The 226046-nt window shown below is 67.4% G+C and carries 207 protein-coding genes, 12 tRNA genes and 1 riboswitch (2 of these 220 cut by a window edge); of the genes, 143 read left to right on the top strand and 76 right to left on the bottom strand.

Annotation, left to right across the window (positions count from 1 at the left end; all coding sequences use genetic code 11):
- The 4 genes from LE190_RS03615 to LE190_RS03630 all read left to right on the top strand — a co-directional run.
- On the top strand, positions 1-372 hold the 3' portion of the coding sequence (locus LE190_RS03615) for an ATP-binding protein (RefSeq protein ID WP_225237416.1). It extends 1011 nt beyond the left edge of the window; the window shows 372 of its 1383 coding nt (coding positions 1012-1383); its start codon lies off the left edge, out of view; the stop codon is at positions 370-372.
- Positions 369-2267, top strand: a complete 1899-nt coding sequence (locus LE190_RS03620; RefSeq protein WP_225237417.1) for an ATP-binding response regulator — start codon at positions 369-371, stop codon at positions 2265-2267. The genes LE190_RS03615 and LE190_RS03620 overlap by 4 nt, the downstream gene beginning before the upstream one ends.
- Before the next feature lie 88 nt (positions 2268-2355).
- Positions 2356-2673 (top strand): quaternary ammonium compound efflux SMR transporter SugE, encoded by a 318-nt coding sequence (sugE, locus tag LE190_RS03625; protein ID WP_225237418.1) that lies wholly within the window; start codon positions 2356-2358, stop codon positions 2671-2673.
- 144 nt (positions 2674-2817) lie between these two features.
- Positions 2818-3135: a DMT family transporter gene (locus LE190_RS03630; RefSeq protein ID WP_225237419.1), complete on the top strand. Its 318-nt coding sequence runs from the start codon at positions 2818-2820 to the stop codon at positions 3133-3135.
- Between the two features lie 50 nt (positions 3136-3185).
- Here the strand turns inward: LE190_RS03630 and LE190_RS03635 are convergent, their stop codons facing one another.
- Both LE190_RS03635 and LE190_RS03640 read right to left on the bottom strand, forming a co-directional pair.
- Positions 3186-4595 (bottom strand): M16 family metallopeptidase, encoded by a 1410-nt coding sequence (locus tag LE190_RS03635; RefSeq protein WP_225237420.1) that lies wholly within the window; start codon positions 4593-4595, stop codon positions 3186-3188.
- A 13-nt stretch (positions 4596-4608) separates the two neighbouring features.
- Positions 4609-6003, bottom strand: a complete 1395-nt coding sequence (locus LE190_RS03640; protein WP_225237421.1) for a M16 family metallopeptidase — start codon at positions 6001-6003, stop codon at positions 4609-4611.
- 317 nt (positions 6004-6320) lie between these two features.
- Between LE190_RS03640 and LE190_RS03645 the strand changes: the two genes are divergently transcribed.
- From LE190_RS03645 to LE190_RS03810, 34 genes are all read left to right on the top strand, one after another.
- Complete coding sequence (locus tag LE190_RS03645; protein ID WP_225237422.1) at positions 6321-7106, top strand: GIN domain-containing protein; 786 nt, start codon at positions 6321-6323, stop codon at positions 7104-7106.
- Positions 7107-7192: 86 nt separating this feature from the next.
- Positions 7193-7804, top strand: a complete 612-nt coding sequence (locus tag LE190_RS03650) for a tetratricopeptide repeat protein (protein WP_225237423.1) — start codon at positions 7193-7195, stop codon at positions 7802-7804.
- 135 nt (positions 7805-7939) lie between these two features.
- Positions 7940-10243, top strand: a complete 2304-nt coding sequence (locus tag LE190_RS03655; RefSeq protein WP_225237424.1) for an FdhF/YdeP family oxidoreductase — start codon at positions 7940-7942, stop codon at positions 10241-10243.
- Positions 10240-11082, top strand: a complete 843-nt coding sequence (gene fdhD / locus LE190_RS03660) for a formate dehydrogenase accessory sulfurtransferase FdhD (RefSeq protein WP_225237425.1) — start codon at positions 10240-10242, stop codon at positions 11080-11082. Before LE190_RS03655 ends, fdhD begins: the two co-directional genes overlap by 4 nt.
- 32 nt (positions 11083-11114) lie before the next feature.
- Positions 11115-12107: an MYG1 family protein gene (locus LE190_RS03665; RefSeq protein WP_225237426.1), complete on the top strand. Its 993-nt coding sequence runs from the start codon at positions 11115-11117 to the stop codon at positions 12105-12107.
- Positions 12108-12122: 15 nt separating this feature from the next.
- Positions 12123-12578, top strand: a complete 456-nt coding sequence (locus LE190_RS03670; RefSeq protein ID WP_225237427.1) for a hypothetical protein — start codon at positions 12123-12125, stop codon at positions 12576-12578.
- An 82-nt stretch (positions 12579-12660) separates the two neighbouring features.
- Positions 12661-13641, top strand: a complete 981-nt coding sequence (locus LE190_RS03675; protein WP_225237428.1) for an NAD(P)H-quinone oxidoreductase — start codon at positions 12661-12663, stop codon at positions 13639-13641.
- A 106-nt stretch (positions 13642-13747) separates the two neighbouring features.
- Positions 13748-14494, top strand: coding sequence for a triose-phosphate isomerase (gene tpiA, locus LE190_RS03680; RefSeq protein ID WP_225237429.1), 747 nt, complete (start codon positions 13748-13750; stop codon positions 14492-14494).
- An 82-nt stretch (positions 14495-14576) separates the two neighbouring features.
- Positions 14577-15077 (top strand): preprotein translocase subunit SecG, encoded by a 501-nt coding sequence (gene secG, locus LE190_RS03685; protein ID WP_225237430.1) that lies wholly within the window; start codon positions 14577-14579, stop codon positions 15075-15077.
- Between the two features lie 254 nt (positions 15078-15331).
- Positions 15332-15416: transfer RNA gene (locus tag LE190_RS03690), tRNA-Leu, on the top strand.
- Between the two features lie 167 nt (positions 15417-15583).
- Positions 15584-15943, top strand: coding sequence for an NADH-quinone oxidoreductase subunit A (locus LE190_RS03695; RefSeq protein ID WP_224942456.1), 360 nt, complete (start codon positions 15584-15586; stop codon positions 15941-15943).
- Between the two features lie 3 nt (positions 15944-15946).
- Positions 15947-16423, top strand: a complete 477-nt coding sequence (locus LE190_RS03700) for a NuoB/complex I 20 kDa subunit family protein (RefSeq protein WP_020654624.1) — start codon at positions 15947-15949, stop codon at positions 16421-16423.
- A 15-nt stretch (positions 16424-16438) separates the two neighbouring features.
- Positions 16439-17035 (top strand): NADH-quinone oxidoreductase subunit C, encoded by a 597-nt coding sequence (locus LE190_RS03705; protein ID WP_225237431.1) that lies wholly within the window; start codon positions 16439-16441, stop codon positions 17033-17035.
- Entirely contained in the window at positions 17035-18288 is a 1254-nt protein-coding gene (locus LE190_RS03710; protein ID WP_225237432.1) for an NADH-quinone oxidoreductase subunit D, read from the top strand. Before LE190_RS03705 ends, LE190_RS03710 begins: the two co-directional genes overlap by 1 nt.
- Positions 18289-18302: 14 nt before the next feature.
- Positions 18303-18788: an NADH-quinone oxidoreductase subunit NuoE gene (nuoE, locus tag LE190_RS03715; RefSeq protein ID WP_225237433.1), complete on the top strand. Its 486-nt coding sequence runs from the start codon at positions 18303-18305 to the stop codon at positions 18786-18788.
- Entirely contained in the window at positions 18785-20080 is a 1296-nt protein-coding gene (gene nuoF / locus LE190_RS03720) for an NADH-quinone oxidoreductase subunit NuoF (RefSeq protein WP_225237434.1), read from the top strand. Before nuoE ends, nuoF begins: the two co-directional genes overlap by 4 nt.
- 21 nt (positions 20081-20101) lie before the next feature.
- Positions 20102-22444, top strand: a complete 2343-nt coding sequence (nuoG, locus tag LE190_RS03725; protein WP_225237435.1) for an NADH-quinone oxidoreductase subunit NuoG — start codon at positions 20102-20104, stop codon at positions 22442-22444.
- On the top strand, positions 22444-23532 hold the full coding sequence (gene nuoH / locus LE190_RS03730) for an NADH-quinone oxidoreductase subunit NuoH (protein ID WP_225237436.1): 1089 nt from the start codon (positions 22444-22446) through the stop codon (positions 23530-23532). The genes nuoG and nuoH overlap by 1 nt, the downstream gene beginning before the upstream one ends.
- A gap of 14 nt (positions 23533-23546) precedes the next feature.
- Complete coding sequence (gene nuoI / locus LE190_RS03735; RefSeq protein WP_224942432.1) at positions 23547-24035, top strand: NADH-quinone oxidoreductase subunit NuoI; 489 nt, start codon at positions 23547-23549, stop codon at positions 24033-24035.
- Between the two features lie 29 nt (positions 24036-24064).
- The gene (locus LE190_RS03740) at positions 24065-24739 is read left to right on the top strand and encodes an NADH-quinone oxidoreductase subunit J (RefSeq protein WP_225237437.1); all 675 of its coding nucleotides are present in this window, start codon (positions 24065-24067) and stop codon (positions 24737-24739) included.
- Positions 24736-25044 (top strand): NADH-quinone oxidoreductase subunit NuoK, encoded by a 309-nt coding sequence (nuoK, locus tag LE190_RS03745; protein WP_225237438.1) that lies wholly within the window; start codon positions 24736-24738, stop codon positions 25042-25044. Before LE190_RS03740 ends, nuoK begins: the two co-directional genes overlap by 4 nt.
- Positions 25045-25085: 41 nt before the next feature.
- Complete coding sequence (gene nuoL / locus LE190_RS03750; RefSeq protein ID WP_225237439.1) at positions 25086-27155, top strand: NADH-quinone oxidoreductase subunit L; 2070 nt, start codon at positions 25086-25088, stop codon at positions 27153-27155.
- 28 nt (positions 27156-27183) lie between these two features.
- A complete protein-coding gene (locus LE190_RS03755) occupies positions 27184-28683 on the top strand; it encodes an NADH-quinone oxidoreductase subunit M (RefSeq protein ID WP_225237440.1) in 1500 nt (499 codons plus the stop codon).
- A 27-nt stretch (positions 28684-28710) separates the two neighbouring features.
- Positions 28711-30204: an NADH-quinone oxidoreductase subunit NuoN gene (gene nuoN, locus LE190_RS03760; RefSeq protein ID WP_225237441.1), complete on the top strand. Its 1494-nt coding sequence runs from the start codon at positions 28711-28713 to the stop codon at positions 30202-30204.
- 8 nt (positions 30205-30212) lie between these two features.
- Positions 30213-30548 (top strand): DUF2818 family protein, encoded by a 336-nt coding sequence (locus LE190_RS03765; RefSeq protein WP_225237442.1) that lies wholly within the window; start codon positions 30213-30215, stop codon positions 30546-30548.
- 65 nt (positions 30549-30613) lie between these two features.
- Complete coding sequence (locus LE190_RS03770) at positions 30614-31171, top strand: NUDIX domain-containing protein (protein ID WP_225237443.1); 558 nt, start codon at positions 30614-30616, stop codon at positions 31169-31171.
- A gap of 3 nt (positions 31172-31174) precedes the next feature.
- Entirely contained in the window at positions 31175-31897 is a 723-nt protein-coding gene (locus LE190_RS03775) for a hypothetical protein (protein ID WP_225237444.1), read from the top strand.
- A gap of 17 nt (positions 31898-31914) precedes the next feature.
- Positions 31915-32631 (top strand): 2-C-methyl-D-erythritol 4-phosphate cytidylyltransferase, encoded by a 717-nt coding sequence (gene ispD / locus LE190_RS03780; protein ID WP_225237445.1) that lies wholly within the window; start codon positions 31915-31917, stop codon positions 32629-32631.
- A gap of 11 nt (positions 32632-32642) precedes the next feature.
- Positions 32643-33155: a 2-C-methyl-D-erythritol 2,4-cyclodiphosphate synthase gene (gene ispF / locus LE190_RS03785; RefSeq protein WP_225237446.1), complete on the top strand. Its 513-nt coding sequence runs from the start codon at positions 32643-32645 to the stop codon at positions 33153-33155.
- A 48-nt stretch (positions 33156-33203) separates the two neighbouring features.
- On the top strand, positions 33204-34454 hold the full coding sequence (locus LE190_RS03790) for an MFS transporter (RefSeq protein ID WP_225237447.1): 1251 nt from the start codon (positions 33204-33206) through the stop codon (positions 34452-34454).
- Between the two features lie 4 nt (positions 34455-34458).
- Entirely contained in the window at positions 34459-34767 is a 309-nt protein-coding gene (locus LE190_RS03795) for a hypothetical protein (protein ID WP_225237448.1), read from the top strand.
- Between the two features lie 67 nt (positions 34768-34834).
- Positions 34835-35389 (top strand): NADPH-dependent FMN reductase, encoded by a 555-nt coding sequence (locus LE190_RS03800; protein ID WP_225237449.1) that lies wholly within the window; start codon positions 34835-34837, stop codon positions 35387-35389.
- On the top strand, positions 35379-35804 hold the full coding sequence (locus LE190_RS03805) for a VOC family protein (protein ID WP_225237450.1): 426 nt from the start codon (positions 35379-35381) through the stop codon (positions 35802-35804). The genes LE190_RS03800 and LE190_RS03805 overlap by 11 nt, the downstream gene beginning before the upstream one ends.
- Positions 35805-35884: 80 nt before the next feature.
- Positions 35885-36700 (top strand): ion transporter, encoded by an 816-nt coding sequence (locus LE190_RS03810; protein WP_307734668.1) that lies wholly within the window; start codon positions 35885-35887, stop codon positions 36698-36700.
- 50 nt (positions 36701-36750) lie between these two features.
- Here the strand turns inward: LE190_RS03810 and LE190_RS03815 are convergent, their stop codons facing one another.
- From LE190_RS03815 to LE190_RS03845, 7 genes are all read right to left on the bottom strand, one after another.
- Positions 36751-37701, bottom strand: coding sequence for an FHA domain-containing protein (locus LE190_RS03815; protein WP_225237452.1), 951 nt, complete (start codon positions 37699-37701; stop codon positions 36751-36753).
- Positions 37698-39164, bottom strand: coding sequence for a S1 family peptidase (locus LE190_RS03820; protein WP_225237453.1), 1467 nt, complete (start codon positions 39162-39164; stop codon positions 37698-37700). Before LE190_RS03820 ends, LE190_RS03815 begins: the two co-directional genes overlap by 4 nt.
- A 116-nt stretch (positions 39165-39280) precedes the next feature.
- Positions 39281-39988: a GTP cyclohydrolase II gene (gene ribA / locus LE190_RS03825; RefSeq protein WP_225237454.1), complete on the bottom strand. Its 708-nt coding sequence runs from the start codon at positions 39986-39988 to the stop codon at positions 39281-39283.
- 97 nt (positions 39989-40085) lie between these two features.
- Positions 40086-42926 (bottom strand): M16 family metallopeptidase, encoded by a 2841-nt coding sequence (locus LE190_RS03830; RefSeq protein WP_225237455.1) that lies wholly within the window; start codon positions 42924-42926, stop codon positions 40086-40088.
- A 106-nt stretch (positions 42927-43032) separates the two neighbouring features.
- The gene (locus LE190_RS03835; RefSeq protein WP_225237456.1) at positions 43033-43524 is read right to left on the bottom strand and encodes a hypothetical protein; all 492 of its coding nucleotides are present in this window, start codon (positions 43522-43524) and stop codon (positions 43033-43035) included.
- Positions 43525-43582: 58 nt separating this feature from the next.
- Positions 43583-44572, bottom strand: coding sequence for an alpha/beta fold hydrolase (locus LE190_RS03840; protein WP_225237457.1), 990 nt, complete (start codon positions 44570-44572; stop codon positions 43583-43585).
- A gap of 100 nt (positions 44573-44672) precedes the next feature.
- Positions 44673-44921, bottom strand: a complete 249-nt coding sequence (locus LE190_RS03845; RefSeq protein WP_225238048.1) for a DUF3820 family protein — start codon at positions 44919-44921, stop codon at positions 44673-44675.
- Between the two features lie 78 nt (positions 44922-44999).
- Between LE190_RS03845 and LE190_RS03850 the strand changes: the two genes are divergently transcribed.
- The 10 genes from LE190_RS03850 to LE190_RS03895 all read left to right on the top strand — a co-directional run bounded on the left by LE190_RS03850 (position 45000) and on the right by LE190_RS03895 (position 63020).
- Positions 45000-45419: a DUF1810 domain-containing protein gene (locus LE190_RS03850; protein WP_225237458.1), complete on the top strand. Its 420-nt coding sequence runs from the start codon at positions 45000-45002 to the stop codon at positions 45417-45419.
- 181 nt (positions 45420-45600) lie between these two features.
- On the top strand, positions 45601-47247 hold the full coding sequence (locus LE190_RS03855; RefSeq protein ID WP_225237459.1) for an NYN domain-containing protein: 1647 nt from the start codon (positions 45601-45603) through the stop codon (positions 47245-47247).
- 163 nt (positions 47248-47410) lie between these two features.
- Positions 47411-47803, top strand: coding sequence for a hypothetical protein (locus LE190_RS03860; protein WP_225237460.1), 393 nt, complete (start codon positions 47411-47413; stop codon positions 47801-47803).
- A gap of 111 nt (positions 47804-47914) precedes the next feature.
- Positions 47915-49384: a sodium:solute symporter gene (locus tag LE190_RS03865; protein ID WP_225237461.1), complete on the top strand. Its 1470-nt coding sequence runs from the start codon at positions 47915-47917 to the stop codon at positions 49382-49384.
- A gap of 43 nt (positions 49385-49427) precedes the next feature.
- On the top strand, positions 49428-51284 hold the full coding sequence (gene sppA / locus LE190_RS03870) for a signal peptide peptidase SppA (RefSeq protein WP_225237462.1): 1857 nt from the start codon (positions 49428-49430) through the stop codon (positions 51282-51284).
- Positions 51285-51536: 252 nt separating this feature from the next.
- A complete protein-coding gene (locus tag LE190_RS03875; protein WP_225237463.1) occupies positions 51537-52877 on the top strand; it encodes an efflux RND transporter periplasmic adaptor subunit in 1341 nt (446 codons plus the stop codon).
- Positions 52878-52979: 102 nt separating this feature from the next.
- Positions 52980-56090: an efflux RND transporter permease subunit gene (locus LE190_RS03880; protein ID WP_225237464.1), complete on the top strand. Its 3111-nt coding sequence runs from the start codon at positions 52980-52982 to the stop codon at positions 56088-56090.
- Positions 56087-59353, top strand: coding sequence for an efflux RND transporter permease subunit (locus LE190_RS03885; protein ID WP_225237465.1), 3267 nt, complete (start codon positions 56087-56089; stop codon positions 59351-59353). Before LE190_RS03880 ends, LE190_RS03885 begins: the two co-directional genes overlap by 4 nt.
- A 5-nt stretch (positions 59354-59358) precedes the next feature.
- A complete protein-coding gene (locus tag LE190_RS03890; RefSeq protein WP_225237466.1) occupies positions 59359-60756 on the top strand; it encodes an efflux transporter outer membrane subunit in 1398 nt (465 codons plus the stop codon).
- Positions 60757-60878: 122 nt separating this feature from the next.
- Positions 60879-63020 (top strand): S46 family peptidase, encoded by a 2142-nt coding sequence (locus tag LE190_RS03895; RefSeq protein WP_369598415.1) that lies wholly within the window; start codon positions 60879-60881, stop codon positions 63018-63020.
- A 54-nt stretch (positions 63021-63074) separates the two neighbouring features.
- Here LE190_RS03895 and LE190_RS03900 read toward each other — a convergent pair whose 3' ends face one another.
- Positions 63075-63560 carry a hypothetical protein gene (locus tag LE190_RS03900; protein WP_225237467.1) on the bottom strand — a complete coding sequence of 162 codons (486 nt, stop codon included), beginning with the start codon at positions 63558-63560 and terminating at the stop codon, positions 63075-63077.
- Positions 63561-63678: 118 nt separating this feature from the next.
- On the opposite strand from LE190_RS03900, the gene LE190_RS03905 reads away from it, so the two are divergent.
- Complete coding sequence (locus tag LE190_RS03905; RefSeq protein ID WP_225237468.1) at positions 63679-64104, top strand: Lrp/AsnC family transcriptional regulator; 426 nt, start codon at positions 63679-63681, stop codon at positions 64102-64104.
- Positions 64105-64118: 14 nt separating this feature from the next.
- On the opposite strand, the gene LE190_RS03910 is transcribed toward LE190_RS03905, so the two are convergent.
- The 6 genes from LE190_RS03910 to LE190_RS03935 are packed head-to-tail and all read right to left on the bottom strand — an operon-like array spanning position 64119 to position 71325.
- Entirely contained in the window at positions 64119-65540 is a 1422-nt protein-coding gene (locus LE190_RS03910; protein ID WP_225237469.1) for a sensor histidine kinase, read from the bottom strand.
- Positions 65537-66928, bottom strand: a complete 1392-nt coding sequence (locus LE190_RS03915) for a sigma-54-dependent transcriptional regulator (protein ID WP_225237470.1) — start codon at positions 66926-66928, stop codon at positions 65537-65539. Before LE190_RS03915 ends, LE190_RS03910 begins: the two co-directional genes overlap by 4 nt.
- Before the next feature lie 13 nt (positions 66929-66941).
- Entirely contained in the window at positions 66942-68132 is a 1191-nt protein-coding gene (locus LE190_RS03920) for an ABC transporter permease (RefSeq protein ID WP_225237471.1), read from the bottom strand.
- Positions 68132-69379, bottom strand: coding sequence for an ABC transporter permease (locus tag LE190_RS03925; RefSeq protein WP_225237472.1), 1248 nt, complete (start codon positions 69377-69379; stop codon positions 68132-68134). Before LE190_RS03925 ends, LE190_RS03920 begins: the two co-directional genes overlap by 1 nt.
- Entirely contained in the window at positions 69369-70067 is a 699-nt protein-coding gene (locus tag LE190_RS03930; RefSeq protein ID WP_225237473.1) for an ABC transporter ATP-binding protein, read from the bottom strand. Before LE190_RS03930 ends, LE190_RS03925 begins: the two co-directional genes overlap by 11 nt.
- A 10-nt stretch (positions 70068-70077) precedes the next feature.
- Positions 70078-71325 (bottom strand): efflux RND transporter periplasmic adaptor subunit, encoded by a 1248-nt coding sequence (locus tag LE190_RS03935; RefSeq protein ID WP_225237474.1) that lies wholly within the window; start codon positions 71323-71325, stop codon positions 70078-70080.
- 238 nt (positions 71326-71563) lie between these two features.
- Here LE190_RS03935 and pnuC point away from each other — a divergent pair, with 238 nt between their 5' ends.
- Positions 71564-72157, top strand: coding sequence for a nicotinamide riboside transporter PnuC (gene pnuC, locus LE190_RS03940; protein ID WP_225237475.1), 594 nt, complete (start codon positions 71564-71566; stop codon positions 72155-72157).
- Positions 72154-72690 carry an AAA family ATPase gene (locus LE190_RS03945; RefSeq protein WP_225237476.1) on the top strand — a complete coding sequence of 179 codons (537 nt, stop codon included), beginning with the start codon at positions 72154-72156 and terminating at the stop codon, positions 72688-72690. The genes pnuC and LE190_RS03945 overlap by 4 nt, the downstream gene beginning before the upstream one ends.
- Positions 72691-72707: 17 nt before the next feature.
- Here the strand turns inward: LE190_RS03945 and LE190_RS03950 are convergent, their stop codons facing one another.
- Together LE190_RS03950 and LE190_RS03955 are read right to left on the bottom strand one after the other, a co-directional pair.
- Positions 72708-74837 carry a TonB-dependent siderophore receptor gene (locus tag LE190_RS03950; RefSeq protein WP_225237477.1) on the bottom strand — a complete coding sequence of 710 codons (2130 nt, stop codon included), beginning with the start codon at positions 74835-74837 and terminating at the stop codon, positions 72708-72710.
- 91 nt (positions 74838-74928) lie between these two features.
- Positions 74929-75037: riboswitch (TPP riboswitch) on the bottom strand.
- Between the two features lie 106 nt (positions 75038-75143).
- Entirely contained in the window at positions 75144-76121 is a 978-nt protein-coding gene (locus tag LE190_RS03955) for a DUF535 family protein (RefSeq protein WP_225237478.1), read from the bottom strand.
- Positions 76122-76457: 336 nt separating this feature from the next.
- On the opposite strand from LE190_RS03955, the gene LE190_RS03960 reads away from it, so the two are divergent.
- A complete protein-coding gene (locus LE190_RS03960) occupies positions 76458-77165 on the top strand; it encodes a glutathione S-transferase (RefSeq protein ID WP_225237479.1) in 708 nt (235 codons plus the stop codon).
- Positions 77166-77237: 72 nt separating this feature from the next.
- Here the strand turns inward: LE190_RS03960 and LE190_RS03965 are convergent, their stop codons facing one another.
- The gene (locus LE190_RS03965; protein ID WP_225237480.1) at positions 77238-77888 is read right to left on the bottom strand and encodes an SdpI family protein; all 651 of its coding nucleotides are present in this window, start codon (positions 77886-77888) and stop codon (positions 77238-77240) included.
- Positions 77885-78172 carry an autorepressor SdpR family transcription factor gene (locus LE190_RS03970; protein WP_225237481.1) on the bottom strand — a complete coding sequence of 96 codons (288 nt, stop codon included), beginning with the start codon at positions 78170-78172 and terminating at the stop codon, positions 77885-77887. The genes LE190_RS03965 and LE190_RS03970 overlap by 4 nt, the downstream gene beginning before the upstream one ends.
- 174 nt (positions 78173-78346) lie before the next feature.
- Between LE190_RS03970 and LE190_RS03975 the strand changes: the two genes are divergently transcribed.
- Positions 78347-79255, top strand: coding sequence for a PhzF family phenazine biosynthesis protein (locus LE190_RS03975; protein WP_225237482.1), 909 nt, complete (start codon positions 78347-78349; stop codon positions 79253-79255).
- Between the two features lie 156 nt (positions 79256-79411).
- Positions 79412-82339, top strand: coding sequence for an EAL domain-containing protein (locus tag LE190_RS03980; RefSeq protein WP_225237483.1), 2928 nt, complete (start codon positions 79412-79414; stop codon positions 82337-82339).
- 10 nt (positions 82340-82349) lie between these two features.
- Here LE190_RS03980 and LE190_RS03985 read toward each other — a convergent pair whose 3' ends face one another.
- Together LE190_RS03985 and LE190_RS03990 are read right to left on the bottom strand one after the other, a co-directional pair.
- Entirely contained in the window at positions 82350-82748 is a 399-nt protein-coding gene (locus LE190_RS03985; RefSeq protein WP_224942327.1) for a DUF4124 domain-containing protein, read from the bottom strand.
- 112 nt (positions 82749-82860) lie between these two features.
- The gene (locus LE190_RS03990) at positions 82861-83835 is read right to left on the bottom strand and encodes a threo-3-hydroxy-L-aspartate ammonia-lyase (protein WP_225237484.1); all 975 of its coding nucleotides are present in this window, start codon (positions 83833-83835) and stop codon (positions 82861-82863) included.
- A gap of 205 nt (positions 83836-84040) precedes the next feature.
- Here LE190_RS03990 and LE190_RS03995 point away from each other — a divergent pair, with 205 nt between their 5' ends.
- Together LE190_RS03995 and LE190_RS04000 are read left to right on the top strand one after the other, a co-directional pair.
- Positions 84041-84583, top strand: a complete 543-nt coding sequence (locus LE190_RS03995; protein ID WP_225237485.1) for a GbsR/MarR family transcriptional regulator — start codon at positions 84041-84043, stop codon at positions 84581-84583.
- Positions 84580-85530: a TIGR01777 family oxidoreductase gene (locus LE190_RS04000; protein WP_225237486.1), complete on the top strand. Its 951-nt coding sequence runs from the start codon at positions 84580-84582 to the stop codon at positions 85528-85530. Before LE190_RS03995 ends, LE190_RS04000 begins: the two co-directional genes overlap by 4 nt.
- On the opposite strand, the gene LE190_RS04005 is transcribed toward LE190_RS04000, so the two are convergent.
- Both LE190_RS04005 and ompR read right to left on the bottom strand, forming a co-directional pair.
- Positions 85527-86942 carry a sensor histidine kinase family protein gene (locus LE190_RS04005; RefSeq protein WP_225237487.1) on the bottom strand — a complete coding sequence of 472 codons (1416 nt, stop codon included), beginning with the start codon at positions 86940-86942 and terminating at the stop codon, positions 85527-85529. The two genes, LE190_RS04000 and LE190_RS04005, sit on opposite strands and share 4 nt — an antisense overlap.
- On the bottom strand, positions 86942-87643 hold the full coding sequence (gene ompR / locus LE190_RS04010; protein WP_051306146.1) for an osmolarity response regulator transcription factor OmpR: 702 nt from the start codon (positions 87641-87643) through the stop codon (positions 86942-86944). The genes LE190_RS04005 and ompR overlap by 1 nt, the downstream gene beginning before the upstream one ends.
- 274 nt (positions 87644-87917) lie before the next feature.
- On the opposite strand from ompR, the gene LE190_RS04015 reads away from it, so the two are divergent.
- Both LE190_RS04015 and LE190_RS04020 read left to right on the top strand, forming a co-directional pair.
- Positions 87918-88337: a hypothetical protein gene (locus tag LE190_RS04015; RefSeq protein WP_224942316.1), complete on the top strand. Its 420-nt coding sequence runs from the start codon at positions 87918-87920 to the stop codon at positions 88335-88337.
- A 244-nt stretch (positions 88338-88581) separates the two neighbouring features.
- A complete protein-coding gene (locus tag LE190_RS04020; protein WP_225237488.1) occupies positions 88582-90429 on the top strand; it encodes a flagellar assembly protein A in 1848 nt (615 codons plus the stop codon).
- A 27-nt stretch (positions 90430-90456) separates the two neighbouring features.
- Here the strand turns inward: LE190_RS04020 and LE190_RS04025 are convergent, their stop codons facing one another.
- On the bottom strand, positions 90457-90957 hold the full coding sequence (locus tag LE190_RS04025; protein WP_225237489.1) for a nuclear transport factor 2 family protein: 501 nt from the start codon (positions 90955-90957) through the stop codon (positions 90457-90459).
- Positions 90958-90981: 24 nt separating this feature from the next.
- Entirely contained in the window at positions 90982-91791 is an 810-nt protein-coding gene (locus LE190_RS04030; RefSeq protein WP_224942996.1) for a DUF817 domain-containing protein, read from the bottom strand.
- Between the two features lie 147 nt (positions 91792-91938).
- On the opposite strand from LE190_RS04030, the gene LE190_RS04035 reads away from it, so the two are divergent.
- The 3 genes from LE190_RS04035 (at position 91939) to LE190_RS04045 (ending at position 93701) form a co-directional block, all read left to right on the top strand.
- Positions 91939-92580 carry an NUDIX hydrolase gene (locus LE190_RS04035; RefSeq protein WP_225237490.1) on the top strand — a complete coding sequence of 214 codons (642 nt, stop codon included), beginning with the start codon at positions 91939-91941 and terminating at the stop codon, positions 92578-92580.
- A gap of 102 nt (positions 92581-92682) precedes the next feature.
- Positions 92683-93135, top strand: coding sequence for a hypothetical protein (locus LE190_RS04040; protein ID WP_225237491.1), 453 nt, complete (start codon positions 92683-92685; stop codon positions 93133-93135).
- Positions 93136-93203: 68 nt separating this feature from the next.
- Positions 93204-93701 (top strand): chemotaxis protein CheW, encoded by a 498-nt coding sequence (locus LE190_RS04045; protein ID WP_225237492.1) that lies wholly within the window; start codon positions 93204-93206, stop codon positions 93699-93701.
- Between the two features lie 22 nt (positions 93702-93723).
- Here LE190_RS04045 and LE190_RS04050 read toward each other — a convergent pair whose 3' ends face one another.
- The 11 genes from LE190_RS04050 to dapC all read right to left on the bottom strand — a co-directional run bounded on the left by LE190_RS04050 (position 93724) and on the right by dapC (position 105731).
- Positions 93724-95703, bottom strand: a complete 1980-nt coding sequence (locus tag LE190_RS04050; RefSeq protein ID WP_225237493.1) for an ATP-binding cassette domain-containing protein — start codon at positions 95701-95703, stop codon at positions 93724-93726.
- Positions 95704-95776: 73 nt separating this feature from the next.
- A complete protein-coding gene (gene prmB / locus LE190_RS04055) occupies positions 95777-96667 on the bottom strand; it encodes a 50S ribosomal protein L3 N(5)-glutamine methyltransferase (RefSeq protein ID WP_225237494.1) in 891 nt (296 codons plus the stop codon).
- 33 nt (positions 96668-96700) lie between these two features.
- Complete coding sequence (gene dapE, locus LE190_RS04060; RefSeq protein WP_225237495.1) at positions 96701-97840, bottom strand: succinyl-diaminopimelate desuccinylase; 1140 nt, start codon at positions 97838-97840, stop codon at positions 96701-96703.
- The gene (locus tag LE190_RS04065) at positions 97837-98211 is read right to left on the bottom strand and encodes an ArsC family reductase (protein WP_225237496.1); all 375 of its coding nucleotides are present in this window, start codon (positions 98209-98211) and stop codon (positions 97837-97839) included. Before LE190_RS04065 ends, dapE begins: the two co-directional genes overlap by 4 nt.
- 222 nt (positions 98212-98433) lie before the next feature.
- Complete coding sequence (locus tag LE190_RS04070) at positions 98434-99528, bottom strand: hypothetical protein (protein WP_225237497.1); 1095 nt, start codon at positions 99526-99528, stop codon at positions 98434-98436.
- Between the two features lie 146 nt (positions 99529-99674).
- Positions 99675-100820, bottom strand: a complete 1146-nt coding sequence (locus LE190_RS04075) for a PilT/PilU family type 4a pilus ATPase (protein WP_225237498.1) — start codon at positions 100818-100820, stop codon at positions 99675-99677.
- Between the two features lie 54 nt (positions 100821-100874).
- Positions 100875-101801 (bottom strand): MerR family transcriptional regulator, encoded by a 927-nt coding sequence (locus tag LE190_RS04080; RefSeq protein ID WP_225237499.1) that lies wholly within the window; start codon positions 101799-101801, stop codon positions 100875-100877.
- The gene (locus LE190_RS04085; protein WP_225237500.1) at positions 101798-103030 is read right to left on the bottom strand and encodes an AMP-binding enzyme; all 1233 of its coding nucleotides are present in this window, start codon (positions 103028-103030) and stop codon (positions 101798-101800) included. Before LE190_RS04085 ends, LE190_RS04080 begins: the two co-directional genes overlap by 4 nt.
- A gap of 4 nt (positions 103031-103034) precedes the next feature.
- Positions 103035-103412: a photoactive yellow protein gene (gene pyp / locus LE190_RS04090; RefSeq protein ID WP_225237501.1), complete on the bottom strand. Its 378-nt coding sequence runs from the start codon at positions 103410-103412 to the stop codon at positions 103035-103037.
- Positions 103413-103656: 244 nt separating this feature from the next.
- The gene (gene dapD / locus LE190_RS04095; protein ID WP_225237502.1) at positions 103657-104481 is read right to left on the bottom strand and encodes a 2,3,4,5-tetrahydropyridine-2,6-dicarboxylate N-succinyltransferase; all 825 of its coding nucleotides are present in this window, start codon (positions 104479-104481) and stop codon (positions 103657-103659) included.
- A 38-nt stretch (positions 104482-104519) separates the two neighbouring features.
- On the bottom strand, positions 104520-105731 hold the full coding sequence (gene dapC, locus LE190_RS04100; RefSeq protein WP_225237503.1) for a succinyldiaminopimelate transaminase: 1212 nt from the start codon (positions 105729-105731) through the stop codon (positions 104520-104522).
- A 201-nt stretch (positions 105732-105932) separates the two neighbouring features.
- Here dapC and LE190_RS04105 point away from each other — a divergent pair, with 201 nt between their 5' ends.
- Together LE190_RS04105 and LE190_RS04110 are read left to right on the top strand one after the other, a co-directional pair.
- Positions 105933-107774: an ABC transporter ATP-binding protein/permease gene (locus LE190_RS04105; protein ID WP_225237504.1), complete on the top strand. Its 1842-nt coding sequence runs from the start codon at positions 105933-105935 to the stop codon at positions 107772-107774.
- Between the two features lie 40 nt (positions 107775-107814).
- Positions 107815-108054: a hypothetical protein gene (locus LE190_RS04110; protein WP_225237505.1), complete on the top strand. Its 240-nt coding sequence runs from the start codon at positions 107815-107817 to the stop codon at positions 108052-108054.
- 18 nt (positions 108055-108072) lie between these two features.
- Here LE190_RS04110 and LE190_RS04115 read toward each other — a convergent pair whose 3' ends face one another.
- The 4 genes from LE190_RS04115 to LE190_RS04130 form a co-directional block, all read right to left on the bottom strand.
- Positions 108073-108312 carry a type II toxin-antitoxin system antitoxin gene (locus LE190_RS04115; protein ID WP_225237506.1) on the bottom strand — a complete coding sequence of 80 codons (240 nt, stop codon included), beginning with the start codon at positions 108310-108312 and terminating at the stop codon, positions 108073-108075.
- A 9-nt stretch (positions 108313-108321) separates the two neighbouring features.
- A complete protein-coding gene (locus LE190_RS04120; protein WP_225237507.1) occupies positions 108322-109206 on the bottom strand; it encodes an SPFH domain-containing protein in 885 nt (294 codons plus the stop codon).
- Positions 109207-109379: 173 nt separating this feature from the next.
- Positions 109380-110234 carry an alpha/beta hydrolase gene (locus LE190_RS04125; RefSeq protein ID WP_225237508.1) on the bottom strand — a complete coding sequence of 285 codons (855 nt, stop codon included), beginning with the start codon at positions 110232-110234 and terminating at the stop codon, positions 109380-109382.
- A gap of 122 nt (positions 110235-110356) precedes the next feature.
- Complete coding sequence (locus LE190_RS04130; RefSeq protein ID WP_225237509.1) at positions 110357-111403, bottom strand: AraC family transcriptional regulator; 1047 nt, start codon at positions 111401-111403, stop codon at positions 110357-110359.
- Between the two features lie 86 nt (positions 111404-111489).
- On the opposite strand from LE190_RS04130, the gene LE190_RS04135 reads away from it, so the two are divergent.
- From LE190_RS04135 to LE190_RS04145, 3 genes are read left to right on the top strand one after another with little or no spacing between them, the layout of a single operon-like run.
- On the top strand, positions 111490-113085 hold the full coding sequence (locus tag LE190_RS04135; protein ID WP_225237510.1) for an FAD-binding oxidoreductase: 1596 nt from the start codon (positions 111490-111492) through the stop codon (positions 113083-113085).
- Positions 113082-114659: a glycerol-3-phosphate dehydrogenase/oxidase gene (locus tag LE190_RS04140; RefSeq protein ID WP_225237511.1), complete on the top strand. Its 1578-nt coding sequence runs from the start codon at positions 113082-113084 to the stop codon at positions 114657-114659. The genes LE190_RS04135 and LE190_RS04140 overlap by 4 nt, the downstream gene beginning before the upstream one ends.
- Entirely contained in the window at positions 114652-116214 is a 1563-nt protein-coding gene (locus LE190_RS04145; protein ID WP_225237512.1) for an FGGY-family carbohydrate kinase, read from the top strand. Before LE190_RS04140 ends, LE190_RS04145 begins: the two co-directional genes overlap by 8 nt.
- Before the next feature lie 13 nt (positions 116215-116227).
- On the opposite strand, the gene LE190_RS04150 is transcribed toward LE190_RS04145, so the two are convergent.
- The 4 genes from LE190_RS04150 to LE190_RS04165 all read right to left on the bottom strand — a co-directional run bounded on the left by LE190_RS04150 (position 116228) and on the right by LE190_RS04165 (position 120262).
- Positions 116228-117670, bottom strand: a complete 1443-nt coding sequence (locus LE190_RS04150; protein ID WP_225237513.1) for a diguanylate cyclase — start codon at positions 117668-117670, stop codon at positions 116228-116230.
- 158 nt (positions 117671-117828) lie between these two features.
- Positions 117829-119022 carry an aminotransferase-like domain-containing protein gene (locus LE190_RS04155; protein WP_225237514.1) on the bottom strand — a complete coding sequence of 398 codons (1194 nt, stop codon included), beginning with the start codon at positions 119020-119022 and terminating at the stop codon, positions 117829-117831.
- 127 nt (positions 119023-119149) lie between these two features.
- A complete protein-coding gene (locus LE190_RS04160; protein WP_225237515.1) occupies positions 119150-119611 on the bottom strand; it encodes a RidA family protein in 462 nt (153 codons plus the stop codon).
- Positions 119612-119701: 90 nt separating this feature from the next.
- Positions 119702-120262 carry a protein tyrosine phosphatase family protein gene (locus tag LE190_RS04165; RefSeq protein WP_225237516.1) on the bottom strand — a complete coding sequence of 187 codons (561 nt, stop codon included), beginning with the start codon at positions 120260-120262 and terminating at the stop codon, positions 119702-119704.
- Positions 120263-120372: 110 nt separating this feature from the next.
- On the opposite strand from LE190_RS04165, the gene htpG reads away from it, so the two are divergent.
- On the top strand, positions 120373-122289 hold the full coding sequence (htpG, locus tag LE190_RS04170; RefSeq protein WP_225237517.1) for a molecular chaperone HtpG: 1917 nt from the start codon (positions 120373-120375) through the stop codon (positions 122287-122289).
- Between the two features lie 283 nt (positions 122290-122572).
- On the opposite strand, the gene LE190_RS04175 is transcribed toward htpG, so the two are convergent.
- Positions 122573-122971, bottom strand: coding sequence for a GFA family protein (locus LE190_RS04175; protein WP_225237518.1), 399 nt, complete (start codon positions 122969-122971; stop codon positions 122573-122575).
- Between the two features lie 170 nt (positions 122972-123141).
- Between LE190_RS04175 and LE190_RS04180 the strand changes: the two genes are divergently transcribed.
- Entirely contained in the window at positions 123142-123660 is a 519-nt protein-coding gene (locus LE190_RS04180; RefSeq protein WP_225237519.1) for a hypothetical protein, read from the top strand.
- A gap of 2 nt (positions 123661-123662) precedes the next feature.
- Here LE190_RS04180 and LE190_RS04185 read toward each other — a convergent pair whose 3' ends face one another.
- From LE190_RS04185 to kynB, 6 genes are read right to left on the bottom strand one after another with little or no spacing between them, the layout of a single operon-like run.
- Positions 123663-124202 (bottom strand): GNAT family N-acetyltransferase, encoded by a 540-nt coding sequence (locus LE190_RS04185; RefSeq protein ID WP_225237520.1) that lies wholly within the window; start codon positions 124200-124202, stop codon positions 123663-123665.
- Positions 124199-124750, bottom strand: a complete 552-nt coding sequence (locus tag LE190_RS04190) for an RBBP9/YdeN family alpha/beta hydrolase (protein WP_225237521.1) — start codon at positions 124748-124750, stop codon at positions 124199-124201. The genes LE190_RS04185 and LE190_RS04190 overlap by 4 nt, the downstream gene beginning before the upstream one ends.
- A gap of 57 nt (positions 124751-124807) precedes the next feature.
- Entirely contained in the window at positions 124808-125938 is a 1131-nt protein-coding gene (locus LE190_RS04195) for an acyltransferase family protein (protein ID WP_225237522.1), read from the bottom strand.
- A gap of 48 nt (positions 125939-125986) precedes the next feature.
- Complete coding sequence (kynA, locus tag LE190_RS04200) at positions 125987-126829, bottom strand: tryptophan 2,3-dioxygenase (RefSeq protein ID WP_225237523.1); 843 nt, start codon at positions 126827-126829, stop codon at positions 125987-125989.
- 18 nt (positions 126830-126847) lie between these two features.
- A complete protein-coding gene (kynU, locus tag LE190_RS04205; protein ID WP_225237524.1) occupies positions 126848-128119 on the bottom strand; it encodes a kynureninase in 1272 nt (423 codons plus the stop codon).
- Positions 128116-128775, bottom strand: coding sequence for an arylformamidase (gene kynB, locus LE190_RS04210; RefSeq protein WP_225237525.1), 660 nt, complete (start codon positions 128773-128775; stop codon positions 128116-128118). Before kynB ends, kynU begins: the two co-directional genes overlap by 4 nt.
- A 585-nt stretch (positions 128776-129360) precedes the next feature.
- Here kynB and flhD point away from each other — a divergent pair.
- From flhD to LE190_RS04285, 15 genes are all read left to right on the top strand, one after another.
- Complete coding sequence (gene flhD / locus LE190_RS04215; RefSeq protein WP_224942217.1) at positions 129361-129678, top strand: flagellar transcriptional regulator FlhD; 318 nt, start codon at positions 129361-129363, stop codon at positions 129676-129678.
- A 64-nt stretch (positions 129679-129742) separates the two neighbouring features.
- Positions 129743-130327: a flagellar transcriptional regulator FlhC gene (flhC, locus tag LE190_RS04220; protein ID WP_225237526.1), complete on the top strand. Its 585-nt coding sequence runs from the start codon at positions 129743-129745 to the stop codon at positions 130325-130327.
- An 8-nt stretch (positions 130328-130335) separates the two neighbouring features.
- On the top strand, positions 130336-131079 hold the full coding sequence (locus tag LE190_RS04225; protein WP_225237527.1) for a class I SAM-dependent methyltransferase: 744 nt from the start codon (positions 130336-130338) through the stop codon (positions 131077-131079).
- A gap of 162 nt (positions 131080-131241) precedes the next feature.
- Positions 131242-132096, top strand: coding sequence for a flagellar motor stator protein MotA (motA, locus tag LE190_RS04230; RefSeq protein ID WP_224942204.1), 855 nt, complete (start codon positions 131242-131244; stop codon positions 132094-132096).
- A 43-nt stretch (positions 132097-132139) separates the two neighbouring features.
- Positions 132140-133096, top strand: coding sequence for a flagellar motor protein MotB (gene motB / locus LE190_RS04235; protein WP_225237528.1), 957 nt, complete (start codon positions 132140-132142; stop codon positions 133094-133096).
- A gap of 19 nt (positions 133097-133115) precedes the next feature.
- Positions 133116-133664: a chemotaxis protein gene (locus tag LE190_RS04240; protein ID WP_225237529.1), complete on the top strand. Its 549-nt coding sequence runs from the start codon at positions 133116-133118 to the stop codon at positions 133662-133664.
- A gap of 80 nt (positions 133665-133744) precedes the next feature.
- Positions 133745-134110: a response regulator gene (locus tag LE190_RS04245; protein WP_224942198.1), complete on the top strand. Its 366-nt coding sequence runs from the start codon at positions 133745-133747 to the stop codon at positions 134108-134110.
- A gap of 36 nt (positions 134111-134146) precedes the next feature.
- The gene (gene cheA / locus LE190_RS04250; RefSeq protein WP_225237530.1) at positions 134147-136330 is read left to right on the top strand and encodes a chemotaxis protein CheA; all 2184 of its coding nucleotides are present in this window, start codon (positions 134147-134149) and stop codon (positions 136328-136330) included.
- A gap of 36 nt (positions 136331-136366) precedes the next feature.
- On the top strand, positions 136367-136867 hold the full coding sequence (locus tag LE190_RS04255; RefSeq protein WP_225237531.1) for a chemotaxis protein CheW: 501 nt from the start codon (positions 136367-136369) through the stop codon (positions 136865-136867).
- Positions 136868-136925: 58 nt separating this feature from the next.
- Complete coding sequence (locus LE190_RS04260; RefSeq protein WP_225237532.1) at positions 136926-137783, top strand: CheR family methyltransferase; 858 nt, start codon at positions 136926-136928, stop codon at positions 137781-137783.
- A gap of 33 nt (positions 137784-137816) precedes the next feature.
- On the top strand, positions 137817-138413 hold the full coding sequence (gene cheD / locus LE190_RS04265; RefSeq protein WP_225237533.1) for a chemoreceptor glutamine deamidase CheD: 597 nt from the start codon (positions 137817-137819) through the stop codon (positions 138411-138413).
- A 32-nt stretch (positions 138414-138445) separates the two neighbouring features.
- Positions 138446-139507 (top strand): protein-glutamate methylesterase/protein-glutamine glutaminase, encoded by a 1062-nt coding sequence (locus tag LE190_RS04270; protein ID WP_224942170.1) that lies wholly within the window; start codon positions 138446-138448, stop codon positions 139505-139507.
- Between the two features lie 121 nt (positions 139508-139628).
- The gene (gene cheY, locus LE190_RS04275; protein ID WP_005666673.1) at positions 139629-140027 is read left to right on the top strand and encodes a chemotaxis response regulator CheY; all 399 of its coding nucleotides are present in this window, start codon (positions 139629-139631) and stop codon (positions 140025-140027) included.
- Position 140028: 1 nt separating this feature from the next.
- On the top strand, positions 140029-140691 hold the full coding sequence (gene cheZ, locus LE190_RS04280; protein WP_225237534.1) for a protein phosphatase CheZ: 663 nt from the start codon (positions 140029-140031) through the stop codon (positions 140689-140691).
- Positions 140692-140743: 52 nt separating this feature from the next.
- A complete protein-coding gene (locus tag LE190_RS04285) occupies positions 140744-141949 on the top strand; it encodes an EAL and HDOD domain-containing protein (protein WP_225237535.1) in 1206 nt (401 codons plus the stop codon).
- A 168-nt stretch (positions 141950-142117) separates the two neighbouring features.
- Here LE190_RS04285 and panC read toward each other — a convergent pair whose 3' ends face one another.
- From panC to metG, 5 genes are all read right to left on the bottom strand, one after another.
- The gene (panC, locus tag LE190_RS04290) at positions 142118-142957 is read right to left on the bottom strand and encodes a pantoate--beta-alanine ligase (RefSeq protein WP_225237536.1); all 840 of its coding nucleotides are present in this window, start codon (positions 142955-142957) and stop codon (positions 142118-142120) included.
- Positions 142958-142984: 27 nt separating this feature from the next.
- On the bottom strand, positions 142985-143872 hold the full coding sequence (locus LE190_RS04295) for a segregation and condensation protein A (RefSeq protein ID WP_224942156.1): 888 nt from the start codon (positions 143870-143872) through the stop codon (positions 142985-142987).
- An 18-nt stretch (positions 143873-143890) separates the two neighbouring features.
- Positions 143891-144100, bottom strand: a complete 210-nt coding sequence (locus LE190_RS04300; RefSeq protein WP_224942154.1) for a DUF3460 family protein — start codon at positions 144098-144100, stop codon at positions 143891-143893.
- 58 nt (positions 144101-144158) lie between these two features.
- Positions 144159-145481, bottom strand: a complete 1323-nt coding sequence (locus LE190_RS04305) for an enoyl ACP reductase FabMG family protein (protein WP_225237537.1) — start codon at positions 145479-145481, stop codon at positions 144159-144161.
- A gap of 166 nt (positions 145482-145647) precedes the next feature.
- Complete coding sequence (gene metG / locus LE190_RS04310) at positions 145648-147789, bottom strand: methionine--tRNA ligase (RefSeq protein ID WP_229516857.1); 2142 nt, start codon at positions 147787-147789, stop codon at positions 145648-145650.
- 173 nt (positions 147790-147962) lie between these two features.
- On the opposite strand from metG, the gene apbC reads away from it, so the two are divergent.
- The 12 genes from apbC to LE190_RS04370 all read left to right on the top strand — a co-directional run bounded on the left by apbC (position 147963) and on the right by LE190_RS04370 (position 158651).
- Positions 147963-149051, top strand: coding sequence for an iron-sulfur cluster carrier protein ApbC (gene apbC / locus LE190_RS04315; protein WP_225237539.1), 1089 nt, complete (start codon positions 147963-147965; stop codon positions 149049-149051).
- A 39-nt stretch (positions 149052-149090) separates the two neighbouring features.
- Positions 149091-150116 (top strand): RNA methyltransferase, encoded by a 1026-nt coding sequence (locus LE190_RS04320; protein WP_225237540.1) that lies wholly within the window; start codon positions 149091-149093, stop codon positions 150114-150116.
- Between the two features lie 180 nt (positions 150117-150296).
- Positions 150297-152813 carry a diguanylate cyclase gene (locus LE190_RS04325; protein ID WP_225237541.1) on the top strand — a complete coding sequence of 839 codons (2517 nt, stop codon included), beginning with the start codon at positions 150297-150299 and terminating at the stop codon, positions 152811-152813.
- An 84-nt stretch (positions 152814-152897) separates the two neighbouring features.
- Complete coding sequence (gene gltX / locus LE190_RS04330; protein WP_225237542.1) at positions 152898-154289, top strand: glutamate--tRNA ligase; 1392 nt, start codon at positions 152898-152900, stop codon at positions 154287-154289.
- A gap of 125 nt (positions 154290-154414) precedes the next feature.
- Positions 154415-154490: transfer RNA gene (locus tag LE190_RS04335), tRNA-Ala, on the top strand.
- A 42-nt stretch (positions 154491-154532) separates the two neighbouring features.
- A tRNA-Glu gene (locus tag LE190_RS04340) sits at positions 154533-154608 on the top strand.
- A 66-nt stretch (positions 154609-154674) separates the two neighbouring features.
- Positions 154675-154750, top strand: a tRNA-Ala gene (locus LE190_RS04345).
- Positions 154751-154782: 32 nt separating this feature from the next.
- Positions 154783-154858, top strand: a tRNA-Glu gene (locus LE190_RS04350).
- Between the two features lie 46 nt (positions 154859-154904).
- Positions 154905-154980 (top strand) — tRNA-Glu (locus LE190_RS04355).
- An 82-nt stretch (positions 154981-155062) separates the two neighbouring features.
- On the top strand, positions 155063-156247 hold the full coding sequence (gene earP, locus LE190_RS04360; RefSeq protein WP_225237543.1) for an elongation factor P maturation arginine rhamnosyltransferase EarP: 1185 nt from the start codon (positions 155063-155065) through the stop codon (positions 156245-156247).
- A gap of 111 nt (positions 156248-156358) precedes the next feature.
- Positions 156359-156934, top strand: a complete 576-nt coding sequence (locus tag LE190_RS04365; protein ID WP_224948102.1) for an elongation factor P — start codon at positions 156359-156361, stop codon at positions 156932-156934.
- A gap of 115 nt (positions 156935-157049) precedes the next feature.
- The gene (locus LE190_RS04370) at positions 157050-158651 is read left to right on the top strand and encodes an amidase (protein ID WP_225237544.1); all 1602 of its coding nucleotides are present in this window, start codon (positions 157050-157052) and stop codon (positions 158649-158651) included.
- Here LE190_RS04370 and LE190_RS04375 read toward each other — a convergent pair.
- The 11 genes from LE190_RS04375 to LE190_RS04425 form a co-directional block, all read right to left on the bottom strand.
- Positions 158641-159747, bottom strand: coding sequence for a PEP-CTERM sorting domain-containing protein (locus LE190_RS04375; protein ID WP_225237545.1), 1107 nt, complete (start codon positions 159745-159747; stop codon positions 158641-158643). The two genes, LE190_RS04370 and LE190_RS04375, sit on opposite strands and share 11 nt — an antisense overlap.
- Before the next feature lie 218 nt (positions 159748-159965).
- Complete coding sequence (locus tag LE190_RS04380; RefSeq protein WP_225237546.1) at positions 159966-160508, bottom strand: TssQ family T6SS-associated lipoprotein; 543 nt, start codon at positions 160506-160508, stop codon at positions 159966-159968.
- Complete coding sequence (locus tag LE190_RS04385) at positions 160505-161638, bottom strand: serine/threonine-protein kinase (protein WP_225237547.1); 1134 nt, start codon at positions 161636-161638, stop codon at positions 160505-160507. The genes LE190_RS04380 and LE190_RS04385 overlap by 4 nt, the downstream gene beginning before the upstream one ends.
- A gap of 176 nt (positions 161639-161814) precedes the next feature.
- Positions 161815-163224, bottom strand: coding sequence for an ATP-dependent RNA helicase DbpA (gene dbpA / locus LE190_RS04390; protein ID WP_225237548.1), 1410 nt, complete (start codon positions 163222-163224; stop codon positions 161815-161817).
- A gap of 24 nt (positions 163225-163248) precedes the next feature.
- On the bottom strand, positions 163249-163482 hold the full coding sequence (locus LE190_RS04395) for a hypothetical protein (protein ID WP_225237549.1): 234 nt from the start codon (positions 163480-163482) through the stop codon (positions 163249-163251).
- Positions 163483-163549: 67 nt separating this feature from the next.
- Positions 163550-163626, bottom strand: a tRNA-Met gene (locus LE190_RS04400).
- An 83-nt stretch (positions 163627-163709) separates the two neighbouring features.
- Positions 163710-164873 carry a methyltransferase gene (locus LE190_RS04405; protein ID WP_225237550.1) on the bottom strand — a complete coding sequence of 388 codons (1164 nt, stop codon included), beginning with the start codon at positions 164871-164873 and terminating at the stop codon, positions 163710-163712.
- On the bottom strand, positions 164873-165082 hold the full coding sequence (locus LE190_RS04410) for a hypothetical protein (protein ID WP_224948109.1): 210 nt from the start codon (positions 165080-165082) through the stop codon (positions 164873-164875). The genes LE190_RS04405 and LE190_RS04410 overlap by 1 nt, the downstream gene beginning before the upstream one ends.
- A gap of 50 nt (positions 165083-165132) precedes the next feature.
- On the bottom strand, positions 165133-165720 hold the full coding sequence (locus LE190_RS04415) for a DUF1287 domain-containing protein (protein WP_225237551.1): 588 nt from the start codon (positions 165718-165720) through the stop codon (positions 165133-165135).
- A gap of 269 nt (positions 165721-165989) precedes the next feature.
- Complete coding sequence (locus tag LE190_RS04420; RefSeq protein WP_225237552.1) at positions 165990-169751, bottom strand: AAA family ATPase; 3762 nt, start codon at positions 169749-169751, stop codon at positions 165990-165992.
- Positions 169748-171016: an exonuclease SbcCD subunit D C-terminal domain-containing protein gene (locus LE190_RS04425; RefSeq protein WP_225237553.1), complete on the bottom strand. Its 1269-nt coding sequence runs from the start codon at positions 171014-171016 to the stop codon at positions 169748-169750. Before LE190_RS04425 ends, LE190_RS04420 begins: the two co-directional genes overlap by 4 nt.
- 116 nt (positions 171017-171132) lie before the next feature.
- Between LE190_RS04425 and LE190_RS04430 the strand changes: the two genes are divergently transcribed.
- The 10 genes from LE190_RS04430 (at position 171133) to LE190_RS04475 (ending at position 184597) form a co-directional block, all read left to right on the top strand.
- Positions 171133-172392 (top strand): winged helix-turn-helix domain-containing protein, encoded by a 1260-nt coding sequence (locus LE190_RS04430; RefSeq protein WP_225237554.1) that lies wholly within the window; start codon positions 171133-171135, stop codon positions 172390-172392.
- Positions 172393-172639: 247 nt separating this feature from the next.
- The gene (locus LE190_RS04435) at positions 172640-173197 is read left to right on the top strand and encodes a hypothetical protein (RefSeq protein WP_225237555.1); all 558 of its coding nucleotides are present in this window, start codon (positions 172640-172642) and stop codon (positions 173195-173197) included.
- Positions 173198-173275: 78 nt separating this feature from the next.
- On the top strand, positions 173276-175939 hold the full coding sequence (locus LE190_RS04440) for a DUF349 domain-containing protein (protein ID WP_225237556.1): 2664 nt from the start codon (positions 173276-173278) through the stop codon (positions 175937-175939).
- Positions 175936-176439 carry a molybdopterin synthase catalytic subunit MoaE gene (gene moaE / locus LE190_RS04445; protein ID WP_225237557.1) on the top strand — a complete coding sequence of 168 codons (504 nt, stop codon included), beginning with the start codon at positions 175936-175938 and terminating at the stop codon, positions 176437-176439. The genes LE190_RS04440 and moaE overlap by 4 nt, the downstream gene beginning before the upstream one ends.
- Positions 176436-176810 (top strand): fluoride efflux transporter CrcB, encoded by a 375-nt coding sequence (gene crcB / locus LE190_RS04450; protein WP_224948117.1) that lies wholly within the window; start codon positions 176436-176438, stop codon positions 176808-176810. The genes moaE and crcB overlap by 4 nt, the downstream gene beginning before the upstream one ends.
- A 106-nt stretch (positions 176811-176916) precedes the next feature.
- Positions 176917-177333 carry an inner membrane protein YiaA gene (gene yiaA / locus LE190_RS04455; protein WP_225237558.1) on the top strand — a complete coding sequence of 139 codons (417 nt, stop codon included), beginning with the start codon at positions 176917-176919 and terminating at the stop codon, positions 177331-177333.
- A 125-nt stretch (positions 177334-177458) separates the two neighbouring features.
- On the top strand, positions 177459-180065 hold the full coding sequence (gene clpB / locus LE190_RS04460) for an ATP-dependent chaperone ClpB (RefSeq protein WP_225237559.1): 2607 nt from the start codon (positions 177459-177461) through the stop codon (positions 180063-180065).
- Positions 180066-180445: 380 nt separating this feature from the next.
- Complete coding sequence (gene aceA / locus LE190_RS04465; RefSeq protein ID WP_225237560.1) at positions 180446-181744, top strand: isocitrate lyase; 1299 nt, start codon at positions 180446-180448, stop codon at positions 181742-181744.
- Positions 181745-181997: 253 nt separating this feature from the next.
- Complete coding sequence (locus LE190_RS04470) at positions 181998-183212, top strand: 23S rRNA (adenine(2030)-N(6))-methyltransferase RlmJ (RefSeq protein ID WP_225237561.1); 1215 nt, start codon at positions 181998-182000, stop codon at positions 183210-183212.
- Between the two features lie 119 nt (positions 183213-183331).
- Positions 183332-184597 carry an EAL and HDOD domain-containing protein gene (locus tag LE190_RS04475; protein WP_225237562.1) on the top strand — a complete coding sequence of 422 codons (1266 nt, stop codon included), beginning with the start codon at positions 183332-183334 and terminating at the stop codon, positions 184595-184597.
- A 32-nt stretch (positions 184598-184629) separates the two neighbouring features.
- Here LE190_RS04475 and LE190_RS04480 read toward each other — a convergent pair whose 3' ends face one another.
- Both LE190_RS04480 and LE190_RS04485 read right to left on the bottom strand, forming a co-directional pair.
- Complete coding sequence (locus LE190_RS04480; protein ID WP_225237563.1) at positions 184630-185379, bottom strand: SAM-dependent methyltransferase; 750 nt, start codon at positions 185377-185379, stop codon at positions 184630-184632.
- A gap of 22 nt (positions 185380-185401) precedes the next feature.
- A complete protein-coding gene (locus LE190_RS04485; protein ID WP_225237564.1) occupies positions 185402-186016 on the bottom strand; it encodes a Maf family nucleotide pyrophosphatase in 615 nt (204 codons plus the stop codon).
- A 205-nt stretch (positions 186017-186221) separates the two neighbouring features.
- Between LE190_RS04485 and LE190_RS04490 the strand changes: the two genes are divergently transcribed.
- The 28 genes from LE190_RS04490 (at position 186222) to LE190_RS04625 (ending at position 207545) form a co-directional block, all read left to right on the top strand.
- Positions 186222-186731, top strand: a complete 510-nt coding sequence (locus LE190_RS04490; RefSeq protein WP_225237565.1) for a YceD family protein — start codon at positions 186222-186224, stop codon at positions 186729-186731.
- A 227-nt stretch (positions 186732-186958) separates the two neighbouring features.
- Positions 186959-187141, top strand: coding sequence for a 50S ribosomal protein L32 (gene rpmF / locus LE190_RS04495; RefSeq protein WP_005666806.1), 183 nt, complete (start codon positions 186959-186961; stop codon positions 187139-187141).
- Positions 187142-187364: 223 nt separating this feature from the next.
- Positions 187365-188390 (top strand): phosphate acyltransferase PlsX, encoded by a 1026-nt coding sequence (gene plsX, locus LE190_RS04500; protein WP_225237566.1) that lies wholly within the window; start codon positions 187365-187367, stop codon positions 188388-188390.
- A 26-nt stretch (positions 188391-188416) separates the two neighbouring features.
- Positions 188417-189403: a beta-ketoacyl-ACP synthase III gene (locus LE190_RS04505; protein ID WP_229516861.1), complete on the top strand. Its 987-nt coding sequence runs from the start codon at positions 188417-188419 to the stop codon at positions 189401-189403.
- A gap of 174 nt (positions 189404-189577) precedes the next feature.
- Positions 189578-190516: an ACP S-malonyltransferase gene (fabD, locus tag LE190_RS04510; RefSeq protein ID WP_225237567.1), complete on the top strand. Its 939-nt coding sequence runs from the start codon at positions 189578-189580 to the stop codon at positions 190514-190516.
- A 26-nt stretch (positions 190517-190542) separates the two neighbouring features.
- Complete coding sequence (gene fabG / locus LE190_RS04515) at positions 190543-191280, top strand: 3-oxoacyl-ACP reductase FabG (protein ID WP_225237568.1); 738 nt, start codon at positions 190543-190545, stop codon at positions 191278-191280.
- Positions 191281-191460: 180 nt separating this feature from the next.
- Positions 191461-191700 carry an acyl carrier protein gene (gene acpP / locus LE190_RS04520; protein ID WP_020653257.1) on the top strand — a complete coding sequence of 80 codons (240 nt, stop codon included), beginning with the start codon at positions 191461-191463 and terminating at the stop codon, positions 191698-191700.
- Positions 191701-191738: 38 nt separating this feature from the next.
- Positions 191739-192986 (top strand): beta-ketoacyl-ACP synthase II, encoded by a 1248-nt coding sequence (fabF, locus tag LE190_RS04525; protein WP_225237569.1) that lies wholly within the window; start codon positions 191739-191741, stop codon positions 192984-192986.
- 153 nt (positions 192987-193139) lie between these two features.
- Complete coding sequence (locus tag LE190_RS04530; RefSeq protein ID WP_225237570.1) at positions 193140-193622, top strand: protein YgfX; 483 nt, start codon at positions 193140-193142, stop codon at positions 193620-193622.
- 63 nt (positions 193623-193685) lie between these two features.
- Complete coding sequence (gene rpoE, locus LE190_RS04535) at positions 193686-194288, top strand: RNA polymerase sigma factor RpoE (protein WP_225237571.1); 603 nt, start codon at positions 193686-193688, stop codon at positions 194286-194288.
- A 62-nt stretch (positions 194289-194350) separates the two neighbouring features.
- Positions 194351-194734 carry a sigma-E factor negative regulatory protein gene (locus LE190_RS04540; protein WP_225237572.1) on the top strand — a complete coding sequence of 128 codons (384 nt, stop codon included), beginning with the start codon at positions 194351-194353 and terminating at the stop codon, positions 194732-194734.
- Between the two features lie 67 nt (positions 194735-194801).
- A complete protein-coding gene (locus LE190_RS04545; protein WP_225237573.1) occupies positions 194802-196316 on the top strand; it encodes a DegQ family serine endoprotease in 1515 nt (504 codons plus the stop codon).
- Positions 196313-196582, top strand: coding sequence for a glutaredoxin family protein (locus LE190_RS04550; RefSeq protein ID WP_224947313.1), 270 nt, complete (start codon positions 196313-196315; stop codon positions 196580-196582). The genes LE190_RS04545 and LE190_RS04550 overlap by 4 nt, the downstream gene beginning before the upstream one ends.
- Positions 196583-197010: 428 nt before the next feature.
- Positions 197011-198804, top strand: coding sequence for a translation elongation factor 4 (gene lepA / locus LE190_RS04555; protein WP_224947314.1), 1794 nt, complete (start codon positions 197011-197013; stop codon positions 198802-198804).
- Positions 198805-199722 carry a signal peptidase I gene (gene lepB / locus LE190_RS04560; RefSeq protein WP_225237574.1) on the top strand — a complete coding sequence of 306 codons (918 nt, stop codon included), beginning with the start codon at positions 198805-198807 and terminating at the stop codon, positions 199720-199722.
- A gap of 22 nt (positions 199723-199744) precedes the next feature.
- Complete coding sequence (locus LE190_RS04565; RefSeq protein WP_225237575.1) at positions 199745-200140, top strand: DUF4845 domain-containing protein; 396 nt, start codon at positions 199745-199747, stop codon at positions 200138-200140.
- A gap of 82 nt (positions 200141-200222) precedes the next feature.
- Positions 200223-200981, top strand: coding sequence for a ribonuclease III (rnc, locus tag LE190_RS04570; protein WP_229516863.1), 759 nt, complete (start codon positions 200223-200225; stop codon positions 200979-200981).
- Positions 200978-201919 (top strand): GTPase Era, encoded by a 942-nt coding sequence (gene era / locus LE190_RS04575; RefSeq protein ID WP_225237576.1) that lies wholly within the window; start codon positions 200978-200980, stop codon positions 201917-201919. The genes rnc and era overlap by 4 nt, the downstream gene beginning before the upstream one ends.
- Before the next feature lie 24 nt (positions 201920-201943).
- On the top strand, positions 201944-202780 hold the full coding sequence (gene recO / locus LE190_RS04580; protein WP_225237577.1) for a DNA repair protein RecO: 837 nt from the start codon (positions 201944-201946) through the stop codon (positions 202778-202780).
- Between the two features lie 13 nt (positions 202781-202793).
- Positions 202794-203567, top strand: a complete 774-nt coding sequence (gene pdxJ, locus LE190_RS04585; RefSeq protein WP_224947319.1) for a pyridoxine 5'-phosphate synthase — start codon at positions 202794-202796, stop codon at positions 203565-203567.
- A gap of 1 nt (position 203568) precedes the next feature.
- Positions 203569-203982 carry a holo-ACP synthase gene (acpS, locus tag LE190_RS04590; protein WP_225237578.1) on the top strand — a complete coding sequence of 138 codons (414 nt, stop codon included), beginning with the start codon at positions 203569-203571 and terminating at the stop codon, positions 203980-203982.
- Between the two features lie 188 nt (positions 203983-204170).
- Positions 204171-206075 (top strand): excinuclease ABC subunit UvrC, encoded by a 1905-nt coding sequence (uvrC, locus tag LE190_RS04595; protein WP_225238051.1) that lies wholly within the window; start codon positions 204171-204173, stop codon positions 206073-206075.
- A gap of 172 nt (positions 206076-206247) precedes the next feature.
- Entirely contained in the window at positions 206248-206829 is a 582-nt protein-coding gene (pgsA, locus tag LE190_RS04600; RefSeq protein ID WP_225237579.1) for a CDP-diacylglycerol--glycerol-3-phosphate 3-phosphatidyltransferase, read from the top strand.
- Between the two features lie 97 nt (positions 206830-206926).
- Positions 206927-207002: transfer RNA gene (locus LE190_RS04605), tRNA-Gly, on the top strand.
- Positions 207003-207074: 72 nt separating this feature from the next.
- Positions 207075-207150: transfer RNA gene (locus LE190_RS04610), tRNA-Gly, on the top strand.
- Between the two features lie 56 nt (positions 207151-207206).
- Positions 207207-207282, top strand: a tRNA-Gly gene (locus LE190_RS04615).
- A 39-nt stretch (positions 207283-207321) separates the two neighbouring features.
- Positions 207322-207397 (top strand) — tRNA-Gly (locus LE190_RS04620).
- Between the two features lie 74 nt (positions 207398-207471).
- Positions 207472-207545: transfer RNA gene (locus LE190_RS04625), tRNA-Cys, on the top strand.
- Positions 207546-207674: 129 nt separating this feature from the next.
- Here LE190_RS04625 and LE190_RS04630 read toward each other — a convergent pair.
- Complete coding sequence (locus LE190_RS04630; RefSeq protein ID WP_225237580.1) at positions 207675-207863, bottom strand: hypothetical protein; 189 nt, start codon at positions 207861-207863, stop codon at positions 207675-207677.
- 150 nt (positions 207864-208013) lie between these two features.
- On the bottom strand, positions 208014-209264 hold the full coding sequence (locus LE190_RS04635; RefSeq protein WP_225237581.1) for a hypothetical protein: 1251 nt from the start codon (positions 209262-209264) through the stop codon (positions 208014-208016).
- A gap of 588 nt (positions 209265-209852) precedes the next feature.
- Between LE190_RS04635 and LE190_RS04640 the strand changes: the two genes are divergently transcribed.
- The 4 genes from LE190_RS04640 to LE190_RS04655 all read left to right on the top strand — a co-directional run bounded on the left by LE190_RS04640 (position 209853) and on the right by LE190_RS04655 (position 214280).
- Positions 209853-211922 carry a putative bifunctional diguanylate cyclase/phosphodiesterase gene (locus LE190_RS04640; protein WP_225237582.1) on the top strand — a complete coding sequence of 690 codons (2070 nt, stop codon included), beginning with the start codon at positions 209853-209855 and terminating at the stop codon, positions 211920-211922.
- Between the two features lie 197 nt (positions 211923-212119).
- The gene (locus LE190_RS04645) at positions 212120-212440 is read left to right on the top strand and encodes a hypothetical protein (protein WP_225237583.1); all 321 of its coding nucleotides are present in this window, start codon (positions 212120-212122) and stop codon (positions 212438-212440) included.
- Between the two features lie 50 nt (positions 212441-212490).
- Positions 212491-213108, top strand: a complete 618-nt coding sequence (trhA, locus tag LE190_RS04650) for a PAQR family membrane homeostasis protein TrhA (RefSeq protein ID WP_225237584.1) — start codon at positions 212491-212493, stop codon at positions 213106-213108.
- 173 nt (positions 213109-213281) lie between these two features.
- Complete coding sequence (locus tag LE190_RS04655; protein WP_225237585.1) at positions 213282-214280, top strand: GGDEF domain-containing protein; 999 nt, start codon at positions 213282-213284, stop codon at positions 214278-214280.
- A gap of 144 nt (positions 214281-214424) precedes the next feature.
- Here LE190_RS04655 and LE190_RS04660 read toward each other — a convergent pair whose 3' ends face one another.
- Positions 214425-214844: a response regulator gene (locus LE190_RS04660; RefSeq protein WP_225237586.1), complete on the bottom strand. Its 420-nt coding sequence runs from the start codon at positions 214842-214844 to the stop codon at positions 214425-214427.
- Positions 214845-215259: 415 nt separating this feature from the next.
- Here LE190_RS04660 and LE190_RS04665 point away from each other — a divergent pair, with 415 nt between their 5' ends.
- The 4 genes from LE190_RS04665 to LE190_RS04680 are packed head-to-tail and all read left to right on the top strand — an operon-like array spanning position 215260 to position 219933.
- A complete protein-coding gene (locus LE190_RS04665; protein ID WP_225237587.1) occupies positions 215260-215697 on the top strand; it encodes a universal stress protein in 438 nt (145 codons plus the stop codon).
- Positions 215698-215713: 16 nt separating this feature from the next.
- Complete coding sequence (locus tag LE190_RS04670) at positions 215714-216169, top strand: universal stress protein (protein WP_225237588.1); 456 nt, start codon at positions 215714-215716, stop codon at positions 216167-216169.
- 12 nt (positions 216170-216181) lie between these two features.
- Positions 216182-217372, top strand: coding sequence for a GGDEF domain-containing protein (locus LE190_RS04675; RefSeq protein ID WP_225237589.1), 1191 nt, complete (start codon positions 216182-216184; stop codon positions 217370-217372).
- Positions 217369-219933, top strand: coding sequence for a cation-translocating P-type ATPase (locus LE190_RS04680; protein WP_225237590.1), 2565 nt, complete (start codon positions 217369-217371; stop codon positions 219931-219933). Before LE190_RS04675 ends, LE190_RS04680 begins: the two co-directional genes overlap by 4 nt.
- Here LE190_RS04680 and LE190_RS04685 read toward each other — a convergent pair whose 3' ends face one another.
- Together LE190_RS04685 and LE190_RS04690 are read right to left on the bottom strand one after the other, a co-directional pair.
- Positions 219934-220521 (bottom strand): NAD(P)H-dependent oxidoreductase, encoded by a 588-nt coding sequence (locus tag LE190_RS04685; RefSeq protein WP_225237591.1) that lies wholly within the window; start codon positions 220519-220521, stop codon positions 219934-219936.
- Positions 220521-223214 (bottom strand): bifunctional acetate--CoA ligase family protein/GNAT family N-acetyltransferase, encoded by a 2694-nt coding sequence (locus tag LE190_RS04690; protein ID WP_225237592.1) that lies wholly within the window; start codon positions 223212-223214, stop codon positions 220521-220523. Before LE190_RS04690 ends, LE190_RS04685 begins: the two co-directional genes overlap by 1 nt.
- 494 nt (positions 223215-223708) lie before the next feature.
- Here LE190_RS04690 and LE190_RS04695 point away from each other — a divergent pair, with 494 nt between their 5' ends.
- Positions 223709-224545: a universal stress protein gene (locus tag LE190_RS04695; RefSeq protein WP_225237593.1), complete on the top strand. Its 837-nt coding sequence runs from the start codon at positions 223709-223711 to the stop codon at positions 224543-224545.
- A gap of 42 nt (positions 224546-224587) precedes the next feature.
- On the top strand, positions 224588-225643 hold the full coding sequence (locus LE190_RS04700) for an NAD(P)-dependent alcohol dehydrogenase (protein ID WP_225237594.1): 1056 nt from the start codon (positions 224588-224590) through the stop codon (positions 225641-225643).
- Positions 225644-225649: 6 nt separating this feature from the next.
- Here the strand turns inward: LE190_RS04700 and LE190_RS04705 are convergent, their stop codons facing one another.
- A protein-coding gene (locus tag LE190_RS04705) for a universal stress protein (RefSeq protein ID WP_225237595.1) crosses the window boundary here: on the bottom strand, positions 225650-226046 show its 3' portion. The gene runs 98 nt beyond the window's last position; only the last 397 of its 495 coding nucleotides appear in the window; the start codon falls outside the window, past its right edge — the gene reads right to left on this strand; it ends in the stop codon at positions 225650-225652.

Raw genomic sequence — 226046 nt, forward strand, 5'->3', positions numbered from 1 at the left:
ATCTCCCAGATCCTGCGCAACTTCATCTCCAACGCGCTCAAATTCACCGAACGGGGCGCGGTGCGCGTCTCGGCCAGCTATGATGCCGCCACCGACACCATCGCCTTCGCGGTGGCCGATACCGGGATCGGCATCAGTCCCGACAATCTGCAGCTGATCTTCGAGGAATTCAGCCAGATCGAGCACCCGCTCCAGCGGCGCAGCAAGGGCACCGGCCTGGGCCTGCCGCTGTGCCGCAAGCTGGCCGACCTGCTGCATGGGCGCGTGGAGGTCGCCAGTACCGAAGGGCAGGGCTCGACCTTCGCGCTGATCCTGCCGCGGCGCATGCCGGACCAGGCCACCCAGCCTAGCCAAGACGGAACCGATTCATGAAAGCCAATTCGACCCTGATCCTCAACGTTGACGACAACGACGGCGCACGCTATGCCAAGAACCGCATCCTGCAGGCCGCCGGCTTCGAAGTGGTCGAGGCGGCCAACGGCACCGACGCGCTGGAGATGGTCAAGCGCCTGAATCCCGCGCTGGTGCTGCTGGACGTGAAGCTGCCCGACATCAACGGCATCGAAGTCTGCCGCCGCATCAAGGCCAATCCGGACAGCAGCATGGTGCTGGTCCTGCAGACCTCGGCCGCGCTGACCGGTCGCGCCGATAAGATCCGCGGCCTGGAAGGGGGCGCCGACAATTACCTGGCGGCGCCGATCGAGGCCGACGAGCTGATCGCCAACGTGAACGCGCTGCTGCGCATGCACCAGACCCAGGTCGAGCTGCGCGACAGCGAGGAGCGCTTCCGCCAGATCACCGACAACATCGACGACGTGTTCTGGATGTTCGCGGTGCCGGACGGCAGCCTGGTGTACGTCAGCCCCGCCTATGTCGAGATCTGGGGCAGCAGCCTGGAACTGCTGCGCGAGCGGCCCGAGGCCTGGCTGGACGCGGTCCATCCGGACGACCGCGAACGCCTGGCGCAGCGCTGGCGCGACCTGGCGCAGGTGCCGCATTACGACGACGAGTTCCGCGTGTTCGGCCCGGACGGGCGCACGCGCTGGGTGCGCGACCGGCTGTTCGCGGTGCGCAACGCGCGCGGCGAAGTGTACCGGGTGGCGCGCGTCACCAGCGACATCACGGCGCGCAAGGAGATGGAAGCCCTGCTGCGCGCGGCCGACCGCAACAAGAACCAGTTCCTGGCCACGCTGGCGCACGAGCTGCGCAACCCGCTCAGCCCGATCCGCAACGCGGCCGCGCTGCTGGGGGCCGGCGCCGATGGCGGCAGCGCCGCCGAGCACCAGGCGCGCGCGCGCGAAGTCATCATGCGCCAGGTCGACCACCTGGCACACCTGGTGGACGACCTGCTCGACGTGGCCCGCATCTCGGAAGGCAAGATCGTGCTGCGCACCGAGGAGGTCGACCTGGGCGCCGTGATCCAGCAGGCGATCGAGACTGCCGGTCCCCTGATCGCCGTGCGCGGCCACCACCTGGACGTGCGGCTGCCGGAGCAGCAGGTGTGGGTGATGGGCGATCCGGTGCGCCTGGCGCAGTCGGTCGGCAACCTGCTGCACAACGCGGCCAAGTTCACGCCCCAGGGCGGGCGGATCGAGGTGGCGGTCAGCCTGGCGCCCGAGCAGCGGGTGCAGATCGCCGTGCGCGACAACGGCATCGGCATCGCCGACGACAACCTGGCACGCATCTTCACCATGTTCGCCCAGGTCGACGTGCCGCCGGACCGTGCGCCGGAAGGGCTGGGCATCGGCCTGTCGCTGGTCTCGCACCTGATTGAGCTGCACGGCGGGCGCCTGGCGGCCGCCAGCCCCGGCATTGGCCTAGGCAGCATCTTCACGGTCGAGCTGCCGCTGCTGCGCGCGAGCGCGCCGGCCGCCGGCCAGGAACAGGCCGCGCAGGCCGATGCGGGCGGCAGCGGCCTGCGCGTGCTGCTGGTGGACGACAACGTCGATGCGATGGAGATGATGGGCTTCCTGCTGGCCGAGATGGGTTATGTCACCAGCACCACCTCGGATGCCAGCCAGATCGAGGAGCTGGCGCTGCGCCACCGGCCGCAGGTGATCGTGCTCGACATCGGCCTGCCCGGCGTGGACGGTTACCAGGTGGCGCGCCGCATCAAGAGCAATCCGGCGCTGGCGCACATCCGGCTGGTGGCCCATACCGGCTATGGCTCGCCGGAAGACCGCAGGCGTGCGATGGAAGCGGGCTTCGATGCCCACCTGGTCAAGCCGGCCGAATTGCCCGACCTGGAACGCGCGCTGAAAGGCTAGGGCCGGTATACTGCCGTCCTGGAGCAGCAAGCTCCGCCATCGTAGGCAACAACATCCGGGCCGCCCCGGTTTCGCAAGGAGAGCCGGTATGGCTTGGATCATGTTGGTCGTTGCAGGTCTGTTCGAAGTATTGTGGGCGGTGGCCATGAAGCAGTCGCATGGCTTCACCAGGCTATGGCCCAGCGTGATCACGCTGGCAGGCATGATCGCCAGCTTCCTGCTGCTCTCGGCCGCCATGCGCAGCATCCCGCTCGGCACCGCGTATACGATCTGGACCGGCATCGGCACCGTGGGCGCCTTCGTGGCGGGGATCGTGCTGCTGGGGGAGCAGGCAAACGCCTTGCGCGTGCTGGCGGCGGTGCTGATCGTGGCCGGGCTGCTGCTGATGAAAGTGGCGGGAGACTAAAGGACCGCCCACGCGGTCGAACCGCGGCAGCGCAGCCTGCGCGGCTGGCCAAGCCGGGGTAGAATATCGCCTTCAGGAGGAACGTCCTCCCCCGCCGTGGGAACAATGACCGGGACGGCCCGGCTTTTCGAAAGGAGAGCCGACATGGCTTGGTTGATGTTGCTGGTAGCGGGAATTCTCGAAGTGGTCTGGGCCTACGCCATGAAGCAGTCCGATGGCTTCACCCGCCTGTGGCCCTCCCTTGTCACCCTGGCCGGCATGTTTGCCAGCTTCGTCCTGCTGGCCGCCGCGATGCGCAGTATTCCGCTTGGCACCGCCTATACGATCTGGACCGGCATCGGCGCCGTCGGCGCCTTCGTGGTCGGTATCGCGGTACTGGGAGAGCAGGTCAACGCCATGCGCATCGTGGCCGCGGTGCTGATCGTGTGCGGGCTGGTGATGATGAAGCTGGCCTCCGATTAAAGCAAAAGCCCCGCTTGCGCGGGGCCTTCCACATCAGGCAGGCACGCGGATCACTTGTCGGTGACCGTGAACTCGCCAAAGGCCTTGAGCTGCTCGCCCACCGCCTTCGGATCGCCCACCACCACGATCGACTGGTTCTCCGGCGCGAAGTATTTCTTCGCTACCGCCTGCACCTGCTGCGGCGTGACCTTCTGGATGCGCGGCACGTACTCGCCCAGGAACTCCGCCGGCAGGCCGACCAGCCAGTTCTGCGCCAGGGTCGCGGCGACCGAACGCTGCAGCTGGTTGCTGATCATGTAGCCGCCCGCCACGTAGCGCTTGTTCATCTCCATCTCCTTGGCCGACACCGGCTCGGTGCCGATCCGCTTGTACTCGGAGAAGAACTCGTTCAGCGCGGCACCGGTGACTTCGTTGCGCACGTCGGCGCCGCCGACGATGGCGCCACCCGCGCGGTTCATGCGCGCGCCGGCCGAGGCGCCGTAGGTATAGCCCTTTTCCTCGCGCAGCTTGATGTTCACGCGGCTCGAGAAGCCGCCGCCGAGGATGGTGCTGGCCAGTCGCAGCGGGATCTGGTCCTGGGCGCTGGCGGCGATGCCCGGGCTGCCCAGGCGCACCGCCGACTGCACGCTCTTGTCACGGTTCAGCAGGATGCGCGCCGGGGCGGCGCTGGCCGGCGCGGCGGCGGTGTCCGGCAGCGCCGGGCCGTTCGCCTTCCAGTCGCCGAAGGCGCCCTCGGCCAGCTTCAGGGCCTCGGCTTCCTTGAGCGGGCCGGTGATCACCAGCAGCGCGCGGTCCGGGCGGATGCGCCTGGCGTGCTCGGTGCGCAGCATGTCCTGCGTCACGGCATTGATCGCTTCCACCGTCGGGGTGGTGCGGCCATACGGATGGTCGCCGTAGATCGCCTTGCTGATCGCGCGCTCGGCGCGGAAGGCCGGCTGGGTTTCGGACACGCGCAGCGACTGCAGCGCGTTGGCCTTGGCCAGCGCCACTTCCTTGTCCGGGAAGCTCGGCGCGCGCGCCACTTCGGCCAGCAGTCCCATCATGGGGGCTGCCTGCGACACCAGAGCATTGCCCGACACCACGATGCCGTCGGAGCTGGCGCTGGCGCCGACCGAACCGCCCATGCCCTGGGCCGCTTCGGCGATCGCGCGCGAGTCGCGCTTGGCGGTGCCTTCATTGAGCAGGCTGGCCAGCATGCTGGCGAAGGCCGGGGTGGCCGGCGCATCGGCAGCAAAGCCGGCGCCGCGCACCGCCAGCACGTAGTCCACGCGCGGCAGGCCCTGGCGCGGCACGACCCAGACGGTGAGGCCGTTGGCCAGGGTTTTCTTGCTGATCTTCGGCACCGGGATCGGCTTGTCCTTGCCGTAGGCCGGCATCGGCAGGTTGTCCGCGGCGGGCGCGGCGAAGGCCGCCGGCGCGAAGGCGAGCGAGACGGCGATTGCGAGCATCAGTTTTTTCATCGATGCGCTCCTATTATTTGGCCGCGCCGGCAGGCGCGGTCGGGGTGGCGTTCGCAGGCGCCGCGAGCATCGCGGCCGGCTTGCGGTCAATGACGGTACGGTTGGTCTGCACCAGGTAGGTGCGCACCGCGCGCTGGATGTCTTCCGAGGTCACGGCCTCGACCCAGCCCGGGATCTTGTTGACCACGTTGGCGTCGCCCCACATCACCTGCATCTTGGCCATCATGTCGGCGCGGTTGATGAAGCTTTCCAGCTGGTTGTTCCAGTCGGCCAGCATGCGCGTCTTGATGCGCTTGAGGGTGGCGGCGTCGACGCCGTTCTGGGCGACCTTGGCGATCTCTTCGTCCATGGCCTTAAGCACCGCGTCCGCGCTGCTGTTCGGCTTGTACAGGGCGAACACGGTCAACAGGGTCGGGCCGTCGTATTCGAACGGACCGGTCAGGCCGAACAGCGAATCGACGTTGAGCGCGATTTCGCGGCCCTTCACCAGGCCCTGGTAGAACAGCGACGCGTCGCCGCCGGCCAGCAGTTCGCCCAGCACGGCCATGGCCGCCTGGTCCTTGTGGCCGCGCGGCGGCATCTTCCAGGCCGCGGCGATGGCCGGCACCTGGGCCAGGGCGTCGCTCTGCACCAGGCGCTTCTCCTGGGTGTTCAGGCCTTCGCTGAAGTCGGACGGCTTCGGGGTCGGACGGGCCGGGATCTTGCCGAAGTATTTCTCGGCCAGCGCGAAGCCCTGGCTTGGCGTGATGTCGCCGGCGATCGCGATCACGGCATTGTTCGGGCCGTAGTAATCGCGGTGGAAGGCGCGCACGTCTTCCAGGCTGGCGTTCTCGAGGTCCTCGAAGCTGCCGTAGCCGTCATGGTTGTTCTCCCATTTCTGGAAGGCGTGCTGGCCGATGTCAATCCACATGAAGCCGCCGTACGGCTGGTTCTTCACGTTTACGCGGATCTCTTCCTTCACCACGTCCTGCTGGTTCTTCAGCGTGGCCGGATTGAAATCGAGGGTCTTCATGCGGTCCGCTTCCAGCCACAGGATCGGCTCCAGCGCCGATGCCGGCGCAGTCTCGATGTAGTTGGTGAAGTCGGCGCGGGTCGAGCCGTTGTTGCGGCCGCCGCCGCCGGTGATGGTGGTGTCGAACACGCCTTTCTTGGCGTTCGGCGTGCCCTGGAACATCAGGTGTTCGAACAGGTGGGCGAAGCCGGTGCGGTTCTTCGGCTCCAGGCGCATGCCCACCTTGTAGACCACCGACACGCCCACGGTTGGCGAACTGTGGTCTTCGGTGACGATGACCGTCAGGCCATTGTCGAGCTTCTTGACAGCGACCGGCAGGGTCCACTGGTCCGCGGTGGCGGCGAATGCCGACAGCGAGAACGTGAGCCCGGCCAGCAATACAGGTAATTGGCGCATGCGCATGGGTTGACCTCGAAAATAAACTCGGAATGATGCGTTGTTGGATTGCTCGTACCGACGGCAACGCCGCCTGCGCTGCATCTTAACGCAAGTTGGCGCAATGACATGCCAATAAGTAATTTTTTTGTTGCGAAAAATCCGCGCCTGCGGCGCATGCACGGCCATCCACCCATAGGCCGCTCTGGTTGGCGTTTTGTGCAGTTCATCGCAGATCCATGGGCAGAAGGCGGACGAGGCGATATAGTTGCAACATGCTAATTCCAGCCCTCGCTGGGCAGCAACACATAATCAAGAACATGTATCCGGAGAATTCGATGAAGCAGCTTTCCAAGTTCGGCCTGGCGTGCGTGGCACTGTGCGCCGCGCTCTTCACCTGCATGGGAATGGCCAGGGCCGCGCCCGAGATGGCAACCGAGACGCGTCCGGTAGACGCGCGCGTGGTACGCGTCAAGCTGGACGGCGTGGTGGACCTCAAGATCCGCCAGGGCAATACCCCGCTGCTGGTCCTGACGGGCGACCCGCGCCTGCTCGCCAAGACCACGACCCTGCAGAGTGGCGACACGCTCAACATCGGCACCGAGACCCGCGGCGCGAGCATCAACCTCGGACGCAGCATGGGCCTGCACGCCGAACTGACCCTGCCCAACCTGCGCGAAGTCAGCTCCGAGAGCGTGGGCGGCACCGTCGTCAGTGGCTTTTCCGGCGATGAACTCGAGCTCAACCTCGATGGCGCCGGCTCGATGAATGTATCATGTAATTACAGGACGCTGAGCGCCAGGCTCGGTGGCGTCGGCAGCATGAAAGTCCATGGCATCGACAGTGACAGCGTGGAGCTGAACCTGAGCGGGGCAGGCTACGTGACCCTCTCGGGCCGCAGCCGCAGGCTCAAGGCAGAGCTGGGCGGACTGGGCGGACTCGATGCCCAGCAGTTCTCGGCCGAGAGCGTCGTCCTCGAGCTGTCGGGCCTGGGCAATGCCACCGTCACCGCCAGGGACAGCGCCAACCTGACCCTGTCCGGCCTTGGCTCGGTAACGGTGCATGGCAAGCCGCAGAACCGCAAGGTGAGCGTCGATGGCCTGGGCAAGGTAAGCTGGAAATAAGGCAGCAGAACAAGAACCTACAAGAACAGAGCAGGCCCATCACAAGGACCAAGGGTACGCAGAGATCCTGATTCCATGAACGAGACATGAAAAAACTATTCGTAGCGATCGCACTCGCGCTCGGCCTGCAGGCAGGGGCGCAGGCGGGCTTCGCGGAAGGCGCCAGTGCTTACAACGCGCGCAACTACGCGGTGGCACTGAAAGAGATCGTCCCGCTCGCCAAGGCCGGCCATGTGGATGCCCAGCATTTGCTGGGCCTGATGTACTACATGGGACGCGGCGTGGCGCGCGACTACAAGCAGGCCTTTTCCTGGCACCACAAGGCGGCCCAGCAGGGCAAGGCCGATGCCCAGTACGTGGTGGGCGCCATGTACTACACGGGCAACGCGGTGCCGCAGGACCAGCGCCATGCGGTCACCTGGTTCCGCAAGGCGGCCGAGCAAGGCCATGCCGAGGCCCAGCACGCGCTCGGGCTGATGTACCGCTACCACCAGGCCGGGATGCCGCAGGACATGGTGCTGGCCTACATGCTGTGGAACCTGGCCGCGGCCGGCGGCAACCACAACGCGGTCGAGCAGCGCGCCGCCATCTCGCGCCAGATGACCCAGGAACAGATCGAGGAAGCGCAGTCGCTGTCGCGGCTGTGGAAGCCGGGCCGCCCGCTGCCGACCAGCTCGCGCACCGGCAACAATTCCTGAGCCGGGGACGGCGCACGGCGCCTGTCCCTGGTCTGTCTCCCCCTTGTCCCGCACTTTTTCTCCTATTGTTCGGTCGCGCACCGTGCGCGCGGCGAAACCGGCTTAGCGTGATTCCTTCACACGGGAGGAGGCGCCATGAGCCAGGATTCACGCAAGCTCCGCATCGAAAGACCGACCATGCCCGCCGGCGGCTGGGGATCGGTGCAGGAGGTCGGCACCATCCTGCTGCAGCAGCGGGTGCCGCTGAAGGACAGCCGCCTGCTGCTGCACCAGAACAAGCCGGACGGTTTCATGTGCGTCAGCTGCGCCTGGGCCAAGCCGGCCAATCCCCATCCCTTCGAGTTTTGCGAGAGCGGGGCCAAGGCCACCGCCTGGGAAACGACCAGTAAAGCGATCGGCGCCGATTTCTTCGAGCGCCACACCGTCGCCGAGCTGGCCGGCTGGGACGACCATCGGCTCGAAGACCAGGGGCGCCTCACCGTCCCGCTGCGCTACGATCCGGCCAGCGACCGCTACCGTCCAATCGACTGGGACCTCGCCTTCGCCGAGATCGGCGCCGCGCTGCGCGGCTTCGATCCGAAGCAGGTGGTATTCTACAGTTCGGGCCGGGCCTCGCTCGAGACTTCCTACCTGTATGGCTTGTTGGCGCGCATGTACGGCAACAACAACCTGCCCGACAGTTCGAACATGTGCCACGAGAGCACCTCGGTCGGGCTGCAAAAGACCATCGGGGTGCCGGTCGGCACCGTGACCCTGGACGACTTCGCGCATACCGACTGCATCTTCTTCTTCGGCCAGAACGTGGGCGTCAACAGCCCGCGCATGCTGCACCAGCTGCAGGAAGCGCGGCGGCGCGGGGTGCCGGTGATCACCTTCAATCCCTTGCGCGAGCGCGGCCTGGTCAGTTTCACCAATCCGCAGTCGCCGGGCGAGATGCTCAGCGGCGCGGAAACGCCGATCAGCACCCAGTACCACCAGGTCAAGCCCGGCGGCGACACCGCCGCCATCATGGGCCTGTGCAAGGCCATCTTCGCGCGCGACGACGAAGCGCGCGCCGCCGGCGAACAGCGCGTGCTCGACACCGCCTTCCTGCAGGAGCATACGCAGGGCCTGGCCGAATTCGAGGCCGCCGTGCGCGCCTGTTCCTGGGAAGACATCGAGCGCGAGTCGGGCCTGCGCCGCGCCGCGCTCGAGGACGCGGCGGCCGTGTATTGCCGTTCGGCGGCCGTGATGGGGGTGTACGGCATGGGCCTGACCCAGCACCGCAACGGGGTGCAGAACGTGGCGATGGTGGTCAACCTGCTGCTCCTGCGCGGGAACATCGGCAAGCCGGGTGCCGGCGTGTGTCCGGTGCGCGGCCACTCCAACGTGCAGGGCCAGCGCACGGTCGGGATCACCGAGAAGCCGGAGCTGGCCCCGCTCGACAAGTTGAAGGAGCAGTACGGTTTCGAGCCGCCGCGCGACAAGGGCATGGACACGGTCGAGGCCTGCGAAGGCATCCTGGCGGGCCGGGTGCAGGCCTTCATCGGCCTGGGCGGCAACTTCGTGCGCGCCGTGCCCGAGCGGGCCCTGATGGAAGCGGCCTGGCGCGCGCTGCCGCTGACGGTGCAGGTCTCCACCAAGCTCAATCGCAACCATGTGGTGCACGGCAAGGCGTCCTACATCCTGCCCTGCCTGGGGCGGATCGAGATCGACCGCCAGCGCAGCGGGCCGCAGGACGTGACCATCGAGGATTCCACCGCCTGCATGCACGGTTCGCGCGGCATGGCCGAACCGGTGGCGGCGACCCTGCGCTCGGAAGCGGCGATCGTGGCCGGGATCGCCAAGGCGACCCTGGCGCCGAATCCGCGCGTGGACTGGGACCGCTGGGTGGACGACTACGCCAGCATCCGCGACGCCATCGCCGCGACCTATCCCGAGATCTTCCACGACTTCAATGCGCGCATGTGGACCCCCGGCGGCTTCCGCAAGCCGCTGGCCGCCGCCAACCGGATCTGGCATACGGACAGCGGCAAGGCCGGGTTCACGGTGCCGGAAGAACTGGCGCCAGCCGCGGTGGCGGGGGAGGGCGGCGGCGCGACGCTGCGCCTATTCACGGTGCGCAGCGACGGCCAGTTCAATACCACGATCTATAGCCACGATGACCGCTTCCGCGGCGTGTACGGCAGCCGCATGGTGATCTTCATGGCGCGCGCCGACATGGCGAAGTATGGCCTGGTCCAGGGCGAACTGGTGGCGCTGCGCTGCGCCGCCGACGACGGTGTCGCGCGCCGCGTGGACGGCCTGGCGGTGGTGCCCTACGAGGTACCGGAAGGCTGCATCGCCGGCTACTTCCCCGAACTCAATCCCCTGATCCCGCTGTGGCACCATGCGAAGGAAAGCAAGGTGCCGGCGGCCAAGGCGATCGACGTCGTGCTGGAACGCGGGAGGGCGACTTGAACGCGGCCGACGGCGGCTTTGCGCCGCCGGGCGCCTGCCGCCTCCCGGCCGCGCGCTGGCGCGCAGGCCGCATCGAGGGCGGGACCGAGCTGGTGGCGGACGAGGTGCCGGTGGCCCTGGTCTACGGCGGCATCAGCCACGCGGTGATGCTGGCCTCGCCCCAGGACCTGGAAGACTTCGCGGTCGGCTTCTCGCTCTCCGAAGGCATCGTGCCCGACCTGCGCGCGATCTACGACATCGAGGTCGAGGAAGAGGCACGCGGCATCGTGGTTGCGCTGCGGATCGCTTCCGGCGCCATGATGCGCCTGAAGGAAACGCGCCGCGCCCGTACCGGGCGCACCGGCTGCGGCCTGTGTGGCGTGGAGAGCCTGGCACGCTTTGGCGAGGAATTGGGCGCGCCGCCCGTGCCGGCGGCGCGGGCCGCACCGATCGCGCCCGACGCCCTGCACCGCGCGATGGCGGCAATGGCCGCGCGCCAGGACCTGCACCACGCGACCGGCGCCGTGCATGCGGCCGGCTGGGCCGACCGCGACGGCGCGCTGCTGTGCGTGCGCGAGGATGTCGGCCGCCACAACGCGCTCGACAAGCTGGTGGGCGCCCTGGCGCGGGGCGGGTATGACCCCGGTGCCGGCTTCGCCGTGGTGACCAGCCGCGCCAGCTACGAGATGGTGCAGAAGGCGGCGCGCGCCCGCATGCCGCTGCTGGCCGCGATCTCGGCGCCCACCGCGCTGGCGGTGCAGCTGGCGCAGGACAGCGGGCTGACCCTGGCCGGCTTCGTGCGCGACGGGCGCCACATCCTGTACACCCACCCGCAACGGCTGGCGCCGGACGGGGTATGATGCGCTCCTTGAACACGGCATCTGGAGCAAGCATGGTCATCGTGACCCACAACGGCAAGTTTCATGCGGATGACGCATGGGCGGTGGCCGTCCTGCACATTCTTTTCCCCGACGCCGAGATCGTGCGCACGCGCGAACCGGCGCGCATCGAGGTGGCCGACTTCGCGGTCGACGTCGGCGGCATCTGGGACCCGGCCGGCGGCCGCTTCGACCACCACCAGAAGGGTTTCGATGGCGCGCGCGCCAGCGGCGTGCCCTATGCCAGCGCCGGCCTGGTCTGGCGCGAATACGGCGCGCGCTGCGTCGCCCAGCTCGCGGCCGCCCACACCGGCCACCGGCTGGAAGACGACACGGCCCAGCAGATGGCGTATGCGATCGACGCCGACATCGTGCAATACCTCGACCTGTCCGACGTCGGCGCGGCGCGCAATGCGCCGGGGGGCTATGGCATGTCGGCCGTGGTATCGGGCTTCAACCCGAACTGGCTGGACGAGCAGCGCCTGGGCTATGGCGAAGCGGCCGACGCCTATCGCCTGGCCCAGTTCCGCAAGGCGATGGCGTTCCTCACCGACGTGATCGTCAACTCGGTCAAGTACCGGGTCGGCGCGATCCTGGCCCTGGCCCAGGTGCGCCAGGCCGAGACCATCGAGAACGGCCGCCTGCTGTTCCTGAAGAACGCGGCGCTGCCCTGGAGTTCGGTGGTGCGCAAGGAGATGCCGAAGGTGCTCTTCGTGCTCAGCCACAGCCTGTCGGAAGACCGCTACATGCTGCATACGGTGCCGGCCACGGTCGACAGCTTCGATGCGCGCGCCGACCTGCCCGAGAGCTGGGCCGGCCTGCGCGACGCCGACCTGGCGGCGGTGACCGGGGTGCCGGACGCGAAGTTCTGCCACAACGGCCGCTTCATCGCCGCCGCCAAGTCCTACGAGGGCGCGTACGCGATGGCGCGACAAGCCTTGCAGGCGGTGGACGAGGGACGCACGCCGCTGTACGGCCAAGGCGAGGCGGCCGCGACACTGCCCTGAAAGGGAGCGATGGCCATGCTTTCACGCTACAAGCTGAACCACATGGCGGCTGGACTACTCGACAAGTTCATCGGCCGCAACAATGGCTATGAATGCCACTGGGCGCTCGGCGTGCTGTACTGCGAAGCGCGCCAGGCCGGCAACCGGGTCGAACTCGATCTGCTGGCCGGCAGCGCCTTCCCGGCTCTGCCGGCTAGTACCAGCATGGCGCACACCTGGCAGCGTTACCTGCAACTTGCGCTTGGCCGCCATGGCGAGACCGTGGGCGGGCTGACGGAGGCAAGCATCGCAGTCGCTTTCGGCCTGCCGCCAGTGCCAAAGCGTCCCGGCTACATCGAATATGGCGATCCTTTCCAGTGCACGCTGCGACTGGTTGCCGCCAATGGCCGCTGCGCCGAGCGCCGCCGCATGCAACACTGCCATCCGGCCGACGAGTTCTGGAACCCCTTTTACGGCCCCTATGTCCCCTGAACTGCCGACGGGCAGCGATGGCGCGCGGGCAGCTTTGCGCGCACTCCCTTACAATTGCGGTTTTTGTAAGGCAGGAGTCGCCATGCGCGCCATCGAAATCACCCAGCCCGGCAAGCCGGAAGTTCTGCAGCTGTGCGAGCGGCCGATGCCGGTGCCGAAGGCGGGGGAAGTCTTGATCAAGGTCCACGCGGCCGGCATCAACCGTCCGGACGTACTGCAGCGCCTCGGCAAGTACCCGGTGCCGCCCGGCGCCTCCGACCTGCCCGGCCTCGAAGTGGCCGGCGAGATCGTCGGCGGCGACCACGCAGCGGCCGGCCTGGAGAAGGGTCAACTGGTCTGCGCCCTGGTGCAGGGCGGCGGCTATGCCGAATACTGCACGGCGCCCGCCGAGCAATGCCTGCCCGTTCCGCCCGGCCTGAGCGCGCTGGAAGCCGCATCGCTGCCGGAGACATTTTTTACCGTTTGGTCAAATGTGTTCGACCGTGCGCGACTGGCGCCGGGTGAATCTTTGCTGGTGCAGGGCGGCAGCTCCGGCATCGGCGTGACCGCGATCCAGCTCGCCGCGGCCCTTGGCCACCGCGTGTTCGCCACCGCCGGCACCGATGACAAATGCCGCGCCTGCGAGGCGCTGGGCGCCGAGCGCGGCATCAACTACCGCAGCGAGGACTTTGTCCAGGTGGTCAAGGAACTGACGGGCGGGAAGGGCGTGAACGTCATCCTCGACATGGTGGCCGGCGACTACATCCCGCGCGAGATCGACTGCCTGGCCGACGACGGCCGCATCGCCCTGATCGCGCTGCTGGGCGGCGCGAAGGCCGAGATCGACCTGGGCCAGGTACTGCGCCGGCGCCTGTCCATCAGCGGCTCGACCCTGCGCCCGCGCCCGGTCGCCTTCAAGGCCGCGATCGCGCGCAGCCTGCGCGAGCGGGTGTGGCCGCTGTTTGCCGAAGGCAGGCTCAAGCCGGTCATCCACAGCAGCTTCCCGCTGGCCGAGGCGGCTGCGGCGCATGCGCTGATGGAGTCCAGCACGCACGTCGGCAAGATCGTGCTCGAAGTGCGCTAAGGGATTGAATCAAAAAGGGAAGTGGCGGCTCGGCAGATGCTCAGCCATTGTTTGACCGCCACATATTCGACCGCTAGAATAGCGGGTTATTTCATTGTGGACTCGTATGCGCTCCAAACTCGTCGTAGGTAACTGGAAGATGAACGGCAGCCGCGCGGCCAATGCCACGCTGCTGAACGGTATCCTGGAAGGACTGGGCCAGCCCAGGGCGGCGGTGGCGGTATGCGTGCCCGCGCCCTACCTGTTCCAGTGCGAAGCACTGCTGCAGGGTTCGCCCATCGCCTGGGGCGCGCAGGACGTGTCCTGCCATCCGGTCGGCGCCTATACCGGCGAGGTGTGCATGTCGATGCTGCAGGACTTTGGTTCCCGCTACGTGATCGTCGGCCATTCCGAACGCCGCGCCTACCATGGCGAGAGCGATGCACTGGTGGCCAAGAAGGCAAAGGCGGCGCTAGACGCCGGCCTGACCCCGATCGTGTGCGTCGGTGAAACCCTGGAGCAGCGCGAAGCCGGCCATACCATGGCCGTGGTCGGTGCCCAGCTCGACGCCGTGCTGGAAGCGGTCGGCGCCGAGGCCGTCGGCAAGATCGTGCTGGCCTACGAGCCGGTGTGGGCGATCGGTACCGGCAGGACCGCCACCCCGGCCATGGCCCAGGAAGTGCACGCCGCACTGCGCCAGAAACTGCGCGCCTGCAACGCCGCGGCCGCGGAGACTACACTGCTGCTGTACGGCGGCAGCATGAAGCCGGATAATGCGGCGGACCTGATGGCCCAACCCGATATCGACGGCGGCCTGATCGGCGGCGCGGCCCTGAAGGCGGCGGATTTCCTTGGCATCGTCCACGCCGCATAATTCAACAAGAACAGCAGTATTCAATCGTCGCTGTATCAATCGTCGCTGTATCAATCGTCGTTAACTTGGAAATGGAATTGCAATGAACACCGTGTTCAATCTGATTATTGTCGTGCAGGTTATTTCGGCCCTGGCCATCATCGGCCTGGTGCTGGTCCAGCACGGCAAGGGCGCCGACATGGGTGCGGCCTTCGGCTCCGGCGCCTCGGGCAGCCTGTTCGGCGCCTCGGGCTCGTCGAACTTCCTGTCGAAGTCGACCGCCGTCGCGGCCGCCGTGTTCTTCGCCTCGACCCTGGCCCTGGCCTGGGCCGGCAACAGCCGTGCCCCTGCCAGCGTCGATGGCGGCGTGATGGAGCGCGTCACGGTGCCGTCCTCGCAGGCGCCGGCCACGGGTATCCCGAGCGACGTGCCGGGCGCGGGCCCGAACGCCGGTGCGGCCAACGCCCCGGCCGTCCCGGTCAACGACATCCCGCAAACCCCGGGCGTGTCGAATCCGGCGCCGTCCACCGCGGCCGCGCCGGCACCGGCAGTGCCCGCAGCGCCGGCACCGGCACCGGCCGCGCCTGCCGCGCCGGCGAAGTAAAGCGGGGCGGGCGCACGCCCGTTCCCGATTCGGAGTAGAATGCGGCTCGCTATCAGGCGCGCCGCCTGTGGCGCCAGATGCCGGACGATGCAAGAACGCTCGCAAGGGCGGACGGAATCCGATCATTGCTGCCAGCCCTGCTATAAAGTTTGGCACGCTTCAATGAAAAGATGAGCAAATGCGTAATTTCCTTGTGATGGCGCAATTTGTGCATTGAAAAGTATCGCTAAAGCAGGTTAAAATACTGGTCTCCAGCCGACGTGGTGAAATTGGTAGACACGCTATCTTGAGGGGGTAGTGGCGCAAGCTGTGCGAGTTCGAGTCTCGCCGTCGGCACCAAGATACAAAGAAGCCAGCAAGGGCGCACTGAGCATTCGCTCTCCTGCCTGAGCTGGCTTTTTTACGATTCAACTGGTCCTGGTGGAAGGTCCTCAGCCAGGGGCGGATGGGTCGGCGCTGCATCCCTGCAGTGTTTCATTAACCGATCGTTCAATACAGGCTTCATCGTGAACCTCGAAAATTATCTCCCCGTACTTCTCTTTATCCTGGTTGGCATCGGCGTCGGTGTCGCTCCCCAGGTGCTCGGCCGCGTGCTCGGTCCGCACCGTCCCGACGCAGCCAAGCTGTCCCCCTATGAATGCGGCTTCGAGGCCTTCGAAGACGCGCGCATGAAGTTCGACGTTCGCTACTACCTGGTGGCGATCCTGTTTATTTTGTTTGATCTGGAAACGGCATTCTTCTTCCCATGGGGCGTCTCGATGCGCGAACTGGGCTGGACCGGTTTCATCACGATGATGGTGTTCATCGCCGAATTCGTCGTGGGCTTCTGGTACATCTGGAAGAAAGGTGCCCTTGATTGGGAATAAGCCATGGCAATTGAAGGCGTATTAAACGAAGGTTTCATTACCACCACAGCCGATAAGCTGATCAACTGGGCGCGCACGGGATCGATGTTCCCGATGACGTTCGGCCTGGCATGCTGCGCGGTCGAGATGATGCATGTGGGCGCCGCCCGCTACGATCTCGACCGTTTTGGCATTGTGTTCCGCCCGTCGCCGCGCCAGTCCGACGTGATGATCGTCGCCGGCACGCTGTGCAACAAGATGGCTCCCGCCCTGCGCAAGGTGTACGACCAGATGGCCGAACCGCGCTGGGTCATTTCGATGGGTTCCTGCGCCAATGGCGGCGGCTACTACCACTACTCGTACTCGGTGGTGCGCGGTTGCGACCGCATCGTGCCGGTCGACGTCTACGTGCCGGGCTGCCCGCCGACCGCGGAAGCCCTGCTGTACGGCATCATGCAGCTGCAAAACAAGATCAAGCGCACCAACACCATCGCGCGCTAAGAACAGCGAAACACCATGACGACGAAACTCGAAACCCTTGAACTCGCCCTGAAAAATGCACTGGGCGAGGGCGCTGCCATTAGTTCGGCGCTGGGCGAAGTGACTGTGGTGGTCAAGGCCGCCGACTACATCAAGACGATGCAGGCGCTGCGCGACACGCCGGCGCTCCGCTTCGAACAAATGATCGACCTGTGCGGCGTCGACTATTCCCAATACGGCGAAGGCACCTGGGATGGCCCGCGCTTCGCGGTGGTCGTGCACCTGCTGTCGGTTGCCAACAACTGGCGCGTGCGCGTGCGCACCTTCTGCCCGGACGACGACATGCCGATGGTCGAGTCGATCACCGGCATCTGGCGCGCCGCCAACTGGTTCGAGCGCGAAGCCTTCGACCTGTTCGGTATCCTGTTCGACGGCCACGGCGACCTGCGCCGTATCCTGACCGACTACGGCTTCATCGGCCACCCGTTCCGCAAGGACTTCCCGATCACGGGCTATGTCGAAATGCGCTACGACCCTGAACAGAAACGCGTGATCTACCAACCGGTGACGATCGAGCCGCGCGAGAACATCCCGCGCGTGATCCGTGAAGAAACCTACGGGACATCGAAATAATGGCTGAGCTTAAGAATTACACCCTGAACTTTGGTCCGCAGCACCCGGCAGCGCACGGCGTGCTGCGCCTCGTGCTGGAGCTGGACGGCGAAGTGATCCAGCGCGCCGACCCGCACATCGGCCTGCTGCACCGCGGCACCGAGAAGCTGGCCGAGACCCGTACCTACCTGCAGTCGGTCCCGTACATGGACCGCCTCGACTACGTGTCGATGATGTGCAACGAGCACGGCTACGTGCTGGCAGTCGAAAAGCTGCTGGGCATCGAAGCGCCGATCCGCGCGCAGTACATCCGCACCATGTTCGACGAGATCACCCGTATCCTGAACCACCTGATGTGGCTGGGCGCGCACGCGCTCGACATCGGCGCCATGGGTCCCTTCCTGTACGCCTTCCGTGACCGCGAAGACCTGTTCGACGTGTACGAGGCGGTGTCGGGCGCGCGCATGCATGCGGCCTACTACCGCCCGGGCGGCGTCTACCGCGACCTGCCGGACCGCATGCCGCAGCACAAGGAATCGCCGATCCGCTCGAAGAAGGCGATCGACGACCTGAACCGCGACCGCCAGGGTTCGGTGCTGGACTTCCTCGACGCTTTCACCAAGCGCTTCGACGGCTACGTGGACGAATACGAGACCCTGCTGACCGATAACCGCATCTGGAAACAGCGTACCGTCGGCATCGGCGTGGTGTCGCCGGAAGACGCGCTTGCCATGGGCTTCACTGGCCCGATGCTGCGCGGCTCGGGCATCGCCTGGGACCTGCGCAAGACCCAGCCGTACGCGGCCTATGACAAGGTCGAGTTCGATATCCCGATCGGCACCAACGGCGACTCCTACGACCGCTACCTGGTGCGTATCGAAGAAATGCGCCAGTCGAACCGCATCATCAAGCAGTGCATCGCCTGGCTGCGCGTGAACCAGGGTCCGGTCATGATCGACAACCACAAGATCGTGCCGCCGAACCGCATGGACATGAAGTCCAACATGGAATCGCTGATCCACCACTTCAAGCTGTTCACCGAAGGCTTCCACGTGCCGGAAGGCGAAGCCTACGCGGCGATCGAGCACCCGAAGGGCGAGTTCGGCATCTACATCGTGTCGGACGGCGCCAACAAGCCCTACCGCCTGAAGATCCGCACCCCGGACTATGTCCACCTGCAGAGCCTCGACGAAATGTCGCGCGGCCACATGATCGCTGACGCCGTCGCGATCATCGGCACCCAGGACATCGTGTTCGGCAGTATCGATAGGTAAGAAGGACAACCAAAATGTTATCGCAGGAATGCTATAAAAAGATCGATCGCGAGCTGGCCAAGTACCCAGCCGATCAACGCCAGTCGGCCGTGATGGCCTCGCTGGCCCACGCCCAGGTCGAGCTGGGCTGGCTGTCGCCGGAAACCATGCAGGAAATCGCCGACTACATCGGCATGCCGGCCATCGCCGTGCAGGAAGTGGCGACCTTCTACAACATGTACAACATCAAGCCGGTCGGCCAGCACAAGATCACCGTGTGCACCAACCTGCCGTGCGCCCTGTCGGGCGGCGAGCGCGCCGGCCAGCGCATCAAGGATGCGCTCGGCATCGACTATCGCGAGACCACCGCGGACGGCAAGTTCACCCTGGTCGAGGGCGAGTGCATGGGCGCCTGCGGCGACGCACCGGTGATGCTGGTCAATAACCACCACATGTGCTCGTTCATGAGCGACGAGAAGATCGACGCCCTGATCGCGGAACTGAAGGGACAGAACAAATGACCAGCCTGCACGACCGTCACATCAATCCGCTGATCCTCAAGGACCTGAACGGCGAGAACTGGCACCTGGCCGACTACGTCAAGCGTGGCGGCTATTCGGCGCTGCGCAAGATCCTGGAAGAGGGCATCGCCCCGGAACAGATCATCGCCGACCTGAAGACCTCGGGCCTGCGCGGTCGCGGCGGCGCCGGTTTCCCGACCGGCCTGAAGTGGAGTTTCATGCCGCGCCAGTATCCGGGCCAGAAATACCTCGTCTGCAATACCGACGAAGGCGAGCCGGGTACCTTCAAGGACCGCGACATCATCCGCTACAACCCGCACGCGCTGATCGAAGGCATGGCCATTGGCGCCTACGCGATGGGCATCACCGTGGGCTACAACTACATCCACGGCGAGATCTTCCAGGAATACCTGCGCTTCGAAGAAGCGCTGGAAGAGGCGCGCGCCGCCGGCTTCCTGGGCGATAACATCATGGGTTCGCAGTTCAGCTTCCAGCTGCACGCGCACCACGGCTACGGCGCCTACATCTGCGGCGAAGAAACCGCGCTGCTGGAGTCGCTCGAAGGCAAGAAGGGCCAGCCGCGCTTCAAGCCGCCGTTCCCGGCCTCGTTCGGCCTGTACGGCAAGCCGACCACGATCAACAACACCGAGACCTTCGCGGCGGTTCCGTTCCTGCTGAACCTGGGCCCGGAAAACTACATGGCCCTCGGCAAGCCGAACAACGGCGGCACCAAGATCTTCTCGATCTCGGGCGACGTCGAGCGTCCGGGCAACTACGAGGTTCCGCTGGGCACCCCGTTCGCCAAGCTGATGGAGCTGGCCGGCGGCATGCGCGGCGGCAAGAAGATCAAGGCGGTCATCCCGGGCGGTTCGTCGGCGCCGGTGATCCGCGGCGAGGTCATGATGGATACCGACCTCGACTACGACTCGATCGCCAAGGCCGGCTCGATGCTGGGTTCGGGCGCCGTGATCGTCATGGACGAGACCCGCTGCATGGTGAAGTCGCTGCTGCGCCTGTCGTACTTCTACTACGAGGAATCCTGCGGCCAGTGCACCCCGTGCCGTGAAGGCACCGGCTGGATGTACCGCATGGTCCACCGCATCGAGCATGGCAAGGGCCGTCCGGAAGACATGGACCTGCTGAACAACATCGCCGGCAACATCAAGGGCCGCACCATCTGCGCGCTGGGCGACGCCGCCGCGATGCCGGTGGAAGCGATGATCAAGAACTTCCGCGAGGAATTCGAATATCACATCGAGCACAAGCACTGCCTCGTGCCCGCATACCTTTAAACCAGGTCAGGTAACGATCAAATGGTTGAAATTGAATTAGACGGCAAAAAAGTCGAAGTCGCACCAGGTTCCATGGTGATGGACGCCGCAAACAAACTCGGGACCTATATCCCGCACTTCTGCTATCACAAGAAATTGTCGATCGCAGCGAACTGCCGCATGTGCCTGGTCGAAGTCGAGAAGGCACCGAAGCCGCTGCCGGCCTGCGCGACCCCGGTCTCGCCCGGCATGATCGTGCGCACCCACAGCGACAAGGCGGTGCAGGCACAGAAGTCGGTGATGGAGTTCCTGCTCATTAACCACCCGCTGGATTGCCCGATCTGCGACCAGGGCGGCGAATGCCAGCTGCAGGATCTGGCAGTCGGCTACGGCAAGAGCAACTCGCGCTACGACGAAGAAAAGCGCGTGGTGGCCCCGAAGGAAGCCGGCCCCCTGATCTCGATGGAAGAGATGTCGCGCTGCATCCAGTGCACCCGCTGCGTGCGTTTTGGCCAGGAAGTGGCCGGCGTGATGGAATTCGGCATGGTCGGCCGCGGCGAGCACTCGGAAATCACCACCTTCGTGGGCAAGACCGTCGACTCGGAAGTCTCGGGCAACATGATCGACCTGTGCCCGGTCGGCGCGCTCACCAGCAAGCCCTTCCGCTACTCGGCCCGTCCGTGGGAATTGCAGCGCCGCAAGTCGATCGCGCCGCACGACTCGCTGGGCTCGAACCTGATCGTCCAGGTCAAGGGCGGCAAGGTCATGCGCGTGCTGCCGCTGGAAAACGAAGCCATCAACGAATGCTGGCTGTCGGACAAGGACCGCTTCTCCTACGAAGCGCTGGACAACGCCGACCGCCTGACGGGCCCGATGATCAAGCAGGACGGCAAGTGGATCGACACCGACTGGCAGACCGCCCTCGAGTACGTCGCCCACGGCCTGCGTAACATCCGCCATGAGCACGGCGCCGACAGCATCGCCGCCGTCGCGACCCCGCACTCGACGCTGGAAGAACTGTACCTGCTGAACAAGGTCACCCGCGGCCTCGGCTCGGACAACATCGAGTTCCGCCTGCGCCAGACCGACTTCGCCCTTAGCGGCCAGGTCACGCCGTGGCTGGGCATGCCGATCGCGCACTTCTCGCAGCTCAAGCGCGCCTTCGTCATCGGTTCCAACCTGCGCAAGGACCACCCGCTGGTCGCGACCCGCCTGCGCACCGCTACCAAGGGCGGCGCCAAGCTGTCGCTGCTGGGCGCGAGCGACGACGAACTCCTGATGCCGGTGGCGAACAAGCTGGTCGCCGCACCGGGCGACTGGCTGGCCGCGCTGTCGGAAGTGGTGGTTGCCGTGGCCCTGGCCAAGGACATCGCCGCCCCGGCCGGCTTCGGCAACGTCGAACCGAGCGAAGGCGGCAAGGCCATCGCCGCGACCCTGGTCGGTGTCGACACCCCGGGCGCCGTCCTGCTGGGTAATGCCGCTTCGTACCACCCGCAAGCTTCGAAGATCCACGCCGCCGCGCAGTGGATCGCCGAACAGACCGGCTGCTCCTTCGGCTACCTGGTCGACGCCGCCAACACCGTCGGCGGCCACATCGTCGGCGCAACCGGCAAGGGCGAAGCCGTCTTCGCATCGCCGAAGAAGGCCTACGTGCTGCTGAACGCGGAACCGGAACTGGATGCGGCCAACCCGCAGCAGGCCCGTGCCGCTCTCGACGGGGCCGACATGGTCGTCGTCATGTCGGCCTTCAAGCACGGCATGGACTTCGCCGACGTGCTGCTGCCGGTCTCGCCGTTTACCGAGACCGCCGGCACCTTCGTGAACTGCGAAGGCCGTGCCCAGAGCTTCAACGGCACCGTCAAGCCGCTGGGCGAGACCCGTCCGGCCTGGAAAGTGCTGCGCGTGCTCGGCAACCTGCTGGGCCTGCAGGGCTTCGACTACGAAACCTCGGAATCGATCCGCGACGAAGCGATCGGCAAGGGCGTCACCGACCTGTCCGCCAAGCTGAACAATGTGGCGAAGCTGGCGCCGAGCGCGGGCAGCTACGCTCCCGCCGGCCAGCTCGAGCGCGTCGCCGACGTGCCGATCTACTTCACCGACGCCCTGGCGCGCCGTTCGGAACCGCTGCAGCGCACCGCCGACGCGAATGCGCCGCTGGTGACCCTGTCGAAGGCCGTGGCCGAGCAGATCGGCGTGCGCTCCGGCGACACCGTGCGCGTGGTGCAGGGCAGCGGCAGCGCCGTCCTGGTTGCCACCGTGGACGCCGGCCTGCCGTCGAACGCCGTACGCGTGGCCGCCGGCCATCCGGCCGTCGCGGCGCTGGGCGCGATGTTCGGTCCGATCAATGTTGAAAAAGCAGTTGCACAGGTAGGAGGCGGCAAATAATGGCAACGCCCGGTTTTATCGATACGCTGAACGCCGGCGGGGCCGACATGCTCGGCCAGGCCTGGCCGCTGGTCTGGAACCTGCTGAAGATCGTGGTGGTCCTGCTGCCGCTGATGGGCCTGGTTGCCTACCTGACCCTGTGGGAGCGCAAGCTGATCGGCTGGATCCAGATCCGCGTCGGTCCGAACCGCGTCGGTCCTGGCGGCCTGCTGCAGCCGATCGCCGATGCGGTCAAGCTGCTGCTCAAGGAAATCGTCATCCCGGCCAGGGCCAACCGCAGCCTGTTCGTGATCGGTCCGATCATGACCATCATGCCGGCCCTGGCGGCCTGGGCGGTGGTCCCGTTCGGCCCGCAGGCCGCGCTGGCCAACGTCAACGCCGGCCTGCTGTTCCTGATGGCGATTACCTCGATGGAAGTCTACGGCATCATCATCGCCGGCTGGGCATCGAACTCGAAGTACTCGTTCATGGGCGCGATGCGCGCTTCGGCCCAGATGATTTCGTATGAAATCCCGATCGGCTTCGTGCTGGTGGTGGTGCTGATGGTGACCGGCAGCCTGAACATGACCGATATCGTGGTCAGCCAGCAAATGGGCAGCTTCGCCGACATGGGCCTGAACTTCCTGTCGTGGAACTGGCTGCCGCTGCTGCCGCTGTTCGTGATCTATTTCGTGTCCGGCCTGGCCGAATGCAACCGCCACCCGTTCGACGTGGTGGAAGGGGAATCCGAGATCGTTGCCGGCCACATGGTCGAGTACTCGGGCATGTCGTATGCGATGTTCATGCTGGCCGAATACGCCAACATGATCCTGATCGCCACCCTGGCATCGATCCTGTTCCTGGGCGGCTGGTCGGCACCGTTCGGCTTCCTGGACCTCGGCCCCGTCGTTGGCTTCTTCTGGCTGTTCCTGAAGATGTTCATCATGGTCTCGCTGATGATCTGGGTCCGTGGCACCTTCCCGCGCTACCGCTATGACCAGATCATGCGCCTCGGCTGGAAAGTGTTCATCCCGCTGACCCTGATCTGGCTGGTCGTGGTCGCCATCTGGATGCACTCGCCGTGGAACATCTGGCTGCCTGTGAAGTAAGGAATCAAACGAAAATGAATCGGATTAAAGAAATCGTCGGCAGCCTGATGCTGTCCGAACTCTTCAAGGGCCTGGCCCTGACCGGCAAGTATGCGCTGTCGCGCAAGATCACGGTCCAGTACCCGGAAGAGAAGACGCCGATGTCGAACCGCTTCCGCGGCCTGCACGCCCTGCGTCGCTACCCCAACGGGGAAGAGCGCTGCATCGCCTGCAAGCTGTGCGAGGCGGTCTGCCCGGCCATGGCGATCACGATCGAGTCGGCGCAGCGCGAAGACGGCACCCGCCGCACCACGCGCTACGACATCGACCTGACCAAGTGCATCTTCTGCGGCTTCTGCGAAGAGTCCTGCCCGGTCGACTCGATCGTCGAAACCCACGTGCTGGAATACCACGGCGAGAAACGCGGCGACCTCTACTACACCAAAGAGATGCTGCTCGCCGTGGGCGACCGCTACGAAGCCGACATCGCCGCCGCTCGCGAAGCGGACGCGCGCTATCGCTAATGGCCCGCTAATAAGAAGGCTTAAAAGTCATGGAATTCTCATTCACATCTGTGTTGTTCTACGTGTTCGCGGCCATCATGGTGCTGGCCAGCCTGCGCGTCATCACCACCAAGAACCCGGTCCACGCCGCGCTGTTCCTGGTGCTGGCCTTCTTCAACGCGGCCGGCATCTGGCTGCTGCTGAAGGCCGAGTTCCTCGCCATCGTGCTGGTGCTGGTCTATGTCGGTGCCGTGATGGTGCTGTTCCTCTTCGTCGTCATGATGCTCGACATTAACATCGACAAGATGCGCGAAGGCTTCTGGGGCTACCTGCCGGTGGCGTCGAGCATCGGCGCCGTGATCGTGCTGGAAATGGCCGCCGTCCTGTACCGCGCCTACAAGCAGACCGACCTGTCGGCCGAGGCCGCCGCGCTGAACATCGGCGGCACCAAGGAACTGGGCCTGCTGATCTATACCAAGTACATCTACGGCTTCGAAATCGCCGCCGTGATCCTGCTGGTGGCGATCATTGCCGCAGTCGCCCTGACCCTGCGCAAGCGCAAGGACACCAAAGCAATCGACCCGGGCCTCGCCGTCCGCGTCAAGCGTAACGACCGCCTGCGCATCGTCAAGATGGATGCGGTCAACCAGCGCGCGATCGATGCAGCCAATGCTGAAAAAGCAGCTGCAGCCGCCGCAGCCGCAGTACCGAAGGAGGCACCATGACTTTGTCGCTCGCACACTACCTGATCCTGGGCGCGATCCTGTTCGCGATCTCGGTGATCGGTATCTTCATGAACCGGAAGAACATCATCATCCTGCTGATGGCCGTCGAACTGATGCTGCTGGCAGTGAACCTGAACTTCATCGCGTTTTCCCACTACCTGGGCGACGCGGCGGGGCAGATCTTCGTGTTCTTCATCCTGACCGTCGCGGCTGCCGAATCGGCAATCGGCCTGGCGATCCTGGTGGTCCTGTTCCGTAACCTGGACACGATCAATGTGGAAGACCTCGACACCCTCAAGGGTTGATCCGGTCTCGGCTAGATAAACAATAACGATTAAGGTTCAACATGGCGGGGCAACTCTCTTCCTCAATGTTACTGGCGGTGCCGCTGGCGCCGCTCGCAGGCTCGGCGATCGCCGGCCTGCTGGGCACCAAGTTCTTTGGTAATGTCGTCGGCCGCAAGGTTTCGCACACCGCGACCATCCTCGGCGTGCTGGTCGCGCTGATCATCTCGGTCCAGACCCTGATGGCGGTGCTGGACGGCGCACCGGTCTTCAACGAAGACATCTATACGTGGATGATGGTCGGCGACCTCAAGCTGGCCGTCGGCTTCCAGATCGACACCCTGTCGGCGATGATGATGTGCGTGGTCACCTCGGTCTCGCTGATGGTGCACATCTACACGATCGGCTACATGGCCGAGGACGAAGGCTACAACCGCTTCTTCTCGTACATCTCGCTGTTCACGTTCTCGATGCTGATGCTGGTCATGTCCAACAACTTCCTGCAGCTGTTCTTCGGCTGGGAAGCGGTGGGCCTGGTCTCCTACCTCCTGATCGGCTTCTGGTACACCCGTCCGACCGCGATCTTCGCCAACATGAAGGCCTTCCTGGTCAACCGCGTCGGCGACTTCGGCTTCATCCTGGGCATCGGCCTGCTGCTGGCCGCTTCCGGCTCGATGCAGTACACCGACGTGTTCGCGCAGGCCGACAAGCTGGCCGGCATGACCGTGCCGGGCATCGGCTGGCCGCTGCTGACCGCTGCCTGCATCTGCCTGTTCATCGGCGCGATGGGTAAATCGGCGCAGTTCCCGCTGCACGTCTGGCTGCCGGACTCGATGGAAGGCCCGACCCCGATCTCGGCACTGATCCACGCGGCAACCATGGTTACCGCCGGCATCTTCATGGTGTCGCGCATGTCGCCGCTGTTCGAACTGTCGGACGGCGCACTCTCGTTCATCATCGTGATCGGCTCGATCACCGCGCTGTTCATGGGCTTCCTGGGCATCATCCAGAACGACATCAAGCGCGTCGTTGCTTATTCCACGCTTTCTCAGCTGGGCTACATGACCGTCGCGCTGGGCGTGTCGGCCTACTCGGTGGCGGTGTTCCACCTGATGACCCACGCCTTCTTCAAGGCGCTGCTGTTCCTCGGCGCGGGTTCGGTCATCATCGGCATGCACCACGACCAGGACATGCGCAACATGGGCGGCCTGCGCAAGTACATGCCGATCACCTGGATCACCTCGCTGCTGGGCTCGCTGGCCCTGATCGGTACCCCGTTCTTCTCGGGCTTCTACTCGAAGGACTCGATCATCGAAGCGGTGCACGCATCGAACCTGCCGGGCGCCGGCTTCGCCAACTTCGCCGTGCTGGCCGGCGTGTTCGTGACCGCCTTCTACTCGTTCCGCATGTACTTCCTGGTGTTCCATGGCGAATCGCGCTGGAACAAGCCGCAGCCGCACAGCCACGGCCACGATTCGGATGCGCACAATGAAGAGGACGCGCACGACGCGCATGACGACCACCACCACCACGGCCTGCAGCCGGGCGACAAGCCGCACGAGTCGCCATGGGTCGTGACCCTGCCGCTGGTCCTGCTGGCGATCCCGTCGGTCATCATCGGCTACCTGGCGATCGGCCCGATGCTGCATGGCGACTTCTTCAAGGGCGTCATCACCGTCAACCCGAGCCACCCGGCCATGGCCGAGCTGAACGAGATGTTCCACGGCCCGATGGCGATGGCGATCCACGGCCTGCAGACCGCACCGTTCTGGCTGGCGCTGGCCGGCGTCGTGGCCGCCTACTACTGCTACATGGTCAACCCGCGCGTCCCGGCCTGGTTCTATGCCAAGTTCAAGTTCCTGCACACCCTGCTGGACAACAAGTACTACATGGACAAGTTCAACCAGGCAGTCTTTGCCGGCGGCGCGCGCGCCATCGGTGGCGGCCTGTGGAAGGTGGGCGACCGCGGCCTGATCGACGGCCTGCTGGTCAACGGTTCGGCCAAGCTGGTCGGCTGGTTCTCGACCGTCGTGCGCCACCTCCAGACCGGTTACATCTACCACTACGCCTTCCTGATGATTGTCGGCGTGCTGGCATCGCTGATGTATTTCTTCCCGTTCTGGCGCGGTTAATCACAGGCAAAGCTAAGAAAAGCGAAAAATGATGCAGTCAATTTCTACATTTCCACCTTACCTGAGCCTGGCGATCTGGCTCCCGATCGTCTTCGGCCTGGTCGTGCTGGCCGTCGGCCGTGAAGGCAACAAGGGCCTGACCCGCATGCTGGCACTCAGCGGCGCGGTCGTCAGCTTCCTGCCGACGCTGCCGCTGATCATGAACTTCGACAGCGCCGCCCACGGCATGCAGTTCTACGAAGCGGCCGCCTGGATCGAGCGCTTCAACGTGTTCTACAAGCTGGGCGTGGATGGCCTGTCGCTGTGGTTCGTGCCGCTGACCGCCTTCATCACCATCATCGTGGTGCTGGCGGCGTGGCAGGTGATCGACGAGCGCGTCGGCCAGTACCTGGGTTCCTTCCTGATCCTGTCGGGCCTGATGATCGGCGTGTTCGCCTCGCTGGACGGCCTGCTGTTCTACTTCTTCTTCGAAGCTACCCTGATCCCGATGTACATCATCATCGGCGTGTTCGGCGGTCCGAATCGTGTGTACGCGGCATTCAAGTTCTTCCTGTACACGTTCTTCGGCTCGCTGCTGACCCTGGTCGCGATCGTCTACCTGTACAACGCATCCGGCTCCTTCGACATCCTGGAATGGCACAAGCTGCCGCTCACGATGAACGAGCAGATCCTGATCTTCATCGCCTTCTTCATGGCCTTCGCCGTGAAGGTGCCGATGTGGCCGGTGCACACCTGGCTGCCGGACGCCCACGTGGAAGCGCCGACCGGCGGTTCCGTCGTGCTGGCCGCGATCATGCTGAAGCTGGGCGCCTACGGCTTCCTGCGATTCTCGCTGCCGATCACCCCGGACGCCTCGCAGTACCTGGCCCCGGTGGTCATCGTGCTGTCGCTGGTCGCCGTGATCTACATCGGCCTGGTGGCCCTGGTCCAGAAGGACATGAAGAAACTGGTCGCCTACTCGTCGATCGCGCACATGGGCTTCGTCACCCTGGGCTTCTTCATGTTCAACGACCTGGGCGTGCAGGGCGGCCTGATGCAGTCGATCTCGCACGGCTTCGTGTCGGGCGCGATGTTCCTCTGCATCGGCGTGCTGTACGACCGCGTCCACTCGCGTGAAATCGCCGACTACGGCGGCGTGGTCAACACCATGCCGAAGTTCGCCGCCTTCGCCGTGCTGTTCTCGATGGCCAATGCCGGCCTGCCGGCCACCTCGGGCTTCATCGGCGAATTCATGGTGATCCTGGGCGCCGTCGAGTTCAACTTCTGGACCGGCCTGCTGGCGGGCACCGCCCTGATCCTGGGCGCCGCCTACTCGCTGTGGATGGTCAAGCGCGTCGTGTTCGGCCCGGTCGGCAACAAGCATGTCGCCGAACTGACCGACCTGAACGGCCGCGAGTTCGCCATCCTGGGCGTGCTGGCCATCGCCACCCTGTGGATGGGCCTGTACCCGGCGCCGATCGCCGAAACGCTGCAGGTGTCGGTCACCGACCTCCTGCAACACGTCGCTGCCGGCAAACTGCCTCAATAAACTGCCATGAACGAAATGAACTCCACAATGTTAGCGGCGACCGATGCCAACCTGGCGCCGGTCTATGCCGAAATCTTCCTGCTGATCGCGGCCTCCGCGATCCTGCTGATCGACATGTTCCTGAAGGAGGGCAAGCGTACCCTGACGTACGCGCTGAGCCTGCTGGCCATCGCCGGCTGCGCCGTGTTCTCGTTCGCCGACATGAATGCGGGCGCGACCGTGTACACCTTCAACGGCATGTACGTGTCCGATCCGCTGGCCAACCTGCTCAAGCTGTTCACCTACCTGGCCACCGCCATGACCCTGGTGTATTCGCGCCAGTACGCGGGCGAGCGCGCCATGATGTCGGGTAACCTGGGTGGCGAGTTCTACGTGCTGGCCCTGTTCTCGATGCTGGGCCAGATGATCATGATCTCGGGTAACAGCATGCTGTCGCTGTACCTGGGCCTGGAACTGATGTCGCTGTCGCTGTACGCGCTGGTGGCGATGCGCCGCGACCACGCGGTGTCGACCGAAGCCGCGATGAAGTACTTCATCCTCGGCGCACTGGCCTCGGGCTTCCTGCTGTACGGTATCTCGATGGTGTACGGCGCCACCGGTTCGCTCGACATCACCACCATCGGCCAGGTCAGCGCGGCCGAAGGCACCAACTCGACCATCCTGGTGTTCGGCCTGGTGTTCATCGTGGCCGGCCTGGCCTTCAAGCTGGGCGCCGTCCCGTTCCACATGTGGGTGCCGGACGTCTACCAGGGCGCACCGACCACCGTGACCCTGCTGCTGGGCGGCGCGCCGAAGCTGGCGACCCTGGCCATGACCATCCGTATCCTCGTCGAGGCGCTCCCGAGCATGGCCTTCGACTGGCAGCAGATGCTGATGGTGCTGGCCGTGCTGTCGCTGGCCGTCGGTAACCTGACCGCGATCGCGCAGACCAACATCAAGCGCATGCTGGCCTACTCGACCATCGCGCAGATGGGCTTCGTGCTGCTCGCCATGCTGACCGGCGTGGTGGATGGCGACAGCTCGGACGCCGCCTCCTCGTACAGCGCCGCCGTGTACTACATGATCACCTACGTGCTGACCACGGTCGGCAGCTTCGGCCTGATCATGATGCTGGCGCGCGCCGGCCATGAAGCCGAGAACATCGTGGACTTCAAGGGCCTGGGCAAGCGTTCGCCGTGGTTCGCGATCGTCATGACCATCCTGATGTTCTCGCTGGCCGGCGTGCCGCCGATGGTGGGCTTCATGGCCAAGTGGGCCGTGCTGCAGGCCGTGGCGAATGCCGGCATGGTGTGGCTGGCCGTCGTGGCCGTGATGTTCTCGCTGGTGGGCGCGTATTACTACCTGCGCATCGTCAAGACCATCTGGTTCGACGACGCGGTGGATACGGCCGCGATCCACGCGCCGGGCGACATGCGCGTCGTGATGTCGCTCAACGGCCTCGCCGTGGTCCTGCTGGGCGTCGTGCCGGGCTGGCTGCTGGCCGTGTGCTACAGCGCCATGCAGGCGACCCTCGCCAAGTAACGGGCAGCGTGGATTCCTCCCTCGCTGTCTGGCTGGTGGTCGCGATCTCGATCGCGGCCGCTAACCTGCCTTTCCTCACCGAGCGCGTGTTCGGCTTCATACCCCTGAAGCCGAAGGCGGCCGGTGACGGCGCTTCCTCCGCACGCACCAAGCCGCTCGCGCTGCGCCTGCTTGAATTAATTGTCTTATACTTCGTCGTCGGCTTCCTGGCACGTTTGCTGGAATCGGGCATCGGCGGCGTGTTCGCGCAGAACTGGGAGTTCTATGCGATCACCGGCTGCCTGTTCCTGGTACTGGCCTTCCCCGGTTTCGTCCTGCGCTACCTGCGCAAGCGCCGCCCGTAGGGTGGGCGGCTGCGCCGCCCACGCGTCCAACGAAGGTCGACGACCTTGCATGAAACGGAGCCCGCATGACGCTTGAACTGAAAGAAACCCGCATCGAAGGCAGCGTCGTCTACGACGGCTCCTTCCTCAAGGTCGAGCGCGACAAGGTTCGCCTGCCCGACGGTTCCACTTCCCACCGCGAATACTTCCGCCACCCCGGCGCCGTGGTGATCCTGCCGCTGCTGCCCGACGGCCGCATCCTGCTGGAGCGCCAGTTCCGCTATCCGAACGCCCAGGTCTTCATCGAATTCCCGGCCGGGAAGATCGACCCAGGCGAGGACCACCTGGCCTGCGCCCGGCGCGAGCTCGAAGAAGAAACCGGCTATACCGCCGGCAAGTGGCGCTTTGTCTGCACCATCCACAACGCGATCGCCTACTCCGACGAGCACCTCGAGCTGTTCGTGGCGGAAGACCTGCGGCCCGGTCCGCAAAAGCTCGACCAGGGCGAGTTCCTGGAACTGTTCAGCGTCACGCTGCCCGAGCTGCTCGACATGGTCAAGCGCGGCGAGATCACCGACGTCAAGACCATCATCGGCGCCTTCTGGCTAGAAAAGATCCTGTCCGGCGCCTGGCTTCCCGCCTGAGCCATGAAGCGGCTGCTGGCGCTGCTGCTGTGCTGCTGGGCGCTCCCGGCTGCCGGCGCCGCCGCTGCCGCCACCGCCACCGCCACCGCCGCGCGCACGCCGTTCCAGGCGCGCTGCGAAGACAGCATCGGCGACACGCTGTCGGTGCTGAGCGCGGCCCAGGACGGCTACCGCATCGACAACAGCCTGAGCTTCCGGACCCTGACGGCGATGAAGGGCAGGGCGCGTCCCGGCCAGTTCGTGCTGGGCCTGACCCGCACCGAGTCGCGCGTCAGCATCCAGGTCGGCGGGCGCCTGCTGAGCGATCCGGCCAGCGGCTACGAGTGCATCGCGCCGCATATCCAGGTCAGGCTGAGCTATCCGCCGATCGTGGTCTACGTCGGCCGCGAGTTGCGGCCCGGCTCCTGCGCCTACGAGGAAGTGCTCGCGCATGAATGGCGCCACCTGGAGACCTACCTCGACTACCTGCCCAGGGCCGAGGCGCGGGTGCGCCTGGCGCTCGCGCGGCGCTTCGAGGACAAGCCGCTGTATGCGCGCATCGGCCAGGCGCAGGGGCTGCTGCAGCGCGAGGTCGACCGCGGCTGGATGCCCTACATCAAGAGCGAGATGGCCAAGGTGGAAACGCTGCAGGCGGCCATCGACTCGCCCCAGGAATATGCCCGGCTCGGCAAGGTTTGCGGAGCTGAGGTACAGTCGCTGCTTCGACCGGTACGAAAACACCAGTAATAGAGAATGACACAGCGATGAGCCCGGCTTCACCTTCCTACCATGCCCTGATTCCCGCCGCCGGCGTCGGGGCGCGCATGGGCGCGTCCAGCCCCAAGCAATACCTGCCCGTCGCCGGCAAGCCCATGCTGCGCCATGCGCTCGACGCCTTCCGCGCCAGCCCCCTGATCGCCCACACCTACGTGGTGGTGAGCGCCGACGATCCGTACATCGACGCGGTCGCGCCGGCCGAAGGGGTGACGGTACTGCGTTGCGGCGGCGCGACCCGGATGGAATCGATCCGCAACGGGCTGCGCGCGCTGCAGGGCAGCGTGGACGGCGAGGACTGGATCCTGGTGCATGACGCGGCCCGTCCCGGGCTCGATGCGGAACTGATCAGGCGCCTGATCGTCGAAACGGGTGAGCATCCGGCCGGCGGCCTGCTGGCCCTGCCGGTGGTCGACACCGTCAAGCGCGGCACGCCGGGTGCGCTGGCGACCGTGCCGCGCGACAATCTGTGGCTGGCGCAGACGCCGCAGATGTTCCGCTACAGCTTGCTGTGCCGCGCGCTCGATGCCGCGACCGACCCCGCCGCCGTCACCGACGACGCCAGCGCGGTTGAAGCGCTGGGACTGGCCCCCAGGTTGGTGGAAGGGCATCCGCGCAACCTGAAAGTCACGCTGCCAGTCGACATCCGGATCGCCGAGATGTACCTGGCCGCCTTTCGTCATGAAACGAACAACGAACTGAACTGAACTGAACCACCATGACACAAGCATCCTTCAATCCCACACCGCCGTTTCGCATCGGAACCGGCTACGACTGCCACGCGCTGGTCGAGGGGCGCAAGCTCATCGTCGGTGGCGTGACCATCCCGCACCGCCTCGGCCTGCTTGGCCATTCGGACGCCGACGTGCTGCTGCACGCCATCATCGATGCGCTGCTGGGCGCGGCCGCGCTGGGCGACATCGGCAAGCACTTCCCGGACACCGACCCGATGTTCGCCGGCGCCGATTCGCGTACCCTGCTGCGCGAAGTGGCCCACCGCGTGGTGGCCACCGGCTATACGATCGGCAACATCGACGCCACCATCATCGCCCAGCAGCCGAAGATGGCGCCCCACATCCCGCAGATGGTGTCGCGCATCGCCGAAGACCTGGGCGTATCGCCGCAGCAGATCAACATCAAGGCCAAGACCAACGAGAAGCTCGGCTTCCTCGGGCGCGAGGAGGGCATGGCGGCCGAGGCGGTGGCGCTGCTCGTGCGCGCCGCGGCATGACGCGCGGCCCATGCCGCGCGCCGCGCTCCCGCTGAAGGAATATCCTGCATGCCCGCGCAGGGAGCGATGACGCCGCGCGCGGCCTGGATGCTGATCCTGGCCGCCAGTGCGATCCTGATGATCACGATGGGCGCGCGCCTGACCACGGGCTTGTTCCTGTCGCCGATCAATACCGCGACCGGCATGGGCGTGGCCAGCATCAGCTTCGCGATGGCGGTCGGCCAGCTGGTGTGGGGCGCCTCGCAGCCGGTGTTCGGCGCCATCGCCGACAAGCTTGGCGCGGCACGCGTCATCGTCATCGGCGGCCTCATGCTCGCCGCCGGTACCGCGGCCACGCCTTTCGTCGATTCCGAATGGGGCCTGCTGCTGACCATGGGCATCCTGTCCGCGGCCGGGGCTGGTGCCGGCAGCTTCTCGATCCTGATCGGCGTCACCGCGCAGCGCCTGCCGCCCGAGCGGCGCGCCTTCGCCTCGGGTTTCATCAACGCCGGCGGCTCCTTCGGCCAGTTCGTGTTCGCGCCGCTGATGGGAGCGATCATCGCCAGCGCCGGCTGGGTGGCGGCGATGCTGGCGATGGCCGCCTCGACCCTGCTCACCATTCCGCTCGCGCTGGGCATGCGCAACAAGCCAGCGCAGCCGGTGGCGGTTCCGGCAGCCGCGGCGCCGGCCGCGCCGGTCCAGCCGGGCATGACCCTCACCGAACAACTGCGCCAGGCCATGCGCGACCGCAGCTACCTGTGCCTGCACCTGGGTTTCTTCACCTGCGGCTTTCATATCGCCTTCCTGGTCACCCACCTGCCGCAGGAAGTGGCGCTGTGCGGCCTGCCGGCCGGAGTCTCGGCCACTGCGCTGGCCCTGATCGGCCTGTTCAACATCGGCGGCAGCCTGGCCGCCGGCGCCCTGGCCAGCCGCTACCGCATGAAGTCGCTGCTGGCGGTCATCTATGCCAGCCGCGCGGTCATGGTCGTGCTCTACCTGCTGGCGCCCAAGACCGCGCTGAGCTTCTACCTGTTCGCCGGCGCGCTCGGCTTCACCTGGCTGGCCACGGTGCCGCCGACCGCCGGCCTGGTCGGCAAACTGTTCGGCATGCGCTACCTTGCCACGCTGTTCGGCCTGACCCTGCTGTCGCACCAGATCGGCGGCTTCTTCGGCGCCTGGCTGGGCGGCCTGTCCTTCGTGCGCTTCGGTGACTACACCTGGATGTGGTACGCCGATATCCTGCTGGCGCTGGCGGCGGCCCTGGTCAACCTGCCGATCCGCGAGGCGCCGGTGGCGCGCACGGCAGCGCTGGAGGCCTGACACGATGGCGCGCGAAGCCTGGGCCTATCGCGAAGTGGCGGTCGAGTCTTTTCGCGACCCGCGCAGCGGGCGCGTTGCCATCCGGCCGGTCTCCGGCCAGGCGTATGCGACCTCGCTGCGGGTGCACTGTTCGCGCCTGCTGTCCGACCCGGAGCGCTACCCGGTTGGCACGCGCTTCCTGATTTCCGCCAAGCTCACCGACCGCCAGGGAGGCGAGCGCTACCTGTATGCCTGGCATGGCGACCCGGTGGCGGTGATGAGCAAGGCCGCGCTCAAGCGCTTTCTCGAGGAACGTCGGCGCCTGCGGATCTAGCCGCAATCGGCGCAATATTGTGAAAATGGTTACCATCAGGTTTTGAGACCGAACCGAAAGGAACACCATGACCACCAGGAACATCGCCGTCATCGTCGGCAGCCTGCGCAAGGACTCGTTCACCCGCAAGGTGGCGCAGTCGATGATCGAACTGGCCCCGGCCAGCCTGAACATGGAGATCGTCGAGATCCGCGACCTGCCGCTCTACAACCAGGACGACGAGACCGATCACCCGCCGGCCGCTTTCACCGCTTTCCGCGAGCGCATCAGGCAGGCCGACGGCATCCTGTTCTGCACCCCGGAATACAACCGCTCGGTGCCGGGCGCCCTGAAGAACGCCATCGACGTCGGCTCGCGTCCCTACGGCAAGGCGGCCTATACCGGCAAGCCCTGCGCGATCGTCAGCGTCTCGCCCGGCGCGCTGGGCGGCTTCGGCGCCAACCACCACCTGCGCCAGATGCTGCCTTTCCTCGACATGCCCTGCATGCCGGCGCCCGAAGCCTATGTCGGCATGGTGGCCGGCAAGTACGAGGGCGAGCGCCTGGTCGACGACGCCAGCCGCGCCTTCTTCCAGACCTTCATCGACACCTTCGCCGGCTGGGTCGAGCGCCATGCCAGGTGAGCATCCGATCGCGGTGCGCGGGCTCGACCACATCGTGCTGCGCGTCGCCGACCTGAATGCCATGATCGCCTTCTACGGCGAGGTGCTCGGCTGCCCGGTCGAGCGCCGCCTCGACGAACTGGGCCTGGTTCAGTTGCGCGCCGGGCATTCCCTGATCGACCTGGTGCCGGTGGATGGCACGCTGGGGCGCGAAGGCGGCGCCGCGCCCGGCGTGGGCGGGCGCAACCTCGACCACCTATGCCTGCGCATCGAGCCCTTCGACGAAGCCGCGATCCGGCGCCACCTGGAGGCGCATGGCGTGGACGCAGGACCGCTTGCATCGCGCTACGGCGCGGAAGGCGATGGCCCCTCGATCTATCTGCTCGACCCCGAACGCAATACCGTCGAGCTCAAGGGACCGCCTTATCCCCGATGAAGGCGCGCACTGCAGACAGAGCCCCCGACGCCGCCCGACCCGCGGCCCGCTACGGCCGCCCGGACGGCTGGCGCGGTGCCTTGTACGACCTGATCTTCCTGAGCGATTCGGCGGCCGGGCGCCGCTTCGACATCGCGCTGGTCGGGGCCATCCTGCTCAGCATCCTGGTCGTCGTGCTCGACAGCGTACCGATGGTCCGCGCCCGGCACACCGACCTGATGCACATGCTGGAATGGGGCTTCACGCTGCTGTTCACGGCGGAATACGTGGCGCGCCTCGTGTGCGTGCGCCAGCCGCTGCGCTACGCCACCAGTTTCTTCGGCATCGTCGACCTGCTGTCGGTGCTGCCCACCTATGTGTCGCTGCTGGTGCCGGGCAGCGAAGCCTTGCTCGACATCCGCATCCTGCGCCTGCTACGCGTGTTCCGCATCTTCAAGCTGACCCTCTACATCGAGGAATACACGCGGCTGGGCGAGGCCCTGGCCGCCAGCCGCCGCAAGATCATGGTCTTCCTCTCGGTGGTGCTGATGGCGGTGCTGATCCTCGGCACCGTGATGTACGTGGTCGAAGGGCCGGCCCGCGGCTTCACCAGCATCCCGACCGCCATGTACTGGGCGGTGGTGACCATGACCACGGTCGGCTATGGCGACATCACGCCGCAGACCACGCTCGGCAAGGCCATCGCCTCGTTCATGATGCTGCTCGGCTGGGGTATCCTGGCGGTGCCCACGGGTATCGTCACCGCCGAGATGTCGGCGCGCCGTAACGACCGCCGCCGCGGACCGGCGCGCCTGCCGCGCAACTGCAGCGCCTGCGGCAGCGGCGGCCACGAAGGCCGCGCGCGATTCTGCAGGGATTGCGGTGCCGAGCTGCCTGCGGTGATGGGGAAACACTGACGCCGCGGGCAATGGCGCCGGCAGCGCTGGCACCGAAGCGGAACGGGGTCTCAGTCGGGCTGCCTGGCGCGCTCCGCCTCCAGCTCGGCGCGCATCGCCTCGACCTCCGTCATGTATTCCGCCACGGTCGCATCCGGACTGGCGCGCAGTTCGGGCGGCAGCAGCACCGCCATGTACAGCTCGTCCGCGACGAAACCCTGGCGTTGCTGGTTCACGATCAGTACCAGGCTCGATGCCAGCACGGCGACTGCGGCGCAGGCCGCGCGCAGGCGCCGCCGCAAGGACGGCTTGATGGTCGCCAGGTGGAAGTAGATGATGCCGGCGATCGTCGCCACCGCCACGTGCGAGCCGTAGCGCGTCAGCCATTCGAGCGAATAGGCATAGGCGACGACGGCCGCCAGCAAGCGGAAGCCCACCAGGGCCGTCATCCCGCAGCCGAAGATGAACAGATGCCGGCCCAGGCGCGTGTAGCGTCCGAACAGGCGGTTCATGAACGCCCACAGGCTGCTCCACAGCAGGGCCGCGCCGATGCCGGCCGCCGGGGCCAGCACGTAGTTCAGCAGTTCGAAGGGCTGGGCGTCGAACAGCCAGGTCAGCAGCAGAGCCACCAGGCCCGCCAGCAGCACGCCCACCAGGCCGGGCAACAGGCCCTCCCAGCCGTGCATGGTGCGGTCGCGCAGCTCGGCCGGTACCGGGAAGTCGGCCGGCCGCACGCGCAGCGAGGTATGCCCCATGCGTACCACGGTGTCGCCGCCGAGCTCCAGCTGCTGCACCCGCTTGCGGCCGTGGTTCAGGCCATTGCGTGTGCCGAGGTCGCGCATCAGCAGTGCGCCGTCGGGGTCTGCTTCGATCACCGCGTGGTGGGCCGCCGCGTATTCGTCGTCCAGAATGAAGTCGTTGTCGTAGGCGCGGCCGACGCGGATCGGCAGGCTGTGCGCACGGTGCCGATGCAGCACCTCGCCGTTGCGCGCCAGGATCTCGACGGTCCAGGGGCCCTTCATGGCTTGTTCCCCGGCGCGGGCGCGCGCCGCACGCTGCGCCCGAACGAGCCCAGGAAGGCGCGCGTGATGCGCATGCCGTTCTCGTAGGAGACACCGGACACATCCAGTCGGCTTTGCAGGCTCGATTCGGCGGCATCCGTACTGGCGGTGAGCAGCGTGAAATTGTACAGGCCCTCGAACTTGCGGTAGGCGCGCACGCAGGTCACCGCGCGCAGCGGCAGGGTGCGCGTGTGCACGAAGCGCTCGCTGCACACCGGTTTGGTCAGGCGCCGGTCCCAGGCGCTGCCCAGCTTATCGGTACGAAACATCTGGCTGGCCAGGGCCGCGAAGGGCAGCCGGGCCAGGTTGTCGGAGCGAATGTACTGGTGGGTCATCGCCACATGCCCGGTCTGCTGCGACGAGGAGACGTAGATCGCCGACTCCATCGCGCAGCTCATCGCATCGAGGGTGTAGGCGGTCTGGGCCTTCACATTGGAGCGCCCCCAGCAGCGCAACTGGCCCGACTCGCGCACCGGCACCAGGTAGGGGCCCATGCTCTTGATCGCCAGCGGCTCTTCCAGCAGGCGGTCGACCATGGCGCGCTGGTGCTCCAGCAGCTGGGCCGCGATCAAGGGATTGAAATCCTTCGGCGGGACCGGCTGGGTTTCCACTTTGCGCAGCAGTTCCTGCACATACTTCACCGGCACCAGGAAGCTGACCGATTCGCCATCGCGCCGCTTGGAGACGTTGACCCCGGCCACCGTACCGTTGCCGGTGACGCTGGGCCCGCCGCTCATGCCGGAATTGATCGGCCCGCCGAACATCAACTGGTCGTAGAAGCTGCGCGTGACCACGCCGTTATACGCGCCCTCGGAGATCGCGAAGCCGAGGTCGAGCGGATTGCCGAGCGAGTACAGGCGCTGGCCCTGGGTCAGGCGTACCGGGTGTTCGGGCACCTTGAAGAAGCCGCTGCCTTCGCGGTTGACGCGCACCACGGCCAGGTCGTGCAGCACGTCCACCGCCATCAGCTCGACGGGGCCGCTGTTGCCGTCGGTGTCCACGTATTCGGCGGTGTAGACGTCCGGGTCGAGCGCCATCTGCGACACCACGTGGTAGTTGGTGACCACCAGGTTGCCGGTGCCGACCAGGAAGCCGGAACCGACCGTCGACTGCGTGCGGCCGTTCTTGAGCAGCATGCGGATCTGCAGCAGGTCGCCGCGCGCCGAGGCGTACAGGTCCTGCGCGGCCGAGGACGGCGGAGGCAGGGCATCCTGGCTATCGACCTCTCCCGGGGCCGGGGCCGTCGGGCTGGCGCCGGGTGGCGCTTCCGGCGACAGGTGCGGCGGTGGCGCCGGGCTGGCGGCGGGTGCCGGGTTGGATACTGCGCCGTTCCTGCTGGCCTGGACCGTCCGGTCCGCGGGCGGCGCCGTGCCGGCGCTGGCGGCAAGGCTGGACAACAGGAGGGCGGCGAGGAGTCGTTTCATGCATTCCCATCATGGCAGGACGAAACGCTATCTTGCCATTGGACGCGGGGGCTGTGCGCGCGTTACCCTCAGGAGAATCTGTTCCAGGGCAAATGCACCACTGAGTGCCGGCGCGATCAGATCACATCGGGCGTGGCGGCAGGCGCCGGCGCCTGGTCGGCCGGCACCGCGGCGGGCGGCGTCATCATGTGGCCGAGCTTGGCCTGCTTGGTGTTCAGGTAGCTGTTGTTGTAGGCATTGCGGTTGACCAGCAGCGGCACCCGCTCGGCTACCGCGATGCCGAGCCGGGTCATGGCGTCGATCTTGCGCGGGTTGTTGGTCATCAGGCGCAGCGAGCGCACCCCGAACCGTTCCAGCATCGGCCTGCACAGTTCGTAGTTGCGGGCGTCGGCATGGAAGCCCAGCTGCAGGTTGGCCTCGACCGTGTCGGCGCCCGCTTCCTGCAGGCGGTAGGCGCGGATCTTGTTGACCAGGCCGATGCCGCGTCCTTCCTGGCGCAGGTAGAGCAGGATGCCGCGGCCTTCCTCGGCGATGCGGCGCAGGGCGCCCTCGAGCTGGGCGCCGCAGTCACAGCGCTGCGAGAACAGCACGTCGCCGGTCAGGCATTCGGAATGCACGCGCGCCAGTACCGGCTCCCCGTCGCCGACGTCGCCCAGCACCATCGCCAGGTGCTCCTTGCCGGCGCCCGGCGATCCGGTGCCGTGCTCGATGAAGGCGTGCAGCGTGAACTGCGCCCACGGCGTCGGCAGGGCGCACGAGGTGACGTACTCGAGCTGCTGGTCGTTGGCGCTGGCGGCGGTATCGGAAGGGGCGGTGGCAGGCATGGTGTTCTCGTGTCGAAGCGTGTTGCAGTAACCGTGCAGTTTACCGGAAAACCGCTCCCCCCGTGCGGGGAGCGGCCCCGGCGCCGGCACCGGGAACTCAGCGCGGGATCACGACCGGCTCGTCGAAGCCCAGTTCCTTCATGCGCGGCAGCTGGGTCTTGGCGTCGCCCACCACCAGCCACACCATCTTCGACGGATCCAAATACTGCCGCGACAGCGCCTGGACCCTCGGCAGCGTCATCGACCCGACCACCGCCTCGCGCTCCTTGACGTAGTCGGGGCGCCAGCCGTACTTGCTGATGTTGTCGAGCATGCCCAGCTTGGCGCCGGCCGTCTCGAAGGCGCGCGCATTGCTCTTGACCAGGAAGTTCCTGGTGGTCTCCAGGTCGGCCGCCGAGTAGGTGGCCGGGTAGTCCTGCAGGATCTGCTTCACCAGCTGGGCCGACTCGAGCGTGACATTGCTGCGCACGCCGCTGGCGATCATGAAGGGGCCGGCGCTATTGCTGCCCGAGAAGCCCGAGTTGATGCCGTAGGTGTAGCCCTTGCCCTCGCGCAGCTGCTGGGTCAGGCGCGAGGCGAAGCCGCCGCCGCCCAGGATGTAGTTGGCCACCGTGGCCGGATAGTAATCCGCGTCGGTGGCGGCCAGCGCCCGGTAGCCGACCTGCAGCACCGATTGCTTCGCGTCCGGCACGTCGACGAAATACACCCTGGCCGGCGCCGGGGCCGACGCGGCGGTGGCGGACGGCAGCTTGACCGGATGCGCCTTCCATGCGCGTCCAAGTCCGGCCAGCGAACGGGTAACGGCAGCCTTCGGCAGCGCGCCCACCACGTGCATGCGCGCCACCGACGGCGACAGGTTCGCCCCGTAGTAGCGCTGCAGGTCGGCGATGGTGATCGCGTTCACGCTCTCGGCCGTGCCCAGGATGTTGCGCGAACGGGGATCGTCCTTGCCATACACCAGCTTGGCGAAGTTACGGCTGGCGATCGCATTCGGTTCCGCGTCCTGCTGGCGAATCTGGCTCAGCACGCTTTGCTTGACGAGGGCGAATTCCTTCTCGTCCCAGCGCGGCTGGAGCAGGATTTCCTGCACCAGGTCCAGGGTCGGCTGGAAGTTGCGGGCCAGCGTGGTCACGCTGACGCGCACATCCTCGGCGCGCGCCGACACGTTGATGCTGGCGCCGAGCTGCTGGATCGCTTCTTCCAGTTCCTGCGGGGTGCGCTTGGCGGTGCCCTGGGTCAGCATGCGCGCCATCAGGTTGGCCACGCCCACCTTGTCCGGCTGGTCGAGCAGCAGGCCGCCGTCGATCGCAATGTCGAACTGCACCAGCGGCACTTCGCGGTTCTCGATGCCGAGCACGCGCATGCCATTGGCCAGCCTCGTATCCCACACCTGCGGCACCTTCACCGCCGGCGTCTCGCCATACCCGGGTTCCTTGCTGCGGTCGAAGCTGGACGGGGTCTTCGCATAGGTGGCGTTGGCGCTCGGATCGACCGCCGCTTCCGCACCCTGCACCACCTTTTCCTCGACCACGTCGGCCTTGGCCGAGCCGGAGAGGGCCAGCGCCAGCCTGCCTTTCGGGACGAAGCTGGTGGCGACGTAGGGCTTGCCCTTGATGTAGGTGTCGTACACGCGGCGCACGTCGGCCGGCGTCACCGCCAGCGTTTTCCTGATGCCGTCCGCCACATAGCCCGGATTGCCGGTCAGGTAGTTGTACTCGGCCAGCAGGGCCGACTTGCCCAGTACGCTCGACACCGAGGCATAGAAGCGGGTTTCGAGGCCGGCCTTGATGCGGTTCAGGTCGCGCTCGGAGATGCCTTCGTCCTCGAACTTGGCGAAGGCCTTGCCGACCGCGCCCATCACCTCGTCGAGCGGCTTGTTCTCGAAGGCGCGCACGCGCAGCATGAACTGCCCGGCGATCTCGCCAGTCTGGTTGCCGATCTGGACGCTCGGTGCCAGCTTGCCGTCTTCCACCACCACCTTGTAGAACGGCGCGCGCTTGGTCTGCGACAGGTATTCGGCCAGCACCTCGAGCGCGTACGAGTCGGGATGCAGGTCTTCCACCGTCGGCCAGGCCATGGTCAGCTCGGGCAGCTTGGCGAAGTTGTCCTCGTGCGCCAGCTTCACGGTTTCCTTGACTACCCCGGCGCGCTTGGCGATCGGCGCGACCGGCGCGCCGCGCTTGATTTCGGAGAAATACTTTTCGACCCACTTGCGGGCCTGGACCGGATCGAAGTCGCCGGCCAGCACCAGGGTCACGTTGTTCGGCACGTACCACAGGCGGAAGAATTCCTTGACGTCGTCCAGGGTCGCGTTCTGCAGGTCTTCCAGCGAGCCGATCACCTGCCAGTTATACGGGTGGTCGAGCGGGTACAGCGCCTTGTTGATCACGTAGCGGGTGTGGCCGTAGGGCGCGTTGTCCACGCCCTGGCGCTTCTCGTTCTTGACGACCTGCTTTTCCTTGGCCAGCACGGCGTCGGTGACGGTATTGATGAACCAGCCCAGCTTGTCCGCCTCGGCCCAGATCATCTTCTCCAGCGCGTCCTTGGGCACGGTCTGCAGGTAGTTGGTGCGGTCCGTCGAGGTCGAGCCGTTGGCGCCGGAGCCGCCGATGCGGGCGGTCATCTTGTCGAGGCCGCCCTTGCCCAGGTTCTCCGATTCCAGGAACAGCAGGTGTTCGAACAGGTGAGCGAAGCCGGTGCGGCCGGCCTTTTCGCGCGCCGAGCCCACGTGCGCGGTCAGGTTGACGGCGACCACCGGGTCGGAACGGTCGATATGGAAGATCACGTCCAGCCCGTTGGGCAGCGTGAACTTCTGGTAGTCCACTTTCAGCTGGGCGCCGGCCGCGGCGCTGGCGGCGGGCTTGGCCGCATGCGCGGGCACGGAAGCGGCCGAGGCGAAGCAGGCGGCCAGCAGGAGGGGCAGGGGAGACATCTTCATGCAATCAGGTCCTTACGATGGAAACGAACAGCCGGCAGGTGGCCACACGGTTCTGGATAGTATTGCAATTTCCTGATTGCTACAACGTGAAAGGCTTGCGAACCCTTTAGTCGATATGGACCGAGATCGTCATGCCGAGCAGCCGGGTGCCCCTGGTCCTGGCCTGCATGTCCCAGCCGTCGCAGCCGGTCTGGAATGTCGGGGGCAAGGGATGGTCCAGCCCAAGCTTGCGCTGCAGGGCGGGCGCCGTCAGGGACAGGCCCAGGTGGTGCGGGCCGAGTTCGGCCTGGCTGACGATGCGCTTGCCGTCCGCCAGCACCAGGTAGTCGATGCGGGCATCCTTTGCCTGGCGCCTGTAGAGGCGGGCGCCGCTGGCGGGATCGCGCCTGAGCAGCCGGTCCGCGGGCATGGACCGGGCCACCATGGCATCCAGGCGTGCCATTTCCCCCTCGAGGTAGGAGCAGGCGGCGGCGTAGCGCGCTTTGGAGGCCGCCGAGGCCGGGTCTTCCTGGGCCGCGCCTGCGCAGGGCAGGGTGAACAAGGTGAGCAGGGCAGCCAGGGTGCCGTAGCCAGGCGCGGCGCGCATCGATGCGTTCATGTGACTCCTCCTTGCCCCATAGGCTACAGCAAGCGCGGCGCGCAAGCGTCACGGATTGTCACAGCGCGAGCGCGCGCAGCGAGGCGGCAAAGCCGTCCAGCGCCCGGCCGACCTCGGCCGGCTGCTCGATCATCGAGAAATGCCGGCCCGGCACCAGCACCACCTGCTGGCGCGGGAAGCGGAAACTGCGGTAATGCTCGGCGCCGCTCACATGGTCTTCCTTGCCGCTGATGACCAGCACCGGCATCGCCAGGCCGGCCGTGGCGGGCGCCATGTCGTGCGCGTAGCCGGCAATGGCGCCGCTGGCGAACAGGGTGGAGGCGAAGTCGCGGTTGGCCGCCAGGCCCCGCATGGCGGCGCCGACGCGGGCCTCGGTGGCCGGGTCCGCATACATCAACCGGCCCGTCAGCCTGGCCTGGCCCAGCAGGCCCATCACCATGCCAAAGCGCTGCGGCAGCGGCGCCGCCGGATCCAGCGGCGGGCGCGCATCGGCCGGCAGCAGGGCGTAGCCGTGCGTGACCGTGCTTTCCATCGAGGCCGGCAGGTGCAGGATGCCGTTCATGAGCACCATGCCAGCCACCCGGTCCGGATGCTTGCGCGCGTAGGCGGTCGCGATGATGCCGCCGAAGGAATGCGGCATCAGCACCCATTTGTCGATCTTCAGGCTGGCGCGCAGCTCTTCCATGTCCTGTACCACGCGTTCGAGCGAATAATCCTTGTGCGGATCGCTGGCCGAACGGCCGCTGCCGCGCTGGTCGAGGTAGACCATGCGGAAGCGCTTCTCCAGCACCTCGCCCGCCAGCCGCTGCACCACTTCGCTGCCCGAGCCGGGGCCGCCGTGGACGAACAGGCAGGGAATGCCCTGGCCGGCCGCCGTATAGGCCAGGGCCACGCCGTCGCTGGTGGTCACCGTGGCGGCGCCCTGCGCGGCTGACGGTGCAGCGGCGGCCGGCGGGGCCGCGGCCGGCTGGGCCAGGACGGAAGGGCAAGCGAGGCACAGCGCCAGCAGGCCCAGGGAAAGGTTCGCGCGAGAAACGATCATCGACATGGCATTCCAGCAGGTATTGGTGGTTTGCCATGATAGTTCCATATACATACAAAAATATACAAGAAGCTATCTTGCACAGCACCATTGTGGTGCGGACGCACTAGCGCCGGGGCAACGGGCGGGATGGGCAGGATGGGCAGGATGGGCGCAAGGGGTCCAGCAGGGCGCGCAGGTCATTGTGGTCGAGCTCGTACATCAGGGCCAGCAGCTGGCCCAGCTCGCCGCGCGGAAAGCCTTCGCGCGCGAACCAGCCGAGGTAGTGGCCGGGAAGGTCCGCGATCTTGCGGCCCTGGTATTTACCGAAGGGCATCTCGCGTTCGAGCAGCAGGGGCAGGTGGTCGGTGTTCATCGTTGCGGGGCGCATGGCGTGCGCCTGTTCTGTCAGGAGCGCGAACCTTGTAGCATGGCGCCAGGGGAGGACGCAAGCATGGACGACCGATTCGACCTGGAGCGCTTCGTGCGTGCCCAGGATCCCGTGCTGGCGGCGGTGCTGCAGGAGCTGCGGGCCGGCCACAAGCGCACGCACTGGATGTGGTTCGTGTTCCCGCAGATCGCGGGGCTGGGCCGCAGCGACATGGCGCGCCGCTACGCGATCGGCTCGGCGGAGGAGGCCGCTGCCTATCTCGCCCATCCGGTACTGGGCGAGCGCCTGCGCGCCTGCGCCGACATCGTGGCCAGGCAGCAAGGCGTCACCGCGCTGCAGATTTTCGGCGATCCGGACGAACGCAAGTTCCATTCGTCGATGACCCTGTTCGCCGCAGTGGCTCCAGGCGACGCCGTGTTCCAGCAATGTATCGACCGCTACTTCGGCGGCAGGCCTGACGACCCCACGCTGGCGCGCCTCTGATCCGGAGCGGGCCGCAGTACCTGGCGCGGTCCTTGTCCTGGCCGTAGCGGTCACGGCCACCGGCGTCGCCGGGGATTCCGCCTTGCGGCGGTCCGACCCGCGCGGCACATGGCGCCAGCACGTGGCGGGTTGCGTATAATCGCGCTCAGTCTGTCCCATCATTATCTGAAAGCAATCATTCATGGCTTCCTCCGACAACATCAGCATGGCGGTGTTCTGCGACTTCGAAAACGTCGCGCTGGGCGTGCGCGACGCCAACTACGAGAAATTCGACATCAAGCCGGTGCTGGAGCGCCTGCTGCTCAAGGGCAGCATCGTGGTCAAGAAAGCCTATTGCGACTGGGACCGCTACAAGGGCTTCAAGGCACCCATGCATGAAGCGAACTTCGAGCTGATCGAAATCCCGCACGTGCGCCAGTCCGGCAAGAACTCGGCCGACATCCGCCTGGTGGTGGACGCGCTCGACCTGTGCTACACCAAGTCGCACGTCGACACCTTCGTCATCATCTCGGGCGATTCGGACTTCTCGCCGCTGGTATCGAAACTGCGCGAGAACGCCAAGCGCGTGATCGGCGTGGGCGTCAAGCAGTCCACCTCCGACCTGCTGGTGGCGAACTGCGACGAATTCATCTTCTACGACGACCTGGTGCGCGAGAAGAACCGCGCCGCCGCCAAGCGCAAGGAAGAACTCGACGCCCGCCGCGGCCAGCCGCAAGCGCGCCGCCCGAGCGACGACAAGCGCAAGGAAGAACTCGAAGCGCGCAAGGCGCAGGCGCTCGAGATGGTGGTCGAGACCTTCGATGCACTGGTGTCCGAGCGCGGCGACACCGGCAAGATCTGGGCGTCGCTGCTGAAGGACACCCTGAAGCGCCGCCGTCCGGACTTCTCCGAGACCTTCTACGGCTTCCGCACCTTCGGCAACCTGCTCGAAGAAGCCCAGGCGCGCGGCCTGTTCGATTTCGGCCGTGACGAAAAATCCGGCACCTACGTGTACCGCAGCGCCGGCGCATCGCTCGCCATGCCGGCGCCCGAGCTGGTGGTGGTGCCGGAAGCCGGCGCCGCCGAGGTCGAGGAAGGCGCGGACGACAGCGCGGCGATGGACGCGCGGCCGGAGCCGCGCCGCCGCGGCCGTGGCGGGCGCAACAAGGGAGCCGGACGCGGCGAGGCGGCGGTGGCGTCGTCGTTCGACGCGCCTGCCGAGGTGAGCATGGATGCGACCTTGGACGCGGCCGATTCCGAGCCGGCCATGCTGGATGCGGACCTTGCCGTCCCGGCCGAAGACAAGCCGGACACGCGCCGCCGCGGTCGTGGCGGCCGCAACAAGAGCAGCTACCGCGGCGAGGTGACACCGACGGCGCCGGAGACGGAAGCAGCCGGCACAGCCGACATCGAAGCACTGGCGCCCGCCGCAGCGCTGGCCGAAGAAGCGGCGCCACAAGCCGACGAGGCGCCGGCGGACGGCGTGGCGGCCGACGGGGCGGCCGACGGGGTGGCTGACGTCGCGCCGCCCGCGAAGGAACGCCGCCGCGCGCCGCGCAAGCCGGCCGCAAGGAAGGCCGCGGCCGCGGACAGCGCTGCAGTCGCGGACAGCGTGGCAGCGCCGGTCGAGCCGGCGCCAGCCGAGCCGGAAGTCCGTGCGCCTGTAGCGACCGGCAGCGATGCCGGCGATGACGAAGACGACGACACCAGCAACGATGTCGACGGCAACGTCGCCGAAGGCACGGTGGTGCGCAAGAAGCCTGCGGGCCCGGCCCGCAAGCCGGCAGCCCGCAGCACGGCGCCGCGTGGGCGCCGCCCGGCCAAGCCGAAGGCGCCGTCGAAGGGCTGATCCGCCTGCGACAAGCCAGTCAATTGCGGCGGCGACGCGTGCGACGTGCGCGCGCCGCTGCTGCAATAATGACACCGCCCGCAGGCGCGGGCCTGCCGTGGCGGCCGCCGCGGCTGGCGCGACGTGCGAAGGAGCTGCCATGCGTATGCTTGCCGGATTGTTGATGCTGTCAGCCCTCAACATCGCCGAGGCCGCGCCGCCTGCCGACCACCCCATCCTCGGCATCTGGAAACTGAGCCTGCCCGAGCTCGGCTGTTCCGAAACCTACCGTTTCCGCGGCGACGGCACCACCCTTGTCACCAGCGCCGAGGAAATCTCGGAAAGCGAGTACCGGATTCCGGCCAGGCCCAGCGCCAAGGGCTTCTACCGGCTCGAAGACCGCGTGGTCAAGGACAATGGCAAGAAGGATTGCGCGGGCGCGGTCATGAAGCCCGGCGCCACGGCCACCAATTTCATCCGTTTCCACCCGTCGGGCAAGCTGTTCCTGATGTGCGCGGACGAGACCATGAATACCTGCATCGGCCCCTTCGAACGGGTGCGCGGCGAGGAAGCCTGAACCGGGCCGGTGCCATCACCCTGCGTTATGCGTGGCTGCCGTTTGCGGCGTTTCCGCTAGCCTGGCTTCGGTGTATATTGCTGGGCGAAACGACAACCGCACTGGAATCCCATGTCTCCGGCACTCCTCTTTGCCATCCTCATCGCCTATTTCGCGCTCCTGCTCGGCGTGGCCTGGGCCACCTCCCGCAACGCCAACAACGACAGCTTCTTCATCGGTAACAAGAGCAGCAACTGGATGCTGGTCGCCTTCGGCATGGTCGGCACCACCCTGTCGGGCGTGACCTTCGTGAGCGTGCCGGGCGCGGTCGGCGCCGACGGCTTCGGCTATGCCCAGATCGTGATCGGCTACGTGATCGGCTACATCGCCGTGGCCTACGTGCTGCTGCCGCTGTACTACCGCCTGCAGCTGACCTCGATCTATCACTACCTCGACGTGCGCCTCGGCCGGCGCGCCTACCAGAGCGGGGCGGGCTTCTTCATCATTTCGCGCCTGCTCGGCGCCACCGCGCGGCTGTACTTGGTCGTAAATATCCTGCAGGCGATCATCCTCGACAGCCTCGGCATCCCGTTCTGGCTCAGCACCCTTGTCGTGCTGGGCATGATCCTGCTGTATACCTACAAAGGCGGCGTCAAGACCATCGTCTGGACCGACACCCTGCAGACCAGCGCCATGCTGTTCGGCCTGTTCGCGTGCGTCTGGATCCTGCTGGGCGAACTGAACATGTCGGTGCTGGAAAGCCTGAACCAGATGCAGTCGCAAGGCCTGGCCAGGATCTTCACGCACGACCTGGACAGCCCCAATTTCTGGCTCAAGCAGATCATCGCCGGTGCCCTGATCACGATCACGATGACCGGCATGGACCAGGAAATGATGCAGAAGACCATCTCGGTCAAGACGCTGAAGGACTCGCAGAAGAACATGCTGACCCTGACCGCGGTGCTGGTCGTGGTCCTACTCTCCTTCCTGTTCCTGGGCGGCCTGCTGTACCTGTACGCGCCGATCGCGGGTGTCACGGCGAGCGGCGACAAGATCTTCCCGGCCGTGGTGATGGGCCACCTGCCGGCGGCGCTGCAGGTCGTGTTCCTGATCGCGCTGATCTCGGCCCTGTTCCCCAGCGCCGACGGCGCGATCACGGCGCTGACCTCGTCGACCTGCATCGACCTGCTGGGCATCAAGCGCCGCAGCGACCTGACGGAAGCGGCCAAGGAAAGCCTGCGCCGCCGCGTGCACCTGGGCTTTGCCGGCCTGTTCCTGCTCATGGTGCTGGGCTTCAAGGCGGCCGACAACCCGAGCATGATCGTGGTGATCCTCAAGCTGGCGGCCTACACCTATGGTCCGCTGCTCGGCCTGTTCGCCTTCGGCATGCTGACCCGCCGCGGCGTGACCGACCGCCTGGTGCCGTACATTACAATCGGCGCGCCGATTCTTTGCGCAGTCCTTGAGTACAATCAGGAACACTTGCTCGGTTCCTACCGTCTGGGGCTGGAATTGCTCATGGTAAATGGCATACTCGTCTATGCCGGCCTGTTCGCAATCTCGCACAAGGTAAAAGCGGGCAGCGCCGCAGTCGCGGCCTGAACCGCCCTGGAAGGCGCTGAAACTACTGATCAACGGAGTTCCGATGGCATTCAAACCCCTGGGCGCGCTGCGGCGCGGCTTCGCCATGTTGTGGCGCGCGGTCGACGTCTCGCGCCGCACCTTCATGAACCTGCTGTTCCTGCTGTTCGTGATCATCGTCGTGGCGGTCATGAGTTCGGGCGGCGTCACGCCGATCGGCGCCAGGACCGCCCTGGTGCTGGACCTGAAGGGCGACCTGGTCGAGCAGTACCAGTCGAGCTTCGAGGATGCGCTGCTGGACTCGGTGGCCGGCGACAGCAAGCGTAGCGTGCGGCTGCGCGACCTGCTCACCGTGCTCGACGCCGCCGCGAAAGACGACAGCATCGGCAGCGTGGTGCTGCTGCTTGACCAGCTCAACGGCGGCGGCCTGGCCCAGCTGCGCGAAGTCGGCGCGGCGATCGACCGGGTCAAGGCGGCCGGCAAGAAGGTGGTGGCCTGGGGCGGCAGCTACGACCAGAAGCGCTACCTGCTCGCCTCGCATGCCAATGAAGTCTATGTGCACCCGATGGGGATGGTGCTGATCGAGGGTTTCGGCGCGCGCCGCAACTATTACCGCGATGCCCTCGACAAGCTGGGCGTGACTGTCAACCTGATCAAGGTCGGCACCTACAAGAGCTTCGCCGAACCCTATATCGCGAACGGCCCGTCCGATGCAGCCACCGAGGCCGACAGCTACCTGTACAACGCCCTGTGGCAGGACTACACGGCGCAGGTCGAAAAGAACCGCAAGCTGCGCGCCGGCCAGCTGGCCGAATGGATCGACACCCTGCCGCTGCAGATGGAGAGCCTGGGCGGCAGCGCCGCGCGCGTGGCCCAGCAGGGCCGCCTGGTCGATGGCGTCAAGACCATCGACCAGCTGCGCGCGCTGATGGTCAAGCGCGGCGCCTATGACGAGCGGATCAAGTCCTTCCGCCAGATCGGCTTCCACGACTACCTGGAGCGCCACCAGCCGCGCGTGTTCGGCGACGCGGTCGGCGTGATCGTCGCGGCCGGCAATATCACCGAGGGCAGCAGCGGTCCGGACACGGTGGGCGGCGTCACCACCGCCAACCTGATCCGCCAGGCACGCGAGGACGACGAGATCAAGGCCGTGGTGCTGCGGGTCGATTCTCCCGGCGGCAGCGCCTATGGCTCGGAACTCATCCGCCGCGAGCTGGAGCTGACGCGCGCCGCCGGCAAGCCGGTGGTCGTGTCAATGGGCAGCGTGGCGGCCTCGGGCGGCTACTGGATCTCGATGGCGGCGGACGAGGTGATCGCCGACCCGGCCACCATCACCGGTTCGATCGGTGTGTTCACCATCCTGCCGACCGCGGAAAAGATCGGCGACAAGCTGGGCATCCACACGGCCGGCGTCACCACCACCTGGCTGGCCGACGCCTATAACCCGCTGCGCCCGCTCGACCCGCGCTTCGCGCGCCTGCTCCAGAGCAGCATCAACCACGTGTATGGCGAGTTCACCAGCAAGGCCGCGCAGGCGCGCAAGACGACAGTGGCCAAGATCGACGCCGTCGGGCAGGGCCGGGTCTGGACCGGGGCCCAGGCGAAGGAGCGTGGCCTGGTCGACCGCCTCGGCGGCTACGGCGATGCGCTGGCCTCGGCCGCCAGGCGCGCGAAACTGGGCGACGACTACCGTGTCGCCTACGTCGAGCGTCCGGTCGGCCGCCTCGAGCGCTTCCTGAACATGATGGGCGCTTCGACCGCCCAGGCCGTCAACATCCAGGTCAGGCTGGGCCTGATGGACGCGGCGCTGCCGGCCGGCCCGGTCGCCCAGGTGGCGCAGGACATGGCCTGGCTGAAGGACGTGGCCGACGGCCGCAAGCCCTTCGCGGCCGTGACCCACTGCCTGTGCGCCACGCCATGAGTCATTTGTAGCAGGTTTGTAACTGCTTGCAACATCGGCAAAACGGGTACGGAAGCGATTCCGTACCCGTTTTGCGTTGGCCCGCCGGGGATTGCCGACAGAAACGCGGCCCAGGGCTGACCCGGTCATGTAACAGCATGCTGCAGGATGGGCCCGCTAGTGTACGTTACGAAACATATCAGCCGGATTTGCCGTGCTACTCTTTTTGCCACTTATCTGCATATCACTCTGGCCAAAAGAACAAGGTAGAGCATGGATCCGAACGCCCCTCCCAAGTCCGCCCTCACGAGCCCGCCGCCAGCGCCACCCGCGCGTCGCAAACGCCTGCTCGGTACCATCATCGCCGTGCTGGCCATGATCGGCCTGGCCCTGCTGGCCTGGCGCCTGACGCACCAGCCGGCCGGCGGCGGTGCCGGCGGCCCGCCGGGCGCGCCCGGTGCCCGCGCCGGAGGCGGACCGGGTGGCGGAGGAGGCGGAGGGGGCGGCGGTGGCCGGGGCGGGCGCGGCGCGCCGGCCACCACGGTGGGCGTCGCCACCGCCGAACAGGTCGATATCCCGATCCAGCTCGACGCGCTCGGCACCGTGGTGCCGGCCGCCACGGCCACCGTGCGTCCGCAGGTCTCGGGCGTGGTCCAGAAAATCCTGTTCAGCGAAGGGCAGGCGGTCAAGGCCGGCCAGGTGCTGGCCACGATCGATGCGCGTCCGTTCGAGATGGCGCTGCTGCAGGCGCGCGGCCAGCGCCAGCGCGACGAGGCCCAGCTCGAGAACGCCCGCCTGCTGCTGTCGCGCTACCGCACGCTGCTGGAGCAGGAATCGATCGCGCGCCAGGAAGTCGATACCCAGGCGGCCCTGGTCAAGCAGCTCGAAGGCACGGTCATGACCGACCGCGCGGCCGAGGGCGTGGCGCGGCTGAACGTCAGCTACACCCAGGTCAAGGCGCCGATTTCCGGGCGGGTGGGCCTGCGCACCGTCGACATCGGCAACCTGGTGAACACGGGCGACGCGAACGGCGTGGCGGTGATCACCCAGCTGGCGCCGATCGACGTCGAATTCACCGTGCCCCAGGACCAGGTACCGGCCCTGCAGGGGCGCATCGCCCAGGGAGCGAAGCTGCCGGCGACGGCCCTCGACCGTACCCGCAGCGAGGCCCTGGCCAGCGGCAGCTTCATCGCCCTCGACAACCAGGTCGACGTGCAGACCGGGACCGTGCGCGCCAAGGCGCGCTTCGCGAATGCCGACAACAAGCTGTTCCCCAGCCAGTTCGTGAACCTGCGCCTGCAAATGGACACGGTCGAGGATGCCGTCGTGGTGCCGGTGACGGCGCTGCGCCACGGCGCCAACGGCGACTTCGTGTACGTATTGAACCCGCAGGACAAGACGGTGTCGCAGCGCGCGGTGACGCGCGGGCAGGCGACGGTGGACAAGGTGCAGATCAAGACCGGCCTGAAGGCGGGCGAGCAGGTGATCACGGAAGGTGCGGACCGCCTGCGCGATGGCGCCAAAGTGACGCTGCCGGGCGACCGGCCGCAAGGTGCGCGCGCAGGTGGACAGCAGGGCGAGGGGCGCCGTCAACGCCAGGGAGCGCAGCAATGATGCACCTGCGTTGTCCGGGTGGGCGGGGAACAGTTCACTGGACTGTTCCCCGCCCACCCGTCCAGGCCACGCTTGCACTGACGCGGCCCGAGTGAGAATCCAATGAGCCCCTCCGCCCCCTTCATCAAGCGCCCGGTCGCGACGGCCCTCCTGATGCTGGCCATCGTGCTGTCCGGCCTGGTCGGCTACCGCTTCCTGCCGCTGTCGGCGCTGCCGCAGGTGGACTTCCCGACCATCCAGGTGCAGACCCTGTACCCGGGCGCCAGCCCGGAAGTCATGGCGCGCACCGTCACCGCGCCGCTCGAGCGCCAGTTCGGCCAGATGTCGGGCCTGACGCGCATGAGTTCCACCAGCGCCTCCGGCGTCTCGGTCATCACGCTGCAGTTCGGCCTGGGCCAGACCCTCGACGTGGCCGAGCAGGAAGTGCAGGCCGCGATCAATGCCGGCGGCTCGCTGCTGCCGACCGACCTGCCGGCACCCCCGGTCTATGCCAAGGTCAACCCCGCCGACGCGCCGGTGCTGACCCTGGCCATCACCTCCGATACGCTGCCGCTCACCGAAGTGCAGAACCTGGTCAACACCCGCCTGGCCCTGAAGATCAGCCAGGTCTCGGGTGTGGGGCTGGTGACGCTATCCGGCGGCCAGCGGCCGGCGGTGCGGATCCAGGCCGATACCGAGGCCCTGGCTTCGTATGGTCTGGGCCTGGACAGCTTGCGTTCCGCCATCACGGCGGCCAATGCGAACAGCGCCAAGGGCAATTTCGACGGCCCGACCCGTTCCTATGCCATCAATGCCAACGACCAGCTGCTGGCCGTCGAGGACTACGAGAACCTGATCGTCTCCTACAGGAATGGCAACAACGGTGGCGCCCCCGTGCGCTTGAAAGATGTGGCGCGCGTGGTCGACAGCGCCGAGAACGTGCGCATCGGCGCCTGGGCCAACATGAAGCCGGCCATCATCCTGAACGTGCAGCGCCAGCCGGGCGCCAACGTGATCGCCACCGTGGACGGCATCAAGGAGCGCCTGCCGGAGCTGCAGGCCGGCTTACCAAGCTCGGTACGCATGGACGTGCTGAGCGACCGCACCGCCGGCATCCGCGCCTCGGTCAAGCACGTGCAGATCGAGCTGCTGCTGGCCGTGGTGCTGGTGGTGCTGGTGATCTTCGCCTTCCTGCACAGCCTGCGCGCCACCGTGATCGCCAGCCTGGCCGTGCCGATTTCGCTGGTCGGCACCTTCGGCATCATGTACCTGATGGGCTACAGCCTGAACAACCTGTCGCTGATGGCGCTGACGATCGCCACCGGTTTCGTGGTCGACGACGCCATCGTCATGATCGAGAACATCGCGCGCTACATCGAGGAAGGCGAAACGCCGATGGCCGCCAGCCTGAAGGGAGCGACCCAGATCGGCTTCACCATCATTTCCCTGACCGTGTCGCTGATCGCGGTCCTGATTCCGCTGCTGTTCATGGGTGACGTGGTTGGCCGCCTGTTCCGCGAATTCGCGGTGACCCTCGCCGTGACCATCCTGATCTCGATGGTGGTGTCGCTGACCCTGGTGCCGATGATGTCGGCGCGCTGGCTCAAGCGCCATGAAGACGAGCGCCCCAGCCGCTTCGCGCAGAAGTCGCAGGCCTTCTTCGACAAGGTGATCCAGAAATATGACGTGGCGCTGGGCTGGGTGCTGGCGCGCCAGGGCCTGACCCTGCTGGTGGCGCTGGCGACCCTGGTGCTGACCGCGCTGCTGTGGGCGGTGATCCCGAAAGGGCTGTTCCCGACCCAGGACACCGGCCAGCTGCAGGCACGCCTGCAGACGCGCCAGTCGATCTCGTATGCCGAGATGGCCAGGCTGCAGCAGGCGGCCGCCGCCGAAGTGCTGAAGGACCCCGCGGTCGCCTCGCTCAGTTCCTACGTGGGCGTGGACGCGGCCAACAACACCATGCTCAACAACGGCACCATGCTGATCAACCTGAAGGATGAGGAGCGCGGCGACCAGGAAGCGATCATGAACCGGCTGCGCAGCAGGGTGGCCAGCGTGGCCGGCGTCACCCTATTCCTGCAGCCGACCCAGGACCTGACCATCGACGCCGAGAGTGGCCCGACCCAGTACCGTCTGTCGATCGAGGGCGCCGACAGCGCCACCGTGAACGAATGGGCGCAGAAACTGGTGGCCCAGATGGCGAAGACGAAGGAGGTGCGCAACGCCACCACCGACGCCGGCGCGCTCGGCAGCGCCGCCTACATCGACATCGACCGCGATACTGCTTCGCGCCTTGGCATCACGGCGGCCTCGATCGACGACGCCCTCTACAGCGCCTTCGGGCAGCGCATCGTCTCGACCATCTTCACCGAGACCAACCAGTACCGCGTGATCCTCGAGGCCCAGCAGGATGAAGCGATGTCCCTGGCGGCTTTGTCCCGGCTGCAGTTGCGTACGGGTTCCGGCCAGCCGACCCCGCTGTCCGCGGTGGCCACCATTCGTGAAGCCCAAGCGCCGCTGCAGGTCACCCACGTGGCCCAGTACCCGGCCGCCACCGTCGGCTTCGACACCGCGCCGGGCGTCTCGCTCGGCACCGCGGTGGACGCGATCCGCGCGGCCGCCGAAGAGATCAAGATGCCGAACGCGGTAAGCATGACCTTCCTCGGCGCCTCCGGCGCCTACCAGGCCTCGCTGTCGAACCAGCTGTGGCTGATCCTGGCGGCCGTGGTCTGCGTCTACATCGTGCTCGGCGTGCTGTACGAGAGCTACGTGCATCCGCTGACCATCCTGTCCACGCTGCCCTCGGCCGGCGTGGGCGCGCTGCTGGCCCTGTGGGTGACCGGGCAGGGGCTGGGAGTGATCGGCATCATCGGCATCATCCTCCTGATCGGCATCGTCAAGAAGAACGCGATCATGATGATCGACTTCGCGATCGAGGCCGAGCGCGACGAAGGCAAGTCCCCGCTCGACGCGATCCGCCAGGCCGCGCTGCTGCGCTTCCGCCCGATCATCATGACCACGCTGGCCGCGCTGTTCGCCGCCGTGCCGCTGATGCTGGGCACGGGCGAGGGCGCCGAGCTGCGCCGTCCGCTGGGCCTGGCGATCTTCGGCGGCCTGATCGTGAGCCAGCTCCTGACCCTGTTCACCACGCCGGTGATCTACCTCGCGTTCGATCGCCTGGCGCAGCGCCGGACTGGTAAAGCGCCGAACAAGCCGGAGAGGGTCGGCGCATGAACCTGTCGCGCCCCTTCGTCGAGCGCCCGATCGCGACCGTCCTGCTGACGATCGGCCTGGCGCTGGCGGGCATCGCGGCCTTCTTCGTGCTGCCGGTGTCGCCGCTGCCGCAGGTGGATTACCCGACCATCTCGGTGTCGGCCTCGCTGCCAGGCGCGAGCCCCGAGACCATGGCCTCGAGCGTGGCCACGCCGCTGGAGCGCAGGCTGGGCGTGATCGCGGGCGTGAACGAAATGACCTCGAACAGCGGCAACGGCTCGACCCGGGTCAGCCTGCAGTTCGACCTGAACCGCAAGATCGACTCGGCCGCGCGCGAAGTGCAGGCCGCGATCAACGCTTCGCGCGCCGACCTGCCGGCCACCCTGCGCAGCAACCCGACCTACCGCAAGGCCAATCCGTCCGACGCGCCGGTGATCATCCTGGCGCTCACCTCCAGGACGCGCTCTCCCGGCCAGATCTATGAATCGGTGTCGAACCTGGTGCAGCAGCGCCTGGCCCAGGTGAAAGGCGTGGGCGAAGTGGAAATCGGCGGCGGCTCGCTGCCGGCGGTGCGCGTCGAGCTGCTGCCCTACGCGCTCAACAAGGTCGGCCTGTCGAGCGAGGATGTGCGCGCCGCGATCCAGTCCACCAACGCCAATCGTCCCAAGGGAGCGATCGAAGGAGCGGGCAACCGCTTCCAGATCTATTCACAGCCGGCCGGGGCCGCGAACAGCGGACGGCCGCTGGCGGCCGACTACCGCGACCTGGTCGTGGCCTGGCGCGACGGCGCGGCGATCCGCCTGCGCGACGTGGCCGAGGTCATCGACGGGGTCGAGAACGTCAACACGCTCGGCCTGTTCAACGGCGAGCCGGCGGTCATCGTCCTGGTGACGCGCCAGCCGGACGCCAACGTCATCGAGACCGTGGATGGCGTGCGCGCGCTGCTGCCGACGCTGCAGGCCCAGTTGCCTGGCGACGTCACCCTGCAGGTGGCCTCGGACCGCACCAACTCGATCCGCTCCTCGCTGCATGAGATCGAATTCACCCTGGTGCTGTCGATCCTGCTGGTGGTACTGGTGGTCAGCGTGTTCCTGCGCAGCGTGCGCGCCACCATCATCCCGGCGGTGGCCACCATCGTGTCGTTGCTGGGCACCTTCGGCGTCATGTACCTGCTGGGCTTCAGCCTGAACAACCTGTCGCTGATGGCGCTGACGGTGGCGACCGGCTTCGTGGTCGACGACGCCATCGTGGTGCTGGAAAACACGGCGCGCCACATAGAAGCGGGCATGGACCGCATGAAGGCTGCCCTCCTGGGCGCGCGCGAGGTCGGCTTCACGGTACTGTCGATCTCGCTGTCTCTGGTGGCGGTGTTCATCCCGCTGCTGTTCATGGGCGGGCAGGTGGGGCGCCTGTTCCGCGAGTTCGCGGTGACCCTGTCGGCGGCGGTGATGATCTCACTGGTGATCTCGCTGACCACCACGCCCATGATGTGCGCCTGGATGCTGCGCAAGGAAGACAAGGACAAGAAACCCGGCGTGCTCGCGCGCTGGTCCGAGCGGGGCTTCGGCAAGGTGCTGCGCGGCTATGAGCACGCGCTCGACTGGGCGCTCGCCAGCAAGCTGCTGGTGATGCTGATCCTCGGCTTCGTGGTGGCGCTGAACGTTTACCTGTTCAGCGCCGCGCCCAAGGGTTTCTTCCCGCAGCAGGACACGGGCCAGCTCAACGGCGGCATCCGCGCCGACCAGAGCATCTCGTTCCAGGCCATGCAGGACAAGCTGCGCCAGCTGGTGAACATCATCAAGCGCGACCCGGCGGTGGACACGGTGGTCGCCTTTACCGGCGGCGGGCGCGCCGGTGGCGGCTTCATGTTCATCAACCTCAAGCCGGTCGCCGAGCGCGCCGAGGGCGATACCGGCCAGGCCGTGATTGCCCGCCTGCGCCCCCGGATGGCGCGCGTGACCGGCGTGTCGATCTTCCTGAACCCGGTGCAGGACCTGCGCATGGGCGGCCGTTCCAGCAATTCGACCTACCAGTACACGCTCAAGAGCGACAACGCGGCCGACCTGAAGCAGTGGGCCACGCGCCTGGCCGAGTCGATGAAGCGCCAGCCCGCCCTGGTCGACGTCGACACCGACCAGGCCGAGAACGGGGTCGAGACTTTCGTGACCATCGACAAGGATACCGCGGCGCGCCTCGGCGTCGGCACGCGCGACGTCAACAATGCGCTGTACAACAACTTCGGCCAGCGCCAGGTGGCCAATATCTACGACGAACTGAACCAGTACCGGGTGATCATGGGCGTGGCCCAGCGCTACGCCCAGTCGCCGGAAGCCCTGCGCGACGTGTACGTGCCGGCACGCGGAGGTGGCGGCGCCGGGGCGGGGGCACAGGCTTCCGGCGTCGCATCCGGTGCGTCGTCCGCTTCGTCCAACCTGACCGCCGCGCGCGACCCGGCCAGCGGCGCGGCCCTGTCATCCAGCGCCACCACCATGGTGCCGCTGATGGCCCTGGCCAGCTTCGCCGAGAGCTCCACCCCGACCTCGGTCAACCACCAGGACGGCGAACTGGCGACCACGGTGTCGTTCAACCTGGCCGAGGGCTACAACCTGGAGGACGGCCAGAACGCCGTCAAGCAGGCCGAAGCCGACATTGCGATGCCGTCGAATGTACGCGGCAGCTTCCAGGGCACGGCGCGCGCCGCCCAGGAATCGTCCGACGAGCAGCCGATGCTGATCCTGGCCGCCATCGTGGTCATCTACATCGTGCTCGGCATCCTGTACGAGAGCCTGGTGCATCCGGTGACGGTGCTGTCCACGCTGCCCTCGGCCGGCGTGGGCGCCGTGCTGGCGCTGCTGATGTTCGACATGGAGTTCTCGATCATCGCCCTGATCGGGGTCTTCCTCCTGATCGGCATCGTCAAGAAGAACGCGATCCTGATCATCGACTTCGCGCTGGAGGCCGAACGCGCGCGCGGCATGTCGGCCACCGCCGCGGTGCGCGAGGCCTGCCTGCTGCGCTTCCGCCCGATCCTGATGACCACCCTGGCCGCCGCCCTGGGCGCGCTGCCGCTCGCGATCGGCTTTGGCGAAGGCTCCGAGCTGCGCCGCCCGCTCGGCATCGCCATCATCGGCGGCCTGGTCGCCAGCCAGCTCCTGACCCTGCTCACCACGCCGGTGGTCTACGTCCTGCTCGACAAGCTGCGCACGAAAAAGCCGAACGAGCACGAACTGACCCGCCATGCCGAAGGTGGCGATGCCGCCTATCCGAACACCGTACAGCCATGATACCCATGCGAATCCACGCCATCTTCCGCCTGACCACCCTCGCCCTGGCCACCAGCCTGGCGGCCGGCTGCGCCGTCGGCCCCGCCTACCAGCGCCCCGGTACGCCCGAGCCGGCGGCCTTCAAGGAAGCCGAGGGCTGGGTGGCGGCCGCGCCCGCCGACGCGCTCGAGCGCGGCCCCTGGTGGCAGCTTTTCGGCGATCCGGTGCTGGACGGGCTGGCGGCCAGCGTGGACGTCTCGAACCAGAACGTGGCGCTGGCGGTGGCCAACTATGCCCAGGCGCGCGCCCTGGTCCAGCAGCAGCGCGCCGCGCTGTTCCCGAGCCTGGGCCTGAACTTGGGCGCCGACCGTTCCGGCGTGCGCGGGCAGGGCGCCGATACGTCCTACCGCCTGAACCTGGGCGGCAGCTGGGAACCCGACGTGTGGGGGCGCCTGCGCGCCGGCGTCGCCAGCGCCCAGGCGGGCCTTGATGCCAGCGCCGCAGACCTGGCCAGCGCGCGCCTGTCGGCCCAGGGCGAGCTGGCCGCCAACTACTTCGCCCTGCGCGCGCTCGATGCCCAGAGCGCGCTCTTGGGGCGCACCATCGCCGGCTACGAGCGCGAGCTGCGCATCACCGAGAACCGCTTCAATGTCGGCATCGTGGCCCGTACCGACGTGCTGCAGGCCCAGACCCAGCTGGCCAGCGCGCGCAACGACGCCCTTGGCCTTGCCCGCCAGCGCGCCCAGTTCGAGCATGCGATCGCGATCCTGGTGGGGCGGGCGCCGGCCGAGTTCGCGCTGGCCGCGCTGCCCGACTGGCGCGCCTCGGTACCGGCGGTGCCGGTCGGCGTGCCCTCGCTGCTGCTGCAGCGCCGTCCCGACATCGCCGCCGCCGAGCGCGACGTGGCGGCCGCCAATGCGGAGATCGGCATCGCGCGCTCGGCCTATTTCCCGAACATCGGCCTGTCGGCCTCGCTGGGTACGGGCGGCAGCCGGGTGGGCGACCTGGTCTCGGCCTCGAACGCGGCCTGGTCCTTCGGCCTGTCGGCTGCCCAGGCCATCTTCAATGCCGGCGCCACCCGGGCCAGCGTGGCGGGTGCCGAAGCGCGCCACCAGGCCGCGGTGGCTCGCTACCGCCAGACGGTGCTGAACGCCTTCGGCCAGGTCGAGGACGGGCTGACCGCGGTGCGCGTGCTGGAACAGCAGCAGGCGCTGCGCCAGGTGGCGTCCGAAGCGGCCGACAAGGTCGAGCAGCAGATCATGAACCGCTACCGCGCGGGGCAGGTGAGCTATTCCGAAGTGGTGCAGGCCCAGGCCACAGCGCTGAATGCGCGGCGCGCGCTGGTACAGGTGCAGGCCGACCGCCAGGCGGCGGCGGTGGCGCTGATCCAGGCGCTCGGCGGTGGCTGGCGCGCAGGGCAATAAGGGCGGCCACGGGAAGGGGGGGCAGCGTCACGGCGCGCCCGTCAATACGCCAAAAAACGACCCGCCACACATACAAGAAAGTTATACTCCGGACTGCCTTTTTTACTCATCCGGGGTTCACCTTGTTCAAATCGATCGTACTGCCCGTCGTCCTCCTGGGCGCCGCGGGCGCCGCCATGGCCGACGAGGGCCAGTGGCAGCCGCACCAGCTGCCGCAACTCAAATCCGAACTGAAGCGCATCGGCATCACCATGCCGGCCGAGAAGCTGGCCGACCTCACCAAGCATCCGATGAGTGCGATGGTGTCGCTGGGCGGCTGCTCGGCCTCCTTCGTCTCGCCCGATGGCCTGATCGTCACCAACCACCACTGCGCCTACGGCGCCATCCAGCGCAATTCGACGCCGGAAAAGAATTTCATCGTCAACGGCTTCCTGGCCAAGACCCGCGCCGAGGAACTGCCGGGCGGCCCGAACACCCTGGTCTACGTCACCGAGAAGGTGGAGAACGTCACCGACCGCGTGCTCAAGGGCCTGGCGCCGAACCTGTCGGGCCGCGAGCGCCACGAACTGGTGGAGTCGCGCATCAAGGCCCTGGTGGCCGAATGCGAGACCGACAAATCGGCGCGCTGCTCGGTGCCGGCCTTCCACCGCGGCCTCGAGTACTACCGCATCAAGCAGCTGATGATCCGCGACGTGCGCCTGGTGTACGCGCCGTCCGACCGCATCGGCAACTTCGGCGGCGACATCGACAACTACGAATGGCCGCGCCAGACCGGCGACTATTCCTTCCTGCGCGCCTACGTCGGCAAGGACGGACGCCCGGCCGACCCGTCACCGGACAACGTGCCGTACAAGTCGAAGGACTTCCTGGTGGTGTCCGCCGAGGGACTGAAGAACGGCGATCCGATCCTGCTGGCCGGCTACCCGGGCCGCACCAGCCGCTACAAGCTGCCGAGCGAGATCCGCTTCGCGCGCGACGTCGACTTCCCAGGCAAGGTGGCCACCATCACCGCCGACCTGTCGGTGATCTCGGCCGCCACCATGGGCAACCCGGCCTGGGACGTGCGCTACGCCAGCGTCGCCAAGAGCCTGAACAACGTGCTGAAGAAGACCCAGGGCCTGCTCGACGGCTTCGCGCGCAAGGACATCGCCGCCATCAAGGACGTGCAGGACGCCGAGTTCCGCGCCTGGCACAAGGCGAATGGCGCCGGCGCCTCGAAGAACCTGCTGGGTGAACTGGACAGCGTGATCGCGCAGGACATGGCCGCCTCGCGCCAGGAAGGCGCCTGGCTTGAAGCGACCCACAGCGACCTGCTCAAGAGCGCCCGCTCGCTGTACCGCCTGGCGCTCGAGCGCCAGAAGCCGGACGCCCAGCGCGAAGCCGGCTACCAGGAACGCGACCTGTCCTTCATCAAGGCGCGGCTGACCCGCCTCGAACAATCCTTCGTGCCGCAGGTGGACGAAGCGCGCTGGGGCGCCGCGCTGGCGCGCTACGCCCGCGTCGACGCCAGGCTGCGCCCGCAGGGCCTGGACGCGCTGCTGCCGGCGCCGACCGCGATCAACGCCATGTACAAGACCACCGAGCTGGCCGACACCGCCAAGCGCTTGGCCTGGATCGGCAAGGATCCGGATGCCTTCCGCAAGTCTAGCGACCCGTTCATCCAGCTCGCCGTGCGCCTGCACGAGACCGGCATGGCGCTGGAGAACCGCCGCAACGAGATCGACGGCAACCTGGAACGCGTGATCCCGCAGTACATGGCGGCCGTCATCGCCTGGAAGAAGTCGCAGGGCAAGCCGGTCTACCCGGACGCCAACTCGACGCTGCGCGTGACCTTCGGCACTGTGGCGCCGTATTCGCCGCGCGACGGCCTGGTGAAGGGTCCGTTCACGACGGTGGAGGGCATCGTCGAGAAAGCCACCAGCAAGGACCCGTTCATCGCCCCGGCCCCGCTGCTGGACGCGATCAAGGCCAAGCGCTACGGCGTGTTCAAGGACCCGGTGCTGGGCACGGTGCCGGTCAATTTCCTGTCGAGCGCCGACACCACCGGCGGCAACTCCGGTTCGGCCATCATGAACAAGCGCGGCGAACTGGTGGGCCTGAACTTCGATTCGACCTATGAATCGATCACCAAGGACTGGTACTTCGACCCGGTGATCACGCGCGCGATCCACGTCGACATCCGCTACATGCTGTGGCTGATGAAGGAAGTCGACGGGGCCGACAACCTGCTGAAGGAAATGACGATCAAGTATCCGAAGAAGTAATCCGGTGCGCCGTCGAGGACACCGCGCCACGGAGCGATCCCGGCGCGGTGTTTTTTATCTGGCGCATGCCTCGAAGAGCATCGACCAGTTCATTTCCCAGGTGCGCCCGCCGTCGCCCGACATTGCCTGCTCCCAGCGTGGACGCCCGGTGGCGACGTCCGACCAGGTGTAGCGGACCCGGATCGGCCGGCCGTCGAGTTCATCGTCGCCTTCGAAGACGCCGACCCCGTTCTCGAATCGCCCAACCACCGGCGGCAGCAGCAGGCCGGATGCGTGCATTCCGCCGTTCATGTTGTCCAGCCAGTGGATGCTCCACAGGCCAGTCTGCGGATTGAACAGGCGCAGCGACAGGCCGACGTAACCCGGACGCCAGGTAGCGGCCACGAAGTCGTCGTAGTTACCGATCCCGCCCGGCAGCCGGCGGTTGGTTTGCAAGGCGTCGAAGGTTTCCCATTCGTTGCAGGCCTGCAGCCGCCTGAGCAGCCGGCGGTTGCCGACCTTCCAGTCTCCCAGCAGGAAATCGAATGCATTCGCGTCCATCATCCTCTCCAGTTCATTGACGAACTATGGTAGGGTGAAGACTTGGTGCGGACAATGCAGGATCGAAGGATACGGGCCTGCTGTTCCGGTCTTTTCAAGGTTTTCGGCGAGTGTGGCTTTGGCTTTTGAACTGGATGCATACGACCGCAAGATCCTGGCCCTGCTGCAGCAGGATGCGCGCCTGTCGTATTCCGAGATCGGGCGCCGGGTACACCTGAGTTCACCCGCGATTGCCGAGCGCGTAAGACGGCTCGAGGAAGTTGGCGTCATCCGCGGGTTTTCGGCCAATGTCAACCTGCGGGCCATCGGCTACAGCTTCGAAACCTTTGTCAGCATCGTGGTCGATTCGCACGATGCGCTCGATGGCTGGGCGCACGCGCATCCCGAAGTACTGGCGCTGCATGCGACGACCGGCGCGCATTGTGCGCTGCTGCGGCTCGCCGTGCGCAGCCCGGAACATCTCGAGGCCTTGCTCAAATCGCTCGCCCGGATCGGCAAGACCTCGACCTCGATGGTGCTATCCACCCAGTTCGAAACCCGGTAGCGGGTGCCCGGGGATCAGCTTGCGCTGGACTGAAGGGCAGGAAACCACATATCGAAGCGCGTTTCGCCTGACACGCCAGGCGCCAGCGCGCAGGTCGCGCCGTGCCGCTGCAGCACCTCGCGCACGAACATCAGGCCGATTCCCTGGCCGCCGCGCTTGGTGCTGAAGAAGGGCGTGAACAGACGCTGGGCCGAGGCTTGTTCCAGCAGTGCCCCGCTATCGATCACCGACAGCCGCACGCGCTCGCCCAGGTCTTCCAGCTCGACACGGATCGCGCCGCCTGCCGAGGCGTCGCGCGCATTGCGCTCGTCGATCGCCTCCACCGCGTTCTTGACGACGTTCAGCAGCGCCCCTTCGATCAGCTGCACGTCGAGCAGCAGCGCGGGCACGGCATCGCAGCGGCCCCAGCCGAGCTGGATGGCGCGCGCCTTGCACTGTTCGCGGTTCAGCCACAGGATGTCGTCCACCACGTCCTGCAGGCGGGTCGGACGCAGTTCCGGCGCCGGCATCTTGACCACGCGCGTGAAGCGGTCGATGAATTCGCCCAGGCTGACGTTACGGCGCTTGACGGCGACGATGGCGGTGACGAAGTCGCCGGCGTCGCGCTCGTCGAGCTGGCCGCGGTAGCTGAGCAGGGAATCGAGCACCGAGCCGGTGGCGGCCACCGTGTTGTTGACCTCGTGCGCCAGCACGCGGATCAGGCGTGCATAGGTGGCGCGTTCCGAGTCTTCGAGTTCGGCGCTCAGGTCCTCCACGATCAGGAAGTGGCGCGCGAAGCCGCGGTCGAAGAAGCGGCTGCGTTGCGCGCGGTAGCGCCGGCCGTCGAGGTCGACCAGCAGCCGGCTGTCCCCGAGTTCGAGCGCATCTAACTGGCGCAGCAGGTCGCGGCTGCGCGCGATGTCGCGCGCATCGAGCGTCGGATCGAAGACGGCATCGGCGTCCTGCCAGGCCGACAGCGGCCTGCCGAGCGGCGCACCCAGGCCCAGCAGGCCGGCGGCGCTCGCATTCATCAGGCTGATCGCGTGGTCGAAATCGAATACCAGCACCGCGCTCGGCGTCGCTTCCAGCAGGCGTTCGAGCAGGCCCTGCTGCTCGCCGGCCGCCAGGCGTTCGCGGTGCAGGGCGCCCAGCATGCCGTTGAACATGGCGACCAGTTCATCGAGTTCCGTCACGCCCGGCGCGGCCAGGCGCGCCGCGTATTGCTGGTCCTGCAGCAGGTCGTGGAAACGGCGCGTGTAGCCGAGCGGCTCCAGCGCGCGCTTCATCAACCACCAGCCCAGCGCCATGCTGGCCGCGAGCAGCAGCTCGGCGCCGACGAACAGCAGCGGCCGGGCAGGCAGCAGCAGGAGCGCGCAGCCGGCCAGTAGCAGGTGCAGCAGCGCCAGGTAAGCCGTGAGCTGCGTCTGGAGCGGCAACCGGATGGCGGGCAGCTTCATTCCTCGCGCAGGTCCGCGCCAAGGCCGTGGCGTTCGAGGCGGCGGTACAGGGCGGTGCGCGACAGTCCCAGGGCCCGGGCCATGCGCGAGATGTTCCCCGCATGCTGCTGCAGCGCCTGTTCGATCATGTGGCGCTCCACCTGTTCCAGCGTCATCCCGTCCATGCCGGGCCGATGGTGGGCGCTGCCTTCGTCGACCGCGCTGGCGGCCAGGAAGTCGGCCTGCCCGAGGTGCTGCTTGCCGGCCAGGAGCAGGGCGCGTTCCAGGGTCTGCTTCAGCTGGCGGATATTGCCCGGCCAGGGCTGGTTCGTCAGCCAGTCCAGCGCATCGGGCGCAAGCACGACCTCGCCCAGGCCATAGCCCTGCGCCACGGATTCGGCGATCTGGCGGGCCAGCAGCGCGATGTCGCTGCGGCGCTCGCGCAGCGGCGGCAGGCGAATGGTAATCAGGTTCAGCCGGTAGAACAGGTCTTCGCGGAATTCGCCGCTCGCCACCAGTTCCGCCAGTTCGCGGTTGGTGGCCGAGACCACGCGCAGGTCGGCCTGCAGCGAGGTGCTGGCGCCGACCGGCTGGTAGCGCTGGTCCTGCAGCACGCGCAGCAGCTTGACCTGGTCGCCGCGCTGCAATTCCCCGATCTCGTCGAGGAACAGGGTGCCGCCGTCGGCCGCGGCGACGTGGCCCTTGCGGTCGCTGCGCGCATCGGTGAATGCGCCGCGCACGTGGCCGAACATTTCGCTCTCGAACAGCGAGCTGGTGACCGCGCCCATGTTGATCTTGACGATGGGCTTGCCTGCGCGCGGGCTGTTGCGGTGGATGGCGTCGGCGACCAGCTCCTTGCCGGTGCCGCTCTCGCCCAGGATCAGCACCGGCGCGCGGGTACGCGCCACTTGCGCGATCGTCTCCAGCACCTTCAGCAGCTTCGGGTGTTCGCCGACGATGGCGGAAAAATCGCATTGCGCATCGAGCGCACGGCGCGTGGGCTTTGGGACCGAGGCCGGCGCGGCAAGATCCAGCGTGGCCTCGACCAGCGCCACCAGCTGGCCGTTGTCCCAGGGCTTGGTGAAGAAGTTCGCGGCGCCGGCCTTCACCCCGCGCACCGCGAGCGAGATCGAGCCCCAGGCCGTCATCAGGAGCACCGGCAGGCCGGGCTGCAGCCCCTTGACGCGGGCCAGCAGGTCCAGGCCTTCCTCGCCGCTGGTCTGCAGCGAGAAATTCATGTCCTGCAAGACCAGGTCGACCGGTCCCGCCTGCAGCTGCGCGATGGCCTGCTGCGGGCTGTCGGCGCAGACGGCATCGAAACCGGACTGCTTGAGTAAGAGGGCGAGCGAGACCTGTACTGCACCATCGTCGTCGACGATGAGGATGCGGCGCCTGCGTTGTCGTTCCATGTGGTTCCTGTTGCTATTCGTAGTGCAGCGCTTCGCTCGGGCTCAGGCGGCTTGCACGCCATCCCGGGTAGAGGGAGCATAGCAAGGATAGCAGATAGATCACGCCCATCGACAGCCCGGCGGCGGCGGTGAAGACGGTCCAGTTCAGGCTGTCGCCGAAGGCCCCGGTGAGCGGCAGTTGCACCAGCAGCAGCAGTCCAAGCACGATGGCGGTGGAACTGAGCAGCAGCTGCTCGGCGATGATCTGGCCGTAGATGTCGGTGGTGCGCGCCCCGACCGCGCGGCGCAGGCCGATCTCGGGGATGCGCTGGGTGGTGTTCTGCCACAGGGCGCCGAACAGGCCGAAGGCCACCATCAGCAGCATGAAGGCACCGATCACGCCAAGGATGATGAGCGGCGTGAGCTGGGTCTTCATCATCGTGTCGCGGGTATCGCGCACCGGCGCAATCTGGTAGGTCCAGGCATTGTTGACCAGCTTCAGGCGCCGGTGCAGCCGGGTTTCGAAACTGCGCTCGACGCCGGGGCGCAGTTTCAGCAGGATGGTCCTGGCCGCGCGCTCGCCGGCGCCGGGCACGAAGCGCACGAAGGTGAAGTTGTCGGGCGCGGACAGTTCGCCGCTGGTGCGGTACTCGTCCACCAGGCCGACCACCTTGTAGAACACCCTGGCGCCGCGGTCGCTGTCCTCGAACTGCTGGCCGACCGCCGCTTTGCCGGGGAACATGGCGCTTGCCATGCGTCGGTTCAGCACCACGGGGATCGCCGCCGCGCCGTCGTCCAGGGCCGAGAACCAGCGGCCCTCGATCACGCGCAGGCCCAGTACCTTGTCCAGGTCGTCGCTGACATCGAGCATGCCCGTATCGACTTCGCCACCACCGGGGGCCTTCCAGCTGCCACCCATCGACGACATCGAATACGGCTCAGCGGTCGCAAAGGCGACCTGCTGCACCTCCGGCAGTTCGCGCAGGCTGCGCCGAAACGCGTCGTAGCTGGCGGCGTCGATCCGCGCGCTATTCCTGTTCGGCGTGACCTTCACCGCCCATACGTCGGTGGCGTCAAAGCCGGTTGGCATGCGCGACAGCTGCCAGTAGCGCATTGCGAAGGCCGCGACCGCGAACACGATCGCGAAGGCGAGCAGGATTTCGAGACTCAGCATCAGGTTCCTGGTCTTGCGCTTCCAGGTCAGCTTGAGGAGGTGGCGCAGCATCACAGGTTTCCTTTCAGGGCATGGACGGGATCGAGGCGCGACATGCGCCAGGCCGGCAGCACGCCGGACAGCACGCCGAACACGGAGGCGGCCAGGAGACCGTAGCCGAAGACGGCCAGGTCCATGTCGACCTTCAGATAGGGGATGAGACCGGCGTTTTCGATCCAGTGCAGCACGCCCGCGGTAGCCGCCAGCGCGACCACGCCGCCTGCCAGGCACAGGAGGATGTTCTCGATCACCAGCTGCATGGCGAGCTGGCCGCTGGTGGCGCCGAAGGCCTTGCGCACGCCGATCTCGGAGCGGCGCTCCATGATGCGGCCGGTGTTCAGGTTGACCAGGTTCAGTGCCGGCAGCAGCATGAACAGCAGCATGGCCCCGACGATGATCGCGACCAGGCGGCCGGCGCCCGAATCGCGGTCGAGGTAGCGATGGAACACGGTGCGCGCGAACAGGTCGAGTTTGCTGTCGGCCCAGAAGTGCGCGCTAACCCACTCCTTCGGGTCGTCGGTCTGCATGCTCCGGGCGATGTGCTCGACCTGCTGGCGGATGCGCGGCAGGTCGGCCGGGCTGCGCGCCAGGATCAGGGCATTGAAAGTGCCGGACAACTGCTCGCGGTAGTCGGTCGATGCGAGGCTGGTGATCGGCGCCCAAATGTCGGCATAGGCGTTCAGGTGCAGTTCGTCGCCGACCACGCCGATCACCTCGAAGTTGCGGCCGCCGACGTCGATGCGCTGGCCGATGGCGCTGCCTGCTTCGCCGGAGAACAGCTTGCGTGCGCTGGTCTGGTTCAGCACCGCCACGCTGCGTCCCGCGATGTCGTCGTCCGGCGTGGGCAGGCGCCCCGCCAGCAGGCGGAAGTCCAGCACTTTCCAGTAGTCGGCGTCGGCGCGCCGCATCTGCAGTTCGGTGACGCGCTGGTCCTGGTAGACGGCCACGGTCTCGGGTATCGTCACGGCGGAGACGCGTTCGGCGCCCTGCAGCGGTTTCAGGTATTTGTCGATCAGCTTGTAGCCGAGCAGCAGGTGGCTGGTGCGGTGTCCATCCTTGCTGTCCAGGCGCATCAGCGCCACCTGCAGCATGCGGTCGCTCTTGCCTTCCACGCCCTTCGGAAAGAAAGCCGTCTCCAGCATCGCGGTAATCACCATCAGCACGATCAGGGTGAGCACGATGCAGGCCAGGTTGATCGCCGTGAACAGCTTGCGGCGCATGAAGACCTTCCAGGCCGTGAGCAGGTAGTTACGCAGCATGGACGCGCTCTCCGGTAGCGCCGGCCGGGCTGACCAGCTGGCCGTCGAACACGCGCACGATGCGATGGGTGCGGCGCGCTTCCTGTTCGTCGTGGGTGACCATCACCACCGTCGTGCCCTCGGCGTTCAGCTTGAGCAGGATGTCCATGACTTCCTCGCCCATCTTGCTGTCCAGGTTGCCGGTCGGCTCGTCGGCCAGCAGGATCTTCGGCTGGCCGACGATGGCGCGGGCGATCGCCACGCGCTGCTGCTGGCCGCCCGACAGCTGGTTCGGATAGTGATCCATGCGCGCCCCCAGGCCGACCTTTTCCAGCGCCGCGCGCGCCAGGCGGCGGCGTTCGGCGCCGGACATGCGGCGGTACAGCAGGGGCACTTCGACGTTGTCGATCACGCGCAGGTCGGGAACCAGGTGGAAGCTCTGGAAGATGAAGCCGAAGGTCTCGTTGCGCAGCCTGGCCAGTTCGCGGTCACCGGGGCGCTGCAGGACGGCGCCGCCGATCTCGATGCTGCCCTGGCCGGGGCGGTCGAGCAGGCCGATGACGTTCAGCAGCGTGCTCTTGCCGCAGCCGCTGGGGCCCATCATGGCCACGAATTCGCCCTCCCTGACGTGCAGGTCGATGTCCTTCAGGGCCAGGGTCTCGACCTTGTCGGTGCGGTAGGTCTTGCTGACCTTGTTCAGTTTGATCATATCGTTCTCCTTATTGTGAGATGCGGATGTTGTCCAGGTCCTTGAAGGCGCCGGTGCCTGACACGATGAAGCGCTCGCCCGGGCGGGCGCCGCTCACCACCTCGACCACCTTGCCGTCGCTGGCGCCGAGTTCCAGCAGGGTTCTGTGGGCCATGCCGTCGCGCACGGCAAATGCCGGCTGGCGGCCCTTGCCATTGAAGGCGGTGCCGCTGTCGATCACCAGGACGTCCGCCTTGTGGCCGGTGACGACGTTAACGTCCACCCGCATCTTGTTGCGCAGCATCGGGTTGTGCGGCTGTTCCAGGTCGACCAGCAGCTTGATGCTGCCGTTCTGGATCTCGGGCAGGATGGTGTGGACGCGCCCGGCCAGTACCTCGCCGTTCTGCTCGACGCGCACTGGCTGGCCCACCTCCAGCTGGCGGGCATGGAAGTCGGACAGGGTCGCCTCGACCCGGTAGTTGTTCAGTTCCGAAACGCGCGCCACCAGCTGGCCGGCCGCCACGCTGGCACCGGCTTCCTCGACGAGGGAGGTCAGCATGCCGGAGAAGGGCGCGCGTACCCGGGTCTGCTCGAGCAGGCTTTCCTGGCGCACGATCTGCTTCTGCAGGATCGCCTGTTGCAGCTTCGCGGCGGCGATGCTGCCGGCGGTGGCGCGCCGTGTGTCCTCGATCAGCGCGCGCTGCTGGCGCAGCTGCACTTCGTTGCGCTGCACGTTCAGCTCCGAGGTCAGGAGATCCTGCCCGGACACCAGGCCACTCTCGCGCAGCTTGCGGTTGCGCTCGCGCAGCGCGCGGCTGGCCTGCAGGTCGATCTCCAGCAGTTCGATGGCCGACGCTGTCTGCTTGAGTTTCTGTTCCATCTCGATTCCCAAGGTGGCGACCTTGTTTTCCTGCTGCGCCAGCTGCTCCTTCAGCGATTCGAGCGCCAGGCGGATTTCGCGGTCGTCCAGCTCCAGCAGCAGCTCACCCTGTTTCACCTGCTGGCCCGGCTTGGCCAGCACGCGGGCGACGCGGCTCATGCCCGGGCTGGACACGACTTCCTCGTGCACGGGAATCACGACGCCCGCGGCGTTGATGGTGTTGTCCACCGTGCCGCGCCTGACCTCGGCGACGACGATGTCGGCGGCGTCGACGCCGGGGCGCACGGCGCGGTTGATGCCCCAGGCGGCGCCCAGGAAGCCTGCGCACAGCAGGATGCCGCTGCCGAGGCGCAGGAGCCGGCGGTGCCGCAGAATGTCGATGCCAATGGCTTGGTCCATGGGATGCTGGCTTTACTGAGTCGAGATGTGTCCTTCCATTGCAAGCATCGTGCCAGCCGGGCTTTCCTGGGGGGCAGGGATGCCGGACGGCGCCGCGCTGCCCGTGCGCGGGCACTGGTGTCCGGATCCGGGCAGTTCGGGAAGGACAGACGGGGAGGGCAAACCCGCGCAGCTTGCGGATTCGCGCGCCACCTCCCATAATCGCCTGTTGACCTGACATCCTCCCTTCCTGCCGCGCATGAACGAACCGCTTGCCGTCCTCGGTTTCAGCACCACCCCGCTGGAACTCGTCTCTTTCCTGCTGGCGGCGATCACCGTGCTGCTCAACATCCGCCAGAAGCACTGGGCCTGGCTGTTCTCGATCGTCTCCTCGGCCACGTATGCCGGGGTATTCTTCGAAGCCAGGCTGTATGGCGACATGGGCCTGCAGTTCGTGTTCATCGCGGCCTCGGTGTGGGGCTGGTACCAGTGGCTGCACGGCGCCGGCGAGCAGCCGCTGGTGGTGACGCGCTTCAAGCGCGGCGGCTGGGGCTGGGCCATCGCCGGCTGGGCGATCGGTTTCGTGCTGCTGTCCCAATTCCTCGACCACCTCACCGACACCGACGTGCCGCACGCGGACGGCTTCCTGACCGCGGGCAGCCTGCTCGGCCAGCTCCTGCTGGGCCGCAAGAAGGTCGAGAACTGGTTGGTCTGGATCGTGGTGGACGTGCTCTATGTCGGCCTGTACGTGTACAAGGACCTCTACCTGACCGCCATCCTGTACGCCGTGTTCGTGGTGCTGGCCTGGACCGGCTGGCGCGCCTGGTCGAACATCGCGCGGAGGGATGCGTGAGCGCAGCTGTCGTGGAGGGGCCGGTGCGGCGGGTGGCGGTGCTGGGCGCGGAATCGTCCGGCAAGTCGACCCTGTGCGAGGCGCTGGCGCGGCATTTCGGCACCGTGTGGGTGCCGGAATACCTGCGCGAGTTCGTCGATACCCATGGACGCGTGCCCTTCGAAAGCGACCAGTATCCGATCGCGCTGGCCCAGCGTGCGCGCGAGGAAGAAGCGGCGGCGCAGGCCAGGCGCTTCCTGTTCTGCGATACGACGCCGCTGATGACGGCGCTGTACAGCCGCCAGTACTGGGGGCGGGTCGATCCGCAGCTGGCCGAGCTGGACCGCCGGCACGACTATGCCTGGACCCTGGTCACGGCGCCGGACGGCCCGTGGGAGCCAGATGGCCTGCAGCGCGAATCGGAGGCCGTGCGCCAGCAGGTGCACGCGATGCTGGTCGAGACGCTCGCGCGCAGGCAGATCGCGTACGTGCTGCTGGAAGGTGGCCTGGAACAGCGCCTGCGGCGGGTGGAGGCGCTGCTGGCATCGGCGTGATGCCGACGCCAGCCAGTTCAGAAGTCGAACTGGGCCGACACCCGGAAGGTGCGCGGCGCACCCGGCAGCAGGTAGCCGCCCAGCGACTGGGACACGTCGCGCCAGTAGAACCTGTCGAACAGGTTGTCCACACGCGCGCGCAGCACCGTGTTGACATTGCCGACCCGCAGCGCGTAGGACCCGCCCAGCGCGGCCACGTGGTAGGCCGGGACGATGGCGCGGTTCTCCGGATCGAAGGCCTTGCTGCCCGCGTACTGCCAGGTCGCGTCCAGCTTCAGGCCCGCCACGGCCGGCACCGCGTATTCGACCCAGGCGGTGGAACGCAGTTGCGGCACGTTGGTCACGCGCTTGCCTTCGACGTTGGCGTCTCCGGTGCCGGTCTGCCTGGCCTGCAGCGCCATGAGTGACAGGCTGTATTGCAGGCGGGCGTCCAGCCGGCCCTGGGCCGCGAACTCCAGTCCGCGGTGGCGCTGGCGGCCGGCGCGCACCAGGTAGTTGGCCGCGTTGACATATTCGAGGCCCTGGCGGATGTCGAACACGGCGGCGGACACCGTCATCGCCCGGTTCAGCACGCCCTTGGCGCCCAGTTCGGCCTGCTTCGCGCGGCCGGGCGGCAGCACGCTGCCTTCGTTCTCGGTGCCCATCTCGGCGATGCCGCCGTGCTGCAGGCCGTGGCTCAGCGAACCATACAGGCTCCAGTCCGGCGCCGGCTTGTAGACCAGCGCCACGCTCGGCAGCACGAAGCTGTCCTGCGCATGCACCCAGCCCTGTTCCAGGTCGTCCAGCTCGTCGCGCTTGAGCTTCACCCAGCGCAGGCCGGCGTGCAGCGTGAGCCCCTCGTCCAGGCTCAGGACGTCCTGCGCGAACAGGGCCGTCTCGCGGTCGGTGCGGCGCTCCATCACCGGGCCGGTGCGGCGATCGGGGGCGACCGGGTCCACCACGCGCGGATTCCAGATGTTGCTGTAGCCGACCCCGTCATAGACATATTCGCCGTAGCTGTCGTGGCGCTCGGAGAGCGCGGTGCCGAGGGTCAGCCGGTGGCGCACCGCGCCGGTGGCGAAGCGGCCCTGCAGCATGGCCTGCATGCCCCACGGGGTCTTGCGCTCGCCCGTGCTCTGGTAGTCGTAGACGTCGAAGTCGCCGTTCGAACAGTAGCCCGGATAGAAACCGTCGCCCTCGTAGCTGCAGCCATAGGGGAAGGCAGTGTAGTCGTCGCGCTTGAACCAGTGCTTGTTGGCGCTGACCTGCGCGTTCCAGTCCGCATTCACACGGTAGTCGAGACGCAGGCCCAGGTTGCTGCTGTCGGTTTCCACCGGCTTGGTCCAGGGCTGGTCGTTGAGCAGGGTCTTCGGCGACACGCCGGTCGGCAGCACTTCGTTGCGCAGCAGCTGGTAGCCCGGCGCCGTGACCTGGGACCGGTGCTGGTGGTCGAGGTCGAGCGCCAGCAGCGCGTCCGGCGTCACCTGCCAGTCGAAGGCGGCCGAGACGAACTGGCGTTCGCCGTCGGCGCGGCGCACGTAGGACTTCAGGTCTTCGGCGGCGGCATTGATCCGGTAGCCGAAGCGGCGGTCCGTGAAGCGTCCGCCCAGGTCGAGCGAGCCGTGCACGGTGCCGCGTTCGCTCACCTCGACCAGCGCGGAGCGCAGCGGCGCACTGGTCGGGCGCTTGGTGACGAAGTTGACCATGCCGCCCGGCGCGGCCACGCCGGCCTGCAGGCCCGCCAGGCCGCGCAGCACCTCGATGCGTTCCTTGTTCTCGAGCGGAATCTGGGTGTCGGCGGGAATCGCGATGCCGTCCTTGCGGTAGCTGCTGGCGTTGTCGAGGGCGAAGCCGCGCACCGAGAACTGCTCGGCATAGCCGACCGCGTTGTAGGCGTCACCCACCGAGGCGTCGAAGCGCGCCGCGTCGGTGACGTTGCGGATCGACAGGTCGAGCATCTGGGCGCGGTCGATCGCGGTAATCGCGGCCGGGGTGTCGAGCAGCGGGGCGTCGCCGAAGCCGCCGATGCTGGCGCGTTCGCTGCCGGGGCCGCGGCTGCCGGTGACCACCACCGAGGCCACGGGCTCGGACTGCTGCGCCCAGGCGGCGCTCGAGAAGGCCTGCATGATGGCGCAGGCGAGGAGGGATTGCTTCAGCTTGAAAGTCATGGTTTGCTCGTTTTCGCGCGCCACGTCGGACAGGGCGCGCTGCTTTTGATAAAAAAGCCGGAGCCAACGTGGGGGAAGGGCAAACAAGGATGGGAACTGCGTTGCGCTTTCCTTCGCTGGCATTATCCAGATCAGGTACGAAGGGTATCTCTCACCCGGCGGCGCGCTGTTCGCGCGCGCCAGGACCCCTAGCGAGGCGCGAGTGTACCACGGTCCCGGGCGTGTGTGGTGAAGGTGGCAAGGGCCGATGCCGAAAGCAGGGACCCGCGGCAGGTGCCGAAGGCCGGGACTCGCGGCAGGAGCCGCTCAGGCCTGTGCGGTGGCCGGCGCGGCCTGCGCCTCGGTGCGCGGGCGCGTGGCCGGCGCCAGGTGGCGCAGCAGCGTGCCGCGGGCGGCGTCGCCGATGGCGCGCCAGCATTCGCGGCGCTGGGCGGCGCGCTTGCGGTGCTTGGACGGCATGTCGGCCAGCGGCTTGAGGTAGAAGGGCAGGTGGACCAGGTAGGCGCGCCCTGGCTGCTCGATCCCGCCCAGGATGCGCCAGAAACCGTCGTAGGCGTTGTCGGCCTGCTGCGGGGCGCGTGCATCGCCGCTGACCCGCTCGGCGCACTTGATGGCCGCCACCTGGTCGATGCCCAGCGCCTGGGCCAGGCCCTGCATGGCGGCGAAGCAGAAGAAGCTGGGCGAATTGTTGGGGAAGGCCTGCTCGAAGGCGGCGAAGGCGGCACCCGCATCGTGCCAGCGCCCTTCGTTGCGCGTGATGAAGGGTACGGTGGGCAGGGCGGCGCCGGCCAGTGCGCCGTCGACCCAGCTGTAGCACAGGCGGTGCAGCGGCCTGCCGTCGGCCAGCAGCGAAATCGCCAGCCCGCCTTCGCCTTCGGCCAGCGCGCGCCGCGCCGCCTGCAGGCGCAGGCTGAACACGTGCTGACCGTCGTCCAGCGCCGCTTCGTGCTGCCACAGCGTGAGGCCGCTGCCGCCATGCACGGCCTGGTGGTAGGCGCCGCCAAAGCTGGCGTCCTCGAAGCGGTAATGCGACAGCACGCACTGTACGCGCTCGCGCACGCTCAGGCCGCGCGCCAGGTAGCTGCGCTGGCTCAGGTGGCGGAACAGGTCCGCGCCCGGGGCGCCGGCCACGTGGCGGCGCACCAGGTCGAGGCGGCACAGGGCCTGGTGTTCGCGCCAGTAGCGCAGTACGCGCAGGCTGCGCACGACGCCCAGCACCCAGGCGGCGGGCGAATGCTGGCGGCGCCGTGCGCGCCAGGAGGAGGACAGGTGGGCCAGTATCATGCGTTGCTCCCAGTCGGCGTAAAGTTGCGCGGCGCCGCCTCGGCGCCACTGTCTTTATCTTCGGGCCCGCCCTCAAGGCGGGCAGGGCGCGGCTAGCCGCCGCCTGCCGGGCAGGGGGGAGTGCGCATGGCGCAGGGGAATTGCGGCAAAGCGGGGAGCTGCATGGAAGCGCTGGTCGCGAGGGCATTCATGTTGTCTTTCTCATTCTTGGCGTGGCGTCGCTCGTGCGACTTGTCGTTTTCGCCTGACATGCAGACAAGGTTACCATGTTTGGCGCGCCATGCTTCCGGATCCTCCCCGATAATTGCCGCACACCGAAACACAGCGGAGGCGGAGATGGCGTATGAACTGTTCTACTGGCCGGGCATCCAGGGCCGTGGCGAATTCGTGAGGCTGGCGCTGGAGGAAGCGGGGGCCGACTACGTCGACGTGGCGCGCCGGGAAGGGGGCATGGAACTCATGCTGGCGGCGCTCGAGAATGGCACCCATCCGGCCTTCGCGCCGCCCTTCCTGCGCGCCGGCGAAGCGACCATCGGACAGGTCGCCAACATCCTGCTCTACCTCGGCGAGCGCCATGGCCTGGCGCCGCGCTCCGATCCGGGCCGGCTGTGGGTGCACCAGCTGCAGCTGACCATCGCCGACCTGGTGGCCGAGATCCACGACACCCACCACCCGATCTCCACCTCGCTCTACTACGAAGACCAGAAGCCGGAAGCGCAGCGCCGCGCCGCCGACCTGGTCGAGACGCGCCTGCCCAAATTCTTCGGCTATTTCTCGCGCCTGCTCACCAATCCCGAGCCGCGCGACTGGCTGGCGGGCGACAAGCCGAGCTATGCCGACCTGTCGCTGTTCCAGGTGGTGGACGGCTTGCGCTATGCCTTCCCGAACGCCATGAAGCGCCTCGAAGGCGAGTACCCGGCGCTGGCGGCACTGCACGCGCGGGTGGCGGCAAGGCCGAACATCGCGGCCTACCTGGCTTCGCCGCGGCGCATCCCGTACAACCAGAACGGCATCTTCCGCCACTATCCGGAACTGGACGAATAGTTCGTTCTCCCTGTGGGCGGTGTTCCATCGACAGGCCACCGTGCATGCCCACGCTAGCGCACCCAGCCTGCGCTACGCCTCCAGGGTCCCGGCGCGCTCGAGTCGCTTGTAGTAGACCAGCGAGAAGGCCACCGGCACCAGCGCCGCGCCGACCAGCAGCGCCACCGCCGCCGGCGAGGGCAGGCCGGCCAGCACCACAGCCAGGCTCAGCAGGCCGCCGACGACCATGGTCTTGCCGGCCAGGCGGTGGGTGGCATACCAGACCCGTTCGTTGGCGAGGGTCCAGGGTGTGCGTACCCCGAGCCAGAAGTTGCGGCGCAGCTTGCCCATCACATTGCCGGTCAGGACGAAGAACAGGCCGAGGCCGCCGACGATGGCGCGGTCCACCGCGAAGCCGGGTTCGCGCGCGGCCCACAGGTGCACGCACTGCAGGTAGGCCAGCAGGCAGACCACGGCCATGCCGCTGAACCACCAGGTGTCTTCGAAGGACTCCACCGCGAAGCGGCGCGGCGACAGCTTCGGCAGCGCCAGCCACAGCGCCGCCAGGCCGAGCACGAACGCGGAAGGCAGCAGCACCAGATGGCGTTCGCCCCAGCGATCCACCTGGCCGGAGCCGTTCCAGTGAATCGGGATGCGTGCCGGCAGCTCCGCATAGAACACGGCCACCATGCCCAGGCCCAGCAGCAGGGCCGCCAGGCAAACCACGATAAAACGTCGTTTCATTGTTTGTCTCCCCTGGCGCCGCGCGCCATGTCCATCGACCAGGCCAGCACGTCTTCGAGCACCGTGGTGTCGAGCGCATACCAGATGGTCTGTCCCTCGCGCCGGCTGGTGATCAGGCCGGCCGCCTTGAGCACTGCAAAATGGTGCGACATGGTCGGCTTGGTCATGTCGAACCGCGCCGCCACGTCGCCCGCGCTCATCTCCTCGTGCCGCAGCAGGCGCAGGATCTCGCGCCGCGTCGGATCGGCGATCGCCTTGAACACCTCGTTCAGCGGCACTCCCATGTTTGATCGCTTTCTAATTAGATGAATATCGAAATACTAGCAGCGCCCCTGCGCCGCGTCAAGCTTTCCAGGGGCAGCCCGGCTGCCCCTGGGGCACGCGGAGCTGCGCCTGCAGCCGGAGCGGTGCCGGATTATGATGATGGTCCCGCAAACCAGACCAGAAACGAGACCGCCATGCAGCCAGCCGTAGCGCCACCCGCCAGCCTGAACGATATCGAACGCATCGCCGCCTTTTCCGACGGCGACGCGGGTGGCAACCCGGCTGGGGTGTGGATCGGCGCGGTGCTGCCGCCGCAGGCGCAGATGGCGGCGCTGGCGCGCGCACTCGGCTTTTCGGAAACCGCCTTCGCCGCCCCCGCGACCGCCGGGAGTAGCGGCGCCGGTCCCGGTTCGGCGCCGCAGGCCTGGCGGGTGCGCTACTTCGCGCCCGAATCCGAAGTGCCGTTCTGCGGCCACGCGACGATCGCGCTGGGCGCCGCCCTGGCGCGCCGCTTCGGCGATGGCCGCTACACGCTGCAGCTGAACGCGGCCACGATCTCGGTCGAGGGCCGCAGCGAAGGCGCCCGGGTGGCGGCCAGCCTGCAGTCGCCGCCGACCTGGAGCGCGCCGGCGCCCGTGGCCCTGGTCGAGGCCGCGCTGGCGCTGTTCGGCTATACCCGCGCCGAGCTCGACCCGCGCATCCCGCCAGCCCTGGCCCATGCCGGCGCCGACCACCTGGTGCTGGCCCTGAACAGCCGCGAAGCCCTGGCGCGCATGTCCTATGCGCTCGAAGCGGGCCGGCGCCTGATGCAGGAACACGGCCTGGTGACGGTGGTGCTGGCCTGGGCCGAGGGGCCGCAGCTGTTCCATACCCGGAACCCCTTTGCTTCCGGCGGGGTGCTGGAAGATCCCGCCACCGGTGCCGGTACCGCGGCCCTGGCCGGCTACCTGCGCGACCTTGGCTGGCCGCATGGCGGCACCATCGAGGTGGTGCAAGGCGAGGATATGGGCATGCGCTCGCGCCTGCGCGCCGACATCGGACCGGCGCCGGGTGCCTCGATCCGCGTGTCCGGCACGGCGCGCGTGATGGACGGCCCGGCCTAAGGGGGGGCAGGCGGGCAGGCTGCATGCGGCCAGGCGGCGACGCCTGCGCGCCGTTTGCCAGATATTGCATGACGGTATTTGCCTAAGCCTGTATCCTTGCGCTTTGACACCGCAGTCGGCATCCGTTTGCGGTTTTCGAGCGCTTGCTTCCCGTTTATGCCCAACTCGACACCCCAACGTCGTTCTTCGCTCCTGCTCGCTGCACACGCGGTCGTCGAGTGGGTGCTGAACCTGTTCGCCTACTACCTGATTCCGCTCGGGATCGGCTTCGTCTCCCTGCTTGCCCTGCTGTTCTGGCACGACCAGTACCGCAGCAGCGGCGACGTGCCGCTGTCGATGCACGTGCTGTCCCAGGAGGATGGCGCGCTGGCGCCGGGCGCGGCGCTGGCGCGCCTCCGCGCCAGCAGCCTGGTGAGCGGCCACGATACCCACCTGTCCGAGGCGCCGGTCTGGTTCGCCTTCGAGCCGATGCCGCGCAGCGGCAGCCAGGTGATCGAATTCCCTTCGCGCCACGCGCTCGACGTGGCCTGCTGGGATGCCGCCAGCCTGGCCCCGCTCGGCGCCGCCACGCGCGCCGGCGGCAGCGGCGTGATCTCCGCCTCGAAGGCCGGCTTCGTCCTCGACCTGCAGCCGCTGCCTGCCGAGCTGCTGTGCCGCGTCCGTTCCGCGGGCCCGGCCCGCCTGTCGGTGCTGCAATGGCCGGCTGCCCAGTACACGCTGTCGGTCGAACAGTACCACCGCAAGTCCGGCCTGCTCGATGGCGGCATGGTCGTGCTGGCCCTGTTCGTCCTGATCACGGCCCTGATCAACCGCCAGCCGCTGTACGTGCTGTTCGCAGGCTGGCTGATCCTGAACCTGCGCGTGGGCGCGCTCTCGGCCGGCTGGGACATCCAGTGGCTGGGCCAGACCGTCCCTTCGGACTGGCTGCTGCGCAGCCGCTCGGTCACCATCACGCTGTATGGCATCGCGACCCTGACCCTGTACCAGGCCCTGCTGAAGCAGAACATCGCGGCCCTGCGCTACGTGCTGCCGGTGCGCATCATGCAATGGCTGTGCACGCCGATGCTGGCCGCCGCCATGTTCCTGCCCTACGGCATGTATCTGCCGCTGCTGTGGGGCATCACGGTTTGCTGCTTCTCGGTGATGACGGTGGGCCTGTTCAAGATCATCGTCGAATCGCGCAACCGGGTCGCCTCGTGGTTCGCGGCCTCGTTCGCGGTGAGCTTCCTGGCCACCATCGCCGAGGTCGCGGCGGCCGCGCTGGGCATGCGCGAACTGCTGGGTGTCATCAACAGCGTGACCGCGGCGCTTGCGTCCAGCCTGCTGGCCGCGCTCGCCGTGGCCGAGCAGATGCGGATCGAAACCGAGCAGCGCGAAGCGGCCCAGCGCGAGCTGGAGCACGCCTACCAGGCGATGCCGGTCGGCCTGTTCACGCTCGACATGGCGGGCCACTTCCTGAGTGTCAATCCGGCCTTGCGCAAGATGCTCGGCATCGGCCGCTTCGTGCCGGGCCGCACCGCCTGGCGCGAATACTTCAGCGAAGGCAGCTGGACCGCCCTGCAGCAGCGCGTGCATGCGCGCGAAGAGGCCGAGATGGAGCTGAGCAGCCGCGACGGTGGCCAGCGCTTCCAGGTCAGCGCCACCCTGGCCCGCGCGCGCATCGAGGGCGTGCTGCAGGACACCACCGAAAAGCACAAGGTCACCGAGCAACTGCAGTTCATGGCCAATAACGACCCGCTGACCAAGGTCTTCAACCGGCGCGGCATCGAGCAGGAATATGCGCAGGCGGCGGCCGCCCTGGCGGCCGGCAAGCCGATGGCCCTGGCCTACGTCGACCTCGACCGCTTCAAGCTGATCAACGACCTGTTCGGCCACGCGGCCGGCGACGAGGTGCTCAAGCAGGTCTGCGAGCGGATGGCGGGGATCCTGGCCGGCGGCCAGCAGGTCGGGCGCGTGGGCGGCGACGAATTCGTGATCGTGATGCCGGATACGGCGATCGCGCTGGCCACCATCATCTGCCGCGGCATCGTCGACCGGCTCGGCAGCACGCCGTTCCGGGTGGGCGACAAGGCCTTCCATGTGCGCGCATCGGTCGGCCTGATCGAGCTGGCGCCGGGCATCCCGATGAAGGACGCGGTCTCGACCGCCGACCGCGCCTGCCGCGAGGCCAAGCTGGGCACCGGCGAAGGCCTGGTGGTGTACGAGCGCGGCGCCGAAGCCTTCCGCCAGCGCGAGGTGGAACTCGACATGGTGGCGCGCCTGTCCGGTCCGGGAGCCACCGACAGCCTGCTGCTCGAGATGCAGCCGATCATGTCGCTGCGCAGCCCGCGCGACACGCTCAACTTCGAGGTGCTGCTGCGCCTGCACGAGCCGGACGGGCGGGTGGTGCCGGCCGGCGCCGTCATCGCCGCGGCCGAGAAGAGCGGGCGCGCCAGCCTGATCGACCGCTGGGTGCTGAACACGACCCTGGCCTGGATCGCCGAGCATGCCGAGCGCCTCGGCAATACACGCTTCGTGTGCATGAACCTGTCGGGCGCCTCGCTCAACGACGAGCGCTTCGTGCAGGATACGTTCGCGGTGCTGGGCCAGTACCTGCACGTGGCCAGCCGCCTGTGCCTGGAGATCACGGAGAGCGTCGCCCTGCACGACCTGGACAACACGCGCCGCTTCATCGACCAGGTGCGCAGCTTCGGCGTGAAGGTGGCGCTGGACGACTTCGGCGCCGGCTATACCTCGTTCTCCTACCTGAAGGAATTGCCGGCCGACGTGCTGAAAATCGACGGCAACTTCATCGTCAACATCAATGCCCACCCGGCCAACGTGGCGATCGTGGAAGCCATGGTCAGCCTGGCCGGCAACCTGGGCATGAAGACGGTGGCGGAGTGGGCGGAAGACGCGGCCACGGTGCGTACGCTCGCGCGCATCGGGGTCGACTACGTGCAGGGCTGGGTGGTGGCCCGTTCGCAGCCGGCGGAGCGCCTGCTGGCGGCACGCTCGGCGGCGGAATTCATCACCGATCCGGAGCTGCTCGAACTGCTGGGCGAACTCGATGCCCGGGCCAGCGCGGGCCTGGTGCCCGGCTGAGGGCGGCGCTTCAGTCGAGGGTGGCCAGGGTCTGGCGGGTGCCGGTATCCATCAGCAGGAACTGGGCGCGCGCGGCCTTCAGGGTGGCGATGTCGCGCGTCAGCGGCTTGCCCCGGGTGCGCACGAAGCCCGCGCTACGCTGCGGCGGGGGCGGCAGCACGCCCTGCTCGACGGCCAGCGGATAGGGCGCCACGCGGCCGGCATCGTGCCGGGCCTGGCCGGACGGGGCGTCGGCGCCGCCGCCGGGCAGGCGCACGGTGCTGGCGCGGCCCGCGCAGGGCTGGTCGGTGAGGGTGATGCGGCCGTCGCTGCCCACGCACTTGACGATCTCCGAGCCGGCCAGTGCCGGAGGGACGGCGGACGCGGCCAGCGCCGCGGCGAGGATGCTGAGGCACAGATGACGCTTCATGGTCGGCTCCTTGGATTGAGCCTCCATTGTCCGCGCCCGTCTTACACGCTTCTGTTCGCTGTCACACGCGTGCGCGCGCTGGAACGGTATTCGCCATTCCAGCAGGAATCGTTCACGCCGATGCCGTCGCGACCAGTTCCGCGAAACGCGCCAGGTCGACGTTGCCGCCGCTGACCAGGATGCCGACGCGCTTGCCTTTCACGTCGACCACGCCGTGCAGCGCCGCGGCCGCCGCCAGGCAGCCGGTCGGCTCGACGATCATTTTCATGCGTTCGGCAAAGTAGGCCATGGTCTGCACTAGCTGCGCGTCGCTGACGGTGACGATCTCGTCGACGGCGCGCCGGATCACCTCGAAATTGTGCGCGCCGACATGGGTCACCATGGCGCCGTCGGCGATGGTCCTGGGCACCGCGATGTGCACGATCTCGCCCTTGCGCAGCGACTGCTGGCCGTCGTTGCCGGCCTCCGGCTCGACCCCGATCACCTTGCAATGCGGCGACAGCGCGCGCGCCGCCAGCGCGCAGCCGGCCAGCAGGCCGCCGCCGCCCAGGCACACCAGCAGGATGTCGAGCGGGCCCGTTTCCTCGAACAGTTCCTTGGCCGCCGTGCCCTGGCCCGCGATCACGTCCGGATGGTCGTAGGGCGGCACCAGGGTCATGCCGCGTTCCTGCGACAGGCGGCGCCCGATCTCCTCGCGGTCCTCGGTGTAGCGGTCATAGGTGACCACCTCGCCGCCGTATTCCCGGGTCGCCTTGACCTTCAACGCCGGCGCGTCGAGCGGCATGATGATGGTCGAGCGGATCCCGGCCAGGCGCGCCGACAGGGCGATCGCCTGGGCGTGGTTGCCGGACGAATAGGTGAGCACCCCGGCCGCGCGCTGGGCCGCGTCGAACTTCGCGATCGCGTTGTAGGCGCCGCGGAACTTGAAGGCGCCCATGCGCTGGAAATTCTCGCACTTGAAGAACAGGGTGCCGCCGGTGCGCGCATCGGCCGTACTGGAGGTCAGCACCGGCGTGCGGTGGGCGGCGCCGGCCAGGCGCTCGGCCGCCAGTTCGACGTCGTGGTAGGAGAGGGCGGTGTCAGGCATGTCGGTCGGGCTCGCAGAAGTCGAAAGCCACCAGTATAGCCAAGGTCCTGCCGCCCCGTGCCGGCCTGCCCACGCGTTCAATCCGGCCCGCGCGGCCCGTGCGTCCACCTTGTCAGATTGCTTGCGATATTTGCTTGCGATATTGCTTGCCATATGCGTCATTTTGTTCTTTAATTTCAGTATTAACAGAAATAAGGAAAATATCATGTCGCTCAGCCCGACCGCACAGAAGTTCGTCCTGCACTGGGGAGAAATGGGCACCCGCTGGGGCGTCAACCGCACGGTGGCGCAGATCCACGCGCTGCTCTACCTGGCGGGACGCCCGCTTACGGCCGAAGACATCGCGGAGACCCTGGGCGTGGCGCGCTCGAACGTGAGCACCAGCCTCAAGGAGCTGCAGAGCTGGAAGCTGGTGCGCGTCAGCCACGTGCTGGGCGACCGCCGCGACCATTTCGCGGCGCTGCAGGACGTGTGGGAAATCTTCCGCGTCATCCTCGAAGAACGCAAGCGGCGCGAGATCGATCCCACCCTGAGCGTGCTGCGCGAGTGCGCGATCGAAGGCGAGGAAGACGGCGAACTCGATGCCGCCACGCTGGCGCGCATGCAGACCGTGCTCGCATTCCTCGACATGCTCGGCGCCAGCTTCCAGGATTACCAGCACCTGCCGCCGCAGACCGTGCAGCGCATGGTCAAGATGGGCGGCAAGCTGGCGCGCTTCCTCGGCCCGGCCGCCAAGGAGCAGCCATGAACGCCGCGCCGATCTCCTTCGACACCTGCAAGCGCACGGTGCTGGTCACCGGCGCCACCGGCTTCGTCGGCGGGCACCTGGTACGCGCCCTGCTGGACGACGGCCATGCCGTGATCGGCCTGAGCCGCGACCCGCAGGCGGCGCGGCGCATCGCCGGCGCGGTGCGCTGGGTCGCCACGCTCGACGAACTGCCGCCCTCGACCCCGGTGGACGTGGTGGTGAACCTGGCCGGTGCGCGCATCCTCGGGCCGCGCTGGAGCGCGGCGCGCAAGGCCGCGCTGCGCCGCAGCCGGGTCGCGCTGACGCGGCGCCTGGTGGACTGGATGGCACGCGCCGAGCGCAAGCCATTCCTGCTGCTGAACGCATCCGCCATCGGCTACTACGGCGTGCAGCGGCTCGGCGACGCGACCGAACTCGATGAATCCGCGCCGCCGCAGCCGGTGTTCATGTCGGACCTGTGCCGCGAATGGGAGGAGGCGGCCGGCGCCGCCGTCGCGCACGGCGTACGGGTGGAGTGCATGCGCTTCGGCCTGGTGCTCGGACGGGGCGGCGCGCTGCCCATGCTGCTGCTGCCGATCCGCCTCGGCCTGGGCGGCCGGCTGGGCAGCGGCCGCCAGTGGATGTCCTGGATCCATGTCGAGGATGTGGTGGGCGCCATGGCGCACCGCTGGCGGCTGGCGCTCGAAGCGTCCGGCCCGCCGCGGGCCGGTATAACGAATGTCACGGCGCCCGAGTGCGTCACCCAGCTGGCATTCAGCCGCTGCGCCGCGCGCCTGTGGCGCCGTCCGGCCATCGTGCCGACCCCGGGCTGGCCGGTGCGCCTGCTGCTGGGCGAGCAGGCCGACCTGCTGCTGGAAGGGCAGCGCGTGGCGCCGCGCCGGCTGCAGCGCGAAGGCTTCGTGTTCCGCTACCCGCGCCTGGAAGGGGCGCTGGCCAGCCTGCGCTAGACGGGTTTCGGTCCCGCGCTCCAGCGCTCCGCCAGGCCCTGGTTGGCCAGCGGCAGCGCCAGCTGCAGCACCAGGCCGCCGCCCTCGCGGTTGCCGACCGTGAATTCGGCGTGATGGCGGCTCAGCACCCGCTCCACGATGGCCAGGCCCAGGCCGGCGCCATTGGCCTGGCCGCGCGCGCTGTCCAGGCGCGTAAAGGGTTTCAGCAGCTGGTTGATCTGGTCGTCCGGCACCCCAACGCCATGGTCGCAGATCTCGACCACCGCGCGCCGTCCGTGGCCTGTCGCTTTTACTCTTAAGACGAGCGCGATCTCGGTATAGTCCTGGCCCGGCGTCTTGCCGTACTTGCGGGCGTTCTCGATGATGTTGTTGACCACGCGGCGCAGGTCGGTGGCATTGCCCATCACGTGCACACCCGGCATCAGGTCGAGCGTCAGGCGCAGGTCGCGGATGCGGCCCGCCTCGCGCCCGACGTCCGACAGCATCTCGCTCAGGTTGACGTCAACGAAGGTGGCGGCGTCGGTCGGCTTGGCGTAGTCGAGGAACTGGCCGATGATCGCATCCATCTGGTTGATGTCCGACTGCATGCCTTCGCGCGCATCCTGCGGCAGCTTGGCCATCTCGACTTCGAGCTGCATGCGCGCCAGCGGCGTGCGCAGGTCGTGTGAAATGCCGGCCAGGATGACGGCGCGGTCCTTCTCGACCTGGGCCAGGTCTTCGACCATCTGGTTGAAGCTGCGGTTGGCCTCGATGATCTCCTGCGAGCCCTTCTCGGGCAGCGGGGCCGGACGCTCTCCCTTGGCGATGGCGCGCGCCGCCGCCGTCAGGCGCGCGAGCGGGCGGTTCACCAGCGAGGAGATGAAGGCCGCGCCGATCAGCGACAGCAGGCCCACCAGCGCGGCCCAGCCCAGCCACTGTCCGCGCGTCAGTCCGGCCAGGCGTTCGCGTTCCAGCATCAGCCAGTATTCGTCCTCGTCGATGTTGAAGCTGATGTAGAAGCCGGGCACGCCGTTCACGCCGCTCGAGAAGCGGGTCTGCTGGCCGAGGCGCTCGCGCACCTTGGCGGCGATCTCGGGCATGAGCGGATTGTCCGGCGGCGGCTCGACCAGGTCGTCGTCGTTCAGGGTCAGGATGCGGATGCCTTCGTTCGACACCAGCTCCAGCAGCAGTTCGCGGCGCAGGTCGGGCGCGGAGTGGGTGAGGGCGGCCCGGGTCAGGGTCACCACCGACACCACCAGCTCGGCGGTCTGCTGCACCTGCGGGCCGCGCTGGAACACGCTGATCATCCCGATCCACGAACCGATCGAGACCGCGGTGAGCGCCGCCATCAGCAGGAAGGTGCGCCAGAACAGGCCGCTGCGGTACCAGGCGAAGCGCGCGGCGCGGCGCGCCGCCGAAAGTGGGGCGAACACTAGCGCGGCTGTCCTTCAGGGATGAACACGTAGCCCAGGCCCCACACGGTCTGGATGTACAGCGGGCTCGATGGATCGGGCTCGATCAGCTTGCGCAGGCGCGAGATCTGCACGTCGAGCGAGCGGTCGAACACTTCGTACTCGCGGCCGCGCGCGAGTTCCATCAGCTTCTCGCGCGACAGCGGCTGGCGCGCATGGCGCGCGAACACCTTCAGCACCGAGAATTCGCCGGTGGTCAGGGGCACGGTCTCGCCGTTCTTCTTGAGGGTGCGGGTGCCCAGGTCGAGCACGAAGTCGCCGAACTCGAAGGTCTGCGGGGTTTCGCTCGGCGCGCCCGGAATCTCGTCCGGTCCCTTGCGGCGCAGGACCGCGCCGATGCGCGCCACCAGCTCGCGCGGGTTGAAGGGTTTCGGCAGGTAGTCGTCGGCGCCCATCTCGAGGCCGACGATGCGGTCGACGTCCTCGCCTTTCGCGGTCAGCATGATGATCGGGGTCTGGTCGCCCGCGCCGCGCAGGCGGCGGCAGATCGACAGGCCGTCCTCGCCCGGCAACATCAGGTCGAGCACCAGCAGGTCATAGCGCTCGCGCAGCCATAGCTTGTTCATGGCCGGCGCGCTTTCCGCGGTCACCACCTGGAAGCCCTGTTCCGTCAGATAGCGGCGCAGCAGGTCGCGCAGGCGGACGTCGTCGTCCACCACCATGATCCGCGCGGAGTGTCCGCCCTGGCTGCCTGGGCTGGCGCCGCTTGCATTGCCCGTGTTGTTCGTCGTGTTCATATGGATTCCGGATTTGTCAGGAGCATGTCGCTATGGTAACGTCATATCGTTTGGACATCTCGTCCATATGGCTCAGCCATTACATTGTGTTACAAACTTTACCCATTCGGTCTTACACCTCGAACGGTATGCACCTACACTGGCTGCAAGTGGAGAGCACAGCTTATCTGTTTATATCGTATCGCGGAAGAGGAACACCATGAACGACGTGTTTATCAAAAACCAGGCAGGAAGCGCCGTCCGCGCATGCGGCAAGGGCCAGCGTCTGGCCGGCCTGGTGCGCCATGGTGTGCTGGCCTGCATGATGGCCTGCGCTGCCGCCGGCGCCATGGCTGCCGGCCAGGACCGCGGCCAGCCGCCGATGCGCGACCGTTACGACAGCCGCGTGCAGGATCCGCGCTTCGACCAGCGCGCCTACGAGATGCGCGATGAGCGGCGCGACGAACGGCGCCAGGAGCAGGCGATGCGTGAACAGATCATGCGCGAACAGGCGATGCGCGAGCAGGGCATGCGCGAAGAAGGTCGCCGCGGCCGCATGACGCCGGACGAGCGCAGCGACCTGCGCCGCCAGATCAACGAAGCGGGCAAGGACCTGTACCCCAACGCACGGCGCCGCTGAAGCCGCGCCCACCCCCTTCGAACGACGGCGCCTGCGGGCGCCGTTGCCGTTTCTGGCGCCGCTTCCTCCTGGGCCGGCATGTGTGTTTTTGACATCGATTTTGTTGCAATATGTTTATTTATGTTGCACAACATGCTATCGTAGGGCGCACTGACCAAGCCGGGAGTGAGCCTTGTCCGAATCCGTTCCATCGAGTGCCCCAGCTGCGCCCGCAACGCATTCGGGTGCGTCCCCAACTTCTCCTGTGGCCGGCGGGCCCGAGGCCTGCATCGCCTGCTATGACGACGGCGTCTGGTGCGATGTCGCGGCCCTCGGCCCGACCCTGCTGGCCGCGGTCGACAGCGTCTTCCTGAGGAACCAGTATTTCTCCGGCCTGGACTACCCGGTTCTGATCAAGGCCCTGTACGGGCACGGTCCGGCGCTGCCGCGCAATGCGCGTGGCGAGCCGGTGCTGCGCCTGGCGGACGCCATGCGGCCGTTTTCTCCCGTGCGGCGCTCGCTGTACCGCGCCGCCCGCATCGCCGACGGCGAGGCCGAGTACTATTTCGAGCAGCTGTTCCTGCCGGATGCCGCCGGCATCGAGCAGCCGGCCCGGCTCGATATCGACGAGTTCATCGCCGACATGTGGATGAAGGGAGTCCGCTTCGGCATCGATGTCGATGCGGTGCGCGCCGCGATCGCGGACGGCAGCCTCGGGCGCATCGTGGTGGCGCGCCGGCTCCCGCCTTCGCCCGGGCAGGATGCGCGGGTGGTCGAGGTGTCCGCCGAGCTGCACCGCAGCGATGCGCCGCGCCAGCTTGCCAACGGCAAGCTTGACCTGATGAGTTTCCAGAACCGCTTCCCCCAGATCCAGGCCGGCAAGCGCCTGCTGCAGAAGCTGCCGCGGGTGCAGGGCGCGCCGGGCTTCGACCTGTCCGGCATCGCGCTGGTGCCGCCGCCGCCATCCGACCTCGAACTGGCCGACTGGAGCGGCGCCGGCACGGCCGTGGAGCGGGTGCCGGACGGCGAATTCGTGGTGGCGCAGCAGGACGGCTTCCTGAGTGTGGAAGGCAGCCGCCTGTCGGTGGGCGACAAGATCGTCAGCCGCGACGGGGTCAGCGCGCGTACCACCGGCAACCTGCAGCTGGAAGGCGACTACGAGGAATTCGGCGAGGTGCAGGAAAACCGCATCGTCGAAGGCGACAGCATCACCGTGCATGCCGACGTGTTCGGCAACGTGCTCTCGCGCGGCGGCGTGGTGTGCCTGAACCGCAACCTGGTCGGCGGCAGCGCGCGCAATGCCAATGGCCCGGTGCAGGTGGTGGGCGTGGCCTCGGCCGCCACCATCCAGAGTGCGAACGGCGAAGTGCGGCTGCAGCGCGCCGAGAACTGCACCATCACCGGCGCCACCGTCAGGATCGTGGAAGCGGTCAACTGCGACATCATGGCCGACGTGGTCGAGATCGGCCAGGCCGAGGGCTGCGCCATCGCCGCGCGCCGGATCGCCATCGAACGCGCCGCGCCGCGCGGGCACAGCGAGATGCGGGTATTCGTGCTGCGTCCCGACTGCGGCCGCATCGACGAGGCGATCGCCATGATCCGCGAGCGCGTGGGCGAGTTCGGACGGCTGGCGGCGCAGCGTCGCGCGGTAATGGCCGAACTCACCGCGCGCGAGGAAGTGAGCAGCTATGTCAGGCTGGCGGCCCGGGTGCGCAAGGGCGAGCTGGTGCTGACCCGGGAACAGCAGCCGGCCTTCCAGAAGCTGGCGGCCTCGGTGGCCCCGGCGCTCAAGCAGATGGCCGCGCTGACCCAGGAAGTGAAGGACATCGAGGCCGAGCAGGGGTCCGGCATGGCGCTGCTGGCGCGGCTGGACCAGCAGCGCCTGGAGCACAGCGGCGCGGTCAGCGTCGCCATCGTGCAGGTCGGGGGCGAACTCACGGTACGTGCCCTGAACGTGGAGCCGGACACCGCGGCGGCCGAGCGCAGCGCCATCTTCAGCCTGGCGCCGCGCGAGATCAAGGCGCGGCTGCGCGACGCCAGCGGCGCCGAGCTGCTGTTCGCCGGCGCCGGCGGCAGCTTCAGCTGGAGCACGGGGATGGTGCACGCTTCCTGAACGCGCGCGCCAGCCAGCGCCGGCGGGTCAGTTGCATTCGCAGCTGTCCTGCGCCGGGCGGATCTCGGTGGCCTGGTGGAAGGTGTTCTTCCAGCCATCCGGCTGGCGCACCCACAGGCGCGCGAAGCGCCCGCGGAAGGGTTTTGGCGGCGGGCCTTCCATTAACGTGCGGAAGGTGCCGGTGACCAGGGCGGTGCCGCCGTCGCCCAGCAGCTGGATCTCGCTGGACTCGATTTCGTAGTTGCGCACGCGCAGGCCGTCGTGCTCGAGCGCGGTGAGCAGCTCGGTCTTGCTGCGCGCGCGGCCGCGGCTTTCCACGTGATAGTACTGGCGGTCCATCAGGCTGCGCAGGGCGGCGATGTCGCGCCGCTGGAAGGCCGCGGCGCGCTGGCGCTCCAGGGCGGCGACGGCGGCGCGCGCATCCTGGGCGGCCGGGCTTCGCGGCGGCTGTTCGGCGCCGGCCGGCGCGCCGGCCAGGATGGCCATCCCGAGCAGGGCTGCGCGGCAGGTGAGCAGGGGGGAGCCCATGGCGATTCCTCCTTTCGGCCCGGGCTAGGCGCGGGCGACGTGGATCTTTTCTTTGATGTGCTTGAGGTTGGCCACGATCGTGAAGGTCATGATGACCAGCAGCGACCACGAGCTCCACTTGCTCACGTGGACCACCGACCAGGCCCCGAGCTGGTTCGGGTAGCGCCAGACACCCCAGAAGGTGCCGATGTTCTCGGCCAGCCAGATGAAAAAGCCGATCAGCACGAAGGCCAGCAGCAGCGGCATCCGGCGGTCGCGGTCGAGCGGCCGGTACACCACGGTGGTGCGCGAGTACAGCCCGAGCGCGCAGGCGGCCAGGTACCAGCGGTAGTCGCCGATGTAGTGGTGGGTGAAGAAGTTCAGGTAGATCAGGATCGCGATCGTCCACGCCATCCAGTGCGGCGGATGGTGGCGGATGCGCAGGTCGAACAGGCGCCAGGCCTGCACGATGTAGCTGCCGATCGCCGCGTACATGAAGCCGGAGAACAGCGGCACGTCCAGCACCTTGGTATACGCGAAGTCGGGGTAGGCCCAGGACTGGATCGCGCCGGACACCTTGAAGGCCTCGAGCGCGAAGCCGATCGCGTGGAACAGGCAGATCGCCTTCAGTTCGTCCACCGTTTCGAGGCCGGATCTCACCATCCACAACTGGATCGCCAGCGCCACCAGCAACAGCAGGTCGTAGCGCGGAATACCGGCCAGGCCGGCGCGCGGGGTCAGCATGATGGCGGCGAAGAACAGGCCCACGAACAGGCAGGCGCGCGCGTTCTTGAAGCCGAAATACAGGAATTCCACGCCACCCCGGCGCCAGCCGCCGAGCTGGCGCGGCCGCATGTCGAGCAGCACGTTGTCGAGGGCAAGGGTAATGGGAGCGGAGCCAGGCGTCTTGTTCATTGTTATTTGCGCGAGGGAGCAGGTTCGGCGATGTTGGCACAGAAGACGGGGCGAAGCAATGCTGGCACGCTGCCGTAGAATGGCGGCATGGACTCCAACCTGCACCTGAAGAAGAACGAAGACGGCCAGCCGGTCCGCCTGCATGCGCCGCACGCGCCGAGCGCGCCCGCCAGCTGGCTCGAGGCCGGGAGCCTCGCCACGGTGGTACCGGGCGGGGCGCTTCCGCCCGCCCTGAACGGCATTCCGTTCGCGCCCTGGCGCGCGGCGCCCGCCGACAGCGCCGGCTGGAGCGCGCTGGCTGCGTGCGGCGCCGCTTTCGCCGAACCGCGCTTCACGGTGCCCGAGGGCAGGCACGCGGCGGCCGGCGCCGTGATCGTCGAGCCGGACGGGCGGGTATGGGTGGTGCATCCCTCGAACGCCTACGGCGGCTATGCCGCTACCTTCCCGAAAGGCACGGTCGACCCGGGCGTTTCGCTGCGCGCTACCGCGCTGCGCGAGGCGTGGGAGGAGAGCGGCCTGCAGGTGGAGCTGACCGGCTTCCTGGCCGACAGTACCCGCAGCCTCAGCCACGCGCGCTACTACCTGGCGCGGCGCGTGGGCGGCTGCCCGTCGGACATGGGCTGGGAGAGCCAGGCGGTGTCGCTGGTGCCGCGCGCCGCCCTGGCCGGCCTGCTGGCCAGCCCGCACGATGCACCGCTGGTGGCGGCCCTGCTGCGCCTGCCGGTCTAGCTGGCGCATGCTTCGGTCGGACCGAAGTCTGGCTTCCAATAAATGGGAACATCGGCTGGCGCAGCCGTCCTACACTTGCTTCGAGTCATGTTGAGGAATTCCATGCATATCGAGCAAGTGCAATTCGATGAGGTGTTCGACGTCCAGCCAGCCCGCGGCGACTTCAGCTTCCGCTGCGCCGGCCGTCCCGTCTACGGCGTCAATCTCCACAGCGGTGTGATTCCGCGCCCGGGTTCCCGCTTCGCGGTCGCCTTCGGCAAGCGCGGCGACTGGAACTCGGTGCTGGGCTGCCGTGACCTGGCGTCCAGCGAGGTCCTGCTCAGGCGGCCGGGCTGGGCCGCCAGCCTGTTCTCGCTCGGCGACATCCTGCTGTTCGGTCCCTTGTGCGTCGGCGCCGGGCTGGCGCTGGGCGGGCCCAGGATCGCTATCGCCATCACGGCCTTGTTCACGCTGGCAATCGCGGCCGGCCTGGTGCACGGGCTGCTGCAGAACCGGAAACTGAAGCAGGCGCTGGGCGCGGCCGTGAGCGATGCTGCGCCCAAGCAAATACAATAACTGACTACAGTCAACAATTCCCAGCGGCATGGTCCGTAGCATAGGTGGGCCCGATGAAAGGAAGCGCCATGCCGAACCACCTCGCCGCAAGACCCCAGCAGTTCCTTGGTTTCACCCTGGGCGGGCTCGACTACGGGCTCGACTATGCCGCCGTGCAGGAGCTACGGCCGTACCATATGCTCGAGCGTTTTTCCAGCGACGGCGCGCTGATCGGTGGCGTGGCCCTCGCGCGCGGCGTGATCATGCCGGTGGTGGACCTGCGCGCGGCCTTCGCCCCCGGCCCGGCACTGCCCGCTCCCGAGACCGAGGTGATCATCGTACGGGTCGCCGCGGGCCTGGTCGGGGTGGTGGTGGAGCGCGTGACGGGCGTGGTGCGGCTCGGCCCGCGGCAGGTGCAGCCGATGCCGGCAGCGGCAGCGGCAGCCGGAAGGGAGGTGGGAGCGGGGGCGGGGCCCGAAGCCGACTACCTGATCGGCCTGGGCATGCTCGGCGCGCGCCGCATGGTCCTGATCGACATCGAGCGCCTGATGTCGGTGGCGCCGGCCGCGCCACGCCAGGTGGCCTGAGCCTGGGGCGCCAGGGCCCGCCTCAGGCGGCCAGCCCTTCGAGCTGCTCCTGCAGTTCCAGCCACTCGGATTCGAGCTGCTCCAGGTCGCGCGAAGCAAACGCCTGGTCGGCCACCAGGGTCTTGAGCTTTTCCTTGTTCCCGGCCTCGTAGATGGCGGGGTCGAGCAGCTGGGCATCGATGTCGGTCTTCTTCGCGTTCAGCTTGGCCATCTGCTCCTCCAGGCGCTTGATGCGGTTCTCGATGGGTTTCCTCAACGCGGCCAGGCGCTGGCGCGCTTCCGCTTCCAGCTTCTTCTGCTCCTTGCGGTCGACCGCGGCCGCCGGCGGCGCATCCAGCTTGCCGTCCCTGGCCGGGGCGGGTGCGGGCAGGGTGTCGGTGCCCTTGCCGAGCTTGGTCTGGAACAGCCATTCCTTGTAGTCGTCGAGGTCGCCATCGAAAGGCTGCAGCTTGCCATCGGCGACGATGATGAACTGGTCGGTGGTGGCGCGCAGCAGGTGGCGGTCGTGCGAGACCAGGACCAGGGTGCCTTCGAACTGGGCCAGCGCCATGGTCAGGGCCTCGCGGGTCTCGAGGTCGAGGTGGTTGGTCGGCTCGTCCAGCAGCAGCAGGTTTGGCCGCTGCCACACGATCAGGGCCAGGGCCAGGCGCGCCTTTTCGCCGCCCGAGAACGGTGCGATCTTGCTCGTCACCATATCGCCCGGGAAGTTGAAGCTGCCGAGGAAGTTGCGCAGTTCCTGCTCGCGCACGGTCGGCGCGATCTTCGCCAGGTGCCACAAGGGCGACTCGTCGTGGCGCAGCATCTCGACCTGGTGCTGGGCGAAGTAGCCGATCGACAGGCCCTTGCCCAGGGTCGCCTTGCCCTCCAGGGGCATCAGTTCGCCGGCGATGGTCTTGATGAGCGTCGATTTGCCGGCCCCGTTCACGCCCAGCAGGCCGATGCGCTGGCCGATCTGCAGCGAGAAGTTGACGCGCCTGACGATCGGCTTGCCGCCGACCTTGTCGCCGTGCGCGTCCAGCACGGGGTAGCCGGCGTCGACGTCTTCCAGCACCAGCAGCGGATTCGGCGCGGACAGCGGTTCGCGGAACTCGAAGGAAAACTCGGCGGCGGCGCGCAGCGGCGCCAGTTCTTCCATCTTGGCCAGCGCCTTCATGCGGCTCTGGGCCTGGCGCGCCTTGGTGGCCTTGGCCTTGAAGCGGTCGACGAAGGATTGCAGGTGGGCGCGGGTGCGCTGCTGCTTCTCGTAGGCGGCCGCCGCCAGCACCAGGCCGGCGGCGCGCTGGCGCTCGAAGCTGGAATAGTTGCCCGAGTAGCGCGTCAGGCCGCGCTGGTCGATGTGCACGATGACGTTGACGATTTCGTCCAGGAAGTCGCGGTCGTGCGAGATGATGATCAGGGTGCCCGGGTAGCGCTTCAGCCAGTCTTCGAGCCAGATGATCGCGTCCAGGTCCAGGTGGTTGGTCGGCTCGTCCAGCAGCAGCAGGTCGGAAGGGCACATCAGGGCCTGCGCCAGGTTCAGGCGCATGCGCCAGCCGCCCGAGAAGCTTGCCACCGGCCTGTGCATCTGCTCGAGCGAGAAGCCCAGGCCGATCAGCAGCTGTTCGGCGCGCGACTGCACGGTGTAGGCGTCGGCGTCCGCCAGCGCGCTGTGCAGTTCACCGAGGCGCATGCCGTGGTCGGCCACGTCCGGGTGGGCTTCCAGCTCGGCCAGTTCGGCCTGCAGGCGGCGCAGGTTGACGTCGCCGTCGATCGCGTAGTCCAGCGCCGGGCGCTCGAGGGCCGGGGTCTCCTGGGCCACGTAGGCCATGCGCCACTTGGCAGGGAAGTCGATGGCGCCCTGGTCGGGATGCAGCTCGCCGCGCAGCATGGCGAACAGGCTCGATTTGCCGGCGCCGTTGGCGCCAATCAGGCCGATCTTGTCGCCCGGGTTGAGAGTCAGGTCGGCGCTTTCTAGCAGCGGCTTGGTGCCGCGCATCAGGCTGACGTTCTGGAAGCGGATCATTGCAAACTTATGGTGTCATGTAGGGCGGGCGGGTGTCCCGCCCACCCTACGAAAATCGTTGAAGCAAACTGGCTTACTGGGCCCGCAGCTGTTCGGCGGTCAGCAGGAACACGGCATCGTCACCCGCGCTGGTGCTCAGCCAGGTGAGCCCCAGGTGGCCGAATGCCGCTTCGGCATACTCGATCTCGTTGCCGATCTCGACCACCAGGATACCTTCCGGGCTCAGGCGCTCGGCCGCGCCTTCGACGATCTTGCGCACCAGGTCCATGCCATCCTCGCCGCCAGCCAGCGCGATCTGCGGCTCGCGCAGGTATTCCGGCGGCAGCTTGCCCATCGAGACGCTGTTCACGTAGGGCGGGTTGGTGACGATCAGGTCGTACTTCTTGAAGGGCACGTGCTCGTACAGGTCGGACTCGATCGGGTTGACCCGGCCTTCGAGCTTGTATTCACGGATGTTGTGCTCGGCCACGGCCAGCGCATCCTTCGAGATGTCCACCGCGTCGATCACGGCATTCGGGAAGGCGTCGGCCATCATGATCGCCAGGCAGCCGCTGCCCGTGCACAGTTCCAGCACGTTCCCGACGGCTTCCGGATCCTGCACCCAGGGGCTGAAGGTCTGCGGAATCAGCTCGGCGATGAAGGAGCGCGGCACCAGCACCCGTTCGTCCACGTAGAAGCGGTATTCGCCCAGCCAGGCCTCCCTGGTGATGTAGGCGGCCGGCACGCGCTCGCCGACGCGGCGCTCGATCACTTCCATCACCTGGATCACTTCTTCCGGCAGCAGGCGCGCGTCGAGGAAGGGGTCGAGCCGGTCGAGGGGGAGCTTCAGGGTGTGCAGGACCAGGTAGGCCGCTTCGTCGAAGGCTTCGGCGCTGCCGTGGCCGAAGAACAGTTTCGCGCCGTTGAAGCGGGTGATCGCATAGCGCAGCAGGTCGCGCGGCGTGCTGAAAGTGGTGTTGGTCATGGCCTTCTCCCGAGGGTTGTTCTGGTTCTACCGTTACTGCGGCGCCAGCAGCTGTTCCAGCGTGCGGCGGTAGATGTTCTTGAGGGGGTCGATGTAGCGCAGCTCGATGTGTTCGTCGATCTTGTGGATGCTGGCGTTCGGAGGCCCGAATTCTATCACCTGCGGGCAGATGCGGGCGATGAAGCGGCCGTCCGAGGTCCCGCCGCTGGTCGACAGTTCGGTCGGCACGCCCAGTTCGTCGAAGATCGCGCTGCACACGGCATCGGACAGCGTGCCTTTCGGTGTCAGGAAGGGCTGCCCGGACAAGGTCCATTCCAGCTCGTAGTCGAGCCCATGGCGGTCGAGGATGGCGTGCACGCGCGCTTCCAGGCCGTCGGCGGTGCTGGCGGTGGAGAAGCGGAAGTTGAAGTCGAGCGCCAGCTGGCCCGGGATCACGTTGTTGGCGCCGGTCCCCCCCTGGATGTTCGAGACCTGCCAGCTGGTGGGCGCATAGTATTCGTTGCCTTCGTCCCAGACCTCGGCGGCGAGCTCGGCCAGCGCCGGCGCGGCCTGGTGGATCGGGTTGCGCGCCAGGTGCGGATAGGCGATGTGACCCTGGATGCCCTTGATCACCAGGTGGCCCGAGAGCGAGCCGCGGCGGCCGTTCTTGATCGTGTCGCCCAGCACATGGCTCGACGTGGGCTCGCCCACCAGGCAGTAGTCGAGGGTTTCGCCGCGTTCTTCCAGCCGCTCGCAGACGACGGCCGTGCCGTCCACCGCCGGGCCTTCCTCGTCGCTGGTGATCAGGAAGGCGATCGAGCCTTTATGGTCGGCATGCGCCGCGATGAACTCCTCGCAGGCCACCACCATGGCCGCGATCGAGGCCTTCATGTCGGAGGCGCCGCGGCCGTACAGCTTGCCGTCGCGCCGGGTCGGCGTGAACGGGTTTGATGCCCACTGGTGTTCCGGCCCGGAAGGCACGACGTCGGTGTGGCCGGCGAACACGAACACCGGCGAGGTCGTGCCCTTGCGCGCCCACAGGTTGGTGACGCCGTTCGATTCGATGCTCTCGCAGGCGAAGCCCAGCGGCGCCAGCAACTCGATCAGGCGCTGCTGGCAGCCCCTGTCGTGCGGGGTGACCGAATCGAGGGCGATCAGCTCTTCGGTGAGCAGCAGGGTGCGCGAGGCTTTCATGCCGCTTCACCCGACCGGGCCGCGAACCTGGCGGCGTAGGCATCGGGCGAAAAGCCGACCGAGACCGGGCCCGCGCCAGCCAGTACCGGACGCTTGATGACGGACGGGCTTTCCAGCATCAGGTCGAGGGCGCTGGCCTTGTCCTTGACCTGCGCCTTGCGCTCGTCCGGCAAGTTGCGCCAGGTGGTGCCCTTGCGGTTGAGCAGGGTTTCCCAGTCGAGCTGTTCGAGCCAGCCGGCCGCCAGCTCGCGGCTCAAGCCCTGCTTCTTGAAGTCGTGGAAGTGGAAATCGTGGCCGTGCTCGCTCAGCCAGGTGCGGGCTTTCTTGACGGTGTCGCAGTTGGGAATGCCGTACAGGGTAATCGTATTCATCAAGTCGGATGCTGGGGTTTGTTCGATCGGCGGGAGCCCGCAGGGCGTGGGCACCGAGCGGAGCCCGGTGCAGGCGAGAGAATAACATGGCGGCCCCGCCCTTGAGGGCCGCGGGGTTTGCGCCACGGGCGCGGGCCGCGACTGTGTCCAACGGGGGAAGGGAAGCGCCGGTATGTGGAAGGACCGGCGGGTGGCGCAGCTCGTACTGGCGTGTGCGGGGTGTCAGCCGGGTGCCACCGGCGCCAGCTTGCCGGTCTGGGCGCAGCGGGGCTTCCTGCGCCCCAGGCAGCAGAGAGCGGCCAGGCCTGTCGCAAATACGAAGTGGCCGGCCGGCTCCGGCACCGGCTGCGCCACAGCCGGGCCGGCCAGGTTCAGGATGACCCCATCGCCGACGGCGGAAGCCGCGATGATCTGGTGATGGTCGTTGATACCGTAGGCCATGTAGTAAAGTCCGTCGTCGTTCAGGACCAGCGGTTCCAGGTCATACATGACGCCATTGCTGTACAGGAAGCCCTGGGAGTCGCCGAAGGACCCGACCACTTCACCGAAACTGTTGATCCCGTAGGCAATGCTGTACTGCTCGGGACCGTAGCGTTGTTCGAGGATGGCGCCCAGGTCGATCAGGGTTCCGTCAGGCCTCCATAGCGCGGCATGGCCACCCGTTACGCCGACGGCATAGCCGGCGTTGTTCACCGCGTTGGCGAAGCCGTAGCCGTGTCCGTAGGATTCCAGGATCTGGGCCTGGCCATTCGCGTAGCGTGCCGCCCGAAAGGCGGGAAACCCGGGCGGATCTGTCTTCAGGTTGATGCCATGGGCGGAGCCCACCATGACGCCGTCGTCGTTGATGTCGTAGCCCGAATTCCAGCGGCCCCCGATGCCCGCCATGCTCAGCAATCCATTCGGGCGATAGACTGCGGCCATGCTGAGCCGAGCCACGTTGTGGGTTTCGCCAGCCACCTCGTCATAATTGTTCAGGGCAAATCCCGTCATGGGAATCCCGGTCGTGGACCCGTCGGTGTGGTGCAGGGCCTGGTTGTAGAGCATGACGCCGGAATCATTGATGTCGATCCGGTTTGTCCCGGCTCGCACATCGTCGAGCGTCCTTGCCACGCCCCCTTCCGACAGGAAGAACTGCCGGTGTCCCAACAGCGGGCCCATGGTGCCGACCACCTGGCCGCGATTGTTGATGGCCATGGGAATGACGAAGTCGTCGGCCCCGAGCGAGGACATGACATACTGCGGCCCGGCCTGGGCACAGTGGACGACGCCCGCGAAGAGGCCAAGCAGGGTGAACGAGAATCGATAAACAGGGTGCATGAAGCGCTCCTCATGAGTGGTGAGTGACGCATCAATGCTATTGCTATTTATTTATTGAAAATTGTTAATTCGCAAATAATTACTTGCTTGTGGAAACATTACTATGAGCAACTGTCTAGCCATGCGCCGCTTTGCAGGACGGCCGTTCAGTGGTTGAGCGTGAACTCGGTAAATGAAGTGGCCGCGGCATCGCTACCCGCCTGCGGCGCTTGGGCGGGCGGCTGCGCACTATCCGGCCCATTGTTGAGCATCCACAGCAGGTTGGTCGCCGAATCGGCATTCGCCAGCGCCTCATCCTGGGTCACCAGGCCATCCTTGACCAGCTGCAGTAGCGCCGTCTCGAAGGACTGCGAGCCCGGCGACAGGCTCTTGTCCATCGCCTCCTTGATCTGGCCGATCTCGCCCTTTTCGATCAGGTCGGCGATGTAGCGCGTGTTGAGCATCACCTCGACCGCCGCCTGGCGCTGGCCGCCGGCGGCGGACTTGACCAGGCGCTGCGACACGATCGCCTTCACCGCGGACGAAAGATCCTGCAGCAGGGCAGCGCGGTTCTCGATCGGGTAGAAGCTGATGATGCGGTTCAGCGCGTTGTAGCTGTTGTTGGCGTGCAGGGTCGCCAGCACCAGGTGGCCGGACTGGGCATACGCGAGCGCCGCCGCCATCGCTTCCTTGTCCCTGATCTCGCCGATCAGGATGCAGTCGGGCGCCTGGCGCATCGAATTGCGCAGGGCGGTGGCGAAACTGGTGGCGTCGCTGCCGATCTCGCGCTGGTTGACGATCGACTTCTTGTTCTTGAACAGGTATTCGATCGGGTCTTCCAGCGTCAGGATGTGGCCGCTGCGCTGGGCATTGCGGTGGTCCAGCATCGAAGCGATCGTGGTCGACTTGCCGGAACCGGTGGCGCCCACCACCAGCAGCAGGCCGCGCTTTTCCATGATCAGTTCGGAGAGCACCGGCGGCAGCCCCAATTCGCCAATCGGCGGGATGTTCGCCGGCACGAAGCGGAACACGGCCGAGATCGAGCCGCGCTGGCGGAAGGCCGACAGGCGGAAGCGCCCCAGGTTGGGCATCGATACGCCCATGTTCAGCTCGTTGTCGCGCTCGAGTTCAACCATCTGCTCCGGCGAGACGACTTCCGATAGCAGGACGCGGATGTTTTCCGGTTCCAGCCGGTTCTGGTTGATTGGAATCAGGCTTCCATTGATCTTGATGTGCACAGGCGAATTCGCCGCGAAGAACATGTCCGAAGCGTTCTTCTCTTTCATCAACTGGAACAGGCGTTCCATCATCATGTCGGGCCTCTTGCGTTGCGGTAATGTATTCGATTCATTCTACCGCAGGAAGATCTACCCGGGCTGGCCGCCACCAGCGCGCCACGCGGCCAGGGCGGCCCGCCCGCTGGCGAGCGTGGGCAGCAGGCGCACGCCTTCGATGGCGCCCAGCGCCGCCACGCCGGCCCCGCCCGCCCACAGTTGCACCCGGTCCGGCAGCAGCCGGCGCAGGCCCAGCACGGCCGCGCCCACCTGGCGCTTCGGGTAGGCGGCCGAAAAGGACAGGGCGACGATGTCGGCGCCCTGGCGTTCTACCGCGCGCACGATGCTGGCGGGCGGCGTTCCGGTACCGAGGGCGATGCAGCTGGCGCCGTCCAGCGCCAGCAGGATCTCGATCATGCCCAGGCCCAGGCCGTGCGCTTCGCCCGGCAGGCTGGTGAGGAGGATGCGGGGCGCACCGGCGGCCTCGGGCAGGGCCGCGCGCGCGTGGCGCAGGATGCCGGCCATGGTCTCGGTGTACAGGTGTTCCTCGAAGATGTCGAGGCCGCCTTCCGCCCAGCGCGCACCCACGGCCGTGGTGAGCGGGGCCGCCACCTGTTCCACGAAGCGCTCCACGCCCAGGCGCGCCAGCTGCTGGCGCAGGGCGTCGCGCAGCGCGGCCGGGTCGCGCCCGACGCCCGCCAGCAGCGTCTCGACCAGGGCCTGCGCTTGCGTATCGGCGCACATCGCCGCGGCGCGCGGCGCCTGCCGGACGAGCTGCGTCAGTTGCGCATGCTGCAAGCCGGCCAGGCGCCCGGGACGCAGGCCCTGCTCCAGCAGGCGCTTCATCAGGCGCAGGCGCTCGACCTGCTCGAGCGGATAGGCGCGCTGGCCCAGCGCGTCGCGCACCGGCAGCGGAAAACCGTAGCGCTTTTCCCAGGCGCGCAGCACGTCCTTCGACAGCCGGGTCTCGCGCTCCACCGCGTCGATGCCCAGCGTGGCGGGCGCGCCTGGCTGCGTCATGCGATGCTCCAGTCGGCGGCCTTGCCCATGGCGGTGCGCGGCAGTGCGCTGCCGAAAGTGAAGGCCTTGGGCCGCTCGGCCACCGCCAGGCGCGCATCGACCCAGGCGCGCAGTTCGCGCACGAAGTCCTCGCGCGCTTCGCCATGGCCGGCGTGCGGCACGATGAAGGCCTTCAGGCGCAGGCCTTCGTCCGGACGCATGAGGCGCACCGCGGCGTCGGCCACGCCGGGATGGGCGCGCAGCACCTCGCGCACCCGCTCCGGAAAGACGTTGACGCCGCCGACCTGCAGCGCGCCGTCGCAGCGCGCGCCCACGGCAAAGCTGCGCGCGCCGCGCCAGTCCAGCGCGTCCTGGGCCTGCAGGCTGATGGTGGCGCCGCCCGGCACGGCGCGCAGCAGGCCGCGCTCGCCGGCGCCGCGCGCCAGGTAAGGGAACAGGCGGTAGTCTTCGCGCGCCGTACGGCGCCAGCCCAGGCCGCCCGTCTCGGAGCTGCCATAGACCTGGAACAGGGCGGCCAGCCCGGCCTCCTCGGCCGCCGCGGCCACCGGATCGGGGCAGGGCGCCGTCGAGCTGACCCCGAACACGTCCGGGGCGAACGGCGCGCGCGCGGTGCTGACCGCCTCCCAGAACAGCGGGTGGCCGATCACCAGGTCGCCAGGCTGGGTGTAGCGGGCCAGCTGGCCGGGCAGGCGTGCGCGCACGCTCAGCACGTCGTCCGGTCCCAGGCCCAGGTGGCGCGGCAGCAGATGGGAAAACAGGAAGCCGTAGATATGGTGGCTGGGCACGGCCACCAGCAGGCGGCGCCGTCCCGGGAACAGGGAGGCCAGTGCCGCCGCCTCCTGCTCCAGGCACGCCAGTTCGTGGACGCAGCGCTTTGGCTGGCCGCTGCTGCCCGAGGTGCCGAACACGATTTCCTGGTCCCAGTGGGCCAGGGCGGTGGCGGCCAGGTCGGCCCACTCGCCCAGGCTGCGGCGCGCCAGCAGGTAGTCCTCGACCCCGCTGTGCTGCATGCCCAGCGCCGTGGCCAGCACGCCGGCCACGTGCAGCAGTTCGAGCGAATCGAGGCCCAGGTCCTGCTGCAGCGACAGGCTGCCGGTCCAGGCGCCGGGCTCGATGGATGGATCGTGGCGCAGGGCCGCCAGTTCGCCGGCCACCAGGTCGGCGATGTAGCGCAGCAGCGCGGGACGCTGGGTCCACCAGGGGGCAGGGTGCGGCCGGGGCATCGACATCGGTTTACAGGCGCTTGACGAAGATCCAGTAGGTCCCGTCGCTGATCGCCTTCTTCATGTGGATCTTCACCTTGGTCGGCGTCATCTTGTAGTCGAACACGTATTCGAACATGGTGTTGAGGGTTCCGGTGCGCACGCCGGCATCGAACACGCCCTTGAAGCGCGAGGTGTTCGTGCACGGCGCCACGTCACGGAAGAAATTGCTGCCGATGACGGCGCTGGCCTGGCGTCCGGTGATCTGGGCTTCCGCCTCGTTGTAGCGCAGGATGGTACCCTGGGCGTCGAGCTGGATGGCGCCAAAGGCGAGTTGGTCGATCTGCGTCGCCGACATGTTCGTCAGCTTGTTCTCGATGTCGTCTTTGCCGAATGCGATGATGTTCAAGTTACTCATGCTGCCCTTTGGTGAATGGTCGTTTGTCGGGGTTTGTCCAGGACAAAGCGAAATATACATTGCACAATGGAAATAAAACAAGGGATATGGCATGCGGTTGAGGCGTTTGTCCAGGACGAAAGCGGGACAAGGAGGGCGCGGCGCGGCAGCAGGCCGCGGGCCGGGAAAGCAGGACGGCGGGAGCCGCGCTGGCCCCCGCCCGGGACAGGCCGGGCGCACGTGGCGCCCGCGCGGGTCACTCGCCGCGCAGCAGCTCGTTGATGCCGGTCTTGGCGCGGGTCTGGGCGTCCACGCGCTTGACGATCACGGCGCAGTACAGGCTGTACTTGCCATCGCTTGAGGGCAAGCTGCCCGAGACCACGACCGAGCCGCTGGGTACGCGGCCATAGCTGATCTCGCCGGTGGCGCGGTCGTAGATCTTGGTCGACTGGCCGATGTACACGCCCATCGAGATCACCGAGTTCTCCTCGACGATCACGCCTTCCACGATTTCCGAGCGTGCGCCGATGAAGCAGTTGTCCTCGATGATGGTCGGATTCGCCTGCATCGGTTCCAGCACGCCGCCGATGCCGACACCGCCCGACAGGTGCACGTTCTTGCCGATCTGGGCGCAGGAGCCGACGGTGGCCCAGGTATCGACCATCGCGCCTTCGTCGACATAGGCCCCGATGTTGACATAGGACGGCATCAGAACCACGTTCCTGCCGATGAAGCTGCCGCGGCGGGCAACCGCCGGCGGCACCACGCGAAAGCCGCCCTTGGCGAAATCTTCCGGCGTATAGTCGGCGAACTTGGTCGGGACCTTGTCGTAGAACTGGATGTCGCCGGCGCCGACCGGCACGTTGTTCTCGAGACGGAAGGACAGCAGCACGGCCTTCTTGATCCACTGGTTCACGACCCAGCTGCCGCTGTCCTTCTGGGCCACGCGCAGGCTGCCGTTGTCGAGGCCGGCGAGCACGTGGGCAACCGCGTCGCGCACTTCCGCGCTGGCGCTGGCCGGGCTGATTTCCGCGCGCTGTTCCCACGCGGTGTCGATGATGTTCTGGAGTTGTTGGCTCATGATGGTTTGGTGGTTGGTTGGTTCGGTGGCGCTGCCGGTCACAGGCCCTGGCAGAACGCGACGATGCGGTTGGCCGCCTCGAGTCCTTCGTCGACGCCGGCCACGAGGGCCATGCGGATGCGGTTGCGGCCGGGATTCAGGCCGTGCGCTTCGCGCGCAAGGAAGCTGCCCGGCAAAACCGTCACATTATATTCGGCATACAGGCGGCGCGTGAATTCGAGGTCGGACAGGCCGGTGCGGCGCACGTCGGCCCACAGGTAAAAGCCCGCGTCCGGCAGCTCGACGTCCATCACGCGTTTCAGGAGCGGGGTGATGAGCCGGAACTTTTCGCGGTACAGCGCGCGATTGTCCTGCACGTGCTGCTCGTCGTTCCAGGCCGCGCAGGACGCCGCCTGCACCGGCGGCGACATGGCGCCGCCGCTGTAGGTACGGTAGAGCAGGAACTGCTTCAGCAGGCGCGGGTCGCCCGCCACGAAGCCCGAGCGCATGCCGGGCACGTTCGAGCGTTTCGACAGGCTCGAGAACGCCACCAGCCTCGGGTAGGGATGCGCGCCGCCGCTGCGGCCCAGCGCATGCGCCGCCTCCAGCGCGCCCAGCGGCGGCACCGAACCGGCATAGATCTCGGAATAGCATTCGTCGGCCGCGATCGCGAAGCCATACTGGTCGGACAGCGCGAACAGCTGGCGCCAGTCGTCCAGGCCGAGCACGGCGCCGGTCGGGTTGCCCGGCGAGCACACGTACAGCAGTTGCACGCGCTCCCACACCGCGGCCGGCACGCTGCCGTAGTCGGGCGCGAAGTTGCGCCCCGGCTCGGAATTCACGTAATACGGCGTGGCGCCGCACAGCAGGGCCGCGCCCTCGTAGATCTGGTAGAAGGGATTCGGGCTCATCACCAGCGCGTCGCCGCGCGCGCCGTCCACCACGCACTGGGCGAAGGCAAACAGCGCCTCGCGCGAGCCATTGACGGGCAACACCATGGTGGCCGGGTCGAGCGCCGGAATGCCGTAGCGGCGCTCCAGCCAGCCGGCGATCGCCGCGCGCAGCGCTTCGCTGCCATGGGTGCTCGGATAGACCGACAGCCCCGCCATCGCATGCATCAGGGCTTTCTCGATGAAGACGGGTGTCGGATGCTTCGGTTCGCCGATGCCCAGGCTGATCGGGGCGTAGGCGGGATTCGGCGTGACGCCGCTGAACAGCTGGCGCAGTTGTTCGAATGGGTAGGGATGGAGCTGGGCGAGATGGGGATTCACGTCGGTACCGGCGGCTGCAATGTGGAGATTCGGACAATTATAGCCCCACCAGGATGGCGCGTTCGGCCACTGACCAGTCCTGCGTGCCCCTGCGCGGCGCGCCGCGGCGCATGGCCGGGGCCGCGCTATGTCCGCTTTTGCACGGAACGCGCGCTTGCCCTCCCGTATGCTGGAAGCCTGCCTTACGCCCTGGTTCGAAACATGAAAACGCCCGATTCCGCCCGTCCCGCCGCCGCGCCTCCTGTTTCCGCGGCGGAAGGGCCGCGGCGCGGCGCGGCCTTGTCGCTGGCCGCCTGGAAGCAGTTCCTCGCCGTTGCCCGGCCCTACTGGCTCGGCGAGCAGAAAGGCCAGGCCTGGACCCTGCTGGTGCTGCTGCTGGTGCTGATGCTGGTCGAGACCCGGCTCGCGGTGCTGCTGAACGAACAGGCCGGCGAGATGACCTCGGCCCTGGCCGGGCGCGAGGGCGGGCGTTTCTGGCAGACGGTGCGCGCCTGCCTGCTGGTGCTGGCCTTCGCCGTCCCCGTCTATGCGCTGTACTACTTCATGCGCGACCTGTTCGCCAACCAGTGGCGGCGCTGGCTCACCGGGCGCTTCCTGGATGGCTACCTGCGCGAACGCACCTACTATTCCCTCGGCGCGGACGGCGCGATCGACAACCCTGACCAGCGCATCAGCGAAGACATCAACAGTTTCACCGGCCGCTCGATCCACTTCCTGCTGGTCTTCATCGGTGCGCTGATGCAGCTGGTGGCCTTCAGCGCCGTGCTGTGGTCGATCTCGCAGCTGCTGGTGGGCGTGCTGGTCGTGTATGCGCTGGCGGGAACCGTGGGCGCCCTCTACCTGTTTGGCAATCCCTTGATCAGGCTGAACTTCTGGCAGCTGCGGCGCGAGGCGGATTTCCGCTTCAACCTGATGCGCCTGCGCGAGAATGCCGAATCGATCGCCTTCTACCGCGGCGAATCCCAGGAGCGGGCCCGCATCGACGCCAGCTTCGACGGGGTGTTCCGCAATTTCGCTCGCCTGATCCGCAAGCAGTGCGCGCTGAACGTGTTCCAGCGCGGTTTCAGCCAGCTGACCCTGGTATTGCCGGGCATGATCCTGGCCGAGCGCGTGCTGGCGGGCCAGATGGAAGTGGGACGGGCGGTGCAGGCCGCGGGCGCGTTTACCGCCGTGCTGGGCGCGGTGGGGGTGATCGTCGACAATTTCGAGAGCCTGAGCCGCTTCGTGGCGGGCATCGAGCGCCTGCAGGCGCTGGCGCGGCTGGTGCTGCCGGATGCGGGTGGCACCCGGGGCACAGCTAAGACCGCGGCCAAGGCGCCGCGCATCCAGACCCTGCCCGCCGCGCACCTGAGCCTTGACCGGCTGACCCTGCACCCGCCGCAGTCGGACCGGGTCCTGGTGCGGGAACTGAGCCTGGCCTTGCGGCCCGGCGACGCGCTCCTGATCACGGGCGAAAGCGGCTGCGGCAAGAGTTCGCTGCTACGCGCCATCGCCGGCCTGTGGTGCCATGGCAGCGGCACCATCCACCGTCCGGCACTGGACCAGTTCTTCTTCCTGCCCCAGCAACCCTACCTGCAGGCCGGCACCCTGCGCAGCCAGCTTGCCTATCCGAGCCCGGACTCGCCGCTGGACGACGCCGCCCTGCTGGAGATCCTCGACCAGGTGCAATTGCCGCGCCTGGCCGAACGGGTGGGCGGGCTGGACGCCGTGCAGGACTGGGAAAAGCTGCTCTCGGTGGGCGAGCAGCAGCGCCTGGCGTTTGCCCGGGTGCTGGTGCACCGGCCGGCCATCGTGGTGCTGGACGAGGCGACCAGCGCCCTCGACAGTGGCAGCGAAGCGGCGCTCTATGCGCGCTTGCGCGACAGCGGCGCGACCCTGGTCAGCATCGCCCACCGCGCGGCCGTGCTGCGCCACCATACCCACGTCCTGCACCTGATGGGGGAAGGGCGCTGGGAATCGATGGAAGCCGGCGCCTATGCCTTCGATGGCGCGGCGGGCAGGGTGCGCAGCAGCGCGGGCCGCCCGGCCGACATCGCGGCATAATGCATGACAATGCCACCCTTGAGAAAGACGAGCGCCTCTGATGAGCACCAGGCTGGAACGACGCTTGTTCTGGTGCGCCGCGGCGGCGATGCTGGCGCTCTGCCTGTACGCCGCGCTCGGCTTGCTGCAGGCCGGCAGCGTGTATGCCGGCGAGCGGGCTCGGCATAACTTGCGCTTCTGGGGTGTGATCAGCCTGGCGAGCCTTGTCGGTAGCGTGCTGTTCAGTGTTTGCGCCATGCGTGCCGGGACAGCCGCGCGCCGGCAAGGGGAGAAGGGCTAGCGTTCTCGCCAGGCCCGCTCAGGCCGGACCGCCGTCAGCGTCATCGTCGGCTGCGCTGGTATCGCTGTCCGGGCGCCGGTTGTCGTTGCCGCTCCTGGCCTCGACCGGGCGGATGCCGCGCCGCGCCAGTCCTTCGCGCAGCAGGAACTCGATCTGCGCATTCACACTGCGCAGGTCGCGCGCGGCAAGCCGCTGCAGTTCATCCCACAGCGCGGGGTCGATCCGCAGCGGATACGCTTTTTTGCCTGGACTCGCCATGCTGTACGGTCAGTTGTAGAGGGTGCCCGTGTTCACGATCGGCTGGGTTTCCTTGTCCGAGCACAGTACCACGAGCAGGTTGCTGACCATCGCCGCCTTGCGCTCGTCGTCCAGCTCGACGATGCCGCGCTCGGACAAGCCCTTCAGCGCCGCCTCCACCATGCTCACGGCGCCGTGCACGATCTTGGCGCGGGCGCTGATGATGGCCTCGGCCTGCTGGCGGCGCAGCATGACCTGGGCGATCTCGGCGGCATAGGCCAGATGGGTCAGCTTGGCGTCGAGCACCTCGACCCCGGCGGCTTCGAAGCGTGCCTGCAGTTCGCGCTGCAGCGCATCGGCCACCACGTCCATCCCGGCGCGCAGCGTGGTCTCGTCCTGGTGCAGGTCTTCGCCCTCGTCGTAGGCATACTGCGAGGCCAGGTGACGCAGCGCGGCCTCGGCCTGGATCGCGACGTAGCGCTCGAAATCGTCGACCTCGAACACCGCCTGGGCCGTGTCGCGCACGCGCCAGACCACCGCCGCGCTGATCTCCACCGGGTTGCCGCGCTTGTCGTTGACCTTGATGGTCGGGACATTGAAGTTGCGGGCGCGCAGCGACAGGCGGCGCTTCACGTAGAGCGGGAAGGCCCAGCGCAGGCCCTCGCCGCGGTCGGTGCCGATGTACTTGCCAAACAGGGTCAGGATCGCGCTCTCGTTCGGCTGCAGCATGAACAGGCCGGTAAAGCACAGTACCCCGGCCAGGCCCAGCGCCACGCTGGCCAGGAAGGCGAACGGGCCGGTACCGCCATTGAACAGCCAGGCCGCGGCCGCCAGCAGGACGATGCCGGCGCCGGCTGCGAGGTAGCCGTTTGCGGACGAGAATGCCTTTTCGCGGCGGGAGGGGGCTGCATGCATGGTCGTTTCCTTCGCTGATGAATGACATTAAAGTGATATCACTTTAGGATCACTTAAATTTAATGTCAAGCAATTTTCAGCGTGCGGAAAGGCGTGCGCACCCAAGGCGGCGAAACTCTCGAAGGACCATGAAAACCAGCTTTACCCATAATGAAATGCGGAGTTCAGGCGGGCTATCTGGCCATGTAAGCTTGTCGTATCAGGAACTCGTCTATTGCTTCGTATGCGCGCTGTCGAACCGCCTTGTCAGGATTAGGGAATCCACTATCCGACTGCCCTTTGGGGGTAAACATATGTCCAACATCGTCATAAACATGGAGTTCCGAGACGTTCCCGGCGGCTTTCATTCGCTCATGAAATTTCTTGACCGCTCTAAGAGGGGTGACTGTGTCGTCTCGGCCTGTAACGATAATGGTTGGTGGTAGCGATGGTCCCACATGTTCTGCCGGGGAGAAGTTCTCGGTCTTTGTACCAAGAGGGAACAAGGAACTGAAATGGCCGTCATCTACAACCGATACCGCTGGCGACACTAGCGCTAACAGACTTGGACGCTGATCGTCATCCTTTGCGAAAATCGCCGCCGATGCTGCGAGATGCGCGCCTGCGGACCAACCAAGCGCCGCCACGCGATCCGGGTCGAGACCGAGCGTCGTGGCGTTTGTACGTACCCACCTGATCGCAGCCATTGCATCGTCCACGGCGTCGGCAGGTGTAGCCGTTTTTTTGTCGGACAATCTGTACTGGGCAACAATTGTCACCAATCCTTTGCAGGCATAACGGTTGACAAGGCCAAACGCCCATGATGGATCACCCATTGTCCATCCACCCCCATGAAAAATCACAATCGCCGGCCGGGGCGTTTTGATGTGGTGGGGCGGTGAGAATACATGGACCTTAAGTGGGCCGGCCGCTGTTTGCCTAAAAGCGAACTCTGTCTCGGTCGGCGTGCATGGACTGGCCGAGTGCGCCTCAGGCAGCATGCAGATGAACACGGCTGCCACGACGACAACCCGAGCGATTTTATGCATTCTTGTCCCTAAAAAATAGTTTTTTACGGCTACTTTAACCTGCTTTCGTTATAAAGCGTTTCATCAATTTGCACAGACCTCGTTAGAAATATTGCAAGCGCTGGTTCCGTCACCGGACTGCATCACATGGCGGCATCGCGCCAAGCGCCCGGATTCATACCCGACCACTCGCGAAACGCGTGCGTAAAAGCGCTCTGCTCCTGGTAGCCGAGCAGGAAGGCGATGTCCGCCAGCGGCAAGCGGCGCTGGCGCAGGTAGGCCCGGGCCAGTTCGTAGCGGACGCCGTCCAGCACGTCCTGGAAGCTGCAACCATTGCCGGCCAGGCGGCGCTGCAGCGTGCGCGGCGCCATGCCGAGCCGCGCCGCCACCGCCGCTAGCCGCGCACCGCCCTGGGGCAGTACATCGAGCACCGCGGCGCGCACCTGGGCCGCCAGTCCGGTGCCGTCCTTGCCGCGCTCTTCCAGCAGGCGCTCGGCATGCTGGCGCAGTACCGGGTACAGGCTGGGGTCCGCGTTCGGCACCGGCGTCGCCAGCAGCGCGGCGTCGAAACGCGCCACGTTGGCCGGCGCACCGAAGCATGGCTGCACACCCAGCACGCGCAGGTATTCGCCTGGCTCGCCCCGGCCGGCATGGGTAAATGCGAGCGCGCGCGGCGCCAGGGGGCGACCGGCCAGCCAGCTGCCGAACACGCGGATGCCGGCGAACACGCTCTCGACCAGGTGGCGCGATGCGGCCGGATAGTGGCTGCTCCACGCGTACTGCGCCTCGGCCCCGTCCAGCGCCAGCCGCGAGCGGCCCAGGTCGTGCGCCAGCTGTTCGTAGCGCAGGGTCTGTTCCAGCGCCTGGCCGAAGTCGCGGCAGGCCATCAGGACCATCCCGTAGGCGGTGAAAGTGGCCGGGCGCACCCGCTCGCCCACGTGCAGGCCGAAGTGCGGGTCGGCGGCCAGGCGCGCGCCGGTGTCGAGCAGGGCCAGGTAGTCGCTCGCGGCCAGCGGCCCGGCCCCGAGCGTGGCGGTAGCCAGCCCGGCGCCGCGCGCCAGCTGCCCGGCGTCGATGCCGCGCGCGGCGGCCGCTTCGAGTAGCGGCTGCAGGTAGGCGGCGCTGACGGCGCCGTGCAGCCGGCCGCCGTCAAGACCGGCCGCTGGCGCATTCGAACAAGGCTGTGGCATGAAAGCGCAATACGGTTGAGGAAAGAGGTCCTATTCTGGCGCGAATGGCATGATCGAGTCCACAAGCAAAATCACGGGAGGGAGCGATGCGGCGCTGGAATGGCTGGGGAGACGAGGCGGTCGGGATGGCGCTGGACGACAACGCGCTGGCCTTCCTGGCGCGCCAGGTGGGAGCGGGCAGGGCGCCGCAGGACGTCAGCTTCGAGGCGGCCTGCGCGGGCCTGGCGCCGGGGCGGCTGCCGCCGCATCCGCTGGTCGACGCCAGCGCGCGCACCCGGCTGTTGCATGCGCTGGGCCAGAGCCTGCCCGACTGGCTGCGCCTGCGCTACGGACGCGTCGATACGGCGCCCGACGGCGTCGCGTTTCCCGAATCCGGGGAGCAGGTGCGCGACCTGTTCGCCTTCGCCGCTGCCCATGGCGCGGCCGTGATCCCCTACGGCGGCGGCACCAGCGTGGCCGGCCATCTTACCGTGCCCAATGGCGGGCGCCCGGTGCTGACGATCGCCATGGGCCGCATGCGCGCCATGCTCGCGCTCGACCCCGAGGCCCGGCTGGCGCGCTTCGGCGCCGGCGTCAGCGGCCCCGACCTGGAAGCCCAGCTGCGCGCGCACGGCTATACGCTGGGGCACTTTCCGCAATCCTTCGAATACTCGACCTTGGGCGGCTGGGTGGCGACCCGCTCCTCCGGCCAGCAGTCGCTGCGCTACGGGCGCATTGAAGGCCTGTTCGCGGGCGGACGCGTCGAGACGCCCCAGGGGCCGCTCGAGATCCCGACCTTTCCCGCCTCCAGCGCCGGCATCGACCTGCGCGAGATGGTGCTCGGCTCCGAAGGGCGGCTCGGTATCCTCACCGAGGCCACGGTGCGGGTCAGCCGGCTGCCCGAGGTCGAAGCCTTCCACGCCGTGTTCTTCCCCGGCTGGGATGCGGCGCTGGCGGCGGTGCGGGCGCTGGCCCAGGGCGGGCTGCCGCTGTCGATGCTGCGCCTGTCGAACGCGGTCGAGACCAGTACCATGCTGACCCTGGCGGGCCACACGCGCGCCGTGCGCCTGCTGGAAGCCTGGCTGGCGCTGCGCGGCTGCCGGGACGGCAAGTGCATGCTGCTGGTCGGCGCCAGCGGGGCACGCGCGCAGGCGCGGCCGGCCCTGCGCGCGGCGCTCGGGCTGGCGCGGCGCCACGGCGGCGTGCACGCGGGCCGCGGCCTGGGCGAGCGCTGGCGCCGCAAGCGCTTTCGCAGCGTCTACCTGCGCAACGCGGCCTGGGCGCATGGCTACGCGATCGACACGGTGGAGACGGCGCTCGACTGGCCACGCGTGACGCCGGCGATGCGGGCGATCGAGGCGGCGGCGGCTGCCGCCCTGCAGGGCTGGGGCGAACGGGTGCACGCCTACAGCCACCTGTCGCACCTGTACCCGCAAGGCGCCAGCGTGTATTCGACCTTCGTGTTCCGCCTGTCGGGCAGCTTCGAGACGGACCTGGCGCGCTGGCGCCGCCTGAAGGACGGCGTGTCGGATGCGATCGTCCAGGCAGGCGGCACCATCAGCCACCAGCACGGCGTCGGCCTCGACCACGCGCCCTGGCTCGGGCACGAGAAGGGCGCGCTCGGCCTGGGTGCGATGGCCGCCCTGTTCCGCCACTTCGATCCGGACGGGCGCATGAACCCGGGCAAGCTGGTGGCGCCATGACGCGCCCACGTTCCGGGCTGGACCTGCTGGTGGTCGGCGGCGGCATCACCGGCGCCGGCATCCTGCTGGAGGCGGCGCGCCGTGGCCTGAAGGCCCTGCTGGTCGAGCAGCGCGACTTCGCCTGGGGCACCTCGAGCCGCTCGTCCAAGCTGGTGCACGGCGGCCTGCGCTACCTGGCTGAGGGACGGTTGCGCCTGACGCGCGAATCGGTGCGCGAGCGCGAGGCGCTGCTGCGCGACGCGCCCGGCCTGGTCGAGCCGCAAGGCTTCGCCTTCCCCGACGCCGGCGGCGATCCGCGCCGCCGGCGCAGGCTGCTCGCCGGCCTGGCCGTGTACGACCTGCTTGCGGGCCGCCGCGAGCGCCACTGGTTCGATCCCGCCGAGTTCCAGATGCTGGCGCCGAACGTGCGCGGCGCGGGGCAGGTGGGCGGTGTCTGCTATACCGACGCCAGGACCGACGACGCGCGCCTGGTGCTGCGCGTGCTGGACGAGGCACGCCGCCATGGCGCCGAGGCGCGCAACTATGTGGCGCTGGGCGCGCTGCTGCGCGAGGGCGGCCGGGTGCGCGGCGCGCTGCTGCGCGACGCCCGCACCGGCGCGGCCAGCGAGGTGGCGGCGCGGGTCGTGGTGAACGCCACCGGGGCCTGGGCCTGCGCCACCGGCGGCCAGGTGCCGCTGGACGGCGCGCCGCGCCTGCGGCCGCTGCGCGGCAGCCACCTGGTGCTGCCGGCCTGGCGCCTGCCGCTGGCGCAGGCGGTGAGCCTGATGCATCCCGCCGACGGCCGGCCCGTGTTCGCTTTTCCATGGGAGGGCGTGACCCTGGCCGGCACCACCGACGTCGACCACCGCGAGGGCCTGGCGCACGAGGCGCGCATCACGCGCGCCGAATTCGACTACCTGATGGCGGCCCTGCGCGCCCAGTTTCCCCACCTGGGGTTGGCCGATGGCGACGTGCTGGCCACCTATGCGGGGGTGCGTCCCGTGCTCGACGGCGGCAGCCGCGGCGCGCCGTCGCGCGAGAACCGCGAGCACGTGGTGTGGGACGAGCCTGGCCTGGTCGCCGTCACCGGCGGCAAGCTCACCACCTTCCGCGTGATCGCGCGCGACGTGCTGCGCCGGGTCGCGCGCCAGCTCCCGGAATGGCAGGGCGGGCGGGCGGAGGCGGCGCCTTGCCCGCTGTTCGCGCCCTCCACCCAGCCGTCCGCGCCACACGTACGGCCCGGCGCGCCGGTGCTGCAGCGCCTGGCCGGACGCCACGGCCACCACGCGCAGGCCCTGGTCGATGCGGCCGGTCCCGGCGAGCTGGAAGCCGTGCCGGGCACCCTCACGCCCTGGGCCGAGCTGCGCTGGGCGGCGCGCCACGAGGCCGTGTTCCACCTGGAAGACCTGCTGCTGCGCCGCACCCGCCTCGGCCTGCAGCTGGCCGCCGGCGGCGCCGGCCAGCTGGCCCGCATCCGCGCCATCTGCCAGCCGGAACTCGGCTGGGACGATGCGCGCTGGGCCGCCGAGCAGGAGGCCTACCTGGCCTTGTGGGCGGCGCAGCACGGCATCCCGGCCGGGAGCACCCATGCATGAGCCGCTGATCCTCGCCATCGACAACGGCACGCAAAGTGTGCGGGCGCTGCTGTTCGACCTGCGCGGCGAGCTGGTGGCCAAGGCGCAGGTGCCGCTGCAGGACTACACCAGCCCCCATCCCGGCTGGGCCGAGCACGACCCGGAAGGCTTCTGGCGCGCCCTGTGCCTGGCCTGCCGCCGCCTGTGGGCGGAGCCCGGCGCCGACCGGGCCCGCATCGCTGGGGTTGCCGTCACCACCCAGCGCGGCACCGTCATCAACCTCGACCGCGCGGGGCGGCCGCTGCGTCCCGCCATCACCTGGCTCGACCAGCGCCGCACCGACGAGGTGCCGCCGGTCGGTGCGCTGTGGCGCGCCGCCTTCAAGCTGGCGCGGGTGGATGGCACGGTGAACTACTTCCGCGGCGAGGCCGAGATCAACTGGATCCGCGCCCACCAGCCGGAGGTCTGGCGCGCCACCGACAAGTTCCTGCTGCTGTCGGGCTACCTGAACTGGCGCCTGTGCGGCCGCTTCGCCGACTCGTCCGGCTCGCAGGTGGCCTACCTGCCATTCGACTACCGGCGCCGGCGCTGGGCCGGCCGGCGCGACTGGAAGTGGCAGGCGCTGGCGGTGGAGCCGCACATGCTGCCCGAGCTGGCCGAGCCGGGCGCGCGGCTGGGCGAGATCGGCGCCGCGGCGGCACGGGACACCGGCATTCCGCAGGGGCTGCCGCTACTGGCGGCGGCCGCCGACAAGGCCTGCGAGGTGCTGGGCGCCGGCTGCGCCGCGCCCCATGTCGGCTGCCTGAGCTACGGCACCACGGCCACCATCAACGCCACGACCACCCGCTACCTGGAGGCGACGCCCTTCGTGCCGCCCTATCCGGCGGCGCTGCCCGGCGCCTACAGCGTGGAAGTGCAGGTGTTCCGGGGCTACTGGATGGTCAACTGGTTCAAGGAGCAGTTCGGCCACCACGAGCAGGCGCGCGCCCTGCTGGAAGACGTGGCGCCGGAACGCCTGTTCGACGAGCTGGCGCGGGCGGTGCCGCCCGGCGCGATGGGGCTGATGCTGCAGCCCTACTGGACGCCCGGCATCCGGGTGCCGGGGCGCGAGGCCAAGGGCGCGATCATCGGCTTCGGCGACGTGCACACCCGGGCCCACGTGTACCGCGCGATCCTGGAAGGCCTGGCCTATGCGCTGCGCGAAGGGAAGGAGCGCATCGAACGCCGCGGCGGCGCGCGCATCACCGAGCTGCGCGTGTCGGGCGGCGGCTCCCAGAGCGACGTGGCAATGCAGCTCACCGCCGACATCTTCGGCCTGCCCACCGCCCGGCCGCACGTGCACGAGACCTCGGGCCTGGGCGCGGCGATCGATGCGGCGGTGGGACTCGGTTTGCATCCGGACTTCGACGCCGCGCTGCGCGCCATGACCCGGGTCGGGCGGGTGTTCGAGCCCGATGCGGCGAGCCAGGCCGTCTACGAGCGCCTGTACCGCGAGGTGTACCTGAAGATGTACCGCCGGCTGCGGCCGATGTACCGCGACATCGCGCGCATCACCGGCTACCCCCAGCGCGTGTGAGGTAAAGGCGCGCTCAGCGCGCCAGCGCGCGCTGCAGGGTTTCCCACGTATAGCCGCCCTCGACGGCCAGCACCCGGTTGCGTCCGGCCGCCTTGGCGTCGTACATGGCGCGGTCGGCGGCCAGGAACAGCGAGCGGATGTCGTCGAACAGGCTGGGCACGAAGCTGGCCGCGCCCACGCTGACGGTGACGAAGTCCGAGGTGGGCGAGCGCGGATTGGGCACGCGCAGGCGCTCGATGTCGGCGCGGATCGATTCGGCCAGCTTGGCCGCGCCGGCATGCGGCGTGTCCGGCAGTAGCAGCACGAATTCCTCGCCGCCGTAGCGCGCCGCCAGGTCGGTGGCGCGCAGGGCGTGCGCCTGCAGGGTGCTGGCCACGGCCTGCAGGCACTGGTCGCCGGCGGCGTGGCCCAGCAGGTCGTTGTACAGCTTGAAGTGGTCCACGTCCAGCACCAGCAGCGACAGCGGACGCGCGCTGCGCACCGCGCGCTGCCATTCGCGCTCGAGGCAGGTGTCGAACTGGCGCCGGTTGGCGATGCCGGTCAGCGGGTCGGCCAGGGCCGCGCGCTGCAGCGCGGTCTCGGACTGCTTGTGATGGGTGATGTCGTGCAGCAGGGCGACGTGGAGCTGCTCGCCCGAGGCCATCGCCGACAGGCTCAGGTCCATCGCGCGCAGGCCGCCGTCGGGCTGCTGGAGCAGTACCTCGCGGGTGCCGCGACAGCGCGCTTCGCCACTGCCACTGTCACGCTGGGCCTGCGGCGCATGCTTGCTGAAATAGGCCGTGTAGTCGGCAGCGGCGGTGCCGGCCAGCAGGGCGGCCAGCGGGCGGCCCGCCAGTTCGGCCTCGCGGTAGCCCAGGCAGCGCTCGGCGGCCGGGTTGGCGTACTGGATGCGGCCATCCGGGCCGAGCAGCAGCAGGCCTTCGTCCATCCCTTCGACGATCATGCTCAGGCGGCGCGCCTGCTGGGTATCGGAGCGGCTCGCCGAGCGGGCCTTGAGCTGGGCGCGCACCCGCGCACAGACTTCGAGCGGACGCAGCGGCTTGGCGATGTAGTCGGCGGCGCCCGCGTCGAAGCCCGCCACGATGTCGCCGGTGTCGGAGCAGGCGCTGACGAAGATCACCGGGATGTCGGCGGTGGCCGGGTTGTCCTTCAGGCGGCGGCAGGTCTGCAGGCCGTCCAGTCCGGGCAGGACGACATCGAGCAGGATCAGGTCGGGCTGGACCCGCTGCGCCAGGTCGAGCGCACGCTCGCCGGAGATCGCGACGAAGGTACGGTAGCCCTGGCCGCGCAGCATGTCGTGCAGCAGGCCCAGGCTGGCAGGCGCGTCGTCGACGACCAGGATCGCGGCCTGGGGCGGGAGCGCGGCGTCGGCGGCGGAACCTGCGCAAGGGCGCGCGGACTGGTATGCGGCGGGAGGCTCGGCGGCAGCCGCGAGCCCTGGAGCGGGGTGCTTCATACTGTAGCTGGATAAAACCGGGTTCAGGCCGAAGGTGACTGTCGGTGATCATACCTTGATCATCGAACCCTGCGGCAACTTGTGTTGCCGATTATCCACGAATGCTACAAATATCGTAGCGATGCCCGGGCTACGCACTGCGCGGCCCGGGCGGAGACTTACAGCATGTCCTTGATCAGCTTGCCGAGGATGGCGATGCCCTCGCGGATGCGTTCCGGCGGCACGGTCACGAAGGACAGGCGCAGGGTATTGGTTTCCGGTTCGTTGGCGTAGAATGGCGCGCCCGGCACGAAGGCCACGCGCGCGGCCAGCGACTGGTCCAGCAGCTTCATGGCGTCGATGCTCTTCGGCAGCGTGACCCAGATGAACATGCCGCCTTCCGGCCTGGTCCAGGTGACGCTGGCCGGGAAGTGTTCCTGCATCGCGTCCAGCATCACCTGGCACTGGTCGCCGTACAGCTTGCGGATGGTCGGGATGTGCTGGTCCAGGAAGCCATCCTTGACCACCTCGTGCACGACCATCTGGGTCAGCTGGGCGGTGTGCAGGTCGGCTGCCTGCTTGGCCAGCTCGAGGCGGCGCACCAGCGGCAGCGGGGCGCACACGTAGCCGAGGCGGATGCCCGGGGTCAGCACCTTCGAGAAGGAGCCCATGTAGATGACGCCGTCCGGGTTCATCGCGACCATCTTCGGCATCGGCTCGCCGCGGTAGGACAGGGTGCCGTAAGGGTCGTCTTCGATCAGCGGCAGGCCCAGGCGGGCGCAGGTCTCGACCAGCTCCTGGCGGCGTTCGAGCGACAGCGTGCGGCCGGTCGGGTTCTGGAAGTTCGGCAGCGCGTACAGCAGGCGCGCGCCTTGCGCCACGCCTTCGATCGAGGACGGCACCAGGCCATGGTCGTCCGTCACGACGGACTTGAATTCAGGACGGTAGACCGAGAAGGCCTGCAGGGCGCCCAGGTAGCTCGGGGTCTCGACCAGCACCCGGCTGCCTTCGTCGATCAGCACCTTGCCCAGCAGGTCGAGGGCCTGCTGCGAGCCGGAGGTCATCAGGATCTGTTCCGGCAGGATGCGGCTGCCTTCCGTGGACAGCGAATTGGCGATCCATTCCCGCAGCGGGGCGTAGCCATCGGTCGGGCCATACTGCAGCGCGACCTTGCCGGTCTCGCTCAGGACCTTGTCATACGCTTCTTTCATGCGCTCGACCGGGAAGGTGGCCGGCGAAGGCAGGCCGCCCGCGAAGGAGATGATCTCCGGACGCTGGGTGATCTTCAGGATTTCGCGGATGAACGAGCTTTGCAGCTGCTGGGCGCGCTCCGAGAACTGCCACTGGATGGGATGGGGATTGTCGATTTTCATACTGGTCTCACAGGAAGGGCCGCACGGGTAGTGCCGGGCCATTATAAAGCACGCCGGTAGGCTGCTTCAGGGAAGGACCGGGCCGGGTAGGCCCAGCCCGCAAGCGGTATTGCGGCTTTACCCGCCCTCAGGCGACTTCGGCGATCAGTTCGATCTCGACGCAGGTGCCGCGCGGCAGCGAGGCGACGCCGAAGGCCGAGCGGGCATGCTTGCCGGCTTCGCCGAACACGTCGCCGATCAGCTCCGAGCAGCCGTTGGTGACCAGGTGCTGCTCGTTGAAGTCCGGGGTCGAGGCGACCAGGCTCATCACCTTGACGATGCGCTTGACGCGGTTCAGGTCGCCGCCGACGGCTTCCTGCAGGGTGCCCATCAGGTCGATGGCGACCGAGCGCGCCGCAAGCTGGCCGTCGGCGGTGGTCTTGTCCTTGCCCAGGATGCCGGCGATCGGCGAGCCGTCGGGATTCTTGGCGATGTGGCCCGACAGGAAGACCAGGTTGCCGGTCTGTACGTACATGACGTAGGCGGCGGCCGGGGTGGCCGGCGCGGCCAGGGTGATGTTCAGTTCCTTCAGTTTGTCGTAGACGGACATGCTAGTTCCAGGTTGCAGTGGATGAAACCGGTATTGTACGACTTGCCCGCCGCCCTGCCCATCCTTGCGTGTTGCGGCCTGCCGGCCGCTTCAGCGGGACGGCGCCGGGCGGCTGGCGATGCGCTGCGCCAGCGCGTCATGCAGGTCTTCGCCCGACTGGCCGGCCGCGCGGATCGCCGCCAGGATCGCACTGGCATCGCGGCCGCCCGGACGGGAAGCCTCGGCCAGGCCCCAGGTGCGCGCCGCCCGGCTGCCGCTGCGGCAATAGATCATCAGCTTGCCGGGACTGGCCGCCAGCGCCGCTCCGAGGCGCTCGACCGCCTCGTCGGGAATCGCGCCGGGACGTACCGGGATGTAGCGAAAGCCCAGGCCCTGGGCCGCGGCGGCGGCCGCCATGGTGCCCGAGGAAGGCTGGTCCGGGCCTTCGCCGTCCGGGCGCAGGGCGATGATGGCGGTATAGCCTTGCGCCTTCAGCCCGGCCAGGTCGGCTTCGCGCAGCTGGCCGGCGACGGCGATGCCGGGCGCGATCTCGGCGCTGCGCACTGATTCGGCCGCGGCTGGAGCGGCTGGAGCGGCAGGCGCGGCGGCGGCCGGGACACTGGCGCCGAGCAGGCTGCCGGCGAACAGGAAAGTGATGAAAGAAAATTTCATTTTTGCACTCCAAACGTTAGAAAATTTCCAAGAGATAAAACTCTTGAATTATCTGTACTCATCCCAATCTCGCAGCAGTCTAGCAACCAACCCACCCATGAGGAAATAAAATGGCAGTCGCCGAAAAAGAAACCCTTGGCTTCCAGGCAGAAGTAAAACAGCTGCTGCAACTGATGATCCACTCCTTGTACTCGAACAAGGAAATCTTCCTGCGCGAACTGATCTCGAATGCTTCCGACGCGGCCGACAAGCTGCGCTTCGAGGCGATCAACAACGACGCCCTGTACGGCAACGACCACGAACTGAAGATCCGGGTCAGCTTCGACAAGGAAGCGCGCACCATCACCATATCCGACAACGGCATCGGCATGAGCCGCGAGGAAGTCATCTCGCACCTGGGTACCATCGCCAAGTCGGGCACCAAGGAATTCTTCAGCAAGCTGTCGGGCGACCAGCAGCAGGATGCGGCCCTGATCGGCCAGTTCGGCGTGGGCTTCTACTCGGCCTTCATCGTGGCCGACCGCGTCATCGTCAATACCCGCCGCGCCGGCGCCTTCGCCTCCGAAGGCGTGCGCTGGGAATCGACCGGCGAGGGCGACTACAGCCTCGAATCGATCGAGAAGGCCGGCCGCGGCACCGACGTGATCCTGCACCTGCGCGCCGGCGAGGAAGAGCTGCTCTCGTCCTGGAAGCTGAAATCCATCATCCGCAAGTATTCCGACCACATCTCGCTGCCGATCGTGATGCAGAAGGAGGAGTGGGACGAAGAGAAGAAGGCCACCGTCCTGAAGGACGAGCTCGAGACCGTGAACCAGGCCAGCGCGCTGTGGGCCCGCTCGAAATCGGACATCACCGAGGAGCAGTACAACGAGTTCTACAAGCACGTCTCGCACGACTTCCAGGATCCGCTGGCCTACACCCACAACCGGGTCGAGGGCCGCAGCGAATACACGCAGCTGCTGTATGTGCCGGCCCATGCCCCGTTCGACCTGTGGGACCGTAACAAGCGCGCCGGCATCAAGCTGTACGTGAAGCGCGTGTTCATCATGGACGATGCCGAGCAGCTGATGCCGACCTACCTGCGCTTCATCAAGGGCGTGATCGATTCAAGCGACCTGCCGCTGAACGTCTCGCGCGAGATCCTGCAGGAGTCGCGCGACGTGAAGGTGATCCGCGAAGGCTCGACCAAGCGCGTGCTGGGCATGCTGGAAGAGATGGCGAACTCGGAAGAGCAGGCCGGCAAGGACAAGTACGCGAGCTTCTGGAAGGAGTTCGGCCAGGTGCTGAAGGAAGGCATCGGCGAGGACGCGGCCAACAAGGACCGCATCGCCAAGCTGCTGCGCTTTGCCTCGACCGCGGGCGAGTCCGACGCCCAGACCGTCTCCTTCGGCGACTACGTCGGCCGCATGAAGGAAGGCCAGGACAAGATCTACTACGTCACCGCCGACAGCTACACCGCCGCGAAGAACAGCCCGCACCTCGAGATCTTCCGCAAGAAGGGCGTCGAAGTGCTCCTGATGACGGACCGCGTCGACGAATGGATGCTGTCCTTCCTCTCCGAGTTCGAGGGCAAGGAACTGGTCTCGGTGGCCAAGGGCGGCCTCGACCTGGGCGCGCTGGAAGACGAAGCCGAGAAGAAGGAGCACGCCGAGACGGAAGCCGGCTACAAGGATCTGGTCGAGAAGATGAAGGGCGCACTTGGCGACAAGGCCAAGGACGTGCGCGTCACCTTCCGCCTGACCGATTCGCCGGCCTGCCTGGTCGCAGACGAGAACGAATTGTCGGGCAACCTGCTGCGCATGCTGAAGGCGGCCGGCCAGAACGCGCCGGAATCGAAGCCGATCCTGGAAATCAACCCGAACCACCCGCTGGTACAGCGCCTCAAGTACGAGGACGCGGAAGGCGGACGCTTCGGCGACTGGTCGCACATCCTGTTCGACCAGGCCATGCTGGCCGAGGGCGGCAGCCTGAGCGACCCGGCCAGTTTCGTGAGGCGCCTGAACGAGATGCTGCTGGCGGCGAAGTAAGCGCTGCACCTGTCATGCGAACCGGGGCCCGTGCCCCGGTTTTTTTTCGTCTTGGTCGCGGCATGGGCACGCGCAGGTCGCCGTGGCGCTGGCGTGGTTTGAACGCGTGGGCGGCGTTGCATGTACGGCCCGGCAAATGGCGAAGGTGGAGCCGCCCACCCTACGGCTGGGTGCGTAGGGTGGGCGGCTCCATCGCGCATCTGGCGTCGCCCGCTTCCCGTGCGCCGCCCGCGCGTTCAATTCCCGCCCGCAGTCCCGGGCGTATCATCGATTCCAACGGCCCTCACAGGTGGCGCGTCTCCGCTGGCGGGCGTACCCACTCGTCGTTCCTTCCATCCAGGTAGCGCACCGGCGCCGCCACCAGTTCCTCCACCGGCAGATCGTCCAGGCTGGCCAGCACCACCGCATGGAAAGGCCCGAGCGCCGCCGAGCTGCCGGTCGAGAAGGTGTTGATGCCGCATTCCCCGCAAAAATAATGCGCGTCCTGGCGCGTATGGAAGCGGTACTCGCGCAGGCGCTCGCCCCCGGCCAGCAGGCGAAACGCGCCGGATGGCACCTGCACCGCCCAGAAGCGCATCTTGCTGCAGATCGTGCAGTTGCACTTGATGGTGCCGGCCTTGATGTCGATATCGGCTTCGAAACGTACGCTGCCGCAGTGGCAGCTGCCATGGTAGGTCTTCATGCTATTCCTGGGTAAACATGTGCGGCTCAACGATACCGCAAGCCGGGCCGCCGCGGCGGGAAAGTCGACCTGCCTCGCATGAAACGCGTCCCGGCCCGCCCGCCCGGCGCGCCGGCAGGCTATGATCGGCCAGCCGGCGGGAACACCCGCCATCAACCAGGGAGACAGGAATGCCCACGATCGGACAGCTCATCACGCTGGCCGGCGCGCTCGCCGCGGCGAGCGCGCCGGCGCACGCCGCCGAGGAACTGCTGGCAGGCCGGGTCCAGAAAGTCATCCAGCAGCCGAGCGGCGCGGACGGCTGCCCGCCGCCCTGCGGACCGGCGGAAACGCTGCCCGACGGCCGGGTGCGCATCTGCGCCAGCAACGCGGGCGGCTGCGAAGCCATGGAACTCAAGGTCGAACGCGACTTCCTCGGCGGACGCGCGAAGGGCAGCGCCTGGCACGTCGGCAAGCGTGTCGGCGAATGGGGGCCGGCCTTCCCGGTGACGGGCCAGCCCATCGTCGTGTATGACGACGGTACCCGGCTGCGCTGGACCCCGGCCGTGCTGCGCGACGGCCAGGTGCTGGTCCACCCCGAGCGCTTCGTGAGCACGCTGCAGGCGGTGCAGCGCGCGTGGTTCGGCGACGACGCCAGCGGCATGGTGCCGGTGGAGCAGGTGCTGCCCAGGCTCCGTTCCGGAAACTGAGCTCAGGAAGCGCCGGACGCACGCGCCGCGGCGAAGTCGTGTGCGTCGATCGCGTACACCGAGACTGCCTGCCCATGCCACTGCTCTTCGCCCCGGTAGCACATGCCGAGGCGCTGCATCACCCGGCGCGAATCGGTGTTCTCCGGGTGGCAGATCGCCGCCAGCGAAGGCGCCTGCAGGCTGTCGAAGGCGAAGGCCGCCATGCGGCGCGCCGCTTCGCTTGCATAGCCGCGCCCCCAGCGGTCCGGGCGCAGGCGCCAGCCGATCTCGTGCTCGTTGGCAGGATCATGCCCCAGGTGCTGGATGCAGCCGGCTCCGACCAGTTCTCCCGTGTCGGGTTCGATGAAGCTCCACCAGGAATGGCCGAAGCGGCGCCAGCGCTCTTCCACGCGCGCGATCATGGCCGTGGTTTCTTCCGGCGTCTCGGGCCGGCCGCCGATGTAGCGCTGCACCAGCGGGTCGGCGTTCAGTACGCGCAGCCCGTCGTAGTGGGCAGGGCATATCGGTTCCAGGCGCAGGCGCGCGGTGTGCAGCACCGTCATGGGGCATGTCCGATCTGGCGGCAGAAGGCCTGCAGCATGGTTTCGCCCTCGGGCCAGGGGCCGTGGCCCGATTCCGTGTTGACGTGGCCGGCGGCGCCGATCCGCAGCAGCCCGCTGCCCCAGGCGCGGGCGAAGCCGACGGCCCGCTGTTCCGAGACGTGCGGGTCGTCGGCGCTGGCGAGCACCACGCTCGGGAAGGGCAGGGGCGCCAGCGGCACCGGCGCAAAGCCGTTGGCGGGCACCGGGTAGGCGGGCGACTCGACGTCGGCCGGCGCCACCAGGAAGGCGCCAGCCACCTTCAGCGGCGAGCCGCTGGCGGCCCAGTGCACGGCCAGCATGCAGCCCAGGCTGTGCGCGACCAGGACCGGCGCGCCCTTGCAGGCGCCGATCGCGGCGTCGAGTTCGGCCACCCACTCGTCGCGCGCCGGGCAGTTCCAGTCACGGTGTTCGGCCCGCGCCCACGACGGATGACGGCGCTGCCACTGGCTCTGCCAGTGATCGGGCCCGGAATTCCACAGGCCCGCCAGGATCAATACCTCAGACTGCATGCTGCCTCCTTTCGGGAAAGGTTCAGGAACGCTGCCGGGACGCCGGCACGCGGCGCTTCAGGTGCCCGGCCCGCCGGCCGGCGTCGGCGGCCGGGCGCTGCCGCCTGGCGCCAGCAGGCGCGCAAAGGCGGCGCGGTACAGGTCGCGCCGGCCTTCGGTGAGGGTGCCGAGCACGAAGGTGGTGGCGGCGATCGTCGCGCCCAGCAGCAACAGGTCGCCGGGGGCGCCGCGCCGGTGCGGGTAGAATGCCAGCCACAGGCCGATCACCACCGAATGCGACAGGTAGAGGGTGAAGGTATGCCCGGCCAGCAGCCGGAGCGGACGCGCGATGCGTGCCAGCGCGCCGAAGCGGGCGTCGCGCGCGCAGGCGAAATTCACCAGTACCAGCAGGGCCAGCACCCAGTCGGCCAGGTAGCGGTCGGCGCTGCCCAGCGGCAGCGCGGGGAAGGGCCACCAGGCGCCCCCCGCCGCGCGCAGGGCTTCTTCCACGCCGAAGCCGACCCAGGCCGCGAACAGCAGCACGCTGGCCAGCCAGCCGAGGCGGGCAACCCCCGGCCGCATCCAGGGTGCACGGTAGGCACGCTGCAGCCAAGCGCCGGCCAGCCATACCGGTAGCAGCAGCCACATCTTGTAGCCCATGAAGGCCAGCGCCAGCCCCACCAGCAGCAGCCGGCGGCGGCCACGTACATACCAGGCCAGCCCGAACAGCAGGTAGTACCAGGCCTCGTAGCACAGCGACCAGTAGGGCAGCAGCAGCGGCGGGGTTTCGGACAAGGTCCAGTGCTGGCCCAGGAACAGCAGGTGGAAGGGCAGGTAGAGGTAGAGCTGGTCGAGCACGTAGCCGCTCTCCGCGCCGCGGCCGGCCAGGGCGCGCACGGCAAACGCGCCGGCCAGGGCCAGCAGCAGCACCGGCAGCGCCACCGAGTACAGGCGCGACAGGCGCGCCAGCGCGTAGTCGCGCGCCGACGGCTGGCGCCCGTCCACCGTGGCCGCGATCACGTAGCCGGACAGGACGAAGAACACGATCACCGCCTCGCGTCCCATGGCCGGGAGCAGGCCCCAGGCATGGGGCGCGATCAGGCCGAAGAACTCGACATGGGCCAGCACGACCATGACCGCGGCGGCGAAGCGAGTCAGGTCGAGGTAGAGGGAAAACGCGTTCCCGAGGGCCGGTGGCGGCGCTGGCATGGTCTCTTTCGGCGCATGGCGACGATGCGATCATACCGCGCCGCGGCCCTACAGTGCGGTGCGCAGCGCGAACAGTTCCGGGAACAGCACCACGTCGAGCATCTTGCGCAGGTAGCTGGCGCCGGCGGTGCCGCCGGTGCCCTGCTTGAAGCCGATGATGCGCTCGACCGTCGTCACGTGGCGGAAGCGCCAGAAGCGGAAGGCCGTCTCCAGGTCGACCAGCTTCTCGGCCAGTTCGTACAGGGCCCAGTGGCGCTCGGTATCGCCATACACGCCGAGCCAGGCCGCCTTGACGCTCGCGTCGGCCTGGGTCGGGCCGGTGCGGCCAGGGGCCAGGCGTTCGGGCGCGATCGCGAAGCCGCTGCGCGCCAGCAGCATCACCGCCTCGTCGTACACCGAAGGCGCATGCAGTTCGCGTTCGAGGATGGCGTGCGCCTCGGGCGATTTCTCGTGCACCGCCAGCAGGTTCGGGTTCTTGTTCCCCAGGATGAATTCGAGCTGGCGGTACTGGAAGGACTGGAAGCCCGAGGACGCGCCCAGGTAGGGGCGGATCGCCGTGTACTCGGGCGGCGTCATGGTGGCCAGCACGTCCCAGGCGTGCACCAGCTGGTCCATGATGCGCGCCACCCGCGCCAGCATCTTGAAGGCCGGCGCCAGCTTGCCCTCGCGCACATGGCCGCGCACCGCCTGCAATTCGTGCAGCATCAGCTTGATCCACAGTTCGCTGGTCTGGTGCTGGATGATGAACAGCATTTCGTTGTGGTTGGGCGAGAGCGGATGCTGGGCCGACAGGATCTGGTCCAGGCCCAGGTAGTCGCCGTAGCTCATCGACTCCTTGAAGTCCAGCTTGGCGCCGTGCCACTGCGGCGCGCCCTTGGTTTCGTCGTTCATGGTGTTCCGTTCGTTCGGCTAGGTGACGGCGCTGCGCTCGGCGCGGATGTCGTAGGCTTGGCTGTCGAGGATGTCCTTCAGGATGGCGACCGCGTCCCACACGTCGGCGAAGCTGGTGTAGAGCGGGGTGAAGCCGAAGCGCATGATGGCCGGTTCGCGGTAGTCGCCGATCACCCCGCGCCCGATCAGGGCCTGCATCACCGCGTAGCCGTGCGGGTGGGTGAAGCTGGCCTGGCTGCCGCGCCGTGCGTGCTCGCGCGGCGTCACCAGGCCGAGCGGATGGCCGGCGCAGTGCGACTCGACCAGTTCGATGAACAGGTCGGTCAGGGCCAGCGACTTGGCGCGGATCGCGTCCATGCTGGTTTCCTCGAACACCTCCAGCCCGCATTCGACCAGGGCCAGCGACACCACCGGCTGGGTGCCGCACAGGGCGCGGCCGATCCCCTCGCAGGCGGCGAAGCCATGCGCCATCGCGAACGGCTGCGCGTGGCTCCACCAGCCCGTGAGCGGGTGCGCGAAGGCGGCCTGGTGGCGGCGCGGTACCCAGATGAAGGCCGGCGCACCGGGGCCGCCGTTCAGGTATTTATAGGTGCAGCCCACCGCGAAGTCGGCCTCGGCCCCGTGCAGGTCGAGCGGCACCGCGCCGGCCGAATGGGCCAGGTCCCAGACCGCGAGCGCGCCGCGGGCATGCGCGAGGCGGGTCAGGCCGGCCATGTCGTGCTGGTAGCCGGTGCGGTAGTTGACGTGGGTGAGCATCAGCACCGCGCAGTTGGCGTCCACCGCGTCCGCCAGTTCCTCCACCGCGTCGACCAGGCGCACGCGGTAGCCGCGCCCCAGCCACTGGGCCAGGCCTTCGGCCATGTAGATATCGGTCGGGAAGTTGCTGCGCTCGGTGACGATGGTGCGGCGCGCGGCCGTCTGCGGATCCGGGCTGGCGGCCTGGATCTGCAGTGCGGCGGCGAGCGCCTTGAACAGGTTGAGCGAGGTGCTGTCGGTGACGACCACTTCGCCCGCCTGGGCGCCGACCAGGGGCGCCAGGCGGTCGCCGAGTCGCTTGGGCAGGTCGAACCAGCCGGCGCTATTCCAGCTCTTGATCAGGTCCTGGCCCCATTCCTGCGCCACCACTTCCTGGGCGCGCGCCAGCGCGGCCTTGGGGCGGGCGCCGAGCGAATTCCCGTCCAGGTAGATGATGCCGGGCGGCAGTTCGAAGCGCGCGCGCAGGGCGCGCAGCGGATCCCGGGCGTCGCGCGCCAGGCAGTCGGCGCGGGTGAGGGTGCTGGTGGTGGTCATGCGTTTTCCTTCCGGGGCGGGGCGGGCGGCAGCTGGCGCAGGATGGCGCGCACCGGGCTGGCATCCATGCCGGCGAATTTCAGGGGCAGGGCGAGCAGTTCGTAGTCGCCCTCGGGGATGTCGTCCAGCACGATGCCCTCGAGGATGGCCATGCCGGCCGCGCGCACCGCATGGTGGGCGTCCAGGGTCTTGGAGTCCTGCGGGTCGAGCGACGGGGCGTCGGTGCCCACCAGCTGCACGCCGTGGCGCGCCAGCAGGGCGATCGCGGCCGGGGTGACGGCGGGAAAGGCCGGGTCCCAGGCGTCCTGCGGGGCGCTGGCATAGGTGCGCAGCAGCACCCGTGCCGGCACCCCGTCGAGCCGGCCTTCCAGGTGGCGCGGTTCGACAAACGCCGCGCCCACGCAATCGATCACGCGGCAGGGGCCGAGGTAGGGACGCAGGTCGACCTGGTCGATGGTCCTGCCGGCCGGGTCGTAGTGGCTGGGCGCGTCGGTATGGGCGCCCAGGTGGGTCGTCATCGTCATGCGGCTGACGCGGACCGGGCAGCCGTCCCGGATCTCCCAGGTGGGGGCGGCCTCGAATGGGGTGTCGCCCGGCCATACCGGGATGCCGCTGCGGATGGTCGGACTGATGTCCCAGATGCGTAATGATTCCATGGGCGCCTTTGACTGGTTGAGGCTTGAAGCATTTCCAAGTGCGGCAGTGTAGCAAGTTCCTCGCAGCCGCGCCCGGTTTTGTTGCTATACGGGTAACTTTTAGAGATGACAAAAAATATTTCAATTATTTTTCATCGCAGGCCTAAAGTTCCCGCGATCCCTGCCGTTACCGGTTTCAGAAGCGCAAGGAATCATCCGAATACAGGTTTTGAAAAAATATTTTCAACATACCCTCAAGTTGCTGGCGCAGGCGCCGTTAAGCAGTAAGAAGCTTCGGGAAGAGGGCAGCGAAATATCGAAAAATATTTTGCGAAAACCCTAAAGTTCTCCGAAAGCTTGACGTAAACCGTAGCAAGCGCACGACAGCAGCCGGGTCGGACGCCAACAATCCGGGTGGTTTCCAGCGCCGCCCACCGCCCCCGTTTTCATAGGGGCGCCAGAGCGATCCAGAAGGGTTTGTCAGACAAACTCCTACGGGTCCTGTCCGCCATTCCCCGACCAAAAATACAGAGTTCGTCCAATTCCACTAAAGTTGCCTCACGGTCAGAATCTATCTCAACGGCAACAACTTACGGAGAGATGGAAATGACGATGAACGACATGATGGCTGAAATCCGCGACGCAAACCTGAGCTACCTGATGCTGGCCCAGCAAATGATCCGCGCCGACAAGGTCACCGCAATCTTCCGTCTGGGTATCTCGGCCGACATCGCCGAACTGATCGAAAGCATGAGCAATGCCCAGATCCTGAAGCTCGCCAGCGGCAACATGATGCTGGCCCGCTTCCGCTTCGACGACACCGCCATCCTGTCGATGCTCACCAGCCACACCAAGGAGCGCAGCCTGGCCCAGTCGCACGCCGCCATCCTGATGGCCGGCCAGCCGGTTGAAGAGATTGCATAAAGAAATCGTATAATTCCCGCAGAAGCGGCCTCGCCGGGGTCGCGCCGGAGAGCGGGAGCAGCACATGAGCAAGAAGAGCGTCGTTTCGGAAGCGCAGGAAATCCAGCTTGCGATCGAACTGATCAACCTGGGAGCGCGCCTCCAGCTGCTCGAAACCGAAGTCTCGCTGTCGCGCGAGCGCCTGCTCAAGCTGTACAAGGAACTGAAAGGGGTCTCGCCCCCGAAGGGCATGCTGCCTTTCTCGACCGACTGGTTCCTGACCTGGCAGCCGAACATCCATTCCTCGCTGTTCATCAATATCCACCACTTCCTGGTGGAACACGCCGGCGCCAGCGGCATCCATGCCGTGATGAAGGCCTATCAACTCTATCTCGAACAGATGCCGCCCGAGCCGGGCGAGGAGCCGCTGCTCTCGCTCACCCGCGCCTGGACCCTGGTGCGCTTCTTCCAGAGCGGCATGCTGGTGCTTGCGCCATGTAACAAATGCCAGGGCAAGTTCATCGTCAATGCGCTCGACCTGAATGCCGGCTACCTGTGCGGCCTGTGCCACATGCCTTCGCGCGCCGGCAAGACGCGCAAGGCCAAGGACGCCAAGGACGCCAGGGAGGCCAGCGAGGCCGCCAGCGCCGCGGCCCGCCAGGACAGCTGACGGCGCCGATGAAGCCGGCCGTCGCGGCGCTGCTGCTGCAGCTGGCTGCCATCCCGCTGATGCTGGCCGCCGTCTGGCTGCTGGCCACGGCCGGCATGCCGATGTCCTATCCCGCGGTCGCCCTGGTCCAGGGCCTGTTTGCCGCCGCGCTCAGCTGGTGGCGCGGCCTGGCCGGCTGGTGGCGCCCGATCCAGTTGCTGTTCCCGCTGGCGCTGTATGGCGCGGCCCAGCTGGCGATCCCGCCACTGGCCTTCCTGGCCGCCTTCCTGTTCCTGCTGCTGCTGTACTGGTCCACCTACCGCACGCAGGTGCCGTACTACCCGTCGGGCCGCGCGGTGCGCGCGGCGCTGGCGGGCCTGCTGCCGCAGCGGCCGGGCTTGCGCGTGATCGACATCGGCAGCGGCCTGGGCGGCCTGGTGCTCGACCTGGCGCGGCGCCGGCCGGATATCGCGGCCAGCGGCATCGAGCTGGCGCCGCTGCCCTGGCTGCTGAGCAGCCTGCGTGCGCGCCTGTCGGGCAGCCGGGCGCGCTTCCTGCGCGGCGACTACGACAGTCTCGACTTCGGCGCCTACGACCTGGTGTTCGCCTACCTGTCGCCGGCCGCCATGCCGGCCCTGTGGCGCAAGGCGGCGCGCGAGATGCGGCCGGGGTCCCTGCTCGTCAGTTACGAATTCATCATCGACGATCGTCCGCCCGACCGTACCGTCTATCCCACAGAGGGCGGCCCCGCCCTGCACATCTGGCACTTTTAGGCGACAAAACCGGGCTTTTTGCTTGCCGATGGCCCGTTCTCCCGCTAGAGTGGTTCCCTGCGTCAACTTTGCCTGGAATCACTTTTTATCCGGCACTTTTGTTAGCATTTTTATGTGCATCAGCCGGATGCGTCGATCCGGCTTTTCTGGAGCGGATTTCTCTTGTTAGTCATTCTTGGTTACCTCATCGTCTGCGCCTGCGTGTTCGGTGGATTTGCCCTGGCCGGCGGTCACCTGGCTTCGCTCTGGCAGCCGATCGAACTCCTGATGATCGGCGGCGCGGCGCTCGGCGCCTTCTTCGTCGGCAACACGATGAAGTCGGTGAAGGCGACCATGAAGGCGCTGCCGGGCGTGTTCAAGGGTTCGCAGTACACCAAGGACATGTACATGGAGCTGATGGCCCTGCAGTTTGACGTGCTGTCGAAAGTGCGCAAGGAAGGCCTGATGTCGATCGAAGGCGACATCGAGGCGCCGGAAGCCTCGCCCCTGTTCTCGAAGTACCCGGCGGTGCTGGCCGACCACCACATCGTCGAATTCATGACCGACTACCTGCGCCTGATGGTGTCCGGCAACATGGACGCGCTGCAGATCGAGAACCTGATGGACAACGAGATCGAGACCCACCATCACGAGGGTGCCATTCCGGCCCACGTGATCGCCAAGGTCGGCGACGGCCTGCCGGCCTTCGGCATCGTGGCGGCGGTGATGGGCGTGGTCCACACGATGGAATCGGTGGGCCTGCCCCCGGCCGAGCTGGGCATCCTGATCGCCAAGGCCCTGGTCGGCACCTTCCTCGGCATCCTGCTGGCCTATGCGTTCGTGACGCCGCTGGCCAGCGTGCTGGAACAGAAGCTGGAAGAATCGACCAAGATGTTCCAGTGCGTGAAGGTCACGCTGCTGGCCAGCCTGAATGGCTACGCGCCGGCGCTGGCCGTGGAATTCGGCCGCAAGGTGCTGTACTCGACCGAGCGCCCGAGCTTCGCCGAGCTCGAAGAGCACATCAAGAAGAAGAAATAAGCCGTGACGCCGCAACGACATCACGCGCAGGGAAGGGGGGAGCATGGCTGACGAAAACATGCGCCCCATCGTCGTCAAGCGCATCAAGAAGGTGGCCGGCGGCCACCATGGCGGCGCCTGGAAGATCGCGTATGCCGACTTCGTGACGGCGATGATGGCCTTTTTCCTGCTCATGTGGCTGCTCGGCTCGACCGCCAAGGGCGACCTCGAAGGCATCTCCGAATACTTCAAGACCCCGCTCAAGGTGGCGATGGCGGGCGGCTCCGGCGCCGGCGACTCCTCGTCCGTGATCAAGGGCGGCGGCACCGACCTGAGCCGCCGCAACGGCCAGGTCAAGAAGGGCGACATCGATCCGACCTCGAAGACCTACAACCTGGAAGCGGCCAAGGCGCAAGTGGCCAAGGCCGAAGCGGACCGCCTCGAATCGCTCAAGGCCAAGATGGAAGCGGTGATCGAGGTCAACCCGCTGCTCAAGAAGTACAAGAACCAGCTGCTGCTCGACATCACCAGCGAAGGCTTGCGGATCCAGATCGTGGACGAGCAGAACCGTCCGATGTTCGCGCTGGCGCGCGCCGAGCTGCAGCCCTACACCCGCGAGATCCTGAACGTGATCGGCATGGTACTGAACGAAGTGCCGAACAAGATCGGCCTGTCCGGCCACACCGACTCGACGCCGTACCCGAGCGACGCCGGCTACAGCAACTGGGAACTGTCGGCCGACCGCGCCAACGCTTCGCGCCGCGAACTGGTGCGCGGCGGGCTGGGCGACGACAAGGTGCTGCGCGTGGTGGGCCTGGCATCGGCCACGCCGCTCGACCGCACCGACCCGTTCAACCCGATCAACCGGCGCATCAGCATCATCGTGATGAACAAGCGCACCGAGGAAGCCGTGCAGCGCGACGCCGCCTCGCTCGAGGTACCGGCGCAGCAGCCGGCGGCGGCAGCGGGCGCGGTGGCGGGCGCCGGCGGCCTGCGCCCGGACGCCGTGCTGGCCAAGTAGCCCGGGACTGGAGACTCGAATGAAAAGAAAAAAGATACTGGGATCGCACGTGAAACGCCTGCTGTCGGGCGTGGCGCTGCATGGCCGCCGGCACCTGACCGAGGTCGAGACCGACCTGCTGCAGACGGCGCTGCTGCTGGACGAAGCCATCGACAAGCTGACCAGCAGCTTCCTGGCCATCCATTCCGCGGTCGGCACGCGCCAGGACGCGATCAACCGCCTGCTGGCGGGCGAGGCCCCGAGCGCGGAAGACAGCGCGCGCCTGTCCGACATGTCGGGCGAGATCGGGCAGCACGTGAACTCGGCCATCACCAGCATGCAGTTCCAGGACATGACCAGCCAGCTGATCGACCGCACGCTGCGCCGCGTGGCCGGCCTGCGCGATTTCCTCGGCACGCTCAGCGAGCATGGCGCCGAGATCGCGCCGGAAACCGACAGCGAGGAGATCGTCGAGCGCCTGGGCAAGGTCAGCATGGCGCTGGCGATCCAGTCGCTCGAGCTGCGCGGCATGCTGCGCAAGTCGGTCGAGCAGCGCCACCTGGAAAGCGGCGACATCGAGCTTTTCTGAACCGCGCCCCGGTCCAGGCCCTATACTTCGCCACTTAACATTCAACCGGAAGCTTCCGGACAAGACAGCAGGAGCAGAACATGGCAAAAACGATACTCGCGGTCGACGATTCAAGTTCGCTGCGCCAGATGGTGGCGTTCAGCCTCAAGGCGGCGGGCTACAACGTGCTCGAGGCCGTGGACGGGCAGGATGGCCTGGACAAGGCGCGCCAGCAGAGCGTGGACCTGGTCCTGACCGACCAGAACATGCCGCGCATGGACGGCCTGTCCCTGATCAAGACCCTGCGCACGCTGCCGACCTATGCCAAGACCCCGATCCTGATGCTGACCACCGAGTCGTCCGACGAGATGAAGGCCAAGGGCCGCGCGGCCGGCGCCAACGGCTGGCTGGTCAAGCCGTTCGACCCGCAGCGCCTCATCGAGGTGGTCAAGAAGGTCATCGGCTAAGGCCATGACCCAGCGGGCAATCGAAGGACTTTCATCATGACGATCGACATCAGCCAGTTCTACCAGGTTTTCTTCGACGAGGCGGAAGAGCTGCTCGCCGAAATGGAGCGGCTGCTGCTGGGCGTCGACGTGGCCGCGCCCGATCCGGAAGACCTGAACGCGGTGTTCCGCACCGCCCACTCGGTCAAGGGCGGGGCCTCGACCTTCGGCCTGACCGACATGAGCGAAGTCACGCACGTGCTCGAGACCCTGCTCGACCGCATCCGCAAGGGCGAGATGGCGCTCACCGCGAACCACGTGGACGCCTTCCTGGCCGCCAAGGACTGCCTCAAGATGCAGCTCGACGGCCACCGCCACGGCGCCAGCGTCGACCAGGAAGCCGTGGCCAATGTGCGCATGGTGCTGCACGACCTGGCCGAGGGCCTGGTGCCGCAGGCGCCGGTGGTGGCCCCGTCCTACCTGACGGCCGGAGACCGCCAGCACCACCGGCTGGAGAACGCGCACCGCTACAAGATCGAGCTGCCCCATGTGGAGCAGCGCGACATCAGCGCCCTGGTCGACGAGCTCGGCCTGATGGGCCGCACCCGGGTGACCCCGCTCGACGGCGGACGCAGCGCGATCGTGATCACGACCCACGAGAGCCTGGAAGACATCATCGCGATCTGCTCCTTCGTGCTGGACCCGGAAGACCTGAAGATCTTCGAGGCCCCGGCCCTGAGCCCGGAACAGCGCGCCATCGAGGCGGCCGAGCGCAAGCGCATCGAGGATGCCCAGGGCTACGGCTTCTTCGACCTCGACGACGAGCACCCGGCCGGTGCGGTCGAGGAAGAACTGTCGGACGACGAGCGCGGCTACGGCTTCTTCCAGCCGATCGAGCAGATCCGCGCGCTGGCCGGCATCGGCGCCGAGACCCCCCCGCAGGCCGCCGCGCACAAGGAAGTCCATGAACACGGCGAGGCCGAGCAGCACGCGGCCGAACACGCCCACGAGCATGCGGCCGAGAAAAAAGCCGCGGCGCGCAAGGACCCGCATGCCGAGTCGTCCTCGATCCGGGTCTCGGTGGAAAAGGTGGACCAGCTGATCAACCTGATCGGCGAACTGGTGATCACCAACGCCATGCTCGAGCAGAGAAGCGGCGGCCTCGATCCGATGGCGCACGAGCGCCTGCTCAATTCCATCAGCCAGCTCGGGCGCAACACGCGCGAGTTGCAGGAAGCGGTGATGTCGATCCGCATGATGCCGATGGACTTCGTGTTCTCGCGCTTCCCGCGCATGGTGCGCGACCTGGCCGGCAAGCTCGGCAAGAAGGTGGACTTCATCACCAACGGCGCGGCCACGGAGCTGGACAAGGGCCTGATCGAGCGCATCGTCGATCCGCTGACCCACCTGGTGCGCAATTCGATCGACCACGGCGTCGAGATGCCGGCCGCGCGCGTGGCCGCCGGCAAGTCGGAGGCGGGACGCCTGTTCCTGTCGGCCGGCCACCAGGGCGGCAACATCGTGATCGAAGTCTCGGACGACGGCGCGGGCCTGAACCGCGAGCGCATCCTGGCCAAGGCCCGGGAGAGCGGCCTGGCCGTGCACGACACCATGAGCGACGAGGAAGTCTGGCAGCTGATCTTCGCGCCCGGCTTCTCGACCGCCGAGCAGGTGACCGACGTCTCCGGGCGCGGCGTCGGCATGGACGTCGTCAAGCGCAACATCGCCTCGATGGGCGGCACGGTCGAGATCCGCTCGGCGCGCGGCTTCGGCACCACGATCTCGATCTCGCTGCCGCTCACCCTGGCGATCCTGGACGGCATGTCGATCCGCAGCGGCGACGAGGTCTACATCCTGCCGCTGTCCTTCGTGGTCGAGTCGCTCCAGCCGGAGCCCGCCGACATCCGCGAGATCGCCGGCCGCGGCAGCGTGCTGAAGGTGCGCGGCGAATACCTGCCCCTGATCCCGCTGTACCGGATGTTCGACATCACGCCGCGCATCACCGAGCCGAGCGAAGGCATCGTGGTGATCCTCGAGACCGAAGGCAGGAAGGCCGCGCTGTTCGTGGACGAACTGGTGGGCCAGCAGCAGGTGGTGGTCAAGAACCTGGAGGCCAACTACCGCAAGGTGGCCGGCATCTCGGGCGCGACCATCCTGGGCGACGGCGGCGTGGCCCTGATCCTGGACGTGGCCGCGCTGGTGCGTTCCTCGCGCCAGCTGGCCGATGCCGTCGTTTCCTAGGCGCCCCAACCCATATCAACCCAAGAGGACATCAACATGTCGACTGTGCAGAACAACAAACCCCTGGACGGCGCCGCGGAAGGCGCCGGCAGCGAATTCCTGGCCTTCACCCTCGGTTCCGAGGAATACGGGATCGATATCCTGAAGGTGCAGGAGATCCGCGGCTACGAAGCCGTGACCCGCATCGCCAACGCTCCCGAATTCATCAAGGGCGTGATCAACCTGCGCGGCATCATCATCCCGGTGGTGGACATGCGCATCAAGTTCAAGCTCGGCACCCCGGTGTACGACCAGTTCACGGTGGTGATCATCCTGAACATCGGCGGGCGCATCATGGGCATGGTGGTCGACAGCGTGTCGGACGTGACCACCTTGACCCCGGACCAGATCAAGCCGGCCCCGGAGATGGGCACCGCCTTCAACTCGGACTACATGATCGGCCTCGGCACCGTGGACGAGCGCATGCTGATCCTGGTCGACATCGACAAGCTGATGTCCTCCAGCGAGATGGGCCTGATGGACAAGCTGGCCGCCTGATACCCGGGGCCAGCCGGCACGCGCAACGCAGAGAGCAATACCAGGGAAGAGACAGAACGTGCCGCAGCATAGAACCGATACGGCGAAGGAATTCGACTTCACGCGCAGTGACTTCGAACGCGTGCGCGCGCTGATCTACCAGCGCGCCGGCATTTCGCTCGCGGACAGCAAGCAGGAGATGGTCTACAGCCGCCTGGCGCGGCGCCTGCGCGCCACCGGCATCCAGTCCTTCGCGCGCTACCTCGACGAGCTGGAGGCGGGACGCCTGGGCGCCGAGTGGGAAGCCTTCACCAATGCGCTGACCACCAACCTGACCTCGTTCTTCCGCGAAGCCCACCATTTCCCGCTGCTGGCCGAGCTGCTGGCGGGCCTGCAGCGCCGCGACGGCCGGCCCTTCACCATCTGGTGTTCGGCCGCGTCCACCGGCGAGGAACCGTATTCGATCGCGATGACCGCCTGCGAAGCTTTCGGCACAATGGCGCCGCCGGTGCAGATCGTCGCCACCGACATCGACACCAATGTGCTGGGCACCGGCGCGGCCGGCGTCTATCCGCTGGAACGGGTCGAGCGCCTGGAGGCGGCGCGCCTGAAGCGCTTCTTCTTGCGTGGCAAGGGCGCCAACGAAGGCATGGTGCGGGTGCGCCCGGAACTGCGCCAGCTGGTCAGCTTCCGCCAGCTGAACCTGCTGGCCGGCGACTGGCCGCTGGAAGGGCAGTTCGATGCCATCTTCTGCCGCAATGTCATGATCTACTTCGACAAGGAAACCCAGCGCCGCATCCTGGCGCGCTTCGTTCCCCTGATGAAGCCGCATGCCCTGCTGTTCGCCGGGCATTCCGAAAACTTCCTGTACGTGTCGGATGCGCTGCGCCTGCGCGGCAAGACCGTGTACGAGCTGGACCAGGCCTCGCGCCGCTAAGCTGCACCGCACCGCACCGCACCGGATCCGATCATGAACAACCAGTTCGCCACCAACGTCTACTACGACCGCACCTTCGACTGCGAGGCCGCCAAGATCCTGCCGGGCGAGTACTACTACACCGGCAAGGACATGCTGATCGTGACCGTGCTCGGCTCCTGCGTCTCGGCCTGCATCCGCGACCGGATGACGGGCCTGGGCGGCATGAACCACTTCATGCTGCCCGATGGCGGCGGCGACGGCGGCAGCCCGGTCTCTGCCTCGATGCGCTACGGCAGCTTCGCGATGGAGATCCTGATCAACGACCTGCTCAAGGCGGGCGCCCGGCGCGACCACCTGGAGGCGAAGGTGTTCGGCGGCGGGGCCGTGCTGCGCGGCTTCACGGCCATGAACGTGGGCGAACGCAACGCGGCCTTCGTCACCAGTTTCCTGAAGACCGAGCGGATTCCCGTGCTGGCCTCGGACCTGAACGACATCTATCCGCGCAAGGTGTATTTCTTCCCCAAGACCGGCAAGGTGCTGGTGAAGAAGCTGATGCAGACCCAGAACGATACGCTGGCCAAGCGCGAACTCGACTACGCCAAGCGGCTGCGGGTGGAACCCGTGGGCGGCGACATCGACCTGTTCTGAAGAATACAAGAAAGACCTGAAAGGGACGACCCATGACAATCAAGGTACTGATCGTCGACGACTCCGCGCTGATCCGCAGCGTGATGAGCGAAATCGTCAACTCCCAGCCCGACATGGAAGTCGTGGCGACCGCGCCCGACCCCCTGGTCGCGCGCGAACTGATCAAGCGCCACAACCCCGACGTGCTGACCCTGGACGTCGAGATGCCGCGGATGGACGGCCTCGACTTCCTGGAAAAGCTGATGCGCCTGCGCCCGATGCCGGTGCTGATGGTGTCCTCGCTGACCGAGCGCGGCTCCGAGATCACCATGCGCGCGCTGGAACTGGGCGCGGTGGACTTCGTCACCAAGCCGAAGATCTCGATCCAGACCGGCATGCGCGAATACACGGAACTGATTACCGACAAGATCCGCGCGGCCAGCCGCGCCCGCATCCGGCGCATGACGCCGGGGGCGCCGCCGGCGCCCCAGCTGTCGGCCCTGCGCAGCCCCTTGATCTCGTCGGAAAAGCTGATCATCATCGGCGCGTCCACCGGCGGCACCGAGGCGATCCGCAGCTTCCTGATGCAGATGCCGTCGGACTGCCCCGGCATCCTGATCACCCAGCACATGCCGGAAGGCTTCACCAGTTCGTTCGCCAAGCGCCTCGATTCGCTGTGCCGCATCAGCGTGGTGGAGTCAAGCGGCAACGAACGGGTGCTGCCGGGCCACGCCTACATCGCGCCGGGCCACTCGCACCTGCTGCTGGCGCGCTCCGGCGCCAACTACATGACCCGCATCGAGCAGAGCCCGCCGGTCAACCGGCACCGGCCTTCGGTGGACGTGCTGTTTCGCAGCGCGGCGGCGGCGGCGGGCAAGAACGCGGTCGGTGTTATCCTGACCGGCATGGGCAAGGACGGGGCGGCGGGCATGCTCGAGATGCGCCAGGCCGGCGCCCACAATTTCGCCCAGGACGAAGCCAGCTGCGTCGTGTTCGGCATGCCGCGCGAGGCGATCGCCCTCGGCGCGGCGCACGAGGTCGGCAGCCTGAACGAGCTGCCGCGGATGGTGCTCGAACATCTCGCGGCCCAGGGCAGCCGGGCGTTGCGTGTTTGATCCGGATGGCGTGCCATCGCCGCCATTTTATCGCCGTAGAGCAACAAAAATGCTATTCTTGAGCCTGTTTATGCGGTGCTCATCCACTCAACCAAAGTACAAGATTCAAACGGAGTAATTCATGGCAGATCCAAAGATGCGTTTTCTGGTGGTTGACGATTTCTCGACGATGCGCCGCATCGTCCGGAATCTGTTGAAGGAACTGGGTTATGCCAACGTCGACGAAGCCGAGGACGGCGTGATGGCCCTGGCCAAGCTGCGCAGCGAGTCCTTCGACTTCGTGGTCTCGGACTGGAACATGCCGAACATGGACGGCCTGACCATGCTGCAGAACATCCGTGCCGATCCCGCACTGGCCAAGCTGCCGGTGCTGATGGTCACCGCCGAGGCGAAGAAGGAAAACATCATCGCGGCCGCACAGGCCGGCGCGAGCGGCTACGTGGTCAAGCCGTTCACGGCCGCGACCCTGGACGAGAAGCTCAACAAGATCTTCGAGAAACTGGACAAGGCCGGAGCCTGAGATGTCGGAACAGATGGACGGCGTGCTTGCCGAGCAGGGGGCGCCGCACGAGGAGGTGCTGAGCCGTATCGGGCACATGACGCGCGCGCTGCACGACAGCCTGCGCGGCCTCGGACTCGACAAGCTGATCGAAAAGGCGGCCAGCGACATCCCCGATGCGCGCGACCGCCTCGACTACGTGGCGCGCCTGTCGGAACAGGCCGCCAAGCGCGTGCTGGACGCTACCGACGCCGCCGGCCCGGTGCAGGACGCGATCGAGCGCCGCGCGGGCGAGCTGTCCGCTTCCTGGCAGGCGCTGCTGGACCAGGAGGCGAGTGGCGCTGCCGTCGCCGAGACCGACTGGCGGGCGCTGGCGCAGCGCACCGTGGCCGGGCTGGATGAGACGCGCCAGGGCGCCGCGGCGACCCGCGCCCAGCTGATGGACATCATGATGGCCCAGGACTTCCAGGACCTGACCGGCCAGGTGATCAGCCGTATCACGGGCATTGCCCAGAACCTCGAGCAGCAGCTGGTGCAGGTGCTGATCGATTTCGCGCCGAGCGAGATCCGGCGCGAGCTGGACAACGGCCTGCTCAACGGGCCGCAGATCAATCCCGAAGGCAAGAGCGAAGTGGTGGCCGACCAGGGCCAGGTGGACGACCTGCTCGACAGCCTCGGATTCTGACCTCCCGCGGGCCGCGTGCCCGTTCCAGACTCCAGACTCTCCCCGCGCCGCCATGCACCATACCAATTTCATTGTCCGTGAGCCGCTGCTCGACCCCGCGCAGCGCGTGATCGGCTATGAGCTGTCGTGGCAGCACCATGACGGCAAGCTGGCCGGCAGCGCCCACTTGGAAGCGCTGCTGGCCTTCGTAGCCGAGCACGTCCAGCATCCCGAACATGGCTGGCTGCTGCGCGACAAGGTCCTGTTCCTGGACGCGGTGCCGGAAATGCTGTCCACCGACGCCCTCCACGCGCTGCCGCCGGAACGTACCGTCCTCACCCTGCACATCCGCAAGTTCACCGACCCCGCCGTGCGCGCTGCGGTGCAGGCGGTGCGGGTGGGCGGGGTCGGGGTGTCGATCCGCGGCGCCGATCCCAAGCTGCTGGGACGCAACCTGGCGCCGTATGCCTCCTACCTGGAAGTGCAGTTCGCCAGCCAGGACGTGGCGGCCCAGGCGCGCAGCTATGCCGCCGCGCGCCACGCGGCGGTGCGCATGGTGGGCCGCCCGGTGGCGAGCTGGGCCGATTTCGACGCCTGCGCCGCGCTCGGCCTGGATGCCTTTGTCGGCAAGCTGCACCTGACGCCGCGTCCGGGCAATCTGGTCAAGGGCATGAACGCGTCGCAGCAGGTGATCCTGCAGCTGATGCAGATGGTGCAGAACAACGAGGACGTACCACGCCTGGAAAACGTGCTCAAGCGCGATCCGGCGCTGATCTACAAGCTGCTGCGCTACATTAATTCGGCCGGCTTCGGGGCCGCGCGCGAGGTGCAGTCGCTGCGCCAGGCGATCGCGCTGATGGGCTACGCGCCCCTGTACCGCTGGCTGGTGCTGTTGCTGGCGACGGCCAGCCAGAGCGGCTATTCGCCGGTGCTGATGGAAACCGCGGTGGTGCGCGCGCGCCTGGCCGAGCTGCTCGCCGCGAAGCGCCTGCCCGGCGAGGGCGAACATGTGTTTGTGGCGGGCATGTTCTCGCTGCTCGACCGCCTGCTGGGCCTGCCCATGAAGGAAGTGCTGGACACGGTGCCGCTGCCGGTCGAGGTGGTCAAGGCCCTGCTGGGGCGGGAAGGGCCCTACGGCCCCTACCTGGCGCTGGCCGAGGCCTGCGAGCTGAACTCGCGGCTGGTGGCTTCGCTGGCCGAGTCACTGGGCATCAGTCCGCTGGAGCTGAACATTGCCCACCTGTCGGCCCTGTCCTGGGCCCAGTCGGTGGGCGTCTGAGCCGTCGCGCGCTTGCGTAGGGTGGGCGGGTTCTCCCGCCCACGCGTCCACACCACGGTGCTGCTGCCCGTGCGGATATTCATCACCTGACGATCACCGCGTGGGCAGGAAATCTGCCCACCCTACGGGTTGCCGCGGCGGATGCGGCCCGCCACCGTACGGATCGCCTCAGATTTCCAGGTTGTCGATCAGGCGCGTATTGCCCAGCTTGGCCGCGGCCAGCACCACCAGCGGCGCACCCGCTTCCAGTTCCGCCACGCTCGGCGCCTGCAGGTCCATGCGCTTGCGGATCGACACGTAATCCGGCTGCCAGCCGCGCGCGGCGAGGTGCTCCATGGCCTGGCGCTCGACTGCCAGCGGGTCGCGGCTGCCGGCGCGCATCGCCTCGGCGACGGCGTTCAGCTGCTGGTACAGGACCGGCGCTTCCTGCCGCTCCTGGCTCGACAGGTAGCCGTTGCGCGAGGACAGCGCCAGGCCGTCCTCGGCGCGGAAGGTCTCGGCGCCGATGATCTCGGTGGGCAGCGCGAACTGGCGCGCCATGTTACGAACGATCATCAGCTGCTGGTAATCCTTTTTGCCGAACACCGCCACGCGCGGCTGGACGCAGGAGAACAGCTTGGTCACCACGGTGCACACGCCGTCGAAGAAGCCGGGACGGAACTCGCCTTCCAGCGTATTGCCCAGGCCCTCCGGCGGACGCACGCGGTATTCCTGCGGCTCCGGGTACATGTCCTTCTCGGTCGGCGCGAACAGCACGTAGACGCCTTCCTTTTCCAGCTTTTCCACGTCGGCCTGGAAGGTGCGCGGGTATTTGTCGAAGTCCTCGTTGGGGCCGAACTGCAAGCGGTTGACGAAGATCGAGGCAACCACCGGATCGCCATGGCGGCGCGCCAGGCGCATCAGGGACAGGTGGCCTTCGTGCAGGTTGCCCATCGTCGGCACGAAGGCGGTGCGCAGCTGGCCGCGCAGCTGGTCGCGCAGTTCGTCGATGGAGGAGATGATTTTCATGGTATCGGAAGCGGTAAGTGTGACGGCTCAGGCCGGCGAATAGGCCAGGCGCACGTAGATGGGGGCGAACGGTTCGGCCTGGGTGATCTCGATCAGGGTTTCCTTCGCCAGTTCGAGCATGGCGACAAAGTGTACAACCACGATCGGCACCGTGCCCTGGCCGGCGAAGAGTTCGGAAAATTCGACGAAGCGCTGCGCCTGCAGGGTGCGCAGGATGGCCGACATGTGCTCGCGCACGGACAGTTCCTGGCGCCCGATCCGGTGGTGCTGGGTCAGCTTGGCGCGGCGCAGCACCTCGAGCCAGGCGCGCTGCAGGTCCCAGGGATCGACGTCCGGCAGGCTGGGCGCCAGGCCCTGTTCCACGAACAGCTGGGGCCGCACGAAATCGCGGCCTTCCTGGGGCAGGGCGCCGAGCGCCAGGGCGGCCGCCTTGATCTGCTCGTAGTCGAGCAGGCGCCGCACCAGTTCCGCGCGCGGGTCGCCGGCGTCCTCGACCAGGTCATCCTGGCGCTTGGGCAGCAGCATCCTCGACTTGATCTCGATCAGCATGGCCGCCATGAGCAGGTACTCGGCGGCCAGTTCCAGGTTGCGCTGGCGGATCTGCTCGACGTACTCCAGGTATTGCAGGGTCACCTGCGCCATCGGGATGTCGAGGATGTTGAAGTTCTGCTTGCGGATCAGGTACAGCAGCAGGTCGAGCGGTCCCTCGAAGGCATCGAGGAAGACCTCGAGCGCGTCCGGCGGAATGTACAGGTCGCTTGGCAGGCGCAGCAGGGGTTCGCCGTACAGGCGCGCGATGCTGGCCTCGGCCGCGTCGGCGGCCGCGTTCAGGCCGGCATCATGGCTCGCGGGATCGTGCTCCGCCACCAGCCCGGAATCGGCCGGCGCACCGGGCGCGGCCTGCACTGGCAGCATGGGAGCGCTTCCCCGGCCTCAGACCTTGGTCTGGTACGGATAGGCCTGCTGGCGCAGGCGCGACTGCTGGATGCGCTCCTGCTCGTCCAGCGACAGCGGCGCCTTGTCCCACAGCAGGGCGCGGCCTTCCACCTGGCGCGCGTCCATGCCCGGGTGCTTGGCCTTCAGTTCCTTGATGAACTTGGTGTGCTCGGACTCGTACAGCGAATGTTGTTTCTTGAAGAACATGGTTTTTAGAGAGAAATAAAGTGGCCGGGGCAGATTCTTCCGCCCCGGCATGGCTGCGTCAAGCCTGGCGGTGCAGTTCGTTCAGCTGACGCGCGATGATGTCGTGGCTGAGCCACAGTACCGGTGCGATCTTTTCCGAGGCACCATGGAACATCAGGGGACCGGCGCCTTCCAGCACGAGGCTCGACAGGTGATCGGTGATCAGGGCCTTGCGGTCCTTGTGCAGGGCGGTGACCTGTTCCGAGGTGCCGATCATGACCTCGGCCAGGGCCGGGGTGTTGTCCATCGGCCAGGCCTCGAAGTTGCGGAACTCGGCGCTGGTGGCGTCGTTGTTGTAGCGCTCGATGGTCTCGAGCAGCGATTGCAGCGAAACGCCTTCGCCCAGCAGGTCCTGGCAGATCTGCCACTGCTGCTCGGCCCAGGCGCCGCCGCCTTCCTTCTTCAGCGCGGTGAGCAGGGGGAACAGCGACAGTTCGACGCCTACGAAGATGTCGGAGGAATTGGTACGGATTTCCGGGCAGTTGAACACGGTCGCATGCACGCCCGCGTTCCAGGCGGCCTGGGCGATCGACTCCAGTCGCATCTTGGCGTAGCCCTGGGTGTAGTTGGTATAGGTCTGCCACACATACTGGCCGCCGATCAGGATCTCGGTACCGTGGTAGCCGTAGGCGGTGTAGCGCACCTCGCCGCCGGCCCCCGTCACGCGCTCGCGGATCGTGCTGGACGCATCGATCAGGTACTTCAGGGTGTTGGCCGTGACTTCGTCGAAGTTCATCAGGATCAGCTTGCCCAGGTCGCTGTCGAGCAGGGCGCGCGAGGACATGAAGCGCTCGCCGCGGCCCTTGTAGATGCGGTTGGCAATGGCCAGGAAGGCCTTGATCTTGGGGATGCCGCCGGCCATGGTGTGGGCGAAGAACACGTTCGCGCCGTCCGGCACCAGCTTGTCGATTTCCGCCATCACGGTCGCGGCCGTGGTGGTGAAGCGGCGCACGCCGGCTTCGCGGCAGCGCTCGATCTTTTCCCAGTCCAGCTTGTCTTCCTGCCAGCTCTTGAGCGTAATCCCGGACAGCATCTCGGTCGGGTTCTGCTCGCCCTCCGGCGCATCCATGTCGAAACCGGCCATCAGCGGCAGGTTGATGATCTTGCCGCCGAGCTTCTCTTCCGCCTCAAGCAGCTCTTCGGCGGTAAGCGCGCGCAGGGCGCCGCCCTCGTCGCGGCGGCCGACGGTGATGCCGACGACCGTCATGCCGGCCTGGCGCGCCTCGTCGATCAAGCCATTGACATAGCCGCGGCCGAACAGTTCGCCGAACAGGACGAACACGTCGCCCTTGCGGAACACGTTGGCTTGCGGGATATGGCGGAGAGGGGTGAATTCGGTCATCTTGTTATCTACCTTGTCGTGAGTCTGAAAAGGCCTGCCGGCGTGGCCGTAGGGGCGCGAGGTTCAGAGAAAACGCGCCATTATAACGCTGCAACAGGCCCCCGGATTGATTTCGGCCGCCGCCCGAGGCGGCGGCGCCAAGGCGCCACGGACGGGCTTTACCCGCTCAGCGGATGCGCATGCCCGGGGTCGCGCCCGGCATCGGATCGAGCAGGTACAGGCCCGGGTTGGCCTTCTCGTCGGCGCTTGATGCGCACAGCACCATGCCTTCGGAGACGCCGAACTTCATCTTGCGCGGCGCCAGGTTGGCGACCATCACGGTCAGCTTGCCGACCAGTTGTTCCGGCTGGTAGGCCGACTTGATGCCCGAGAACACGTTGCGGTAGCGGCCTTCGCCCACGTCCAGGGTCAGGCGCAGCAGCTTGCCGGCACCCTCGACGTGCTCGCAGTTGACGATCCTGGCCACCCGCAGGTCGACCTTCAGGAAGTCGTCGATCGAGATTTCCGGCGCCAGGTCCTCGATGGCCTCGGCTGCCGGGGCGTCCGCCGCCAGAGGCGCAGCCTGTTCGGCAGCGGCCGGCGCAGCCAGGGCCGGCGCGGGCGGCTTGTCGAACAGGTTCTCGACCATCTTGGCGTCGACACGCTGCATCAGGTGGCTGTAGGCGCCGATCGCGCGGCCCAGCATGCTTTCATAGACGGCGGCGCCATGGGTGTCGCTCCAGTCCAGGGCTTCGTCGCCGAGGAAGCCGGCCACGCGCGCGGCCACGTGCGGCAGCACCGGCGACAGCATGATCGACAGCTGGCGGAACAGGATCAGGGCCGTGGTGCAGACGTCGTGCAGTTCGGCCAGCTTGCTATCGTCCTTGGCCAGCAGCCAGGGCTTGTTCTCGTCCACGTACTGGTTGACGATGTCGGCGATCTCCATGATCTCGCGCATCGCGCGGCCGTATTCGCGCGCCTCGAAGCTTGCTGCGATGCTGGCCTGGCGCTCGGCGCCGTCGACCATCAGGGCCTTGCAGATCCAGGCCTTGGCCGATTCCGACAGGCTGTCGGCCAGCTTGCCGTCGAAACGCTTGGCGATGAAGCCGGCGCAGCGGCTGGCGATGTTGATGTACTTGCCGATCAGGTCGCTGTTGACGCGGGCGACGAAGTCCTCGCCGTTGAAGTCCAGGTCTTCCACCTTGGCGTTGAGCTTGAATGCCAGGTAGTAGCGCAGCCATTCCGGGTTCATGCCCAGTTCCAGGTAGCGCAGCGGCGAGATACCGGTGCCGCGCGACTTCGACATCTTTTCATTGTTGACGGTGAGGTGGCCGTGCACCGCCACTTTCAGCTTGTCGATGATCGGGTGCTGCGAGAAGTTCAGCATCGCCGGCCAGAACAGCAGGTGGAAGGAGACGATGTCCTTGCCGATGAAGTGGACCTGTTCGGCGGCCGGGTCGTTCAGGAAGGCCTCGTAGTCGATGCCTTTCTTTGAAAAATAGTTCTTCAGCGAGGCCAGGTAGCCGACCGGCGCGTCCAGCCACACATAGAAGAACTTGCCTGGCGCGTCCGGGATCGGGATGCCGAAATAGGGCGCGTCGCGCGAGATGTCCCAGTCGGCCAGCTTCTCGCCGGATTCGCCCAGCCATTCCGAGACCTTGTTCACCATTTCCGGCTGCAGGCGGCCCGGGGTGTTCAGCCATTCCTTGAGGAAGGCGTAGCAGCGCGGATCGGACAGCTTGAAGAAATACTGTTCCGAAGGCTTCAGGATCGGGGTCGAGCCGGTGAAGACCGAGAACGGGTTGATCAGTTCGGTCGGCTGGTAGGCAGCGCCGCAGACTTCGCAGTTGTCGCCGTACTGGTCCTTGGCATGGCAGGTCGGGCATTCGCCCTTGATGTTGCGGTCGGCCAGGAACATGCCCTTGACCGGATCGTAGAAGCGGTCCACGGTCTTGGTGACGATCAGGCCGGCCTCAACCAGCTTGCGGTAGATGCCCTGCGACAGCGCCACGTTTTCCGGCGAATCGGTGGAATACCAGTTGTCAAAAGCGATGTGGAAGCCGTCCAGGTATTGCGGGCGGCCAGCGGCGATCTTGGCCACGAATTCCTGCGGGGTGATGCCTTCCTTTTCGGCCGCGATCATGATCGGGGTGCCGTGGGTGTCGTCGGCGCAGACGAAGTGCACCTGGCGCGGCTGGCCGTCGGCGTCGCGCTGCATGCGCTGGAACCGGACCCAGATGTCGGCCTGGATGTATTCCATCATGTGGCCGATGTGGAAGGCAGCGTTGGCGTAGGGCAGGGCGGTGGTGACGAACAGCTTGCGGGTCATGGTCGAAGCGCTATGAGTTTGGGAAAAGATGCATTTTAACAGCGGAAGGCCCCCATGCGCAGGACGCTGCAAGCGCCGCCGCCGCTTTCCGGTGCGCGACGCGCCTGGCGGCGGGGCAGTACGAGCAATGTGGCATTTTGCGCTACACTGCGGCCCTCACCATGGAGAACTACATGAGCATCACTGAGAACGACGTCAAGGCGGTCCTGTCGGCGGTTATCGATCCGAATACCGGGAAGGATTTCGTTTCTTCCAGGTCCATCAAGAATATCCAGATCTCGGGCGCCGACCTCGCGTTCGACGTGGAACTGGGCTATCCGGCGGCCAGCCAGCTGGCCAGCATCCGCGAGCGCGTCGTGGCCGGCGCGCAGACGCTGCCGGGCGTGGGCAAGGTGAGCGCGAAGGTGTATACCAAGGTGCTGTCGCACGCGGTCCAGCGCGGCCTGAAGCTGATGCCGAACGTGAAGAACATCATTGCCGTGGCCTCCGGCAAGGGCGGGGTCGGCAAGTCGACCACCGCGGTCAACCTGGCGCTGGCCCTGAGCGCCGAGGGCGCCAGCGTCGGCATCCTGGACGCCGACATCTACGGCCCTTCGCAGCCGATGATGTTGGGGATTAATGGACGCCCCGAGAGCCGCGACGGCAAGACCATGGAGCCGCTGGAGAACCACGGCGTGCAGGTCTCGTCGATCGGCTTCATGATCGATCCGGACGAGCCGATGGTGTGGCGCGGTCCGATGGTCACCGGCGCCCTGCAGCAGCTGCTCGAGCAGACCAACTGGCGCGACCTCGATTACCTGATCGTCGACATGCCCCCCGGCACCGGCGACATCCAGCTGACCCTGTCGCAGAAGGTGCCGGTCACCGGCGCCGTGATCGTCACCACCCCGCAGGACATCGCCCTGCTCGACGCGCGCAAGGGCCTCAAGATGTTCGAGAAGGTCGGCATCCCGATCATCGGCGTGGTCGAGAACATGAGCACCCATATCTGTTCCAACTGCGGCCACCACGAGGAGATCTTCGGGGCCGGCGGCGGCGAGAAGATGTGCCGCGATTTCGGCGTCGACTTCCTCGGCAAGCTGCCACTGAACCTGTCGATCCGCGAGCAGACCGATTCCGGCCGGCCGACCGTGGTCGCCGATCCGGAAGGCCCGGTGGCCACCATCTACAAGGAGATCGCGCGCAAGGTGGCGGTCAAGGTAGCCGAGAAGGCGAAGGACATGAGCAGCAAGTTCCCGAGCATCGTGGTCAGGAACGACTAAGTTTTTTACCAGTTGGTCAAATTCCGGCTTTACTAGGCAATGCGCATCTCCGCCATCCGCGCCCGCCTGGCGGCGCTCGGCGCGCTGCCGCTGCACCAGGAGCGCGTGCTGCGCGACTGGGTGCAGGGTGCGGCCCACGAGCGCGGGCGCCGTCCCGCTTCCGACTTCCTGCCGAAACCGGTGCGCGCGGCGCTGCCGGCGCTGGACGCGGAGCTGGCGGCGCTGGTGCGGCTGGTATCGCGCCACCCGGCCGCCGACGGTTCCGAGCGGCTCCTGCTCGCCCTGGGCGATGGCCAGATGGTCGAGACCGTGCTGTTGCCGCGCGACGGGGTGTGCGTGTCGAGCCAGGTCGGCTGCGCGGTCGGCTGCCGCTTCTGCATGACCGGCCGCGACGGCCTGCTGCGCCAGGTGACGAGCGGCGAGATCGTGGCCCAGGTGGTGCTGGCGCGCGCCCGCCGCCCCGTGAAGAAAGTGGTGTTCATGGGCATGGGCGAGCCCTCGCATAACCTCGACAACGTGATGGAAGCGATCGAGCTGCTCGGCACCGAGGCCGGCATCGCGCACAAGAACCTGGTGTTCTCGACGGTGGGCGACCTGCGCGCTTTCGAGCGCCTGGCCGAGGCGCGGGTCAGGCCGGCGCTGGCGCTGTCGCTGCACAGCACCCGCGCCGCGCTGCGCGCCGAGTTGCTGCCGCGCGCGCCGCAACTGGAACCGCGCGACCTGGCCGAACATGGCGAGCGCTATGCGCGCCTGTCCGGCTATCCGGTCCAGTACCAGTGGACCTTGCTCGAAGGCGTCAACGATGGGCCGGAAGAGCTGGACGGCATCGTCGAACTGTTGCGCGGCAAGTACGCCATCCTCAACATGATCCCTTATAACACGGTGCCGGAACTGGCCTATCGCCGTCCCAGCTGGGAACGGGCGCGGGACATCGCGGCCGGGTTGAGGGCACGCGGGGTCTTGACCACCCTGCGCGACTCGGCCGGGCAAGAGGTCGACGGCGGCTGCGGCCAGCTGCGCGCGCGGGCGCAGCCGGCGCGCCGCATCCCGCTACGACAGGCTTGAACGCTTTCGAGAAATTCCTGTTTGAAATTAAAGATCAGAGGAAATTTCTTGCCTACACTCGGAGCTTCGTGTGTGGCGCATGGGACTCCGATGAGCGACAGCAGCACAAAAGGGTGGCGTGGATATTACCTCGACGTTGCCCACCGGTTCATACCGGCCGACCTGCGGCAGGACGTCGCCGTGCTTGCGCGCGCCGAAAACGTCATCAATGCGTCGCTGCTGGCGGCCATCGCCGGACCGGCCTACGCCCTGGTCTACTGGATGCTGGGCCAGGAACTGGCGGCGCTCGAAATCCTCGCGGCATCCCTGGTGATGCTGCTGGCGCCGCCCATACTGCGCCTGAGCGGCAGCATCGCGCTGGCGCGCGACCTCTACCTGAGCGCGCTGTTCTTCAACCTGGTCTGGCTCAGCTGGTTCCTGGGCGGCATCCATTCGCCCACCGCCAGCTGGCTGTTGACGGCGCCGGTGGTGGCGATGTTCCTCGGCGGGCCAGCCTGCGCCCTGGCGTGGCTGGCGATGAGCTGCGTCGCCGCGGCCGCGCTGTGGGGCCTGCCCGCCTTCGGCCTGCTGGCGCCGCCGCTGCCGGAAGGGCCGGTGCTGGACATGCCGCTGCTCTACCTGGTATGCGACCTCGGCCTGTTCGTGGTGGTGCTGGGCTTCGTGCTGCTGTTCGAGCTGACCAAGACCGAAGGCTTCGTCCGGCTGCAAAGCGCGATGGCGACCATCAATGAACTGGCGATCCGCGACGAACTCACGGGCTGCCACAACCGCCGTTTCCTGCTCGGCCTGGTCGAGCGGGAAAAGGAACGCAGCGACCGCAGCGCACGGCCATTCTGCCTGTGCCTGTTCGACATCGACTTCTTCAAGCGCATCAACGACACCTATGGGCATGGGGCAGGCGACCAGGTGCTGCGCAGCTTCGCCCAGGCGGTGAAGGGCGAGATCCGCGCCAGCGATGCGTTCGGGCGCTATGGCGGCGAGGAGTTCCTGCTGATGCTGCCCGAGACCCCGGTGCCGGACGCGCTGGTGCTGGCCGAGCGCGTCCGGATCGCCACCGCCGGCCTGCGCTGCGCGACCGGGACTGGCGCCGAGGATGGCGGCGGGCACGACGCCGAGCTCATCACCCTCACCGTGTCGGTCGGCGTGGCCGCCTACCGTCCCGGGGAGCCGAGCGCGCACACCATCGCGCGCGCGGACGAGGCGCTCTACCTGGCCAAGGCGCTCGGCCGCAACCGGGTGCAATGCCACGAGTCCGACGAAGGGCTGCCGGCGCTGCTGCCGGACAGTCGCCCTGGCGCGGAAGGCGGCACCGGCTGCGACCAGCTCACCGGCCTGCTCAGCCGCAAGCTGCTGCGCGAGCGCCTGCGCGACGCCATGCGGCGGGCCAGCGGCAACCGCCGCCTGGTGGCCCTGCTGCTGCTTAACATCAATGGCTTCAAGGAGATCAACCACGCCCTCGGCTGCGAGGCGGGCGACGCCCTGCTGAGCCAGGCGGGCCAGGCGATCCGCCAGTGCCTGCGCGCCACCGATTCCGTGGGCCGCTGGAGCGGCGACGAGTTCATCGCGCTGCTGGAAGACCTGGTGTTCGCTTCCGACGCCCAGGCGGTGGCCGAGAAGATCCTGGACCGCTTCGGCCTGCCGCTGGTGGTCGGCGGGCGCGAGTGCTTCGTGACGCTGGCGGTGGGCGTGGCCCTGTACCCGGCGGCCGACTGCGACCTCGATGCGCTGCTGCGGCGCGCCGACAGCGCCATGCGCGGCGCCAAGCGCATGGGCGAAAACAGCGTGCAGGTGTATTCCGGCGACTGGGCCCAGCCGCAGAGCGAGCGCATGGCCCTCAAGAATGGCCTGCGCGACGCCCTGGCCCAGGGTCAGCTGTTCCTCGAATACCAGCCGCAGGTCGACCTGGCGACGCGGCGCGTTGTCGGGGTAGAGGCGCTGCTGCGCTGGCAGCATCCGGAATACGGCCTGGTGGCGCCCGGACGCTTCATCCCGCTGGCCGAGGAAACCGGGATGATCGTCCCGATCGGCGACTGGGCGCTGCGCACCGCCTGCCTGCAGAACCGCGCCTGGCGCGCGGCCGGGCTCCCGGAAATCAAGACCGCGGTCAACCTGTCGGCGCGCCAGCTGAAGGAGCCGGCCTTGCTGGCGCGCGTGCTCGCCATCCTGCGCGAGACGGGCATGCCGGCGCGCTGCCTCGACCTCGAGATCACCGAGGGCATGCTGATCGAAGACCTGGACGCCAACTGCGCGCTGATGAACCAGTTGCGCCAGGCCGGGGTGCTGGTCTCGATCGACGATTTCGGCACCGGCTATTCGAGCCTGAACTACCTGTCCGAGCTGCCGGTGGACATCCTCAAGATGGACGGCCTGTTCGTGCGCCGGCTGGCGGCGCGCGCGGGCACAGGCACGGACGGTGGATCCAGGGATGGCCGCTCGTACGCGCTGGCCGAGGCGATCGTGGCGATGGCGCACCGCCTGGGCCTGAACGTGATCGCCGAGGCGGTCGAGACGCCCGAGCAGCTGGCCGACCTGTGCGCGATGGGTTGCGACGTCGCCCAGGGCTACCTGTTTGCGCGGCCGCTGCCGCCGGCGGGAGTGGCCGCCATGCTGGCGCGCCAGGGCGGGGTCGACGTGGAGGCGGGGGCGGGGGCGAGGGCGGGGGCGAACGGGGGGACCGCGCCGCTGGTGCTGCATTAAGGCGGGCCCGGCGCCTTCCCTGGCGCGTTCCGCCGCGCCCGGGGGCGGGGTAGAATATACCCTTTACCTTTTCCGCATCCAGACATGACCGTCCGCACCCGCTTTGCTCCCAGCCCGACCGGCTACCTCCACCTGGGCGGCGCCCGCACCGCGCTGTATTCCTGGGCCTACGCCCGCCACTTCGGCGGCAGCTTCATCCTGCGCATCGAAGACACCGACCTGGAGCGCTCGACGCCGGAAGCCGTGCAGGCGATCCTGGACGGCATGCAGTGGCTCGGCCTGTCGCACGACGAAGGCCCGTTCTACCAGATGCAGCGCATGGACCGCTACCGCGAGGTGGTCGCCGCGATGCTGGAGCAGGGCACGGCCTACCTGTGCTACTGCTCGCCGGAGGAAGTCGAGGCGATGCGCGAGCGCATGAGGGCAAACGGCGAGAAGCCGCGCTATGACGGCACCTGGCGCCCGGAACCGGGCAAGGTGCTCCCGGAAGTGCCGGCAGGCGTCAAGCCGGTGGTGCGCTTCAGGAACCCGCTGGATGGCGAAGTGACCTGGAACGACGTGGTCAAGGGCCCGATCACGATCGCCAACAAGGAACTCGACGACCTGGTCATCGCGCGTCCGGACGGCACCCCGACCTACAACTTCTGCGTGTCGGTCGACGACTGGGACATGAAGATCACCCACGTGCTGCGCGGCGACGATCACGTGAACAACACGCCGCGCCAGATCAACATCCTGCGTGCGCTCGGCGCCGAGCTGCCGCAGTACGGCCACCTGCCGATGATCCTGGGCGCCGATGGCCAGAAGCTGTCCAAGCGCCACGGCGCGGTCAGCGTGATGCAGTATCCGGAGCAGGGCTACCTGCCGGAAGCAATGCTGAACTACCTGGCGCGCCTGGGCTGGAGCCACGGCGACGACGAGATCTTCTCGATGGAGCAATTCACCGAGTGGTTCAACCTCGAGCACCTGACGGCGTCGGCGGCCCAGTTCAACCCGGAGAAGCTGGCGTGGTTGAACAACCACTATATCAAGCAGGCCGACAACGAGCGCCTGGCCGCGCTGGCCCGTCCGGTGCTGCAGCAGCAGGGCGCGCAATTCGAGGGCGCCCCGGCCCTGCCCACCGTGATCGCGCTGGTGAAGGACCGCGCCCACACCATCAACGAACTGGCCGACATCGCCATGCTGTTCTACCGCGAGCCCAAGCCCGATGCCGCGCTGCTGGACCAGCACCTGACCGACGCCGTGCGCCCGGCGCTGGCCGCCTTTGCCGAGCGCTGCAGGACGGTCGAGTGGAGCAAGGCCGCGATCGCCGCCCTGTTCAAGGAAGTACTGGCTGCCCATGGCCTCAAGATGCCGCAGGTCGCCATGCCGCTGCGCCTGATCGTGACCGGCCAGCTGCAGACCCCGGCCATCGACGCGGTGCTGGAATTGTTTGGCCGCGAGACCGTCCTGGCACGCATGGCAACGTCCCTGTAAATTCTTTTTCGCGGAGTGCGCATTTTCTCAAAACAGGTATTTGCGAAATGCAAGGCGCTCCGCTATAATGCTCGCACTTCAGCAGCACACGGTAGCAAGCAAGCAGTAAAGCGAAGTGTGAAAGAGGGGGTATAGCTCAGCTGGGAGAGCGCTTGCATGGCATGCAAGAGGTCAGCGGTTCGATCCCGCTTACCTCCACCACCTGAAGTGCAGTAAGTAGTAGGTAGCAAGAGGCAGTTCCAGGTCCCCATCGTCTAGAGGCCTAGGACATCACCCTTTCACGGTGAGTACCGGGGTTCGAATCCCCGTGGGGACGCCAGCGCGCAACCAGCGGCGCGCGGTAGCAGCAAGCAGTAGCAGTATGTTAGAATGTTGTTTTCCCGTAGGGGGTATAGCTCAGCTGGGAGAGCGCTTGCATGGCATGCAAGAGGTCAGCGGTTCGATCCCGCTTACCTCCACCACGTAGGAAAAACAGTAGTTCTGACAGTCCAGGGTCCCCATCGTCTAGAGGCCTAGGACATCACCCTTTCACGGTGAGTACCGGGGTTCGAATCCCCGTGGGGACGCCAAGAATTTGGCAGTAAGCACAAGAAGAAAAGCAGCACACAGTTTTAGGTCCCCATCGTCTAGAGGCCTAGGACATCACCCTTTCACGGTGAGTACCGGGGTTCGAATCCCCGTGGGGACGCCAGTTCAAGGCCGGAGTAAACCAACGCGCATGCGCGGAGAGGTGCTCCGGTTTTTCATTTTGTCCGTCGCATTCGCGTATCGACATGCCATCCATCTCCTCCCGTCTCCCCGCTCCCTCGCTCGCCCTGTTCTGCAAGGTCGTCGACAACTATGGCGACATCGGCATCTGCTGGCGCCTGGCGCGCCAGCTGTGGCATGAACACGGCGTCCAGGTCACCCTGTGGGTGGACGACCTGGCGAGTTTCCGCCGCATCTGCCCCGAGGTCGATCCGCAGGCCGCGCTGCAGCAGGTGCAGGGCGTGCGGGTGCGCCACTGGGCAGGCCAGGAAGGCGCGTACGGGCCGGACGAAGTCGCCGACATCGTGATCGAATTCTTCGCGGTCGACCCGCCGCCGGGCTATGTGGCCGCGATGGCCGAGCGCAGGCCGCGACCGGTGTGGTTCAACCTCGAGGGCTTGAGCGCGGAAGAGTGGGTGGAGGGTTGCCATCGCCTGCCGTCGATGCATCCGCGCCTGAAGCTGACCAAGCATTTCTTCTTCCCCGGCTTCACGGCGAAAACTGGCGGCCTGCTGCACGAGGCCGGCCTGGACGAGGCGCGTGCCGCGTTCCAGGCCGACCGCGCGGCGCTGGCGGCCTTCCTGGGACGCTTCGGCGTGACGGCCGCCGAGATCGAGGCGCTCAAGGTCTCGCTGTTCTGCTATCCGCATGCGCCCGTCGCCGAACTGCTGCATGCCTGGGAACATGGACAGGAACCGGTCCTGTGCCTGGTGCCCGAAGGCGTGGCGGCGGCAGCGGTGGAGGCTTTACTGGGCGCCCCGGGGCGCGCAGGCGCGCATGCCGCGCGCGGTGCGCTGACGCTGCGCGTGCTGCCTTTCGTTCCCCAGCCCGACTATGACCGCCTGCTGTGGGCCTGCGACCTGAATGTCGTGCGCGGCGAGGATTCCTTCGTGCGCGCCCAGTGGGCCGACCGTCCCTTCGTCTGGCACATCTATCCGCAGGACGAGAACCTGCACCACAAGAAGCTGCGCGCCTTCCTCGGCCGCTATGCGGTCGGGCTGGATGCGCTGGCGGATTTCTCGCTCGGCTGGAACGGCGCAACCGCCGTCGATTCCTGGCCGGCGGCCTGGGATGCGTTGCGGCCAACGCTGCCGCGCATCGTCGCGCGTGCGGCGGCCTGGCGCGAGGAGGTGCTCGCGCATGGCGATTTGGCGACGCAGCTGCTCGAATTCGCCCGTGCGCTGGAGACCGGTGCCGAAAATCCGGTATAATGCGCGGTTAGTCTGTAAGGAATCACCCAGGATCAAACGTAGGCTTCAAGGCTTTCTTCGCTTACCGGCCACCGCTGATTTAATGCAACTTACTTTTTACGTAAAACATCTATGAAATTCGCTAAAGAAATCCGTGTCGGTAACATCATCATGGTCGAAGACAAGCCGTTCATCGTGCTGCGTTCCGATGTGAACGGCTCGAGCCGCACGGGCTTCACCTACAAGTGGAAGATGAAGAATCTTCTGACCAACGCTCCGCTGGAAAACGTGTTCCGCGGCGACGACAAGTTCGACGTCGTCGTGCTGGACAAGAAGCCGGTGACCTACTCCTACTTTGCCGATCCGCTGTACGTCTTCATGGACGAAGAGTACAACCAGTACGAGATCGAAGAAGAGAACATGGGCGACGCCATCAACTACCTGAAAGACGGTATGGAATGCGAAGCCGTGTTCTATGACGGCAAGGCGATCTCGGTCGAACTGCCGACCACCATCGCACGCCAGGTCGTGTACTCGGAACCGGCCGTCAAGGGCAACACCTCGGGCAACGTCCTGAAGGAAGCCAAGATCGAGAACGCCATCGAAGCCAAGCAGCACATCGTGATGGTGCCGCTGTTCGTGAGCCAGGACGACGTCATCGAGATCGACACCCGCACCAACGAATACAAGCGCGTCGTCCGCAACTGATCGTGCGCCCCTGCGAGAGAAAACGCTGCTCCGGCAGCGTTTTTTTTCGCCCATGCTCCGGGCGGTGCGAGGCACTGCTATGCTATTGCTTTCAATAAAAGCATCGGAGACAAGGATGGAGCGCAGGGAGTTTGTCAGGCTGGGCATGGCGGCGGCAGGGGCGGCGGGAGCAGGCGGAATGGCGGCTGGCGCGCAGGCAGCCAAAGCCGCCGCCTTCGGCGCCGGCACCGTGCTGGAAGCGGGCGTGCGCGAACAGGGCGCCTTGATGGCGGCGGGCAAGCTGAGCGCGGTCTCGCTGGCGCGCCAGTACCTGGCGCGCATCGCCGCCATCGACAAGGCCGGGCCGCGCCTGAACGCGGTCATCGAAACCAATCCGGAAGCGCTGGCGATCGCGGCCGAGCGTGACCGCGAGCGCGCCGCCGGCAGGGTGCGCGGCCCGCTGCACGGCATCCCGGTGCTCCTGAAAGACAACATCGCCACCGCCGACCGGATGAGCACGAGCGCCGGCTCGCTCGCCCTCGACGGCGTGCGCGCCATCAAGGATGCGCACATCGTGGCCCGCCTGCGCGAGGCCGGCGCCGTCATCCTCGGCAAGACCAACCTGTCGGAGTGGGCCAACATGCGCTCGACGCATTCGGTCAGCGGCTGGAGCGGACGCGGCGGGCAGACGCGCAATCCGTATGCGCTCGACCGCAATACCAGCGGTTCCAGCTCGGGCTCGGGCGCCGCCGCAGCGGCGGCGCTGGCCACGCTCACCGTCGGCACGGAAACCGATGGCTCGATCGTGTCGCCCGCCTCGAGCTGCGGCATCGTCGGCATCAAGCCGACCCTTGGCCTGCTCAGCCGCAGTGGCATCATCCCGATCGCCCATTCGCAGGACACGGCCGGTCCCATGACCCGCAGCGTGGCCGACGCCGCCCTGCTGCTGGCCGCGATGGCCGGCCCCGATCCGGACGACGCCGCAACCGCCGCCGGCAAGGGGCGCGCCGCGGACTACGCGGCCGCCCTGCGCGCCGATGGGCTCAAGGGCAGGCGCATCGGCGTGACCCGTAACTTCTTCGGCAGCCACGATGCGGTGGACGCGCTGGTCGAAGGCGAACTGACCGTGCTGCGGGCGCAAGGCGCGGTCCTGGTGGACGTGAAGCTGCCGAACGTGGGCAAGTACGATGCCAGCGAGATGCAGGTGCTGCTGCATGAGTTCGCGCCAGGACTGCAGGCCTATCTGGAAAAATATGCGCCGCACGCGCCGGTGAAGAACATGGGCGATGTGATCGCATTCAATGAACAGCACGCCGCCCGTGAAATGCCGTATTTCAAGCAGGAGCACCTGCTCGCGGCCCAGGCCAAACCGGGGCTGTCCGCACGCGAATACCGGGAAGCCTTGGCCAACAGCCACCGCTATGCGCGCGAGGAAGGCATCGACCAGGTGATGAAGGAACACAAGCTGGACGCCCTGGTCGCACCGACCGGCGGGCCGGCCTGGCTCACCGACTACATCAATGGCGACCATTACGGCGGCAGCTTCTCGAGCCCGGCCGCGGTGGCGGGCTATCCGCATGTCACGGTGCCGGCCGGCTATGTGCACGGGCTCCCGGTCGGGATCTCCTTCGTGAGCGGGGCGTGGAGCGAAGCAGCGCTGATCGGGATGGCCTTCGCGTACGAGCAGGCATCGCGGCGGCGCCGGCCGCCAGGCTACCCGGCGAGCATCAGGCTGTAGGACGGCCCGACTGGCGCCGGCGTTTCAGGAGCCCGATCGCAAGCAGGCCGGCGCCGAACAGCGAGCAGGACGCCGGTTCCGGGACAGGTTGCGCCGCCGGCGGACTTGCCAGGCTCAGCAGTCCGCCCCAGCCGTAGATACCGCGGGTGATGATCTGGTGCTGGTCGTTGATGTCATAGCCGCCGGCCATGTCGTAGCCTTCGGCATCCACGAACAGGTTGTCCGGATCGGCGATCAGGCTGCGCAGGTCGTACATGACGCCGTCGCTGTACAGGAAGCCCCCTTCGTGGCCATAGCGCCCGACCACTTCGCCCGCGTTGTTGATGCCATAGGCGGCGCTGCCGAGCGCCGCGGCGTCGCCGAACTGCGCCTCCAGCATCGCGCCGAGGTCGATCAGGCGGCCCTCCGGTGTCCAGAGCGCGGCATGCCCGGCCGTGAAGCCGACGGCAAAGCCCTGGTTGTTGATATCGTAGGCTGCGCCGTAGCCATTCCCCAGGGACTCCAGCAGCTGGGTCCTGCCGCCCTCGAAGCGCGCGGCGCGAAAGCTCGGGCTGCCAGCGGGTTCGCCGACGATCCATCCGTGCACTGCGCCCACCGCGACGTCGGCATCATTGATGGCCCAGCCCGTATTCCACCGATCCGCCAACCCGGTCAGCGTCAAGGCGTCTCCGCCTCCGTAAATGGCGGCATAGGTGACGGGGCCGACAGGCCGGCGGTTCTCGACTTCGCCGGTGGCGTGGCCAAGATTATTGATCGCCCATGCCGCCAGGGGCAACGCGCGCGTCGTTCCATCCGCGAAGTGCAGTTTGTCTCCGTACAGCATGGTTCCCGCATCATTGATGTCGATGGGAATGCTGGTTCCCATCCAGCCCAGCGAGCGCAGCGCACCGCCGCTCGACAGGAACAGTTCCTCGCCCTGTTCATGGCGCATGACGCCGATGACCTGGCCCAGGTTGTTGATTGCAGCAGGCCTGAGCTGGGTGGTGGACTCGTTGCCCAGGGGTATTACCACGTATTGCGGGGCGGCTTGCGCGCATTGAAGCACACTGGCCAGGAGAGCGAAGGGCAGCAGGAAGAAGCGGTGGCGTGACGACATGATGAGCTCCGGAGAAATTGATCAATAGAACATTCCTCCCGATACTATTGTAAATAGCGTAACAATAGTTGTCGTCGCGCAAACACCCGTATCGTCGCGCTGTGGTCTGCCCGGGCAGCGAGCGCTGCCGGTGGCCGCCGCTGACGCAAGCAGCGGACCAAGCCAGCTCATCGGCCAGGCAATGCTGGAATAGCGCTAACGCTAAGCTAAGGTTAACACTAGCGCGAGGCTTCGCGCGTGCCTTCGCGAACCGCGCTCTGTTGCGCCTTGGCGAACACCGGTCCCCACTGCGGGTGGCCTTCCTCGCCGGCCGCCAGTTCGAATGCGGGATCGAGCCGCAGCGCGCGTTCGAAGGCCTGGCGGCAGGGTGCCGGGCGCTCGGTGACGCAGTAACTGAAGGCCATGTACTTGAGCGCACTGACGCGCCGGCGCACCGGTCCGCTGTTCAGGTCGACCGCATTCAGGCGGCGGATGGCGGCGTCGAACTCGCCTTCGTGGTAGAGCGCGATGCCTTCGCGCAGGGCGGCCTCGTCGCGCTCGGGGGTGGGGCGTTCCTGGCGCTCCTTGCGCTCGGAACGCGGGACCGGGCGGCTGCGTTCGGAACGGCGCGCCACGTCCTCGGCGCGCGGGTGGGGACGCGCCGTCTCGGGTTCGCTTGCCGTTCCGGCGAACGGGGCGCCCAGCTGCGCACAGCCGCCGAGCAGCAGCGCGGCGCCCAGCAGGCCGGCGCGGGCGATGAATGAAGTGGCTGGGGCGTTCAAGGTGCATCCTCCTCGGTAAAGTCCAGTTCGATCACGGGCGATGTACCCTTCACGGCGTTCACCGTGACCGTGTGTTCGGGAAAGCTCGGGTTCAGGATGCGGATGGTGTGTGTCCCAGGCGCCAGCGTCAGCCGCTTGAGCGGCGGACTCGGACCGCGGTTCACGCCATCGACTTCGACCATGCCCCAGGGCTTGATGACCAGCTTGTAGTTGGCGCCATCCGCCGCCGGCACGCTTCCGGCCGCCGCTTCGCCGGCGACCTTGACAGTGTCGGCCTCGGCGGCAGGTGCCGCCGGCGCATCCGCCGCTACCGGCGCGTCCACCGCGGTAGCGGGGGGCGCATCTAGCGGCTGCGCCGGCCCCGCTTGCGGTACGGCGGGCGGGGACATGCCAGGCGCTTCGGTCCGCTCCAGCAGGAAGAACAGGCCGGCCAGCGCGGCCAGCACCACGGCGGCGGTGGCCAGTATCGGCCGGTGCCGCTTCGCGCCTGGCGCGGGCGTGGCTGGCAGCTCCGGTGGGACACCGGATGCCGGCGCCGCCGCAGGCACGGCGCTGTCCGTGGCCGGACCGGCAGCCGCGACACCAGCCGGCTCGGGCAGGGGCACCTGCCCCGATTCCGCCTCCGGCTCCAGCGGCTCGATCATCGGCACCGGGACGGGTGCGCTGCGTGGCACGATGCCGAACAGCGCGCGCAATTGCTCGACATTATGCGGGCGCTGCTGCGGGTCGCGTCCCAGGCAGCGGTCGATGGCGCCCACGAAAGCCGGGCTGTAGCCTTCGCCGGCGCCCAGCACCCGGCCGCGCAGCGGTGCCTCCGGCGGATATTCACGGGTGATGGCGTAGTGGACGATCGCGGCCAGGTCGTGCATGTCGCCCGCCTCCGACCATTCGGCGCCGGTTTCGGAAGACGGCAGCAGCATCGGGTCACCCGAATCGAGCACCTGCACGGTGTCGGGCGTGATGGGACGGTGCGGCAGCCCCATCGCATACTGCAGTTCGAGCGACTGCAACAACTGGCGGATGATGCGCCGGCACCAGACTTCGTTGACGAGTTCCTGGTTGAACTCGACGACTTCGCGTACGGTCCGGCCGTCGGTTTGCAGATACTGGGTTTCGGGTGTGCTGGTCATCATGGCATCGTAGCGTCACGCCGCGCCGCGACACACAGGAGCGTGCCCTGGAGCGGCATTTGTATTTTGACAAATAATGCCAGATTTGCGTCGGCGGGGTCATTGCCGGGTCAAGCGTGCGCCGCTGTTACAAGTCTGTTACAACTCTGCAGGAGCGGCCATCGGCCGCTGCCGTTTCAGACTTCGACGAAACGCATCTTGAAGTAGCGTCCCTTGATGGCGCCGAAGTCCGGACCAGGCGCCTGGCGGTCGCCCAGCCTGGCCACCGCGTCCCGGGCCACGTCGCGTTCGAGCGCCACGTAGCTGGCGAACTCGCCGACATTGATCTTGCCGACCTGGTCCTTGCGCAGCCCCGCGTCGCCGGTCAGCGCCCCCAGGATGTCGCCCGGGCGCAGCTTGGCCTTCTTGCCGCCGGCAATGCACAGCGTCACCATTGGCGCCGGGACGGCGCCGTCGGGATCCTCGCCCAGTTCGTCCAGGCGGTGCCAGTCGGCCGCCGCGTCCTGGTATTCCTCGATCAGGCGCACCCATTTCTTTTCGTTCGGGGCGCACAGGCTCAATGCCAGGCCGGACTCGGTGCCGCGGCCGGTGCGGCCGATGCGGTGCACGTGCACTTCCGGATCCTTCGAGATGTCGGCATTGATGACGGTGTCGAGGTTGGCGATGTCGAGGCCGCGCGCGGCGACGTCGGTGGCCACCAGCACCGAGCAGCTGCGGTTGGCAAACAGCACCAGGATCTCGTCGCGCTCCTGCTGCTCCAGTTCACCGTACAGGGCGAGCGCGGAGAAGCCCTGGGCGCGCAGGTGCTCGGCCAGTTCGCGGCAGTGCACCTTGGTATTGCAGAAGGCGAGGGTGGACACCGGCTGGAAATGCCTGAGCAGGCGCGCTACGGCCTCGTCGCGGCCCTCGAAGCCGATTTCGTAGAAGCGCTGTGCGATCTGCTCGGCCCCGTGCTGGCTCTCGACCGCCACCTCGAGCGGGTCGCGCAGGAAGGCGGCGGTGGCGAAGCGGATGTCGTCCGGATAGGTGGCCGAGAACAGCAGGGTCTGGCGGCGCTGGGGGCAAGCCTTGACGATGCCTTCGATCTCGTCGTAGAAGCCCATGTCGGTCATGCGGTCGGCTTCGTCCAGCACCAGGGTCTGGACGTTCGACAGGTCGAGCGTATTGCGGCCGAGGTGGTCGCGGATGCGGCCCGGGGTGCCGACCACGATGTGGGCGCCGTGCTCGAGCGAGGCGATCTGCGGACGCATGGAGACGCCGCCGGTCAGCGTGAGGATCTTGACGTTGCCGACGCCGCGTGCCAGCCGCCGCAACTCGTTCGCCACCTGGTCGGCCAGCTCGCGGGTAGGGCACAGCACCAGGCCCTGGATCGCGAACCAGGCGGGATTGAGCTTGTGCAGGATGCCGATGCCGAAGGCCGCGGTCTTGCCGCTGCCGGTCTTGGCCTGGGCGATCAGGTCGCGTCCCTCGAGCACGGCCGGCAGGCTCTCGGCCTGGATCGGCGTCATCGCGTGGTAGCCAAGGGTGGCCAGGTTGGCCAGGAAGCGCGGCGCCAGTGCCAGCGAAGTAAAGGATTGGGTCGTCATGGGTAGTCTAGCCTGAAGGCCGGACTAGGTCGGGCCCGGCGCCCAGACCGGCAGGCCGGTCAGGTCAAGTTGGTCGTCGCGGCGCCAGACGGGCAAGCCGGTCGTATCGGTTTCTTCCAGCAGTTCGAGCTGCTCCTGCTTCAGCGAGACCCGGCGCGCACGCGGTCCGCTGCGCTTCGGCTCGACAACGGGTGCGGGCGGGGCTGCCGGTTCGAAACCCGGCAGGTCGATCGTCGCGTTGTCTTTCTTGTCTCTCATCAGCTGTCGCTGCACTGCCTCAGAAAACAAAAGCCCGGCTACAAGAGTCGGGCTTTTGATCGGTATTTGGTTGCGGGGACAGGATTTGAACCTGTGACCTTCGGGTTATGAGCCCGACGAGCTGCCAGACTGCTCCACCCCGCGTCTGAGACAAAGATTATAGCGCGCTTCGCCGGCCGGCGCAATCGCCAATTTCGTGGCGCCGGCCCGCCTGCGCACCTGCCTTGTCATGCAAGCGCGCGCAGGCGCCACAGCGACGTGACTTCGCGCGCCCGCGCCGCGTGCAGCGGGTCGTCCGGGTCGCTGGCCTTGCCGTGGCTGGGACGGACATCATGGCGCGCGAAGACTTCCAGCCCGGCCGCGGCGATCCAGCCGAGCAGCTGGGCGCGCGTGCGCAGGCCGAGGTGCTCGGCCAGGTCGGACAGGATCAGCCAGCCTTCGCCGCCCGTTTCCAGGTGCGCCGCCAGGCCGCCGAGGAAGCCCTTCAGCATGCGGCTGTCGGGATCGTAGATCGCGTATTCGATGGACGAGCTGGGCTTGCCGGGCAGCCAGGGCGGATTGCAGACCACCAGCGGCGCGCGGCCTTCCGGGAACAGGTCGGCCTCGACCACCTCCACCTGCGACGACAGGCCGAGCCGGGCGACGTTTTCGCGCGCGCAGCCGAGCGCGCGCGCATCCATGTCGGTGGCCACCACGCGCGCGATGCCACGCCGGGCCAGCACCGCCGACAGCACGCCGGTGCCGGCGCCGATGTCGAAAGCCAGCCTGGCGCCCGCGGGCAGGGGCGCCTGCGCCACCAGTTCGACGTACTCCCCGCGCACCGGCGAAAACACGCCGTACCAGGGGTGGATGGCGGCATCGAGCGCGGCGATGCGCACGCCCTTGCGGCGCCATTCATGGGCGCCGATCACGCCCAGCAGTTCACGCAGCGAAGCGACATAGGGCGCATCGGCCTGGCCGTAGGCTTCGGTGCAGGCTTCACGCACGTCGGGAGCGCGGCGCAGCGGGATCGTGTGGCCAGGCTCGAAGGGAATCAGGAGCATGGCCAGGGTACGCGCGCGCTGCAGCTGCTGCAATCGGTGGCGGTGGAACAGTTCGGTCGGGGAGGGCTGCGCCAGGGCCGCCTTGCCCGCCTTGGCCCGGCGCGCGCGCGCGCCCTTGTGCTCGACGCGGCGCATCAGCGCGCCCAGCAGCTGGCGCGCGTTCTGGAAGTCGCCGCGCCAGAGCAGGGCGGTGCCGTCCAGCGCCAGGCGGTAGGCGGTGTCGGCGTTCATGGTGTCGTCGGCCACCACCACCTTCTTCGGCGCCGGCCAGCCGCTTTCCGAGCGCCACTGGGCGCGGCGTTCGGCGCCGCCTTCGGACCAGGCGATCTCGCCCACGGGACTGCCCATCAGTGGTGGTGCTGCCAGTTGCCGTCGGTGGACGCGAGGTAGGACTTGACCGCGTCCGGGTTGCCGGTCGCGTGGCGCTTGACTTCGCCGCAGTCGCAGATGCCCTGGTAGGGCTGGATGTGCGAGCAGGCCGAGACCTTCTGCAGGAAGACCTTGACCGGTTTGGCGCACTTGGCGCACTTGAAGGTGAGGATGCGGGCGGGTTTCATGGGATCGAAGAAGCGTGTGCAAAGGGCGCATTGTACAAGGGATTGAGGGCTCAGCGACTGCCGCCCGTGATGCGCGATGCCGGTGCCGGGTAGCGGTAATGGCCTGTCAGCGGCCAGGCGAACAGGCGGTTTTCCATGCGCGTGCCGGCGCCGATGTTGTGGATCACCAATGGCACCCCGGCCGGACTGCGCAGGTCGGCGACCAGGCCGATGTGCGGCAGGCCCGGGGGCACCGTCCAGGTCACGATGTCGCCCGGCGCATAGTCGGCCGGCGTCCGGCTGGGCGGCAGCGACTGCCCGTGGCGCGCGAAAAAGGTCGCCAGGTTCGGCACCCTGCGGTGGTCGATGTTCGGGTCCGGACGCGTCGATCCCCAGCCGGCTGGATGCGGATAGGTCTTCCAGGCCGCCCGCATGTCGCGGTGGACCAGCGCCTGCAGGTCGATGCCGATGCGGCGGAAGGCGCGCACGACGACGTCGGTGCAGACGCCGCGCTCGATCGGCACGTCGCCCCCGGGATAGGCGAGCTGCCGGTAGCTGGGATCGTAGAGCACGGTGACGCCGATCTGCTCCCTGGCCGCCGCCGCCACGTCGGCCGCTGGCGCGGCGCGCGCGGGCAGGACTGCGAAGAAGCCAGGCAAGACGCAAGCCAATACGGAGGTCGAGATGCGGCTTGATACGCGGCTTGATTCGCGGCTTGATACGCAGGTTGGCAAGCCGGTCAATCGGCAGGCGAGCGCCTTGCCGTCGGTTTCACGCTGTGGCGCGCAAGGGCAATCGGAAAATCCAGTGCGCATGAAGAACTCCATCGGAGGCAAATAGCCCAGCATGCACCGGCACCCGCCGGGCTTCTTGAGCGGGCTCAGTGCCTGTCCAGTACGCCTTCCAACGCGGTGTCAGCGCATGTGTCTCATTCGACCACCACCGCGCTGCTGCCGCCGCCGGCCGGGCGCACCAGCACCTTGGTGGCGATGCGCTCCGTCATTTCCTGCACGTGCGAGATCACGCCCACCTTGCGCCCGAGCGACTGCAGCGCGTCCAGCGCATCCATCGCCACGCCGAGGGTGTCGGTATCGAGGCTGCCGAAGCCCTCGTCGATAAACAGCGATTCGACCCGTACCCGATTCGAGGACAAGGAAGCCAGCCCGAGCGCGAGCGCCAGCGAAACCAGGAAGGATTCGCCGCCGGACAGCGAGTTGACCGAGCGTACCTCGCCCCCCATGTCCTGGTCGCGCACCATCAGCGCCAGCGAGGGCGCGCCATTGTGGCTGACGCGCTCGAGGCGGTAGCGCCGCGCCAGCTGCCCCAGGTGGGCATTGGCGTAGCCGAGCAGCACGTCGAGCGTGAACTGCTGCGCATAGTTGCGGAAGCGCTTGCCGTCGCTGGAACCGATCAGCTCGGACAGCTTGCCCCAACGCTGTTCTTCAAGCTGTTGGCGCTCCAGGTCCGCCAGCGCCGCCTGGGATTGCACCCGGCGGGTGTCGTCCTGCGCGGCGCGCATGCGCAGCTCGGTGGCCAGGTCGTGCGCCGCGCGCCGTTCGGCCGTCAGGGCTTCGAAGGCCGCGGCCACCGTGTCCGCGCTCAGGCCGCTTTCAGGCCGGGCTTCCTCGTGCAGCACGCGCTGGGCGCTGCGCTCGGCCAGCACGGCCCCTGCGCCCGCCACCTGGGCATCGAGCGCGCCGAGGGCGGCGCGTTCCTGGGCCAGCCAGGCGGCGCCGACCGCCAGCAGGCGGTCGAGCTCGGCGGTATCCTCGACCGGGTCGAGGCCCTCCACGAAGGACGACCTGCGATAGTCTTCCAGCCATTCGGCCAGTACCGCCGCCGCCTTTGCGCCGGCGCTGTCGAGTGCGGAGATCTGCCCCGCCAGTTGCGCCAGCGCGCTGCGGGCGCTGGCTTCGCGCTCGGCCGCCCCGCTGGCGGCTTGCTGGCGTGCCGACAGCTGGCGCCGCGCGGACTCGACGGCGCCCTGCAGTTCCTGCTCGACCTCGGACACGGCGCGCCCTCCCCACAGGGCGGCACGTTGCACGCGCCGCTCGGCCAGCTCGGTATCGATGCGCTTGAATTCCGCGGCCACGCCAGCGCCATGGCGGTCGGCCTGGGCGATGCGGGCAGCGGCGCCGGCCACTTCGGCCTCCAGCGTGGCGGCGGCCGCCGCGCTGCGCGAAAGCAGCGCGGTCTGTTCCTGCCACTCGCTCGCTTGCTGCGCGCGCGCGGCGCGCCAGCCGGCCGGCTCGCGCCGCCAGCCGTCCTGCCAGCCGTCGCCACAGGCGCTGGCCAGCACCGGATCGAGTTCGGACAGCAGCGCCGCCAGCTGGGCGGTGGCCGCTTCCTGTCGTACCGCGGCCGCGCGCAGCTCGGCCTGCAGGCGCGCGCCGTTCTCGCGTGCGCCATCGGCCGCCTGGCGCAGGGCCGCATGCTCGTGCTGGGCCTTGTCGTAGGCGAGCTGGGCGGCGTCGCGAGCGGCCGCGGCGCGGCGCAGGGCGCCGGCGCGGGCGTCCAGCGCCGCCTGCGCCCCGCGCAGCGTTTCCCGGCTCTCGGCCAGCCAGCTTGCGCGCAGGGCCGGCTCGGGCGCTTGCGCGGCCAGCGGCTGCGCCGTCCATTCGGCCTCGAGTTCGCCCAGCAGCCTTGCCAGGCCGGCACGTTCGCGCTGGAGTCCGGCCAGGCGCTCGCTGGCGGCAGCCAGCGTGGCGGCCTGGGCCGCGACCTGCGCTTCGTTCTCGCGCAGGCGCGCGCGGCAGTCGGCGACCTCGGTGCGCAGCGTCGCCAGCATGTTGCGCAACAGGTCTTCGCGTCCATGGTCGCGGTAGGGATGCTGGTCCGAACCGCAGACCGGGCACGGGTGGTCTTGTAGCAGGGAAGAGCGCAGTTGCTCCACCCCGGCGGCGCACGCCAGCTCGGCGGCGGCCAGCGATTTCTCGGCCTGTTGCGCGGCCGCTTCCAGGCTGGGCGCCGCGGCGCGCGCCCCGTCCAGCAGCAGGGCGGCGCCGGCGCGGGCCGTGTCCACGCGGTCCAGTTCGCCCGCGGTGTCGGCATGCTCCTGGCGCGTGGTGACGAGCGCGGTCCAGGCCCGTTCCGCCGCGGCCAGCTGCTCGCGGCGCGCATCCAGCGCCTGGCGTTCGCTGTCAAGCGCCTGCGGGTCGGCCGCTTCGAGCGCGGCCATGGCATCGCGGCGCGCGGCGTCGAGCGCGGCGAGACGGGTGCCGGCATCCGCCAGCGCCAGACTGGCGGCCTGTTCGCGCGCGGCCGCCTCCTGCGCCTGGCGGCCGGCGCCGGCCAGCGCGGCGGCGGCGGCCGTTTCGGCGGCCACTGCGTCCGCGGCACGGGCCAGCAAGCCATCCCAGCGCGGCCACTGGAGTGCCATCGGCTCCAGCCGGGCGTGCGCCGCGAGCCAGGCCGTGGCGCGCTCGCGCTGGCCGCGCGCGGCATCGTGTTCCACGGTCTTGGCGCCGTGCAGGGCGCGCGCCTGGCGCGCTTCCTGGCGCGCGGCCTCGAGCGCGGCGCTGGCTTGGGCATGGGAGGGTGCCAGCGCCCCAATCGCGGCGTCGAGCGCCTTGGCGCCGTCGAGCAGGGGGGCCGCCGCGCGCAACGCGCCTTCGGCCGCGTCCAGCGCCGACTGCGCGGCGCCGGCGTCGAGTTCGGCCTGGCGGCGCGCGTCGAGCGCCGTGGCCAGCGCCGCTTCGCGCGCCGCGCTTGAAGCCAGCGCCGCCTTGTGCTCTTCGCGCAGGCGCCCGACGTCCGCGGCCAGCGGCCGCGCGGGCTGCACCGCATCCAGCGTCGCCAAGCGCTGGCGCCGGCCCGCCGCCTCCAGCTGGGCCGCCTGCGCCGCCGCCAGCGCCGTGCGCGCCTGGTCTTCGCTGCGCTCCAGCTTGGCGGCCTCCTGGTGCCAGCGCAATTCGCCTTCGAGGGCGGAGCGGCGCGCGTCCACCGCCTCCAGCGCCAGTTCGGCGTTCACCCGTTCGGCGTCGAGCTTTTGCCGCTCGTCGGGCGCCAGCGGGGCCTGGCTGGCCAGCTGCGCAGCCAGGTTGCGGGTACGCTCCTGCTCGGCGCGGTAGCGCTCGAACGCACGCCGCGAGATGTCGCTGTAGATGGTGGTGCCGGTCAGGGTCTCGAGCAGTTCGCCGCGTTCGTTCTCGTCGGTCTTGAGGAAGGCGGAAAACTCGTTCTGCGCCAGCAACACCGCGCGCGTAAACTGTTCGAAGGACAGGCCGATGCGCTGCACGATTTCCTGCGCCACCTCGGTCTTGGTGCCCCCCAGGGCCGCCAGTTCCGGCAGCCGGTGCAGCGTCATCTTCGAGGGCTGCAGGGCGCCACCCGGCTTGCCGTAGGCGCGCCGCACGCTCCAGCGGGCGCGGTAGCGCTGCTCGTCGTTGCCGGCGAAGTCGACCTCGGCCCAGGCTTCGGCGGCGCCGCGCCGCAGCAGGGTGCGCGGATCGAGCGCCGACACGGTATCGCCGCCGACGTCGGGCAACTGGCTACCGGCGCGCTTGAGCAGGCGCGGCGTGGCGTCGTACAGGGCCAGGCACAGGGCGTCGAGCAGGGTGCTCTTGCCGGCCCCGGTCGGGCCGCTGATGGCGAACAGGCCGCTCGAGGCGAGCGGTTCGGTTTCGAAATCGACCTGGAATTCGGCGGCCAGCGAAGCCAGGTTCTTGCCGCTGATGCGCAGGATCTTCATGCCGCGTCTCCGCCCAGGGACAGGGTCAGCTCGGCGAAGGCGGCGAGCTGCTCGGGTGGCGCCTCGCCGCCGTAGCGCTGGGTCCAGAGGCGGCGGAAGATGTCGTCCGGCTGCAGCTGGGCCAACTGGTCGAGGCTCAGGGCTTCGCCCGCACTGTCGGGCGCGGCGTGGCGCCGGGTGGGCTCGATCTTGGCCAGGCGCACCGGCTTGCCCTCGAGCGCCGCCTCGATGCGGCTGCGCAGGCCCGGCTCGGGACCGTCGAGCAAGACCCGTACCTCGAGGAAGGGCTGCTGTGGCGGTGCCGCGTCGGGCAGCTCGAGTGCTTCGAGCGCCGCCAGTACTTCGTCCAGCGGCGCCGGCCGGGCCGGCACGCGCAGCAGCTGCACGGCGCGCGGCACCGGCAGCGGTGTCACCGAGGTCGCCTGCCGGCCTTCGAGCTCGACGCACAGCACCTGGTGCTGGTAGCCGACTTCGGAAAAGGACAGCGGCAGCGGGCTGCCGCAATAACGCCGGCGCTCGTGGCCGCCGACACGCTGGGCCAGGTGCAGGTGCCCCAGCGCCACGTAGGCCAGGTCCGGGTCGAACATCGAGGCCGGCAGGGCCTCGGTGCCGCCGATCACGATGCGGCGCTCGGAGTCCTGGGACGACTGGCCGTCCACCATGTGGCAGTGGCCCATGGCAATGATCGCCTGGTCGGCGCCGCAGCGCGCGCGCGCCAGGGCGTAGGCCTGGCGGTAGAGCAGGGCGCTACCGTGCAGGTAAGGGTCGTGTGCGGCTTCGGCAGCGGTGCCAGGTTCCTGCTGCGCCGGTGCGCGCGGCAGGTCGCCAGGACGCAGGAAGGGCACGGCCAGGCACCAGGCCGCCACCTGCCCGTCGCGCCCGCGCAGTGGCACCAGCAGGCGCTCGAGATCGATGGCGCCCTCCGGCGTGCGTCCGACATTGCCGACCACCACGGTGCCGTGGGCTTCCAGCAGCGGGGTCGGCGCCTCCAGCCGGCCGGGCGAATCGTGGTTGCCGGCAATGACCACCACCTGCAGGTGCGGCACCCGGGCCTTGGCCCGCTGCAGGAAACGGTACAGCTGGCGGTGCGCGGCGGCCGAAGGGTTGGCATTGTCGAAGATGTCGCCGGCGATCAGCAGCACATCGATGCGTTCGCGCGCGAGCGTCTCCACCAGCCAGTCCAGGAAGCAGCCGTGCTCGTAGCTGCGGTCGTAGTTGTGCAGGGTCTGGCCGAGGTGCCAGTCGGAAGTATGGAGCAGCCGCATAGGAGTGACATGTTGGATTCGTGGCAACGAAGCAACTATAGCGCAGACTCGCCGGAGTGCCCAGGAAAAGACTGTGTTTTTTTACAGTAGTATCGGTTTGCTATTAGAATAAAAGCATGAGCGAAATCAATCGTGGCAATGCGTTCGAACTGAGCATCGGGGCCGCGCGCGCCCTGCACCTGGCCGCCCAGGACATGCTGGCACCGCGCCGCCGGCGCGCGGCCAAGGCCGACGTGCTGGCGGCGATCCGCCGCATGGGCATGTTGCAGATCGACACCATCAGCGTCGTCGCGCGCAGCCCCTACCTGGTGCTGTGGAGCCGCTTGGGCGACTACCAGCCGGCCTGGCTCGACGAACTGCTGGCCGAGGGTGCGCTGTTCGAATACTGGGCGCACGAAGCCTGTTTCCTGCCGATCGAGGACTATGGCCTGTATCGCCACCGCATGCTCGATCCGGAAGCCCTGGGCTGGAAGTATTCGGCCAACTGGATGCGCGAGCGCGCCGCCGAGGCCGCAGCGCTGCTGGAACGGGTGCGCCGGCAAGGGCCGGTGCGGGCCGCCGATTTCGCGCGCAGCGACGGCAAGGCCGGCGGCTGGTGGGAATGGAAGCCCGAGAAGCGTACGCTGGAAGCGCTGTTCACCGCCGGCCAGCTGATGATCGCACGGCGCCACAACTTCCAGCGCATCTACGACCTTGCCGAGCGCGTCCATCCGGTCTGGCACGACAGCCAGATGCCGTCCATCGAGGAAGTGCGGCGCCGCTTCGTGCTGCACACGGTGCGCGCGCTCGGGCTGGCCAGGGCAGCCTGGATTCCCGACTACCACCGCAGCCGGCGCCCGCATCCGGATCCGGATGCGCTGGTCGAGCAGGGACTGCTGCTGCGCGGCCGGGTCGCCGGCTGGGACGAACCGGTCTATATCCATCCGGACCATGCGACACTGGCGCGCCAGGCCATGGCCGGCGCGCTGGCGCCACGCCTGACGACGCTGCTCTCGCCCTTCGATCCGATCGTCTGGGACCGCCGCCGCGCGCTCGAGCTGTTCGGCTTCGACTACCGCCTGGAGTGCTATACCCCGGCCGCGCAGCGGCGCTACGGCTATTTCACGCTACCCATCCTGCACCGCGGGGGCCTGGTGGGGCGGGTCGATGCCAAGGCGCACCGCAAGGAAGGGCTGTTCGAACTGCGCAGCATCCACCTGGAACCCGGGGCGCGCACCAGCGCGCGCCTGGTGGCGGACGTGGCCGGCGCGCTGCGGCGCTGTGCGCAGTGGCACGGCTGCCCGCGGATCAGCCTGGTGTTCAGCGAGCCGCAGGCCTTCGGAACGGCGCTGCGTGCGGCGCTGGCGGCGCCGGCTGACGGGGTGGCGCGGCCTTGAGCGCATTTTCGGATTCTAAAAACTCGCCAATGTCCACCACGGCGGGCTTGCGCCATCTCAAACCCGCGCCGGGGTAGCTCTCTACACTACGAGTTCCCCGAGGCCGGCGACAACAACAAGCACAGCCGCCCGATCCCAACAAAAACGCTTCCCAGCCAACATTGCGGCCGGCCGCAAGGCCGTGCCCCCGCGGCCGGCCTTTGCCGACCGCGCCTGCGCTGGCGCAGCCATTCCAGGAGGAGACACCGTGCTGACATCCACCTACACCCTGGTCGTGCTATCCATCGAGCAGGCCAGCGCCCGCGTCGGCCTGCAAGCGCTGCTCGAGCGCTGGCAGCCTGACAGGGGGAGCGCCGAGACCGCCCACGCTTGCGCCGCCCTCGGCGCCGCCTTCGACAGCTGCTATTGGCGCAAGCTCGACCGCTATGTGCTGCCGGCCCTGCGTTGCACCGGCGTGGCGCCCGGCTTGCTGGCCGAACTCGATGTGCTGCGGCTGGCGGCGATCGAAGCGCGCGCCGACGTGCATGCGGCCGCCGCCGTGCAGGATCCCGGCTTTGGGGCCGCGCTCGCGCGCTGCTGCAGCTTGCTGCTCGAACGCCTGGACCGCGAGGAGCGCGAGCTGTTCCCGCTGGCCCGCACCCAGGTTCCCGTCGAAGCCTGGTTCGCGATCGCCAACCAGATGCTGGCGCAGGAGGCCCGGCAAAGCGAGGAACGCGGCAGCGGGCCGCCGACATTGGACGCTTCGGCCAGAAATTTCCCCCCGAAACGCCCGCTTGCCGCGCCCGCGCAGTGCGCCTCCCATTGAAGGCAGGGAAGCGGCGCGCCGGACGGGCGCCCCCATGGTTCTTTGCTATGATGGGGGTTTTGGAAGTGCGATTTCATCATGTTCGAATTCCTTTTCAAGCGGCAGGGCGGCGACAAGCCGGCCGGTGCCAGTGGCGCGCAGCCGGAGGCCCAGCCGGCCCAGGATGCCGGCGCACCGGGCCCGCGCGAGCGGCAGGCCGAACAGCTCAGGCAACTGGATGGCGACGAGGAAGCGGCCGTCGCCTTCATCCTGTCTTCCGAATTTTCCGAGCTGCGCCTGGCGGCGGCCGAACAGGTCCATAGCCGGCCGCAACTCGAGCGCGTGCACGCGGCGATGCGCAATACCGATCGCCGGGTCGCCAAGCTGATGCAGTCGCGCCTCGATGCGATCCGCCACCACGAAGCCGAGCTGCGGCGCGGCAAGGAAACACTGGCACAGGCCCGGTCCATGCTGGACGACGCCCTCCTGACCCCCAACCACGTCGCCGAACTCGACCGCAAATGGGCTGTCATCCGCGCGCCCGAACTGGCGCCGGAATTCGATACCGTGCGCGCCGAACTCGGCAGGCGCCTGGAAGACCAGGTGCAGCTGCAGCGCGCCATGATCGATCGCCTGGGGGCGCTGCGCGCCCTGGGCTCCGCCGGGCTGGACGCGGCCACCCTGGGCGAACGCCTGGCCGCCCTGGCGCGCGACCAGGACGCGGCGCTGCTGGCGCCAGGGCAAGCCTCCTTGCCGCGCGCGCTGGTGGCCGAATTCGCCGCCGAGCTGGCGCGCCTGGGCGCCAGCCTGGCCACCCTCGAGCAGGACCGGGCCGCACTGGCCGCGCGCGAGGCCATGCTGGCCGGGTGGGAAGCCCGGCCGGCCGGCGAACTGAAGGCCGACGCGCTGCGCAAGGAATGGCGCGCGCTGCCGGCCCTGGCGTCGGATGGGACCGGACTGCAGCGCCGTTTCGAAACATTGCTGGCCAGCCTGCCACAGGAGGCTTCCGCCGAAGGGCGCAAGTCCAAGACGCAGACGGAGACGCAGTTGCAGCAGCCGCAGGCGCAGGCGCAGGCGCAGGCGGCCCCTGAAGCGCAGGGTGCCGGCGCCGCGGCGGCGTCCAGGTCCCGGGCGCCGGTCCGGGGCGCCGACCAGCACTTCCTCGACCGGCTCGACGCCATGGAAGCAGCGTTGCAGCATGGCTCGCTCGGCACCGCCGCCGAGCTCGACAAGTCGCTGAAGGATAGCAAGGACAAGGGCATGCGCCTGACGCCGGCCGAGACCGAGCGCCTGAACCATGTACGGGCTGAATTCAAGCGCTTGTCGGACTGGGCGCGCTGGGGCGGCAACGTATCGCGCGAGGAACTGATCAAGGCGGTCGAGGCACTGCAGACCCAGAACCTGGCGATGGGCGAACGGGCGCGCAAGGTGGGCAGCATGCGCGAGCGCTGGAAGGCGCTCGACAGCCTGTCCGGCGCCGCGCCGCGTGCGTTGTGGGAACGCTTCGACACCGCCTGCACCGCCGCCTATGCGCCGGCCGCGGCCCACTTCCGCCACTTGGCCGACGAGCGCCACGCGAACGCCGCGCGTGCCCAGGCCCTGGTGGACGAGGCGCAGGCCGAGATCGCGCGCCTGGAATCGGGCGAGGCCGACTGGAAGCACGTGTCGGGCACGGTGCAGCGCCTGCGCAGCGCCTGGAGCCACCTCGGCCCGATCGATCGCAAGGACAAGAAACGCCTCGACACCCTGTTCGGCGCGACGCTCAACACCCTGCAGCGCCCGCTGGAAGAGCAGCGCAAGGACGAGATGGCGGTGCGCGAAGCGCTGATCGAGGAAGCGCTGGCGCTCGACCCGCATGGGCGCCATGCGGTGGACGCCTTGCGCGCGCTGCAGGCGCGCTGGCAGGAACATGCGCGCGCGCTGCCGCTCGAACGCAAGGCCGAGCAGGCACTGTGGCAGCGCTTCCGCGCCGCCTGCGACGCCCTGTTCGCGCAGCGCAAGGAGCATGCCCACGCGGCCGATGCCGAGCGCCTTGCGCATGAAGCGGCCAAGGAGGCCCTGTGTTTGCGCCTGGAAGCCGCCGCACCCGAGGCGACGCCGGCCAGCGCCGGCAGGCTGCTGCGCGAAGCGGCCGCCGAGTGGGGCGCGATCGGTCCGGTGCCGCGCGCCCACGAAGCGCGCATCGACAAGCGCTACCACGCCGCCCTGGCGGCGGTGCAGCACCATGCCGAGGTGGCGCGGCGCGCCGCCGGACTGGCCCTGGCGGGCGCGGTGCGCGACAAGCTGCGCCTGGTGCTGGCACTGGAGGCGGCGCTGCGCAATCCGGAAGCGCATACCAGCGCCGCCGACTGGCGCGCCCGCTGGGAGGCACTGCTGCCGCTCGACGCCCCCTACGAGGGGGCGCTGCACGGCCGCTTCGAGGCGGGCCTGGCTGCGCTCGACGGCGAGCAGACCGCGCGCGCCGCCCATGTGGCGCAGCTGGAAACGAACCGCGAGCAGCTGCTGCACGAACTGCTGCGCCTGGAGATCGCGGCCGGCATCGACAGCGGCGCCGAATTCGCGCGCGAGCGTCTGAAGCTGCAGGTCGAGGTGCTGCAGAGTTCGCTGCAGTCCGGCCACAAGGCCGGGCATGGGGGGCATGGCGCCCGGGCCGGCGGCCAGGCCGGCTTGCCGGCACTGCTGGCGATGCCGGCCCTGGCCGACACCCGCACCGAGACCCGTATCGAACAGTTATTGCTGCGCCACGCGAAGGAGGGCAAGTGAACGATTTCCCGGAGAGTCCTGACGCCGCTTCCACCCTGATCCGGGTGCAGGAAGCCGATTTCGACCTGGGCCGTGAGCTGGCCGCCCTGCGCGCCGGCGACGGCCGGGTCGGCGCCGTGGTCAGCTTCGTCGGTACCGTGCGCGACCTGAACGAGGGCGCCCAGGTGTCTGAAATGGAGCTCGAGCACTATCCGGGCATGACGGAACGCGCCCTGGAAGACATCGTCGGCCAGGCCCGGGCGCGCTGGCCGCTGTACGGGGTCGTGGTCATCCACCGCGTCGGACCGCTCCAGCCGCTCGACCAGATCGTGCTGGTGGCCTGCGCGGCGGCCCATCGCGGCGAAGCCTTCGCCGCCTGCGAGTTCATCATGGACTACCTGAAGACCGACGCCCCCTTCTGGAAGAAGGAACAGACGCCGGACGGGGCGCGCTGGGTCGATGCGCGTGCCAGCGACGATTCCGCCAAGCGCAAGTGGATGGCAGTGGAGCCCCATCCTTGAGCTGGCTGGCAGTCGGCCTGGGGGCGGCGCTCGGCGCCTGGCTGCGCTGGGGACTCGGTCTCTGGCTGGGCGCCCAGCACGCGCAGCTGCAGATCGGCACGCTGGCGGCCAACCTGCTCGGCGGCTACCTGGTCGGGCTGGCGCTGGGTTTCTTCAGCGCTCACCCGCAGATCCCGCCTGAATGGCGCCTGTTCGCCATCACCGGCTTCCTCGGCGGCCTGACCACGTTTTCCAGTTTTTCCGGCGAATCCGTGCTGCTGCTCGAGCGCGGCGAACTCGGCTGGGCGCTGGCGCACACCCTGCTGCACCTGGTGGGCTCCTTGCTGCTATGTGCAGCCGGCTTCGCTACCTGGCGCGCCCTGCGCGGCTAGCGGTATCGGGAGCGGATACCTTTGCATAGCTCAATGGCGGGCGGCCCCGGGCGTGATAAGTTCGCGTCTAGTTTTGCCCCTTCTCCATTAATTTGAGGAAATAGCCATGCAAACTCAACGTCCGACCGCCGCCTTCATTGGCGCCTCCTGGGGTGCGCTGCTGGCCGGTGGCTGCGCTTTCCTGGCGGGACTGTGGAATGCCGAGATGCAGTTGAACGAAAAGGGCTACTACCTGACCCTGCTGCTGTACGGCCTGTTCGCCGCCGTGTCGCTGCAGAAGACCGTGCGCGACCGGGCCGAAGGCGTGGCGGTCACCACGATGTATGTGGGCCTGTGCTGGATCTCGCTGCTGGCGGCCCTCCTGCTGCTCACGGTCGGCCTGTGGAACGCGACCCTGGCGCCGAGCGAGAAGGGCTTCTATGCCATGTCTTTCGTGCTGAGCCTGTTCGCGGTGGTGGCGGTGCAGAAGAACGTGCGCGACGTGCGCGCCATCGAGGATGCGCCGCGCCGGGTGAGCGAATGAGCGAATGAGCGCATGCGCCGCTGCGGCGGCGCCCGGGGTGTTGCACATCTTGAAAAGCGCCGGATCACCCCTATGTTGCTCCTCAGTTAGGAATCCATTCCAAGATACCACTAGGGAGCACAAGCATGCGACAAGACAAACTGACGACCAAGCTTCAGGAAGCGCTGGCGGATGCCCAGAGCCTGGCGGTCGGCAACGATAACCAGTACATCGATCCGGCCCACCTGCTGCTCGCCCTGCTGAACCAGGACGACGGCGGCGCCCGCTCGCTGCTGCAGCGGGCCGGCGTCAACGTCGGCGCGCTGGCCAACGCCCTCAAATCAGCGCTCGAGCGCCTGCCGAAAGTCATGGGCACCGGCGGCGACGTGCAGGTCTCGCGCGAACTGGTGGCCCTGCTGAACCTGGCCGATCGCGAGTCGCAGAAGCGTGGCGACCAGTTCCTGGCCTCCGAGATGATCCTGCTGGCGCTGACCGAGGACAAGTCGGAAGCCGGCCGCCTGGCGCGCGAACATGGCCTGGCGCGCAAGTCGCTGGAATCGGCGATCTCGGCGGTGCGCGGCGGCGAAGCGGTGAACTCGCAGGACGCCGAAGGCCAGCGCGAGGCGCTGAAAAAATACACCCTCGACCTGACCGAGCGTGCCCGCCAGGGCAAATTGGACCCGGTGATCGGCCGCGACGACGAGATCCGCCGCGCGATCCAGGTGCTGCAGCGCCGTTCCAAGAACAACCCGGTCCTGATCGGCGAGCCCGGCGTGGGCAAGACCGCCATTGTCGAGGGCCTGGCGCAGCGCATCGTCAACGGCGAGGTGCCCGATTCGCTCAAGGGCAAGCGCGTGCTCTCGCTCGACATGGCGGCCCTGCTGGCCGGCGCCAAGTACCGCGGCGAGTTCGAGGAAAGGCTCAAGAGCGTCCTGAAGGAGCTGGCCCAGGACGAAGGCCAGACCATCGTCTTCATCGACGAGATCCACACCATGGTCGGCGCCGGCAAGGCCGAGGGCGCGATGGACGCCGGCAACATGCTCAAGCCCGCGCTGGCCCGCGGCGAACTGCACTGCGTGGGCGCGACCACGCTGGACGAGTACCGCAAGTACGTCGAGAAGGACGCCGCGCTGGAGCGCCGCTTCCAGAAGATCATGGTCGACGAGCCGAGCGTGGAGGCGACCATCGCCATCCTGCGCGGCCTGCAGGAGAAATACGAGCTGCACCACAAGGTCGAGATCACCGACCCGGCCATCATCGCCGCGGCCGAGCTGTCGCACCGCTACATCAGCGACCGCTTCCTGCCGGACAAGGCGATCGACCTGATCGACGAAGCGGCCTCGAAGATCAAGATCGAGATCGATTCCAAACCGGAAGTGATGGACAAGCTCGAACGGCGCCTGATCCAGCTGAAGATCGAGCGCGAAGCCGTGCGCAAGGAAACCGACGAAGCCTCGATGCGGCGCCTGGAGCTGATCGGCGAGGAGATCGCGCGCCTGGAACGCGAGTACAACGACTACGAGGAGATCCTCAAGTCCGAGAAGGCGGCGGTGCAGGGTACGGCGCACATCAAGGAAGAGATCGAGCGGGTCCGCCACCAGATCGAGGAAGCCAAGCGCCAGAGCGACTACAGCCGCATGTCCGAGCTGTCGTATGGCCGCCTGCCGGAACTGGAAGCCCAGCTGAAGAAGGCCGAGGAAGCCGCCGCCGGCGCCGATGGCGATGCGACCAAGCCCAAGCTCCTGCGCACCCAGGTCGGCGCCGAGGAAATCGCCGAAGTGGTGGCGCGCGCGACCGGCATCCCGGTGTCGCGCATGATGCAGGGCGAGCGCGAGAAGCTGCTGCACATCGAGGAAAAGCTGCACGAGCGGGTGGTGGGCCAGGACGAGGCGATCGAGGCGGTGTCGGATGCGATCCGGCGCTCGCGCGCCGGCCTGTCCGATCCGAACCGCCCCTACGGTTCCTTCATGTTCCTGGGCCCGACCGGGGTCGGCAAGACCGAACTGTGCAAGGCGCTGGCGAGCTTCCTGTTCGATACCGAGGACGCGCTGGTGCGCATCGACATGAGCGAGTTCATGGAGAAGCATTCGGTCGCCCGCCTGATCGGCGCGCCACCGGGCTATGTCGGCTATGAAGAGGGCGGCTACCTGACCGAGGCCGTACGCCGCAAGCCGTACAGCGTGATCCTGCTGGACGAAATCGAGAAGGCGCACCCGGACGTGTTCAACGTCCTGCTGCAGGCGCTCGACGACGGCCGCATGACCGACGGCCAGGGTCGTACCGTGGATTTCAAGAACACGGTGATCGTGATGACCTCGAACCTGGGTTCCAACAAGATCCAGTCTATGGACACCGACGAGCCTGGCGTAGTGAAGCTGGCCGTGATGGCCGAGGTGCGCGGGCACTTCCGTCCCGAGTTCATCAACCGCATCGACGAGATCGTGGTGTTCCATGCGCTCGATGAGAAGAACATCGGTGCGATCGCCAAGATCCAGCTGCACAACCTGGAGGAACGCCTGGCCAAGATGGAGATGCAGCTCGACATTGACGACGAAGCCCTGCAGAAGATCGCCGAGGCGGGCTACGACCCGGTGTATGGGGCGCGTCCGCTCAAGCGCGCGATCCAGCAGCAGATCGAGAATCCGCTGTCGAAAGCAATCCTGGCCGGCCGCTTCGGACCCAAGGACACCATCCCGGTGCGGGTGCGCGGCGGGAACCTGGTGTTCGGCGAACAGGTGGAACTGGCGAAGTAAGCCTGCACGCGGTGGCCGCTGCGGCGGCTTGAGCTCTCATCTCGAACGGCGCGACCTGCAAGGGTGGCGCCGTTTTTCTTGCATCGTCGACCTATTCTCGACGATTTCCCACGATATGAAACGATATCTCCGCATCGCGAAATGCGCGGCGCGATCAGCCGCAGCATGGACTCCCATTTTTTGAAATTTCATGCCGGATCATGAAATACCATTCGCAAGATATTGAAAGTAAAAGAAAAAATAAAGTTCCTATGTCTTATATAAGAGTTGTTGTGCTGCGCACAAACTGATCTATGATAGTGCCAACGGATGTGAATAACGCGGCTTGAATCCCTCTACCAATCGCTCTACCAATCGTTCTACCTTCAGGAGAAACAACCATGGCAACTCGTGAACAACAGATCAGTGAACTGCAGCAAGACTGGGACACCAATCCGCGCTGGAAAAATGTGACGCGCAACTACACGGCGGCCGACGTGGTGCGCCTGCGCGGATCGGTCCAGATCGAGCACACACTGGCCAAGCGCGGCGCCGAGAAGCTGTGGGACCTGGTCAACAACGAGCCCTACGTGAACGCGCTGGGCGCACTGACCGGCAACCAGGCCATGCAGCAGGTCAAGGCCGGCCTGAAGGCCATCTACCTGTCGGGCTGGCAGGTGGCGGGCGACGCCAACGTGGCTGGCGAGATGTATCCGGACCAGTCGCTGTATCCGGCCAACTCGGTGCCGCAGGTGGTGCGCCGCATCAACAACACCTTCCAGCGCGCCGACCAGATCCAGTGGTCGGAAGGCAAGGACGACATTGACTACTTCGCCCCGATCGTGGCCGATGCCGAAGCCGGCTTCGGCGGCGTGCTCAACGCGTTCGAGCTGATGAAGGCCATGATCGATGCCGGCGCCGCCGGCGTGCACTTCGAAGACCAGCTGGCCTCGGTCAAGAAATGCGGCCACATGGGCGGCAAGGTGCTGGTGCCGACCCGCGAAGCCGTCGAAAAACTCAACGCCGCGCGCCTGGCGGCCGACGTGATGGGCACCCCGACCCTGGTCATCGCCCGCACCGATGCCGAGGCGGCCGACCTGCTCACCTCGGACGTGGACGACAACGACAAGCCCTTCTGCACTGGCGAGCGCACCGTCGAGGGCTTCTTCAAGGTGAAACCGGGCATCGAGCAGGCCATTTCGCGCGGCCTGGCCTACGCGCCGTTCGCCGACCTCGTGTGGTGCGAGACCGGCAAGCCGGACCTGAACTTCGCCAAGCAGTTCGCCGAAGCCATCCATGCGAAATTCCCGGGCAAGATGCTGGCCTATAACTGCTCGCCCTCGTTCAACTGGAAGAAGAACCTGGACGACGCCACCATCGCCAAGTTCCAGAAGGAGCTGGGCGCGATGGGCTACAAGTTCCAGTTCATCACCCTGGCCGGCTTCCACGCCCTGAACTACGGCATGTTCAACCTGGCGCATGGCTATGCGCGCCGTGGCATGTCGGCCTTCGTGGAACTGCAGGAAGCAGAGTTCGCCGCGGCCGAGAAGGGCTTCACCGCGGTCAAGCACCAGCGCGAAGTCGGCACCGGCTACTTCGATGCCGTCACCCAGACCATCCAGCAGAACCAGAGCTCGACCACGGCCCTGCATGGCTCGACCGAGGACGAGCAGTTCTTCGACGAGAAGAAGGTCGCGTAAGCCCCGCTTCCTGCCTGAGCCGTGAACGCCGCAGCGCCCGTCGGGCCTGCGGCTTTTTTCGTAGGGTGGGCAGATTCTGCCCACGCGGTGATCGATTGCAGAAGTGTCATCCGGCACGGGATCGGAGCCAGCGACCGCGTGGGCAAGGAACTTGCCCACCCTACAAAAGCCCGGGAAGTGTCGATGTAGTGGATAATGGCGCCCATTGCGCCGTTCAGACCCGGCACCGACACTTTCTCAGGAATTCCAGCTTATGTTGAGCTACCGCCACGCCTTCCACGCGGGTAACCACGCCGATGTCCTCAAACACTTCGTCCAGGTGCAATTGCACCTGTATATGAACCAGAAGGACGTGCCCTATACCTATATCGATACCCATTCCGGCGCCGGCGTCTACGCGCTCGACAGCTTCCAGGCGACCAAGACCGCGGAATTCGATACCGGCATCGGCCCCCTGTGGAACGCGACCGAGGTGCCGGCACCGCTGAAGCCTTACCTGGACCTGGTCAAGTCGATGAACCCGAGCGGCAAGATGCGCTACTACCCGGGTTCTCCCTACGTGGCCGACCAGATGGCGCGCCTGGACGACCGCCTGCGCCTGTTCGAGCTGCACCCGGCGGACGTCAAGATCCTGCACGAGAACGTGCGCAAGGCCGAGGCGCACAAGGCCGAGCAGGGCGAACGCGCGCGCGGCAAGCGCGTCATCATCGAGCATGGCGACGGCTTCCAGAGCCTGAAGAAGCTGCTGCCGCCGCCGTCGCGCCGGGCCCTGGTGCTGGTCGACCCGCCGTATGAAGTCAAGGACGACTACAAGAAGGTGCGCGACGCGCTCGAAGAGGCCCTCGGCCGCTTCCCGAGCGGCATGTATGCGGTCTGGTACCCGGTGCTGCAGCGCATGGAGTCGCGCCAGTTCCCCGACAAGCTCAAGCGCCTGCCGGCCAAGGAATGGCTGAACGTCACCCTCACCATCTCGACCCCCGGCCCGGACGGCATCGGGCTGCACAGCAGCGGCATGTTCATCCTGAATCCGCCGTATACGCTGGAAGCCATGCTGCGCGAAACCATGCCCTACCTGGTGCAGGTGCTGGGCAAGGATAGCGGGGCGCGCTTCACCATCGAGCGCGGCACCCAGCTCACGGGCGCCGCCTCGGCGCGCCTGGCGGGCGAAGGACCGCGCGCGCCGGTCGGCAATGCGCGCCGCGCCAGCCCGCTGTCGGGCAAGGGCAGCCTGCGCCTGCCGGGCCAGAGCATGCTGCGCGAGGGTGAGGAGGAAGGGCGCGGCCCGGGCGCCAAGCCGGCCAAGCCGGCCACCCCGGCGCCGCGGCGCGCCTGGCGTCCGGACGGCAACACGCAGGGCAAGCCGCAGGCGCCAGCCTCCAGCCCGGCACGCGCGGAAAGCAAGCGTCCTTCGGACGGCGGCCCCAGGACGGCCGGGCCACGCCCGGGCAACCGGAGTGGCAAGCGCTGAGCACGCAATTCGATATAAAAATGCTAATAATGTCGGATTTGTAGTATAGTCTTCAAGGCGGATGTGCGCGTCCGCCGGCCGGCGCCTTCGTGCCGCAACCGTTTCCAGGAGTTTTACCGATGCATGCCGAAGCAGCGGCAGCGGCATCCGTGCCGTCCAACGATTTTTTCCTCGCGCGTCAGCCCATCCTTGGCCGGGACCAGCACCTCGTGGCATTCGAGCTGCTGTTCCGCGCCGCGGGCGAGGACGACGACGCCAAGCTGACCGACAATGCGGCGGCGACGGCGGCCGTCATTTCCCACGCATCCCAGCTCGGCATGGAGCAGGTGGTGGGCGAACGCCTGGCCTTCGTCAATGTGGACGAGGTCGTCCTGATGAGCGACTTCGTGCGTTTCCTGCCGCCCCACCAGGTTATCCTTGAAATCCTGGAGACAGTCAAGCCGACCCAGGCGTTGCTGGCGCGCGTGGCCGAGCTGAAGGAGCTCGGTTTCAAGTTCGCGGTCGATGACGTGGTCGAGCATTCGCCCGAGCTCGACCGGCTGGTCGGGCTGGTCGACGTGATCAAGGTGGACGTCAAGCTGGTGCCGCGCGAGGAACTCGAGCGCCTGGTGGCGTCGCTGCGGGGTACCGGCAAGAAGCTGCTGGCGGAAAAGGTCGAGACGCTCGACGAATTCCGGCTCTGCATGGACCTCGGCTTCGAATACTTCCAGGGCTATTATTTTGCCCGCCCGGTGATCCTGTCGGGCAAGAAGATCGCGCCCTCCGAAATGGCGATCCTGCGCCTGCTGGAGCTGGTGAGCTCGGATGCCGACGCCGCCAGCATCGAGACGGCGGTCAAGCGCGACGCCCTGATCAGCCTGAACCTGCTGCGCCTGGTGAACAGCCGCGCGGCGTCCGGTACCCGGATCGAATCGCTGGCCCAGGCCCTGCAGCAGCTCGGGCGGCGCCAGCTGCAGCGCTGGCTGCAGATCCTGCTGTACACGACGGCCGGCGGCGCGGAACTGGCTTCGCCGCTGCTGCAGCTGGCCACCACCCGCGGCAAGCTGCTGGAACTGATGTCGCTGGCGCGCGCGCCGCAGGATGCGGCACGGGCCGACCGCGCCTTTACGGTGGGCATCATGTCGCTGGCGGACGCCCTGTTCTCGATCCCGATGCGCGACATCCTCGACAACGTCGAGGTGCCGGACGAAGTGCGCGCCGCGCTGATCGAGCGGGAAGGGGAGTTCGGCACCATGCTGCGGGTGGCCGAACTGCTCGAGGCGGCCGAGGGCGGTGGCAAGCTCTACAATGCGCTATGCCGGCTGGACCTGTCGGTGGCGCAGATCCGCAGCATCGAGCTGCAAGCCTTCGACTGGGTGCGCGAGCTGACCCACGAGCCGCACTGAGAGCTGCACTGAGCGCCACGCCGGCGCGCTCCTTACTGCGCGAGGAACAGGAATACGGTCGGCTTCTTGTGGAAGTCCGGCCCTTTGCCGCCAGCCAGCGCCGCCTTCCACCTGGCCGCGCTCAGGGTCTTGACCGATTCGCTCGGCAGCGACAGGTCGGTTGCCACGCACACCAGGGTGCCCGGCTGGCAGGCGCTGACCAGGGCCTCCAGCATCTGGCCGTTGCGGTAGGGGGTCTCGATCAGCAGCTGAGTCTGCTTCTCGCTGCGCGAACGGCCTTCCAGTTGCTGGATGCGCTTGCTGCGTTGGCCGGTGTCGGTCGGCAGGTAGCCATTGAAGGCGAAACTCTGGCCGTTCAGGCCGCTTGCCATCACGGCCAGCAGCAGCGAGGACGGCCCCACCAGGGGGCGTACGGGAATCCCATGCTGGTGGGCCAGGCGCACCAGGTCGGCGCCCGGATCGGCTACCGCCGGCACTCCCGCTTCCGACACCAGGCCGGCGTCGCGTCCGGCCAGCAGCGGCGCCAGCAGCTGGCCCAGGGCCGCCGCCGGGGTGTTCACGTTCAGTTCGGCGATCTCGATTTCCTGCAGCGGCCGCGCCAGCGGATGGTCGAGCGCGACCAGTTTCAGGAAGGCGCGCGCCGTCTTGGCGTTCTCGGCCACGAAATAATCGAGGCGCGCGGTGAGCGCCTGCACTTGCTTGGGCAGCAGGGCGGACAGGGCGCCGGGTGCGGCGTCGACAGGACCGAGGGTATTGGGAATCAGGTAGAGGGTGCCGGGCATCGTGGATTGGTAAGGATGAAAGTTACAGGCCGAAGAAGGAGACGCCGGCGCGGCGCAGCATGCCGGTGAGCGCGACCAGGGGCAGACCGGTGAGGGCGGTCGGGTCGTCCGACACGATCCGTTCCAGCAGGGCGATGCCCAGGCCCTCGTTCTTGGCGCTGCCGGCGCAGTCGTAGGGCTGCTCGATGCGCAGGTAGGCGTCCAGTTCGGCGTCGGGCAGGTCGCGGAAGTCGACGAAGACCTGCACGTTGTCCAGCTGGACGGCGCGGGCCGGGTCGGGCGCGCGGCTGTCCCACAGGCACAGGGCCGTATGGAAGACGACGCGCCGGCCGCGCATCAGTTGCAGCTGGGCCAGGGCGCGCGCGTGGTCGCCGGGTTTGCCGATCTGCATGCCGTCCAGCGTGGCAACCTGGTCCGAGCCGATCACCAGCGCCCCGGGCGCTCGCGCCGCCACCGCCGCCGCCTTCTCCCGTGCCAGGCGCAGGGCGGTATCCTGCGGGGCCTCGCCGGGCAGCGGCGCTTCGTCGATATTGGGGGCGATCGCTTCGAAAGGCAGTTGCAGGCGCGCCAGCAGTTCGCGGCGGTAGGCGGAGCTGGAAGCGAGAATGAGGCGCGGCGGCGTGGAACTTGGTATCATTGCGGTCGGCAAAGCAATAATTTATAAGAAAAGCTGATAAATCCGGGTCTCGAACAAGAGAACGCGATAAATAAGCCCGCTCGTACTGGATCGACTGCCGGCACTGGATACCGCATACAACGCAGGGCGCCAAAAACAGCGCAAGTCTTTGACTCTACGGCGAGAAGCCTGTTATTATCGCAGGTTTTCCGGGGAAGTTTTCCAAATGAGCGCTTTTGTCATTGACGCCTTCGAGTTTTGCCGGAATAGCGGACACCGCGAGGGCGCGACGCCCGTTGCCGAGATGACCCGTCTGGCCGCCGAATGCGCCGACAAGTCCGGCGGCGCGTCCGGCGAGATTCGCTGGTCGATCGACGGCGGCCTGACCAGGCAGGGTTATCCGTCGATGACCCTGGCGGTCGCCGGCCCCGTGAAGCTGGTCTGCCAGCGTTGCCTGACCCCGATGGATTACCAGATCGACTCGTCCACCATGCTGGTACTCGGCAAGGACGAGGAGGATGCGGATGCGATCGAGGAAATCCTCGACGACGAGAGCATCGACGTGATCGTCGGCAGCCGCGAGTGCGATATCCGCCAGCTGCTGGAAGACGAAGCCCTGCTGGCCCTGCCGCAGGCACCGAAGCACGAGGTATGTCCGGACACCAAGCTGCTGGATGGCCTCAAGACCGAGAAGGTCTCGCCGTTCGCGGCCCTGAAAAATCTCAAGCCAGAGTAAAAACCGAATTTGTAGTACCGCAGCGTAGCAAGGCAGCACCCGCAGTACGACTGAAAGAACGTGTCAAACGCGTGCAGTAGTCGAGTATGGCAGTAGGCAGTGATGTAGGCAGCGTTAAAACATGTCGGCAATGGATTGAATAAGAAATTGCCGCTGGGATACTCGATCTGCAAGTATTTGCAAGTCGAATGTGTTAGAATTTTAGAACTTATGTATTAGGAGTCATCATGGCAGTTCAGCAGAATAAGAAGTCCCCGTCGAAGCGCGGCATGCACCGTTCGCACGATTTCCTGACCGCACCGAACCTGGCAGTCGAGCCGACCACCGGCGAAACCCACCTGCGTCACCACATCAGCCCGAACGGTTTCTACCGTGGCCGTAAAGTCCTGAAGACCAAGAACGACGAATAATCGCCGTCTTGTTGTTCAGTACCATGGAAGCGGTGCGACGTATGTTCTGTGCGTGGCGCCGCTTTTTCTTTCGCATTTCCGTTTTTAGCGGCTGCAACAAGCTTGCACTCCGTCATTTTGAATTGCGTGGACCATGGCTGGCCCCGTGCCAAGCCCGATCCCATCCTGCCGCCCGCCGTATCGCCTGTCTTGCTCGTCTTGCCTGAGCCGGCATCCCTAACAAATGACAATCACCATATCCATTGACTGCATGGGCGGAGACCACGGCCCCTCAGTTACCATTCCGGCAGCCATTTCGTTTCTAAAAAAACAAGCTGACGTCCACCTCATCCTGGTGGGTCTCGAAGATACCCTGCGCGCCGAGCTCAAGAAGCATCGCGCGGAAGGCCATCCCCGTATCACCCTCAAGCACGCGACCGAGGTCGTGACCATGGACGATCCCCTGGAAATCGCCCTGCGCAAGAAGAAGGATTCGTCGATGCGCGTGGCGATCGAGCTGGTCAAGGACGGCGGGGCCAACGCCTGCGTCTCGGCCGGCAATACCGGCGCCCTGATGGCCGTCTCGCGCTATGTGCTCAAGACCATGGCCGGCGTCGACCGCCCGGCGATTTGCTCGATCATGCCGAACCAGAAGAACGGCCCGACCTACATGCTCGACCTGGGCGCCAACGTGGACTGTGAACCGCACCACCTGCACCAGTTCGCCATCATGGGCTCGGTGCTGTGCTCGGCGATGGAAGGTATTCCGCGCCCCAGCATCGGCCTGCTCAACGTCGGCACCGAGGAAATCAAGGGCAACGACGTGGTCAAGGCCACCGGCGCCCTGCTGCGCGCCGACCATGAGCGCGGCAAGCTGAACTTCCACGGCAACGTGGAAGGCAATGACATCTTCAAGGGCACCGTGGACGTGGTGGTCTGCGACGGCTTCGTCGGCAACGTTACGCTCAAGGCGGTCGAAGGCTTGTCGCGCTTCTTCAAGTCGGTGTTCACCGAGAACATCCTGTCGATCGCCGGCGCCTTGCTGGCCCGGAAATCGCTGAAGAAACTCAATCCCGAGCGCTACAATGGCGCCGGTCTGCTGGGCCTGAAAGGCCTGGTGTTCAAGAGCCACGGCGGGGCCAATGCCTTCGCCTTCGAATGGGCAATCAAGCGCGCCTACGACGCGGCCAAATACGATGTTCAAGAGCAACTGTCGGCGCTGATCGCCGAACTGATGCCGACTTCGCCTGACTCCCAGCGCCAGGCGTAACCAGAACCAAGCAGGATGGTGGAGAGATGACTGTGTATAGCAAGATCACCGGTACCGGCAGCTACCTGCCGGCCAAGCGCGTCACCAACGACGAGCTCGCGGCCCAGCTGGCCGAGAGCGGCATCGAGACGTCCGACGAATGGATCGTCACCCGCAGCGGCATCGAGAGCCGCCACTATGCGGCCCCCGACGAGAACGCTTCCGACCTGGCCGTGCATGCCGCGCGCAAGGCGCTGGAAAGCGCCGGCCGCCAGCCCGGCGACATCGAACTGGTGATCGTCGCCAGCTCCACCCCCGATTTCCACGGGAGCTTCCCGAGCACTGCCTGCATCGTGCAGCAGAAGCTCGGCATGGCCAACAACAGCGCCGCGTTCGATGTGCAGGCCGTGTGCAGCGGCTTCGTGTACGCGGTCTCGACCGCCGACGCCTTCATCCGCGCCGGCGTCTACAAGTCGGTGCTGGTGATCGGCGCCGAAGTGTTCTCGCGCATCCTCGACTTCAGCGACCGCACCACCTGCGTGCTGTTCGGCGACGGCGCCGGCGCCGTGGTGCTGGAAGCCTCGAACGAGGCCGGCATCCTGGCCACCAAGCTGCACGCCGACGGCAGCCACGCCGGCATCCTGTCGGTGCCGGGCAACCTGGCCGGCGGTGCGGTCGCCGGCAGCGGCTTCCTCTACATGGATGGCCCGGCCGTGTTCAAGCTGGCCGTCACGGTGCTGGAAGAAGTGGCCAAGGAAGCGCTGGCCCATGCGCAGATGCAGGCCTCCGACATCGACTGGCTGATCCCGCACCAGGCCAACCTGCGCATCATGAAGGGCACCGCCAAGAAGCTCGGCCTGCCGATGGAAAAAATGGTCGTCACCGTCGACCAGCATGGCAACACCTCGGCCGCCTCGATCCCGCTGGCACTCGATGCCGCCATGCGCGATGGACGCATCCGCAAGGGTGATAACGTGCTGATGGAAGGCGTCGGCGGCGGTTTCACCTGGGGCGCGATCCTCGCCCGCATGTAAGCGTTTTGCGCCGCGGCGCATGTGCCGCCGCGATGCGTAGGGTGGGCAGGTTTCCTGCCCACGCGTTCAATCATGGTATGCGTTGCCACAGTGCGTCTGTAAGTTGGGCGCGTGGACGGGAAACCCGCCCACCCTGCAGGCAGGCCACGCATCTGCGTATAGAAAGAAGAAGACATGAGCAAATTCGCATTCCTGTTTACGGGCCAGGGTGCCCAGGCCGTCGGCATGCTGAACGGCTTCGCCGGCAATCCGGTCGTCGAGCAGACCGTGCTGGAAGCCTCGGATGCCCTCGGCTTCGACATCGGCAAGCTGATCGCCGAAGGCCCGAAGGAAGACCTCGACCTCACCACCAACACCCAGCCCGTCATGCTGACGGCTGCCGTCGCCGTGTACCGCGCCTGGATCGCGGCCGGCGGCCCGGTCCCGAGCGTGGTGGCAGGCCACAGCTTGGGTGAGTACTCGGCCCTGGTCGCCGCCGGCGCGATCGAATTCAAGGATGCGGTGCCGCTGGTGCGTTTCCGCGCGCAGGCGATGCAGGACGCGGTGCCGGTCGGGCAGGGCGGCATGGCCGTCGTGCTGGGCCTGGCCGCGGACGATGTGCGCGCGGTGTGCGCCGAAGCGGCCCAGGGCGAGGTGGTCGAAGCGGTCAACTTCAACGAGCCGACCCAGATCGTGATCGCCGGCCATGCTGGCGCGATCGACCGCGCCTGCGAGATCGCCAAGGCCAGGGGTGCCAAGCGCGCCATGAAGCTGGCCGTGTCGGCGCCGTTCCACTCCTCGCTGCTCAAGCCTGCCTCGGACCGCCTGCGCGACTACATGGAGAACATCGCCTTCTCGGCGCCGCGGATCGACTTGATCAACAACGTCGACGTCGCTATCCTGCACGATCCGGCTGCGATCAAGGATGCCCTGGTGCGCCAGGCCGCCGGTCCAGTGCGCTGGGTCGAGACGATGCAGAAAATGGTGGCAAGCGGCGTCACCCAGGTGATCGAGTGCGCCCCGAGCAAGACCCTGATCGGCATGGCCAAGCGCATCGATCCGGTGCTGGCCGGCGAAGCCCTGGTGGACCAGGCAGCGCTGGAGCGCGTGCTGGCATCGGTCCAGGCCGCCTGAATACATACGACAAGAAAAGGAAGAGCATGAACCTGCAGAACCAAGTCGCCCTCGTCACCGGCGCATCGCGCGGCATCGGCAAGGCCATCGCGCTGGAACTGGCGCGCCAGGGTGCGAAAGTGGTCGGCACCGCCACCAGCGAAGCCGGCGCGCAAGCGATCAGCGACTACCTGAACGAATTCGGCGGCAAGGGCGTGGTCCTGAACGTCACCGATGCCGCCCAGTGCGGCGCCGTGGTCGACGAGGTGCAGAAATCCTTTGGCAGCCTGTCCATCCTGGTCAACAATGCCGGCATCACCCAGGACAACCTGGCCATGCGCATGAAGGACGAGGAGTGGGACAGCGTCATCTCCACCAACCTGACGGCCGTCGGTCGCCTGTCGCGCCTGGTCCTGCGCGGGATGATGAAGGCCAAACACGGCCGCATCATCAACATCACCTCGGTGGTGGGTGCCTCGGGCAACCCGGGCCAGATGAACTACGCCGCCGCCAAGGCCGGCGTGGCCGGCATGACCCGCGCCCTGGCGCGCGAGATCGGCAGCCGCAACATTACCGTCAACTGCGTGGCGCCGGGCTTCATCGATACCGACATGACCAAGGCGCTGGGCGAAGACCAGCATGGCGCACTGCTGCAGCAGATCCCGCTGGGCCGCCTGGGCCAGCCGGAGGACATCGCCCACGCCGTGGCCTTCCTGGCCGGCCCGACCGCCGCCTACATCACGGGCAGCGAACTGCACGTGAATGGCGGCATGTACATGAATTGATCGCGAAAAGCAGGCGAAGCGCGCCCGGCTGCGCACGCGCGTGCGCGAGAAACGGCGCATTCGCTTCTTTTAGCAGTAATTTCGGTGGAAATAGCGGTAATCGCCGAAAGTAGTTTTTCACGGCGCAAACCTGATAAAATGCGCGCACTTTCCGCAACACATACCTAATGGAGCCATAACATGTCGGATATCGAACAACGCGTTAAAAAAATCGTCGCTGAGCAACTGGGCGTTGCAGAAGCAGACATCAAAATCGAATCCTCGTTCGTTGACGACCTCGGCGCTGACTCGCTGGACACCGTGGAACTGGTGATGGCACTGGAAGACGAGTTCGAAATGGAAATCCCTGACGAGCAGGCTGAGAAGATCACCACCGTCAAGCAAGCCATCGACTACGCCACCGCGCACGTCAAGGCCTAAGCTGTCGCTGTCGCTTTAAAAGTTTCTGGGAGAATCGCTTGAGCCGTTCACGCAACCGCCGTGTCGTCGTTACCGGCCTGGGCTGCATTTCACCTATCGGCAACACCATTGCCGAGGCGTGGGAAGCGGCGCTGGCCGGTAAGTCGGGCATTGCCAACATTACCAAGTTCGATGCTTCGCAGTTCACGACCCGTTTCGCCGGCGAAGTGAAGAACTTCAATGTCGAGGATTACCTGCCGGGCAAGGAAGGCCGCCACATGGATAGCTTTATCCATTACGGCATGGCCGCCGGCATCCAGGCCCTGCAGGATTCGGGCCTGGTCGTGACCGAGGAAAACGCGGACCGCATCGGTGTGACCATCGGTTCGGGTATCGGCGGCCTGCCGATGATCGAAGCCACCAAGGAAGAGTACACGGCCAAGGGTCCGCGCCGGATCTCGCCGTTCTTCGTGCCGGCCTCGATCATCAACATGATCTCGGGCGATCTCTCGATCAAATTCGGCCTGCGCGGCCCGAACCTGGCGATCGTCACCGCCTGCACCACGGGCCTGCACTGCATCGGCGCGGCTGCCCGCCTGATCGAGTACGGCGACGCGGACGTGATGATCGCTGGCGGCGCCGAGTCGACCGTCTCGCCGCTGGGCCTGGGCGGCTTCGCCTCGGCCAGGGCGCTGTCCACCCGCAACGACGATCCGACCACCGCGTCGCGTCCGTGGGACCAGGACCGCGACGGCTTCGTGCTGGGCGAGGGCGCCGGCGTGATGGTGCTCGAAGAGTACGAACACGCGGTCAAGCGCGGCGCGAAGATCTATGCGGAAGTCATCGGCTTCGGCATGAGCGCGGACGCCAACCACATCACCTCGCCGGTCGAGGATGGCAGCGGCGCCGCCCGCTGCATGGTGGCGGCACTGCACAACGCCGGCTTGAACGCCAGCGAAGTCCACTACGTCAATGCGCACGGCACCTCGACGCCGCTGGGCGACGTGGCGGAAGTGCGCGGCATCAAGCGCGTGTTCGGCGACCATGCGAAGAATATCGTCGTGAACTCGACCAAGTCGATGACCGGCCACCTGCTCGGTGGCGCCGGCGGCCTGGAATCGGTGTTCACCGTGCTGGCGATCCACAAGCAGGTTTCGCCGCCGACGATCAATATCTTCAACCAGGATCCGGAATGCGACCTGGACTTCTGCGCCAACACGGCGCGGGACATGAAGATCGACTACGCGGTCAAGAACTCCTTCGGCTTCGGCGGTACCAACGGTACCCTCGTGTTCGCGAAAGTCTGAACCTGACCACGCCCATTCCGGTCTAACCGGGATGGGCGCCTGACAGCCTCGACCGTTCGGTCCTGCGCTTCCTTCGTTGCAGCGCCGTGCTCTTTGCACGGTCCCGGCTTGCGGCGCCAGTAATACCCCCTTGCTACCTGCCCTCCTGCCGCCATGCCGCATGCGCTGAGCATCGTCATCGCGCCTTCGTGCCGCCTGCGTTGGCTGCTGGCGGCCATGGGCGCCGTGCTGGCCGCCGCCGCGGCTGGCGTCGCCATGGCCGCGCCCGGCCGCTACCGCGCCGCCATCCTGGCCGTGGCCATGCTGCTCGCCGCTTCCCTGTCGCTGCTGCATGCTGCGCTGCGGCGCGCAACGCAGCAGCGCATTGATCTTTCTGGACCCGGCCAGCTACACCTGACGGTACAACAGGGTGTGCGGCCGGACAGCCAGGCCTCGCGACCGGTGCGCCTGCTGCCCGGCTCGACAGTGTGGCCGCGGATAATGGTGCTGCGCCTGGGCCTGGACAATGGCCGTTGCCGGACGCTGGTGGTCCTGCCCGACAGCGTGTCGCCAGAGGGCTTTCGTGCGCTGGCGGTGGCGCTCGGCACGGGCCGCGGGGCAGTGGACGCGTCATCGATCGCACACAAAATACTTTGAACTTATTGCAGCGGGCCAACTCTTAATCAGGGAGGACCGGTGCAGCCGATGGGGCAGGGGTCCGTGACGACAGAACGCGAGGGAGATCAGGCGCTGGTGGAGCGCGTCCAGGGGGGAGACCGGGGCGCGTTCGACCTGCTAGTGGCCAAGTACCAGCGCCGCCTGATGCGCCTGGTGTCGCGCCTTGTGCACGATCCGGCCGAAGCCGAGGACGTGGTGCAGGAAACCTTCATCAAGGCCTTCCGCGCCTTGCGCCATTTCCGCGGCGATTCGGCCTTTTATACCTGGCTGTACCGGATCGGGATCAACACCGCCAAGAACTACCTCGTGACGCAGGGCCGCCGTGCACCGACCTCCACCGACGCCGATGCGGAACGGGCGGAAGGATTTGACGATGCGGACAGCTTGCGCGACATAAACACGCCGGAGTCGATGTTGGCAAGCAAGCAGATCGCCCAGACGGTGAATGCGGCGATGGAAGCACTGCCGCTGGAGTTGCGTACGGCGATCGTGTTGCGGGAGATCGAAGGATTGAGCTACGAAGAGATATCCGAGGTGATGGCCTGCCCGATCGGCACCGTGCGCAGCCGGATTTTCCGTGCGCGCGAAGTTATCGCCGAGAAATTGCGTCCATTACTCGATTTCCCGGTTGACAAACGCCGCTGAATAGCGGGATCGTAAGCGGGCGGAACAGCAAACAGGGCGCAGGCTGGCAAAGCGGCATTCACATGGACACCAACAGGAAGACACGCGAAAACATCTCGGCCTTTGCCGACGGCGAACTGCCGGAGAGCGAGCACGAGCTCGCACTGGCCTCGCTGCGCGAACCTGACGGGCGCCAGACCTGGGCCCTGTACCACCGCATCGGCGACCTGCTGCGCGCACCGCCGCCGGCGCAAGCGTATGCGCCGGAGCTGTCGCCCGCTTTCTCCGACCGTCTCGCCGCCAGGCTGGCCGCCGAACCGCTGCCGCCACGGCGCGCCCCGGCACCGCCCGCGGGCGCGGCCGGTGCCCTGTCCGCCATTTCTCCAACGCTCGCGCCGCTTGACGGCGCCGATGGGGCGCAGCCGGCGCCGGGCGCCACCGCCTGTGCATTGACCCGCATCCCGTAACGCGCAGCGCGACAAGCTGCGGGTTTTGGCTTACCATAAAGTCAATCTCAGCCTTCCATGCCATCCCATGACCCGCGATTCGTCCAGCGCGCAGGTGCGCGCCCCCTCCCGACTGTCTTTCCATGCGCGCGCCGTGCGCGGCGCCGGACTGGCCCTGTCCCTCCTGCTGGCCTGCGCTGCCGTCCCGTCCGGCGCACTGGCGGCGGCGCCGGTCCAGGCCCCGGTCGTGACCGGCCTGCCTGATTTTTCCGACCTGATCGACAAGGTCGGTCCGGCCGTCGTGAACATCCGCACCACCGAGCGCGTCACGCGCGGCCAGGGCGTGCCCGGCGAAGAGGAAATGCAGGAATTCCTGCGCCGCTTCTTCGGCGGCCAGATCCCGCGCGGCGGCCGCGGCGGCCGGCCCGGCGGGCAGGGCGGCGGCGTGGAAGAGCAGGTGACGCGCGGCGTCGGTTCCGGCTTCATCATTTCGGCCGACGGCTTCGTGCTCACCAATGCCCACGTGGTGGAGGGCGCCGACGAAGTCACCGTCACGCTCACCGACCGCCGCGAGTTCAAGGCCAAGGTATTGGGTGCCGACCGCCGTTCCGACGTGGCCCTGCTCAAGCTCTCGGCCGGCAACCTGCCCTACCTGCGCACTGGCGACTCGAGCAAGATCCGGGTCGGGGAATGGGTGGTGGCGATCGGCTCGCCCTTCAACCTCGACAACACCGTGACCGCCGGCATCATCTCGGCCAAGTCGCGCGATACCGGCGAATACCTGCCGCTGATCCAGTCCGACGTCGCCGTCAACCCGGGCAATTCGGGCGGCCCCCTGATCAACATGCGCGGCGAAGTCATCGGCATCAATTCGCAGATCGCCACGCTTTCGGGCGCCTATAACGGCATTTCCTTCGCCGTGCCGATCGACGAAGTGATGCGCGTCGCCGACCAGCTGAAAACCACGGGCAAGGTTACCCGCGGGCGCCTGGGCGTGCAGATCAGCGAAGTCACGCGCGACGTCGCCGAGTCGCTCGGCCTGGGCAAGGCGCGCGGCGCCGAAGTGGCGATGGTGGAGGCCGGCGGTCCCGCGGAAAAGGCGGGGATCAAGGTCGGCGACATCATCCTGAAGTTCAACAACCAGGCGATCGACACCACGCGCGACCTGCCGCGCCTGGTCGGTGCCACCAAGGTCGGCAGCCGCGCCACCGTCACCGTCTGGCGCCGCGGCAGCCAGCTCGAGTTGCCGGTCACCATCGTCGAGTTGCAGGAAGAGAAGTCGCCCACGGCCCGTCCGGCGCCGAAGAAGCCGGCGCCCGGCGTAGCGCCGAATGCGCTTGGCCTGGTGGTGTCTGACATCACGCCGGCCCAGCGCGGCGAGCTCGGCGTCGAGAGCGGCGTGCTGGTCGAGAATGTCCAGGGCAGCGCGGCCACGGCCGGCATCCAGCCGGGCGACGTGATTTCCCAGGTCGGCAACACGCCGGTGGGCAATGCCGCCCAGTTCGGCGCCTTGGTCGCCAAGCTCGATCCGAAGAAGCCGGTCGCCCTCCTGGTGCGGCGCGAGGGCGTCAGCCAGTACGTCGTCGTGAAACCGCGCCAATGAGCGTGCCGCCGGTGCGGGTGATCCCGTTTACGCTGTACTCGCGCAGCTATTGCCACCTGTGCGAGGACATGCGCCAGGCGCTGCTGGCCCTGCAGCGGCCCGGCGAGCGCTTCGAGGTCGAGGTGCTCGACGTGGATGCCGATCCGGCCCTGCTGGCGCGCTTCGACGAACTGGTGCCGGTGCTGTTCGGCGACCCGTCCGGGCAGGAGCTGTGCCATTACTTCCTCGATGCCGCGGCCGCGCGCGGCTGGGCCGACGCCGCGTAGGGAAGGCGGCTAGTCCCGCCGCCGACCAGTCCGCGAATCCAGGGCCGCCCACGCGTTCAACGCCAGCGCGCAGGACGCCGTGGGGGCGGGACATGCGGCGCGTGCGCGGGGAGGCAAGGCTGCAGATCATCCGGCGCGATAGCGCCGCCACCCTACGAATCCCGCCAAATCGGCCCGGACTGGCAAGAAAACCTGCTTTCTGCCTGGCAGCTCCCCCAAAACCGGGCTTTCCGCCGCGGAATCCGGTAAAATGCCGGGGTCGGAAAAGCGTCTGCCCTTTGCACGCGCCATTCCATCGCTTTCGCAAGCGCTTCTGCCGGGGCCCGGCATGCCCCCACGGAGCGCTTTTTTGCATGACGATTTCGTTTTGTCCTGATCGCTGTAGCCTGCCGCGCTTTCCGCGGCCTTTCTGGTTTTGAGCTTTGTTAATGAACAACATACGTAACTTTTCCATCATCGCCCACATCGACCACGGCAAATCGACCCTCGCCGACCGCATCATCCAGCTGTGCGGCGGCCTGTCGGAACGCGAAATGGACGCCCAGGTGCTCGACTCGATGGACCTGGAGCGCGAGCGCGGCATCACCATCAAGGCCCAGACCGCGGCGCTGCAGTACAAGGCGCGCGACGGCCAGGTCTACAACCTGAACCTGATCGACACCCCGGGCCACGTCGACTTTTCCTATGAGGTGTCGCGTTCGCTGTCGGCCTGCGAAGGCGCGCTGCTGGTGGTCGACGCCAGCCAGGGCGTGGAAGCGCAGACGGTGGCCAACTGCTACACGGCGCTCGACCTGGGCGTGGAAGTGGTGCCGATCCTGAACAAGATCGACCTGCCGCACGCCGACCCGGACAATGCCAAGAAAGAAATCGAGGACGTGATCGGCATCGATGCGTCCGACGCTACCGTGTGCTCGGCCAAGACCGGCCTGGGCGTGGAAGACGTGCTGGAAACCCTGATCGCGAAGGTCCCGCCGCCCAAGGGCGACAAGGATGCGCCGCTGCAGGCCCTGATCGTCGATTCCTGGTACGACCCCTATGTGGGCGTCGTGATGCTGGTGCGCGTCGTCAACGGCACCCTGCGTCCGAAGGAAAAGATCCTCTTGATGGCGACCGGGTCCGTGAACCTGGTCGAGAGCGTCGGCGTGTTCACCCCGCGTTCGGTGCCGCTGCAGGAGCTGTCGGCAGGGCAGGTGGGCTTCATCATCGCCGGTATCAAGGAACTGACCGCCGCCAAGGTGGGCGATACCGTCACCCTGGCCGCCAAGCCGGCTCCCGAACCGCTGCCGGGCTTCAAGGAAGTGCAGCCGCAGGTGTTCGCCGGCCTGTTCCCGGTCGAAGCGAACCAGTACGACGCCCTGCGCGACTCGCTGGAAAAGCTCAAGCTCAACGACGCTGCCCTGATGTACGAGCCGGAAGTGTCGCAGGCGCTGGGCTTCGGCTTCCGCTGCGGCTTCCTGGGCCTGCTGCACATGGAAATCGTGCAGGAACGCCTCGAGCGCGAGTTCGACATGGACCTGATCACCACCGCGCCGACCGTGGTGTATGAGGTCGAGATGCGCGACGGCAGCATGGTCCGCGTCGACAACCCGTCGAAGATGCCGGAACCGTCCAAGATCAACGAAGTGCGCGAGCCGATCGTCGACGTCAACCTGTACATGCCGCAAGAGTACGTCGGTGCCGTGATGACCCTGTGTAACGGCAAGCGCGGTGTGCAAATGGACATGGCCTACCATGGCCGCCAGGTCAAGCTGCACTACGAGATCCCGATGGCGGAAATCGTGCTCGACTTCTTCGACCGCCTGAAATCCACCTCGCGCGGCTATGCCTCGATGGACTACGAGTTCAAGGAATACCGCGCCGCCGACGTGGTCAAGGTCGACATGCTGATCAACAGCGAGAAGGTCGACGCGCTGGCGATCATCGTGCACCGCGCCAACGCCCCCTACCGTGGACGCCAGGTGGCGGCCAAGATGCGCGAACTGATCCCGCGCCAGATGTTCGACGTGGCGATCCAGGCCGCGATCGGCGCGACCATCATCTCGCGCGAGAACGTCAAGGCGCTGCGCAAGAACGTGCTGGCCAAGTGCTACGGCGGCGACATTTCGCGTAAAAAGAAGCTGCTGGAAAAGCAGAAGGCCGGCAAGAAGCGCATGAAGCAGGTCGGTTCGGTGGAGATCCCGCAGGAGGCCTTCCTGGCCATCCTCCAGGTGGAAGAAAAATAAATGGATATCCAAACCGTGCTGAGCAATTTTGCCCTGATCCTGTTCGTCCTGATGGTGGTTACGGGCACGATCTGGTGCCTGGACGTGTTCGTGCTGTCCAAGCAGCGCCGCCGCGCCGCCGACCTCGCCCTGCGCGAGTACGACGAGCGCAACGAGAAACTGCGCCGCGAAGGCATCAAGCCCGACAGCGGCAACGGGCGCGCGGCGATCGAGCAGGCTCACCTGCGCCAGCCGACCTGGGTCGAGTACTCCGGCAGCTTCTTCCCGGTGATCGCCCTGGTCTTCATCCTGCGTTCCTTCCTGTGGGAGCCGTTCAAGATCCCGTCCTCCTCGATGGTGCCGACCCTGCTGGTGGGCGACTTCATCCTGGTGAACAAGTATGCCTACGGCATCCGCCTGCCGATCATCAACAAGAAGGTGATCGAGGTCGGCGCACCGCAGCGGGGCGACGTGATGGTGTTCAAGTATCCGAAGGACCTGAGCCAGGATTACATCAAGCGCGTCATCGGCGTGCCGGGTGACAAGATCACCTATGAAAACAAGCGCCTGACCGTGAACGGCAAGCCGGTTGCGTACACGCCGATGGACGACTACCTGGACGACCAGCATCCGATGTACCACAAGCAGTTCATGGAAAACCTGACCGGCGTGCCGCACCGCATCCTGAATACCGAGGACAGGCGCAGCTTCGACCTGGGCGCCGTTGATTTCGTCGGCCATCGTGAAGCTTGCGACTATTCCTACGACAAATTTACCTGTATCGTACCTCCAGGCAACTATTTCATGATGGGCGATAACCGCGACAACAGTGCCGACAGCCGCTATTGGGGCTTCGTTCCGGACAAGAACATTGTTGGCAAGGCGATCGTCGTCTGGATGAACCTCAGCAATCCGAAACGGATCGGTAGCATCCAGTAATATCCAGGTAGCGGAGAACACGATGCGTCAACTGCGTTCCAAGACTTTCCAGGCCGGCATCTCGCTGACCGGCCTCATCCTCGCGCTGGCCCTGCTCGGCGTGCTGGCGGTGTTTGCGCTCAAGCTGGTGCCGACCTACACCGAATACAGCGCGATCAAGGATGCGATCGTGCGCGCCAAGGAAACTGGCGGCACGACCCGCGAAATACAGGTAGCCTTCGACAAGAACGCCGGCATCAACAATGTCTCGGCGATCCACGGCCGCGACCTGGTCATCACCCGCGACGACGGCGAAGTGCAGATCAGCTTTGCCTATGAAAAGCGGGTGCCGCTGATGGGCAATGTCAGCCTGCTCATCGATTACGCGGGCACGACCGACCCGAACGGGATGGCGCCGCGGGCCGACGCGGACCAGTAACAGGCCAGTACCAGAACGCCGCGCGCGAGGGCGCCGGCGCAACCACGACAGCACAATGAATCTACAGTTATTGCAAACACGCTTGGGTTATACGTTCCGGGACACCGGCCTGCTCCAGCAAGCCCTGACCCACCGTAGCCATAGCGCGCTGCATAACGAACGCCTGGAATTCCTCGGCGACTCGATCCTGAACTGCGTGGTGGCCTCGATCCTGTACGAGCGCTTCACCCATCTCGACGAAGGCGACCTGTCGCGCCTGCGCGCCAACCTGGTCAAGCAGCAGTCGCTGTTCGAGATCGCCCAGAAGCTCGAGCTCTCGCAGTTCCTGCGCCTGGGCGAGGGCGAGCTGAAGTCGGGCGGCTTTCGCCGCCCGTCGATCCTGGCCGATACGCTGGAAGCCCTGCTGGGCGCGATCTTCCTCGACACCGGTTTCGATGCCGCACGCGACGCGATCCGCGCCTTCTACATCCCGCTGCTCGATACGGTCGACCCGGCCACCCTCGGCAAGGATGCCAAGACCCTGCTGCAGGAGTTCTTGCAGAGTAAGAAGATCCCGCTGCCGACCTACAACGTGGTCGCCACCCATGGCGCCGCCCACAGCCAGGAATTCGAGGTCGAATGCCTGGTGCCGAAGCTGAACGTGCAGGTCTTCGGCCGCGGCGGCAGCCGCCGCGCCGGCGAGCAGGCCGCCGCCCGCCTGGCGCTCGAAGCGGCGCAGGGCGCGCTGACGAAAGCACCGGCAGCCAGGAAAGCCAAGCCGCGCGCCGCCCAGCTGAAACTGGGCATCGCCACCATCCAGAGCGACGCTCCGGCCGAACCAACAGGAAGCAAACGAGCATGAGTACCGATCCTACCGATAGCAGCAATACCGAACATGGCATCGACCAGGGCGGGGCCGAAGGCTTCCGCTGTGGCTACATCGCCATCGTCGGCCGACCGAACGTCGGCAAATCGACCCTGATGAACGTGCTGATCGGCGCGAAAGTGTCGATCACCTCGCGCAAGGCACAGACCACGCGCCACCGCATCACCGGCATCCAGACCCGTGACAACGCCCAGTTCATCTACGTCGATACGCCGGGCTTCCAGACCCGCCATGCGAACGCGCTGAACAAGACGCTGAACAAGACCGTCTCGAACACCCTGACGTCTTCCGACGTGATCCTGTTCCTGGTCGAGGCGGGCACCTTCGGCCCGGCCGACCAGCAGGTGCTGGAGCTGCTGCCGAAGAACGTCCCGGTGGTGCTGGTGATCAACAAGTCGGACCGCATGAAGGACAAGGCGGTGCTGATGCCCTTCGCCCAGAAGATCGCCGCCATGCACGACTTCGCGGCCATCGTGCCGGTCTCGGCCAAGATGCGTTTCCAGGTCGATGCCCTGGAAAACGAAATCAAGCGCCATCTGCCGGAAAACCCGCCGGTCTTCGGACCGGACGACATCACCGACCGCAGCGAAAAGTTCCTGGCGGCGGAGATCGTGCGCGAAAAGGTGTTCCGCCTGCTGGGCGACGAATTGCCCTACACCAGCACGGTGCTGGTCGAGCAGTTCCAGCAGGAAGGCAACCTGCGCCGTATCTTCTGCGCCATCCTGGTCGAGCGTGATACGCACAAGTCCATGATCATCGGTAATAAAGGCGCGCGCCTGAAGGAAATCTCGACCCAGTCGCGCCTGGACATGGAAAAGCTGTTCGGGGGCCCCGTGTACCTGGAGATCTGGGTGAAGGTCAAGTCCGGCTGGGCCGACAACGAAGCGGGCCTGCGCGCCTACGGTTACGAGTAAGCTGCCGGAGGCCCGCCCACCCGCATGCCCGACCACGACGACCACATCGACACGCCGGATGCGCCACCCGGAGGCGCGGTATCGACGCCAGCCGCCGCGCCGGCAGCCTCCGCCACGGCTGCGGGCAAGCGTAGCCGTCCGCCCGTGCGCGAGACGCGCGTGACGGGCCAGCCCGGCTTCGTGCTGCACAGCTATCCGTACAAGGAAACCAGCCTGATCGTGGACATGTTTACGCGCGATTACGGTCGCGTGGGGGTGGTCGCGAAGGGTGCCAAGCGCCCGCTGTCGAAGCTGCGCGGCGTGCTGCAGACCTTCCAGCCGCTGTCGCTGTCCTTCAGCGGCAAGCATGAATTGCGTACCCTGATCGACGCCGAATGGGTAGGCGGCATGCTGCCGCTGGAAAAGACCGCGCTGCTGTGTGGCTTCTACCTGAACGAACTGCTGGTGAAACTGCTGGCGCGCGACGATAAGCATCCGCTGCTGTTCGACCACTACGTCTCGACCCTGAACCAGCTGGCCCATGGCGAACCGCCGCCGATCGTCTTGCGAAAATTCGAAAGGGCCTTACTTAAGGAGACGGGCGTGGCCGCCGACCTGGGGCGTTCGACCACGACGCGCGCGCCGGTCGACCCGGCGCGCGACTATGTGGTCGATCCGGAAAAAGGCGCGCGCGAAGCGGTGCCGGCCGACATCTGGCCCGTGGTGCTCGGTAAGACCCTGCTCGACATGGAGCGCGAGGACTACAGCGATCCGCAGACGCAGGGGCAGAGCAAGCAATTGATGCGCTTCCTGCTGGCGCACCACCTGGGCGGCGCGCCGCTGAATACGCGCCAGATCCTGATCGACCTGATGCAACTTTAGATAAAAGAACACCATGAGCTTCCTGCAACCCCTTGGCTCCGTCATCGACCTCGGCGTCAACATCGACCACGTCGCCACCGTACGCAACGCGCGCGGCACCAGCTATCCGGACCCGATCCGCGCGGCCCTGCTGGCCGAACAGGCCGGCGCCGACCTGATCACGCTGCACCTGCGCGAAGACCGCCGTCACATCAAGGATGCCGACGTGATCGCCCTGCGCCCGCAGCTGGGCACGCGCATGAACCTGGAGGCGGCCGTGACGCGCGAGATGATCGACTTCGCCTGCCAGGTCAGGCCGCAGGACGTGTGCCTGGTGCCGGAACGGCGCGAGGAAGTCACCACCGAGGGCGGCCTCGACGTCATCCGCTACTACAAGGAAGTGGAGAGCGCGGTGCGGCAGTTGCAGGGCGAGGGCATCCGCGTCTCGCTGTTCATCGATGCCGACGCGGCCCAGATCGAGGCGGCCAGCGCGGTCGGCGCCACCGTGATCGAGCTGCACACCGGGCGCTATGCCGAAGCCGAAGGCGAGGAGGTCGCGCGCGAGATCGAACGCATCAAGGCCGGTGTGCATGCCGGCGCCAGCCGCGGGCTGCGCGTGAACGCCGGCCACGGCCTGCACTACACCAATGTGCAGCCGATCGCGGCCATCGCCGACATCCACGAGCTGAACATCGGCCATGCGATCGTCGGCCACGCCCTGTTCGTGGGCTGGGAAAACGCGGTGCGCGAGATGAAGGCCATCATGGTGGCGGCGCGCCTTGGCGTGCGCTACGGAGCGGGGAGCTGACATGATCTACGGCATCGGCACCGACATCGTCCAGATCTCGCGTGTCGAGGCCGCCCTCGCACGCAGCGGCCCGCGTTTCGCCGAGAAGATCCTCGGCCCCCAGGAACTTGAAAAATACCACGCGCGCAGCAGCAAGAACGCGGTGCGCGGCCTGCGTTTCCTGGCCACCCGCTTCTCGGCCAAGGAAGCGTTTTCCAAAGCGATCGGGCTGGGCATGCGCATGCCCATGACCTGGCGCTCGATGCAGCTGCTGAACGCCCCGAGCGGCAAGCCGGTGATCGTCTGCGGCGGCGCCCTCCAGCAATTCATGCAAGATAACCGGCTCAGCGCCCAGGTGACGATCAGCGACGAAGCCGACTATGGCGTCGCCTTCGTGATCGTGACCCAGGCGCCGGGCGACACGATGGCAGAGTGATGTCCGAAGCAAAACCCGAAGACAAGGGGGCGCCCGAAGCAGCGGAAGCGCCGGTGGCGTATGTGGCCGCGAATGGCGCGGCCATGCCGGCTCCCGCGCCGGTGGCCGACAAGCCCGCCCGTACCCGCAAGGCCAGCGCCAGGCCCGAAGTGCCGGCCCCGCGCCCCCGTCCCGACGGCTGGCAGGCGATGAAGGAAGAATTGAAGGCCACCCTCGAAGGCGATGCGCGCACGCCGGTGCAACCCAGCGCCGGCGCGCGCGAGCAGGTGCTGGCCACGGTCGCCAGGCTGCCCGGGCTGCCGGGCGTGTACCGCTATTTCGACGCCAATGACAAGGTCCTGTACGTCGGCAAGGCGCGCAACCTGAAGAACCGGGTGTCGAGCTACTTCCAGAAGAACCTGTCGAGCCCGCGCATCGCGATGATGGTGGGGCAGATCGCCAAGCTGGAAACGACGGTGACCAGCAGCGAGGCCGAAGCCCTGATCCTGGAAAACAACCTGATCAAGTCGCTCAAGCCACGCTACAACATCCTGTTCCGCGACGACAAGTCCTACCCCTACATCAAGATTTCAAGCGGCGAGGCGCCGCGCATGTCCTACTACCGTGGCGCGCTGGACAAGAAGAACCAGTACTTCGGGCCTTTCCCGAGCGCCTGGGCGGCCAAGGAGTCGATCCAGCTGCTGCAGCGGGTGTTCCTGCTGCGCACCTGCGAGGACAGCGTGTACAGCAACCGCACGCGTCCCTGCCTGCTGCACCAGATCGGCCGCTGCAGTGGCCCCTGTGTCGACCTGATCGCGCCGGAAGACTACCAGCGCGATGTCGACAACGCGGCGCGCTTCCTGCGCGGGCGCCAGACCGAGGTGCTGGCCGACCTCGAGCAGAAGATGCAAGCCTACGCGATGGAGCTGAAATTCGAGCGCGCCGCCAGTGTGCGTAACCAGATCCAGGCCCTGTCCAAGGTGCTGCACGCGCAGAGCATGGAGACCGTTGGCGACGCCGATGTCGACGTGATCGCGGTGGTGGTGCAGGGCGGGCGCGCCTGCGTCAACCTGGCCATGGTGCGCGGTGGGCGCCACCTGGGCGACCGCGCCTATTTTCCGACGCACGTGGGTGACGCATTGGGTGGACCTTTGGGAGAATGCCCGATCGAGACCGAGGTGCTGTGCGCCTTCCTGGCCCAGCACTATGCCGGCCAGTTCATCCCGGGCACCCTGATCCTGAACATCGAATTCGACCAGCCGGAACTGATCCATGCGCTGGCCCAGCAGTGCGGCCACCGCATCAACCTGATCTTCCAGCCGCAGGGGCAGCGCCGCCAGTGGCTGGAGCTGGCCTGCAAGAACGCCGAGATCTCGCTGGCGCGCCTGCTGTCGGAGCAGGGCTCGCAGCAGGCCCGCACGCGCGCCCTGGCGGATGTGCTCAACCTGGACGCCGAGACGCTGGACGAGCTGCGCATCGAATGCTTCGACATCAGCCACACGGCAGGCGAGGCGACCCAGGCTTCGTGCGTGGTGTTCCATCACCACGCGATGCAGAACGGCGAATACCGGCGCTTCAACATCAACGGCATTACCCCGGGCGACGACTACGCCGCGATGCGCCAGGTCTTGCAGCGCCGCTACGAAAAGGTGGCGAACGGCGAGGGCGTGACGCCGGACATGGTGCTGGTCGACGGCGGCAAGGGCCAGGTCGAGATGGCGCGCCAGGTGTTCGAGGAGCTCGGCCTGCCGGTCTCGATGATCGTGGGCGTGGCGAAAGGGGAGGGCCGTCGCGTGGGCCTGGAAACGCTGATCTTCGCCGACGGCCGCGCGCCCCAGGAGCTGGGCAAGGAATCGGCCGCGCTGATGCTGGTGGCCATGATCCGCGACGAGGCGCACCGATTCGCCATCACCGGCATGCGCGCCAAGCGCGCCAAGGCCCGCCAGGCGTCGCGCCTGGAAGAGATCGAAGGCATCGGCGCCAAGCGCCGCCAGCGCCTGCTGGCCCGCTTCGGCGGTCTGCGCGGGGTGATCGACGCCAGCGTGGAAGACCTGATGTCGGTCGAAGGCATCTCGAGCACGCTGGCGGAAGAAATCTACCGCCAGCTGCACTGAAGGGCGCGGACGGTGGCCGTGGGGTGGGCGGGTCTCCTGCCCACGCGGTGCCAGGGCGCGGGCCACGGGCGCACGCTCGCGATACGGCATGCAGACGCGTCATCTAGTCCAATTTGCAATACCCATGTAGACTTACGCGGAAACTTTCATTCCCGTAATCAGTGCTTCCTCCATGCCCTTCAACATCCCGATTCTCCTGACCTGGTTACGCGTAGCGCTGATTCCCCTGGTTGTAGGCGTTTTCTATCTCCCCACCCACTGGCTGCCGCTGGCCGACCGCAACCTGGCGGCGACCCTGGTCTTCATCATCGCCGCCATCACCGACTGGTTCGACGGCTTCCTGGCGCGGCGCTGGAACCAGACCTCGGCCTTCGGCGCCTTCCTCGACCCGGTGGCGGACAAGCTGATGGTGGCGGGGGCGCTGCTGGTGCTGGTGCAGCTGGACCGGGTGAACGCCATCATCGCCTTCATCATCATCGGCCGCGAGATCACGATCTCGGCCCTGCGCGAATGGATGGCCCAGATCGGCGCCACCAAGTCGGTGGCGGTCAGCTCGCTCGGCAAGATCAAGACCGCGGCCCAGATGACGGCGATCCCGATGCTGCTGTTCCATGACGTGGTCCTGCAGATCGATACCCACTACTGGGGCGAGTACTTCCTGTGGCTGGCCGGCGTGCTGACGGTCTGGTCGATGTTCTACTACTTGCGCCGCGCCTGGCCGCTGATCAAGGAAAAGGCCCAGGTGGGCAACTGAGCTTGTAATAAATGTTCGGTCTCATCCTTGACGTACGGAATAGAATCTCTATAATGCCTGCCTGTTGCGACGACAACGCAGCAGGATGAAAGACAAAGCGGGAGTAGCTCAGTTGGTAGAGCGCAACCTTGCCAAGGTTGAGGTCGAGAGTTCGAGACTCTTCTCCCGCTCCAGTTTTCCAGATCCGGCCAGTTCGGTTGATCTTGAAAAAATGTCAAAGTTCTGCAATAATCGTTGTTCTGTACGCGGGAGTAGCTCAGTTGGTAGAGCGCAACCTTGCCAAGGTTGAGGTCGAGAGTTCGAGACTCTTCTCCCGCTCCAGTCTTCCCAGGAAGGGCTGGCGCGACAGGCGATAGTAAAGATAGTAAGACTCCAATGCGGGAGTAGCTCAGTTGGTAGAGCGCAACCTTGCCAAGGTTGAGGTCGAGAGTTCGAGACTCTTCTCCCGCTCCAAAGGTTTTACGGCACGCGCGGCGTGTGTTTCACTCCTAAGCGGGAGTAGCTCAGTTGGTAGAGCGCAACCTTGCCAAGGTTGAGGTCGAGAGTTCGAGACTCTTCTCCCGCTCCACATTCAGGGAAGCCATGGCGTCCCGGTTGATACGGCACATAACCCGCCGGATCAGCTAGCCTAAGATGAAATCTGGCGAGGTAGCAAAGCGGTTATGCAGCGGCCTGCAAAGCCGTCTAGACGGGTTCGACTCCCGTCCTCGCCTCCAGAACATCTCACTCGCAAGCGCCAGCCGCTGATGGTGAAAACGAATGGCCTCCTTTACGGAGGCCATTTTTTTCTCACTTCCCGCTGTGCACCGCGACGCGTGCCGCGTCGGGGAGGTCCTTGCCCCATACTAATGCGCGCGCGGCCTGCCTGAACCATAAGGGTGAGTGCTGACGGGACGGGCATCGGGAAACGTGTGCCGGAAAAGCGTTGCGTCACCGCCGTTCGCTCCGATCCATGCACGGGCCTCGGCGACGCGCTCGGCGTTCTCGAAGCAATATACGTCATCGCCGAGCGTCACTTCGTTGGTCAGTTCCATTCCGCCCCTTTTCCTCTGGAGCGCGCACGGTATCGCACATCCGCGCGCGGCGCACCACGATCGCTGCGCCGCCAGTTGGCTCCGTATGGCAGCGGCCTTGCTCGCGCCAAAGAGAGGCCCAGAACATGTTTACTAGGCAAGTAAGCTTGCTCAGCGCCCGTCATCATCCCATCCTGCGCGCAGGGCCGCCCTGATCTCGTCCCAGCTTGCTGGCTGGCCCCCGCCTTGGTCGAGTTCCCACGCGGCGCGCAGCGCGTCCTCGACCTCATCCCAGTCGCGGCCCTGGAACATGGACCTGGCGCGCGCATGATGGCCGAAGCGATATACCGGTGCAAGCTCTTCGTAGCTGGTCCCGGGATAGGTGCGGGCGTGGTGGAGACGATAGGCGGTTTCATCCGGATCAGGGCCGATCCCGGTCCTGTTCCAGCCATGCCTGACGGTGTCCACGAAGTGCTTCCAGGCGGTCGCTGTGGCCCGATGTCCCCGTGATCCCGCGCTTCCGGTTGCACCGGCAGGCGCGCCCCGACCAGGACGGCGGAGATCCCTGGCTTCCGCGGTGGTGTCGGGGTAGGACGTCCGCCAGTGACTCCGGTGATAGCTGTCGTCGTCGATCTCCGGATGCGTGCTGCTCCATCCCTGGCGCACCGCTGGCGCGGACGCGTCCCAACCGGGCCTGTCGGCACCGCTCGCCTCCCATAGCCGCTTCAGGTCGGCGTCCGACTCGCACCACGCGCGGTTGCGGAAGCGTTCATCCTCGTGCATGTCGCGGCCGAAGCGGAAGGCGCCGCTTGCCCCACGGTCGGCGACGGACGATCCAGTGTGCTCGTCCCGCAGCACCGCGCCCCCGGGCAAGGCGCCCGGCCAGAATCCCTCCGCTAGCATTGGTTCTTTCCAGGTAGTCCCTGTCCCGGCAGGGTCATCGGTATTGCGGTCGCCGAAATAATGGCTCGCCCCGCGTCTGGCAAACTGCAGTGCTCCTGGCACGGCGGTGCTGCGGCGGGAGACGTCGTGCATGCCTGCTAGTGGAGCGGACAGGCCGGAGCCCGTCTCGTCGTCGGCGTAGCGCATGAATCCGGCGATCAGGGAGGTGGCAATTTTGGCTTCCTCGGCCGAATCGGTCGCGAGGGTGAGAATGTGGCTGTCCGCCGGCATTGGACCCGCGTCGGGCGTTTCGGCGCGGCTGTCCGCCAGCCCGAGCACGCGGGAGAGGAGGCGCGCGGAGGAGGTCTCGGGCCGCTCGCGCCAGCGAGGCGCCGATGCCTCGCCGCCATAGCCGGGACGCATGCCGGAGACGGTCACCAGCCGCATGTCCGCCTGCGGGTATCCCGACACCAGCAGTTCGTCCAGCGCCTGCTGGGCTTTGCTGCGGTCGTCAAAGATCGCTTTCAGTTCGTGTCGCATGATGCCTCCTGCTACCAAGAGTGAAACGTGGTTGCCGGCGGGCTCGGGAATGGTCGATGTGGTCGCTTGAACGATGCCGGCGGAATCGCACTGCGTCAGGGTACGGTCCGCAGGATGCGGGCTGTGTCGGTTGCCGGGGCGGCGCAGGCGTGCGCGACAGAACGGTGACCGGAAGGGCAGGGCTGCCGCGACATACGGAGCCGGAAAGACAGTGTACTCCAATGCGGCTGCCAGGCCGGGCAAGCCGCAAAATATCGTCCGCGTGTAAGCTGCCGCTTGCGGCCGTGTGCGCAGCCGGCACCGGCCGTCGTTCGCACGATTGGCGCGGCGGTGCCGGCGCAACGTGCTAGTATCTCCCGTATTGACGCCCATGGGCGCGGGGAGCCAAGCATGAGGCTGATCGAACCTGACGAGCTGAAGCGTTATGCCCAGGTCCCGGATGGGCTTACGTGGACAGGAATACCCCGTAGGCAACGGGGCCGCGTGGATCCGAGCCGTTGAACGCGACCTGCTCGCCGGGCGCGTCGCTTGAGCCTGCATCGCGTACCTGCCCCAGCGGCGTGAGTCGGGCAGGCAACCGGAGGCAGCTTGGCTAACCGGATCCTCATCATCTCGCCCGACGCCGACGATGTCGAGGCCCTGCGGCATGCGCTACGCAATGCTTCCGACGGCCCGTTCGACGTCGAGGATGCTGCCTTGCTTGAATGCGGCCTGCGCCGTATCGAACAGGGTGGGATCGATGCGATCCTGCTTGACCTGCACCTTGCTGATAGCCATGGCCTGGAATGCTATGACCAGGTGTACGCGGCGGCGCGCCACACCCCGATCATGATCCTGTGCACGCTTGCTGAAGAACATGACGCCCACGAGGCGGTCCAGCGCGGCGCCCAGGGCTGGCTGGCGAAGGGCTACTTCGACAACAACCTGGTTCCGCAGTCGCTGCGCAACGTGATCGAGCGGATGAAGGTCGAGCAAAGGCTTGACGCTGTCCAGGCGCGCGCCCAGATTACGCTGAACTCGATCGGCGACGCCGTCGTCTCGGTCGACATGCACGGGCTGGTCGACTACCTGAACGTCGCCGCCGAAAAGATGACGGGCTGGAACCGGGACGACGCCCGGGGGCGGCCGGTCGCGGAGGTGCTGGTGCTGGCCGACAGCGACGGTGCTGGTCCGGTCATCAATCCCGTGGAAGCCGTGCTGCAGGCGGGCCGCGCCGAAAGCCTGAGCGGGGAAGTCGTGCTGGTCGATCGCCATGGCGGAAGGCGGCCGATCGAAGATTCGGCGGCGCCCATCTTTGACTGGAACGGCCAGCTCGTGGGCGCGGTCATGGTATTCAGGGACATTTCCGACAACGTCGCGCTGACAACGCAGATGAAGCACCTCGCCCAGCACGACTTCCTCACCAACCTGCCCAACCGCGTGCTCCTGAGCGACCGCATCACCCAGGCCATCGCCTCGGCCAGGCGCAACAATACCTGTCCGGCGCTGCTGTTCCTCGACCTCGACAAGTTCAAGCACATCAACGATTCCCTTGGCCACGCGGTCGGCGACCGCCTCCTGCAGGCCGTGGCCGGGCGCCTGCTCGACTGCATACGCACATCCGACACGGTCAGCCGCCACGGGGGCGACGAGTTCGTGATTCTGCTGGCGGACGAGCGGCGCGCCGGGGATGCGGCGCTGGCCGCCGAGAAGATCCTGCTCGCCATGTCTACGCCTTTCCTGATCGACGGACACCAGCTGCATACTTCCACGAGCATCGGCATCAGCGTGTTTCCCCTTGACGGTCTGGATGCCGCCGAACTGATCAAGAGTGCCGACACCGCGATGTACCATGCCAAGGAGCGCGGCCGCAATGCTTACCAGTTCTTCCGCCCTGACATGAATGCCCGTGCGATCGAGCGCCAGCTCATCGAAAGCAGTCTGCGCCTCGCGCTGGAACGGGCCGAGTTCGTCCTCCACTACCAGCCCAAGCTGGACTTGGAAAGCGGAACGGTCACCGGCGCCGAAGCCCTGCTGCGCTGGCAGCATCCCGAATGGGGCATGGTCTTGCCTGAGCGCTTCATCCACATTGCCGAGGAATGCGGCCTCGTGATTCCTCTCGGGCGCTGGGTATTGCGCGAAGCCTGTGAACAGGCGGTGCGCTGGCGCTACAGCGGCGTAGGCCAGGTGTCGATCGCGGTCAACGTGTCCGCCATGGAGTTTCGTCACCACGATTTCTTCGACCACGCGCTTGCGGTCTTCGAGGCGACCGGCGTCGACCCGGCCTGCCTGCAGCTGGAGCTGACCGAAAGTGTCCTGATGCGCGATGTCGTGGCCAGCGCCGGCCTGCTGGCGAAGTTCAAGGCAATGGGAGTGCAGATTGCCGTGGATGACTTTGGCACGGGGTACTCGAGCCTGAGCTACCTGAATCAATTTCCCATCGACGTGCTCAAGATCGACCAATCCTTTGTCAGGGCGATCGACGGCGGCCTGGAGGGCAACGGTGCGATCGTGAGCGCCGTGATCGGCATGGGCAGGAGCCTGCGCCAGCGTGTCATCGCGGAAGGCATCGAGAATGCGGCGCAGCTGGCTTTCCTCAAGCAGCACGGCTGCAGCGAAGGGCAGGGATTCTTTTTCAGCGCGGCCGTCGACGCCGACCGTCTGCGGGCCATGCTCTGAGCCCGCGCGCAGGGCAATCCAGCCAGGCCTGATGTGCGCAAAGAACGAATACTTACACTTTTTTCTCCCATACGCGGGCTGCGCGGCGCATAGTGGCCAGAACAGCCTGGGTCCGTTTATCCGCCGATTCCGGCCCCGTCCGCCAATGGCAGTGATCGCGCGGGACTGCCAGTCAACTCGACCACCCGGAGCAAGGCATGCATACTGTCCTGGAATTCCCGGCCAAAGTATTTGGCCAGTGGGGAGCGATCGCACAGGAGATCGTTCCCTATCTGGTGCAGCATGGCGTGAAACGGGATGCAATCCCCGCTATCCTGGAGCGCATCCGGGCGCGATGGGATCAGTCGGCGCCGCCGGCTGCCCCCCGCGCCGCGCTGTCCGATTGCGACGAGGCCGCGCGGGCGTCCGGCCAATGGGAGGAAGGCGAACTGTATGCCTCCCGGCACTGGCGTTCGCAATCGGCCAGGACGCTGATCGAATCCGCCATGGCGGATTACTTGCGCCATGGCCGCGACTGATCCCGCTCCCGCGCGCCGGGCAGTGGCACGCACGGCCGGCAGGGCTGCGCATGGAACACGGTGAACGCTTAAACAGCGTGTCGCACGCCTTTGGTACGCTGCTGGCCGCTGCCAGCGGTGTGTACCTGATCGTCGTGACGGCGCGCGGCGGCGACCCCTGGAAAATCGTTGCCTGCAGCATCTATACGTTGACCCTGCTGGCGATGTACCTGGCGTCCACGCTCTACCACAGCATGCACGGCGCGGCCAGGAAGCTGCTGCGCAAGGTCGACCATTGTGCCATCTACCTCCTGATCGCAGGTAGCTATACCCCGTTCACCCTTGTCGCGCTGCGCGCGAATGTGGGGTGGACGCTGTTCGGTGCTGTATGGGCGCTGGCCCTGTTCGGCATCGTCCAGGAGCTCCTTCACGCCAGCCGGACACGCCTCCTTTCGCTGGTGGTATACCTGTCGATGGGCTGGCTCGCCGTGCTGGCCATCGGGCCCCTGCTGGATGCCCTCGGCCGCACCGGCTTCGCCTGGCTGGCAGGCGGGGGGGTGCTTTATACGGTCGGGGTCGTGTTCTATGCCACTGATCACAAGCTACGCCACGGCCACGGTATCTGGCACCTGTTCGTCCTGGCCGGCAGTGCCTGCCACTACATCGCCGTCCTGCGCTATGTCGCCTGAGAGCGTAGGTCGGGAGCGTTTCGCCGTTGCGGTGAACGCGCTGGTCCAGTGCCACCATCGCGCGTATGATGAAACGACCCCTCGGGCTGCGTCTCCCGCGCGGGCCGGGTGCGGACGGAGGGCCGGCGATGACAGGGCATGCCGATCACGATACGGGCTTGGAGGTCCGGCACATGCGGGCCTTGCTCGTGCTGGCACGCGAATTGATGCAGGTCGAGAGCGCCTGCGCCGTGCTGGCGTTGGCCGGACGCGCCATGGCCGAGCTGGCCAAGGTCGAGAGCGCCTTGCTGCTGGTGCGCGGCGAAGTGACGGAATCGATCGCTTTCGACCGCGAGGGCAGGCCGCACAAGGCAGCAGCCGGGCACCCGTGGTATCGATGGGCGCAGGAACGGTTCGAAGGCGGGAACGGGGGCATCGACTTGGCGGATCCGCGCACGATGCTGGTCGGCGTCCCCTGCCGTCATGCCATGGCCGTGCTGGCTGCCGGCTGGAGTGCCGCCGCGCCACCAGCGGTCGGGGAAGAGCGCAGCAGGGTGCTGACGACGATTCTCGAACTGTCCATTGCCTCCCTCGGCAGAATCGCGTCCAGCGCGGCGCTGGAAGCGCTGGTCACGACCCAGTATCGCCAGATGGCAGATAGCGCCAGCGCGCATGCCGAGGAACTGGCGCGCCGTGATCTTTCCGAGAGCGCCGTGCGTGCTCTTGCTCTGACCGACGTCCTGACCGGTCTCAACAACCGGCGCGGTTTTTACGTGCAGGCTGAGCACCTGTTCAGGCTGGCCCGACGCAAGCATGCAGGCTGTTCCGTGATCTATGCGGATATCGACGGCCTCAAACTGGTCAATGACCAGCTTGGTCATGCAGCGGGCGACCGGCTGATCCAGGACGCCGCCGCCGTGCTGCGGGAGTCCCTGCGCGACAGCGACGTGCTGGCCCGTTTCGGTGGAGACGAGTTCGTGGCCTTCGTCCTCGACGATGCGCATCCGCGCGTCATGCTGGCAAGGCTGCGCGAGAATCTCCGTGCATTCAACTTGATGCAGGAACGGCCTTACCATCTCGCGGTAAGTGCCGGTGCGGTCCGGTGCGATCCGGCTGGCGGCACGGCACTGTCCGACTACGTGCAATTGGCTGATCGGGAAATGTACCGGCACAAGCCGAAGCGCCTGCACTGAGCCCGGTCACTGCCGGCATGCCGTTCAAGGACTGCCGGCCTGGGCAAGGGGGGGGCTGGCGACATGACCTGGGACGGCCGCCACGACCGGGACGGCGCGCCCCTCGCCCGGATGCATGCGGCGCGGTTTAGTCCGGCCTCGCGTTCAGGTGGATCGCCGGCGTCGTTCCAGGAACGGAGAGGAACAATCCAGCTGCAGGCCCGTGCCATCGATGCCGAACTGGAGGATCCTGCGCAGTGATTCCATCGAAGCGGGACGCCTTACGACCGCGTTGACGCAGGGTATGCTTCCGGCCTTGGCATGGCGGTATTCATTGGCGTTCGTCGCGGCGAAGATCAGTGTCGCTCCGGGCGCACTCCGCTTGAGTTCGGCCGCGAGATGCCTTCGGTCCGCGACCCGCGCGTCGGTGTCGGTCACGATCAGGTCGAAGCGAATCGCACTGGCGACGTTCAATGCCTGGTTAGGTGTGCGGACGGCAGCAGTGAGATATCCCAGCAATTGCAGAAAATGGGACAGCCTGCCTCGCTCCCCTGCATCCTTATCGAGTACCAATGCGCATTTCATCCCGTCCTCCTTTAATAGGGATGAAGATGAATGCAGCAACTTCAAGCGGATGATTTGTAACAGTGAAGCGTTGAGGCAATCCCCCGGGCTTCCCGCGTCGCGCCAGTCCTGCCATGGCTGCATGGATCCATGTGGCTGCACCGACATGTCGATGGCGCAGTCGTCATACAAACCGAGGGCGGCAGGTGTCGAACAAGGCCGAGCTGACGGTGAGGAATGCGGTGAACACACTAGCATCGTGACGGGAATCTTTGATGTGCATCAAAGATTTTACCGATCCAGAAGAACAGACTGCACCTGCAGCGCGCGAATACCGATGGCATGCATCCCTTGCCGCCCGGTTGCTCAGGATGCCACGGCACCGAGGTGCTTCGGCCTTGTTCAGCTGTCGCTGTTCATATTCCGGAGGTGAGCGATGTACAAGCGTATCCTGCTGCCGACCGACGGGTCGGACGCATCCCGGCGCGCCACCCTGTCCGCCATCGACTTCGCCCGCAGCATCGGCGCCGAGCTGGTCGCGATGACGGCCACGCCCGAGTTCCACACCTTGAGCACCGATAGCGACATGCTCGAGCAGACGCCCGAAGGGTATGCCCAGACAAGCCAGGCGCGCGGCCAGCGCCTGCTGGACGAGGTGCTGGCCGCCGCGCGCGATGCGGGCGTGCCCTGTACCGGCGTGCAAGTGGCGTCGGACGAACCCTATGAGGCGATCATCGCCAGTGCGCGCCAGCACATGTGCGACCTGATCGTGATGGCCTCGCACGGCCGGCGCGGCATCAAGGGATTGCTGCTTGGCAGCGAAACCCAGAAAGTGCTGGTCCACAGTGCGATTCCGGTGCTGGTGCACCGCTGAACGGAACGGAGGAACTATGTACCAACGCATTTTGGTGCCGACCGACGGTTCGCCCGTCTCCGAAGCGGCGGTCGACACGGCCATCGCGTTTGCACAGGGGCAAGGCAGCGCCATCGTGGCGCTTTCCGTCGCCGTGCCCGTGCCGGCCTTCCAGTCGGTCGAGGGCGCCATCGCCTACGATCCGGGCCCGCAGGCCGCGGCGCTGCTGGAGCACGCGCGGGGCTGCGTGGATGCCATCGCCGCGCGTGCCGGCAAGGCGGGCGTTCCCTGCACCACGCTGACCTGCAGCGCGCTCGACGCCGCCAGAGCGATCATCGACACAGCAGAGGAGCAGCGCTGCGACCTGATCGTCATGGGCTCGCACGGACGGCATGGCCTGAGCCGCCTGCTGGCGGGCAGCGTGACCCAGGCCGTGCTGCACTATGCGCCGATGGCGGTGATGGTGCTGCGCCCACCCCCGCTGCCCGGCTGACGAGGCTGACCGGTGCGAGCGGGAAAGCAGTCGCCGGCGCCATTCTGGCCCAGGATCCCCGCGCAGGCCGCCACGCCCGAGCCGGGCTCCTGGCGCCGCCTGTTCGGCAAGGCGGCTGCGCTGTCCGGCCGACTGGCTCCTGAGGACGAGCGCGAGTTCGGGCAGGCGCTCGACCGTGGCTTGTCCGACGCCTTGCCCGCCTTCGGCATCGCATTCGGGTGCGGCGTCCTGTTGTTCAGCGCCTGGGACTACTGGATCGCGCCGGAACACGCCGCCACCACCGCCTTGCTGCGCCTTGCCCTGGTGCTGGTGGGCGCGCTCGGCTACCTGCGCTGGGGCGGCCGCATGCCGGTGGCCTGGCGCTGCGGGCTGGTTTACGCCACCCATGTCGGTGCGATGATCCTCAGCGCGAGCCTGCTCCCGGATGGACTGGTGCTGGCCCTGCCGGCGATCACCGGCACCATGTTTCCGCTCGCCCTGGTCGAGCCGCGCCTGTCACGCCTGGCAGCCCTGGTCGGCCCGCCAGCCCTGCTGTTCGGGGTGGTGGGCGCCACCGTGCTGCCACAAGCGGTGTTCGCCAGCTGCCTGCTGGTGTATGCCGCGATGTGCGGCCTGCTGGCGGCGGTCGCCCTGTTCCAGGGCCGCCTGCTGCGCAAGGATTTCATGGCCGAGCGCGCGCTGGCCTATTCGGCGCGCCACGACAGCCTGTGCGGCGTGCTGGCGCGCGGCTATCTGCTGGAGCTGGCCAGCCACGACATCGCGCTGGCACGCCGCTACGGCCATCCGCTGGCGATCGCCATGGTCGATATCGACCATTTCAAGCGCGTCAACGACACCTGGGGCCATCCGGCCGGCGACACGCTCCTGCGCGCGGTCAGCAGGGCGTGCGCCGGCGCGCTGCGCGCCAGCGACTATTTCGGGCGGGTTGGCGGCGAGGAATTCGTCTGCGTGATGCCGGAAACCGGCGAGACCGAGGCCCTGGCCTGCGCCGAGCGCATGCGCCTGGCAGTGGCCGCGCTGCGGGTGGCCACGCCGGCTGCAACGCTCAGCTGCACGGTCAGCATTGGCGTTGCCCGGCTGGCGCCCGGGCATGGCGACGTCCTTGCGCTGCTTGCCGATGCCGATGCGGCGCTGTACCGGGCCAAGGAGGGCGGACGCGATCGCGTCGAACTGGCCGCGCCGGCCATGCCGGACGGCGCATGAAACGCGACCCGGGCGCCGTTCCGTCCGGCCTGGACAGCGGGGAGGCAGCGCGCCGTCTCGCGCGCGATGGCCCCAACGCCTTGCCCGACAGTGGCCGCCGGCGCTGGCCGCGCATCGCCGCCGACGCCGCGCGCGAGCCCATGCACGCGTTGATGGTGGGCGCCGCGCTCCTCTACCTGCTGCTGGGCGAACCGCTCGAAGGCGGGTTCCTGTTCGCCGTGGTTGGCGTGATGGTGGCGATGACGCTGTACCAGGAGGGGCGCACCGAGCGCGCGCTGCAGGCCTTGCGCGCGCTCGGCGCGCCGATGGCCCTGGCATGGCGCGATGGCCGTGCGCAGCGGATACCGGCTGACGCGCTGGTCGCGGGCGACCTGGTCGAGCTCGGGGAGGGAGACCGGGTGCCGGCCGACGGCCTGCTGCTGGCGGCCTCCGGACTGCAGATCGACGAGTCCCTGTTGACCGGCGAGTCGGTTCCGGTCGGCAAGATCGCAGCCCCGAAGGACGACAACGCAGCGCATGCGCCAGCGCCCGGCGGCGCCGACCTGCCATGGGTGTTTTCCGGCACCCTGGTGGTGCAGGGACACGGCCTGGTCCGGATCCGCGCCACCGGCGCACGCAGCGAAATCGGCCGCATCGGTGCCGCGCTGGGGCGGCTCGCGCCGCCGCCCGGGCGCTTGCGGCGCGAGACCACGGCGCTGGCGCGCCGCTTCGCGCTGCTCGGCGGATTGGTCAGTGCGGCCCTGGTCGTGCTGCTGGTCGCGCGCGGCGCCGGGCCGGTCCAGGCCCTGCTGGCCGGTATCGCCCTGGCGATGTCGATGTTGCCGGGCGAGTTCCCGGTGATCCTGACCGTCTTTCCGGCCATCGGTGCCTGGCGCCTCGCGCACAGCCAGGTCCTGACCCGGCGCCTGGCGGCGATCGAGATCCTGGGCTCGACCTCGGCCCTGTGCGTCGACAAGACCGGGACCCTGACCGAAAACCGGATGGCGGTGGCGCGCCTGTGGCGTGACGGTGTCCTCCACGATGCCACCGCGGGCGCCGCGCTGACGCCGCCCCAGCGCGAACTGCTGGCCGGCGCGCTGCGCGCCAGCCGCGCCCTCGGCAGCGACCCGATGGATGGGGCGTTCTGGCGCCTGGCCGGCCAGGCGCTGCCCGGTGGGGGCGCGTTGCCGGCCGGCTGGACCCTGGTCCACGAATACGGGCTGACGCCGGCGCGGCGCGCGCTGGTGCATGTGTGGGACGAGGGCGACGGCAGTCTGCTGGCCGCCGCCAAGGGGGCGCCCGAGACCGTGGTGGCGATGTGCCGGCTGGACGCGGCGCAGCGCACGGCGGCGCTGGACGCGGCCGCCGCCATGGCTGTGGACGGACTGCGCCTGCTGGCGGTGGCGCAGGCGCGCCTGCCGGCCGGCACCGCGCGCTGGCCCGCCGATCCGGCCGCCTTCGACTTCGAACTGCTCGGCCTGGCCGCGCTGGCCGACCCCTTGCGTGCCGATATCCCGGCTGCCGTCGGCGCCTGCCGCACCGCCGGCCTGCGCGTGCTGATGATCACGGGCGACCATGCCGGAACCGCGCGCGCCATCGCACGCCAGGCGGGCCTGGCGGCGGACGGGCCGGGGGCGGTCCTCTCCGGCGCCGAGATCGCCACCCTCGACGACGCCGCGCTGGCGCGCCGCCTCGATGGCGTCGGCGTGTGCGCGCGCATCGCGCCCGAGCAGAAGCTGCGCATCGTCCAGGCCCTGCAGCGGCAGGGCGCCGTGGTCGCCATGACGGGCGACGGCGTCAACGACGCGCCGGCGCTGCGCGCTGCCGACGTCGGCGTCGCCATGGGCCTGCGCGGCACCGACGTCGCGCGCGAGGCCGCCGAACTGACCCTGCTCGACGATCGCTTCAGCTCGCTAGTCGAGGCGATCGCGGCGGGCCGCCGGATCTTCGGCAACATGCGCAAGTCGATGCGCTATGTGATGGCAGCGCATGTGCCGATCGCCGGCATGGCCTTGCTGCCGGCCCTGCTCGGCTGGCCAATCCTGCTGTACCCGCTCCACATCGTGTTCCTGGAGCTGGTCATCACCCCGGCCTGCTCGGTGGCGTTCGAGAACGAGCCGGCGGAAGCCGACCTGATGCGAAGGCCACCGCGCCCGCCAGGCGACGTCCTGTTCGGCGGCAGGGCGATCGCCAGCGCGCTGCTGCAGGGCATCTGGCTGCTGTGCCTGCTCGGTGCGCTGTATGGCTGGGCGCTGGCGCGGCTGCCGGAGCCCGAGGCGCGTGCTACCGCCTTCGTCGGACTGGTGCTCGGCAACCTGGCGCTGCTGGTGTCTAACCGGCAGGGCCACGGCGTCATCCGCATCTTGCGCACCGGGAACCCGGTGTTCTGGGGCATCGTCGGCATGGCGCTGCTGTTGCTGGGGCTCGCGGTCTGGCTACCGGCGCTGGCGGGGCTCCTCAGCCTGGCGCCCCCGCCAGCGTCGGCGCTGGCGGCCACCGGCGGCGTGGCGCTGCTGGCCCTGGGCGGACTCGAGTTGCGCAAATGGACGGCATTGCACCCTTGGCGCCACCCGACGGCGTGATCAGGCCGCCCGCGTACCGAGCTGGTACAAGCGGGCGCGCCAGGCGGCGACGCGGCGCGGCGGCATCGCGCCGGCCGTCCCCACGACCGTCGTGGCCACTGGCCGGATGCCGGCGAATTGCAGGATGTTGCGGCGCAGGAGCTGCAGGCCGTGGGCGCGGTAGAACCAGCGGTACAGGGGAGCTGGCATGCCCATGGTGACGACGATGCGTGCGCTGCATCCGGCCAGCAGGCCGGAGCGTAGCGGATTGCCGGCTTCGCGTGCGATCGCGAAGCCGGGACGCAGCACCTGCTCCAGGAAACCCTTCAGGCGCGCCGGCATGTCGCCCAGCCAGAGCGGATAGATCAGGAGCAGGTGCTGCGCGCGGGCAATCGCTTCCTGCGCCGGCAACAGCACGGCGGGCACCGCGCCATCCTGCCAGTCGGCCGGGTCCGACAACAGCGGGAATGCCAGCTGCGCCGGTTCGAGTGTCTCGACAAGGTGTCCGGCCGCGCGGGCGCCTTCGGCATACGCCTCGGCCAGCGCATGGCACAGGTGCAGGTGGGTGGCATCGGGATGCCCCTGGATGATCAGGATGCGCTTGCCCATCACGGCGCCCGGGGCAAGGAAAGTTGCATCCTGACGCTGCCGTCGGCTTCGCTTCCGAGCACGAAGCCAAGGCTGGCCGCGAGCGCATGCATGCGCGTGTTCTCGGCCAGCGCCACCCCCTCGACCAGGGGAACCCGGCGCGCCGCGCAGTAGTCGAGCAGGCAGGACATCAGGAGACGGCCCAAGCCGCGGCCCTGCAGGTCGGAGCGCACCGTCACCGCGAACTCGCCGCGCAGGTCGTCGGGATCGAAGCAGATCCGCGCCACGCCCAGCGTTTCCGGGCCGCCCGGGGCCGGCCTGGTCGCGATGAAGGCCATTTCGCGCGCGTAGTCGATCTGGGTGAAACGCGCCAGCTGCTGCGGCGACAGGTCGCGCATCATGCCGAACATGCGCATGTGCACATCCTGCGGGCTGAGGGCGCGGAAGAATGCCAGGTGGGCCGGCGCGTCCTCGGGGCGGATCGGGCGGATCGTCAGGGGACCGAGGCTGCTGTCGACCTGGCGTTCGAGCGCATCGGGGTAGGGCAGGATCGCCAGCCGCGCGCTGCCGTCATTCCCCGCTGGCAGGGGTTCGAGCCGCATCCGCGCGTCCAGGGCCACCACGCCGTCGGCGTCGGCCAGCAGCGGATTGATGTCGAGCTCGACCAGTTCGGGCAGGTCGGCCGCCATCTGGCCTACGCGCACCAGCGTGTCGTACAGGGCGTCGTGATCGGCCGCCGGGCGTCCGCGAAATCCTGCCAGCAGCCGTGCCACCCGCGTGCGCCGGACCAGGTCGGCGGCCAGTACCCGGTTCAGGGGTGGCAGGCCGACCGCCTGGTCGGCCGTGACTTCGACCGCGATGCCGCCCTGGCCGAACAGCACGACAGGACCGAACACCGGGTCGGTGCTGATCCCGACGATCAGCTCCAGCGCCTGCGGCCGGCGTACCATCGGCTGCACGGTGAAGCCGTCGATGCGGGCCTGGGGGCGCAGGGTGCGTACCCGCGCCAGCATCGCGTCCAGCGCGGCGCCGAGCGCCTGCTCGTCGGCCAGGTCGAGGGCGACGCCGCCGACGTCGGTCTTGTGCGCGATGTCCGGCGACAGGATCTTGAGCGCAACCGGAAAGCCCATGCGGCGCGCGGCCGCCAGCGCGCCGGCCCGGTCCGCGGCCGTTTCGGTGGCCACGGTCGGGATGCCGTAGGCCGCCAGCAAGGCCTTGGTGTCGCGTTCGCCGATCTGGCGCGCGCCGGCCGCCAGCAAGGCCTCGATCCGGGCGCGCGCGGCGCGCCGGTCCGGCACCGGCAGTTCGCCGGCGCCGGGGGCCTGGGTCAACACGGCCTGGTTGCGGCGGTACTCGACCAGTTGCAGGAAGGCCTTCACCGCCTCTTCGGGCGTGTCGAACACCGGTACGCCGGCCTCGATGCACAGGCGGCGCGCTTCCTGGACGCTGGGGCCGCCCATCCAGCAGCACAGCACCGGGCGTGGCGCCCCGACCGCCAGGGGCAGCAGGGCGCGTGCGATGTCGGCGCCCGGGACGATGGCGGTGGGGGCGTGGATCAGCAGCACGGCATCGAAGCCGGGAGCATCCAGCAGCGCCTGCAGCGCCGCATGGTAGCGCGCGGCCGGCGCGTCGCCGACGATGTCCACCGGATTGCCGTGCGACCAGAGTGGCGGCAGGACGGCCTCCAGGCGCTCCAGGGTGGCGGGGCCTAGCGGCGCCAGTTCGCCGCCAGCGGCGAGCAGGGCGTCGGCAGCCATCACGCCGGGGCCGCCGCCGTTGGTCAGGATCGCCAGTCGCGCGCCGCCCGGTACGCGTGCGCGCGCCAGCATCGCGACCGCATCGAACAGCTCGGCAGTCGTGTCCACGCGCAGCATGCCGGCGCGCCGGATGGCGGCGTCGTAGACCAGGTCGGAGCCGGCCAGGGCGCCAGTATGGCTGAAGGCGGCATGCGCCGCACCCGCCGCGCGGCCCGACTTCACCACCAGGGTCGGCTTGCCACGCGCCGCGCCGCGCGCCGCGCTCATGAACTTGCGCGCCTGGCGCACGCTTTCGACGTACAGCAGGATGGCGTCGGTATCCGGGTCGGCCGCCAGCCAGTCGAGCAGGTCGCCGAAATCGACGTCGCTGCCGTCGCCCAGGGAGACGAAGCAGGAAAAGCCGATGCGGCGGGCCGCCGCCCAGTCGAGCACAGCGGTGACGAGGGCGCCCGACTGGGCCACGAAGGCGAGCCGCCCAGGCAGGGCGCCGCCGGGCGCGAAGCTGGCGTTCAGGCCGATGCCAGGCACCAGCATCCCGACGCAGTTCGGGCCAAGGATACGCAGCAGCCAGGGCCGGGCTGCATCGAGCATGGCCTGGCGCAGGCTGCGCGGCGGCGTGGCGCGGTCTTCCTCGTATAGGGCGTCCAGGCCGGCGCTGAGGACGATCGCGGCGCGGCATCCGGCCGCGCCGAGCGCCTCCACCAGGGCGGGCACGCTGCGGGCCGGGGTGCAGATCACGGCCAGGTCCGGCACGCCTGGCAGTGCGCCGATGTGTGGCCAGGCCTGGCGGCCCCCGACCTGCGCGTGGCGCCGGTTGACCGGCCACAGGGCGCCACCGAACCCTCCCGCAACTAGGTTGCGCCATACCGTGGCGCCGACGCTGCCCGGGCGGTCGGACGCGCCGATCACCGCCACCGAGGCCGGACGGAACAGGTAGTGGAGGTTGCGGGTGCTCATCGGTTTCCTCGCCGTTGATCGTCAGCACCAGCCTAGCGAACTGAATCGATAATTCATTTGATCTGTATCAAAATCGAGCGGAAACTATCTGTTAAGCGGCGGATGGCCGCAAGTGTTTTTGCGCCGCCAATGCCCTACATTGGCGTATTTGATTTGGATCAAAGACTGGATGATGTGGACTAGGGAGACTGCCGGTTCGGTCCCCATGTCCATCCTCCCCGGGCGAGCAACATGACACGTGCTGTTCCTCTCTCCTCACAAGGCCCGCATGGCGTCGTGCGCGCGCTGGCGCAGGCGCGCACAGCCGTCTCGTGCTGCCTTGTACCATGCCGCACCCGGGATCGAGGCGGGCGCGCGGCGCGCGGTGCTGACGCCGTAGCGGACGAAGACCGCTGGCCGGGTCACCCGACGCGCGCTGCCCGGCCTGCTCGGCCACCGCCGGCCTCGCGTCTAATCAATACAATAACATCGGTGCAAGGAAAGGGAGCAAGGCCATGAGTTACCGTACCATCGCCGTACACGTCGACGCGTCGCGGCACGCGCCGAAGCGCATCCAGGCCGCGGCCCGGCTGGCGCGCGACCATGACGCGCATCTGATCGGGGTCGCCGCGCTCGGTGTATCACGCGAAATTTTTCCCCATGGATATCAGGCGGCGCCCGGCAGCCTGGAAGCCAGCTATTTCGATCCCTTGCACGCCAAGGCCATGTGGTCGCTCGAGCGCTTCGCCGAAGCGGCCGGCGCGGCCGGGGTCGCGTTCGAAAAGCGGCTGGTCGCCGACCTGGCCAGTGAGGCGCTGGCGCGCGCCGGACGCTTCGCCGACCTGGTGGTGGTCAGCCAGGACGACCCGAGCGAAGCCCTGACCGACACCATCGGGCGCATTCCCGAATACGTGGCGCTCACCTGCGCCCGTCCCGTCCTGGTCGTGCCCTGCGCTCCCGTTTCCCACGGCCCGGGCCGGCATGTGCTGGTCGCCTGGAATGGCAGCAAGGAAGCCTCGGCGGCCCTGTCGGCCGCACTGCCCCTGATGCGGCGCGCGGTGCGCACGACCGTCGTCGCGTTCCGCCCGCGCGGCGATTGCGACCTGGGCGAGGCGGCGCACCAGGCGGCCCTGGTCGCGTTTCTCTCGCGGCACGAGGTCCAGGCCGACATCCTGGTCCTCGACCGCGACATCGACGCAGGAGAGGCGCTGCTCACGCTGGCCGTGCAGGAGGCCTACGACCTGCTGGTCATCGGCTGCTACGGCCATTCCCAGTTCCGTGAACTGATTCTCGGCGGCGTCACCCGCAAGGTGCTGCAGGACGCGACACTGTCGGTCCTGATGGCGCGCTGAGCGGTCGGTCGCGGCCGGGATGCGTCACCACAGGAGGATGTGATGGAGATGATGAAAGCGGCAGTGTTTACCGGCCCCGGCCGGATCGCGCTGGAGCGCAAGCCGGTACCCCATGCCGGGCCGGGCGAAGCGGTCGTCAAGGTGAGCATGACCACGATCTGCGGGACCGACGTGCATATCCTGAAGGGCGAGTATCCGGTCGCTCCGGGCCTGACGGTGGGACACGAGCCGGTCGGGACGATCGCCGAACTCGGACCCGGGGTGGAAGGCTATACGCTGGGCCAGCGCGTGGTAGTGGGCGCGATCACGCCCTGCGGCCAGTGCCACCCTTGCCTGGAGGGGCACCAGTCCCAGTGCGGCGGGCACGCGATCGGTGGCTGGCGCTTCGGCAACACCATCGACGGCTGCCAGGCGGAATATGTGCGGGTGCCGTTTGCAATGGCGAACCTGGCGCCGGTGCCGGATGGGCTGAGCGACGAGCAGGTCCTGATGTGCCCTGACATCATGAGCACCGGTTTCGGTGGCGCCGAGAACGGGGCGATCCGTATCGGCGACACCGTGGCCGTGTTCGCGCAGGGGCCGATCGGCCTGTGCGCTACCGCAGGGGCGCGCCTGCGCGGGGCTAGCCGCATCATCGCGGTCGACAGCGTCCCCGCGCGTCTCGAGATGGCCCGGCGGCTGGGCGCCGACCACGTCATCGATTACCGCAGCACCGATCCGGTCGAGGCGATCCTGGAACTGACCGACGGCCAGGGCGCGGACGTGACGATCGAGGCACTCGGCGTCCAGCAGACTTTCGAGAGTTGCCTGCGCGCGCTGCGGCCGGGTGGCACACTGTCGAGCCTGGGCGTGTACTCGGGCAAGCTGAGTTTGCCGGTGGACGCGTTCGCCGCCGGCCTGGGCGACCACCACCTCGTGACCACCCTGTGCCCGGGCGGCAAGCACCGCATGCGGCGCCTGATGGACATCGTCGCCTCGGGACGGGTCGATTTGCGGCCCCTGGTGACGCACCGTTTTCCGCTCGACCGGATCGAGGAAGCCTACGAACTCTTCGCCAACCAGCGCGACGGTGTGCTGAAGGTGGCGATCGTTCCCTGAACCGTGTCAGGCCAGCGTCCCTTCGGTGAAGTCGGGCTGCGCGGCCTCGTGCGGATCGCGCAGCAGCAACACCCGAATCGGGGAATTGGCCAGGACGTAGCCGGCCACGTCGCCCGTGAACAGGCGGTTGGCGTCGTTTGGTCCGTGCGTTCCCATCACGATGAGGTCGCAGCCATGTTGCTCCGCCACACGGATGATCTCGGGTCCCGGCCTGGACGCCAGCGGGGTGGCGTAGTCGCAGCTGACGCCGCTGCCGCGGGCGATGCGGCCGACGGTGTCGGCGTGGGCGCGGGCGGCCTGGCGGGCGCGCTCGAATTCCCCTTGGGCGGCCTGCGCGTCCGGCGCCGCGCCCTCGCTGTCGGGGATGCGGAACTGTGGCTGCGCAACCGACACCACGACCACC

The sequence above is a fragment of the Massilia hydrophila genome (assembly GCF_020208145.1).
Taxonomy (GTDB): domain Bacteria; phylum Pseudomonadota; class Gammaproteobacteria; order Burkholderiales; family Burkholderiaceae_D; genus Telluria; species Telluria hydrophila.

What these genes read in the sequence shown, in the direction of transcription:
- LE190_RS03620 (WP_225237417.1), top strand. Translation starts at nt 369, where the DNA reads ATGAAAGCCAATTCGACCCTGATCCTCAACGTTGACGACAACGACGGC.
- sugE (WP_225237418.1), top strand. Translation starts at nt 2,356, where the DNA reads ATGGCTTGGATCATGTTGGTCGTTGCAGGTCTGTTCGAAGTATTGTGG.
- LE190_RS03630 (WP_225237419.1), top strand. Translation starts at nt 2,818, where the DNA reads ATGGCTTGGTTGATGTTGCTGGTAGCGGGAATTCTCGAAGTGGTCTGG.
- LE190_RS03635 (WP_225237420.1), bottom strand. Translation starts at nt 4,595, where the DNA reads ATGAAAAAACTGATGCTCGCAATCGCCGTCTCGCTCGCCTTCGCGCCG.
- LE190_RS03640 (WP_225237421.1), bottom strand. Translation starts at nt 6,003, where the DNA reads ATGCGCCAATTACCTGTATTGCTGGCCGGGCTCACGTTCTCGCTGTCG.
- LE190_RS03645 (WP_225237422.1), top strand. Translation starts at nt 6,321, where the DNA reads ATGAAGCAGCTTTCCAAGTTCGGCCTGGCGTGCGTGGCACTGTGCGCC.
- LE190_RS03650 (WP_225237423.1), top strand. Translation starts at nt 7,193, where the DNA reads ATGAAAAAACTATTCGTAGCGATCGCACTCGCGCTCGGCCTGCAGGCA.
- LE190_RS03655 (WP_225237424.1), top strand. Translation starts at nt 7,940, where the DNA reads ATGAGCCAGGATTCACGCAAGCTCCGCATCGAAAGACCGACCATGCCC.
- LE190_RS03665 (WP_225237426.1), top strand. Translation starts at nt 11,115, where the DNA reads ATGGTCATCGTGACCCACAACGGCAAGTTTCATGCGGATGACGCATGG.
- LE190_RS03670 (WP_225237427.1), top strand. Translation starts at nt 12,123, where the DNA reads ATGCTTTCACGCTACAAGCTGAACCACATGGCGGCTGGACTACTCGAC.
- LE190_RS03675 (WP_225237428.1), top strand. Translation starts at nt 12,661, where the DNA reads ATGCGCGCCATCGAAATCACCCAGCCCGGCAAGCCGGAAGTTCTGCAG.
- tpiA (WP_225237429.1), top strand. Translation starts at nt 13,748, where the DNA reads ATGCGCTCCAAACTCGTCGTAGGTAACTGGAAGATGAACGGCAGCCGC.
- secG (WP_225237430.1), top strand. Translation starts at nt 14,577, where the DNA reads ATGAACACCGTGTTCAATCTGATTATTGTCGTGCAGGTTATTTCGGCC.
- LE190_RS03700 (WP_020654624.1), top strand. Translation starts at nt 15,947, where the DNA reads ATGGCAATTGAAGGCGTATTAAACGAAGGTTTCATTACCACCACAGCC.
- LE190_RS03705 (WP_225237431.1), top strand. Translation starts at nt 16,439, where the DNA reads ATGACGACGAAACTCGAAACCCTTGAACTCGCCCTGAAAAATGCACTG.
- LE190_RS03710 (WP_225237432.1), top strand. Translation starts at nt 17,035, where the DNA reads ATGGCTGAGCTTAAGAATTACACCCTGAACTTTGGTCCGCAGCACCCG.
- nuoE (WP_225237433.1), top strand. Translation starts at nt 18,303, where the DNA reads ATGTTATCGCAGGAATGCTATAAAAAGATCGATCGCGAGCTGGCCAAG.
- nuoF (WP_225237434.1), top strand. Translation starts at nt 18,785, where the DNA reads ATGACCAGCCTGCACGACCGTCACATCAATCCGCTGATCCTCAAGGAC.
- nuoG (WP_225237435.1), top strand. Translation starts at nt 20,102, where the DNA reads ATGGTTGAAATTGAATTAGACGGCAAAAAAGTCGAAGTCGCACCAGGT.
- nuoH (WP_225237436.1), top strand. Translation starts at nt 22,444, where the DNA reads ATGGCAACGCCCGGTTTTATCGATACGCTGAACGCCGGCGGGGCCGAC.
- nuoI (WP_224942432.1), top strand. Translation starts at nt 23,547, where the DNA reads ATGAATCGGATTAAAGAAATCGTCGGCAGCCTGATGCTGTCCGAACTC.
- LE190_RS03740 (WP_225237437.1), top strand. Translation starts at nt 24,065, where the DNA reads ATGGAATTCTCATTCACATCTGTGTTGTTCTACGTGTTCGCGGCCATC.
- nuoK (WP_225237438.1), top strand. Translation starts at nt 24,736, where the DNA reads ATGACTTTGTCGCTCGCACACTACCTGATCCTGGGCGCGATCCTGTTC.
- nuoL (WP_225237439.1), top strand. Translation starts at nt 25,086, where the DNA reads ATGGCGGGGCAACTCTCTTCCTCAATGTTACTGGCGGTGCCGCTGGCG.
- LE190_RS03755 (WP_225237440.1), top strand. Translation starts at nt 27,184, where the DNA reads ATGATGCAGTCAATTTCTACATTTCCACCTTACCTGAGCCTGGCGATC.
- nuoN (WP_225237441.1), top strand. Translation starts at nt 28,711, where the DNA reads ATGTTAGCGGCGACCGATGCCAACCTGGCGCCGGTCTATGCCGAAATC.
- LE190_RS03770 (WP_225237443.1), top strand. Translation starts at nt 30,614, where the DNA reads ATGACGCTTGAACTGAAAGAAACCCGCATCGAAGGCAGCGTCGTCTAC.
- LE190_RS03775 (WP_225237444.1), top strand. Translation starts at nt 31,175, where the DNA reads ATGAAGCGGCTGCTGGCGCTGCTGCTGTGCTGCTGGGCGCTCCCGGCT.
- ispD (WP_225237445.1), top strand. Translation starts at nt 31,915, where the DNA reads ATGAGCCCGGCTTCACCTTCCTACCATGCCCTGATTCCCGCCGCCGGC.
- ispF (WP_225237446.1), top strand. Translation starts at nt 32,643, where the DNA reads ATGACACAAGCATCCTTCAATCCCACACCGCCGTTTCGCATCGGAACC.
- LE190_RS03790 (WP_225237447.1), top strand. Translation starts at nt 33,204, where the DNA reads ATGCCCGCGCAGGGAGCGATGACGCCGCGCGCGGCCTGGATGCTGATC.
- LE190_RS03795 (WP_225237448.1), top strand. Translation starts at nt 34,459, where the DNA reads ATGGCGCGCGAAGCCTGGGCCTATCGCGAAGTGGCGGTCGAGTCTTTT.
- LE190_RS03800 (WP_225237449.1), top strand. Translation starts at nt 34,835, where the DNA reads ATGACCACCAGGAACATCGCCGTCATCGTCGGCAGCCTGCGCAAGGAC.
- LE190_RS03805 (WP_225237450.1), top strand. Translation starts at nt 35,379, where the DNA reads ATGCCAGGTGAGCATCCGATCGCGGTGCGCGGGCTCGACCACATCGTG.
- LE190_RS03815 (WP_225237452.1), bottom strand. Translation starts at nt 37,701, where the DNA reads ATGAAGGGCCCCTGGACCGTCGAGATCCTGGCGCGCAACGGCGAGGTG.
- LE190_RS03820 (WP_225237453.1), bottom strand. Translation starts at nt 39,164, where the DNA reads ATGAAACGACTCCTCGCCGCCCTCCTGTTGTCCAGCCTTGCCGCCAGC.
- ribA (WP_225237454.1), bottom strand. Translation starts at nt 39,988, where the DNA reads ATGCCTGCCACCGCCCCTTCCGATACCGCCGCCAGCGCCAACGACCAG.
- LE190_RS03830 (WP_225237455.1), bottom strand. Translation starts at nt 42,926, where the DNA reads ATGAAGATGTCTCCCCTGCCCCTCCTGCTGGCCGCCTGCTTCGCCTCG.
- LE190_RS03835 (WP_225237456.1), bottom strand. Translation starts at nt 43,524, where the DNA reads ATGAACGCATCGATGCGCGCCGCGCCTGGCTACGGCACCCTGGCTGCC.
- LE190_RS03840 (WP_225237457.1), bottom strand. Translation starts at nt 44,572, where the DNA reads ATGTCGATGATCGTTTCTCGCGCGAACCTTTCCCTGGGCCTGCTGGCG.
- LE190_RS03845 (WP_225238048.1), bottom strand. Translation starts at nt 44,921, where the DNA reads ATGAACACCGACCACCTGCCCCTGCTGCTCGAACGCGAGATGCCCTTC.
- LE190_RS03850 (WP_225237458.1), top strand. Translation starts at nt 45,000, where the DNA reads ATGGACGACCGATTCGACCTGGAGCGCTTCGTGCGTGCCCAGGATCCC.
- LE190_RS03855 (WP_225237459.1), top strand. Translation starts at nt 45,601, where the DNA reads ATGGCTTCCTCCGACAACATCAGCATGGCGGTGTTCTGCGACTTCGAA.
- LE190_RS03860 (WP_225237460.1), top strand. Translation starts at nt 47,411, where the DNA reads ATGCTGTCAGCCCTCAACATCGCCGAGGCCGCGCCGCCTGCCGACCAC.
- LE190_RS03865 (WP_225237461.1), top strand. Translation starts at nt 47,915, where the DNA reads ATGTCTCCGGCACTCCTCTTTGCCATCCTCATCGCCTATTTCGCGCTC.
- sppA (WP_225237462.1), top strand. Translation starts at nt 49,428, where the DNA reads ATGGCATTCAAACCCCTGGGCGCGCTGCGGCGCGGCTTCGCCATGTTG.
- LE190_RS03875 (WP_225237463.1), top strand. Translation starts at nt 51,537, where the DNA reads ATGGATCCGAACGCCCCTCCCAAGTCCGCCCTCACGAGCCCGCCGCCA.
- LE190_RS03880 (WP_225237464.1), top strand. Translation starts at nt 52,980, where the DNA reads ATGAGCCCCTCCGCCCCCTTCATCAAGCGCCCGGTCGCGACGGCCCTC.
- LE190_RS03885 (WP_225237465.1), top strand. Translation starts at nt 56,087, where the DNA reads ATGAACCTGTCGCGCCCCTTCGTCGAGCGCCCGATCGCGACCGTCCTG.
- LE190_RS03890 (WP_225237466.1), top strand. Translation starts at nt 59,359, where the DNA reads ATGCGAATCCACGCCATCTTCCGCCTGACCACCCTCGCCCTGGCCACC.
- LE190_RS03900 (WP_225237467.1), bottom strand. Translation starts at nt 63,560, where the DNA reads ATGGACGCGAATGCATTCGATTTCCTGCTGGGAGACTGGAAGGTCGGC.
- LE190_RS03910 (WP_225237469.1), bottom strand. Translation starts at nt 65,540, where the DNA reads ATGAAGCTGCCCGCCATCCGGTTGCCGCTCCAGACGCAGCTCACGGCT.
- LE190_RS03915 (WP_225237470.1), bottom strand. Translation starts at nt 66,928, where the DNA reads ATGGAACGACAACGCAGGCGCCGCATCCTCATCGTCGACGACGATGGT.
- LE190_RS03920 (WP_225237471.1), bottom strand. Translation starts at nt 68,132, where the DNA reads ATGCTGCGCCACCTCCTCAAGCTGACCTGGAAGCGCAAGACCAGGAAC.
- LE190_RS03925 (WP_225237472.1), bottom strand. Translation starts at nt 69,379, where the DNA reads ATGCTGCGTAACTACCTGCTCACGGCCTGGAAGGTCTTCATGCGCCGC.
- LE190_RS03930 (WP_225237473.1), bottom strand. Translation starts at nt 70,067, where the DNA reads ATGATCAAACTGAACAAGGTCAGCAAGACCTACCGCACCGACAAGGTC.
- LE190_RS03935 (WP_225237474.1), bottom strand. Translation starts at nt 71,325, where the DNA reads ATGGACCAAGCCATTGGCATCGACATTCTGCGGCACCGCCGGCTCCTG.
- pnuC (WP_225237475.1), top strand. Translation starts at nt 71,564, where the DNA reads ATGAACGAACCGCTTGCCGTCCTCGGTTTCAGCACCACCCCGCTGGAA.
- LE190_RS03950 (WP_225237477.1), bottom strand. Translation starts at nt 74,837, where the DNA reads ATGACTTTCAAGCTGAAGCAATCCCTCCTCGCCTGCGCCATCATGCAG.
- LE190_RS03955 (WP_225237478.1), bottom strand. Translation starts at nt 76,121, where the DNA reads ATGATACTGGCCCACCTGTCCTCCTCCTGGCGCGCACGGCGCCGCCAG.
- LE190_RS03960 (WP_225237479.1), top strand. Translation starts at nt 76,458, where the DNA reads ATGGCGTATGAACTGTTCTACTGGCCGGGCATCCAGGGCCGTGGCGAA.
- LE190_RS03965 (WP_225237480.1), bottom strand. Translation starts at nt 77,888, where the DNA reads ATGAAACGACGTTTTATCGTGGTTTGCCTGGCGGCCCTGCTGCTGGGC.
- LE190_RS03970 (WP_225237481.1), bottom strand. Translation starts at nt 78,172, where the DNA reads ATGGGAGTGCCGCTGAACGAGGTGTTCAAGGCGATCGCCGATCCGACG.
- LE190_RS03975 (WP_225237482.1), top strand. Translation starts at nt 78,347, where the DNA reads ATGCAGCCAGCCGTAGCGCCACCCGCCAGCCTGAACGATATCGAACGC.
- LE190_RS03980 (WP_225237483.1), top strand. Translation starts at nt 79,412, where the DNA reads ATGCCCAACTCGACACCCCAACGTCGTTCTTCGCTCCTGCTCGCTGCA.
- LE190_RS03985 (WP_224942327.1), bottom strand. Translation starts at nt 82,748, where the DNA reads ATGAAGCGTCATCTGTGCCTCAGCATCCTCGCCGCGGCGCTGGCCGCG.
- LE190_RS03990 (WP_225237484.1), bottom strand. Translation starts at nt 83,835, where the DNA reads ATGCCTGACACCGCCCTCTCCTACCACGACGTCGAACTGGCGGCCGAG.
- LE190_RS03995 (WP_225237485.1), top strand. Translation starts at nt 84,041, where the DNA reads ATGTCGCTCAGCCCGACCGCACAGAAGTTCGTCCTGCACTGGGGAGAA.
- LE190_RS04000 (WP_225237486.1), top strand. Translation starts at nt 84,580, where the DNA reads ATGAACGCCGCGCCGATCTCCTTCGACACCTGCAAGCGCACGGTGCTG.
- ompR (WP_051306146.1), bottom strand. Translation starts at nt 87,643, where the DNA reads ATGGTGGTGGACGACGACGTCCGCCTGCGCGACCTGCTGCGCCGCTAT.
- LE190_RS04015 (WP_224942316.1), top strand. Translation starts at nt 87,918, where the DNA reads ATGAACGACGTGTTTATCAAAAACCAGGCAGGAAGCGCCGTCCGCGCA.
- LE190_RS04025 (WP_225237489.1), bottom strand. Translation starts at nt 90,957, where the DNA reads ATGGGCTCCCCCCTGCTCACCTGCCGCGCAGCCCTGCTCGGGATGGCC.
- LE190_RS04030 (WP_224942996.1), bottom strand. Translation starts at nt 91,791, where the DNA reads ATGCGGCCGCGCCAGCTCGGCGGCTGGCGCCGGGGTGGCGTGGAATTC.
- LE190_RS04035 (WP_225237490.1), top strand. Translation starts at nt 91,939, where the DNA reads ATGGACTCCAACCTGCACCTGAAGAAGAACGAAGACGGCCAGCCGGTC.
- LE190_RS04040 (WP_225237491.1), top strand. Translation starts at nt 92,683, where the DNA reads ATGCATATCGAGCAAGTGCAATTCGATGAGGTGTTCGACGTCCAGCCA.
- LE190_RS04045 (WP_225237492.1), top strand. Translation starts at nt 93,204, where the DNA reads ATGCCGAACCACCTCGCCGCAAGACCCCAGCAGTTCCTTGGTTTCACC.
- LE190_RS04050 (WP_225237493.1), bottom strand. Translation starts at nt 95,703, where the DNA reads ATGATCCGCTTCCAGAACGTCAGCCTGATGCGCGGCACCAAGCCGCTG.
- prmB (WP_225237494.1), bottom strand. Translation starts at nt 96,667, where the DNA reads ATGACCAACACCACTTTCAGCACGCCGCGCGACCTGCTGCGCTATGCG.
- dapE (WP_225237495.1), bottom strand. Translation starts at nt 97,840, where the DNA reads ATGAAAGCCTCGCGCACCCTGCTGCTCACCGAAGAGCTGATCGCCCTC.
- LE190_RS04065 (WP_225237496.1), bottom strand. Translation starts at nt 98,211, where the DNA reads ATGAATACGATTACCCTGTACGGCATTCCCAACTGCGACACCGTCAAG.
- LE190_RS04070 (WP_225237497.1), bottom strand. Translation starts at nt 99,528, where the DNA reads ATGCACCCTGTTTATCGATTCTCGTTCACCCTGCTTGGCCTCTTCGCG.
- LE190_RS04075 (WP_225237498.1), bottom strand. Translation starts at nt 100,820, where the DNA reads ATGATGATGGAACGCCTGTTCCAGTTGATGAAAGAGAAGAACGCTTCG.
- LE190_RS04080 (WP_225237499.1), bottom strand. Translation starts at nt 101,801, where the DNA reads ATGACGCAGCCAGGCGCGCCCGCCACGCTGGGCATCGACGCGGTGGAG.
- LE190_RS04085 (WP_225237500.1), bottom strand. Translation starts at nt 103,030, where the DNA reads ATGTCGATGCCCCGGCCGCACCCTGCCCCCTGGTGGACCCAGCGTCCC.
- dapD (WP_225237502.1), bottom strand. Translation starts at nt 104,481, where the DNA reads ATGAGCCAACAACTCCAGAACATCATCGACACCGCGTGGGAACAGCGC.
- LE190_RS04105 (WP_225237504.1), top strand. Translation starts at nt 105,933, where the DNA reads ATGAAAACGCCCGATTCCGCCCGTCCCGCCGCCGCGCCTCCTGTTTCC.
- LE190_RS04110 (WP_225237505.1), top strand. Translation starts at nt 107,815, where the DNA reads ATGAGCACCAGGCTGGAACGACGCTTGTTCTGGTGCGCCGCGGCGGCG.
- LE190_RS04115 (WP_225237506.1), bottom strand. Translation starts at nt 108,312, where the DNA reads ATGGCGAGTCCAGGCAAAAAAGCGTATCCGCTGCGGATCGACCCCGCG.
- LE190_RS04120 (WP_225237507.1), bottom strand. Translation starts at nt 109,206, where the DNA reads ATGCATGCAGCCCCCTCCCGCCGCGAAAAGGCATTCTCGTCCGCAAAC.
- LE190_RS04125 (WP_225237508.1), bottom strand. Translation starts at nt 110,234, where the DNA reads ATGCATAAAATCGCTCGGGTTGTCGTCGTGGCAGCCGTGTTCATCTGC.
- LE190_RS04130 (WP_225237509.1), bottom strand. Translation starts at nt 111,403, where the DNA reads ATGCCACAGCCTTGTTCGAATGCGCCAGCGGCCGGTCTTGACGGCGGC.
- LE190_RS04135 (WP_225237510.1), top strand. Translation starts at nt 111,490, where the DNA reads ATGCGGCGCTGGAATGGCTGGGGAGACGAGGCGGTCGGGATGGCGCTG.
- LE190_RS04140 (WP_225237511.1), top strand. Translation starts at nt 113,082, where the DNA reads ATGACGCGCCCACGTTCCGGGCTGGACCTGCTGGTGGTCGGCGGCGGC.
- LE190_RS04145 (WP_225237512.1), top strand. Translation starts at nt 114,652, where the DNA reads ATGCATGAGCCGCTGATCCTCGCCATCGACAACGGCACGCAAAGTGTG.
- LE190_RS04150 (WP_225237513.1), bottom strand. Translation starts at nt 117,670, where the DNA reads ATGAAGCACCCCGCTCCAGGGCTCGCGGCTGCCGCCGAGCCTCCCGCC.
- LE190_RS04155 (WP_225237514.1), bottom strand. Translation starts at nt 119,022, where the DNA reads ATGAAAATCGACAATCCCCATCCCATCCAGTGGCAGTTCTCGGAGCGC.
- LE190_RS04160 (WP_225237515.1), bottom strand. Translation starts at nt 119,611, where the DNA reads ATGTCCGTCTACGACAAACTGAAGGAACTGAACATCACCCTGGCCGCG.
- LE190_RS04165 (WP_225237516.1), bottom strand. Translation starts at nt 120,262, where the DNA reads ATGAAATTTTCTTTCATCACTTTCCTGTTCGCCGGCAGCCTGCTCGGC.
- htpG (WP_225237517.1), top strand. Translation starts at nt 120,373, where the DNA reads ATGGCAGTCGCCGAAAAAGAAACCCTTGGCTTCCAGGCAGAAGTAAAA.
- LE190_RS04175 (WP_225237518.1), bottom strand. Translation starts at nt 122,971, where the DNA reads ATGAAGACCTACCATGGCAGCTGCCACTGCGGCAGCGTACGTTTCGAA.
- LE190_RS04180 (WP_225237519.1), top strand. Translation starts at nt 123,142, where the DNA reads ATGCCCACGATCGGACAGCTCATCACGCTGGCCGGCGCGCTCGCCGCG.
- LE190_RS04185 (WP_225237520.1), bottom strand. Translation starts at nt 124,202, where the DNA reads ATGACGGTGCTGCACACCGCGCGCCTGCGCCTGGAACCGATATGCCCT.
- LE190_RS04190 (WP_225237521.1), bottom strand. Translation starts at nt 124,750, where the DNA reads ATGCAGTCTGAGGTATTGATCCTGGCGGGCCTGTGGAATTCCGGGCCC.
- LE190_RS04195 (WP_225237522.1), bottom strand. Translation starts at nt 125,938, where the DNA reads ATGCCAGCGCCGCCACCGGCCCTCGGGAACGCGTTTTCCCTCTACCTC.
- kynA (WP_225237523.1), bottom strand. Translation starts at nt 126,829, where the DNA reads ATGAACGACGAAACCAAGGGCGCGCCGCAGTGGCACGGCGCCAAGCTG.
- kynU (WP_225237524.1), bottom strand. Translation starts at nt 128,119, where the DNA reads ATGACCACCACCAGCACCCTCACCCGCGCCGACTGCCTGGCGCGCGAC.
- kynB (WP_225237525.1), bottom strand. Translation starts at nt 128,775, where the DNA reads ATGGAATCATTACGCATCTGGGACATCAGTCCGACCATCCGCAGCGGC.
- flhD (WP_224942217.1), top strand. Translation starts at nt 129,361, where the DNA reads ATGACGATGAACGACATGATGGCTGAAATCCGCGACGCAAACCTGAGC.
- flhC (WP_225237526.1), top strand. Translation starts at nt 129,743, where the DNA reads ATGAGCAAGAAGAGCGTCGTTTCGGAAGCGCAGGAAATCCAGCTTGCG.
- LE190_RS04225 (WP_225237527.1), top strand. Translation starts at nt 130,336, where the DNA reads ATGAAGCCGGCCGTCGCGGCGCTGCTGCTGCAGCTGGCTGCCATCCCG.
- motB (WP_225237528.1), top strand. Translation starts at nt 132,140, where the DNA reads ATGGCTGACGAAAACATGCGCCCCATCGTCGTCAAGCGCATCAAGAAG.
- LE190_RS04240 (WP_225237529.1), top strand. Translation starts at nt 133,116, where the DNA reads ATGAAAAGAAAAAAGATACTGGGATCGCACGTGAAACGCCTGCTGTCG.
- LE190_RS04245 (WP_224942198.1), top strand. Translation starts at nt 133,745, where the DNA reads ATGGCAAAAACGATACTCGCGGTCGACGATTCAAGTTCGCTGCGCCAG.
- cheA (WP_225237530.1), top strand. Translation starts at nt 134,147, where the DNA reads ATGACGATCGACATCAGCCAGTTCTACCAGGTTTTCTTCGACGAGGCG.
- LE190_RS04255 (WP_225237531.1), top strand. Translation starts at nt 136,367, where the DNA reads ATGTCGACTGTGCAGAACAACAAACCCCTGGACGGCGCCGCGGAAGGC.
- cheD (WP_225237533.1), top strand. Translation starts at nt 137,817, where the DNA reads ATGAACAACCAGTTCGCCACCAACGTCTACTACGACCGCACCTTCGAC.
- LE190_RS04270 (WP_224942170.1), top strand. Translation starts at nt 138,446, where the DNA reads ATGACAATCAAGGTACTGATCGTCGACGACTCCGCGCTGATCCGCAGC.
- cheY (WP_005666673.1), top strand. Translation starts at nt 139,629, where the DNA reads ATGGCAGATCCAAAGATGCGTTTTCTGGTGGTTGACGATTTCTCGACG.
- cheZ (WP_225237534.1), top strand. Translation starts at nt 140,029, where the DNA reads ATGTCGGAACAGATGGACGGCGTGCTTGCCGAGCAGGGGGCGCCGCAC.
- LE190_RS04285 (WP_225237535.1), top strand. Translation starts at nt 140,744, where the DNA reads ATGCACCATACCAATTTCATTGTCCGTGAGCCGCTGCTCGACCCCGCG.
- panC (WP_225237536.1), bottom strand. Translation starts at nt 142,957, where the DNA reads ATGAAAATCATCTCCTCCATCGACGAACTGCGCGACCAGCTGCGCGGC.
- LE190_RS04295 (WP_224942156.1), bottom strand. Translation starts at nt 143,872, where the DNA reads ATGCTGCCAGTGCAGGCCGCGCCCGGTGCGCCGGCCGATTCCGGGCTG.
- LE190_RS04300 (WP_224942154.1), bottom strand. Translation starts at nt 144,100, where the DNA reads ATGTTCTTCAAGAAACAACATTCGCTGTACGAGTCCGAGCACACCAAG.
- LE190_RS04305 (WP_225237537.1), bottom strand. Translation starts at nt 145,481, where the DNA reads ATGACCGAATTCACCCCTCTCCGCCATATCCCGCAAGCCAACGTGTTC.
- metG (WP_229516857.1), bottom strand. Translation starts at nt 147,789, where the DNA reads ATGACCCGCAAGCTGTTCGTCACCACCGCCCTGCCCTACGCCAACGCT.
- apbC (WP_225237539.1), top strand. Translation starts at nt 147,963, where the DNA reads ATGAGCATCACTGAGAACGACGTCAAGGCGGTCCTGTCGGCGGTTATC.
- LE190_RS04320 (WP_225237540.1), top strand. Translation starts at nt 149,091, where the DNA reads ATGCGCATCTCCGCCATCCGCGCCCGCCTGGCGGCGCTCGGCGCGCTG.
- gltX (WP_225237542.1), top strand. Translation starts at nt 152,898, where the DNA reads ATGACCGTCCGCACCCGCTTTGCTCCCAGCCCGACCGGCTACCTCCAC.
- earP (WP_225237543.1), top strand. Translation starts at nt 155,063, where the DNA reads ATGCCATCCATCTCCTCCCGTCTCCCCGCTCCCTCGCTCGCCCTGTTC.
- LE190_RS04365 (WP_224948102.1), top strand. Translation starts at nt 156,359, where the DNA reads ATGAAATTCGCTAAAGAAATCCGTGTCGGTAACATCATCATGGTCGAA.
- LE190_RS04370 (WP_225237544.1), top strand. Translation starts at nt 157,050, where the DNA reads ATGGAGCGCAGGGAGTTTGTCAGGCTGGGCATGGCGGCGGCAGGGGCG.
- LE190_RS04375 (WP_225237545.1), bottom strand. Translation starts at nt 159,747, where the DNA reads ATGTCGTCACGCCACCGCTTCTTCCTGCTGCCCTTCGCTCTCCTGGCC.
- LE190_RS04385 (WP_225237547.1), bottom strand. Translation starts at nt 161,638, where the DNA reads ATGACCAGCACACCCGAAACCCAGTATCTGCAAACCGACGGCCGGACC.
- dbpA (WP_225237548.1), bottom strand. Translation starts at nt 163,224, where the DNA reads ATGACGACCCAATCCTTTACTTCGCTGGCACTGGCGCCGCGCTTCCTG.
- LE190_RS04395 (WP_225237549.1), bottom strand. Translation starts at nt 163,482, where the DNA reads ATGAGAGACAAGAAAGACAACGCGACGATCGACCTGCCGGGTTTCGAA.
- LE190_RS04405 (WP_225237550.1), bottom strand. Translation starts at nt 164,873, where the DNA reads ATGGGCAGTCCCGTGGGCGAGATCGCCTGGTCCGAAGGCGGCGCCGAA.
- LE190_RS04410 (WP_224948109.1), bottom strand. Translation starts at nt 165,082, where the DNA reads ATGAAACCCGCCCGCATCCTCACCTTCAAGTGCGCCAAGTGCGCCAAA.
- LE190_RS04420 (WP_225237552.1), bottom strand. Translation starts at nt 169,751, where the DNA reads ATGAAGATCCTGCGCATCAGCGGCAAGAACCTGGCTTCGCTGGCCGCC.
- LE190_RS04425 (WP_225237553.1), bottom strand. Translation starts at nt 171,016, where the DNA reads ATGCGGCTGCTCCATACTTCCGACTGGCACCTCGGCCAGACCCTGCAC.
- LE190_RS04430 (WP_225237554.1), top strand. Translation starts at nt 171,133, where the DNA reads ATGAGCGAAATCAATCGTGGCAATGCGTTCGAACTGAGCATCGGGGCC.
- LE190_RS04440 (WP_225237556.1), top strand. Translation starts at nt 173,276, where the DNA reads ATGTTCGAATTCCTTTTCAAGCGGCAGGGCGGCGACAAGCCGGCCGGT.
- yiaA (WP_225237558.1), top strand. Translation starts at nt 176,917, where the DNA reads ATGCAAACTCAACGTCCGACCGCCGCCTTCATTGGCGCCTCCTGGGGT.
- clpB (WP_225237559.1), top strand. Translation starts at nt 177,459, where the DNA reads ATGCGACAAGACAAACTGACGACCAAGCTTCAGGAAGCGCTGGCGGAT.
- aceA (WP_225237560.1), top strand. Translation starts at nt 180,446, where the DNA reads ATGGCAACTCGTGAACAACAGATCAGTGAACTGCAGCAAGACTGGGAC.
- LE190_RS04470 (WP_225237561.1), top strand. Translation starts at nt 181,998, where the DNA reads ATGTTGAGCTACCGCCACGCCTTCCACGCGGGTAACCACGCCGATGTC.
- LE190_RS04475 (WP_225237562.1), top strand. Translation starts at nt 183,332, where the DNA reads ATGCATGCCGAAGCAGCGGCAGCGGCATCCGTGCCGTCCAACGATTTT.
- LE190_RS04480 (WP_225237563.1), bottom strand. Translation starts at nt 185,379, where the DNA reads ATGCCCGGCACCCTCTACCTGATTCCCAATACCCTCGGTCCTGTCGAC.
- LE190_RS04485 (WP_225237564.1), bottom strand. Translation starts at nt 186,016, where the DNA reads ATGATACCAAGTTCCACGCCGCCGCGCCTCATTCTCGCTTCCAGCTCC.
- LE190_RS04490 (WP_225237565.1), top strand. Translation starts at nt 186,222, where the DNA reads ATGAGCGCTTTTGTCATTGACGCCTTCGAGTTTTGCCGGAATAGCGGA.
- rpmF (WP_005666806.1), top strand. Translation starts at nt 186,959, where the DNA reads ATGGCAGTTCAGCAGAATAAGAAGTCCCCGTCGAAGCGCGGCATGCAC.
- plsX (WP_225237566.1), top strand. Translation starts at nt 187,365, where the DNA reads ATGACAATCACCATATCCATTGACTGCATGGGCGGAGACCACGGCCCC.
- LE190_RS04505 (WP_229516861.1), top strand. Translation starts at nt 188,417, where the DNA reads ATGACTGTGTATAGCAAGATCACCGGTACCGGCAGCTACCTGCCGGCC.
- fabD (WP_225237567.1), top strand. Translation starts at nt 189,578, where the DNA reads ATGAGCAAATTCGCATTCCTGTTTACGGGCCAGGGTGCCCAGGCCGTC.
- fabG (WP_225237568.1), top strand. Translation starts at nt 190,543, where the DNA reads ATGAACCTGCAGAACCAAGTCGCCCTCGTCACCGGCGCATCGCGCGGC.
- acpP (WP_020653257.1), top strand. Translation starts at nt 191,461, where the DNA reads ATGTCGGATATCGAACAACGCGTTAAAAAAATCGTCGCTGAGCAACTG.
- LE190_RS04530 (WP_225237570.1), top strand. Translation starts at nt 193,140, where the DNA reads ATGCCGCATGCGCTGAGCATCGTCATCGCGCCTTCGTGCCGCCTGCGT.
- LE190_RS04540 (WP_225237572.1), top strand. Translation starts at nt 194,351, where the DNA reads ATGGACACCAACAGGAAGACACGCGAAAACATCTCGGCCTTTGCCGAC.
- LE190_RS04545 (WP_225237573.1), top strand. Translation starts at nt 194,802, where the DNA reads ATGACCCGCGATTCGTCCAGCGCGCAGGTGCGCGCCCCCTCCCGACTG.
- LE190_RS04550 (WP_224947313.1), top strand. Translation starts at nt 196,313, where the DNA reads ATGAGCGTGCCGCCGGTGCGGGTGATCCCGTTTACGCTGTACTCGCGC.
- lepA (WP_224947314.1), top strand. Translation starts at nt 197,011, where the DNA reads ATGAACAACATACGTAACTTTTCCATCATCGCCCACATCGACCACGGC.
- lepB (WP_225237574.1), top strand. Translation starts at nt 198,805, where the DNA reads ATGGATATCCAAACCGTGCTGAGCAATTTTGCCCTGATCCTGTTCGTC.
- LE190_RS04565 (WP_225237575.1), top strand. Translation starts at nt 199,745, where the DNA reads ATGCGTCAACTGCGTTCCAAGACTTTCCAGGCCGGCATCTCGCTGACC.
- era (WP_225237576.1), top strand. Translation starts at nt 200,978, where the DNA reads ATGAGTACCGATCCTACCGATAGCAGCAATACCGAACATGGCATCGAC.
- recO (WP_225237577.1), top strand. Translation starts at nt 201,944, where the DNA reads ATGCCCGACCACGACGACCACATCGACACGCCGGATGCGCCACCCGGA.
- pdxJ (WP_224947319.1), top strand. Translation starts at nt 202,794, where the DNA reads ATGAGCTTCCTGCAACCCCTTGGCTCCGTCATCGACCTCGGCGTCAAC.
- acpS (WP_225237578.1), top strand. Translation starts at nt 203,569, where the DNA reads ATGATCTACGGCATCGGCACCGACATCGTCCAGATCTCGCGTGTCGAG.
- uvrC (WP_225238051.1), top strand. Translation starts at nt 204,171, where the DNA reads ATGAAGGAAGAATTGAAGGCCACCCTCGAAGGCGATGCGCGCACGCCG.
- pgsA (WP_225237579.1), top strand. Translation starts at nt 206,248, where the DNA reads ATGCCCTTCAACATCCCGATTCTCCTGACCTGGTTACGCGTAGCGCTG.
- LE190_RS04630 (WP_225237580.1), bottom strand. Translation starts at nt 207,863, where the DNA reads ATGGAACTGACCAACGAAGTGACGCTCGGCGATGACGTATATTGCTTC.
- LE190_RS04635 (WP_225237581.1), bottom strand. Translation starts at nt 209,264, where the DNA reads ATGCGACACGAACTGAAAGCGATCTTTGACGACCGCAGCAAAGCCCAG.
- LE190_RS04645 (WP_225237583.1), top strand. Translation starts at nt 212,120, where the DNA reads ATGCATACTGTCCTGGAATTCCCGGCCAAAGTATTTGGCCAGTGGGGA.
- trhA (WP_225237584.1), top strand. Translation starts at nt 212,491, where the DNA reads ATGGAACACGGTGAACGCTTAAACAGCGTGTCGCACGCCTTTGGTACG.
- LE190_RS04655 (WP_225237585.1), top strand. Translation starts at nt 213,282, where the DNA reads ATGCGGGCCTTGCTCGTGCTGGCACGCGAATTGATGCAGGTCGAGAGC.
- LE190_RS04660 (WP_225237586.1), bottom strand. Translation starts at nt 214,844, where the DNA reads ATGAAATGCGCATTGGTACTCGATAAGGATGCAGGGGAGCGAGGCAGG.
- LE190_RS04665 (WP_225237587.1), top strand. Translation starts at nt 215,260, where the DNA reads ATGTACAAGCGTATCCTGCTGCCGACCGACGGGTCGGACGCATCCCGG.
- LE190_RS04670 (WP_225237588.1), top strand. Translation starts at nt 215,714, where the DNA reads ATGTACCAACGCATTTTGGTGCCGACCGACGGTTCGCCCGTCTCCGAA.
- LE190_RS04680 (WP_225237590.1), top strand. Translation starts at nt 217,369, where the DNA reads ATGAAACGCGACCCGGGCGCCGTTCCGTCCGGCCTGGACAGCGGGGAG.
- LE190_RS04685 (WP_225237591.1), bottom strand. Translation starts at nt 220,521, where the DNA reads ATGGGCAAGCGCATCCTGATCATCCAGGGGCATCCCGATGCCACCCAC.
- LE190_RS04690 (WP_225237592.1), bottom strand. Translation starts at nt 223,214, where the DNA reads ATGAGCACCCGCAACCTCCACTACCTGTTCCGTCCGGCCTCGGTGGCG.
- LE190_RS04695 (WP_225237593.1), top strand. Translation starts at nt 223,709, where the DNA reads ATGAGTTACCGTACCATCGCCGTACACGTCGACGCGTCGCGGCACGCG.
- LE190_RS04700 (WP_225237594.1), top strand. Translation starts at nt 224,588, where the DNA reads ATGGAGATGATGAAAGCGGCAGTGTTTACCGGCCCCGGCCGGATCGCG.